This is a genomic window from Halococcus thailandensis JCM 13552, assembly GCF_000336715.1.
In the GTDB taxonomy this organism is placed as follows: Archaea; Halobacteriota; Halobacteria; order Halobacteriales; family Halococcaceae; genus Halococcus; species Halococcus thailandensis.
The window spans coordinates 57,672-243,998 of the sequence record NZ_AOMF01000165.1; the positions used below are offsets into that span (position 1 = coordinate 57,672).

Sequence of the window (186,327 nt, forward strand, 5' to 3'; positions counted from 1 at the left end):
GCCGATCGTTCATGGGGTTCGTGTGGTCGCGTCTCACAGAACGCTTATAATTGTAACAGTAGTTGTTCGTGTATGGACGTCGCCAGTCCGCCAACCGCACGCATCGCCGCCCCGACGACCCTCGATACCGCGGTCGCCTCGATTTTTACAGCGGCATGCAAACTCACGCTGGCGACGCGAGTCACGAACGGCTGGCGCAGCTCCCCGAACCGTGACTCACACCACCCGTCGGCTCAGGGAGAGAGCCACGCGTCGCCGTGAGTCACTCCCAACACCCGGTCGCGCTCCGCCTCGAGCAGCGCGTCGGCGGCGCGGCCCGCCTGCTGGCGACCGTGATGGCGCTCCCGCTCGTCGACGGCATCTTCCCCGCGATGGTGCTCGCGGGCGCGCTCTCCGATCCGATCGGCATCCTCGAGGTCGGGCTGCTGGTCTTCGGCGGCAGCGCGACCGTCGCGGTGATCCTCGCCGAGATGAGCGGTAGCCGCCGCGAGCGCGTCGAGACGACGCTCGCCGTCGGCGTGGTCGTCCTCGTGCTCGCCGGCGTCGAGGCGGCGCTCGCACCGACGATCGAGAGCCTGCTCGATCTCGTCGTGTTCGAGCGGTTCGCCGCGCTGGTCATCCTCGCGATCGCCGCCAAGACCGCGAGCGCGCGCGTCGGCGAGTATCTCCCGCGCCCGGCGGTCATCGTCGGATTGGGGATGGTCGCGAGCCTCGACCCCGCGAACGCACAGCTCGTCCTGGTTCCCGACTTCACCCTCGTTCTCCGGGGTGTGGCGGCCGCCGGGACGGGCGTGGCCTTCGCGCTCGCGGTCGCCGTCACCAGTCCGTGGCTGCACGACGCCGTGGACATCGACCGCTTCCGCTTCGGCAGCGCGGTCGCGCTCGGCGTGCTCGGACTCTCGGTGCTCGGGCTCGTTCCCGACGACGCACCGCTCGCGCTAGCGGTACTCGGGGTCACGACGCTGCTCGCGTTCGATCCCGGCGAGGTCGACGAAGAGTCGGGCGAGGCAACGGCCGAGGAGACCACGGCGAGCACGACGGCCGACGAGGAGACCGACATCGGTCCCGACCGCGCACCCTGGTTGTAAGGGTTTAGGGTTCTCGTCCACAAACGCCGCGCATGGCCGACAACCGCGTCGTCGAGGGACGGATGGTCACGCCGGAAGCGCTCGCCGAACTCATCGAGGGCGACGACGTGATGGACGCCGAACCGATCACCGACGCCGACCGCGACTGTCCGGAGTGTGGCGGCGGCGTGCTCGAAGTCGGCTACATGCCGTCGATCACCGAGTTCGTCACCGGCCAGAAGTGCCAGGACTGTGACTGGAGCACGACCGATCGCGAGTAGCAACCGAAATGGGTTTAGGTGGTTTCGTTCTATGGTGGGCCACGGGGTCGTGGCCAAGTCAGGTATGGCGACTGACTCCAGAGGCACCGCGCCCGGGACGACACTCCAGACTGATATACAGAGCGGCCGACTGATCATCGCCCGCCGTGACGACCCTCTGGAGGACCGAGGCGCGACCGGAGATATCAGTCGATCGGGGGTTCAAATCCCTCCGACCCCACTTGCTGTCGCGAACAATCCGTGAGCGACAGCAAGAGGAGGGAAGAGGATTTGTGGCAGAGAAGTCGAAACCTGCGAGCGAAGCGAGCAGGTCCGTCTTCGCGTGGTTCACGATCCCTCCAACCCCACTGTGCCGTTCGAGAAAACGTCAGAATCGTCGAGCTGCGCGTTCGTGATCGGGGGAGAAAACCATCCGATCGCCGTTACGGGTCGAGATGTTCGGTGTTGCTCTCCTCTGCGGTGTAGCTGAGAGCGAGCGCACGCCGGAGCCGCCGGAGGGGATATCTGATTGCCGTCATGTTGTCTGACGCATGTCACTGTTTCACAGTATCCGTAATAAACTTTGTGTCGATCCGACGTGTTCGATCGGTCGTTTGGCAACCCTCATTGGTGTCGCGCGAGTGGTTGTCGTATGGCCGAACACGGCGGACAGCGCCTGCCCGGCGTCGACGACGGCGCTCCCCGCATCGTGTTCCACGTGGACATGGACTGCTTCTACGCCGCCTGCGAGCGCCGCCGAAAGCCCGATCTGCAAGACGAACCCGTCGTCGTCGGGATGGGCTACGAGGCTGGCGAGAGCCACGGCGCGGTCGCCACCGCGAGCTACGAGGCCCGCACCCACGGGATCGAGAGCGCGCAGGCCATCTCGACGGCGCTCGACCGCCTCCCCCGCATCGAGGACGCGAGCGCGGACGAACCCGCCGGCCACTATCTCCCCGTCGATCTCGACTACTACGAGACGGTGGGCGAGGAAGTACGAGACATCCTCCACGACTGCGCCGACGTCGTTCGCGAGGTGAGCATCGACGAGGCCGCGCTCGACGTCACCGAGCGAACCTCGTGGCAGCGCGTCGACGATCGGACACTCGCCGAGGGCTACGCCCGCCACATCAAGGAGCGTATCGCCGACGAGGTGGGCGTCGTCGCGAGCATCGGCGTCGCACCGAACATGAGCGCCGCGAAGGTCGCCGCCGACAGCGAGAAACCCGACGGACTCACCACCGTCGAACCCGGCGACGTGGCCGAGTTCTTCGCGCCGCTCGACGTCGAGGACGTCCACGGCGTCGGCCCCGTCACCGCTCGCGAATGTCGCGAGATGGGCATCGAGACGGCGGGCGATCTCGCGGCGGCCGATCCGAACAGACTCGACGAGCGCTTCGGCGAGCGCGGCCGCGAGATCCGATCGTTCGCCCGCGGTGACGACAGCCGCCAGGTGACGCCCGTCGGTCGCCCGAAGAGCCTCTCGCGCGAGTCGGCGTTCACCGACGCCACCGACGATATGGGTGCGCTCCGCGAACGCGTCGCGGCGCTCGCGACCGCCGTCGCCGAGCGCGCCGACCGCGAGGACGCGCTCTATCGCACCATCGGGATCAAGGTCGTCACGCCACCGTTCGACGTCAACACCCGCGCGCGTTCGCTGCCCGGGCCGGTGGCCGACGCCGATCTCGTCTCGGAGGTCGCGCTCGATCTTCTCGACGAGTTCGACGACGCCACAGTCAGGAAGGTCGGGGTCAGAGTGTCGAACCTCGCCTTCGCGACCGGCGAGCAGGCCAGTCTCGACGGTTTCGAATCCTCGACCCGCGGACGAGCCGACGGCGGCACCGAACGATCCGGGGAGACGGATACCGACGAGACAGCCGATCGGTCGGAATCACCCGCCGAACCGACCGACGGCCAGGCGCACTTCGACGACTTCGCGGAGGAATAAACAAGCTACAAGCCGGCCACCATCCAAGCCCGAGTCATGGAGTTTCGCGCACGTAATCACGTGCCAGCGCTGACAGGAGTGCTCTCGCTGCTCTCGCTCGGCCTCGTCTTTGGGGCCGTTCTCGGACTGTTCGATGGGGCTCTCCCCCGAGCGCCGATGGCGGTGCTCGATGCCATCCCCACAGTGAACGCCCTCGTCAGCGCGCTCGCCGTCGGCACGATCGCAACCGGCTGGCGGGCGATCAGACGCGGCGCTGTCGCCCGCCACCGCGCACTGATGGGTGTCTCGCTCGTGCTGTTCGTCACCTTCCTCGCGCTCTATCTCTACCGCGTCTCGCTGCTCGGGCCGGCACCGTTCCCCGGTCCCGAGACGATCTATCAGTTCGTCTATCTGCCGGTGCTCGCGATCCACATCACGCTCGCCATCGTCTGTATCCCGCTGCTCTACTACGTCCTCCTGCTCGCGCTCACCCGACCGATCGCGACGCTCCCGGAGACGAACCATCCGCGTGTCGGTCGCGTCGCCGCCTCGCTGTGGATGATCTCGTTCGCGCTCGGGATCGTCGTCTATCTGCTGTCGTACATCATCTACTGACGGTTTTTGCTCCCGCTATCGATCGAAACCCGCACGCATTTGTTCGCAGCGGCCGGACGCCCGCCGTGCAAAACGTCACCGATCGCACGAGCAACCCCTTCGGCATGCGTCCGCCCTGCGACCGGTTCGTGCCCGGCTACGGCGACGCGAACGCGGCGCTCCACCTCGTCGGCGACCACCCCGGCGTCCACGGCGGGCTCGACACGGAGGTTCCGTTCACGAACGCCGCCGGCCGTCGCCTGCTTTCGGTCTTCGCCGACGTGGGGCTGCTCGACGACCCCGACGCCGACACCCCCACCCTCGACGATCTGTATCTCTCCTATCTCCACCTCTGTGCCGGCGATCCGACGCCGGAGTCGTACGCCGACTGCGAGCGCTTCTTCGACGCCGAACTCCGCGCCATCGGCGCGCACGTCCTGCTCCCCGTCGGCGAGCGCGCGACCGAGCAGATCCTGCAGACCTACACCGCCCGGACCCCGCCGCAGCCGCTGGCGATGGAGGACCTCCACGCCACCGAGCTCCGCGGCAGCGGCTGGCTCGTCGTCCCGATCGTCGATCCACGGGACTGGACCGACGACCACGCCGATCGGCTGCGCGAGTCGCTCGAAACGCTGCTGGCCACCGACTACCGCCGCGAGGCCGAGCTCGGGCGGTTCATGCCCGGTGACGAGCCGTATATCGTCCGCTGATCGGGCTCATTCGGTCGGGTCGGCCGTCCTGTCGCGCAGCTCCGTCCGTCGGATCTTTCCAGTCACCGTCTTCGGCAGTTCGTCGACGAACTCCACCTCGCGGGGGTACTCGTGGGCCGAGAGTTCCTCGCGGACGTGGGTTTGGAGCTCGTCGGCGAGCTCCTCCGAGCCGGTTCCCTCGTCGGTGAGCACGACGTAGGCCTTGACGATATTGCCTCGTTCTCTGTCGGGTTTCGGGACGACGGCGGCCTCGGCGACCGTCGGATGCTCGCCCAGAGAACTCTCGACCTCGAAGGGACCGATCCGGTAGCCCGACGAGAGGATCACGTCGTCGGCGCGGCCCTCGAACCAGAAGTAGCCGTCCTCGTCGAGATGGGCGAGATCGCCCGAGAGATACCACTCGCCGTCGGGCCCGTCGACGAAACAGTCGGCAGTCTTCTCGGGATTCTCCCAGAACTCGGCGAAGAACGAAGGGAAATCGCCGCGGTGGGCGATCTCACCCGTCTCGCCCGGATCGAGCATCTCGCCGGTCGCGGGATCGACGATCGCCGATTCGATGCCGGGCAGGGGTTTGCCCATGCTCCCCGGCCGGAGCTCCATCGTCGGATAGTTGTTGATCACCATGTTCCCGGTCTCGGTCTGGCCGTAAGTGTCGAGGATCGTCACGCCGAGTGCCTCCTCACCCCACTCGACGACGCCGCCCGAGAGCGGTTCGCCGATCGAGAGCGCGTGGCGCAGATCGAGATCGACATCGGTGAGAACGGTCTCGTTGGTCCGAAGCATCCGGTAGGCCGTCGGCACCGAGAACAGCACTGTGACGGGGAGCTCGTCGAGCACGCCGGCCCACTCGTCGGGATCGAACTCGCCCTCGTAGGCGAGCTGGCTCGTCCCCCAGAACCACGCGCCGAGCGCGTTGATCGGTCCCGTGAGCCAGCCGAGATCGGCCGTCGACCAGTAGAGATCGTCGTCCTGGAGATCGACCGCGTAGCGCTGAGTGGCCGCGACGCCCGCGACCCAGCGATGCTTGTGCAGCACGCCCTTCGCCAGCCCGGTCGTGCCACTGGTGTAGTAGAGCAGAGCGTTCTCCTCGCCACTCGTTTCGACCGCCTCGTAGTCGGCGCTCGCGTCGGCCGTCGCCGCGGCGAAATCCACGTCATCGTCGGCCACGCCGTCGCCTCGATCGACCGTGATGACCGTCTCGACGCTCGCAACGTCGTCGAGCGCACGCTCGACCGTCTCACGGTTCTCCGAGGTCGTCACGACCGCGCTGGCATCGCAGTCGCCCAGTCGATAGGCGATGCCCTCGGGGCCGAACCGTTCGTTGACGCCGCCGAACACCGCCCCGCGCTTCAGCGTGCCGACGAGGGAGACGTAGTGGGCCGGGATCCGCGGGAGATAGGTGAACACCCTGTCGCCCCGTTCGATGCCCTCTGATTCGAGCACGTTCGCGAACCGGCTCGACCGGTCGGCGAGATCGTCGAACGTCAGCGTCTCGCGCTCGCCGGCGGTGCCGACGTACTCCAGTGCGATGCGTCCGGAGCCGTCGGCGTGGCGATCGCAGACCTCGTGGCCAATGTTGAACGTCTCGGGCGCGTCCCAGTCGGCCTCGGCGTAGATATCGTCCCAGGAAAACTCCTCGCGGGCGGCCTCGTAGTCGGGCAAGTTGTGCGTTGCCATACCCCGACTACTGCCACGCCCATCATCAATGATGTTCATACAGAACTGACAGCTCTACGCGGGCGCGAACGACGGACGGCGGGTGTTACGAAAGCGGTTCGACCAGATCGGCGAGCGCTGCACGCGGATCGTCGGCTTTCGCCACACCGCTCGCGAGCAACACTCCTGTGGCGCCCAGCTCGCCCGCCGCGTCGAGGTCCTCACCCGACGAGATGCCCGCCCCGCAGAGCACGTCGACCGAGTCGTCGACGGCCTCGGCGGCCGCGACGGCGTCCTCGACGATATCGGGATCGGCCTGGCTCACCGAGACATCGCCGCCGATGAGTTCGGGTGGTTCGACTGCCACGGCGTCCGGTCCGAGCGCCGCCGCCGCACCCACCTGTGCAGGGTTGTTCGCACAGACGATCGTTTCGAGATCGGCCCGTTCGGCGGCGTCGAGCGCTCCGTCGACGTCGGCGAGGCGAAGCCGGCGCTCGGAGTGATTGATCAGGGTACCGTCCGCGCCCGCCATCGCCGCCGCCTCGGCGAGCGTGCTGCCCGTGTGACTACCGTGCTCGACGGGCGAGACGTGCTGTGCCCACGTCTCCACTCCTGTGTCGGCGACCGCCGCGAGCCGGGCAGCCTGGGGCGCGACGGCGATCCGGACGCCCGATTCCTCGCCGACCTCGCGCGCCGCAGTGGCGATCCCGACCGCGTCGGCCGCGTAGGCCTTCAGATTGACCAGAACGAACATGGTTGGACGGGAGCCGCGACGAACAAATAGGTTGCGAGGTCGGTGTCGGTCTCAGGAGTCCTTTCGCTGCACGACGTCGCCGAGGGTGTACTCGCCCGTCGAGGCACCACCCTCCCATTCCGTATCCTCGACACCGCCTTCGGTGAGCGTGATGTCGAGCTTGCGTTCGAGCTTGCCCTGCACGCTGTCGCTCGGCAGGCTCGCGCCGCGTTCGAGCTTGCGGATGAGGCTCGCCTTCTCGTTGAGCTCCTTGGCCAGCTCGTCCTGGCTCAGTCCCGCCGACTCGCGCGCGTTCCGGATGCGCTCGTCGTAGTCCTGGACGACCTCCTCCATGTCGTCGAACATGTCGTGACGCCGCGTGTTGCTCGAACCGCTCGCCCCGCCGGCGCTCGACGAGCCGTCCGACCCACCCGACGAGGAGTCGGTCGAGTACTTCGTCGAGGCACTCCCGGTCGACTGCTGCTCGACCTCGGTGCCGAAGTCCGCACAGTCGTCGCAGACGTCGAGTTCAGCACCCTCGATCTCGACCGTCGTCGGAGAAGACGTCTCCGCACCGCACATCTCACACTGAACCATGTCGGTGGAAGGCCACCCGCCCGTATAAAACGTCCGCCGTGCTCATCGCCCGGGCGAGAGCGCGTTCCAGGCGTGCGAGAGGCGCTGAAGCGCGGTCAGATGGCCGACGACGGCCAGCACGACCAGCAGCCAGCCGACCAGTCCCACGTCGAAGAGGGAGGGAGCGACGAACGCCGCGATCGCCGTCACGATCCCGATGAGTGCGAGCCGATCCGCACGACCGAGCAACCCTCCGTACACCCGATCGAGACCGACCGCCTGTGCCTGCGTGCCGAGATAGGAGGTCATGAGCACCCCTGTCACGGCGACGATCCCCAACAGCATTCGCTCGATACCGATCGCGAGCCCGACGACCAGCACGATGTCGGCGTACCGATCGAGCACGTGATCGAGCAGGTCGCCGGCCGGCGAGGCAGTATTGAGTCGGCGGGCGAGCGCGCCGTCGAGGAGATCGAGCGCGCCGTTCAGCCCCACGAGCACTGCACCGACGAGATACCACAGCGACTCGCCGCCCGCGAGGGCGTAGGCGACACCCGCCGCGCCCGCGAGGACGAACGCGAGCGCGCTCACCCCGTTCGGTGTCAGCCCCGCGCGGGCAGCCAGGCCGACGAACGGCTCCAGGAGTCGATCGGCGAGCGAGCGGTACTGATCGAGCGTCATCGACGGTCACTCATAGCGACACCGTGTCGAGAAACGACACCGTTCCGGCGCTCGGCTCGCGCTCGCCGGCGACGACGCGCTCGATCTCGCTCGCGACGTCGTCGGGATCGCGCTCGGTCGCGTCGATCTCGTAGACGTTCTCGATCCCGTGCTCCTCGACGGCCTCGGAGAGGATCACGTCGAGCGCCTCGCTCTCTCGGTTCTCCGCGATCGTTTCCTCGGACTCGCCGCGGGCGGTGAGACGCTCGCCGAGTTCGTCGGGGTGGCAGCGCAGTACGACCACTCGGTCGGCCGGCAGTCGGTGGGCGAGATGTGACTCGACGAGTTCGATCTCATGGCTCTCCCCTTCGTCGAGAGCAGCAGCGACCGCGTCCATATCGGCGACGAGACTGCCGCGGCGCTCGTCGGTGCCCGAATCGAGTCCCTCTGCGCGAATACGATCGTTCAGATGCACCACCGCGCGATCGAGGCGCTCGGTCGCGGTCGTCTTGCCCGTGCCTGGCGTCCCAGTGACGACGATCCGCATGCTCACGCGAGCACCTCGTTGATCGTTTCCACCGCGCGTCGCGTTTCGGCCTCGGTGCCACAGGAGATCCGGATGCAGTCGGGGAGTCCGAAGCTCGAACAGTCCCGGACGATGACGCCCTGTCGTTTCGCTGCCTCCGCGACCGCCGTGGCGTCGCCCACCTCGACGAGGACGAAGTTGCCCGCGCTCGGGTAGGTTACGGCATCGAGTTCGTCGTGCATGAACTCACGCGCCCAGCGGACGCTCTCGACGGTCTCCTCGACGTGTTCGTGATCGTCGAGCGCGGCGAGCCCGGCCCGGCAGGCGATCGCGCTGGCCGCGAACGGGGTGTTCACACGCTCGTACGCTTCAGCCCATTCGTCGGGCACCAGAGCGTAGCCGAGACGCACGCCCGCCAGCCCGTACACCTTCGAGAACGTCCGGAGCACGGCGACGTCGTCGCGGGCGTCCCACCCGTCATTGCCCTCGACGAGCGCGAGTGCGCTCGGAACGTCGGCGAACTCGCCGTAGGCCTCGTCGACGACCGTGAGGGTTTCGTCGTCGGTCCCCTCGGCGATCGCCTCGATCGTGTCGAGGCTCGCGGTCGTTCCGGTCGGGTTGTGCGGGCTCGTCAGATAGACGATACGCTCGCCGTCGTACGATTCGAGCACGGTTTCGGGCGTCTGTGCGAACCCCTCGGATTGGGCCAGTTCGTACGTGTTCACGCATCCGTGGTGATAGCGCGCGCTCATGCCGTAGTAGGCGAACCCGGGCCGGGAGACGAGAACCGAGTCCCCCGGATCGAGCAGTGCGCGCGAGAGGTAGTCGAGCGCGCCGTCGCCGCCGTTGGCGAGCCAGACCTGCTCGGAGTCGACCGCCCAGCGCTCGGCGATGCGCTCGGTCAGATCCGTGTGGGCGCTCTTCGGATAGCTGTGGACCGTCGCGGCACCGTCGCGGATGGCGGCGGCCGCCGCCGGACTCGGCCCGTGTGGGTTCTCGTTCGAGGAGAGCGTCACCAGCTCGGCGGGATCGAGCCCCAGTTCGCGGGCGACCTCCTCGCTCCCCCGGCCCGCCGCGTAGACGGCGTGGTCGGAGAGGTCCCGTGGCTGCATGGTTGGACGAACGGATGACGGGGTTTAAGCGTACTCACCCAGCGCGGCAGCGACACGATCGTGGTTCGACCCTCGCCACGCGCCGACTACCCGCGTCTCGACCGACTCGGTTCATAACTGTACGATTGCTGGCATCCGAAAGCACATAATCCACCCGGGCGAGGAGTCCGTATCGGATGGATCGCACGGATACAATCGCCTTCACGGTGCGCTTTCTCGGTGCGGTGCTGTTGGCCATCGGCATCGGTGCGGCCGTGGTCGGCGGCTACGCGCTGTTCCAGGAGGACCTGGGGCTGTGTGGCAACCCGCTCCTCGAAGTCAGTTCGCCGAGCGCGTCGGCCAGCGGCCCCACACTCGCCGCGAGCGACCTCTCGGGCCCCGAACGCGCCGCGCTCGACGAGGCGGTCAACGGTCCCACGAGCGACGGAGAGATCGACGGGCCGATCCGGACGGACGCGCTGCGCGAGGGCACGGTCGTCAGCTATCAGGGCGATCGCTACTACGCGGCCATCGGCTCGCTGAACGAGTGCGTATCGATCGATCCGCTCGTCTTCCCGCTCGGGATGGCGCTGGTCGCACTTGGCGGTATCGCCTACGTCAGCCCGACGCTCCGGCGCTGGTTCGAGTCGCTCATGGGATCGTAACCGAGTGCGAGAGCGTGCCGATCCCCTCGATCTCGATGGCGACCTGATCGCCGTCCGCGAGCGGGCCGACACCAGCCGGCGTCCCCGTCGAAATCACGTCGCCCGGTTCGAGCGTCATGTAGGTCGTGATCTCCGCGACGAGTTCGGGGATCGAGAAGATGAACTCCTCGCGCGAGGAGTGCTGTCTGCGCTCGCCGTTGACCCGGAGTTCGATCGTCGCGTCGTCGGGCACTTCGTCGGGGCTCGCGAGCAGCGGTCCCATCGGCGCGGCGTCGTCGAATGCCTTCCCGCGCACCCAGTTCTGCTCGGCGCGCTGGTCGTCGCGGTTCGAGATATCGTCGACGCAGGTGAACCCTCGAACGACGTCCATCGCGTCGGCTTCGGCGACGTTGCGACACTGCGTATCGATGACGACGCCGAGCTCCGCCTCGTAGTCGATGCGTTCCTTGTCGGGCAGCAGTTCCACAGTTTGGTTGTGGCTCGCGACGGTGTTCGGGCCCTTGAGGAAGAGTAGCGGCCGATCGGGGATCTCCTTGTCCTGTTCTTCGGCGTGGCCCCGGTAGTTCAGCCCGACGCAGACGATCTTCGAGGGGTCGGTCGGAGCGAGCACGTCCACCTCCGCGGGCGTGTAACTGTCGTCCGAGACGGAGAGACGACCCCCGGGGCCGGCGCTGGCGGTGATGCGGTTCTCGGCCGCGTCCCAGCTGCCGGTGCGGACGTCGCCGTTCGGATCGCGGAACCTGACGCGGTGCATGTCGGCCCCTCGTCGCCCGCCCTGATAAACCCATACACAGCGGGCAGCACGCCACGCGCTGCGTGCTCGCCTACAGTATTAAGTACGTCACGCGACTACCGAGGAGCGCAATGGAACTCACCTGGCACGGCCACTCGACCTGGCACGTCACCGTCGGCGACACCAGCCTGCTCATCGACCCCTTCTTCGACAACCCTCATACCGAGATGGAGCCGGCGGAGATCGACCAGCCAGATTACGTCCTCCTCACCCACGGCCACGCGGACCACATCGCCCACGCCGGCGAGTTCACCGACGCGACCGTGGTCGCCCCCGTCGAGGTCGCCGCCTACGTCGAGGAAGAGATGGGTGCCGACGACACGATCGGCATGAACATCGGCGGCACGGTCGAGTGTGGCGACGCCCACGTGACGATGCACCGCGCCGACCACACGAGCGGCATCGACATGGGCTACGAGTACGAACTCGGCAACCCGGCGGGCTATCTCGTCAGCGACGAACAGCCGGGCCCCGACGGCACGGGCACCTCGTTCTACCACGCTGGCGACACCGGACTGATGAGCGAGATGAAAGACGTCATCGCGCCCTACCTCCAGCCCGACGCCGTGGCGCTCCCGATCGGCGATCACTTCACGATGGGCATCTGGCAGGCCGCCATCGCTGCCGACTGGCTGGAGGCCCCACACGTCTTCCCGATGCACTACGACACCATGCCACCGCTCGAAGCCGATCCCGAGGAGTTCGTCGACGCAGTCGACGAACACGCCCCCGACAGCGAGGTCCACGTCCTCGACGACGACGGCTCGTTCACGCTCGACTGATCGTCGTTCGTGAACGGCCCACACGACCGGGATGCTTACGGGTCCGGCGCTCGCATGGCCGGTGCAATGGCAGATATCAACGTTACGAGCACGTCCGACGAAGGGTTCGCCACGACCAGTCAGCTCGGCGACTTCGAGCTCACGATCGACGCCACCGGCGAGGAGGGTCCCGACCCGAACGAGACGCTCGTCGCCGACTACGCCTCCTGCTACATCCCGGCGTTCCGCGTCGGTGCCCAGCAGCGCGACCACGACGATCTCGGCAAAGTAGAGATCGACGCTGCAGCCGATCTCGACGATGACGACGACCTCGAATCGATCAGCTTCGACATCAGCGTCGAGGCCGACCTCGACGGCGAGGAAGACGAGATCGCCGAGCGCGGCGAGGAGATCTGTCACGTCCACTCGGCGCTGCGCGAGGAGCTCCACGCCGACATCTCCGTCGAGAGCGACGCGTTCTAGAAACCCACTTTTTTAGAAGGGGTCCTCGGTCGCGCTTCGCGCTCCCTCGAACCCCTTCCAAAAACCTGGACTAAAAACTCCCGCTCACTCGCGCCTTCGGCGCTCGTTCACGGCGAACCGCCTCACTGCGTTCGTGCGGACGCATCACCACCGCAACCGCACAGCACCGCAGAAGCCCTCGGGCGCTCACTCCGTTCGCGCCCTCGCCCTTCATCCACCAGGCACCGCACGGCAACCGCACCGCCGCGGCCGCACCGCCACGCACATTCAGTCATGATTCATCGATCACTCGCTCGAAGCAGTTGCTTTTGTTACAAAACGTCGTTTCAGGGAATCGTTTTGTGGGCGTGTCACCAACTCGCAGATATGGCGGTCGAAGACACGGGCTACGTGCAGGTCGCATCGCTGTCGGAGCTCGAAGACGAGGGCCGACAGGTCGTCAGCAGCGGCGGCCGACCGATCGCACTCTTCCACCACGAGGGCGAGGTCTACGCCGTCGACAACCGCTGCCCACACATGGGCTTCCCACTCACGCGCGGGACGGTCGAGGACGGTATCCTCACCTGTCACTGGCACCACGCGCGCTTCGAACTGGCAGAGGGCGACACCTTCGACCTCTTCGCCGACGACGTCCAGACCTTCCCGACCGAAATCGATAACGGCGAGGTGTATCTCGATCCCGACCCCGAACCCGACGTCCCGCCGGCGACACGGTTTCGCAATCGGCTCGCCGACGGACTGGAAGAAGACATCTCGCTCGTGATGGCCAAATCGATCATCGGCTTAGATGAGGAGGGCGAGGGGTTCTACACGCCGCTCGAAACCGCCGTCAACTTCGGGACGCGCTATCGCGCGATGGGCTGGGGGCGCGGCCTCACGACCCTCGGCTGCATGGCGAACCTCTACGATCACGTCGGCGGCCGAGACAAGCGCCGCGCGATGTTCACGGGCGTCCGCGAGGTCGCTGACGACTCGGCCGGTGAACCTCCACGCTTCCAGCAGTATGCCTTCGACAATCGAAACCTCTCGAAGGAACGACTCAAATCCTGGTTCCGGGACACCTGCGAGGTCCGCGACGCCGACGGCGCGGAGCGATGCCTGCTCACCGCGATCGACACCCTCCCGCCGGAAGACGTCGCGGAGATCGTCTTTTCGGCCGCGACCGACCACCGCTACATGAACGCCGGGCACACGCTCGACTTCATCAACACGGCCTTCGAAACCGCACAGCATCTCGGCTGGGAGGAGCACGCCGACGCCGCACTTGCTTCGACGGTCGCCCAGATCACCGACGCCACCCGAAGCGAAGAACTCTCCTCGTGGCGTCAGCCGGTGGACATCGCCGGTCTCTGCGCCGATGCGAACGACAGGCTGAGCGATCTCGTGGCCGCTGGCGAAGGCAAGGAGTGGGAGCGCCCCGAGAGGTTCGTCGAAACGCTGCTCGCAGACGACGCCGAAGCGATCATCGATGCGCTGACCGAGGCCATCAGGGCGGGGGCGACGACCGAACAACTCGCGGATGCGGTCGCACGCGCAGCCACGCGTCGAGTGCTCTGGTTCGCCACGAACAACGAGTTCACCGACTGGAACACCGTCCATCACACGTTCACCTACGCCAACGCGGTCCACCGCGCGAGCGAAAAGACCGACGCGACCGAACTCTATCGGGCATGCTTCGACGGCGCGATGTCGGTCTATCTCGATCGGTTCCTCAACTCGCCGCGCGCACCTGTGCCCGACCCCGACGAGACCGACCGCACACCCGCGGACGTCCGCGAGGACCTGCTCGCTGCGTTCGACGAACAGGGCAACACGAACCGTGCGGCCGCCCTCGTGAGCGAGCACTTCGACGCCGACGGCGATCCCGACGATCTCAAACGCACGCTCGGCCGCGGGCTGCTCCGCGAGGACGCCGACTTCCACACGTTGCAGAGCCTGACAGCGGCCATCGAGCGCTTCGAGGCCGTCGGCGAGAAGAGCGAGCAACGGACGGCGCTGATGGCGGCGGCGCGCTACATGGCCGCGCACTTCCCGACGCGGCGCGCTGCCGAGCAGACGTTCTCGATCGCGACGCGCCTGCACCGCGGCGAGCGCCTCCACGAGGTGGAGTAGCTCTCCCCTCGGAACCTACCGTCGAACGCCACCGTTTAGCGCGCGCCGCTCGCAACAGGGGTATGACCGAGCAGGCCGATCACGACTGGCCGGTTCTCGAATCGGAAGTCGAGTACGAGACCGGCTGGTACACCGGTGGCTACGATCGCGTCGAACAGCCCGACGGCAGCGAGAAGAAATACTACTGGGCGGAGCTGCCGGCGGCGGTCGTGGTGGTCGCCTGCGACGGCGACGACATCGTCTTCGTCGATCAGTACCGACCGGCGATCGGCGAGCAGTGTCTCGAACTCCCGGCGGGCATCGTCGAGGACGGCGAATCGGCCACCACGGCGGGTGCGCGCGAACTCCGCGAAGAGACCGGCCTCGAAGCGGCGGGCGTCTCGCTGCTCGAGGATTTCTGGGTCGCCACCGGCGTGCTTCGCCACCGCCGCGCGATCGTCTTCGCCGAGGGACTTTCACCGACTGACCGCGATCTCGACGACAACGAGTTCCTCACCGTGACGTCGCTGCCGATCGACGAGGCGCTCGCCACCGCGCGCGAGGAACCGGCCAACGACGCCACGATCGAGGGGCTGCTGCTCGCGCGCGAGGAAGGCCTGCTCTGACGAACGGCGGTTTTATTCGCCCGAAACCGGTAGGGCTCCCGTGAGCGACGAAATCACGCCCGAGAAACTCGCCGGCCTGCTCGACGAGGAGGAGCCGGTGCGCGTCGTCGATATCCGGTCGCCGGCAGCCTTCGAACGCGGCCACATCCCCGACAGCGAGAACGTCCCGTTCGGCGAACTGCCCCAGCGCATCGAGCAGTTCGCCGACGCCGAGCACATCGTGACGGTCTGTCCACACGGCAAGGCCAGCCTCCAGGCCCTCCAGCTCCTGCGCTCGGCCGAACCCGTCGACGACGCTCACGTCGAGAGCCTCAACGGCGGGCTCGAAGCGTGGGACGGCCCACTCGATGCCACCGAGCACGAGACTCCCACCGATCGTACGGGCGACGCTCTCGCCGACGGTGCGGTCCCGTCGGGCAACGAGACCGACGCACCGTTCTGATCAGTCCAGGAACTTTCGCAGTCCATCGTAATCGCGCGCGTTGAGCACGTCGCCCGTCTCGGCCCAGCCGCGTCGGGCGGTGTGGACGCCGTATCGAAGCAGGTCGTAGCTCGCCGGCTGGTGGGCGTCGGTGTCGATGGCGATCGTCGCACCGGCCTCGATCGCCGTCCGGACAGCACCACCCGAGAGATCGAGTCGGCGTGGGTTCGCGTTCACTTCGAGCGCGACCCCATGCTCTGCGGCCGCTTCGGCGATCCGCTCGAAATCGAGCTCCAGACCCGTTCGCCGATTGAGATAGCGCCCCGTCGGATGGCCGATGATATCGACGTGGGACTGCTCGATAGCGCCGACGATCCGCTCGGTGCCGTCGCCGTCGAGTCCGCTGTGCGGCGAGGCGACCACGACGTCGAGCTCCTCCAGAACGCTCTCGCCGACCGAGAGCCCGCCGTCGGCCTCGATGTTCGCCTCGACGCCTGCAAGGACTTCGATGTCGGCGTTCTCGGCGGCCGACTCGATCGCTTCGCGCTGTGATGCGAGATCCGCGTCGTCGAGGCCCATGTCGGCGACGATCCCCGGCCCGCTCGCGTGATCGGTGATGGCGAGATACTCGTGACCGAACTCCGCAGCCGCCGTGACCATCTCCGCGATCGTGTCGTCGCCGTCGGACCACCCCGAGTGCACGTGGAGGTCGCCGTGGATATCGTCTTCCGCAAGTAAGTCGGGCAGATCGCCGTCGGCCGCGGCGGCGAGTTCACCGCCGTCCTCGCGGAGTTCGGGCGGGATCCAGGGCAGTCCCACGGCGTCGTACATCCCCTCCTCCGTGTCGCCCGCGACGCGCTCGCCGACCCGCTGGTCCGCCTCGATGTCGTCGACCCTGGAAACGTCGAAGACGCCGTACTCGTTGACCTTCAACCCCCGTTCGATGGCACGATTCCGGAAGCCGATGTTGTGGTCACGACTCCCGGAGAAATACTGGAGCGCGCTGCCGAACTCTTCGGGGACGACGACCCGCAGATCGACGCGCATCCCCTCGGAGCGGATGCTCGCCTTGCTCGATCCGGCCTCGATGATCTCGTCGCGGTCGTCCCAGTCGGTGAACCGCTCGATGACGGTTTCGGGTTCGTCGCTCGCCACGAGCAGATCGACGTCGCCGATGGTTTCGCGCCAGCGCCGCAGCGAGCCCGCGATCTCGGCGTCGGCGACCGCCCCCGATTCACTCACGTAGGCCTTCAGTTCTTCGCCAAGTGGGCGTGCGTCGCCGAGCAGCGAGCGCTCGCCGGCCTGTCGGGCGAAGTCGATCCCCGACAGGATGTTCTCCTCGGTCTTCGCGCCGAACCCGTCGATCTCCTGAATGCGTTCCTCGCGCGCCGCCGTTTCGAGATCGTCCAGGTCTTCGACGCCGAGCTCCTCGTAGAGCGTGCCGACGGTCTTCGGGCCGACGCCCTCGACGCGCGTGAGCGCCGCCATCTCCACGGGCAGCTCATCGCGCAGCTCCTCCAGTTCCTCGATCTCGCCCGTCTCGACGTACTCGACGATCTTCGCGGCGAGCGCGTCGCCGACCCCCTCGATCCCCTCGACGGCATCCGTTCCGTCGGCGACCAGCGATGCGACCGATTCGGGATGGGCGCGGACGTTCTCGGCCGCCCGGCGATAGGACTGAGGTTTGTATTCGACCCCTGTGGCTTCGAGGCGGTCGGCGAACTCCTCGAATCGGTCGGCGACGGCGTCGTTGTCGTTCATCGGCGTGCCCTCGAACTGTCCTGTCCGAGCGCCTGCTTCAGGAAGTTCATCCAGCGCTTGCGGTCGGCGGTCTCGCTCGCCGTCGCCTCACGCTCGATATCGTCCGTCCCGAGATCGGACAGCGCGTGCAACGCGCGCTCGATGCCGATGATGCTCTCGACGAGCTCCTCGCCGCGCTCACGGCTGATGTCGCCCTCCTCGATGCGCTCTCGGCGTTCGATGCGCTCGCGCCGGAGGTTGCGCTTGGCCTGCTCGACGGTCTCGCGCTCGCCGGCGGGCACCGATTCCCGCGAGCGCGTCTCGAAGACGAACTCGGCGAGTGCGAGACGCTCTCCCTGGACCGTGATCTCCTCGGGGATGTCGGCCCCGACGGTCGCGCCCTCACGATCGACCCGCGCGAGGAGCTGTTTTCGCTCGTACGGTTTCATGACCGCTCTCGGGGCCGAGTCCACTTCGACCCTGCGGAGGGACGATCTCAGACGTGTGGCTTGGCCATCAGCGCGTCGCGGGGCTGGTCGGCGAGCCAGTCGAGCAGCTGGACGAGCTGGTCGGCAGCGGCTTCGAACAGCTGCGCGCCCTTCTCGGGGGTGGCGTCGGTCTGGTCGCCGAGAACGCCGCTGTCGGTGTTGTCGATCGAGTCGTAGAACGTCCGCGCGCCGTGGACCGTCATGCCGCCTTCGTCGAAATCGACGAGTCCGTCGTCGCGGGCGGTCTCGAACTCCTCCTCGCGGACGAGATCGGGCGCGATATGCTGGATCATGGCCGTCTCCTTCGGGCCGCCGTGAGGACCGTTCGTTTCGAACAGCTCGTCGACGAGCTCGGGAATCGAGTCGTTCCACATCCACTCGATGGCGAAGGCGTCGCCAGCGTCGCGCAGGCGGCGACCGACCTCTCTGAGGTGGTCGATATTGCCACCGTGGGCGTTGACGAAGACGATCCGGTCGATGCCGTGATAGGTGAGGTTTCGCGCGAGACTCTCCATGTAGTCACGGAAGGCCGGCGGGTCGACCCACATCGTGCCGTTGAACTGGCGATGGTGGGGGCTGACGCCGATTTTCACCGTCGGCGTACAGAGCACGTCGGCACGGTCGGTCGCCTCGTGGGCGAGCGATTCGGCGATGAGATGGTCGGTCGCGAGCGGGAGATGCGGGCCGTGCTGTTCGGTCGAGCCCACGGGGACGACCGCGAGCGATCGCTCGTCGATGTCGTCGAGTTCCGGCCACGTCCGATCCGCGAGGTACATACCGAAAATTCGCCGGGCCGCGGGATAACGGTGTTCAATCGGGAACGAACGGGAACATCCTTCTATGGGGCCCGCGTTTTTCGACATATGGATCCGCTCGACCTCCGCGAGGAGATCCCGGTCCTCGACGAGGTTACCTATCTAAACACGGGCGCTGCGAGCCCCGCACCGACGAGCGTCGTCGAGGCTGCGACCGACGAGATCGAACGCCAGCAGCACGTCGCTCCCGCAGCGGAGGGCGCGTATCCCGCGCTGTTCGAGACGTTCGAAGAGACCCGCGAGCGCGTCGCCGAATTTCTCGGTGCCGACGCCGACGAGATCGCGCTGACTCAGAGCACCGCCGACGGGATCAGCCGCGTCGCGACGGCGCTCCCCTGGCAGGAGGGCGACGTGGTGGTGCGCACCGACTGCGAGCACTCGGCCGGCGTGCTGCCGTGGCAGCGTCTCCGCGACACGCAGGGGATCGAGGTCAGAGTACTCGAAACGGAGGCAGGCCGCATCGACCGCGAGCAGGCCACGGAGCTGCTCGCCGACGCCGACCTGCTCTGTCTGAGCTCGATCACCTGGAACTACGGCACTCGCTTGCCCGTTTCCGAACTCACAGAGATCGCCCACGATGCCGGCGCGCGCGTGCTCGTCGATGCCGTCCAGTCGCCGGGCCAGGTCGCCGTCGACGTCGGCGAGTGGGGCGCGGACTTCGTCGTCGGTGCCGGCCACAAGTGGCTCTGCGGCCCGTGGGGTGCCGGCTTCCTCTACGTCGCCGACGAGGCGACAGACGCGCTCGTGCCCGAACGGGTCGGCTACCGAAGCGTGACCGATCCGGACGGTGACGGCTACGAGTTCTCGGCGGGCGCGAAACGCCTCGAGATCGGTACGACCTCGCCCGCACCGTACGCCGGGCTCCAGGCGGCGATGGACGCCATCGACTCGATCGGTATCGAGACGGTCGAAGGTCGCATCGAGCGACTCACCGACCGACTGAAGGACGGGATCGACGACGATCGACTGCTGAGCCCGCGCGAGTACGAATCCGGGCTGGTGACGATCGCCGCCGACGATCCCGCGGCCACCGTTTCGCGCCTCGCCGACGCGGAGGTCACGATCCGATCGATCCCGTCGCCAGCAGCCGTCCGCGTCTCGGTCCACGTCTACAACACCGACGAAGACATCGACGCGCTCTGCGAGGTGCTCTGATGTCGTCGACGGAGGACGGTAGCACTAAAGGGTTCGACCGCAACGACTCAGGCATGAACGTTCCGCAGCTGACGACGGTCGACGGGGCCTACCAGTATCTGATGGGGATCTTGCTGTTGCTCGTCGTGGTGTTCGGGCTGGTCTTCGGCGGGATGTATCTCGGCTATCTCCCGTTCTGAGCCGTCCCACACTACGATCCCTCTTTTCCGGAATCAGTCCGCGTCGGTCTCGTGCAGACGAACCCCTTTGCCCGCGAGATGGCGGAGCTGGTTTCTGGCGAACTCCTCCTCGCGGGTGCCGCGGGTGGCGAGCACGTACATTTGCGAGTTGCCCGACGGGCGCATCGTCCGCCCGGCGCGCTGTGAGCCCTGCCGGCGCGAGCCACCGAGCCCGGAGGCGACGATGGCGACCTCCGCGTTCGGCAGATCGATACCCTCGTCGCCGACTCGCGAGACGAGGAGTCTGCTTCGCTCGCCGCGCCGGAACTCGTCGAACAGCCGCTCGCGCTCGGCGTAGCGTGTCTCGCCGCTGATGAACGGGATGTCGAGCGCGTCCGAATACTCCCGTCCCTGATCGAGCCACTCGACGAAGATCAGCGTCTTCGCGTCGGCATGGTCGGCGAGCAGTGAGCGTATCGCGTCGAGCTTCGCCGGGTTCGTGCCGGCGACCTGCCGGCGCTCGTACCCCTCGACGCTCGCGTACTCGGTGCGATCCTCCTCCGAGCGCCACGGCACGTAGCGGAGTTCGACCTCTGGTTCGGCGACGAACCCCGCCTCGAACAGTTTCGCCCAGTCCGTCCCGATCGGCGGGCCGATGAGCGTGAAGATCTCACCCTCCTTGTCGTCCTCCCGAATCGGCGTCGCCGACAGCCCGAGGCGGTGTTTGGCCTGAAGATCGGCGCTGCGGCGGTAGATGGCGGCCGGCACGTGGTGAACCTCGTCGTAGACGATGAGTCCCCACCGTCGCTCGTCGAACAGTTTCCGGTGGCGATCCATCCCCGCGGTGCGGTAGGTGGCGATCGTCACCGGGCGGATCTCCTTCTCGCCGCCGTGGTACTCGCCGATCTGCTCGGGATCGAGGGAGGTGTGGGTGAGCAGTTGCTCGTGCCACTGGCCCGCGAGTTCGCGACCCGGCGCGAGGATCAGCGTCTCGCCGCCGATCTCGGCCATCGCGCCGATGGCGGCGATCGTCTTCCCGCTGCCCGGCGGACCGACGAGCACGCCCGCGCCGGTGTCGAGAAAGCGATCGAGCCAGTCCTCCTGGTACTCGCGCAGATCGACGCCGAGGTCGATATCGAGCTCCGCGCCGCCCTCGAGTTCGCGCTGGTCCTGGACCGGATAGCCGGCGTCGTAGAGCGTGCGCTTGATCGAACCTTCCTTGCCCTCGACGACCCAGCTCTCGGTGTCGGAGATCGGCCCGTGGAGCTGGTCCGCGTCGAGTTTCTGACGGGCGACGTTGCCCATCAGTTCGGGGCTCTCGGCTTCGAGGACCGTGTAGCCGTCCTGGTGGGTGGTCAGCGCGAACTTCCGGGCGCGCGTCCACTGGCGCTCGACCCACTCTTCGAGTTCCGGTGCGGGTTCGCCCAGCACGTCGCGCATCGTCCCGACGAGCCCGTCGATGTGGTCGTAGGGAGCCCACCAGACGTCTTCCTCGCGGATCTCGTAGATGTATGCCTCGTCGGCCGAGTCGACGAGATGGGCGAACTGCGTGAGCTGCGCGCGGGTGAACTGTTCGGGCTGCTCGACGACGAGCTCGCGGCGTTCGGGGAAGACGACGACGTGCTCGGGATCGACGAAATCGGCGAACTCGCGAGGATACCAGACGACGGGATCGTCGCCCACGTCCTGGCGGTCGAGTTTGCCTGCCTCGGCCAGCCGATCGAGCGCGTCGCTCGCGTCGGTCTGGCTGCAGTCGAGGACGCGCGCCACCGCGCTCGCGGTCGCCACGGGCTCTTCGAGTTCTTCGAGCGCCGCACGGAACGTGGCGGCGGTGATGGCGGTCCCGTCCTCGGGCTGCTCGCTCGCGTTCGTGTCCGTCACTACTCGATAGCAGCGCCGCTGTGGACAAACGACTTCCGCCTCGCCGATCCTCCGTCAGTCGTCGAGCGGTTCGACGAACTCGATCACGTGGCCGTCGGGATCGCGGACGAACGCGATCCGCGTGCCGGCGGCCTGTACGTCGGTCGGTTCCTTGACGACCCCGTGGTGGTCGACCTCCTCGAAGGCTCGATCGACGCTCTCGACGCTCACGGCGAAGTGGTCCCAGGCGGTACCCTGTTCGAGCTCGTCCACGTCCTCGGTCTTCGACAGCTGGAGTTCGACGCCGTTCTCGGCGACCAGATAGCGATTCTCGGTCTCCCCGTCGGGTGTCTCGAACGACCACGACTCGGTGAAGTCGAGCTCCTTGGTGTAGAACGCGACCGCACGATCCATGTCCGTGACGTTGAGACAGGGGTGAAGCAGCTCCATGACACCCCGTGCGGCCCGCTGTGAATAAATCGGCCGGTCGCTCGTCACGCATCCTTATTCTCCCCGCCGCTCGGCGAATGTCACCACAGTGTGAACATTTATCATGTACCAACACGATCGACCGTTATGGACGACCTCTTCGTCGGTCGGGTGATGTCGACCGATCTGCACACCGTGGCCCCGGAAACGCTCGTCGCCGACGCGGCGGAGCTGATGCTCGACAACTGCGTCGGCTCGGTGCTGGTCGTCGAGAACGGCGAGCTGCGGGGCATCCTCACGCGAACCGATTTCGTCGATATCGTCGCCAAGAGCCGCCCGAAGGCCGCGACGCCGGTCTCGGACTACATGACTGCCGACGTCGTCACGACGACCGCTCAGGATCCCATCCGCGACGTCGCGAACACGATGACCGAGCACGGCTTCCACCACATGCCGGTCGTCAGCGACGAGGAGGGCGTCATCGGAATGATGACGTCCGCCGATCTCGCGGCGTATCTCTCGCACGTCCAGACGCCGAGCCCGGCCTGAGCCGGAACCACCACTCATCCGAGGGCGTACAGTTAACACCCATCAGTGTGAGTTGTTCACAGACAGGTGGATTGCGAGATGAGCACCGACAGCCGACGGGGAGACCGGAGTGAAAAGGGATGACCGAGCGAACGGCGGCGGGAAACGACGCGCTCGCCGTGAGCGAGAGCGACGACGGACTGGTGATCCGGGCGACGATCGACCGGCCCGACGAGCGCAACGCGCTGAACGAGGCGGTGATCGAGGGGCTGCTCGACGTGCTCGCGGTCGCCGACGCGGGAGCGGCGCGGGTGGTCGTCGTCCGCGGTGCGGGCGGGACCTTCTGCTCTGGCGGCGATCTGAAGAGCATGGCCGCGAACTTCGGTGCGGGGCCACAGACCTATCGTGAGGGGTTCACGGGGCTGTCGCGACTGATGGAGCGACTCGTCGAGACGCGCGCGCTGACCGTGGCGGCCGTCGAGGGTTACTGTCTCGCGGGCGGGATGGGGCTCGCCGCGGCGTGTGACATGCTGCTCGCGAGCGAGGCGGCCACGTTCGGTACGCCGGAGGTCGACATCGGCCTGTTCCCCGCACAGGCACTCGTCCCGATCATGCGCACCGTTTCGGAAAAGCGCGGGCTGAAGCTCCTCTTCACCGGCGAGCATATCGACGCCGCGAGCGCCCACGAGATGGGGTTGACGACCGATGTCGTCTCGGAGAGCGATTTCGAGAGCGAACTCGACGAACTGGTGGACGATCTCGCGGCCTCCTCGCCGGTGCTGATCGAGATGGGCAAGCGGGCCTACTACACACAGCGCGACATGGGCTTCGACGAGGCCCTGTCCTACATGCGCGAGATCATCGCGCTGATCGCCATGAGCGAGGACACGGAGGAGGGGATCAACGCCTTCCTGATGGACGAGGACCCCGACTGGAGCGACCGATAGATGGAGAACCCATGACGATACGAGAGCAAGAATCCGTCAAAGGCAACGATCCCGACAGAACGATTATCTCGGCGGCGCTCACGGGCGCGCTCACCACCCGCGATCAGTGTGAAGAGATCCCCTACACGCCAGCGGAGATCGCTGAGGACGCCGCCGCGGCGCGCGAGGCGGGGGCGGCGATCGCCCATATCCATGCCCGCACCGAGAACGGAAGCCCGACGTTCGACACCGACGTCTATCGGGAGATCCACGACGAGATCCGCGAGCGCACCGATATCGTCATCAACTTCTCGACGGGTGCGCTCGACGTGCCGCCCGAGGAGCGCATCGAGTACGTCGAGGAGGTCGGGCCGGAGATCGCCGCGCTCAACATGGGGTCGATGAACTACGCGAAATACTCCGACAGTCGGGATGAATTCGTCTTCGACATGGTGTTCGAGAACCCCTTCGACGAGATCCGTCGGTTCGTCACCGCGATGGAGGAGGCAGGTGTGCGCCCGGAACTGGAGTGTTTCGACACCGGCCACGTCGGGAACACGCGGCCGCTTCTGGAGCAGAGCGAGCTCACCCACCCGCTTCAGTTCAGCCTCATCATGGGCGTGCTCGGCGGAATCCCGGCGACCGTCGAGAACTTGGCCCATCAGGTGCGCCAGCTCCCCGCGAGCGCGAACTGGCAGGTCATCGGGATCAGTCGGGACCAGTGGCCGCTCGTCGCCGCGGCGCTCTCGATGGGCGGCAACGTCCGCGTCGGTCTGGAGGACAACTTCTACCTGCCGGACGGCGAGATGGCGACCAACGCCGAGCTCGTCGCGCACGCGGCCACACTCGCTGATTCGGTGGGTCGCGAGCCGGCGACGCCCGACGAGGCACGCGCCATCATGGGGTTGGACTGATGGCGGGGCTCGGCCCAACGCCGCCCGTCGAGGAGCTTTTCGCCGACGATCTCCTCGCGGGCGAGGTCGCGCTCGTGACTGGCGGCGGAACAGGAATTGGCCGGGCGATCGCGCTCGGTCTCGCCGAGTGTGGTGCGGACGTAGCCATCGCCAGCCGCGAACTGGACCACCTCGAACCCGTCGCCGACGAGATCGAAGAGCGAGGGGTCGAAGCGTGTGCGACCACCGTCGACGTCCGTGAGTACGACGCGGTCGAGGCGATGGTCGATACGGTGGTCGAAGAACTCGGCGGCATCGACGTTCTGGTGAACAACGCGGGCGCGAACTTCCTCGGGCCGACCGAATCGCTCACGCCGAACGGATGGCGCGCGGTCGTCGGCACGATCCTCGACGGGACGGCCTACTGCACCTTCGCCGTAGGCGAGCAGATGATCGACGAGGGCGGCGGCGCGATCGTCTCGATGGGCGCGACTAACTCCGTCAGGGGCGCACCGTATCACGCCCACTCCGGCGCGGGCAAGGCCGGCGTCCACAACCTGATGCAGACGGTCGCGAGCGAGTGGGCCAGTTGTGGAATCCGGGCGAACACGGTCGCACCGGGAATCGTCGAAACCGAGGGCGTCACCGAAGCCGCCGGCGGCGAACTGCCCGACGCGTTCCTCGACGACGTGCCCGCCGACCGGTTCGGCACACCCGCCGACTGCGTCCCGACGGTGCTCTTCCTCGCTAGTCCCGCAGCCGCCTACGTCACCGGCGGCTACTTCACCGTCGATGGCGGCCAGCTGCTCGCGCCGACGCCGTTCTGAGCGACCGATGAACCCCTGCGACGAGCGAGTTCCGTGACCGTTAGGCGATCGGGAGCCATCGATCGATCATGCCCGGCGGAACGTACACCCTGCTCGTCGCGATGCCCGAGCGCACGACGATCACCGTCGGCGCGCTCGGCGACCACGTCTTCGAGCCTGGCTGGTACGCCTACACCGGCAGCGCGTTCGGCACGGGTGGATTCACACGCATCGAGCGCCACCGCGCGGTCGCCGCCGGCGAGAACGACACCCGTCACTGGCATATCGACTACCTGCTCGGTCACGCCGAAACGACCGTCGCGGCGGTCGCGCGGACGGCCGAGGCGGACATCGAATGTGCGGTCGCCGACGCGCTTCCCCGCCAGCCAGTTCCGGAATTCGGTGCCTCAGACTGTAACTGTGAGTCCCATCTCGCGTTCGCTCCCGACCGCGAGCGGCTGTGGCGGGCGATACGGGGCGCACACCGGGCGTTCGCACCTTAGAACAGGACGGTGCCGTGGTGGCGCGGGCGATCGTCACGGCGCTTGGTGGCGAACGCGGCGAGGCGGGCTTTCAACTGTTCGCGCAGGTCGCCGGCGGGGAGCAGTTCGTCGACCTCCATGTTCGAGGCCTGGGCCTCGATGTCGACGTAGTTCTCGAACTCTTCTTTCGCGCTCTCGACGAACTGCTCGCGCGCCTCCCCGTCGAGCTCGGCGATCTGCTCGCCGAAGAGGGCGTGGACCGCCGCGTCGGGTCCCATCACGGAGATCTCGGCGGACGGGAGCGCGAGCGTCGCGTCGGCCCCGAAGGCCGGTCCGCACATCGCGTAGATCCCCGCGCCGTAGGCCTTTCTCGTGATGACGCAGAACTTGGGTACCTGTGCGTTCGCCGTCGCGTAGATGAGCTTCCGGCCCTTCCGGAGCACGCCCTCGCGCTCGACCTGCGAGCCGATCATGAACCCCGGCGTGTCGCAGAGATAGATCAGCGGGATGTTGAAGGCGTCACAGGTCCAGACGAAACCCGCGCCCTTGTCGGCCGAATCCGGGAAGATCGCCCCACTGATCCGGTTCGGCTGGTTCGCCACGATCCCCACCGGTCGGCCGTCGATGCGCGCCAGCCCCGTCACGAGTTCGGGCGCGAATCGGGGTTTGAGTTCGAAGAACGACTCCCTGTCGACGAGCCGATCGATGGAGTCGTGAACGTCGTAGGCCTCGTTCGGCGCTTCCGGGATCACGCCGTCGAGACCCTTCGGATTCTTCAGCGGCGGTGCAGGCGCGCTCTCGGGCGGTTTCTCGGCGTAGTTCTGCGGGAGATACGAGAGGAGATCGCGGGCCGTCTCGGCGGCGGCCTGCTCGTCGGGAACGACGAGATCGGCGCTCCCGCTGCGGGTCGCGTGTACCTCCGGTCCGCCGAGCGACTGCATGTCGACCTCCTCGCCGGTCATCGCCGCGACGATGCGCGGCGAGGCGATGGCCATCCCCGAGATCCCCTCGACCATGATCAGGAAATCACAGAAGACCGGTGTGTACGCCGAGCCGGCGATGTCGGGGCCGTAGAGCACACCGATCTGGGGGACTTGCCCGGAGAGCCGACACTGGTTGTAGAACATCCTCCCGCCGTGATAGCGACCCATGTGGGTGTCACCAGGATCGCGCTCGGCGGCATCCAGACGCGCGCCGGTCGAGTCGATCAGCCTGAGCATCGGGATGTCGAGCTCCATCGCGCGCTCCTCGATGCGGATGACTTTCTCGACACCAGCAGTGCCGAGCGAGCCCGCCTTCACGGTGTAATCGTTCGCGGTGAAGGCCACCCGGCGATCGTCGATCAGCCCCACCCCGGTCAGCAGCCCGTCGGCCGCGAGGTCGTCATCGTCGCTGTGGCGTGCGAACGTGCCGTCCTCGTACTCGATCCGGTCGAAGACCATCTCCAGGCGATCGCGGACGAACAGTTTGCCGAGATCCGCGATCTTCCCGTGGCCGCGCTCCGGTCCGCCCGTGAGGACGTCTTCGATATCGTCGCGAAGGCGCTGCTCGCGGTCGGTCATCACCGTGCCGGCCTCGTTCCAGTCACCCTCGCCGGCGTCGGCGATCCGTTCGCCGTCCGCGACGAGTTCGACCGATCGTCCGAGATGCTCCGAGACCGCGGTGGCGAGCGCGCGGGCGGTCTCACCGTCGATCTCCTCGCCGACGTCGATCTCCATGCATGTGTCTCGCACCCACATGATTTCAAACTACTGCGCCGTATCCGTGGTTACCCCACTACACGGCCGGGGGCGTCACGTTTATTCGCGCCACGGGACTCTCGGGGACAATGGCCCAACGCGAGCGGGCGACGGCGGTCCACCGCATCGAGTTCGACGTCGACTGGCCACCAGGCCACGTCGCGAGCTATCTCGTCGACTGCGAGCGGCCGACGCTCGTCGATGCCGGCATGCCGGGCGACGACAGCGAACGCCAGCTCCGCGAGGCGCTCGCGGCGGTCGATTACGAGCTCGCGGAGATCGATCAGCTCGTCCTCACCCATCCCCATATCGACCACATCGGCCAGACCAACGCCGTGATCGCGGCGGCCGACCCCACCGTCTACGCGCCCGTCGGGGTCCGCGAGCGGTTCGCGCGCGACAGCGACGATCTCGCCGCCGTCGTCGCGGAGAACGCGACGCGCGCTGGTCTGACGGGCGACGACCACGAACGGGCAGTCGAGATGGCCGTCGAATCGCTCGAACGCAACCGCGATCTCCTCCCGCCGGACGCGGTCGACGTCTGGGTCGAGGACGGCGGATCGTACGACGTCGGTGGCGTGCCGGTCGACGTGCTCCACACGCCCGGCCACCAGGCCGATCACTGCTGTTTCGCGGTCGAACTCGACGGCGAGCGGGCGCTCCTCGCCGGCGACATGGCCATCGAATCGTTCCGCCCCGTCACTCTCCACACGGGACTCGATCGCGGCGTCGAGGAGGCGATCGGGGCGTTCTACGGCGCGCTCGACCGTCTCGCGGCGCTCGATCCGGACCGGGTCTACCCCGGCCACGGCCCCGTCCACACCGCATTCGAGCGCACCATCGAGCGCGACCGCCAGAGCCTCGACCGACTGCTCGACAACACGGTCGAATCGCTCGACGAGCCACGGACCGCCGCCGACGTCGTCACCCGACGGACGGACGACGACGATCCCACCAACCTCCTTCCCGAGACGGTCGCGGTGCTCGCCCATCTCGCCGACAGGGACAGAATCGAAACGGAACTCGTCGACGGCGTCCGCTACTACAGCCGTTAGCGCCGCTCCCGCACGAACACTTAATACGCCGCGCTCGACGTGTCGTACCATACCATGGAGTATCACGACGGCGGCCCCCTTCGACGGATGGGCGACCTCCCGGCGATGGCGGCCCATCGCTACGGCGAGAAGACGGCGTTCGTCGCCTTCGGCGAGGAACAGTCCTATGACGAACTCGACGACGAGGCGAACCGAGTGGCGAACGTGCTCACCGATCACGGCGTCGAACTGGACGAGCGCGTCGGACTGTTCGTCCCGAACACGCTCCAGTTCCCGAGCGCCTACTTCGGGACGATCCGTGCGGGCGCGGTGCCGATCCCGCTCAACCTGCGGATGGACCCCGAGACGCTCGCGTTCGTCCTCGACGACGCGGACGTCGACACGATGATCGCCTCGCCGCTGCTCGCCGAGGAGGCGACGGAACTGGCCGCTGCTGCCGGACTGGAAACGACGTTTCTGCCAGGGGTCGCCGAGGAGGGCATCGTCAACCTCTCGCACGAACTCGACGTGATGGACGACGAGTTCGCGGGGCCGGAACGATCGTTCGACGACGTGGCCTGCCAGCCCTACACCTCCGGGACGACCGGCAAGCCGAAGGGCGTGTTGCTGACACATCGGAACCTCCTCTCGACGGTCGAGTCGTACGCGACGGGCGGTCTCAACGTCGATGCCGAGGACTCGGTGTTGCTCGTTCTTCCCCTGTTCCACATCTACGCGCTGAACGCGGTCATGGGCACCTTCCTCTACACGGGCGCGGAGATGGTGCTCCAGCCCCAGCCCGAGGCCCAGCCGATGCTCGACGCCATCGGCGAGCACGCCATCACCCACTTCGCGGGCGTCCCGGCGATGTACACGATGATGCACCGCGAGTACCGACGAAATCCCGACGCGTACGACCTCTCGTCGCTCGACAGCGTCACCTGCGCGGCCGCGCCGCTCGCGGACGCGACCCGGCGGGAGATCGAGGAGGCCTGGGACGTCCCGATGACCGAGGGGTGGGGGATGACCGAGACGTCGCCCGCGGGCACGACCGAACCCTCACGCGGGGTGCGCAAGGCCGCGGGCTGTATCGGCCCGCCGGTGCCGAACATCGAGTGCAAGATCGCCGATCCCGCGACCCGCGAGACGCTCGTCGGGCCCGACGATCTCACCCCGTTCGTCGATCCCGAGATCGATTTTACGGACGACGAGCGCGTCACCGGCGAGATCGCCGTCCGCGGCCCGCAGGTGTTCGCGGGCTACTACGAACGGCCGGAGAAGACCGAGCAGGTGTTCGACGACGAGGGCTGGTTCTACACCGACGACATCGCGCGCGTCGACGCCGACGGCTACTTCTGGATGGTCGATCGTGCCGACGACATGCTGATCGTCGGCGGCGAGAACGTCTATCCAGCCGAGGTGGAAGAAGCACTCTACGACCACCCCGACATCGCTGAAGCCGCAGTCGTCGCCGCCGATCACGAGGTGAAGGGCGAGGCACCGGTCGCGTTCGTCGTCGCCGAAGACGGAACCGAGCTCGGCGAGGACGCCCTTCGGGAGTTCACGCTCGATCACGTCGCGAGCTACGCCCATCCCCGACGGGTGTTCTTCGTCGACGAACTCCCCCGGAGCGCGACGCGCAAGGTCCAGCGGTACAAGCTCGAAGCCGACGCCACGGAGCGACTCGACGAGCCCCTTCGGTCGACCGGTGAGGAGTTCTGAGCGCGGGCGAACTACCGTTGGCCCTCGTCGTCGGAGTTCGTAACGAGTGTCGTCGGATCGCTCGTGTCGTCGCGTTGCTCGTCGGTTTCCGACCGGTGGACGTCCGAGTGATCGCTGAGCGTCGAGATGTCCGCGACGGCCGTGCCGAGCAGCCGCTTGCCGACACGGATCACCTCGTCGTGAGTGAGTCCGTAGGCTCTCACGGCGACATACACCGCGATAACCGGTAAAACGAGGCTGAAGACGAGCGTGACGGCGAGATGGAACAGCACGCCAGCCGGCCGCACCGCCGTCACGGCGATCGGGACGAGCAGCACGAGGGCTGTCAGTACGCCTGCGCCGACCGCGAAGAGCCGTCGGCCCCAGTTGCGGAGCGCGCGCCGCGTCTCGGCGTTCAAAACGGCGTCAGCCTCGGTCATATCGGTTCTCTCCCTCTGCCATACTGGCCGCTACTCGCTCGTGCGCACTCAAAATTCCGATTGGAGCCGGGACAGCGACAGCCGCTCGTCCGAGTCGCCCTTCGATGAGCGGCACAACCACTATGGGTGGTGGACGCTCACAGTGTGCATGGCTGCCTTCGAGACCGACGTACACGAGATGATCCGGGAGGCGACGCGGGAGATCGCCGCCGAGTACGACGCCGAATACTGGCGCGAGTGCGTCACCGAGAAGCAGTTCCCCGAGGAATACTGGCAGGATCTCGCGGACAACGGCTGGCTCGGCGTCGCCATCCCCGAGGAGTACGGCGGCGAGGGGATGGGGATGCTCGAGATGGCCATCGTGATCGAGGAGCTCTCTCGGGGCGGCGGACAGGGCGGGATCATCTTCGTCCTCACACCCGTGTTCGGCGGCGTCGGCATCGAACGCCACGGCACCGAGGCCCAGAAGGAGGAGTATCTCCCGAAGATCGCGAACGGCGACATGCGCTTCTGCATGGGACTGACCGAACCGCGTGCGGGCACGAACACGCTCAACATCGACACCGAGGCCGAACGCGTCGGGCGTGCCGGCGGGCACGCGGGCGACGAGTTCGTGCTCTCGGGCCAGAAGACGTTCATCAGCGGCGTCGAGAACGCCGACGAGATGCTACTCGTCGCGCGCACGTCCGAACTCGACCCCTCGAACCCCACCCACGGGGTCACGATGTTCCTCGTCCCGGAACCGGCCGATCAGGACGGGATCTCGCTCACGCCCGTGGAGACCACGGTGCCGTGGTTCGAGACCCAGTATCAGGTCGATATCGACGGGCTGCGCGTCCACGAGGACCGTATTCTCGGAGCGGAGGACGGCGGGCTCTATCTCCTGTTCGACACCCTCAACACCGAGCGCATCGGCGGCGCGGCGAGCGCTCTCGGAGGCGGACTGCGCGCGATCGATCTTGCGGTCGAGTACGCCAACGATCGCGAGGTATTCGGCCAACCGATCGGTGCCCACCAGGCGATCCAGCATCCGCTGGCCGAACACTACGCCAAGCTCACCGCCGCCCAGCAGCTCACCTACGACGCCGCCGCGAAGTGGGACGACGGCGAGGACTGCGGCATGGAGGCCAACGCGGCCAAACTGCTGACCAGCGAGTTCGCCACCGAGGCGGCCTCGCAGGCGATCCAGACCCACGGCGGCAACGGGTTCACGCCCGAGTACGAGGTCTACGATATCTGGCAAAACTCCCGACTCACACAGACCGCGCCCGTCTCGAACGAGATGGCGAAGAACTTCATCGCCGAACACCACCTCGGTCTGCCCCGGTCGTACTGAGAACACGTACTTCGACCGGTTCAAGAGAGGGGAATGAAATCGACCGAACACACATAGGTTCCTCCCTGGGTCGCGTGGGTTTATGCGCCCGCGGCGACAGCGGATCGCATGGTCATCCGTTCGTTCGAGGGCACCGAACCCACCATCCACGAGTCGGCGCGCGTCGACGAATCGGCGGTCGTCATCGGCGACGTCACGATCGAGGCCGAGGCGAGCGTCTGGCCGAACGTCACCCTCCGTGGCGATTCCGGAAAGATCGTCCTCCGCAAGGGTGCGAACGTCCAAGACAACGCGGTCTGTCACGAGGGCTGCGAGATCGGCCCCGGCGCGACCGTCGGCCACACGGCCATCGTCCACGCGGCCACGGTCGGCGAGCGCGCGATGGTCGGGATGAGAGCGACCGTTCTCGGCGACGCACACATCGGCGAGGAGAGCCTCGTCGCGGCGGGCAGCGTCGTCACGGAAGGGATGGACGTCCCGCCGAACACACTCGTCGCCGGGACGCCCGCCGAGATCCGCAAGGAGGTCGAAGATTCGCCGTGGATCCACGCTGGCGAACATTACGTCGAACTGGCGAAACGCCACGAACAGTCGTCCGAGCGCATCGACTGACTACCACAGCCGCGCTGCCGTGGCGAGCACCCAGAGCGAGAGACAGGCCAAGCCGACGAGCTCCGGCAGTGCGAGCCCGCCCGGCGTGCCCGCACCGAGCCACACCGCCCAGCCGAGAACGTGCACGAGCGCAAGTCCGAGCGTCGCGAGACCGCGAGCCCGTGCGCCGGTGCGCACGTCGCCAGCGCCGTCGAAGACGAACGCGACGGTGAACGCGAGGAAGAAGCCGACGGCGACGAGCCCGTGCTCCGGGGCGGGCAGCGCGAAGACACCGATCGACGAGAGGCAGACCGCCGCCAGCGCGAAGGCGAGGCTGCCGGCGGCGTGGAGCAGCGTGCGGGCGTTCCTGGCGAGAACGACGGCGAACGGGAGCGCGAGCAGACCCGAGAGGAACAATCCGTAATTGAAGACGGCGGTCAAAGCCCAACTCGCGCGCCCGAGATCGGACAGTGCACTCGTCGAAAACGAAAATCGCGTCGAAAGCAGGATGGCCGCAGTGATCGCCCCGAGCGCGACGACGATCGAGAGCACGCCGAACGCCGCGGCGACCCTGTTCGCTCGTGTGGATGGTGTTGACTCGGACGTATTCGTCATTCTCGTTCAGGACCGCGGCCGGTCGTCCCTTCAGCCTACCGTCGCGCTCGACACACGACACTCGACGATCCGCAGCGTCGATCCGTCAGCCGAAGAAATCGGCGAGTCGGCGACCCGCCGTCTCGATCTCGGGCGAGACGAGCGCGAACCGGAACCAGTCGGCGCGCGCCTCGCCGAAGGTCTCGCCGGGCATGGCGGCGACGCCGGCCTCGTCGACGAGCCGTTCGGCGTTCGCCATCGTTCCGGGGAACTCCGGGAAGCGCGCCATCACGTAGAACCCGCCGTCGGGGGCGGTGTACTCCGCGCCGGCGTCGTCGAGCGCGTCGGTGAAGCCGTCGATGCGGCGCACGAGGCGCTCGCGGTTGCGCTCGTAATACTCGGGCCCGGTCCCGCGGAGCGCGCGGAGAACGGCGTACTGGGCGGGCCGGCTCCCGGCGACGTTGACGAGCATGTGGCGACTGCGCACCCCATCGACCAGTTCGTTCGGAAAGACGCCGTAGCCGACGCGAAATCCCGTGATGGCCATCGACTTCGAGAAGGCGTTCGTCACGATTCGATGTGGCGAATCGACCGCGAGCGCGCTCGCGAACTCCCCCGTGTAGTCGAAATGGTCGTACACCTCGTCGCTCACGAGGATCGCGTCGTGTGCCGCGGCGATGTCGACCAGTTCGGCCATCGTCTCCTCGCCGTAGACCGCTCCCGTCGGGTTGTTCGGCGTGTTGACGACGATGGCCGCCATCTCGTCGCTCGCGCGCTCGCGGACGGCGGCGGGATCGAGCGAGCCGTCGGCGTCGACCGGGACGTAGCGGGGAACGCCGCCGAACAGCTGTGTCTTGCCGGGGTAGTAGGGATAGACCGGATCGGTGAGTAGCACCTCTCTCCCCGCGTCGCGGTCGAGCGCCGCCGCCAGCGCGAGCGAGTTCGCCTCGCCGGCCCCGTTGGTGACGACGACATTTTCGATGGCGACGCCGCGCCGGGCGGCGATCTCCTCGCGGAGCTCCGTGAGCCCCGCACTCGGTGGATACTGGTAGTCGTTGCCGTCCAGATCGGCGAACTCGTGAAGTCCCTCGCCGATCGCCGAGGGTGCGTTCCAGTCGGGGCCGCCGCTGACCAGTTCGACGACGTCCCGCTCGGCGGCCGCCGCGTACTGCATCAGCCGGAAGAACTGCGGCGTCTGATACTCCATAGGTCGCCTGACGGTCGCTTCCTATTCGGTCTTTCCGCTCCGGGAGGGGTGAGGTTTTTGCCCGCGGCGGGCGAGCGATCCGTTATGACGGCCGCCGACGCGATCGAACGACGGCTCGGCGACGCGCTCCGGGAGAGCGACGCGACGATCGCGGTCGCCGAGTCCTGCACCGGCGGGCTCGTGGGCTCGCTGCTGACCGACGTCCCTGGATCGAGCGACTACTTCGATCGGTCGCTCGTCACCTACTCCTCGCGTGCCAAGCGCGCGCTGCTGGGCGTGAGTCGCGAGAGTCTCGACGCCCACGGCGCGGTGAGCGAGTCGGTCGCCCGCGAGATGGCCCGCGGTGCGCGCGACACCGCCGATGCGACCTGGGGGCTCGCCACGACGGGCATCGCGGGCCCCGACGGCGGCACCGACGAAAAACCGGTCGGCACGATCTACATCGGCGTCGCTCACGCCGGCGAGTGGGGCAGCGGCGAGTCGACGAGCGGCGTCGAACATCACGTCTTCGACGGCACGCGCACGGAGGTCAAGGAGAAGATCGCCCGGCGTGCGCTCACCGCGGTGCTCGAGTCGCTCGACGATCGCGAGCAGGAAGCGACTTAGGGGACACCCGCATCGGAAGAATCGAGAATGAACAAGCGCGGCCACGTGCTCAACGCGATCGTCCTGAGCGTCGGGCTCGCCTGTCTCGCACATCCGACGCTCGACGCTGCGACGGTCCGAGCGGCAGTCGCCATCGGCGTGCCCGTCACCCTCGGCGCGCTCATCCCCGACGTCGACACCGCCTTCGGCACCCACCGCAAGACGCTGCACAACCTCCCCGTTCTGGTGCTCTTCTTCGTCTATCCGCACTACTTCGGCAACCTCCAGTTCGTCTGGATCGGCGTCGCCACCCACTACGTGCTCGACCTGTTCGGATCGAAGCGAGGGATCGCACTGTTCTACCCGTTCGATCGCGCCGAGTTCGACGTCCCGGTCGGCGTCTCTGCACGGAGTCGCTACGCCGGCGGGCTGATGGTGCTCATCACGGCGTTCGAGCTCGTCGTCGCCGCCGCGCTCGCGTACGATCTCCCGCGCCGGCTCGTCGCGAGCGGCCTGCGCGCGAGCGGGCTCGCCTGAACGTGATGGGGTTCGCCTGAGCCGAGAGCAGAACAGGTATCACCGGCGAGCGAATCACAGGAAACGATGACTGCAGGCAGAACCGTCGGCGTCTGTGTGGTCGTTTTCGCGCTGCTCGCGGCGGGCGTCGCCGGCACCGCGAGCGCACAGAGCGCGCCGACACCCATCGACTCGTGTCGGACGATCGCCGACGACGGCGAGTACGTGCTCACCGCCGACATCGCGAACAGCTCCCAGTCGACGTGCGTCCAGATCCTGTCGAGCGACGTCACCTTCGACGGCGGCGGCCACACGATCGGTGGCGCGAACGCCAACGGGAGCGTCGGCGTGAAGGTGAACAACTCGCTGACGAGCCTCTCGAACGTCACCGTCAGAAACGTCTCGACGACCGGCTGGACGACCGGCGTCCAGTATCTCGACGTCGCGAACGGTAGCATCGAGGACGTCGACGCGAGCGGCAACGACCGCCACGGCATCCGCCTGCGCGCCGCGAGCGACGCACGCGTCGAGAACGTCACCGCGACCGACAACGACCGCTGGAGCCTCTACGCCGTCGGCAACACGACCGTCACCGGCACGGGCTTCGCGACGGGCTCGACGGACAACGCCTCGTTCACCGCCAGCGACGTCGCGCTCACGGGCGTCGGCTCGCCGCCGGGCGGGCTCGACAACCGCTCGACGGTCGGCCAGCGCCTCGGCGCGGTCGCCACGAGCGACAACAGCTCGCTCCGGCTCGGCATCGGCTACGACGAGGCGAACGTGACGCGCGCGAACGTGACCGAGAACAGCCTCCGGATGTGGCGCTTCGAGGGCAACTGGAGCCAACCCGACGGCGTGAACTTCGTCAACATCGAGCAGGACCGGGTCGTCGCCGAAGCAGAGGATATCGACAACGCGAGCGTTCTCGCCCCGGTCGGCGACGTCCAGACGCCGACGCCTACGCCGACCCCGACCGCCACGGCGACCGAGGCGGCCGCCAACACGACGAGCAGTTCCAACGGACCGGGCTTCGGGATCGGACTTGCGCTCGTCGCCGTTCTCGCGAGCGCGTTCGTCCTTCTGCGCCGGAATCAGTAGACTCGTACGTCGTCGAACCGTCCCTCGTAATACTCCTGTGCAGGATGGGTCGGCTCGGTGCCGGAGAGAACGAGCCGATCGAACTTCGTCACGCTGTTTTCGTAGCCCAGATGTGCGAACTCCGCGGCACGACGCAGGCGATGGATCGCCCCCGTTCGGTGCTCGACGCACCGGGGAGCTTCCTCGCGAAACGCCGTCAGTAAGTCGTCTACACCGTCGATCGCTCGCTCGAACGCCGTCCAGACCTCGCCGACCGTCCGCTTGCGGTGGGCGTACGAGGAGCCGAACGTCGGGAGCGAGAGCGAGGCGGCGATCGAGCGCGCGCGGCGGTTGTGGTGGGCCCAGAGTTTCGGGTTGTAGATCTCGACGGCATCGACGATCTCACGATACCGGTCGATGGCTGCACGATCGAGACTGACGTTGAGGAACTCCGGGTGGGGAACCAGAACGACCGCGTTCTGGCGGCGGAGTTCGGCCATCGTACCCGCGAGTGTGAGGAAATCAGGGATTGGCTCGTCGAGCCCGAGCGCGAGGACGTGTCGCCGGTTGCGCCACGATCCCGTGAACAGCTCGCGACCCGGCACCACCAGCAGTTCGTCGTCGGTGTATTCGCGCGCTTTCGCGCGGATATCCGATAGCTGAGTGAAATGGGGCGCGTAGACCAGCGCGTCGAGACCGTACCGTTTGGCTCGACGGACCACGTGCTCGTCGAGAACTTTGACGTGCGGATCGACGCGAAACGACTCGTTCGGCGTCACTGATTCAAAGGGAGAATCGTTAGCGTATAGCGGTTTCCGATCGTCCGCCGTATTTCACGATCGGGCATACCGGTCGGGAAGAGAAATCGTCAGCTTCCTCGCGATCCGCTTACGGCGCACTGCGCCGTTCGTGGGTTGGTGAGTATCGTTCTTCGCGCTTCTCGCGGGCGAAAACCAGTTCGAACTGTGCGAAGGACCTCTCAGCGTTCCTCGCTGTCCAGCACGCGGATCTGGTCGCCACGGACGGTGACGGGAATCGGGACCGTCGCCTCGTACAGTTCGACCGTCACCTGATCCTTCCCCTCGTCGATGCGCTGGACCTGTGCCTTCTCGCCCTTGAACGGGCCGGCGACGAGCTCGACGATGTCGCTCTCGGCGATCCCCTCGACGTCGGGTTTCGGCGAGAGGAAGTGTTCGACCTCCGCGATCGAGGACTCGCCGGGAACGAGGTTGCGGGCGTGGGGGATCTCGTCGAGCACGCGTTCGAGGATCGCGTGATCGTCGGCCTCGACCATCACGTAGCTCGTCAGCGAGTCGGGCGCGAGCGCGGCGTGGATGTCATCCGCCTCGCGCTCCATGATCATGTCGGCGACGGTGCGCTCCTGGCTCGCGGTCGTCTTGACGGCGTACATCCCCATCTCAGACACCCCCCGGGAGGAAACTCATCACGGTGAAGATCAGGAAGCCGACGATGCCGACGAGGAGGATTCCCGCGCCCGCGATCAGCGCGATACGCGAGAACTCCTCCCACGATGGCGTGCTGGCGAGTTTCAACACGCGCGTGTAGCTCGAAAGGTCGTATTTGATGTCCATACGGCCGGTATTCCCCGGACGAATTTCTATCTTGTGACACCGGCCGCCCCGCGTGGCGAGAGCGAGGGAGCGATACCGACCCCGTCCCGACCGGCGATCCGGACACAGCACGGGAGAACGAGCGATCTTGCACCGAGCGATCGGCGGGGATCACGACTCTCGTCGTCGCGATGCTCGCAAGCGTCGTGAACGTCGACGGGGTCTCCATCGAAAACGAGCGGCACGGGAACCGTTCTATTGATACGGGGTCGAGCTATTCGACGTAGTCGATGTCGGAGTCGACCTGGCCGCCGGACTCGTTGGCGAGATCCGAGCGACCGTAGATCTGCGGCGAGTCGACGCCCGTGACGACGATCATCGTCTCCATCTTGCCGGAGAAGCTCTCGTCGACCGACGCGCCCCAGATGATGCGCGCGTCGGGATCGATCCGGTCGTAGAGCTCCTCGACGACGCCCTCGGCCTCCTCGATCGACATGTCCGGACCGCCGACGACGTTGACGAGCGCCGAGCTGGCACCCTTGAACTCCACGTCGAGGAGTGGCGAGCGCAGCGCCGACTGGATCGAGTCGCGCGCCTTGTTCTCCGAGTCGGATTCGCCGAGCCCGATCATCGCGACGCCGCCGTTCTCCATCACGGTGCGAACGTCGGCGAAGTCGACGTTGACGAGACCGGGCTTGGTGATGAGCTCGGTCATCCCCTTCACCGAGCGCATCAGCACGCGATCACAGATGGTGAAGGCGTCCTGGAGCGGGAGGTTCGGCGCGTATTCGAGCAGGCGGTCGTTCGGGACGACGATCACGGTGTCCGAGACCGCGCGGAGTCGTTCGAGCCCCGCATCGGCGTTCGCGCGCCGGCGCTCGCCCTCCGCGGTGAAGGGGATCGTGGCGATGGCGATGGTGAGCGCGCCGGCCTCCTGGGCGGCCTGGGCGATGACCGGTGCCGAACCGGTTCCCGTCCCACCGCCGAGGCCCGCCGTGACGAACACCATGTCCGAACCCTCGATCGTCTCGGTGATGTCGCCGATCGTCTCGCGGGCGGCCTCCTCGCCGATCTTCGGCACCGAGCCGGCACCGCGCCCGCCGGTCTTGTCACGACCCATCAGGATCTTCGTGTCGGCCTGCACCTGCTCGACGAGGTGCTGGGCGTCCGTGTTGGCCGCGACGAGCTTCGCGCCGTGGATCCCCTCCTTCGCCATCCGCGTGACGGTGTTCGAGCCGGCCCCGCCGCAGCCGATCACTGTGATCTGTGTCTTGAGGTCCTCGACGACGCCCGCGAGTTCCTCGTTGGTCATCGCTCCTGCATCGCGCTCGCCCGCTGGCCGCTCGTCCTCGTCGTGGCCGTTTTCGGCCTCGTCGATGGCGTCCTCGATGATCGAATCCATTTGTCTTCGAGTGGCGGAGGCCGCCTATTTATCTTTCCCCTTTCCGCTCGCAGCGCCGTCGAGCGGAAAGCGTCGCTCGCGCTCCTCGTGGACGGCCACCGGCTCGATGGTCCGCCCGTCGACGGTCACAGCCTCGCCGTCGGCGAGACGGCCGAACTTCGGTCCTTCGGGGACGTCGAGCGTCCGCGCCTTCGCCGGCGAGAACGCCTGTTCATGCGCGGTGACCGCTCCGTCCACCCGTTCGACCGTCTCGTACTTCTCGTCCAGGAGAGCGACGAGCGCGTCGACGATCGCTGTCCGCCCGGCGTCGTCGAGCAGCGCGCGCTCGCCGAGGCGCGTGCCCGACTGTTCGGTCTCGAACGCGAGCGCGTGGCGTTCGACGCTCTCGCGCACCGCCTCGGCGTCGATCCCCTCCGCCTCGGCGAGCAGGGCGCTCGGCAACGTCCAGCAATCGACGCTCCCGACCGGGGTCTTCGCTGCTTGCGCGCCGAACCGGAGCCCGTCGTCGACGTTCGTGAGCCGCCGCTCGGCGTCGGCCACGGTGTCGAGCGGGATTCCGGTGGTTTCGCGCAACCACGTCTCGCTCACGAGGTCGTAGCCCAGTTCCTCGATCGTGTCTTCGAGCGCGGGCCGCTCGCCCTCGACGAGCGCGCGCTCGGCACCGCTTCGCTCGAAAGCGCGGCGGATCACGGTCTCGTCGATGGCTCCCATCGCGTCGAGCGCCCAGTCCGCGCCGATGTGGCCGACGGCCCAGTCGGTCTCGCGAACGACGCGCTCGAATCGCGGGACGTAGTGGCCACCGCCGAACCCCACGATCTGGCGCTCGCGTTCGGGAGCGACCTCGCGTAGATCGAGGATGGCACGGGCGACCGCGCGTGCACCCTCGGGATCGTCCCACTCCGATTCGGCGCTTCCCAGTTCGACGAACAGCGATGGCGCACCGACGTCGGTCGGGCCGTGGTGAGTGCATTCAATACCGACGTCGTAGTTCGCGGGTGCGTAGTCGGCGAGCGCGTCGAGCACCGCCGAATGGGCGTTCGGTGCCGCTTCGGCGAATTCGCCATCCTCTCCACCGGCCTCGGCGGGACCGAAGTTGCCCGTGTGATGGGCGGTGAGGAATCGGCCGGTGTCGCCGGCGTGTTTCGAGGCGAAGACGACCAGTCGCGGGTCGGTGAACGTTTCGGCGACGTTGACGAGGTCGAGGTGGAGCGCGTCGAACTCGCGCAGTTCGATCCCCGGCGCGCGGTAGACGGTTCCGCCGCCCTCGCCGTCGGGGCGGGAATCGTCCGTATCGTGCTCCCAGTCGATGCACTCGCGGAGTCGGGCGGCGATGTTCGTCGAAGCCGTGTCGGCGCGGCTGACGACGATGGCGAGCGAGCCCGCCATCAGTCGGCACGCTCCGGCTGACTGGACCCGATCGCCTCGCGGGCGTTCGTCGCCGTGCGTCCGAGCAGTTCGCGCAGGCTCTCGCGGTGGCGGACGAACAGCGCGAGGCCGAGCACGACGTAGACGACGGTGTAGCCGTGGAGGATGAGGATCGAGACCTCGTTCGCCGCCTGTGCGCTCATCGTCCGGATGACGTAGAATTCGGCGATGACCTGCGAGGCGAAGAGGACGAGCAGCCCGATCGCCTCGCGGACGGAGATCTCGAAGTTCGAGAGGATACCGATGGCGAAGAGGCTCTGTGCGGCCGTGATCCAGATCTCGGCGACCTGTTTCTCGTCGATCGGCAGCCCGCCGATGTGGCCGGCAGCGATCGAGAAGACGATCGCGAGCGTCCCGATCAGCAGCGTCCACTGGTTGAGCTTCGAGGAGATGAGCGCGTTGAACCCGGCCGTCGAGCGCGCCTTGTTGACGAGATAGGCGACGACGATGAGCTCCGGGCTCTCGGAGGCCAGCGGCGCGAGCCACTGGATCATGAAGAACTCGGGGACGCCGTACTGAAGCCCGAGCCGTTCGAGACCCATCGCGAAAGGATGGACGGCGATGTAGATGAGCACGCCGGAGAAGGCGAACAGGAAGAGCACGACCGCGATGCGCGGAACTTTCGAATACGCCTGGAAATACGCCGGCACGCCGACGTTCTCTTCGGGTTCCTCGATGTCGCCCCGGATGACGATGGCGATGTAGAGCACGTAGAGCCCGAGGAGAACGACGGTGTCGAGAATGCCGATGGTGCCGCCGAGCGGGACGAAAAACGCGAACGCCGTCGCGGCGAGCAGGAAGGCGATTTCGAGGGCGATCCCGTGATCGAGCGTGACGACGTCAGCGAGAAATCCCGATCGATGTTCGACGGCCTCGTCGCCGAGATGCTTGGCGCGATAGACGGTGAAGAGCGCGATGCCCGCCCAGCCGATGCCGATGAGGATGCGGTTCGCGCCGGTCATGTTGGCGATGGCGAGCTGTGCCGCCCCGCTCTGGCCGGAGCCGGCCTGCCAGGCGTAGAGGGCGTCGACGGCGTACTCGGGCGCGACCGCGAGCACCGCCAGCACGGCGATGGCGAAGGCCGTCGGGACGTCTTTTTCGGCCGTCTCGGCAGCCCACGCGAGCAGGAACGACGCGCCGAGGATGGCCGCCCCGCCGGCGAGCACGGCCATCGCCGGTGTGATGTTCGCGCCCGGTGGCTCCGGGGAGAGATGGAGGCCGTGTGAGACGAACAGCCCGAGGAACGGAACGGTCAGCAAGAGCGCCGCCGCGACGGCGACGAGCGGATGACGAAAACGGTCGAACATGGTCGAACCGAGCGAGGCACGCACCTATCTCTTTTGCTGTCGGTTGCGCGGATCGGCCCGTTTATCGCCCCGGATCGTGATGGGTGTCCATGCAGGTGTTCGGACTCGTCGGCTCGCCGGTCGCGCATTCGCTGTCGCCGCCGCTACACGAGGCGGCCTACCGCGAACTGGGGATCGACGCACGGTACGTCACCTTCGAACCCGATCCCGACGATCTCGCGGCGGCCATCGACGGCGCTCGCGCGCTCGGGATCCAGGGGCTGAACGTCACGATCCCGTTCAAGCGCGACGTGCGCGACTACTGCGAGCCGGACGAACTCGCAGCACGGATCGGCGCGATCAACACGCTCGATTTCGGCGGAGAGCGAGTGACTGGCCACAACACCGACGCGATCGGCGTCACGCGCGCGTTCGCCCATCACGACGTGTCGCTCTCCGGGCGGGCGGTCGTCGTCGGCGCGGGCGGGGCGGGCCGTGCGGCGGCGTTCGCGCTCGCCGACGAGGGAACGACCGTCGCGATCACCAACCGGACCGCCGAGCGCGCCCACGAACTCGCCAGCGAGATCGACGGCGCGACGGGCCACGGCCTCGACGACCTCGACGAACTCCTCGTGGACGCCGATATCCTGGTGAACGCCACGAGCGTCGGGATGGACGAGGACGTCTCACCCGTCGACTCCGAAGCGTTGCACGGCGATCTCGCCGTTCTCGACGCGGTCTATTCGCCGATCGAGACGCGGTTGCTCCGCGAGGCCGCCGCCACGGGGGCGACGACGATCGACGGCGGATGGATGCTGCTCTATCAGGGCGTGGCGGCCTTCGAGCGCTGGACCGGGCGCACGGCCCCTGTCGAGACGATGAACGAGGTGCTTCGGGAACGGCTCGCGTCGGACGACGATGGCTCGGACTGACGACTGAAGAACTATCGAACCGTCAACGCGACCGGCATCGTCCTTTTTCGGACTTCCGTCCGACAGTATATTTAACCCCGGGGATGGTAGGAGCGGCCATGACGCTGCTCGATACCATCAAATCGCTGCTCGGTCTGGACGACGGTCGGTCGGAGGATCGCCGCGAGCGCTCGCGGACGACACCGACGACGGACTCCGAGGACGCCGTCAAGGGAACCGATACCGACGAACCGGCAGCCGCCGGCGGCGACGCCGCCGGTTCGACCGAATCGATCGTCGACGAGGACGCCGAGGGCGGTGCCGAAACCGGTGAGGTCACGGGATCGGCGTCCAGCGAGAGCGGTGACGATCTCGCCGTCGAGGGGGACGCCGACGCGGACGAGTCGGCAGCGGCCGGCGGCGACGCGGCCGCCTCGACCGGGTCGATGACCGAGGAGAGCAGTTCCGAGGGTGCCGCCGAGCCCGGCGAGGCGGTCGGCCCGACCGACGACGAGGAACTCGAAGACGAGGTGAGCGACGAGGCCGACGAAAGCGAGGTGGACGCGGGCGACGAATCCGAGGACGACGAATCGGAAGCCGTCGACGTGGGAGACGGCGACGGCACCGCCGACGAGGCCGCCGCGGCGGGCAGCGACGCGAGCGGTTCGACGGGCTCGATCACCGAGGAGACCAACGAGTCGATCTCGGCGACCGAGGACGCCGAAGCTGCCGGGCCGACCGACGCGGATCCTGATGTCGATACTGCCGACCACGACGTCGACGCGCTGAAGGGGATCGGCCCGTCCTACGCCGAGCGACTCGGCGAGGCCGGTATCGAGAGCGTCGCCGATCTCGCCGACGCCGACCCCGAAACGATCTCCGACGAGGTCGACGTCGCCGAGAGCCGGGTCGAACGCTGGAGCGAACGCGCGAAAGCCCGCCGACAGTAGCTCGTTTCGTGTGAGATGGCCACCCGGCGAACGGAACCACAACACCGTTGACCGTGCGGGTGCGTTCTCGATGCAATGGACCGGACCGTCGTCACGTCCCGTGAATCGTTCCGCGAGGCCGTCCGGGACGCGCCGGGCGCGTGTCGCGTTCCGGTCGAAGTTCGGACCACGGTTCGGGACCCGTTCATGGCCTACCGGCGTGCACGCACCGGCGAGGGCGGCGTCTTTCTGGAGACTTCGGGCGGGCAGTCGGGCTGGGGCTATTTCGGCGTCGAGCCGCGCGCGTTCCGAACTGTCGAAGCGGATGGCGAAGGTGCGTTCGACGCGATCGACGACCTGTCCGACGAGCAGTTGAACCGTGCCGGCTGTGACGTTCCCTACCCGTGCGGTGCCATCGGCTGGCTCTCGTACGACGTCGCCCGCGAGTTCGAATCGCTGCCAGCGACGACGATCGACGATCGGGCGTTCCCGCGCGCACAGATCGGGTTCTACGACCGCCTCGCCGCCTGGGAGGAGCCCCGCGGCGAGACGACGACGCTCCGCGTGACCGCCTGTCCACGCGTCGACGGTGAGGATCGAGCCGTCGAGGAGATCGACGAGATGTACGAGACGGGTCGCGAGCGCGCGCTCGCGCTGGTTCGTGCCGTCCACGACGGCGATCCGTCGGTCGAGGAAGCGACGAGAAAAGGATCGATCCGCTTCGAGAGCGACTGTTCCCGCGAGGCGTTCGCCGAGCGCGTCGCGACGGTGAGAGAACGGATCCGCGACGGCGAGACGTTCCAGGCGAACGTCTCCCAGCGCCTGTGCGCGCCCGCGACCGTCCATCCCGTCGAACTCTTCGCCGCCCTCCGGACCGTGAACCCGGCACCCTACTCCGCGCTGGTCGAGTTCCCGAACGTGGACCTCGTGAGCGCGAGCCCCGAACTCCTCTGCGAGCGCGATGGAAGGGTCGTGACGACCGAGCCGATCGCGGGCACCCGACCGCGCGGGGAGACGGATGCCGCGGACCACGAACTCGAAGACGACCTCCTCGCGGACGAGAAGGAGCGCGCCGAACATGCCATGCTCGTCGATCTCGAACGGAACGACCTCGGCAAGGTCTGCGAGTACGGCTCGGTCGCGGTGAGCGACTACCGGCGCGTCGATCGGTACTCGTCGGTGATGCATCTGGTCTCAGTCGTCGAAGGTCGCCTGCGTGAGGGGACGAGCCTCGCCGACGTGCTCGCGGCCGTCTTCCCCGGCGGGACGATCACCGGCGCGCCGAAACCGCGCACGATGGCGATCATCGACGCGGTCGAGCGCTCGCGCCGTGGGCCCTACACCGGGAGCCTCGGCATCGTCGGACTCGACGAGCGCGCGACGTTCAACATCCTCATCAGAACGCTCGTCCGGCGCGACGGGACGTACTCGCTGCGCGTCGGTGCGGGCATCGTCCACGATTCGGAGCCCGAACGCGAATACGGCGAGACGCTCACCAAGGCGGGCGGTCTCGTCGACGCGCTCTCGCGGGCGCTCGACGCCGACGTGACGATCGCGGATCGGGAGGGGGTCGAGCAGTGATACTCGTCGTCGACAACTACGACTCGTTCGTCTACAACCTCGTCCAGTACGTCGGTGTCCACGACGAGGTGTACGTCAGGCGCAACGACGCGATCACGGTCGACCAAATACGCGAGCTCGATCCCGACGGCATCGTCGTCTCGCCGGGTCCCGGCACACCGGAAGAAGCGGGCGTCTCGATGGCGGTGTTCGCCGAGCTCGACTACCCGATTCTGGGGGTCTGTCTCGGTCTCCAGGCGCTCTGTGCCGCCGCGGGCGCGCCGGTCGGCCACGCGCCGGACGTCATCCACGGTAAGCCCTCGCGTATCGGCCACGACGATCGCGGGATCTTCGCCGACCTGCCGAACCCCCTGGTCGCCGGTCGCTACCACTCGCTCGCGGTCGAGCGCGACGACCTCCCGGAAACCCTCGACGCCTGCGCTGCCACCGACGACGAACGCCGGGTCGTGATGGGTATCCGCCACACCGAGAAGCCACACGTGGGGGTGCAGTTCCATCCCGAGAGCATCCTCACCGAGAGCGGCACGGACCTCGTCCGCGCGTTCTGCGAGCGCTGCGCGAACGGAGGAAAGCCATGAAATACCACGTGAACGGCGAGATCGTCCCCGAGGACGAGGCCACGGTGAGCGTCCGCGATCGGGGCTTTCTGTACGGTGACGCCGTCTTCGAGACGATGCGCGTCTATGGGGGACAAATCTTCGAGTGGGACGCCCACGAGAACCGGCTCCACGACAGCGCCGAGCGACTGGGCTTCGCCGACGCCGTGCCCGACGACCTCCACGAGCGCGCTCGCGAGACGATTGCGGCGAACGAGTGTTCGGAAGCCTACCTCAGACTGACCGTCTCGCGGGGCGTCCAGTCGCGCGGGCTCACCCCGAATACGACCGTGGACCCGACGGTCGTCGTTCAGATCGGCGAGCTCCCCCGCGGTGGCGTCGATGGCGAATCGGTCTGGGCGGAGCCGGCGACGGTCCAGATCGTCAAGACGCGCCGCGCGCCCGACGTGGCGCTGCCCGCCGATGCGAAGACCCACAACTACCTCGGCGGCGTTCTCGCGCGCCTCGAACTCGAACGCGCGGCGACCGAGCAGTATCGCGCCGACGAGGCGCTGCTCCGGGACATGGACGGCACCCTGGTCGAGGGGACGACGAGCAACGTCTTCTTCGTCGAGGACGGGACGCTCAAGACGCCGAGCCTCGACGGCCCGATCCTCCCCGGCGTGACGCGCTCGGTCGTGCTCGATCTCGCCGCCGACGAGCGCTTTCCCGTCGAGACGGGCGAATACGTCCCGGCGGACGTCCGCAGCGCCGACGAGGCCTTCCTCACCAACTCGACGTGGGAACTGCGGCCGATCGGGCGCGCCGACGGCATCGCGGTCGGTTCGGGGCCGGTCACGGAGCTCCTGACGCGACTGTTCGACGAGTACGTCGAGCAGCGACACTACGACGATTGATCGTGTACGACCGGCAGTATCTTCATCCCGTCCGCCGATGAGGGCGACATGCACGAGGAACTCGACGCGGTGATCGTGGCATTCGACGAGGAGCAGGGCGTCGGTACGCTGACGCTAAACCGACCTGACGCGCTGAACGCGATGAACGGGCAGATGCGCGCCGACATCGAGACAGGCCTCGAACTGCTTGGCGAGCGCGATGCCGAGGCGGAGGGCGTCGCGGTGCGTGCGGTCGTGATCGAAGGAGCCGGCGAGAAGGCGTTCTGTGCCGGCGCGGACGTCACCGGATTCGCCGATGCATCGCCGGCGGCCTTCGACGCACACGGACTGCGCGCTGCGATCGGCGAGTTCTCGGCTCCAGTGGTGGCGAAGATCGACGGCTACTGTCTCGGTGGCGGGCTCGAACTCGCGCTGGCCTGCGATCTCCGCCTCGCCAGCGAGTCGAGTCGGCTCGGCTTCCCGGAGGTCGATCTCGGACTGTTGCCCGGTGCCGGCGGCGTCCAGTACGTCTCGCGGCTGGCGGGGCCCGCGTTCGCGAAGGAACTCGCCATGACCGGCGAACACATCGAGGCCGAACGCGCCGCCAGCGAGGGGATCGTCAATCACGTCTACGACGACGAGGCGTTCGCCGACGAGGCCGCAAGTTTCGTCGACACGATCGCCGACAAGCCGCCGCTCGCCGTCCGCGCGATCAAGGATTCGGGCAACGTGAGCGTCGAGGCCGGGCTCCGGGAGGGGCGGAAATACGATCGGCGGATCTTCGGGACGCTGCTCGAAACCGACGATCACGAGGAGGGCGCACGCGCGTTCGCCGACGACGAGTACGATCCAACGTTCGTCGGGAAGTAGAGGCCTGAACCACCGGTTTCAGTATCGATTACCGTCGTTTCAGGCACAACCCTTAATTGAAATCCAGCCCTATCAAGAGTATGGCAGAAAAGAACATCAGCGAGGAGAAGCTCGACCGTGCCGAGGCCGCCGAGCGCCTGCGGGCGATCGCCGACGATCTGGAGTCCGACGAGGAGTTCCACATCGATATCGACAACAAGACGATCACGCTCCATCCGCGCGATTCGCTCGGCTTCGAGGTCGGCGTGCGCGAGCGCTCGTCGATCCTCCGGGGGAGTCGTGAGTCGGTGACGATCAAGATGGACTGGAGGGCGAAGTAATGGCGATCCTCGACAGTCTCGTCATCTTCCTCGTCAGCCTGCTCCTCGGGACGATCGGCATCTACGCCGGCGTGCGCCTCGTCGCCGATCGGGACATCGGCTACGGCAACGCCGCCCTCACGGCCCTGCTCGGCGCGGCCGCGTGGGGGATCGTGAGTTTCTTCGTCGGCTTCATCCCCGTCCTCGGCGCACTGCTCGCGCTCGTCGTCTGGATCGGCGTCATCAACTGGCGCTATCCGGGCGGCTGGATCACTGCCGCCGGCATCGGCTTCGTCGCGTGGCTCGTGGTCTTCGTCGTGGTCTACGTGCTCGCGACGCTCGGGCTCATCACGCCCGACGCGCTCGGCGTGCCTGGCATCTAAACGATCTCGACACTGCGCTCGCTTCGTTCGTCCTCCTCGAAGACGAACACGCGCCCGCGAGCCGTCTCCGGGTCGGCCTCGACGGTGACGCGATGGCCCTCCGCGCGCACGCTCACGCCCGGAAAGAGCGTCGTCTCCTCGCCGTCGTCGACGAGCACGCGCCCGACGCCGGTCTCGGTGATGATCTCGTCGACGGTCGTCCGATCGTTGACGTAGACGAGCACGCCCTCGGTCTCGGTTGGATCGGTGACGAGAACGTGGACCTCCTTTGCCGGAGCGGTCGTGTGGCTCTCCTCGACTTTCGCCGGAACGCCGTGATAGAACGCCTCGCGGCCGTCGGTGTACTCGACGGCGATGCCCGCCTCCGTGAGATCGATCGACAGCGTGTCGGGCGAATGCTCGCTGTGGTAGCTCATGGGAGGACTACTGGACTCTACGGCAAAAACGGCGTGTTCCGCGCGGACCGCTATCGGTAAGGCCACTGGGGTGAACTCGCCGGCATGGACGGACGCGCGAGCGCGCCGGCGGCCGGGACAGTGATCAACGCACTCGCCACCGGCAGGGGGAGTGCGTTCGCCATCGACCGCGAGACGACTGCGACGGTCGAGCTCTCGGGCGGTGGCGACGTGGCCGGAACGATCGCCGGCGCGCCAGAGGCCGACACGCGCCTCATCGAGCGCTGCGTCGAACTCGTCGTCGAACAGTACGGCGACGGCCAGGGTGGGTGGGTCGAGACCGAGAGCGAGGTGCCGATGGCCGCCGGACTCAAGAGTTCGAGCGCCGCAGCCAACGCCACGGTGCTGGCGACCTGCGACGCGCTCGGCGTGGCCGTCGGTGAAGGCGGTGCGCTCGCGCGCGCTGACGCCGCCAGACTCGGCGTGCGCGCCGCTCGCGACGTGGGCGTCACGGTGACGGGTGCGTTCGACGACGCGAGCGCCTCGATGCTCGGCGGTGTCACCGTCACCGACAACACGACCGACGAGCTGCTCGCGCGCGGAACGGTCGATTGGGACGTCCTGGTGTGGACACCCGACGAGCGCGCGTTCAGCGCCGATGCCGACGTGGCGCGCTGCGAGCGCGTCGCGCCGGTCGTCGAGGTCGCCCTCGAAAAGGCGCTCGCGGGGGCCTACGAGCGTGCGATGACGGTCAACGGGCTGGCGTTCTGTGCGGCGCTCGACTTCCCGACCGCGCCGGCGATGGCGGCGCTCGAACACGTGGCGGGCGTCTCGCTTTCTGGCACTGGACCGAGCTACGTCGCGGTCGGCGAGCGCGATCGACTAACGAAGGTACAAGAGGCGTGGAGCGAGTACGATGGGGATACATGGCTGACGACGAGCCGGACCGACGGCGCACGGACGAGATGAGTCTCGACGAACTGCGTGAGGAGATCAAAACCATCGACCGCGAAATCGTCGAGCACATCGCCCGGCGCACCTACGTCGCCGACGCCATCGCCGAGGTCAAACGCGAACAGGGGCTGCCGACGACCGACGAGTCCCAAGAACAGCGCGTGATGGACCGGGCCGGCGAGAACGCAAAGCGCTTCGACGTCGACGACAACCTCGTGAAGGCGATGTTCCGGCTGCTGATCGAACTGAACAAGGTCGAACAGCGCGAGTCGCGGTGAAGTCGTCCCACATCGCGAGCAGCCGTCACCACTATTTATCACGGTCGCGGTCGTAGCCCGCGCCGATGACAGAGACAGATGTCGCAGTCGTCGGCGGCGGTCCCGCAGGGCTCAGCGCGGCGCTGTTCACCGCGAAGAACGACCTCGAGACGGTCGCGTTCGACACCGACGAGACATGGATGCACAAGGCCCACCTGTTCAACTACCTGGGCATCGAGAGCGAGGACGGCTCGGCGTTCGTGGACGACGCCCGCGAGCAAGTCGACGAGTTCGGCGTCGATCGCCATCAGGGCACACAGGTCACGGACGTCTCGGAAAACGGCGACGGCTTCACCGTCAGCACGGAGGACGGTGATCACGAGGCGAGCTACGTAATTCTGGCGACGGGCGCCGATCGCGACCTCGCCGACGAGATGGGCTGTGGGTTCACCGACGAGGACGTCGTCGATGTCGACGTGACGATGGAGACGACGGTCGAAAACGCCTACGCGACGGGCGCGATGGTGCGCGCCGAGGAGTGGCAGGCGGTCATCTCGGCAGGCGACGGCGCGGCCGCGGCGCTCAACATCCTCACGAAGGAGAAGGGCGAACACTTCCACGACTTCGACGTGCCGGCCGACGCCGAATAGGGCGATCACAAGCGGTAAGCACCCGCTCGCCGTCGGATCGGCGTGAGCAACGTTTTCGGTCGTATCGAACGCGCGACGCCGCCGTTCGCCGCGCTCGCGATCGCCGTCGTCGCTGTGAGCACGAGCGCGATCCTCGTCCGGTTCAGCACCGCGCCGAGCATCGTGAAGGCGTTCTATCGGGTTCTCTTCACCACCCTCCTGCTCGCGCCGTTCGCCGTCGCCCGCCACCGCGACGCGTTCTCGCGACTGACGATCCGCGACTGGCTCGTCGCCGGGGCGGGCGGGGTCGCGCTCGCCATCCACTTCGCGTCCTGGTTCGAGAGTCTCGAATTCACCAGCGTCGCCGCCTCCGTCACCATCGTCCAGTCACAGGTGTTGTTCGTCGCGATCGGCGCGTCCTGGCTGCTCGCCGAGCACGTCACCCGGCGGACGATCGCCGGCATGGCGCTCGCGCTGGTCGGCATCGCAGTGTTGTCGATCGGCGATTCGCTCACCGGCGCGGTCGCTGGCCCGGCCCCGCTCTACGGCAACGCTCTGGCGCTCGTCGGCGCGGTCTGTGCGGCGGGCTATGTGCTCGCCGGGCGCTCGCTCCGCCAACGAATCCCCCTGATCCCGTACGTCATCGTCGTCTATTCCGTCTGTGCAGTCGTCCTCCTCGCACTCGTGCTCGCCGACGGCGCGGTGCTCGCGGACTACCCCGCGAGCGAGTGGTTGCTCTTCGTCGGCATGGCGATCGGCCCGGGGATCTTCGGCCACACGGTGTTGAACTGGGCGCTCGCCCATCTCGAATCGAGCGTCGTCAGCGTCTCGCTGCTCGGCGAGCCGATCGGCAGCGCGCTGCTCGCCCTCCTCCTGCTCGGCGAGGTGCCGAGCGCCCTCACCGTCGGCGGCGGAGCGGTCATCCTCCTCGGTATCACCGTCACCGCGCGGGCCTGATCGTCGACCGCGTGGCCATCGGCTTCAGAAATCGAGGAGTCGAAAGATTCCAAGGAAGCGTGCGTGCCGGCGGTCTCAGAAACGGCCGAATCAGTTGCGACGGTGGATCCCCATCAAGATCTCCTCTTTGGGCCGGGAGGTCACCGTCGGGATCACCTCGATGTTCCGATCGGAGGCGAGTTCGAGGTGGTAATCCTGGTAGATCATCGCGAGGATGAGGCGGGCTTCGAGCATCGCGAACCGATCGCCGATACACCGGCGTGGCCCGGCCGAGAACGGGAAGTAGGCGAGATGCGGGAGCGAGCGCTGGAACTCGTCGGTCCAGCGCTCGGGCTCGAACGCCAGCGGATCGTCGTACCACCGTGAATCGCGATGCACGACCCACTGGTTCAGGAAGATGTTCGCGCCCGCAGGGATGGTGTAGTCGCCGATCTCGTCGGCCTCCGTGGCCTCGCGCACGATGCCCGGGACCGGCGGGAAGAGCCGCATCGACTCCTGAACCACCTTCTCGGTGTAGGTGAGGTCGGAGAGATCGCCCATCGTGGGGCGCTCGCCGTCGAGCACCGCATCGAGTTCGTCGACGAGTTTGCGCTCGATCGCGGGATGCTGGGCGAGGAGATAGGTGGTGTAGGTCAGCGAGACGGCCGTGGTCTCGTGGCCCGCGGCGATCAGGGTGATCGCCTCGTCGCGGATCTGCTCGTCCGAGAGGGGGTTGCCGTCGTCGTCGCGCGCCTTCAGGAGCATCGAGACGACGTCCTCGCCGGGATCGGCGCGTTTCTGTCGGATGATGTCGTCGACCACCCCATCGAGCGTTTCGCGGGCGCGCGCCATCCGCCAGCGCGACGGAAGCGGCACCGATTCGGGCAGCATGAGGTTCGAGAGGCTGCTCGTCGCGGGGAGGAAAGTGTTGATCGCCGATTCGATCTCGTCGACGTACCGATCGATATCGACGCCGAACAAGGCTTGAGAGACGATCCGGAGGGTCAGCTCCATCATCTCCTCGTGGATCGGGCGGGTCTCGCCGTCCGCCCAGCCGTCGAGCAGATCGTCGGTGAGATCGGTCATCATCCCGGCGTAGACCTCGATGCGATCCGGGTGGAACGCGGGCTGGACGAGATGGCGGTTACGCCGCCACTCCTCGCCCTCGCTGTTCAGGATGCCGTTGCCCGTGAACGGGCCGAGCACCTGCTGGAACTGCTCTCCTTTGCGATAGTTCCCGTTGTTCTGGACGAGCACGTGTTCGATGTCGTCGGGGTGGTTCAACTGATAGACGTGCCCGCCGGGGCGTTCCCAGTGGACGATGTCGCCGTACTCGTCAGCCATCCGTTCCCTGAACTCCAGGCCACCGAGAACCGAGGCCGGCATCGATCCCACCACGGGAAGGCCGGTGGGGCCGGGCGGGAATTCGACGGTCGCTGTATCGTTGCTCATCGATAGACTGTACGCCCCGAAGGCGGTTGAAGATGTATTCTCGCATGCTAGAACCATTTATATACGATGTCGGAGTCAAGAGCCAACCATTACTCTCGGGACGCCCGAATCGGGGTATGGCCTCGGAAACGCTCCGTTACGCGACACTGACGCTCACCGGGGTGGTGCGCACGCCGATGGGGCGACGGTTCGACCGTTCGCCGGCAGTCGAGATCGAATCGATCCGCTATCTCGGCCCCGTCGAGGACGGCCAGCACGTCGGGCTGTCGGAGCTCGCCGGCGATCTCGATACAGCCCGCGAGCTACTGACCGCGAGCGACGAGGTGCTCCGCTACGACATCGCGGGGACCGACGGACGGGGTATCGTCTACGGCTACTACCGAAACGTCGGCCCCATCGGGGAGCTCCTCGATCTCCTCTACCGGAACGACATCGTCCTCGACTGGCCGATCGACTACCGCGAAACGGCGAACGGTCCCCGAATGCGATTCACGGTCATCGGCACCGAGACCGGCATCCAGGAGGCCGCCGACGGGCTCCCGGACGGGATCGGCCTCGCAGTCGAACGGATCGGTCGATTCGAGACGAGCACCGAATCCACACTGTTGACCGACGAGCAAGCCGCACTGCTCGCGCTCGCGATCGACGAGGGCTACTACGAGGTGCCCCGGGAGACGACCCAGCGGGAACTCGCCGATCGTGTCGGCGTCACTGCGGGAACCATCGGCGATCGTCTGCAGCGGATCGAGCGCCGTGTGATGACCGCGTACGCGAACGATCACGCAACAGCACCCACCGGAACGGATCGCGGCGGTTCCGGTTGATCACCATCGATCGGTGGCCGTCTCACGGGAATTCGATTCTCTCACCGAGTGGTTCGGGATCAGAGGGGAGCCAGTTCTTCGGGCAGCCACCGATCCCGAAGCAGATACGCACCGACGATCACGACGGACGCGACGCCGATGATCGCGTAGAGTTCGATCTCGGTCAGCGAGCGCGCGGCCCCACCGGCGACGATCGCCAGCCCGGCTTCCAGGACGTATCGGCCGCCACGCCCGGCGATCGATGCGAGGAGATACGTTCGTGGACGCAGACCGAAGACGCCCGCGGCGATCGAGAGCAGTTCGTAGCCCTCGGGAATCGGTGCGAACGCGCCGACGAACAGGACGGCGAACCCGTACTCCCGAACGTACGCTTCGGACTGTCCGACACGTTCGCTCGAAAAGCGCGATTCGAGCACCCGCCGACCGCCCTTGCGCCCGACAGTGTAGCCGACGAGCCCCGCACTCACCGAACCGGCGGTCGCGAGAGCCGCATAGATCGGACCGAGCGCCGGACTGATGACGGTGAGCGGCACGAGCACCAGATCCGGCGGCACCGGCAACAGGAAGAACTCCAGAAACGCCACCGCGAACACGCCGAGCGGCCCCAGCGAGACGAAGAACTCGCGCGAGAGACGGATCCCATCCAACAACGCAGGCAGTGACACTACCGTTCGGTTCGCGGAGCGCCGATGAAAAGCTCCCCGACTTCGCGATGGTTGCGGCTCGCGATCGTATCGGAGGGGTAATCCGATTCGGATGTGGTCGGTGAATCCGATTGCGACGATCTCGTCGTCGACACCCGGTTACTGCTCGTCTCGTTTGTCGTCCGCACTGGATGCTGATTCCGTGCCGGACGGTTTCTCGGCCTCGTTCGACGTTTCATCGCGTTTTTCCGTTGCTTCGGAACCGTCCCGTCGCTCGTTCGATCGGCCGAATACCGACCCGATGGCGGACTGGAATCGATCCAGCATGCCCGACGGAGTGCCCGATCGTTCGTCGATAGCGGAGTCGGGGTCGGTTCGTCTCTCATCGACAGCTGGCGGGCTGGAGAGCTCAACGACCGCGGTCGGTTGTGCACCTCCGTCGCCGTTCCCATCAGCCGATTGTGCAGGTGTGCTTGCGGTCGCGTCCACACCGTCGCCCGTGCTCGCGCTCACCGGGGTTTCATCGTCGCTACGGCCGTCGAACGTGGGTTTGGACGCGTCGGTCGTCCAGTCGGGAACGAATCGATACCGAACGTCGCCGTCGAGAACGACGTACGTGCCGGTGTCGCCGTCCTCGACGATGCGTCGATCGGAGTCGATGGCGACATCGACCAACCCTTCCAACGAATCGACCGTGACCACGGTTCGGTCGTCCTCGGCGGGCACCGTTCCGGTCGTGATCCACTCGGCGAACTCGGAGCGGAGCGTCGCACGCTGTATCTCGGCACGATCGGGTTGGGAGACGTCGAACCAGTCGTTCGCTCGACCGTAGAGGAGGCCGGTCAGCGCGATCAGCGGAACGAACAGTCCGACGAGCGAGGCGAAGACCACTAGCGGCCCGTAGTCGTTTTCGACCGTCATCGGGCGTGTGACACTGAACTGCGTCGTCGCCGGTGTTTTTGGGGGATAGACGGCGTAGTATCCCTGTGAGCTGTTGATCGGCAACGTGTAGTCGAACGACCGACCCACGCGCTCCCCGGCCACGGTCCCGTTGACCCGCACCGTGACGGCGACCGACGTTCGGTCGTCTGACACGCGGGAGATCGGCCCGAGTGCCTGATCGATGGCTTGGGTCCGCTCTCGTATGTCACTGACGTCGACCGAAAACGTGGTGTTCGTCGTGCCATCCGACCCGACCCGCGCTCGATCGGTCGTGAGCGGCGTCGTGAGCTCCCACAATCGTCGTCCGGACCGATTTCGTGGCTTCGATTCATTGCCGGCAACGGGCTGGCTTCGGATCCCGGACTGGCTGCCGGTTCCGGATCTGGTCCGGACGGCGTAGTTGACGAGCGTCGCTTGCGTCGTCACCACCGCGTTTTCGACCGGTCCCACGATCCGGAACCGGAATCGGCCGTCCAACACCGGCATCGGGTTCGTGAAGTAAAAGCGCTGATCGGCACGCACCGCCCCGCGTTCGGAGATGGGCGTCTCGTTGACGACCGCTGCGCTATGATTGAAGCCACCGGTGACGCCCCACGATGCGACGTCGCGCTGTTCGACGTGCGTGCCCGGAGCGGCCGCAGTGGTATACGTCGCCCACGCGCCGCCGGCTGCAACGACGGCGAGCACGAGCACGATCACAAGGAAGTGCTCGTCGAACAGTATCTTGAGCCGTGTTCGTCGATCTGAAGCCATTCAATATATCACCTGAGAAGCCGCTTGATGCGGCGCACGATCGGATGTCGATTCGTGTGTGGCCGGATCGTTCCGCGACCGATGATCGGTACGGCGACCGCGACGAAGCCACCGAGAACCAGCGCGTCGATGACCACGACGGGGAGCCACGGATGGACGAGATACAGCCCGTGAATCCACGACTGTGGCAGGACGGCGAGATACCGATGTTCGACGACGTAGCGCGGGTAGTAGCCGGTCGTCGGTGGAACGGAGAGTTCAACCCCGACGGTCGCCCGTTCGCCGGGTTCGACGAGAACACCACCACTCGGCGTGTCGACGCCGGTGCTGGCTGGATCGACGTACGCCACGATGGGGACGACACCGTCGTTCGGAACGCTGTAATCGAGCCGCTCGGACTGTCCGGTGGGAATGATCGTCGCTTCCGGCGAGTCCTGCTCGGCGCTGACGACGCCGAACTCCTGTACTCCGCCGGCGACGGTCATCGTCACAGTCAGCGATACGACGAGGAGACATCCAAGCACGAGCGCGATCCAGGGTCTCGGAATTCGTCGCGGGAGAAATCCACCGCGTCTGCGGCTGCGACGCCGAGAACGCCGTTGCGATCCCGAGCCACGCCGCTCGGCGACGACGCTGCCCGCATAGAGCAGCCCACCCACACCGAGCAGTAGATAGGCCAGCCCACGCGTCCCGAGCAGCGACCGCATGCCCAGTTTGATCGCTAGCCACCGCTGCGCGCCCGTCATCGCGTCGCGAATGGCTGTAAGCGCTGTCCCGAGGGACGGAATCACGACCGGCCCACCACCGACCGAAACGGCCTGTCCGACGACCTGTACGGACTTGACCGGCGGTTCACCGCCCGACTGGTCGGTAAAGGGGTTGTTGTCCCCCTTCGTGAGGAACCCCTGTTCGGTCTCGCCGACCACGCGGTGGGTCGTGAGCCCGCCCGTCCCACCGTGGAGCGTCTTGGCGTTGAAGACGACGATATCACCCTTCTCGACCGATCCCGCGACCACGGATGGAAGCACGAGATAGCCGTCACCGGTCGCGATCGTCGGGGCCATGCTGTCGCTGGTGACGTAGGTCACCAACACCGGCTGTCCGATGAGCTGCCCCGCGACGATAGCCACGAGAACGAGAACGACGATCGCCTGCACCACCGTTCCGAGACGGTACCGAACCACTACATCGCCCCCGTCCGACGACCGTCGGTTCGGTCACCCCGCGTTTCGTCCTCGTTTCGACCCCGGATCGATACCGGCTGCTCGTCTCGGGAGCCGAGTCCACCGACGACAGCGCAGTTCGAACTCATCTCGAACCGCCGCCCGCCCGCTGTGGAGACGGCGGTCGCGACGGGTTCGGCGGTGACGACGACGTTCGATTCACACACGTAACGGGCATCGTCCGCTCGGCCGTGGCACGGGTGTCCGTCCCCGTGGCCTCGAACGTGATCGTCACCGTACCGCTTGACACGCCCCCACAGTCGACGGTGGCCATCAGACTCGTGCGTGCGCCGGATCCGAGGGGAAGGTCCCGCACGTGGACATCGCTCACGGTCACTCCCCCGGATGTTTTCGACACGGTGGAATCGATGGTATCGAGCTCCGCCGGGAAGTAGTTCGTCACCGTCCCGAGAACGACCGTGGACGCCGTTCGTCCCTCGTGGGGACGAGCCGTGTTCGCTCCCATTCCGTCGTTGCTCCCGTTGGTGGCCACCGTCGCCCCGGACGCCGAAACATCGAGATACGAGCTCGATTCCCCGCCAACGCCGACGAACAGCTGTCGGTTCGCCTCGACTGTGCTGAACGCGCCCACCCCCGCGGTCGAGAGCACCAGTCCACCGACGAAGAGCGCCACACCGGCGTATTTCACCGCTGTGCGACTCATGGATCCCTATCCACCTCCGGCGGGATATCTGCACGATCGACTCGCATCAAACGTGACTGGTAGGTATGGACGGCCGCGGAGAGCGTGAGCGTGAGTCCGATGAGTGCCGCCAAGCCGAGGTTCGGAATCGTCGCGAAGAAATCGCCACTGACCGCCACGAAACCGACCAGGATGCAGCTCAACACACCGATCCCGAGATAGTAGCTGCTCCACGGGATATCGCGATCGGCAACGACTTCCAGATAGAGATCGAGCGTTCGTGCCTTCTCGGTCGCTTCGACCACGCCGCGATCGGCCTCGAATTCGATGACCCCCGCCTCGGCGAGCGTCGGGAGATGGGTCTGCTGCAGCGCGGTATACGTTCGTTTGCGCTGTTCATAGGCCACCCGTTCGACGGTCGTGCCGTTCTCCCACGCGGCGATCTGCTCCGCAAGTTCGCCGAGCTCCGTCCGCCCTTCGTGTTTGAGATATCTGAGCACCCATCGGCGTCGCTGACTGCCGAGAAGCTGGAACCGTTCGTCCCGCGTCAGTTCTCTTTCATTTTCCGCCGGTGTGTCGTCAGACCTCGCCTGCACGCGTTGTTCGTTCATATGTATGGATGCGACTCGTCTTTCGGACTGTTCCCGCCACCTCTTCATTTATAGCGATTATGATTCGACGATTTTTGAGTATCGTATTAAATTTTCCGATAGTAGTATTGTATTCCCAATCGTTGCGACGCAGATGGAACACATCAAGCCCTGCTTGATTGATGTCGGGCCGAGCGTGATGGTGCATCAAGCGGGCCAATACTACGTGGGTAGCGCTGGAGGTGCTGGCTGTAGGATGGTTAAATCGGGCCGACTATCGCGTCTTCCGAGCAATATCAGGCAAAAAATACTGAACAGACTCCACGGTAAGCTGATCGACGCCGATAGTGGGTCGACGCCCGCAGGCAGATGATGAGACAACTACTATCAGGGGACAGAGATTTCAACCGTGAAGAATCCAGTACTGCCCCGAAGTCGTGCACGAAGAGTAGCGCTCAGGCATCTCCGTACGTATCCCTCGTTGCACGAACCGCGTCGGGATAGTACGCGCTCAGAACCCGTCGCAGTGTCGCGATCACCTCCTGCGAACGCTCATCGCCCTCCGCCGCAGCGTCTTCCGCCCGCTCGACGGTCTCGCGTGGGAGGCTGAGGGTCATGCTTCGATGGGTGAATCCCCCGTCAGCGTCGTCGGGTATCTCACCATCCATCGCGGTCAGATCCAGTCCGTCGATGGCGGCAAGTGCTTCGACAGCGCTTCGTCGCTCCGCCGAATCGTCCGCCGAGAGCTCGATTTCGAGCGTCCGCCACTCCGCTGGGATCCCGTACGCTCGCATATCTACCTCGTACCGGCTGACGGCCATCCGAATCCGTGCCAGTTCCTGTTGCAACGCGCTGACGTCGCTGTCGTCCGCGGAACGGGATCGTCCAGCAGCGACGACCCATCCGACGGCGAGCACCGCGACGATGCCACCGATGGCGAAGAGTCCGACGAGACTGCCGCTTCCACCACCAGCGCCGGGATCGTCACCGCTTGCTCCTGCTTCGCCACCGGATCGGTCGGTCGTTGCTCGCTGCCCAACGCCGTTTGCGCTCGTCGATTCGAGCACGGCCGTCGTTGGCGGTCGTTCGGGAGACAGCATCGTCGTTTCATTCCCGGGAGTGGCAGTGTTGTCGACCCGAACGCTCGTGACGAGAGGGACACCGCTCTCGTTCAGATACGGGGTGTCCGTCCCGTGCGATAGGTTCCGGAAGTCGAACTCCCCGTTTCTGTTCGTATCGCGATAGAGGCTTACGTACAGCTGTTGAGATTCGTTGAGCCGGTGTCGATCGAAATCACGACCCGGAATGTCGTAGAGTTCGATGGTACTGTTTCGGAACGTGCCGATCCGCACTCGCTGTGACCTGCCGATGATCGTCACCGTGGACGGCGAGGAGACGTCATAGCTGCTGTTGTGAACGACGATCCAGCTATAGGTCGGGAGCCTGACCGAATCGACGGTGATCCGGTCGTTGATCGCGGTCTGGTTTTCGATCGTGACCGATGGACTCGCCGGGCGATCGTCGAACGCGTTGCCGACGCCCGATCGTGGAAGTCGTTGGATCGTCGCGACCCCGCTGTCGGAGACGGGCGTTCCGTCGACACCGAATGCAGTATCGACGAAACCGTTCGCGCTCGCGTAATCGAAGTTCCCGTTCCCGTTGCCGTCCCGGTGCACGACGGCGGTGAGCGTCTGGTTCGCTTCGAGCAGTCGTCGAAACACGACCGTGACGTTCTCGTGTTGCCCGGCAGCGAGAGACGACGAAACCCCGACGATGCTCGTACCGGATTCGTTGCCGGTCGACCGATACGAGCGGTTGTGTATCGTCACGAAACCCGGCTCGGGGAGCGTGACCGAACGTATCCGTGCGGTCGTTCCGGTGGTGGTTTGATTGTCGAGCGTGACCGAAACGTTCGATACGGTACTGTCGTTCTGACTCCCGGTAGCGACGCCAGTACCGTTCTGCTGGAACTGTCGAATATCGCCGGTCGTGGCGTCCACATCGCCCACCGGATCGAGAGCAGGAAGCGACACGATCCCGGCGGAGAGACAGACGACGACCGCGACCAGCACGACTCGATTGTGACGTTTAAACATGGCAACTCATCAAGACATTACGCTCGGATCCAGTACATTGAGCTATGTCCAGTAGCGTATTAATTCGTCAAACTCGAACTGGGATATAATGGTTTCGATCGTTCGAACGCCGTTAACCGCTTATCGACGGCTCGACGGTCGTGTTCGTTACCGTTGACGACGAGTTCACCGTCGTGGATTCGGTGGACGATCCGGTCGTTTCCGTGTCGGATGGCCGATTGGCTGCCGCCGCGTTCGTCGTGGCAGGACCGGACGGGAGCGGTGTCTCATCGTCGGTCGTCGGTGTCGAAGTGGGTGTTGTCGTTTCGGTCGATGTCGGCGTTTCCTGCACGAGGACGACCACCCTCGCGGACTCGCTCACGGGTTCGCCGTTCGCGCCGAGAGCCGCCATATCTATCTCCTGACTGTACTGCCCGTCGCCGTCCGTGTCGTCGATGAGGACGGCCGTGAGCGTCTGCACGGAGTCGAGTTGCGGATCGACATCGATCATGACGTTCTCGGTCGTGCCTGTACCGAGTTTCGAGATACCGATCGGGGTGTCGTCGATCTCGTCGAAACTACTGGCGTTGTAGATCGCCACGAACCCACCGTTCTCGTCGTCGACCGTCGCCGCCATCACTTCGACCGACGACCCGTCCTGTGACGGCTGATTGCGGAACGTGATACTGGGCTGCTCGTCGTCCGGTGTTCCCGGCGTCTCGGTCGGCGTTGGCGTCGGGGTCGCGGTCGGTGTGGAAGTCGCCGTCGATGTTGGCGTTGGTGTCGGGGTTGCAGTCGACGTGGAAGTCGTGGTCGATGTGGGGGTTGCGGTTGGCGTCGATGTCGGGGCTGGTGACGGTTCGGACGGTGACGTCTCGGTTCCGGTCGATTCCGGAGTGAGCGTTGCTGTTTCGGTCGGATTCGACGTCTCGGTCGGAGCTGTAGCCGATTCCGACGTCACGGTCGATCTCGCAGTCCGTTCTGGAATGTCGGTTGCCGTCGCGGTCTGTTCCGAAACGGCTGTCGCCGACGCAGTCGCCGTCACCGGTTCCGTTTCGGTCGTCGACGGTGTCGAGGTGGTATCGGTCTGGTCTGCCGTTTCCGTCGCGGCCGTGTCGCTGCTGGGCGGGAGATCGACGCGGAGCGTGTAGGAACCACCCGATTCGAAGGTTCGTGTATCGGCCCCGACGAACTCCTGGAGCGGTTCGGTCTCGGGCGACCAGACCGGTCCGGGCTTGGTGTAGCTTGCGAGCGTCAGTTCGAGCGGCCCACAGCCCTCCGCAACGCTGAACGTCACGTGTGCGATCCCGTCGTCGACTGCGATCTCTCGGCTCTCGACACACCGTGCGAGCGTCCGATTCGTCGTGAGCTCGCCCTCCGAGCGGCGAGTGATCCCATCCATGGCGCTCCCGTGAGCGAAGCGGATCAGATTGCCGTTGGTGTAGGTCCCCTCGGGTCCACGGAGGTTTTCGATCGGATCACCGCGCACGAAGTCGAGCTGATAGTACGTCGCGTTCGGGTCCGAACTCTCGCTCGTACGCTCGTCACCGGACGGTTGGGTTCGATTCGCCTGCTGCAGCAACTGTTCGATTCGACTGGCTGCCGCCTGCGAGCTCGCATCGCCACCAGTCGCGACCACGACCGTCGCCACGTGGTTCTCGACACTGGCGATCTCCAGGCTGCTCGCCCTGATAGCCGCGTCATCGACGGCGTCCACGAGTGAATCGCTCAATTGTTCGCGATCGAACGCACCGCGAAACGAGATCGCGAGTCTGAGGCGATCGTTCGTCCGATCGAGAACGCTGACGTTCTCGATACTCATGGGTTTCGTCTCGCTCGACTGGCTTTCGTTGTCTCGGTGAATCCCGTTCTCGCCGTTCGTGGAGACGAACGCACCCACCCCAACGGTCGACAGAACGAGTCCACCAACCACGAGCCATATCACGACTCTGTTGTTCATTGGTTCATTGGCTATCTATTTGATTAATAAATCTATCGCTATAAAATCCTTAGATGTATTGCAAAATATATCAATTGTACGAATTTAGACTATTGAAAATTCTTAATCGAGGCTACGTGTAGTATGGAACGTTCGCGTCGGACAAGGCATACAGCGGTCGGAGATGGCTGACCTATGAATGGACCACAGCGACGTTCCGACCGGCGAAAGAGGGATTCGTTCACGCGTGGTCTTCGTCGCCACTCACTCGATCCGGCACGTCGTCGGCTGGATCGTTCGTGGTCGAAACGTCGCGGCGCAGGGCGAGACTCTCGTCGAGCCGTCGGCGGACCGTCTCGCGGAGGGTTGTCGCCTCGCCCGCGTCGAAATCGACCGCACGTGCGCCGCGATCGGTCACCGACAGCGAGCCGGCGGTGTCGATGGCGACGCTCGCGAGCGATCGCCAGCGCTGGAACGGCGTCGCGGTCTGGATCACCGTCTGGATCCGGTAGGCGGGCACGACGGCGATCGTGCGCCGCCAGAACCCGTTGCGCGTCAAGACGTGTTCCGCTCCCACGTCGTAGCCACGACTGAGCCACTTGTAGTGGGCGGCGAACGGGACAGCAACGAGACCGACGAGTGGCAAATACCAGTAGTCGAGGAGGGTGCTCCAGCCGCCGAGCGAACGACCGACGACGGCCGTCGCGACCCCGGCGCGCAGCGCGTAGAGTACGCCCGTGATGACGGCAATCACGAGCGCATAGCGGACGGCGTAGCGCCGTCGAGCGCGGCGAGGTGGACGGGAGAAGTCCGGATCGTCGAAGGCGAACCCGTCGATCGAGCGCGCGAAGGCGAGCACGCGCTCGCGCTCGGCCAGCGGGATCGCCGCCTCCGATCCGCCCGAGGGGCCCTCGCCGGGTGTGTAACCCGCGGTCTCGACGGCGAGCGAGCCGTAGCCGAGCCGGCGCATCAGGACGTTCTCCCGGATATCGATCTGCTGGATCTTGTCGATCGGGATCGAGCCGTCGTAGCGCGAGAGCAGACCGCGTTCGTAGCGGAGTTCGTCCCCGAAGCGAGTGAGGCGGAACTCGTAGTAGCGCGCGGCGGTCACGGCAGCCGTCCCGACCCAGGAGACGATCGCGAGCGCCGCCCCGCGTGGCCCGACGCCGAACGCACCGCTCTCGGCGAGCAGATCGGGGATCGAGATGCCGAGGGTGGGCACGGCGAAGAAGAGCACCGGCAGGAGCGCCCGGAGATCGGGCGCAACCAGACCCAAAATGACGAGGTTTCGGTGTGTGAGCGCGAACAGCAGTTCGCCCTGGGACTCGCTCTCGCCCTCGTCGGTTGTCGGTTCGTCGCTCGCGCCGCGCTTGCGCCGCCGGATGTCGTGCTGGAGGCGTTTGGCCTCCTCGTAGCTCACGTAGCGGAGGTCGGCTTCCGTTTCGCCGCCGCCGGCAGTCTCGATGCCGACGGCCGCGATCGAGAGCGCGCGCTGGACGATCCCCCGCGAGATATCGACGTTCTGTACCCGCCTGATCGGGATCTCGCGCTCGCGCCGCGAGAGCACGCCCGAGCCGATATCGAGCGTGTCGGCCGTGAGTTCGTACTCGAACCGGCGGTAGTAGAGCAGTTCGTAGCCCACACCGACGAGGAAGCCGCCGATCGTCGCTATCACGGTGAGGGCGAACCAGCCGGGTACTGCCGCCACCGTCGTGGTCGCCACCGTGACGGCGAAGAAGCCGAACGAGCCGAGCTGGACGCCGCGCGGCAGCGCCCGAAAGACGAGCGAGAGCGGGTGGAGTTTCACACCGCGTCCTCCGGCTCGCCCGGTTCGCTCTCGATGGCGAGCCGGCGCAGTCGTTCCCTGATGGCGTCGGCGCGCTCGGGCGCGAGCCCCGGGATGGTGACGTCGGCACCGCGCGAGCCGGCGGTGTAGACGACGACGCTCGACAGGCCAGCGAGACGCTCGATCGGCCCGCGCTGGGTGTCGACGTGCTGGACACGAACGAACGGCACCACCGACGTCACGCGGGTGAGGACGCCCCGTTCGAGCGTGACGGCGTCGTCCTCGATCGCGAACCGCCAGATCCGATAGCGGGCGAGCTCGTAGCCCGCTCCGAGAACGGCGAGCACGACGAACGCGACGGGCACGATCCAGAGGCCGCTGTCGAAGAAAAAGCGCCCGGCTGCACCCACGAGCGCGCCACCGATCAGGCCACCGACGAGCGCGCTCGCGAGCCAGACGATCCTGACGCGCGAATCGAGCCGCTCCATGCGACGAACACCGGTCCCTCCCCACATAAACCGCCGCCTCCCGCGGGCGGTGTCGATCCCACCCGTCGAACCGACGGATCGCTATCGGTGGATTTGTCCGTGCGTAGCGGCTACGTCGGGCGATACGATGCAACGAACGAGCGACCCCGACATCACCGGTGCTGGCTCGACGAGCGACGGACTGCGATCGGCCGTCGACGACAACCGCGATCCGAACTACGACGTCGACCCGCTGTTGGTCAACCGCTGGTCGCCGCGGACGATGACCGGCGAGCAACTGGCCGAGGACGAACTGCTCGCGCTGTTCGAGGCCGCGCGCTGGGCACCATCCTCGTACAACAACCAGCACTGGCGGTTCGTCTACGCGACGCCCGACGACGATCGCTGGGAGGCGTTCACGGAGCTGCTCGCCGAAGGTAATCGCCAATGGGCGAACGACGCCGCGGCGCTCGTGGTCGTGCTCTCGAAGACGACGTTCGACCACAACGGCGAGCACGCGCCGACCCACTCGTTCGACACCGGCGCGGCGTGGGAGAACCTCGCTCTGGAGGGTGCACGCCGCGGGCTCGTCGTCCACGGAATGCAGGGATTCGACTACGACGGCGCACGCGACCTGTTCTCGCTCACCGACGAGTACGCCGTCGAGGCGATGGCTGCCGTCGGCGTCCACGACGAGACCGGAGCACCCGACGACGAGCAGCCGAACCAGCGCAAGCCGCTCGACGAGATCGTCTTCGCTGGCGAGTTCACGCCGAGCTGAGCTACTCCTCGCGGCCCGGAATCCCGCGCTCGGTCATCGCGCCCGCGTCGAGGACCTCCGCGGCTTCGTCCTCGTCGAGATAGCCTTCGTCGACGACGACCTCGCGAACCGTTTTGTTCTGCTTCAGGGCATCCTTGGCGACCGTGCTCGCGTCGTCGTAGCCGATGTGGGCGTTGAGCGCGGTGGCGAGCGCCATGCTGCGCTCGACTTGCTCCTCGCAGCGCTCGCGATTGGCTTCGAGGTTGTCGACGAACTTCCCGGCGAACGCCTCGCTCGCGTTCGCGAGCAGTTCGATCGACTGGAGCGTGTTGTAGGCGATCACCGGTTTGTAGAGGTTGAGATCGATCTGGCCGTTCTCCGCACCGGTGGCGACGGCGGCGTCGTTGCCGACGACCTGGACGTGGGTCTGGTTCACGGCCTCGGCGACGACGGGGTTGATCTTCCCCGGCATGATCGACGAACCCGGCTGGTTCTCGGGCTGGTCGATCTCGCCGATGCCGTTCCGGGGACCCGAGGCCAGCAGTCTGAGATCGTTGGCGATCTTGTGCATCGACCCCGAGACGGTTCTGAGCGCGCCGTGGGTCTCGGCCATCGCGTCGTGGGCGGCCTGGGCCTCGAAGTGGTCGGTCGCCTCCTCGAAGGGCAATCCGGTTTCGCTGGAGATGTAGTCGGCGGCGAGTTCGGGGAACTCCGGATGGGTGTTCAACCCTGTGCCCACCGCCGTGCCGCCGAGGGCGAGCTCCGAGAGGTTTCGAGTGGTTCGACTCACCCGCGAGATGCCCTTGTCGATCTGGGTGCGGTAGCCGCCGAACTCCTGGCCTAGTCTGACTGGTGTGGCGTCCTGGAGGTGTGTGCGCCCGGTCTTCACGACCGTATCGAACTCGGCTTCCTTCTCGCCGAGGGACGCCCGGAGGGTTTCGAGCGCGGGCACGAGATCGCGCTGGATCGCTTCGAGCGTGGCGACGTGCATCGCGGTCGGGATCACGTCGTTCGAGGACTGGCCGAAGTTCACGTCGTCGTTCGGATGCACGGCCTCGGAGCCGACCTCGGCTCCCTGAATCTCGCTCGCGCGATTGGCGATGACCTCGTTGGCGTTCATGTTCGTCGAGGTGCCCGACCCAGTTTGAAAGACGTCGACGGGGAACTGGCTGTCGTGCTCGCCGTTGATGACCTCCTCGGCGGCGTCGACGATGGCGTCGGCAGTGTCCTCGTCGACGAGGTCGAGTTCGCGGTTGGCCTGGGCGGCGGCCTTCTTCACCGTGCCGAGCGCGCGGATGAACCGTCGGTCGAAAGTGATGCCCGAGATGGGGAAGTTCTCGACGGCGCGCTGGGTCTGTGCGCCCCAGTAGGCCTCCGCCGGGACGTCCATCTCGCCGAGGCTATCGGACTCCGTTCTGTAATCATCGCTCATGCACGTCCGCTTCGCGCCGGGGTGAATAAAACTCACGGGAACCGGCGGCGCTCTCACTTCTCGGCGGCGTACTCCTCCGGCGTGTGGGTCGTCAGTTCGAGCGCGTGGATGTCGGTCGTCATGTGGTCGCCGAGAGCGTCGTAGACGCGCTCGTGCCGATCCAGGACGCTCTCGCCCTCGAACGCCGGCGCGACGACCACCGCGGCGAGATGGTCGTCCTCGACCCCGCGCGGTCGCGTGACCGTCGCCTCGGCGTTCTCGATGTCGTCCTCGATGAGTCGTTCGACGTCGGCCGTGTCCATACCCGAGGGGAGTGCGGCCGCGGTAAAACCCTCACGTCCAGCGGTCGAGTCCCGACTGCACGACGCTCTCCTGAATGCGCTCGAACCCGCGCTCGACCTCGCTTGCGGGGATCTCCCACTCGTCGGTGACGTACGTGCGGGCGGCGTCGAGATCCGGCTCGATTGCGGGGTCGAAGTCGGTGTCGGTGACGTCCGGGTTCACGAACAGCTCGCGAACGAGGTCGGCGTTCTCGATGTAGGCATCCTCGGCTTCGAGCACCGCCCAGAGATCGCCGTGCTCACCGACGAGTTTGACGGCCGTCTTCGGCCCGATGCCCGATACGCCGTCGTTGAAGTCCGTCCCACAGAGGATACCGACGTCGACGAGCTGTTCCCACGTGAGATCATGCTCGTCGAGGGTCGCGTCGAGCGCCATACACTCGGGATCACCCTTGCTGGTGAGATCGCGGAGGGTGCGCGGCGCGCCGAACAGCAGAGTGTCGTAGTCCTCGCTGCCGGCGTAATCGACGGTGCCAGTGCGGGCCATGTGGGCCGCCTGCGCCTCGCCCTCGGCCGGTGCTTCCACGATCGGGACGTCGAGGAGAGCGAGGAGTTCGCGTGTCGTCTCGTGAATGGTGTCGGTCAGGCGCTGGGTGCGCGATTCGAGCCGAGCGGCCTCGACGGCGTCGCCCGCCTCACGGGCTTCCTTTGCTCGCTTTGCGGCCTTCTCCTTCTGTTCGCGTCGCTGCTCGATCTCGTCGGTCTTCAGGTCGGTGACGCCGCCGTCGAAGACCATCACCGGGGTGATGTCGTGCTCGAAGAACTTGGGCAGCCCCTGGACGACGCCGACCAGGTTCGCGACCTCCTCGCCCGCGGCGGTCGTGTAGATCGCGTCGCTGGTCCATTTCACCGTCGTCGTGAGATACCGATAAAGCCAGTTGTGCGCGTCGATCGCCACCGTCGCGCCGGCAAGCTCCGAGAACTCGATCGGCTCGATGGCCGCGAGCTGGCGGAGGTCTGCGTTTCCCATTGCCAGCCGTAGGCGAGAGCAGCGCTTGAATCCCCCGACTACCGACTCCCAGGACGTGCCAGCGGGCACGAAAACCACTATGCGGAGCACGATGGTTGCCCTCGATCAGGGACAAACGATCAGTCCGGTGCAGCGATCACCGACGGTGGGCCGGTATCGTTTCGTGCGGCCAGAAACTCCTCCTCGCCCTCGGTGAGGTCGCGCTCACGATAGACGTCGAGACCCGACTGGTAGGTCGCCCGCGAGCGATCGCTGGGACGTTCGAGGACGAGTTCGGCGAGGCCGGTCTCACGGCCCGTGTAGCCGAAACCGGCCTTGTGGAGCGCCTCGTAGGCGAAGGGGTTGTTGACCGCGATCCGGAGGCGGTCGTAACCGCGGTCGCGGGCGCGCTCGGCGGTGAAGATCGCGAGGCGCGGACCAAGCCCGTCACCGCGGCGGTCGGCGCGCACGGTGATGTAGCGAAACCAGAGCGTGTCGGGGTCGGTGCGGTCCTCGTTGAAGGCGATCGCCGCGATGATCCCGTCGTCCCACTTGCCGTCGGTTTCTTCGCACGCATCGCGGACGACGGCTTTGCCGGTCGAGGACATGACGAACTTGCCGGCGTAGGCGAACTCGCGGTAGTCGAGCCGGAGGGTCGGCCCGTCGGCCGGCCAGCCGCAGACCGCGTACTCCATGGCCGACTTCGACGGCGGATCGGGATAGACCCTGCGCCGGACGATTTAAGCGCCGGCCGGTGCGAGGAGGAGTCATGCACACGCCGGGCGACGTCGCGCTCTTCGAGCGGGCCGCACGCTACTACGAGCGGCTCTCTCCCGCGACCAACGAGCGCGCGCTCCGGGCGGGACTCGCCCTCGCCGATCGGGAGATCGAACGCGCCCTCGACGTCGGCGGCGGGACGGGACGTGCGGCACGCGTTCTCGACAGCCCGAAATGCGTCGTCGTCGACGCTGCAGCGGAGATGCTCGCCGAGGCGCGGCGAGTCGGGCTCGACTGCGTCCGCGGCGACGGGGCGACGCTGCCGGTCGCCGACGACAGCGTGGACGCGGTCGTCATCGTCGACGCGCTCCACCACATCAGCGACCGGGCCGGCGCGCTCGCCGAGGCCGAGCGGGTGCTTCGGCCCGGCGGCGTGGTCGTCTGTCGGGAGTTCAACCGCGCGACCGTCCGCGGCCAGGCGCTGGCCGCCGGCGAGCACATCGTCGGGTTCGACTCGGAGTTCTTCACACCCGAGGAGCTCGCCAGAGCGGTCGAGCGCACGGGACTCGACGCCGCGATCCCGGATCGCGGGTTCGGGTTCACCGTCGCGGGCGTCAAGCGGTGAAAGCGAGCCCTACATACCGCGCGCACTCGAAGAGAGACGCATGAGCACCGCCGCATCGCTGCGGACGCGCGTCGACGCCTCGCCGCGGACGCTCGCCATCGCTGTCGGCGACATCGCGCTCGTGTTCCTGTTCGTCAGTATCGGCGAGCTCCAGCACGGCTACGACCTCCTCGCCCAACCGGGACGGGTCGTCGGGACCGCGCTCCCCTTCCTCATCGGTTGGGTAATCGCGTCCGTCCTCGCCGGCGTGTACGCGCCGCGAATCTACCGGTCGCTGCGCAGCGGTGTCGTCCGGACCGCGCTCGCGTGGATCGGCGCGGTGCTCGTCGGACAGGCACTGCGCGCCACGGCGACGTTCCACGGCGACTTCGCGGTGACGTTCATGTTCGTCTCGCTCGGCGTCGGGCTCGTGTTGCTCGTCCCGTGGCGAGCCACGGTCGGCTATCTCAGCCGCTGAGGAGCGCTTTATTCGTCGATAATTCTCTGTCGTGGGTGATCTCACAACCTCATAACTTACAGGTGTGGTATCTGTAAATAGCTGCGTTCGTATCTCTCGCCCACACCCCACCTATGGGGAACACTTATGTGGGTCCCTCTCCTACAATGGTGTATAATGACTCAGTACTACGATCTCTTGCTCGGGCTCATCCCGCTTGCACTGGGTGGGATCACCACCGTTCTCGCCACCGTCGGCGTCTCGCTCACGCTCGCGGTCCCGATCGCCGCGAGCGTCGCCGTCGCGCTCATCGGCCACGGCATGTTCGTTCGGGCACCCGGCGCGTCGGCCACACCGCAGCCCACCTCTCAGACCGTCAACGCCACCCCGGACAGTCAGATCAACTCCGCCGACTGAATCCGTCTTCTCTTCCGTTCTCCCGTTTTCACGAGCCACCAGCCATAAGCACTCGCCGCGCGTTGCCGAGATATGGCCGACACCGACGGAACCCTGTTTCTGACGAGCGACGAGTGTGCCGGGCTCGCGACGCCGGCGGAGTACGTCGCCGCGGTGCGCGAGGGCTACCGCCAGCGCGGCGAGGGTGCGCCCGCGGCGCTGCGCACGAAGCTCATGAACGAGGAGCCACCGGGGATGTTCACCGGGTACAGCGCCATCCTCCCCGAGACGGGCGCGATGGGTGGCTACATGTACGCGGCGGGGTTCGGTCGGCGGGACGCCCAGTTCGCGCTCCCGCTGTTCGACGCGGAGTCGGGCGCGCTGCTCGCGCTGCTTGACGGCGCGAGCTTCAACCCGTTCAAGACGGGCGCGGCCGGCGCGACCGGCGTCGACGCGCTCGCGCGCGAGGACGCCACGACGCTCGCGGTCATCGGCAGCGGTGCGCAGGCACGCGGCCAGCTCCGGGCGACCGCGACGGTCCGCGAGTTCGAGACGGTCAGCATCTACTCGCCGACGACCGACCACCGTGAAGCGTTCGCCGCGTCGATGAACAAGGAGCTCTCGGCGAGCGTGGCGGCCGTCGCCTCCAGCGCCGCCGCCGTCGAGGACGCGGACGTCGTCATCACCGCGACGAACAGTTCAGAACCGGTCTTCGACGGTGACGTGCTCGAAGACGGCACGCACGTCACCGCGATGGGCCAGTACGACGACGTGAAACACGAGCTCGACGCGACGACGATCGAACGCGCGAAATACGTCCCCGACCTGCGCGAGCGCGTCATGAACGACGCCGGCTCGTTCATCAACGCCGTCGAGGAGGGCGTCGTGAGCGAGGACGACGTCCACGGCGAGCTCGGCGAGGTCGTCGCCGGCGAAGTGCCGGGTCGCGAATCGGACGACGAGATCACCGTCTTCGATTCCGGCGGGACGGGCATCGAGACCGTCGCTGCCGCGTACATGCTCTACGAGAAGGCCCGCGAGCAGAACCTGGGTACCGAACTCGAGTTCGCCCTGGCGAGCGAGGCGCTCACCGGCGAGTAGAACGCGCCCGACACCGGGGAAAGAGACTAATCACCGGCGCGAGAGGAACCGATATGCCAGAGGTTCCGTTCGCGTCGGCAGCAGGGCTCGCGGAGGAGATCAGGGCCGGCCAGCGCTCGCCGGTCGCCGTCGTCGACGCCTATCTCGATCGTATCGTCGAGCGCAACGACGTGACCAACGCCTACGTCACGATCATCGAAGAGGAGGCTCGCGAGCGCGCCAGAGAGATCGAGGCGGCGATCGACCGCGGCGAGGATCCCGGGCCGCTCGCGGGCGTGCCGATCGCGCTCAAGGACCTGTTCGGGTTCAAGGCGGGCGTGCCGGCGACGATGGGCTCGGCGGCGGTCGGCGAGTTCGTCCCCGACGAGAGCGCGGTCGTCACCGAACGGCTCGAACGCGCCGGAGCGATCGTGCTCGGCACGACGAACGCGCCCGAGTTCGGGCACAAACTCGTCACCGAGAACCCGCTGCACGGCCGGACGGGGACGCCGTTCGATCCCGAGCGAACCTCCGGAGGATCGTCGGGCGGGAGCGCGGCGGCGGTGGCCGACGGGCTGGCGGCGTTCGCGCAGGGCTCCGACACCGGCGGCTCGATCCGGGTTCCGGCCGCCAACTGCGGCATCTACGGCATCAAGCCCTCCTTCGGTCGGGTACCGAACGCGCTCAGACCGGACGCCTTCGGCATGGCGACACCGTTTTCGAGCAGCGGTCCGCTCGCGCGCACGGTCGAGGACGCCGCGATCGCACTCGACGTGCTCTCGGGACCGCACCCGAGCGATCCGTACAGCCTGCCCGCGCCCACGACCAACTATCGCGCGGCAATCGACCGATCGACCGACGATCTCTCCGTGGCGTACAGCCCCGACCTCGGACTGTTCGACGTCGCCGAGCGCGTCCGGGAGGAACTCGACGAGGCGGTGGGCGATCTCGCGGGCGTCGTCGGGGACGTCGAACGGACCGATCCACCCTACGAGGGCACGCTGTCGGAACTCAGATACGCGTTCACGCAGCAGACCACGGTACTGTTCGCCGCGCTCGTTGACGGGCTCGAAGCCGAGGGACGGATCGGGGAGGGCGACCGCGAACAGCTCATGTCCTCGACGGCGACGCTGGTTTCCATCGGCGAGGATTCGGACGCACTCGGTTACAAGCAGGCCGAACGACCGCGAACTGCCTTCTACGACGCCGTCGAGTCGATCTTCGCGGAGCACGACCTGCTCGTCAGCGCGACCACCGCGGTCCCACCGTTCGAGCACGGCCGTGACGGACCCAGCGAGATCGACGGCGAGTCGGTCGCCAATCCTGTCGTCGACTGGTGTCTCACGTGGCCGTTCAATCTCACGGGCCACCCGGTCGCGTCGATTCCGGCGGGGTTCGTCGACGGGCTGCCGGTCGGCCTCCAGATCGTCGGCCGTCGCCACGCCGAGGGGACGGTGCTCGCCGCGAGCGCCGCGCTCGAACGCGTGCGCCCCTGGCAGGACGCCTACCCACCGGGCGAGGGAAGTTAGAGATACGGGCCGAGACCGAGCGCGCGGACGATCGGGATCCCGGAGAGTAGTGCGCCGACGAGATAGCCACCGATCGCGCCGCCGTTCAGCAGTGGTAGGCCGGCGTGTGCGCGCCCTTTCATGACGAGCCAGAGCAGGACGACCAGCCCACAGACCGTGCCGATCATCGCCGTGAGCGCCGGCAGCGAGAGGGCGAAACCCGCGACCAGGGGTTCGGCGGGTGAGAAGACGGCAGCACTCGCGACCAGCACGGCCGGCATCACCGCATCGCCGAGGCCGACGAAGAAGACGTCGCGATCGTCGGCGTCCGGGCGGTCGGCGCTCGTCTCCTCGGTGTCGCCGCCATCGGCCTCGACCGACTCCCGTTCGTCCCCGCTGTCGGTCGCTGGCGCGTCGTCGAGAAACGAGTAGGAAAGCGTGAGCGGGATCACCAGCACGACGGGGAGTTTGAGGTCGAGCACGCCGTCGGCGAGCGCGAGCATGTGCTCGGTGCCGTAGACAGAGATCGCGTCGTAGACCGCGAGAACTGTGAGCAAAACGATCGCCGGCAGGAGGCCGAAGCTGATGCCGAAGATGCCCGCTGCGCCCGCACCCATGACGACGCCCGCGGCGTCGATGACGTACCATTCGGGATAGAGCAGCAGGGCGAGTGCGAGGAAAATGGCCGGGCCGATCGCGAGCGGGTTGATCGCGACACCACCCACGACGATCGAGAGCGGTGGGGCGAGAACCGAGAAGACGTACAGGGAGATGAGTCCACTTGAGACGATGACGAACCCGCGCAGCAGCCAGTCGACGCCGAACTTGATGACCGCGAGCATCGCCGCCGTCGCGACGAGGATCGCGCCGATGTAGGCGATGCTGTTGGTCGGGTTCGACGGGTTCTCGACGGCGCGATAGCCCGCGCTCTCGAAGGGGCCGGCGAGCGCGACCGCGCCCGCCTGAACGAGGAGAAAGATGACGACCGTGGCCCCGCCGGCCACGATCGCCCGCGTGCGCTGGTGCATACCCCACGAACCCCGGGCGCGACCTTCGGGGTTTCGTTGTGTCGGCGAAGGCGAAGAGTTAGGCGTCGGCAGCCCTCTCATCGTACGAGGGTCGCATGAATCTCCGTTCGTCGCGCCCGGTCGTCGTCCTGCGGGCGATGATCGCCGAAACGACCGAGAACCACCTCACGTTCATGGCGGGGAGCCTGGCGTTCTACGCCTTCCTCTCGTTGATTCCACTCTTCATTCTGGCCTTCATCACCGCCTCGGTCGTCGGCGGCGAGGCGTTCGCCAGGGAGGTCACGGGGCTGCTCGAATCGACGCTCACCGACAGCGCGCGCGAGGTGCTTTCGGACGTGCTCACCGATCCGTCCGGCCAGACCGGGGCCTCGGCGCTCGGCCTCGTCACGCTGCTGTGGAGCGCGCTCAAGCTCTTTCGCGGGCTCGACATCGCCTTCGACGCGGTCTACGGGATCGGCGAGGCGAAATCGCTTCTCAAACAGCTCCGGGACGCGATCGTCGTGCTCGTCGCCGTCGGGCTGGCGATTGGCACCGTCGTGCTCGTCGGCGGCGTGCTCGCGGTCGTCCCAATTCTGCCGACCGTCGAGCGATTCGGCACGCTCCTGGTGCTCGTCGGCCTCTCCGTGACCTTCCTGCCGCTCTACTACTTCGTTCCCGACGTCGACGTCTCGGTACGCGAGGTCGTTCCCGGGACCGTCGTCGCCGCGCTCGGCTGGGCGCTCACGGAGTTCGTCTTCCAGTTCTACGTCGCCTACGCGGGCCGCTACGCCGCCTACGGCATCGTCGGCGGCGTCCTGCTGGTGCTCATCTGGCTCTACTACAGCTGCGTCGTCCTCCTGTTCGGTGCGGTCGTCAACGTGGTCCTCGCCGGGCGTTCCGAGCATTTCGGCGACGAGGACGAACCGTTCGACGCGCCGCTCGCGTTCGAACCCTCAAGCGAATCCGGCCGCTGGCGCTGGTGAACTCAGTCGCTGTACAGCCGTGCGCCGAGCAGCGCCGCCGGCCCGTTCGTCGTGTCGACGGAGAGGTAGGGCCGCTCGACGGGGCCGAACACGTCGACGACCTGGCCCGCGGTCGAGAGGTCCTGTTCGAGCAGTCGCGTCCCGATGGCGGGATGGCCCTCGTCGGGCGCGCGCACGATCGCCATCCCCTGTGCGACGCCGACGACCTCGCCAGCGCGCTTCATTCCCGGAGCGCGCTGACGTAGGCCGCGATCGCCTGGAGCAGATCGGACTTGCCGTCGTCGTCGGCGTCCTTGATCAGCACGCGCCCTCTGGATTCGTACTCGCGCGGATAGGTCTTCTCGCGTTCGATCGCCACGTCGTAGCCGACCTGCCCGGCCGCGCTCGCGATCTCGTCGACGGTCGGTTCCGGGACGGCGACGGTACGGGGGACGCGTCGGCCCTCGTTGCGACTCAACGACGCATCGAGATAGGCCGGCCAGATGACGTTCTCGACCATGGCCGCCGTTCGCCACCCGGGGAATTAAACCGCTTGCAACCGGGCCGCACCGATCGAGTCGCTCGTTACGTCCGCCGGGCGAGCAGCGCCGCGCCGAGCAGCGCGACGACGGCCACCGTCACGCCGAAGCCGGGGCCGCTGCCCGAACTCGTCGTGGTGGCGTTCGCGGCGGTGCCGGTCGTGGCGTCGTCGGTCGCATCGCCGGCCGCGTCGGTCGCTTCGTCGGCTGCACCGCTGCCATCGGTCGCGGCTGCCGTCGCGCCGTCACCCGCACTCGTCGAAGCGTCGCCGGCATCCGTCGTCACGGTGCCGCCGTCGGCCGCGATCGGCTGTGCGGTCGTCGCGTTCGCGCTACGGTTCGCCGGTCCGATGGACGTCTCGGAGAGGTTCGCCGACTGGATCGCCTCGGGGTGGAGGTTGCGGGCGATCTCGGTCAACGGGAGGATCACCCGTGGTGCCGGTTCGCTGATGTAGCTACCGTTCACGACGAGCGTCTGATTTCGCTGGACGGCGGTCGTCTCGGACCAGGGTGCCTCGTCGGGGACGATCGAGGGATCGGCTGTAACGATCCACTCGACGTTCTGACTGGCGACGACCTCGGAACTGATCTTCTGATAGCCCTCGATCCCCTCGCTCGCGGCGAGATTCTCCGCGCCACCGGTCGTGAGGACGTCACCGATGAACGTGCCGTTGCCGGGGACGAAACTGCCGGTCTGGAGGTAGAGCGCGCCCGGCGCGGACTCGTTGCCGACCGCCTGCCGGATCGCGTCGACGCGGGTTTCCATCTCAGAGACGGTGCGCTCGGCCTCGTCACACGCCCCGACGAGCTGGCCCGTCTGGTTCGTTTTCGAGGAGATGTCGGCGAACGAGCCCGCGAACTCGAACTTGAAGACGGTCAGTCCGGCACCGCGCAGCGTCTCGACCGTCTCGTTCGGAATGGTGTTCGGCGCGAGCACGAGGTCGGGTTCGAGTCCCGTGACTTTCTCGACGTTGACGAACTGCTGGCCCGCACCGGAGATGTTCGTCCGGCTTTCGGCCCCGTCGAGATAGCTGGCGTACTTGGAGACGCCGACCACCTTGTCGCGCGCACCGATCTCCCAGAGCGTCTGTGCCGCGCTCGGCTGGAGGCTGACGATCCGTTCGGGCTCCTCGTCGACGGTGACGTCGGTCCCCGTCGCGTCGGTCGCCGTCACCGGGAACGAACAGCTCGCCGTCTGTGCCGGCTGCGATCCCATCGCGGCCGGCGACGCTGCTGCCGGTCCGATGCCGGCGACCACTACTAATACGACCATCACCGCACTCGCTGTCTTCGGAAGCATACACTCCCAGCCTGCGGTGCTATGCAATAAATACTTATCTAACCCAAGCGCAGTTGGGTTCATGGACGGCGAGGGGGCGACGGCCGCGGCGCGGTCGGACGCCCGCTGGACGATCGGGTCGCGCGCGCTCGCGTGGTCGGCCGGTCTCGCGCTCGCGCTGGTCGGGGCCATCCTCGCGAGCGCGACGCTCGGACCGGTCGGCATCGAGTACGGCGTCGTGGCGCGAGTCATCCTCGACGCGTTCCCCTCGCTCTCGTTCGCGGTCCCCGAGACCGCCCGCACGATCGTCATGGACCTGCGCCTGCCTCGGATCACGCTCGCGGCGATCGTCGGGTTCGCCCTCGGCGCGTCCGGCACGGTGATGCAGGGCTTCTTCAGAAACCCGATGGCCGACCCCTCGATCATCGGCGTCTCGACGGGGGCGGCGACGGGCGCGGTCGCCTGGATCGTCCTCCCCATCGCTACTCCGTTCGCACTCGGGCTCCAGGGAGCGGCGTTCGCCGGCGCGCTGATCGCCGCCTTCGGGGTGTATCTCATCGCCACCGAGGGTGGACGAACGCCCGTCGCAACCCTCCTGCTCGCCGGCGTCGCGGTACAGACCTTCCTCGGAGCGGTCATCTCCTATCTGCTCATCAACGCCGGCGAGAGCCTCGAACGGGTGACTTACTGGCTGATGGGCCACCTCCACAACGCCGGCTGGGACGACGTCGTGACGACGCTCCCGGTCGCACTCGTCGTCTTCGTCGTTCTCGTGGCGTACACGCGCGACCTCAACGTGCTCCTGCTCGGCGAGAACGAAGCCCACTCGCTCGGTATCGAGGTCGAACGCAGCAAGCGCGTCCTGCTGGCCCTGTCGAGCGTACTGACCGCCGGCGCGGTCGCCGTTTCGGGCGTCATCGGCTTCGTCGGGCTCGTCGTGCCCCACGTGATGCGCCTGCTTGTCGGTCCCGATCACCGAATCCTGCTCCCGACGAGCGCGCTCGCGGGGAGCGTCTTCCTCGTCGCCGCGGACACGCTCGCGCGATCCGGCCCCGCAGAACTCCCCGTGGGGATCGTGACGGCGGCGGTCGGCGCGCCCTTCTTCCTCTATCTGCTCCGCCGCCGGGAGGTGCACGCGCTGTGATCGACGTCGAAGACCTCTCGATTGCCTTCGGCGACGTCCAGGCCCTCTCGGACGTAAACCTCACCGTCGACCGTGGCGAGCTCGTCGGGCTGGTCGGACCGAACGGCGCGGGCAAGAGCACGCTACTGGGGACGATCAACGGACTGCTCGAACCGACGGCGGGCCGCGTCACCGTCGATGGCGACGACGTGGCCGACCTCTCAGCACGGGCGCTCGCTCGCCAGGTAGCGACCGTCCCGCAAGAGACGAGCCTCTCCTTTGCCTTCCCCGTCCGCGACGTGGTGGCGATGGGACGGACACCCTACCGCTCGCGGTTCGAGCGCGTCTCTCCAACCGACCGCGAGCACGCCGAGCGAGCGATGGAACGCACCGACGTCGCACGCTTCGCCGACCGATCGATCGACGCGGTGAGCGGCGGCGAGCGCCAGCGCGTCGTCGTCGCCCGCGCGCTCTGTCAGGACCCGGACGCGCTCCTGCTCGACGAACCGACCGCCAGTCTCGACATCGATCATCAGGTGCGGATCCTCTCGCTGGCCCGCGAGTTCGTCGCCGAGGGACGTGCCGCGCTCTGTGCGATCCACGACCTCTCGCTGGCCGCGCGCTTCTGTGACCGGCTGGCGCTCGTCGCCGACGGCGAACTGCTCGCGGCCGGCCGGCCGGAGTCGGTGCTCGCCGAGGAGCACGTCGAGCACGCCTTCGGGACCGAGGCGACGGTGACGAGCCATCCCGTCACCGGAACGCCCGACGTCACCGTCACGGAGAGCCAGCCCGACCGCGACGCACACGTCCACGTCCTCGGTGGTGGTCACACCGCTTCCCGCGCGATCGCCACGCTCGCGACGACCGGATTCTCGGTCTCGGCGGGTGTCCTGCCGGAGGGCGACCGGGCGCTCGACACCGCCCGCGCGCACGACGTCACGACCGTCACGGCAGCGCCGTTCGCACCGGTCGACAGGAACATTCGGCGAGAAGTTTCCCAGTCGGTGCAGGCGGCCGACTGCACCGTGCTCGCCGGCACGGACGAAACCAATCGTGCGCTCGCCGAGCACGCTCGACGGCTGGTCGTCGTCCGAGAAGTTGCTAACGAAGTAATCGACGACGAGCACACAACGGATATCGAAACCGCACGCGTCGCCGATATCGGGGAGGTGGTCGCGGGCGTCGAGGCGCGACTCGATGGCGAGCCGCGACGGCTAGAGACACCGGCCGACGACTGAGTCCGTCGAGCGATGCGGCCGATCGCACACGACCAACGACCGATCGTATTCGACGATAGCTGATTGCACTCAGCCGAACAGCCGTTCGAGAAGGGAGCGTTCGCCCGAGCGCTCGGCGAGCAGCACGGAGCTCCCCACCTCGTCGATGACGTCGAACTGCAACGAGTCGGCGACGAGCCGGGAGAGCAGTCCCTCTTCGGTCGCACCCAGGATGATCCACGTGTGGTCGTCCGCGATGCGACTGATCTCGCGCTGGACGTCGCCGGAGTCCGCGACCGTGCTGTCGACGTCCGCCAACCCGTGCTCGGCCGCCCAGTCGGCGATGAACCGCTCACCTGCGTCCCGCTCGTCGGGACCGTCGACGACGTGGAGGAGCGTGATCGTCGAGCCCACGACCTCGCGGAGCGTCTTTGCGACCTCGGCGCTCAGATCGGAGTGTGGGCCGCCGGCGGTGGGGAGGAGGACACGCGAGGCGTCGTGTCCCTGATCCTTGAGCACGAGCACGTCGCTCGACAGCCGGGGGATCATCTCGCCGATCGGGCGGTCGGTGCGGCCCTCGGCCCACGGACGGTCGGTCCCCCAGCCCAGCACGACGAGATCCGCCCGCACGCGGTTCGCGGCGTCGAACACCTCCTGGAACGAGCGGTGCGAGACGAGGGTCGACGTCTCGTAGGCGACCCCGGCCGAGCGCGCCGTCTCGCGGAGCCCCTCCATGCGCCGATCCGACTCCGCGACGATGCGTGTCTGCTGGGCGTGGTCGTAGGTCATCGACGCCCGCGAGGGCGTCTGGACGATGTGGATCGCGTGGACGACGGCGTTCTCGTGCCGACTGGCGAGCGTGCACGCGAGTTCGACGAGTCGCGACTCGGTGCGCGGGTTGGCGATCGGCACCAGCACGCGGTACTCGTCGGCGTCCGGCGCGACCGTCGCGGCCGTGTTGATCATCGAGACGTACGACCGCCCGACCAGCCGCCCGAACAGCCACTCCCGGATCGAGAGCTGTCGGTCGACCCCCTCGAACCGGGCGGATTCGAGGCGGTTCTCGGTCGTCTGGAAGTAGTTGACGACCGTCACGAGCACGATCCCACCCACCGTGTTGCCGAGCAACACCGGAACGACGAACTGCGTCAGGCCGACCGTAAGGGCGAGATCGCCCGCGAGGGCCAGGTAGGTCATCTCGGTGAACGACACCACGACGTGGAAGAGATCGCCGAGCGGGATCGCGAGGAACGCCATGTAGACGATGACGAGCTGCGAGATGGTGTCCTGGGAGGCGTACACCATCCAGACGAGCCCGGCGACGATCAGCCCGGCGAAGACGGCCTTGAAGAACAGTGACGCTGCTGGCGTCTGAATGCCGTGCTGGGCGTGTTCGAGCGCCGCTCGTGACGCGCCGGGCGAGAACACGCCGCTCCAGGCGAGCGCGGCCGCGCCGATCGCACCGCCGGCGAAGTTGCCGGCGAGAACGATGAGCCAGTGGCGAACGAGCGCCGGGATGCTCGACAGCCGTTCGAGGGTCAGCGCCACCGGCGGCAGCGTGTTCTCGGTGTAGAGCTGGTAGCCGCCGATGATGATGTAGATGAACCCGAGCGGGTACAAGAGCGCGCTCAGGATCGGGTCGCCGCCGGTGCTGGCCGTCAGCGACGAGTAGAGCAGGAACGTGATCGTGATCGCAAACCCGCCGGCGAGCGAGCTGAAGAACAGCTCGCGGGTGCCCGAGGTGACCTCCTCGTCGGCGGCGGCGACGATCCGCTGGAACACCTCGTCGGCCGAAAAGCGGTCACGAACGACCGCTCCGGTGGCCGGAGCGCCGCTCTCCGATCGCTCGATCGCGTGTCGCACTCCCTGCTCGTGCTCCGAGCCCTCCGGGTCGCTCATCAGTGCCCCCCGGAGTCCAGCGAAAATAAGCGTTTAGTATTGCTCGACGGGCGACGCGCCGACTCGGATCCGCATCGAGCCGCCGATCGTGAGTCGTGCTATCAGCTACGTTTATGCTCGTCGGTCGCCGATCTCTCGGATGGAATCACCGAGTCCCTCGGAGCGCGGCCGACTGCTCGCGATCGGCTTCCTCCTGCTGTTCGTGCCTGCGGTGTTCCTCATGGTGACGCTGCTCATCCTCGTCATCGGGCGGAACATCCTGCTCAACGATCTCACGCTCGCTCGGATCGTGGAGCTCTATCTCGTCAAAGTGCTCCTGTTCACCGTTCTCCTCTTCGTGCTCTACAAACTCCTCGAAGACGTCTCGATCCGACGGATCCCGGGCGTGCTCGACGAGTCCGATCGACGCAAGTACGAGGAGGCGTCCGACGACGCGGAGTCGTTTCCCGACGCACCGGACTACCGCGAGAACCGCGAGCAGTGATCGTTTTGCAGGGTGACAGGGAAAGGAGGGAGCTACGCCGTCGAAGGCTCGTCGGTCGATCGCTGCGAGCGCCGTGCGCGGGCAGTCTCGCCGAGGCGGGTCGTCACGAGCGCGTTCACACGTTTGGGATCGGGCACGTCGCGCAGCGAGAGGTTCACCCCGCCGGTGCCCGCGGTGTAGACCTCGATATCGCCGTACGAGAGGGTGCGCTCGACGAGCGACTGCTCGAAGGCGGTGTTCTGGATGCGATCGAAACGGATCTGCGTGACCGTTCGCGAGAGCACGCCGCGTTTCTCGTAGATCGCCTTGGTCGTGAACACGTAGCGCGTGCTCCAGCGCGAGAGATACGCCCACACGGCGGCGAGCGCGCCGAACGGGACGAGCACGAGCGCGAACCACGACGGAAGCAGAGGGAGCGATCCGTCGCGGAAGAGCCAGACGCCGAAAATGCTCAGCACGAACGCGACCGCGAACGTGGGAATCGCCGGATAGAGACTCGGCATACCGGCCCAGAGCACCCGCTCCTCGCCCGTCAGATGTACCCAGTCGCTCGCTGCGGCTGCCGAACTCATCCCCTGATTCCTGGACGAGCACCGACTTACCGGTTGTGTCCTCGCGTCGTCTTCGGGTCGGCAACGCATGGCGAGGGTGCACCCGAAGTGCTAACGGTTTTTAGCCCCGGGCGTGGAGAGGAATCATCGTGACCGACCGCCCCAGCCAACGCGGCCGCGGAATCGCCCCCGACAGCAGGTCGGGAACGCACCACAGCAGCCGCGAGGAGCAGGCGACGGCGAGCCGCGGGCGCTCGGTCTCCATCATCATTCCGACGTACAACGAGCGCGAGAACATCGAGCGCGTCGTCGAGCGCTGTCGGGACGCCCTCGCCGACTACCGCTTCGAGATCGTCGTCGTCGACGACGACTCGCCGGACAAGACCTGGCAGCTCGTCGCCGACTCCTACGCGGACGCCGAGACGGTCCGTATCGTGCGCCGCACCGAGGAATCGGGGCTCGCGACCGCCGTCTCCCGGGGCTTCGACGAAGCCAGCTACGAGTGCTGTGCGGTCATCGACGCCGATCTCCAGCATCCACCCGAGAAACTGCCCGAACTGATCGCGGCGTTCGACGACGGGGCCGACATCGCCATCGGCAGCCGCCACGTCGCCGGCGGTGGCGTCGAGAACTGGTCGCGCTTCCGGCGGCTCGTCAGCCGCGGCGCGATGGCGATCACCAAACTCGTCCTGCCGCCGACCCGTGACATCGCCGACCCGATGAGCGGCTTCTTCGCCATCCGACGCGAGCTCATCGACGACGTCGCGCTCGCACCCACCGGCTACAAAATTCTGCTCGAAGTGCTGATGAAATGCGATTACGAGCGCGTCGTCGAGATCCCGTACGTGTTCACCGAACGCGAACGCGGCGAGTCGAAGCTCAGCGCCGACGAATACTGGGAGTTCCTCGAACACATCTATCAGCTCCGATGCAATCCCGACACGAACTGACGGCCGGGCGGATCAATGATCGACACACCCGCGCCGTCACCCGATCAGAAACGATCACACACCCCGATATATAGGGCGCGCATGCGCAGGCCCCGACGCCATCCTGCAGTCACTCTATGTTCAGATATGGCAAGCACCGTCTGCCCCACTAACGAGGGGACACCGGTCTGTGCTCGCCCCACCGGGGACGGGCCATGTCTCCACGAAGTATCGGTTCCTGGAGCGCCATGTCACGATCACACGGGGCTCAGCCCGGTCGAGGCCGGTCCCGTCACCTGGGAGCCGCTCGACCCGCAGTGGAGTCTCTAACACCCACTTTTTAGAGAGGGTCCTCCCTCGCGCCTGCGGCGCTCGGTCAAACCCTCTCCAAAACCTGGACTAAAAACGCCCGCTCGCAAACCGCGCGAGCGGTGAACCGCGCTCGTTACACTCGCGCGGACACCGACGCCTTCCCAACAGCTACCGCACAGTACCGTCGAAGCCCTCACTCGCTGCTCACGGCTCACTCCGTTCGCCGTTCGCACGGCGGCGCATCACTTCGTTCGCGCCGCCCACCGCTCGTTCGCCCTTCATCCACCAGGACCGCCACCGCCACCGCCACCGCCACCGCCGCCGCACCGCTGCCACACACTCAGTCGATGTAGCCGAGGTTCCGCAGGCGCTCCTGGACCTCCTCGTCGCGGTCGACACCCTCGCTCTCGCCGATATCGATCGTCGCCAGCCGGTCGTCGAGCACCGTTCGGAGGTCGTCCCAATCGTCGCCGACCGGGTCGGTGATCGGTTCGCGCTCGTCGGGGTCATCCTGGAGGTCGAACGCCAGCACCTCGCCGTTGGCGTGGATGAGCTTGCGCTCGGGCGTACGCACCGCGACCTGGAGTTCGTCCGGCGCGAGCCGACCGGGCTCGGTCGCCGAGGAAGCGACCTCCGAGATGGCCACCTCGTCGTCGATCCCCTCGCCCTCGACGGCCGGCCGAAGCGAGCGCCCGCGATAGGAATCGGGCTGCTCGGCGTCGGCGTAATCCAGGATCGTCGGCGCGATGTCGATGTGGCGCACCTGCGTCTCGACTTGTTCGGCCGTCGCGCCGCCCGGCGGACGAACGAGGAGCGGAACGTGCGTGAGCTCGTCGTACAGCGCTGGCTCGTGGCCGACCTGGCCGTGCTCGAACAGCGCCTCGCCGTGATCGGCGGAGACGATCACGAGGGTGTCGTCGTCCACCGCGTCGAGGAGCTTGCCGACCTTCTCGTCGGCGTGGCGGACCGAGGCGGCGTAGAGCCCACGGATGACTTCGCGCTCGCGTTCGGTGAACTCCTCGGGGCTGTGCTGAGCGCGCGTGACGAGCTGGGAGGGCGTCGCGTCGGTTTCTGGCACGCCGACGGCCTCGCGATGGCGCTTCGGCGGCGTGTACGGCGCGTGGGGTTCGAGCAGATGCGTCCAGACGAACGTCTCGTCGCTCGACTTTTCGAGCGCTTTCCGGGCGACCTCGATCTCGGCCGCGTCGCCACCGCCGAGCATCCGCAACGGACCTTGCACCGTTCGATAGAGCGACTGCGCCGCCCGATAGACAGGGCTATCGAGCGAGAAGTTGTCGAGCAGGAACTGCCGCCCACGCTCCAGTCCGGGAAGGCCGAACTCGCCGACGTCGCGGTAGATGTCGTAGCCACGGCCGTAGCCGTATTTCTCGCCGAGCCACGGGTTCGCGTGGACGCCCGCAGCGCTCCAGCCCGCGTCCTGGAGTGTCTCGCTCACCAGCGTCCGCTCGTCGCTCAGCTGCTCGTAGCCACCGTGATCGAGCGGCAGCGTCGAAGTGAACACGGACGGGAAGGCGTAGGGCGTCGCCGGACCGTGACTCACGGCCTGCGAGAAGACCGTCCCCTCCTCGGCGAGCGCCGCGAGGTTCGGCGTGTGATCGCCCACCGCATCGGGCGCGAATGAGGCATGCGAGGCGCGCCACGCGTCGATGGTCAACAGCAGCGTCTTCATTGGTCGTCACCACTACACGCCCGGCCATTTGTTTTACCATTCGTCTCGACAGTGCCCGTTCGCCGAACGTTCGACCCCGTACCACTCGGCCAGGGTTTATATCGTTGCTATCGGTAGTTCCGCCATGGCGTCACTCTTCGAGCGCGATACGTCCACGATCGGTACCGTCGTCGGACTGCTCGCGGTGGGAATCGCGCTGTTCGGCTCGACGGCCCTGGGCTGGGAGTGGGGCGCGTCCGGCCAGCCCGTCGCGTTCGTCGTTGGGGCCATCTGCGCGATCGCCGCCGGCTGGATCGTGCTGCGGAACTATCGCGACTGATATCGTCTGACGAATTCAGTCGGGGATGACCAACGACTGGCCATCGACCGAGGGACTCGTTCGTTGTTCTGGTCGAGAACCACAATCCGTGATCCGCCGCGAGGACCACTCATCAAATTGTTTTCACGGGGTACTGGCGAGGAGAATTCGTATAGTACATACGCCGAGGGGACGAGGCACCCACGTAATGAGCGATGCCCACGCAGCCGACGAGTACGGGGTGACGGGAACGCCGAGGCGAGGGCTGACACTGTCGACGTTCGTCTTCTTCGCCGGCCTCACGACGATCGTCTTCTATGGCGCTGCAGGACCCATCCTCAGTACCTCACAAAGCGGGTTAGGTGAACGGGCTGCTTGGTCGGTTGATGCGACCAGACCAAGCAGCCAACGAACTCACCGAAGAGCAGGTCCTTAACTTTCTCGTCAACACTCTTGACGAGGAGATCGATATCGAACTCGGCGAGAACGCCGATATCGACTCCGAGGACATCTGGGACGTCCTCGTCGGCGCAACAGCCGACGAGGACTCAGTCAGTCATCTCTGCGAGATCTCAGAGGAATCGCCCCACGCCAACACGATTCTCCACCATCTCCGGACGAAGTTCGAGCTCGAAGAGCTCGAACGAGTCGGCAAGACACTCATCCAGCAGGATATNCGCCAACACGATTCTCCACCATCTCCGGACGAAGTTCGAGCTCGAAGAGCTCGAACGAGTCGGCAAGACACTCATCCAGCAGGATATCCTCAAGCTGCTTCCGGATCGGCCGGTGGAGGTCGTCGCCGACCTCCACCTCCGTCCGTACTACGGCGAGGAGTACGAATCTACAGAGGAACTCTACAACTCACTCGCTAAAGCTGGAACGACGACGTTCCACGGCTATGCCACACTCTACGCCCGCGTACGCAACAAACGCTACACGCTGGCGGTGCGCCGTCTGACTGACGGNCTATGCCACACTCTACGCCCGCGTACGCAACAAACGCTACACGCTGGCGGTGCGCCGTCTGACTGACGGCGACACCGCCAGCTCGATCCTCGTGGAACTGCTCGGCGTGCTCGACGGCCTTGACCTTGAAGTCAAGGCCGTCTACCTCGACCGAGAGTTCTACGATACGTACTGTTTGACGCTACTCGCTGCCCACAACTACGCTTTCGTCATGCCGATCGTGAAGTGGGGCGAGGCGATCCAAGACGAACTGAGCACAGGCTGGAGCCGCGTGATCGACCACAACCTCCAGGGCGAAATCGACGGTCACACGTGGACCGTCGATTTCCCGGTCTACATCGACTGTACGTACCAACAAGGGAAGTACGATGAGGAAGGTGTGGCGCGTCACGGCTACGCCGTTGACGCGCCGTTCATCGAGACGCCACGCCAAGCCAGGAAACACTACAGCCGTCGCTTCGGTATCGAATCGACTTATCGTCTGTCCGAACGAAGCATTGCAAATACGACGACACAGAATCCAGCGGTGCGGTTCCTGTACGTGCTGATTAGCTTCCTCCTCCAGAATGCGTGGCGGTATCTCCACTGGGAGTACGTGGCGTCGCCGCGCCGAGGCGCGCGACGCCTCTGGTCGTGGCGATTCGACGAGTTCCTCGGAATGGTACGTCGTGCAACGGAGACGGTGCTCGCCGTGCGTCGCACCGTCCCCGCAAACAAGCCACCGGACGACCGCTTCGAGCGGTAATCCACCGACCAGGACCGCCCGCTCGGCGAGTGGCAACACCGTCGCGTCGGCGGCGTTCCGCCGCCGACTGCGACAGGTTTGATGCTCTCGGTGCCGATCTACCTTCTTCAGCAGTTGCTCGGCACCGATTCGTCCACCGAACTCACGCCTCAGAGGCACTCAATCGACAAGCTTTGTGAGGTACTGATCCTGGAGGACCAACTGGCTCTCACCGGCATCTTCCACGGACTCCTGCTGTCCTCTCCACATCTCAGCAAAGCGGTCCTCAGGATCCCCTTCGGTGCCTGGGTGGACGACGTCGGTGGTAAGAAACCGTTTCTCATCCTCATGGCGTCGACGCTCGTCGGGACCGGTGGACTGGTCGTGACGCTGTTTTTCACCTATCCCGAGAACTTCGACATGAGTCTCTATCCGCTGCTGGTCCTCTTCGGACTTCTTGCGGGTGCCGGCGGCGCGACCTTCTCGGTCGGGACCTCCCAGACCTCCTACTGGTATCCGAGCGACAAACAGGGGTTCGCGCTCGGTGCGTTCGCCGGGATCGGGAACATCGGCCCGGGGATGATCACCCTCGGGCTTCCGGTGCTCATCGGCCTCGTCGGGTTGACCGGAAGCTACACGATCTGGCTGGTCTTCATGCTCGTCGCTACCGTCATCTATGCGCTGTACGCCGTCGATCCCTACTACTTCCAGCTCCGCAAACAGGGCACCGATTCGGAGGAATCGAGACGGATCGCCGACGATCTCGGACAGGACATCTTCCCGTCGGGAGGCGCGTGGGACTCGCTGAAGACGTCCGCGAAAAATCGTCGCACGTGGGTTCTCGTCTTTCTCTACACGGTCTCCTTCGGCGGCGGGTTCACCTCCCTGTCGGCCTGGTTCCCCACCTACTGGGCACAGTTCCACGAGCTGTCGCTCGCAACGGCGGGGCTTCTGGCCGGGCTCTTCATCGCCTACGGATCGCTCATCCGCGTGCCTGCCGGCAGCATCAGCGACAGGTTCGGTGGCGAGATCGTCGCCATCGTCAGTTTCGCGATCATGGCGCTCGGCAGCGTGATCATGACCGTCGTCACCGGGTTCTGGCCGGCGATCGTCGGCATGATGGTGCTGGGAACCGGCATGGGGATCGCCAACGCCGCGGTGTTCGAACTGGTACCGAAGTTCGTCCCGGAGGCCGTCGGCGGGGCGTCGGGCTGGATCAGCGGCATCGGCGGCGGGGGTACGCTCGTCATCCTGCCACTGATGGGCTACTTCGCGGACGCGTACGGTGAGATCGGCTACGCACGCGGGTTCGGTGTCTTCGTCGTCCTCAGCCTGCTCTGTGTCGGGGTCGCCATCACACTGAAGTACGTCATCTCCGAGCCCGACGAATCCACGGACGAAGCAGCACTTCACTGACTCCGTCGAACCGATCGAGAAAATCCGATTGGTGAAACCACATCGAATCGAAAGCGGGCCTATTCGTCGGGATCGCGATGTACGGTGAGAACCGGGATCGCGGAATGACGGACGACGTCCTCGGTCACGCTTCCCAACAGCGCCCGTTTGACACCCGTTCGACCGTGGGTTCCCATGACGATCACGTCGACATCAGCTTCGTCCGCGTACGAGAGGATGTCGTCGTGTGGGTTCCCTCGCCGGACGGCCGCCGTCGTCTCGATGTCGCGCTCGCTCGCCTGTGTGGCGATCTCGTCGGTCGTGCTGTGACCCTCCTCTTCGAGCGCATCGAGCAGGTTGTCCAACCCCGAGAAGCCGTCACCGACGCCCGTGACCGAGGTGGGTGGATCGACGACGAAGAGCACGTGGAGCGTCGCGTCGTGCGTTTCGGCGAGTCCGAGCGCCATCGTCACCGCTGATTCGGTCGGATCGCTACCGTCGGTCGGGAGGAGTATTCGATCGAACATCGTAATCGTCCTGTGCGAAAATATCCGGCGACACGGTATAACGTTGGTCACAGCAACATCGTGCCGACCGACGTCGGTCCAAATGGCTTCAGCGTTGCTGACCGTCGTGTCAGTCGTCCATCGATGTCTCCGCTCCCGCCACGTCCGCACCGGCGTTCGATTCGGTGAGGTCCTGTTCGCGCCAGGTTCCACGCTTGAACCAGAGATACGCCACGATCCCGCCCGCGAGGTTCGAGATCGGGAACGCGATCCAGAGACCGATGGTGCCCAGCGCTGCCGCCCCGAGCCACGCGATCGGCAGCCGGACGAGTCCGAGCGAGACGAGCGAGATCACCGCCGCGACCATCGTCTTCCCCGCACCGCGGAACCCGCCGGTGTACGCCCGCATGACGCCGATGAATCCGAACGAGAGGGCGGAGTAGCGGAGGAAGGTCGCGCTCTGGGCGACGACAGCGGGATCGTCGGTGAAGATGGCGGCGATCGGTTCCGGAGCGATCAGAACGAGCGCCCCGAGGAGAGTCAGACCGACGAGCATGGCGCGAGCGCCGAAATTGTTCGTCTCCGCGGCGCGATCGAGTTTGCCAGCGCCGATGTTCTGCCCGGTCATCGTTTCGACGCCCTGCGAGACCGCCAGCGCCGGCAGGAAGATCACCGAGAAGATCCGCGTCCCGATCCCGTAGGCGGCGACGACCGATTCGGGAAACGCGGCGATGACGACCAACAGCAGGTTGATCGACAGCGAGCGCGCCGTCCCCTCGACCGAGGCGGGAACGCCGATATCGACGACCTTGCGCGCGAACGAGAGGCTGGGCACCATCTTTCGCAGCCGGATCTTGACGCCACGGTTGCCACGGAACATGACCACGAGACCGACTCCGAACGCGAGCGCCCGAGAGAACACCGTCGCGATCGCGGCCCCGGCGATCCCGGAGCCGGCGTAGCCCGTGAGGCCGAACAGCCACGTTTCGATCCCACGAGCGCCGAGCAGCCCGAACAGCGGGTTGTTCTGGAAGCCGAAGATGAGGATCGGGTCGAGCACGATGTTGATGACAACCGAGCCTGCCATCACGTACATCGGCGTGAGCGTGTCGCCGTAGCCACGCATCAGCGACATGAAGACGGCGAAGCCGAAGACNCCCTCGCGCCATCAGAGATGTGTATAAGAGACAGGCACCGAGCAAGGCGAGCAGTTCGTCGACGAAGAAGTAGCCGACCGCGCCGAGAGCGAGCGAGGCCACCACCGCGTAGATGACCGTCTGGGAGGCGGCGTACTCGGCTCTCCGTTCCTCCCCGGCCCCGGTGTACTGGGCGACGAGCACGCTGCCCGCGACCGAGAGCCCGAGCGCGAGCGAGATCAGCAGGAACACCATCGGGAACGCGAAACTGATCGCGGCCAGCGCGGTCGTGTCGTACTGCCCGAGCCAGAACGTATCGCCCAGATTGTAGGCGGTCTGGAAGAGGTTCTGCACGATGATCGGCAGGGAGAGATAGAACAGCGGTTTGCCGATGCTACCCGACGTGAGATCGAACTCCTCGCGGGACTTGAACAGGCCGCCGAGACGGCTTCGAAGGCTCACTCGGCGACAGCTCCTCGATCGATGGACACGTAACTGGAGAAACCGGGCGCTCCACGTGTCGCAATTTCGTGACCGACGCGGTGGATGGTCTCCGATCGAACCGTCGTGATCGTGTCGTTCGTGCTGTTCGTGGACGTCGTGATTCGCGTCCGCAACGCACCAGTACCGCACTCATACAGCGTGCGAGAGGTGGCATCCGTGATATCGGTGATCGTCTCGTCAGTCATAGTCGTCAAGTGCTGACCGTACAGTCAGCCGTTGTCGATACAACTAACCGTTCGGTTAAATATCTTCTGTCTCTCCGTCCACGAACGGATCCTCGCATTGTTCGGCTCGATCAGCTCTATCAGACAGTGTCGACCACGGTAGCAGGTCGAAGACTATCTCGTGGCGTCCGGGTTGTGGACGCAACACATGCATCGAGTCCGATAGGTAATACTTAATTGGTCGGGGTCGGTTCGTTTCCCTAATGAATCGTCCCTCGCGCGAACGGTCTCCGCGCGGTCGCTCGCCTCGAACCGACCCGGCGACCTCGCTACGACCTTGAGATGACGGGGACGCGAATCGCACTCTGTCCGCACCTCTCGGTCGAACACTACCGCGGGGGCGAGAAGTGGGTCTGCGCGCTCGCCAACCGGCTCGCAGCCGACGGCGTCGACGTGTCGGTGCGCGCGCTCCCCTACGCCCCCGGCGGCGAGCGCCGCGTCGACGTCCGCGAGGTGCTCGACTCCCGGGTTCCCTACCGCGAGGCCTGGCATCACGACCTCTCCGGGTTCGACACGGCCTACGTCTTCTACAACCCCTTCTCCGAACTGTTCTTCTCGGGCGGCGACACGCGGATCGCGGGCATCCACTCGTGGGTCTACGTCTCCGAGAAGCTCTACGAGGCCCATTATGGCCTGGTGCCGACGGCGACGAAACTGCTCTACCGGCTGCTCGGTGACCGCGATCTCTCGCGCTTCGACGTCGTCCACTCGGTCACGCCGGCCTACGGTTCGCCCCACGCGAACACGGTGCATATCCCGAACTTCGTCGACATCGAGCAGTTCAGCCCCGATCGCGACGAGCGCGCCGACGAGTTCACCGTGCTCACGACCGCCGCCCACATCCGCGAGAAGGGCTGGGACACGATCCAGGCCGTGGCCGCACGCCTCCCCGACGACGTCCGCGTCGTGACGACCGGCGATGGTGCGGGCGACGTGGAGGGTCTCGGCTTCCTCACCGAGGACGAGCTCGCCGACGCCTACGCGCGTGCTCACGTCGTCCTCCATCCGGCACGCGTCGACACCGACAGCATGGTGATCAACGAGGCCTGCGCATCGGGCACCCCCGTCGTGACGACACCGCTCTCGACCCACGTCCGCGAGAACGAGGCCGTCCTCCAGGCCGAAACCCCGCGCGGGCTGGCCCACGCGATCGCGCGCATCCACGGCGAGTGGCGACACGACGACGGCTACGACGAGCGCTGTCGCCGGGCGCGCGCCGAGGGTGAATCCCACGGCTTCGAGGAGGTCTACCCTCGACTCAAGCAGTTGCTCCTCTCGCCGCCGACCAAGAGCGAGAACGGCGCGACACGGACGGAGGTGCGCGCGTGAGCGTTCTCGACGATATCAGGGAGCGCTCGCTGTTCGACCCGCAGAACAAGCGACTCGTCAAATATCTCCTCGTCGGCGTCATGGGAATCGTCATCAACCAGGGCGTGTTTCTGCTTACCTACGAGGCCGTTGGGCTCCAGTATATCGTCGCCGGCCTGCTCGGCAGTGCGGTGAGCATCTTCGCCAACTACATCATGAACGACAGCTGGACGTGGCGCGAGAACGGCACCGCCGGCATTGGCCAGTGGCTCTGGCGCGGACTCAAATACGGTGCGACGCGGGTCGTCGGCGTCGGGATCGGCACCGTCGCGTTGATCGTTTTCGTCGATCTCCTGCATATCAACCCCTCGATCTCGAACATCCTCCGTATCGGCGTCGGCGTGCTCTGGGGATTCGGCGCGAGCGAGAAGTGGGTCTGGAGTTCGGACGGGTCGTCGATGTCGTTCGAGACGGTCAAGCGCTATCTCGGTGAGGACAAGCGTGAGTAGGCTCACGGAATCGCTTTCGATCGGTACGAGCGATTCGCTTTCCGATCGCGTGCTCGACAGCCTCCCCGAGCGCGGCAGTCCGACGTGGTACGTCCTCGGGCTCGCGCTGGCGCTGTTCGTCGGGTTTTCGATCTACACGGCGCTGATGCACGCCCGGTTCGAGACGACGGGCGCCGACCTCGGGGCCTACACCCACATGTTTTCGAGCACGCTCGACGGCGAGGGCTGGCTCCAGCACGGGAAATATCGCGCGAGCCATCCCTCCGGCTCGTACTGGGGGGCACACTTCTCGCTCACCCTCCTGCTGTTCCTGCCGCTGTTCGCGCTCGTTCCGTCGGTGTACACGCTGCTGGTCGCCAAATCGTTCGTCCTCGCGGCGTCGGTGGTGGTGCTCTGGCTGCTCGCGCGCGACCGCCTCGACAGCGATCGCCTCGCAGGCGTCGTGACCGTCTCGTACGCGTTCAACCCGTTTCTCTGGTCGGCGTGGTCGTTCGACTTCCAGGAACAGGTGCTGATACCACCCTTCCTGTTCGCCGCCTACTACTGCTATCAGAAGGATCGCCAGCTCCTGTTTCTGGGCTTTCTCGCGCTCGTGCTGTTCACCAACGAGTTCGTCGTCTTCCCCACGATCGGCTTCATCGGCGGGCTGTTCGTCGCCGCGGCGATCGCCGGCCGGCTCAGGAAACGCGGCCCCATGATCCTCGGTGCGGGCGTGCTCGTCGTCGTCGCACGCATCGTGTCGAGCGCCGCCATCGACTACTACAGCGTCTTCGGCGGTCTGCCGACCTACGTGGTCGCCGAACCGCTCCAGCCGTTCATCCAGGGCATGGGGCGCGTCTCGATCGTCGATCTCGCGATGACTGTCCTCGCGAACCCCATGCTACTGATCGATTCGGCGACGTTCGCGGTCGCGGACAAACTGCTCTTCTTCGTCGCGTTCATGCTGCCGGTGGCCTTTCTCGCGCTGTTCGACGAACTCTCGCTGGCGGCGCTCGCACCCTATCTCGGCTTCGCGTGGGTGTTCACCGGTGAGGCCAAGGCGGTCTATTTCGAGTTCGGCGCACACTACCCGCTCTACTTGCTCCCGTTCGTCTACATCGGCGCGATCCACACTCTCCGCCGGCTCTCGGGTCGTTTCGACGCGCTGCGATGGCCCTCGCGATCGACGCTCGCCGGGTTGGTTTCGGCGGTGCTCGTGCTCTGTCTCGTCAGCGGTGCGGCCTCGGGCGGCGGCCATCTCGCCGTGCCGCCGCCGGCCGACGACGATCACCGCGAAACGCTCGAGACGGCCATCGACTCGATCCCCGAGGACGCCTCGCTCATCGCACAGAACGACATCTACCCCCATGTGGCGACGCGACCGAACGCCTCGTTCATCGTGAGTCCCGGAACCTTCGGCGCCTACGAGAACCGCTGGCAGAACGTCACGCCGGAGTATCTGCTGCTCGATACGCAGCTCAACCCGAACGCGCCGTGGGCGCGGGCCGTCCAGCAGACCTACGCCGATCGCCTCGGCGAGGAGTACGGCCTCTATCGGTATCAGGACGGGATTCAGATCTTCAAGCGTGGTTACGACGGCCCCGTCCAGGGTGTCACGCAGTCCGACCCCGGTGCGCGCCGCTACGACGCCGCGAGCATGGCGACGGGTACCGCCGAGCGAGCCGACGGAACGATCGTGAGTGACAACGGCTCGGCGGGCGACTACCTCTGGTTCGGGCCCTACGACACGCTCACACCAGGTAGCTACACCGCGACCTTCCGGGTCAACGCCTCGGGAAGCGGCTCCAGCCCCGTCGTGACGGTCGACGTCGCCGGTGGGGACGATCACGGTCGCATCGCCAGCGAGTCCGTCGCGCCGACGGACGGCTGGCGGAACGTCACCGTCGACTTCACCATCGACGAGACGACCACCGACGTCGAGTTCCGCGGGATCCGCGAGGGGTCGGGCCGGGTCGCGTTCGACGAGGTACGGGTGAGCTACGAATCGAAAAACGCTACTACGAATGCCTCGGCGGGGAGTGCATGAGCACCACCGACCGGGTCGCCGCGACCGTCGGCGACTACCTCCCCGAGCGCTCCAGCCCGACGTGGTACGTCCTCGCGCTCGCGCTGGCGCTGTTCGTCGGCTTCTCGATCTACCTCTCCCTGCTCTATCGGAGCTTCTGGCTCACGGGGGCCGACTTCGGCAGCTACATCCACATGTTCGAGAGCACCCTCCACGGCCAGGGCTTCCTCGAACAGGGCAAATACACCGTCCGCGGGCCCGAGAGCTCCTACTGGGGCGGCCACTTCACGGCGACGCTGCTGGCCTTCCTGCCCATCTACGCGCTCGTCCCGTCACCGTACACGCTGCTCGTGATCAAGTCCGGGCTGCTCGCCGCGAGCGTGCCGATGCTCTGGATCCTCGCGCGCAGCCACATCGAGAGCGACCGGCTCGCGGGGCTGCTGACGGCCTCGTACGCGCTCAACCCCTTCCTCTGGTCGGCGTGGCTGTTCGACTTCCAGGAGCAGATCCTCCTCCCCCTGCTGATCTTCGCGGCCTACTACACCTACTCCGAACGGCGCTACATCGCCTTCCTCGCCTTCCTCACGCTCGTGTTGTTCACCAACGAGTTCACGACGATCCTCGTCGGCGGCTTTCTCGTCGGGCTCGTCGTGGTCTCCTTCCGCGGGGGACGACTCCGGCGCGAGGCCCCGTATATCGGCGTTGCAGCCGGCATCCTCGTCGTCGCACGAGTGGTTTCGGGGTGGGCCATCGGCCAGTACACGGATGCGTCGGGGCTGCCGACCGACGTGATCGCGGCCCCGCTCCAGCCGTTCGTCGAGGGCTCCCGGGTGGGGATCGGTCAGCTGGTGACGATCGTGCTCGGCAACCCCGAGCTGATCATCGACTCGGTCTCGGTCGCGATCTTCGACAAGGTGGTCTATCTCGTGCTCCTCCTCCTTCCCGTGCTCTTCCTCGCGGTCGCCGACGAACTCACGCTCGGCTCGCTGATCCCGTTCATCGGCTTCGCGTGGGTGTTCGCCGGTCGCGACGTCTACTACACGTTCGGGGCACACTACCCGCTCTACCTGCTCCCGTTCGTCTACATCGGCGCGGTGCGCGTGCTCGCACGCATCGACACCAGCGAGATCGTCGACACCGAGAGCGCGCGTGCCTCGGCACGAACGGTGTTGTCGGGGCTGCTCGCGCTCGTGCTGGTGGTGAACCTCGCGGTCGGCGTCGCCATCGGTGCGGAGAAAAACGCCGTGCCGAGCACGAACGAACACACGGAGATGCTTGAGGAGGGCATCGACACGGTTCCTGATAACGCCTCGCTGCTCACGCAGAACGACGTCTTCCCCCACGTCGCCGAGCGGCCGAACGCGACCTTCAGCGCCAATCGGACGCTGTTCTACCGGTATCAGCGCAACAACCAGAAGCCGACACCCGAGTATATCCTTCTCGATACGAAACTCGAAACCCAGGGTGTCGAGTGGGCGCAGCCGGTCAGGACGACCTACGCCGAGCAGTTCGGAAAAGAGTACGGACTCGTGCGCTACGACGACGAGGTATGGGTGTTCAAGCGCGGCTACAACGGCTCGCCCGACGGAATTCGCGGGAACTACACCGTCGAGCCGCGCACGTACGAGCTGGACGACTTCATCCCGAACGACGCGCTACGGATCGACGGCCAGCTCGTCGGCTCCGGCGGCGGTGAGGGAACCTACTACTGGTACGGTCCGGGCACGATGCTTCCGCCCGGCGAGTACATGGCGACCTTCCGGGTCAACGCGACCAGCGCCGGCGAGCAGCCGGTCGCGAACCTCGAAGTCGCCGCGGGCACCACGCCTCGGCCGGTCGCGACCGAGAACGTCACGAACACCGACGGTCTCGAAACCGTCACCGTCCCGTTCACGCTCGATCGAATGCACTCGAACGTCGAGTTCCGCGCCTCGCAGGCCGGCGGCGCGGGACGGCTCGCGCTCGAAAACGTCACCGTCCAGTCGGCTGCAGAGTCGAACAGCGGTACGGGCGCGAACTGACGGTCCGGCCGTGTCGAATGCGGAAGCTGTTTTTCGTCCAAGCACCGAGGAGTTGGTATGCGCGAGGAAGTGCGAGCGTATTTCCGAGCCGCCGTGTCGCGCTCGCGGCGGTTCGAGCGGCGGGAGTTCCACGAGTTCCGCCGCTGGCTGGAGAGCACGCGAAACCTGGTCCATCTGTCGGTCGTGCTGTTCGTCCCGCTGCTGGTCGGGCTGGTGACGCTCGTTGCGAACGCGACGAACCTCTCCTTTCTGCTCTTTCCGCCGCTGGCCTCCGGGGCGTATCTCCTGTTCGCCCACCCCGAGGAGCGCTACTCGTCGCCGCTACGGTTCGTCGCAGGGCTAACCGTCGGTGCGCTGTGTGGCTGGCTCGCCATCGAGCTGACGGACTTGTTCTACGCCGGCGGTCCCGAATCGGTCCACGCGCCCAGCGCTGCGCTCGCGATGTTGCTCACGGGCGCGGCGACGTGGGCGTTCAGCATCGAGGAGCCGGCGGCGTTCTCGACGGCGCTGCTCGCGGTCGTCGACGACGCACCGGGGTTCAGCTACGTGCTCAGCATCGCCGTGTCGAGCCTGCTCGTCGCCGGCGTGTTCGTCCTCTGGCATCGGCGTGTCTACCGCCACCGGGCGCGCTATCTCTATCAGTCGACCAAGGGTGACGATCACGTCCTCGTGCCGATGCGCGGCGATCACGCCGACGCGACCGCGTCCTTCGGCGCGCGCATCGCCGCCGCTCACGACGCCGGGAAGGTCGTCCTACTCGATATGGTCGAGTCACCCGACGTCGCCACCGACGGCGGGACGGAGATGGAGGCATCGACGGCGACGAAGACCCACGCCAGCCATCTCGAAGCGTACGCCGAGCGGATCGAGAAGACGATGGACGTACCCTGCGAGGTGGTCGTCATCGAACGCGGGGCGGAATCACCCGCCACGACGGCGCTCGGGGCCGCCCGCGAGGCCAACTGCGATCTCATCGTGACGCCGTACGAGCGCGCCGACGGCCGCACCGCCTCGTTCGTCACCTCGCTCTTCCGGACCGACATGGACGTGATCGCCCACCGTTCGGCCGACGGCCGCACCGACTGGTCGCGGGTGCTCGTCTCCGTCCGGCGCGCGAGCGACGTCGCCCACAGCATGCTCGATTTCGCCTGCCGGCTCACCGGCCGGTCGGGCAAGGTGAGCCTCTGTCACTGCATCGACAACGAACACGAGCGCCGCGACGCCGAGAGCATGCTCGCCGAACTCGTCGAGACGTTCACCGAGCGGATCGAGACCCGCGTCGCCCACGGCCCGATCGAGGAGTTCCTCGCCGACGCCTCGTCGCGCCAGAACCTCCTCATGCTTGGCGCGAGCGCCGACCGCAGTGCTGTCTCGCGGCTGCTCTCGCCGGCGACCTTCCAGCGCCTCCACGACATCGAGTGTGACGTCGCCATCGTCGATCGGCGCTATCGGCCGCTCGAACGAGAATGAGAACGCAAACAGGGAAAACAATAGAGCCGCCCTAGGTATCTTTCGGGATTGAGCGCAGTGCTTCGAACGATCAAAGGAAATGGTTCGCTGATTATACGAACCCGTGCACCTCGTGCGTTCAGCAATAAATGATACTCCGCCAGGATACAACGGGTGTGACTCTGCACAACGAGGCGGATCTACAACGCGTCCTATTCCGCAGATGTACCGCTATAACGAACAGATCTTCAAGAGCGGATGCACCATGCTAAGAGCACCGTTCCAGAATCTAGCCTTCAGGAAGCAAACCTTGTTGAACGAGTTATCATATGGATTATATCCAAATACGACGTTATTTGTTGCTAATACTACTACACTTTGACTCGATAAGTACCAAGAGTACTCATTCAGTTGATCCGATAGTTTCTACACCATACTCTTCTGCAAATTCGGGATTAGAATACCACGTATCAAAGTTGTTTTCGATATTCCTGGAATCGTCATTCCTCAATTCATACATGATTGATAGGTTGGATTCTAACGAATTAAATGAAGTGCCAATAGACAATCCCCCTTCGGATGTTAAAACAAAACGATCATGTATGGGGGTTGATTGGTCCCCTGGCACCCACCTGATCGACATTTCAATTCCTTTATCATTAGCTTCATCAATACAATCTTCAAAATCAGATCGCATCGAATCCATATCATTTGTCCGATAACCAACTAGAATCCAGAATTCTGCATCAGGGCTCGCTTCCTCAATGAACATCGAGAGGTCATCTGGTCGCAAGTAGGGGTCCATAATTTTCACTGTAGATGAGAAGCGACTATACAGTTCTTGGAGTACATCTGTGTAGTCCTCATCGGTTTCAATAACCCATGTATTTGTAGCAATTGTTGGGCCGAAGTCAGTAATTTGCTCTTCCCAAGCCGGAGGTCCCATTTTATAATCTGATTCGGCGAATATCTGAGTGGGGACCGGAATCTCTGGCTCTGAAGTTGAACCAGGCGTCATTACGTTCACATTGAACTCAAATCCTCTTACTATATCAACAGAGGCCTGATCAAGCGTTAGGCCGTTTTTTCTTACTGTGCAGATTTGGTCGGAACTTCCTGGCGCGATATACTGAGGAGTACGGTATCGAGTAGTTCCAGTTCCATCAGTTACTGCTACGACTGAATTGAAATTGCGATTTCTCGCGAATTCTGCAGCCTCATTGTTAGTTACCTCATTCGTTTCATCAAAGTCTAGCAATTCTTCATGTAGAAGATCGCCATATTCTTCCGATCTAACGACAACATCTACTTCATCTTTTGACACCTGTTGAAGATTTACTCTCCACCCGTCTGCGAGTTCTAGTAATGATTCTTCAGTGGGGACTGAACTGTCTTCGTGAAGCTGTTCAACAATACCATCTTCAGAGGATTCATGATGGTGGACTTTTGCACGGCGGTCTTCAATCACAACGAGGTGGTTACCTAATCTTTCGTGATGACGGTCTAATCGAATACCATAACGCTCAGAAAGGACATCAGTTAGAGGAGTGAGCTCCTGAGGATCCCATTCTTTACGCGTGGGACCTTTTGGCCAATACTCAAAACATAATGCGGGAAAATCAGATCCCCAATCAAGCATGTCTTCGGATGAACGCCTCGTAACACGCACATCTGTTGTTCTCCGAGTTTCGCTACTAGATGCACGATGAGGGGGGCTAATCTTTAGATAGACAGAATCATTAAAATCCTCTGGTATATAGTTTAGAAGATCTTCCTTTGAGCAGCGGGAGACTATTACCTGCATCCCGCTGTCTATTTCTAACTCCTCTTCCTCAAGTTGTTCAGTTGTTATTATCGAAAATACATTCACATAGTCACCATCCTTGTCTTTCCAAGCGCTGACTTCAAAAATATCATCTTTGGAATCATGTACCTCGTCAAGAAGTCTCTCTGCTTCAGCTTTCATATATGATCATCTGCCCCCAAGAATATAATCTTTGGGCCCATCTAGAGTGAGAAAATATCCTGTACAATATACACCCCGCAGAGTGAGTGGCCGGCCAAGAGATATCCACGTATTGCCGTTCAAACAGACAATTTGAGATGATTCTGAGGTTTGCTCATCGTGTATCCTGCAAATTACGGTGCATCATCCCGAGCTCGCATCCAATGTCAATCTGTAGGAACCCTGTTTAGATTTTTAGACCCCATTGGATCGAACACGACCAGTGACAACGGCATGGTCTCGCTCCGTCGCACCCGCCGAGAGCGTATGGGTGTGGCCGTATCGGCCCAGCATGGACCGGCCCCTGAACAAAGCGATGTCGTCGGAGGTGCAAATCCGGTCGCGGAAAACGTCAATGTTCTCGGCGGGAGTGCACATCAAGATATACGGAAAGCATCCCGTAGACCATGGTTCTAGGCGAGGAAGCCGGTGGGGGGATTTGAACCCTCGGCCTAATCCTTACGAAGGATTCGCTCTAGCCAGTCTGAGCTACACCGGCCTGTTTCCAACTGCGCCCACGAACGGTATAATCGTTGCGAATCGCCGTGATCGACTGCGATCGATCAGGCACGGAGTCGCACGTCGAGGCAGACGTTCAGCTCGTGGGGCGCGTACGAGCGCACCGATTGGCGGTTCTCGACCGTGACCTCGTACTCCTCGGCGGCCGCGCGGATCGCGCGCTCGCCGGGGCCATAGGGATCCGACTCGTGCTGGATATCGTAGTAGTGGAGCAAGCAGTCGTCGCTCGCGAGGCGCACCGCCGCGTCGAGGAACTCGTCGGCGCTGTGGGGGAGGTTCATCACGAGCCGGTCGGCCCAGCCCTCGTACTCGTCGGCGACCGTGCGCACGTCGCCCTCGATGGCCGTGACCCGCTCCGCGACGTCGTTGCGCCGCGCGTTCTCGCGGAGGTAGTCGATGGCGACAGGATTCAGATCGACGGCGACGACTTCCGCCCCGCGCTTGGCCGCCGGGATCGCGAACGGGCCGACACCGGCGAACATGTCGACCACCCGCTCGTCCGCCGCGATTGTCTCGGTCACGCGATGGCGCTCGGTCGCCAGTCGGGGCGAGAAATACACCTCGGCGATGTCGAGGGCGAACTCGCAGCCGTACTCGCGGTGGACGGTTTCGGTACTGCCGCCGGCGAGATGGTCCCACTCGCGGGTGCGGAACTCGCCGGTGACTTTCGAGGCACGGTCCAGCACCGTTTCGACGGGGAGCGCCGACTCCATCACCGCCGCCGCGATCCGCTCGGCACGCTCGGGATCGTCCTCGTCGACGAGCACGACGTCACCGAGGCGCTCGTAGGTCGGCTCGAAACCCAGGATATCGGTGGGCATGGCCTGCGTCTCGCGCACCGGTGCGTCGTGCGTCACGACCACGTACTCGTCGGGAACTGCCTCGCTGTCGGTGACGGGGATGAAGATCGATCCGTCGACGACGGTGATCTCGTGGTCGCGATCGACGAGGTCGCGCTCGGCGAGCGCCGCTCGCACGGCTTCGCCGTTCTCGCGCGCAGCGCGGACGCACGGCAGTTCCATGCCCGCAATCGCCGCCGGGCCGGCCTAAGCGTGGCGTTTCGATGCGACGATCCCCGGGGCGAGTCGTTTAATCCGCCCGCCGCCCGAGGCGGGCCAATGCTCACCTTCGTCGGGCTCGGTCTCTACGACGAGCACTCGATCACGGTCGAGGGCCGGGAAGCGCTCCGGAGCGCCGATCGGGTCTTCGCCGAGTTCTACACCAGTCGTCTCGTCGGAACCACGATCGAAGAGCTCGAAGACCACCACGGGGTCTCTATCGAGGTCCGCGATCGGGCGGGCGTCGAACAGGAGCCGGCACCGATCCTCGACAGCGCGGAAACCGGCTCGACAGTGTTTCTCGTCGCCGGCGATCCGATGGTATCGACGACGCACACGGATCTCCGGCTCCGCGCTCACGAACACGACATCGAAACCCGAATAATCCACGGAACGACCGCTCAGACCGCCGCGGGCTCGCTCACCGGCCTCCAGAACTACCGCTTCGGCAAGGCGACGACGATCCCCTTCGCCTACCGGGATCGACCCATACCCGAGAGCGTCGTCGAAACCATCGAAGACAACCGCGAGCGCGGGCTCCACACACTCTGCTATCTCGATATCAAGGCCGCCGAGGGGCGATACATGAGCGCCGACGTCGCCGCCGGACGACTCGCACCCGAACTAGACGGGTTGGGAGTCGTCGTCGCCCGTGCCGGCAGTCCCGACCCGCTCGTGGTCGCCGATCGACTGTCGGCGCTCGCGGAGGGTGCGTTCGGCGATCCGCTCCACCTGCTCGTGCTTCCGGGTGAGCTCCACCACCTCGAACGCGAGGCGCTCGAAGCGCTCGCGGACGCACCGCCCGAACTACTCTGAGCTGTCCGTGTCGGCGACGCCGCCGTCGGCGCGAACCGTCGTCCCGAGCGCATCTTGGAGATCGTACTCCGTACCGGTGGCCATGAACAGCGCGTCCTCGATGACGACCATGATCTCGGGGAGTTCGCGGACGACGACCCACGTGATGGCGACGAGCGCCAGCACCGAGAGGCTCTGGGCGAGGATCCGATCGACGACGAAATACGAGACCTTGTATGGATCGCTCGCACCGAACAGCCCCATCACGACGTCGGGAAAGACGTGGAACTTCTGGAGGCCGAAACCGAGCCCGATGAGGACGTTGCGAACGAGGTTCAGCGCGTAGATCACCGGGATCGAGACGGCGAGCGCGCGGAGTTTGCGCGAGAGCGGGGCCGACGTCGCGGCGATCAGCCCGCCGAAGATGGCCATGCTGCCGATGCCCGTGCAGGCGATCAGGATGGTGTAGGTGATCGTGTGGCCGCCGTCGGCGAACCAGAACGTACTCTGATAGGCAGGATAGGTTCCGTCCGGCACCATCGCCCCCGAGACGACCGTCGGCTCCGCGCCGATGAGCTCCATCAGAAAGGCGGTCTGACTCGTCACGCTCTCGATGAGGAACTCCTGAAGGGCGGTGATCGTCTCGAACGGGAAGAAGATGATACCCATCGCGGCGATCGCCCGCGAGAGCACGAACAGCGAGTCGCGCCCACGGGCGAGCAGGAGGCCGGCATAGATACTCGCCGGGATCGCCACGAGCACTCCGATCCCCTCGATGAAGCTCTTCTGGACGAACGCGAAGTGATGGAACACCGAGAGCCAGAAGACGGCGAACAACAGCCACGCGGCGACCGTCACCGGCCGGGCGAAGCGGCTGTCACGCCACGAGAGCACGCCGCCGGCGCTGAAGGCGAGCACGGACAGCCACGCCAGCGGATCGGAGAACTGGCCGAACCACGCGAGCGCGGCGAGCAGCCCGTCGATCATTCGCCGACTCTACGACGATCGGCAGTATAGGTTTTGCCGTTGGCCTCAGCGCCGCCGTGCCAGTCCGGCCAGCGAGAGGGCGAGCAGCGCGGCGACGATGCCGAACCCGGGACCGCTCCCGTCGGTCGTCCCGTTCGTCCCGGTCGCCGCAGCCGTGGTTCCCGATGCGGCGTCGGCGGTCGTCGTTTCGACGGTCGTCGTCTCGACGATCGTCAACTGCGCGTCCGTGGTGACGGCGCTCCCGTTGACAGTATAGGGTTCGTCCTCGCTCCCGTTGGAGCTGCTGAAGTCGTACACCCGGTTGTCGTTGCTGTCGGTGTGGGCCATCACCACGACGCGCGTGTCTTCGGCCAGCGGCTCGGAGAGCGAAACGGTAGCGTTCTCGGTGGTGCCGTTTTCGAGATAGCTCGACGCACCGAGGACGCTTCCCACCGGGTCCGACGAGGCGTTCGCCGCGTGGACCACGACGAAGCCGCCATCGGGCAGCGTCACGTTCCGGACCGCCACCGTCTCGCCGGCGGTGGTCTGATCGGGGACCGCGAGCGCCGCGGTGCCGTTCCCGGAGTCGTTCGATCGGTCGGGACGGACGGTGACGTTCGTCCGGTCGCCGGTGCCGAGCGGCCCCTCGGCGCGCACGGTGACCGTGCTCCGGGGCGCGACCGACGAGAGGTTGAACGTGGTGTCGAACGAGCCGTTCGGCTTCACCCGCGTCGTGTTGGTCTTGACGATCGAACTGCTGCCGTTGCGCTGGATGCGGACCGTCACCTCGCTACCGGGCGCGACGCTCGTCGTGCCGGCGACGGTCTGGTTGCGCCCGGCGGCAAGCGAGGGTTCGGCGAGTCCGAGCTCGGTGCCGACGAACGAGACGTTCGCACTCACCGACTCGTCGGCGTCCGCGAGCGTGCTCTCGCCGTCGATGGAGAGCGTGCTCTCGAAGCGATCGCCGGCCGAGAGCGTCCCGTTGTCGAACACCGCCGCCCTCGTATCGACGTTGACGTAGAGCACGTCGTTGCGCGGGTCGGGCACCACCCGGATCGAGTCGTTCGCGAGACTGCGGTTCAGATCGAGGCGTTTCGGCGGGCGGTTCGTCGACGGGTTCGTCTGTACCATGCTGAAATCGAGCGCGCCGCTTCGGAGCAGTTCCGTGACGTTCGAGACCGCGAGCGCGCCGTAGACCCCGGAGAGTTTGACCTGGTTGACCGACACGTCGCCGACGGCGACCGAATCGGACGCGGTGATACGGCCGTTGTCGACGGCGGCGGCGACCTCGCTCGCGTTCGTCGCGTTGTCGAAGCTCGCCGCCGGTGCGGTCCAGGTGATGAGCTCGCCGGCCGTGCGCTCGGTGAGCGCGAGGGTGGCCCTGTCGGTCCGACGGTCGTCGACTGCCACCGAGAGATTGTACTGACTCGTCTCCAGCGGGCTGTCGAGCGGGGCGGTCGACCGGTTCGTGCCGACGACCGCATCGCCCGCGGTGGCTCCGTACACCGAGTTGTCGGTGTCCAGACCGGCGATGTACGTGTTCATCAACAGCGTCACACGCCCGTCACCGTTGCTGTCGTTGACGGTGACGTTCGCCGCGTAGTTGACCGCCTCGCTGCCGACCGAGACGGTCGCGTTCGTCGTTCCGGAGAGATCGAGTTCGATCGCGGCGATGTCGCCGCGCTGTTCGGTCACCGTCGACTGGTTGAACGACGCCGTCGGGCGGTCGGTCGCATTGCCGACATCCTGTGCCGCCGCTGGCATCGCACCGACGAACGCGGCGAGAACCACGACCACCACGAGGACGAGTCCGGAGCGGTCGGTCACGGTCGCCACACACGCTGTCGGTACTCCGTACTCGTCGGCGATACGGGATGGGCTATCGAGGGGTCCCGGTGCGCTGACCGGAAGCGGGCATGCTGACCTGGCATCGTTGCTCGGCGTATGGCTGAAAGGATAGACTCCCCTTATAAGTGCTTTGTGGTGGCCGGCGCGCCGTCCGGCGACATCGATCGCTCAGCGTGGGGTGGCGACGACCGCGAGGTGGTCGGCGTGAAACGGGTCGAGCCGGCGGCTGTCGAGGATCTCGTACCCCTCACGGAGATCGTCGAGCACGTCGGCGAAGACGTCGTCCGGTTCGCGCGTCGCGTCCTCGCTTCTGGCTTTGATCGCCAGACAGAGCCGGCCGTCGTCGCTGAGGAACTGTCGGTTCGCCCGCGCGACCCGTGCCTGCCCGCGCGTCGCGACGTCCTGAACGAGCAGATCGAGACCGTCCTCGACGACGTGGGCGTAGGTCTCCGGGTTCCGAGCATCCTTGAGCAGCGGAAAGAGGTTCCCCCGCGTCTCGGCGACCGACAGGAGATCGCGCATCGGCCGGGCGGCGAACTCGACGGCGTAGGTCGGACCGGCGACGTCGGCGACGTGGCTGGCGGTCGTACCGTTGGCCGCGCCGAGATAGAGCACGTGATCACCGGCGTCGAGCCCCGGCTCCATTCCGAGTTCGTACATCGCGCCGACCTTCGAGCGGTGGGCATCCCACGCCCGCCAGCCGTCGGCGACCGGCTCGCCGTAGACCGGTTCGCCCCGAGTGGCGAGGCGTTCCTCGCCGTCGAACGTGCGGTACTGCACCCCGTCAGGCAGCGCCATCGTCCTCCCCGCCGGTACGGATCCGTCGCATCCGTTCGTCGAGATCGGCTTCGAGCGACGGTCTGCGGTCGCCAGCGTAGTGATCGATCCGTGCGGCGATCGTGAGCTTGCCGGCGAGTGCGCGCGCCGCCGAGCCGCGTTTTGCGGGGCGCGTACCGCGGACGTACTCGTGGACGTAGATGACGCCGTGTTTCGGCGAGGGTGCCTGCCCGCGGAGGTGCGCGAAGAGTGCCTCCTCCGCGCCGAGGACCTGCACCGTGCTGCTCGACGTCTTCGCCAGCGAGTCGAGCCCGCCGGCGAGCGCGAGCAGCCGTGCCGCGAGCGTCGGTCCGGCGAGTGCCGCGAGGTTCGGCGCGGCGTCCCTCACCACTCGCTCGACGTACCGTTCGAGCGCGTCGCGTTCGTCGTCGAGTTCGATCGCCCGTTCGGCGAGGGAGATCAGTCGTTCGTCGGCGGGCTCCGCGGGATCGGTGGCGGCGAGCTCTCGACAGAATTCGATGCCAGTCCCCGATGCTGCGTCGCGGCTCCCGGCCCACTCGGCGACGCGTTCGGCGAGTTCGTTCGCCATCCGTCCGGCGTCGTCCATCGCGCGCACGGCGTGGATTACCTGCTGATCGTCGGCACGCTCGCGTTCTTCCATCGCTGTGCGAGCCGCCGCAGTCGTCGCCTCGTGTAGGCGGTCGTAGTACGCCTCCTCGCTCGTGGCGACGCCCGCCTCGATAGCCCGTGTGGGCCATGCATCCGATGCGTCGGCGCTCCCCTCGCGAACGCGCTCCGCGCCCACCTGGTCGGCCGTGAGACCGGCGAACCATCCCTCGCTCATGGCCGGCGTAACCGACCGGCAGCGAAAAGGGGTCCGGTACGTGCTACGTCGAAAACGACCCACGGACCGTCGAGCGAATGGTGGCGTACACCGACGATCATCGTACAACGCGCATTGGTCGTCGGTACCGGCGAGATGCGTTCTACTGATGGAACACGAACGAATTTGGGTCCGTTTCTGGCATACGTTCATAAGGGATGTTGGCGAAGAATAGTCCGTGCGGCGACGCACGAGAGTACCATGACAGACGACGACACAATCCGAGAGGAGACGGACGGCGTTCTCGATTTCGTTGGACAGGTAAGCGACCAACTACGCTCGCGGCGCGGATTCATGGGCGATGCGGCGAAGGTCGGCGTCGGTGCGGCCGCACTCGGTGCGGTCGGCAGCGGCGTCGCGGCCGCCAACGACGGCAACGGCGACGGTGGCAACGGCGACGTGAGCGACGTGGACATCCTGAACTACGCGCTCACGCTCGAACACCTGGAGGCGGCGTACTACAACGACTTCCTCGACAACTATTCGGAGAGCGACGTCGAGCGCTCGGAGGTCGCGAACTACTTCGACCGGGAGACGCTACAGTATTCGGTCTATCAGCAGATTCAGGACGTCCGTGACCACGAGGAAGCTCACGTCGACGCGCTCAGCGAGACGATCAACGATCTCGGTGGGACGCCCGTCGAACCCGCGAACTACGAGTTCCCGTACTCGTCGATCACCGAGTTCGTCGCGGTCGCCGACCGTCTCGAAGCCGTCGGCGTCTCCGCCTACGCCGGCGCGGCCCCGATGATCTCGAACCCGGACATCATCCCGCCGGCGCTGTCGATCCACAGCGTGGAAGCCAACCACCAGACGTACTTCCAGCTGCTGAACCTCCAGCGGCCCGCGCCGAACGCGTTCAACCCCGCACGCACGATGGACGAAGTCCTGCCGATCGCCAAGCAGTTCATCGTCAGCGAGGAGGACGCGCCCGACATGGCGTCGGCGACGTTCGAGGATCAGAGCTCGGACGGATCGAGCGTCACGGTCGCCTCGGCCGCGCTACCGGACGGTGGCTTCGTCGCCATCCACGACAGCAGCCTGCTCGACGGCAACGTCGCTGGCAGCGTCATCGGCGTCTCCGATGCCTACGACGCCGGCACGGCGATGGACATCGAGATCCCGCTCTACGCCGAGGTCCCCGGCGGCGACTACGATCAGTCGAGCCTGCAGGGCGACCAGACGCTGATCGCCATGCCTCACAAGGACACCAACGGCAACGGCACCTACGACTTCCTCACCTCGGGCGGCGAGGCGGACGGAGCCTACACGCAGGACGGCGAGGCGGTCGTCGACGACGCGTCGATCACCGTTGAGTGAGCGCGCCACGAAACCGATAGCAGGGTCACGCGCCCTGCCCGAACCGCAGCCATTCTTTGACGAGCTCGTTCACGTTGTGGAACACGATCGCGACGGTGAGCAGCGTCGTGGCGAGCGAGAGGATGAACCCCACCGGGCCGCCGATCGACGCCCCAGCCAGTCCGCCGGTGATCGCGACGACGGTGAGTTCGATCCACGTCACCAGGATCCGCGAGAGCAGGTTCGGCGTCGACCGGTCGTCGAGTGCCGCTTCCGCGGTTTGGGAACCATCGGCAGCGACTCGTTCGTCGTGATCCATCAGTAGGACTCACCCGCCTCGATCGGGCCGCTGAACACCGAGTAGAGCACGCCGAAGTAGACGAAGATCAGCGGGAGCAGGAGTCCGGCACCGATCGTCATGACGTTGAGCGGCAGGGTCGAGACGATGGCGTCCTCGACGGCGAGGCCGCTCGCCCGGTCGATCAGCGGGTACATCGAGCCGGCGACGACGCCCACGAGGCTGAAGACGAGCCCTGCCACGGCGACGAACGCGAGATAGTAGCGGTCGCGTGCGGTCGCGAGCGCGTACCCGCCCGCCAGCACGAGCGTGACGACGACCAGCCCGACGACGAGCGGCGAGAGGAGCGCCGAGCGCAGTCCGGGCGTCGTCGCGTAGAGCGCGCCGAGCGCGATCACGACGAGCGCGAGATAGGCGGCGAGGGCGCGATAGCCGTCGGTCGCGAGGCTCTCGCGCAGCTCGCCGCGCGTCTTCAACCGGAGGAAGGCGACGCCGTCGACGACCGTCAGCGCGACGACCGCGAGCCCGACGACGATCCCCGGAAGCGTGACGATCGTCGTCGCGCCGAGCAGCCAGTTCGCCGCGAACAGGCCGATCAGGAACGGCGTCGCGAGGCTGCCGACGACGAACGCCCGGCCCCACCACGTCTTCCAGCTCGCGTCGTCGCGCTGTTCGTACATCTCGGGGGCGAGCCCGCGCAGTCCGAGCGCGGCGAGAATGGCGAACATCAGCAGGTAGTGCCGGCTGAACAGGTTCGCGTAGATCGACGGAAACGCTGCGAACAGCGCCCCGCCGAAGACGACCAGCCAGACCTCGTTGCCGTCCCAGAACGGCCCGATGGCATCGAGCAGTCGCTCCTTCTCGTGTTTACTGTCCCTGGTCGCGAACAGGATACCGACGCCGAAGTCGAACCCGTCGAGGAAGAGGAAGGTCCCGAAGATGAAGAAGACGAGCCCGAACCACAGCTCGGCGAGCGGCAGGCCGAACAGCGGCTCGCTCGCGAGCGTCCCGGGCTCAGTCATCGACGCTCACCGCCTCCTCCGTCGTCGGCGATTCGACTGCGGCGAGTTCGTCGCGGGTCGGCGGACCGCTCCTGACGAGTCGGACGACGACGTAGGTGTAGAGGATCAGCAGGAGCGCGTAGCCGCCGGCGAAGCCGGCCAGCGTGAACGTCGCCTCGGTACCCGTCAGGCCGGGCGAGACGCTGTCGGTGGTCTTCAACACGCCCTGGATTACCCACGGCTGGCGGCCGACCTCGGTGACGATCCAGCCGACCTCGACGGCGAGGAAGCCGAGCAGCGACGAGCCCATCAGTGCCTTGTGGAGCAGATCGTCCTCCAGCAGCTCGCCGCGCCACCAGCGGTAGGCCCCCCAGAGCGCGAGCAGGATGAACCAGAAGCCGAGCGCGACCATGATGCGAAACGCCCAGAAGACGATCGCGACGGGTGGCGCTTCCGTCGAGAAGGACTCGAGTCCGCGTATCGTCGCCTCCGCGTTCCCGCCGCTGGCGAGCCACGACGCCATCCCGGGGATGCCGATGCCGAACAGTTCCTTCGCTCGCGGGTCGAACAGGCTGTCGAGATCGGTCGGCACGGCGATGAGATACTCCGGCACGTAGGATTCGGTCTCCCAGACCGCCTCCATCGCGGCGAACTTCTGGGGCTGCGTGTCGGCGACGTGACGGCCGTAGGCGTCGCCCTGGATCGCCTGGATCGGGGCCGTGATGAGCAGGGCGACGAGCGCCACCTTGAGCGTCTTCTCCCAGAACTCGGGATGCTGGATCGGGTTCTCCCAGACGTGATGGCGGAAGACGTAGTAGGCCGCGATGCCGGCCATCAGGAGGGCGACGGACTCGACGGCGGCGTTCTGCATGTGGACGAACATCCACGGGAAGCGAGGGTTGAGATAGGCGGCGATCGGATCGACGAGATTGACGACCGACTGGCCGTTCTCCATCACCATCTCGAAGCCGCGCGGGGTCTGCATCCAGGAGTTGGCGATCAGGATCCAGGTCGCCGACAGCCAGGTTCCGAGCCCGACGGCGACGCTCGAAACGAAATAGACCAGGTTCGAGACGCGCTCGCGCCCGAAGACGAAGATCCCGAGGAAGGTGGCTTCGAGCATGAACGCCATCATCCCTTCGAGCGCGAGCGGGCCGCCGAACAGTTCGCCGGCGATCGTCGAGAAGGCCGCGAAGTTGGTGCCGAACTCGAACTCGAGCACCAGCCCCGTGACCGTGCCGACGGCGAAGCTCACGGCGAAGATCTTCGTCCAGAACCGCCGGAGCTGCTCGTAGATGGCTTTTCCCGTTCGGATATCTTTCCACGTGAAGTAGACGAGGAACGGTGCGAGACCCATGCTCACCACCGGGAAGATGATGTGGACGATGGTGGTGAGCGCGAACTGGAGCCGGCTCGCCGCGATCGGATCAACCACGGTGGTTCACCCGCGGCTGCGGTGTCGAGGCGTGTCTGCGGTCGCTGGTCGGTGCTCCCCGCGTGAGGGAGATTCGAGACGGGTTCATGACCGAGAGTTGGTGATACAGGGGGGTCAACTGACGGGCGATTCCCACTCCGTGGGAAACGAGACGGTCGCTGTCGTGAGTCGTGCGCACAAACATCACACATTACGCCAGGGTTATCAATTCGACGTGGACAAATCACCCATCCGGATCGTCGAACCGGGTGACCTATTCCGATCGCGGGCCACGGATCGACAATGGGACCTGCACCGCCGGACGACGGGGACGCGCCGGTGCAGGTCGTCCTCGACGCGCTCGACGATCCCGACTGCCGAGCCATCCTCCGGGAGGCCTCCCACCCCATGACCGCAAAAGAACTCAGCGATGCCTGTGACATCGCCGAATCGACGGTGTACCGCAAGCTGGATCTCGTGAGCCGGGCCACGCTCGTCCGCGAGTTTCACGACGTCCATCCCGAACGGGGACGCATCACGCGCTACCAGCGCGACGCCGATGGGCTGGACGTCGCCATCACCGACGACGGGGTCGACGTGACGGTCGATCGGCCGACGCGCACCGTCGACGAACGGCTCGCCGACATGTGGTCCGAGATGGGTGACGAGCTGTGAGTCAAGCTCTATCGATCGCGATCGTCGTGAGCAAGACCGTCATCTTCGTGCTGGGCACCGCCATCGCCTACATCGCCTACAGGGCCCACCGTCGGACCGGATCGCCGTCGCTCCGTGCGCTCGCGGTCGGCTTCGGGATCGTCACCGTCGGTGCCTTTCTCGCGGGGATCGCCCACCAGCTGCTCGGCGTCGGGCTCCGCTCCGGGGTCCTGATCAACAGCGTCCTGACGGCATTTGGCTTCGCGGCGATCGTCTACTCGCTCTACGTCGAATGAGTCCATCGAACCCAGTCACAGGAATCCGTTGATGATATCGGCCAGACGCTGGCGGTCGAACAGTCGTTCGTTCGCGGGGATCTCGCCGAGGCCGTGCCACGCGCCGAACTCGTCGGGATAGAGCTGCTTGGCGAGCATCTCCGTCTGGAAGAGGTTGATGATCGGGCCCTGCGAGCCCGTTCCGCCGGGGTAGAGCCGGTCGTTTTTGACTGCGGTGAGCTGCTTGCCGACGGGGTCGGTGCGGAGCAGTTCGAGCATTCCCTCGTAGGCGTTGGCGTTGCCGTAGACGTTGTTCCCGCCGAGCGCGTTCACCGCCTCGTCGAAGACGAGCACGTCGGGATCGACGTCGAGCAGCCCCTCCATACCGAGCTTGAGATCGTAGTGGGCGTTCTCGCTGTCGTACTCGTCCGCGAACGCGTCGACGACGCCGAGATCGCCGTACTGCTTCAGCTCGTAGGTCTTGTCGAGCTTCGGGATCGGATCGATGACGCCGAAGTAGCCCTTGTTCTCCGGGTTCGTGAACGCGCTCAGCAGGCCGACGCTGGGGCGGTCGCCTTTCGGCGGCACTCGCGACGTGATGTCGTCCATCGTGCGCTCGTAGAGATCGATCATCGCGCTCGCCCGGTCGCGTTCGCCGACGACGCGCCCGTAGCGCTCGACGAACTCCGGGATCGAGTAGTAGCGATAGGATTTCCCATCGGGCCAGTTCGGCCAGCTCGGCGCGCGCTTCGAGCGGCTCAGATTGCCGAAGAACGGCGCGACGTCCGTCGCCAGCGTCGACACCTTCGACGGTTCGAGCTGGTACGACGCGATGAACCGGTTCGGATCGGTCGCCAGCAGGTCAGGATCGAGCTCGTAGAGCAACTCCTGTTTGACGCTGTAGCTCTTGCTCACCGTGTTCGGGATCTCGTCCACGTTGCGGGGCTCGACCGACGGGAGATGTTCGTAGAACCCCTGATACCAGAATCCTGGGCGTGAGAGTCCGACGATGCTGTCGGCATGGCCGAGCGCCATCAACACGTCGGCGACGAACCCCCAGCCACCGACGATGCGCTCGGGTGGACGCTCGAACTCGACGCTGCCGACCGGCTCGATGGCGACCGAGTACGATCCGCTGTGAGTCGTCCTTCCCTGGGCGCTCGTCCCGGTCGGGGACTGGGTCCGATCGTCGGCTCCGCTCCCGGTTCCGGCCTCGCTTCCGACGCCATCGCCACCCCCGCTGCTCGATGCGGTACAGCCGGCCACCAGCCCACTGGCGACGGCGATGCCGCCGCGTTTCATCCAGCCCCGCCGCGTCAGTCCATCAGCCGTCGAATCGTCGCGTGCCATAATTTTAGGCTTGCCTAAAACGTGTTATGCGTTTCGGTTTTTCGGTGTGCCTAAAACCTGTGGCGCAGGCGAGGGTCGGATGGCGAGGAAATCCGACGAAAGAAATGGTTCCGGTCGATAGCGGCGGCGATGCTGGAGACGAGTGGAACGATGACGGCTCAGATCGCGCCCAGACTGTCCTGTTTGCGCATCAGATAGAGGAAGTAGGGGCCGCCGATCAACCCGGTGACGATGCCGACCGGGATCTGGACCGGACTCAGCAGAAGGCGTGCGCCGACGTCGGCGGCGACCATCAGCGCCGGTCCGACGAACAGACAGCCGACGACGAGTTTCTTGTAATCGCTCCCGACGATGTTTCGCACCATGTGTGGGACGATCAGTCCCACGAACCCGACGATGCCCGCGGCGGCGATGCTCGCGGCCGCGGCGAGAACGGCGACGCCCGAGAGCGCGAAGCGGACCTTCTCGACGCTCATACCGAGCGATCTCGCCGTGCTCTCGCCAAGCAGGAGCACGTTCAGCTGTCGAGCACTGACCAGCGCCAGCACCATCGCGACGACGGTCCAGGGCAGCACCATCCGGACCTGTTCCCAGTCGGTTCCTGTGAGCGAGCCGGTCGTCCAGGCGATCGCGCTCTGGACCACTCCGAGATCGTCGGCGAAGAAGAATATCCCCGTCTGGAGCGAGCCGAAGACCGTGCTGACGATCACGCCCGCCAGGACGAGCCGGATCGGCGAGGTGCCGTTCTTCCAGGCGATGAGGTAGACGATCAGGAAGGCGATCGCACCGCCGATGGCCGCGATCAGCGGCAGGACGGCCGACAGCCCCGAGAACACCACGAGCGTGAGCAGGATCATCAACCCTGCACCTGATGAGACGCCGAGGATGAACGGGCTCGCCAGCTCGTTTCTGGTGACGGCCTGGAAGATCGCGCCCGAGACGGCGAGGTTCATCCCGACGAACGCGCCCACAAGCACGCGCGGCAGGCGGATGTTCCAGACGATCAGGCTTTGCCTTCCCATCTCGGGAATCTCGCCGCCGAGAAAGAACGCTTCGAGCGCCTGCGGGTTCAACAGGACATCGGGATCGAACACCGCCTGCCAGGCCTGCGCGATCGACATCGAGTACGCGCCGAAGCTTACCTGGAGCAGGCCGGCCACGACGACGATGGCGACGCTCGCGACGACGAGCGTGAGTAGCGAGCCGTCGATCCAGCCGAGCCAGCGCTCGCGCGCGGAACGAGCGGCGTCGGTGGCAGGTTCGCTCGCCACGATCAGCGCCCCGCCGTGACGGGGATATGCTCGGCAGCGGTTTCTGGATCGCGGTCGCGATCAACGAGTTCGTTTTCGACGGGGAGAGAAGGATTCAGCCACCGTGTCGCGCCCGAGTCGAAATCGTTCCCTACTGTGGCTCTATTGTTGATTTGCGCCAGCTCTCCATGTGTCTCCGATTCGCGTTGCATGAGAATTAGGCTCGCCTAAAACCATATATCGGTTTCGTTCCGTCGATCGATCCGGGAGCCACAAGTGGACAGGGAAGAAGCGATCAGGTCTCGTCGGGACTGTCCAGGACGTTCTTCAGCGGTGGTGCCTCGTAGTCGGCGAACCGATCGAGCAGTTCGTCGGGCTCGTCCTCGATCAGGACGATCGAGCGGTGATCGGCGCTCACGAACCCTTCCTCGCGCTGGTGGTCGAAGAACGTCGCCAGCTCCGCGTAGTAGTCAGCGACGTCGAGGAGCCCGCAGGGGTTCGCGTGGAGGCCGAGCTGCGTCCACGTGAGCACCTCCATGAACTCCTCGAGCGTGCCGTAGCCGCCGGGAAGGGCGACGAACCCGTCGGCCAGATCGACCATCCGCCGTTTGCGTTCGTGCATCGAATCGACGACGTCGAGCTCGGTGAGCCCCTCGTGGGCGATCTCGCGCTCGCGGAGGCCGTCCGGAATGACGCCGTGAGCCTCGCCACCCGCTTCGAGCGTCGCGTCGGCGACCGTTCCCATCAGTCCGACGTCGCCACCGCCGTAGACGAGTCCGAGATCGCGCTCGGCGAGCGTCCGTCCGAGGCTCATGGCCGCCTCCTGGTAGGCCGATCGCGCGCCGCTACTCGATCCGCAGTAGACACAGATCCGATCCATACATCCTCTCCTCGACGCACGGCGAAGTAGCGTGTGATTCGGGTCGCCGTCTCTCCTCAGTGCACGCAGACACGCTCCCCACACTCCGCACTCGGTAACTGTTTTGCGTGCGCGGCACGTACTGAGAACCATGTCAGTGTCGTCCCGTCGCCCACGCGGGGTCGCCGTGCTGGCGGGGGTGTGGCTACTCGCCCTCGCCGGCGTCGGCGTCCTCGTCGGCTCGGAGCTGTTCGGTGCGCTGCTCGCGGACGGCGCGCTCCCCTCGGTGCTGTTCATCGCCGTCGGGTTCGCGCTCCTCTTCGGCTATCTCGGCTATCGGACGAACTCGAAACGACTGCTCTCGCGCCTCGACGTGGCTCCCCTCACGCAGGCGCGTGCGCCGCAGGTCCACACGAGCGTCGATCGCCTGGCCCGGCGCATGGAGATCGACCGCCCGGAGATCTATCTCGGACGGCTCGGCCAGCCGAACGCGTTCGCGCTCGGAAGCGACACGCTCGTCGTCGATCAGTCGCTCGTACGGCTCCTGACGCCGGCCGAACTCGAAGGCGTGCTCGCCCACGAATTCGCCCACCTCGAAGGCTACGACAGCCTGCTACGGACGCTGGGGACGAGCCTGCTACGGACCGTGACGTCGCTCCTCCTGGTTCTCCTCGTTCCGCTCGTGATCGTCGTTTCGCTGATCGGTTGGGGACTCTCGCTGATCGTCGGCCGACCGATGCGCGGTCCCGACAGCGTGGGCAGCGGGCTGCGGAGCGGCCTGCAACGACTGGTGAAGGGTCTGCTCGCCGCGCCGACGCTCGCCCTCCAGGCGTACGCGCGCCGTCGCGAGTACGCGGCCGACCGGCGGGCAGTGGCGGTGCTCGACGACCCGCTCGCGCTCGCGCGAGCGCTGCAGAAGATCCAGCGGGCGAACGAACCCGACCGGGGACTGCTCGGCTGGCTGCTGCCGTCGCGCGATCGGGAAACCGAACGCTCGCCGACCGAACGGGCGCTCGCGAGCCACCCGCCGACCGACGAACGCGTCGAGCGCGTTCGCGAGGCCGCGAACGACGTTGGCGGGGGCAACGATTCGACTCGATGGCATCGCGTGGACATCGACTGACCGCCATCGGGATGGAAACGAGCCGAAAAGGCACGTTCACGGTCAGTATTCGGTGCCCTTCCTGGCGCGGTGGCCTGCGTCGAACGGGTGTTTCTCCTTGCGGACGTTCGTGACGAGATCGGCACGATCGACGATGTAGTCGGGCTGCTCGTGGCCGCCCGTGAGAACGAGTTCGAGCGCGTCGGGCTTCGACTCGACGAGCGAGACGACCTCGTCGGGATCGACGAGCCCCTGCTCTGCTGCGTACAGGATCTCGTCGAGAACGAGCATGTGGACGCCGTTTTCGGGTGGGCCATCGAGCGCGAGCGGTGACGACAGATCGGCGTCGTCCGCTCCGGCGAGCAGTTCGCGGGTACGTTCGAGCGCACCGCGTGCCCGCGCGGCGTGTTCGTCGTCGGCCGACCCGTCCAGGAAGCCGTGCCAGCCGTAGTGGCCCGAGTTCTCGTAGCTGAATCCTTCGATCGCGGCGATGGCGTTGTACTCGCCGCGCGTCGCCTCGACGCTCGCGGTACCACCCTTCATGAACTGGAGCATGTGAACCCGGTAGCCGTGGCCGGCCGCCCGGAACCCCATCCCCAGCGCCGCCGTCGTCTTCCCCTTCCCGTCGCCCCACCAGACCTGGACCAGCCCGAACTCGTCGGGCGCTGCCGGCTCGATGGGGTCGGCGGTCGGCGATACCCCACGTCCCGGCGTCCCTCGGTGCTGTGCGTCGCTGTCATCGTCGTTGGCCTCACCGTCGCTCATGGCGCTCGTCTGCGGGCCGCCTCCCTAACGGTTCTGTTCGTCCCGATTCAGAGCTCGAAGACGTCCGCACGGCGATCGGTCACGACACCGTGGTCGGCATCGGCGACCGATCCAGGAACCTCCCGATCGGCGTATCGCGAACGAAAACTCGCCCGGATCGCGTCGCGAACGCACGCCCGCGCTGCGGCACCAACCGCGGTGGAACTGCCCGCGAACGACGCCGACTCGCCCGTGGCGTCGCTGCCGACGATCACCGCATCGCTCGTCGTTCCCGAAAATCCCGTCGTCGGCAGCAACGTCGCCGTCTTCGCCTCGACGACGGTGCCCAGGAGGCTCGCGAGCGTCGCCCGCTCCAGATCTCGGGTCGTGGCGACGATGAGGTTCACCGTGCCGACGGGCGGTGATTCGTCCATCGGTCCGTCGGCCGATTCGCTATCCGATTCGTCGACCGGCTCGTCGATTACCTCGGTCGATGTCACTGGCAGCGTGGCCGGATTCGACAGACCAACTGTCGCGTACGCCACGACGGGATCGAGCCGCGCACCCCGCAAGTGTTGCAGTTCGACGCCGGTCAGTAGCGCCGGTCCAGGAACCCCGAACCCGGCTCGTTCCCGGCGCTCCTCGACGTAGGTATCGAGATCCGTCCGCTCCCAGCCCTCGGGCACGCTGACGTTGTAGGCGGTGTCGGTTCGCGAGAACCCGCCACCCCAGCCCGTCGAGAGCCAGCGCGCGTCCGACGTGCGGAGGCCGAACACGCCGTCGGCCGTCGTCGCCTCAAACACCGAGCGCCTCCAGCAGACGGTCGTTTTCCTCGGGGAGTCGCACGGCGACGCGGACGTGCGAGTCGAGCCCGCGGAAGGTGGTGGCGTCGCGGATCGCGAGCCCGTGCTCGCGCGCACGGTCCAGCAGCCCCTCGACCGAGCGATCGCCAATGTCGAACAGCATAAAGGGTGCATCCGAGGGATGGACGTCGAATTTCGATCCGAGCGCCTTCGTCATCCGCTCGCGCTCGGCGCGCACTCGTTCGCGGGTGTCGGCGACGAACTCGTCCTGGGCCATGCAGAACGAACCGGTCGCGAGCGCCGGCGCACCCATGTTCCAGGTCCGTCTGGCGTTCCGTAGCGCCGCGCCGAACGCACCCGTCGCGACCGCGAAGCCGGCGCGGAGACCGGGCAATCCGAACAGTTTGGTGAGCGATCGCGCGACGACGACTCCCTCGCGACCCGCGAGTGACGGCCGATCGGTGAAGCCGAGAAACGCCTCGTCGACGAGCAGCGTCGTTCCGGCGGCCCGGCAGCGCTCGGCGAACACGTCGAGTCGGTCGGGATCGTAGGCGTTGCCGGTCGGATTGTTCGGGTTGCAGACGACGGCCAGCGCGTGATCGGCCGGGTCGGCGTCGAGCAGTTCCGCCTGCGGGACGAATTTCGGATCGCCGTCGTGCAGTCGGACTTCGCGTCCGTACTCGGCGAAACTCGGGTAGGGAACGAGCGCCGACTCGCCCGGCTCGATCGCGAGCGAGATCGTCGCCCGGATGGCCGCGAGCCCGCCCGGCGTCGGGATCACCTGTGCCGGTTCGCAACCGACGTAGGCGGCCGCCGTCGCGCGATACTCTTCGGGCGGCTCGGCCGGATACGAGCGCGCATCGGCGAACGCCTCGCGATAGACGTCCTCGATCCCGTCCGGCACACGGGGGTTGGTGTTCGCACTGAAATCGACGATATCGGGGTCGTCGCTGCTGCCGTGTGGCACCCGACCGACATCCCGCACCGTTTCAGGCCGCACGTCGCTCCTCCCGGCGGCCGCGACAATCGTCACCGCTATCGTCCGATTCGCTCTCGATGATCACGGTTCGTTCGGCGATTCGTCGATCGTTCGGCGTCGTGGCTATCGTGTTCATTGCAGTAGTGCCTCCGCGACCGCGGCATCGCTCGGGTGGTTCACGTTAACCGCGAACCGCTCGTCGTCGATCACGATCGTCCGATCGCCTTCGTCCTCCCCGACGATGTTGATCCCGGACGGTGCGACCGTCTCGCCGTCGACCTCCATCGTCGTTCCGACGCTGACACCCAGTCGTCGCTTGCACGCAGCGGGGACGGCGACCGTGAGCGAACCGGTATCGTGGCTGTCGAGCACGCGATCGACGGCAGCGCCGTCGAGCAGCGGGAGATCGGTCGCGACGGTGAGAATGGGTGGGTCGCTCCGGGCGAGCGCGTACTGAAGATCGCCGACGTAGCCCTCGCCGGGGGCTTCGACGACGTCGCGATCGAGATGTTCCCGTGTCCGTGGCGTGTGCGGCGAGACCACGTATCGGATCGATTCGATGCAGCTGTCGACGAGCGCCGTGCGCACGCGATCGAGCATCGGCAGACCGTCGACTCGGTAGAGCGGTTTCTCGACATCGGTGTCGAGTCGGGTGCCGCGACCGCCACACATCACCAGTGCGTCCACGCGACCACCCCCACGTGCAGCGCGACGATCCGAGTGATCTCGTTCGTCGCACCGAGGACGTCGCCGTTCACCCCACCGAGAGCCGTCCGTGCCAGACGAAGCGAGCCGAGCGCGACGACCGCGGCCGCGAGAAACATCGCCCCGGCGATCTCGATCCGCGGCCACGTGATGATCGCTGCCGGAACGGCGCTGGCGACGACGAGTAGTGCCGAACGAGGCCCGGAACGTCCGGTGAGTGCCGCACCGAGACCGTCGTGGGGTGCCGATCCGAAACAGACGAGCTGCGCCATCCCGCCCTTCGCCCCGACCTCGGCGACCACGACGAGCAGCGCGGCCCGCGACGAGAGCGCCGCGAGCGCGAGTCCGGCCATGAGAAGCCCGGCGATCTCGACCGCGACCGCGAGCGCACCGCCAGCGCCGACGTCGGTGTCCTTCAGCACCGCGCGGCGCTCGTCCGGTCCGCCGTGCACGGCGAGCGCGTCGCCGAGATCGATGACCCCATCCACGTGGTTGATCCCGGTGACGAGATAGACGGTGACGACGAAGGCGAACGCGATCGTCGGCGTTGGTCCGGGTAGTGCCATCGGGAGCGCGAGGAGCGCGCCGACGACGTAGCCCGCGAGCGGCATGCTCGCCGGCGTGGCGCGGAACGCCTCCCATGAGCCGCCGTCGTGGCCGACAGGTAGTCGTGAGAGGAATCCGAGCGCACCCTGGAGCGCCCTCAGCACCACGCGGCCACCCCCGCGAGCAGCACGGCCAGCGACCCCCCGACGGCGATCACTCTCATTGCGCGGCGCGCGTCCACCGTCGTCGGGAGACCAGCATTCGGGTTCAGTACGTAGGCACCGGGCTTGCGGAGTTCGACGTCGAGCACCGCAGCCATCGCCGCCATCGGCCAGCCGGAGTTCGGCGAGGAGGGTTCACTCTGCCATCGGCGCGCACGGGCAAGCGCGGTCGGCGAACCGCCGGCGAGCGCGACGAGCACGGCACTCAGTCGGGCCGGGAGCCACATGACGGCGTCGTCGAGGCGGGCGCTCGCCCAGCCGACCGGCTTCGAGCGATAGCCGAGCATCGAATCGAGCGTGTTGACTGCCTTCACCCAGATCGCGGCGGCGACCGCCACCGGGAGCGAGAGCTGCACCCCGAGCGCGAACGCCAGAAGCGGTGCGAGCAGGCCGTCGGCGAGGTTCTCGGCGATGCTCTCGACGACCGCGCTGCGGAGTTCGCCAGCCGAGAGTTCGGTCGTGTCGCGGCCGACGAGCCCCCGGATCGCCGTTCGGGCCTCTTCGGGATCGGTCTCGATCGTTCCGACGACGTCGGCGGCCACCGAGAGCAGCATTCGGAGGCTCGTCGTCGCGAACAGCGCGAGCGCCGCGATCAGCCCGCCGACGAGTGGATGCAGGGAGCCGGCGAACATCGTGAATCCGCCACCGACCGCGGCCGCCCCGAGCGGCAGCGCCAGGGCGACGACCGCTCCGACCGTTTCTGGATGGTCCCAGGATCGGTCGAACCGGCCGACGAGCCGTCCGAACAGCGCAACCGGATGGATGCGCCGCGGGAACTCCTCGAACACGAGATCCAGTACGGCTGCGGTTCCGAGCGCTGCCACCGCTACCGTCCCCATCGTCCTCCCGGTCGACCCGGCCGATCGCCGTGTGAGGGTCGAGCGCTTGGGTCCGGGGCGACGCCTGGCATCGTCGTCTGCTCGAACGGTGGCAGCGCGCCGGGTAAATATGTGTCTGCTGGGTCGTGTGGCGCGGTCCGCTACGGGGACGGTGGAACCCCTGAAGACAGGACGACGCTCCGATTCGGTGGCTGCGCGGGTTGGGACGGCTATCCCGTCGCTCAGCCCTCCGGAACGGCAGCATCCTCGCTGTCAGTATCGCTGCCGGCGTCGAACCGACGGCCGATGACGAAACCGATGGCCGACAGCACCAGCGCGAGGACGACGAACACGCCGAGGAAGACGAGATCGGCGAGCGAGAGGACGAACGGCCACGGAGTGACGCCGTAGCCGTCGGCGGCGAGCACGAACGCGAGATCGAGGACGATCGGCGTCAGCGCGATGAGGACGGCGAGGGCGTAGAACCCACTCACAAGCATCGCTGCCGGCGTCCGACGGGAGTAAAAGAACACACCAGTCAGTACCGCGACGGCGAGCAGAGCGGGCCAGCGAAGCCCGAAATCCGCCAGCAACCACGCGGCGTACGCGCCACAGAGCAGCGCGAGGACGACGGCGAGGGCGCTGGTACGGGCCGAATGACGCTGGCCACCGACGAGACGGCGAACCGACCGCGAGCGTCCGCCAGCGTCGTCGGTTCGGCTATCGCTCGCCATCTCAGTTTCTCCGTGGCCCGACGGCCTCGCGCGGCGGGCGTTCGGGGTTCGGCATCGGTTTTCGTTCGGGTGGATCGGGGCCGCCACGCCAGTCGCCGTGGGGATACTCGCCGAGTTCGGCCTGGAGATACTGCTTGCCGAGCGAGAGCGTCAGCCACGGGTCACCGACGCCGGTCATGAGATCACCGAGCATGCCGTCGTCGGTGAGACTGCCCGGCCGGGACGACGAGACGTCGTTGTTCGCAAAGCGGTTGCCGTCGCGGACGGGAGCACCGAGCGCGAGATCGGCCCGGCCGGAATCCGCGACGCGATTGTCGTGGACACGGTTGCCGCCCGGTCGCCAGAGGTTCGCGTCGATCATCGGGATGGCACCGATACCGAAGTTGACGTGGCCGGTGACGTCGTTGTCGACGATCTCGTTGTCCCGGCCGCCGGCGACGTTGATCCCGGTGCCGAAGGCCGCGTAGCCGAACGCCTTCGCCGGTGCGTCGGCGTTGTTGTTGTCGTAGACCTCGTTGTTTTCGATGCGCATGGCCGACTGCGGTGCGAGCGCCTCCGAATCGAGCGTGTTCGGGACGATGCCACCCATGTTGTGCCGCCAGACCGAATCCCTGAGGACGAGGTTGCCGCCGGCGTTGGTACCGGAGTAGCCGATCCCGTTGCGCTCGGCGACGACGTTCTCGACGCGTGCGTGCGAGGGGTTCGACTGACCAATGTAGAAGCCCGAGTCTGGATGGCCGGCCGCGTACGAGTGCTCGAAACGGCCGTTGACCGAATCGAACGCGTACAGTCCGTAATCGCCGTTGTTGACCGCAGTGAGATAGCTCCCCCGATAGCCATCGACGCCGGTCCAGTAGAAGGCGTTGTACGCATAGCCCGTCGCAGTCAGGTTCTCCATCACCACGCCGTCGGCCAGCGCGATGATCCCGTTGTACCGCGTCCCCTCGCCGTCGAGGACGACCCGATTCCGGTCGCGTCCACGGATCGTGATGTTCGGCGTGTCGAGCACCCGGACCTCCTCGGTGTAGCGCCCCGGACCGACGAGCACGAGATCGCGAGGGTTCGCCGCCGAAACCGCCGCCTGGATCGTGTCGTGATCCTCCGGAACGCGACGCGTCCGGTAGTTCTCGTACTCGCGGGGCGGGGCTCGGTCGGGAAGTGCCGCCGGAGTGGTGTGGGTATCGCCCGCGCCGACGGCCATCCGCCCGAGACCGACCGTCCCCGCTGCACCCGCTACAGCCCCGAGTTTCAGGACCTCGCGTCGGTGTCGTTTCGTGTCATCGGTCATCGCTACCACTAACCATACAGTTCACGGTCGAACAGTAATAATAGTTCGCCCGATACAGCCGGCGAACGGCGACCGTCAGCCGGTGGGTGAGAAGAGCTTGCACCAGCCGTCGGGATGGATACGTCCCTCGACCAGCACGCACGCACCGAGCTCGTCGTCGCCTTTCGCCGGGATGAAATGTTGGCAGCCGGAACAGCCCTGCCCATCCTTCGGGGACGACTGATAGGCGACGGTGTCCTTGGCGCTGAGCGACGACGGATCGCGCTGGCGATCGCTGAGACCCGTCGCCGTCTCGTAGCGTGCCGGCACGGAGCCGTTCGTCGTCCCGCCGGTGCGAGCGGTGGTGGTCGAGGCATCGTCGACGGCGGTGGTCGCGTCCCCATCGCCGGACTGGCCCGTATCGGATCCCAGACAGCCGGCAAGCACGGTGGTCGAGCCCCCGCCGATCAGCCGGAGGAACGTCCGTCTATCGTCCATGTCGGAGCTCACCCCTCGTGTGCCCCATCGCATCGATCCCGTGTGGATCCGACGATGGCCGTCGACGAGTGGTCGTCGAGCAACCCCTCGCTCGTTTCGCTCGATCCCGACACGAACGCCGGCTCGGAACAGTAGCGAGTTTTTCCGGCCGTTCTCTCGACGGACACTGAGCGCATCTGTGGGTGTAAATGACTGCCTATCCACGAAAACGTTTCGTACAGCCGATCGAACCACAGTTCGGGCCCGGATTCGGGTCGATCCGTCACGTCTCGTCCCAACCGTTATCCCACCGTGTGATCTACTGTCATGTGGAGGGACTAGTCATGCCTCTACGACAGCGCCGGGACGACTCCGGTACGGGGAGAGCGCCGGATCTCAACGAGGTGATCGACCGCATCCTGAACGGTGGCGGCGACCCGTCGCCGACACCCGGCCCGTAAGCCACCGCGGGCGTCCCGTCCCCTGATAGGGACGGGTTTTTCTCCCGATACAACTGCGTGCGTCGCTCAGCCACCAGCAGCCGGCAGGAGACCACGGAGACCGGTCATCATGGCGATGACGACGAGCATGAGGCCGGTCATCCCCATGAGCCAGCGCAGCGCGCGGTCGTTCAGCTGCCCGACGCGTCCGCCGTCGGGATCGGGCGAGGCCAGTTCGACGAGCATCGCGGTCTGCAGCGAATGGAGCGGACCGAACGCGATGAGGAGCATGATCCCCGTCACGCCGAGCGCACCCCAGAGATAGATCGTCGGCGAGGCCCAGTAGCCGAGGCGGTACGCGAGCGCGATGCCCGAGCCGATCGTTCCGACCGTCAGCGACTCGCCGACGACCATGATCTTCGGCGTGAGATGCGGGATGACCGCGGCGGCCGTCTCGGGACCGGCCCGGTCGAGCGCGGGAGCCATCACGTATCGGAAGAAGTAGTCGAGTCCGAACCAGAAGGCTCCGAGACCGACGTGGACGTAGAACAGCAACGTTTCGCTCCCGGAGAGAAAGGCAAGCACGGGAAGTCCGAGGATCGATCCCGCGGCGGCGAGCGCGTAGCGCGACCCTGCAGCTCCCACGACGAACCGGATCTCCTCGACGGACGACGTCGGTTCAGCTACTGTTGCCATACCCCTCCCGTGTCCGACGTCGACTTAATGGTACTGGCCTGAACAGTTCAGACAACAGATGTGGCGGCAGTCGGGGGTTCGACGATCGGATCCGGCGACGTGATCGGCGCGATATACTGCAAGCCGTCCGTTTAGGACGGTCGCGGCCAACCTGTGCACATGCCCTTCGAAGCGACGATCACGTCGATCCAGCGAATGACACCGCGGGTGAAACAGTTCGTCGTCGAAGCCGAGGAAACGTTCGACTTCGACCCCGGCCAGCACACGACCGTCCGTTTCGAGCGCGACGAGACGGACGACGAGGACGAACAGGTCGTCCGGCCGTACACGGCAACCAACACGCCGGGCAACGACCGGATCACGCTCGCGATCAAGCGCTACGACGACGGCACCGCCTCGGTCTACATGCACGAGCGTGAGGTCGGCGACACGATCACGCTCGGCGAGCTCGGCGGCAACCTCACCCTTCGCGACACCGACAGGGACGTCGTCTTCGTCTCGACGGGGACGGGCATCACGCCGATGATGGCCATGCTGAAACAGTATCTCGAAGTCGGCACCGGCGAAGTCCACTTCTTCTACGGCGAGAAGAACCAGGAGAACATCATGTATCGCGAGACGCTCGACCAGCTCGCGGCCGAACACGACGAGCTGTCGGTGATCTACTCGCTCTCCGACGAGGAGTGGGCGGGTCCGACCGGCCACGTCCAGAACCACCTCGACGACCGGCTCGACGGCCTCGACAGGGATTTCTACGTCTGTGGCGTCCCAGGGATGGTCGTCGACACGAAGGACGAACTCGCCGAACTGGACGTCGACGACGATCGGGTGTTCACCGAGGGCTGGGAGGACGGCGAGGTCGAGGACTGAGCGAGCGCTCTACCGACTGATGGATTCACGATTCCTGCTCGGCATCGACGATGCTTACCGAAACGACGACGGGTTTCGCAGGACGGCGGCCGTCGATCAGGACGCGCCGTCGGTTCCGTCGAATCCGTCGGCAGCCGCGACGAGATCGCCGGCGAGCGCGGCGGCTTCGATCGCGTCCGCACCGAGGAGGTAGGTCACGGGTTCGATGCCGAACGCGCCCTCGTGGTAGATGAGCCGCGGGATTTCCTCACGCTCGCGAAAGCGCTTGCGGAGGTGTTCGGCGCGGTTCTCGTAATCCGCGTCGAATCGGAGGGTATCGATCCCCCGGTCCGCAGCCGCCGCGAGCAGCGCGTCAGAAGTGGCGAGGTTGAGCGCGCCCCGAACGGAGGGATCGATCGCCATCGCGGCGAGCAGGGTCTCGGCGACGTGTTGCGAAGCGCCGAACTCGGGCTGTGCGGGGACGAGCACCCGGCCGCCGACGGCGTGGACGCGCCCGGGAACGGCCGCGACCGCGGTCGCGTCGGTCGCCTCCGGCAGCGCTGTGGCGACGTTCGTCCCGACCTTCGGGACGTGGGCGGCGATCTCCGGCGTGTTCGTCACGCGGCGCACGGCGGTGCGGACGGTTCTGAGGACGTCGCGTTCGGCGAGCACGCCGTCGTCGCTCCCGCGGACGCAGAGATCGCAGCCGAGACCGTCGAGCGCCGGCATCTCCTCCTCGTGGACGGCACAGATGGGGCCGCGATCCTCGAACGCACGGATCAGTTCGAGCAGTTCCGCGAGCGCCTCGTAGCCGCTCATCGTGTCGGCGGCGAACCCGTCGGCGATCCGCGCCATCGTCGCCTGCATCCGCTCGTTCTCCCGAAACCGCTCCTCGACAGCGCCGTCGCCGCCGAGTGACTTGCTGACGGCGGCCTGAGTCACGCCCAGTCGGTCGGCGATCTCCTGTTGAGTGAAATCGCGCTCGGCGAGTTCGTCCGCCAACATCGACCGAGCGGTCGGGAGGAACCGCTCGACCACGATCTCGCTCGGGAGGCGCAGTGACATGCGGCATCGTCGGGCGACGGCGTGTATAAATCGTGGTCATCACCGACCGTCGACGATCGGTCCGTCACCCATGCCGAGCTCACGGATCGGCTACATTATGTACCCGAATACCACGTTCGTTCTTCCGTTCTATCACCGTTGATGTAGCCGACGAGATACCAAAGCCCATATACTGCATTCGAGAGAACATCGGTGAGTGACTGACCCCAGCCGACGGCGACTGCTGACGATGCTCGGTACCGCCGCGACCGCGCTGGGGTCGGGCTGTATGGGCATTTTCGATTCGACGGCCGAAACGAACGACGACCAACCGACCGAGACCGACCGTCAGCAGTCGGCGACCGCCACCAGAACCCGAACCCGACAGCGGACGGGCGGGACGGATCGTGACGATCCCGGTTCCAGGCTGCGGCGGGCAGCGTGGGCGAGCGGTACGCCGCTGTCGGCCGAGTCCGGGCTCGGCGAGTGGACGGCGACCAACGGATCGGTTTCGTCCACCGACTGGCACGGCCCGGGCGGCGACACGGGCGTCGAGCTCGTCTCGCCGAGGGATGTCGAGCGAACGGCGATGCGGGCCTCGTTCGATCGGCCGATCGATCTGACGAGTTCGGCGCTGTCGTTCGGCGTCCGTCTCGATCGCGCGGCCGAGGAGACGATCGAGCTCCAGCTGCTCGCGCCGGATGCGGACAACCGCCTCTCGATGGAGCGGTATCTCAAGCGAAAGGAGGGCACCGTCCGGGTCGATTTCGCGCCGTCGTCGGTCACCGGCGCGCCCGACCTAACCGACGTCCGCGGGCTGGCGGTCAGATCGTACACCGGCGACGAGAAACCGCTCACGCTGCGCGTGGGCGCGCCGCGCCTTCGGAAACTGCCACAGCGGCGCGGTGCGGTGATCCTCACGTTCGACGACGGCCACCACACGCAGGTCGACACGGCCAAGCCGATCATGGACGAGTTCGGCTATCCCGGCGTCGTCGGCGTGGTTCCGTGGTTCGTCGGCAACGAGATCAGAGTGACCCGATCGCAACTCCACACGATGGCCGACGACGGCTGGGAGATGGCTTCGCATCCTCAGTTCGAGGAAGCACCGTTGCCGACGCTGTCGCGGAAACGACAACGGGAGGCCATCGAACGCTCGCAACGGTGGCTCATCGACGAAGGGTTCGACAGCGGCGGCGAGACACTGATCTGGCCGTTCGGCGATTTCGACGAAGGGGTGCTCGACATGGCGGGGCGATTTCACGAACTGGCGTTCGGCGGCGGCTCCTCGCCGGCCCCGTGGGCGATCACCGAGCCGACGTGGGTACCCCGGGTCAACGGCGACAACCCTGACGACGTGCGACAGGCCGTGGACATGACAGCTGGATTCGGCGGCGTCACGACCGTCATGTTCCACACGATCGGCCAGGCACGGCTGTCGACCGCGGCGTTTCGCGACGAGCTCCGCTACATCGAGCAGGCGGACGTGGACGTCGTCCTGCCGTCGACGCTCGTGGACGCACAGCCCTACTGACGGGTTCCGTCGCTGGCGACGATCTCGCTCGCGCTCACGACGTATCGCGGCGTCCGGTTGGTCGTGATCGCCCACTCCGGCGACGGGTCGTGATGGACGACGAGGTTCGCCGGGGCTCCCTCGGCGAGCGCGTAATCGTCGAGATCCAGAACCGTCCCACCCTGTTCAGTGATGAGGTTCCAGAGAGAGCGTAATCCCTGGTTCGTCGAATAGCCGTCGAGTGTGAGCGACTCGACGAGCATCGCTTCGAGCGCGTCGACGTTGCCGTGGGCACCCCAGAGATCGTGGATCTGGTCGGTGCCGTGGGCCATCGTGAGCCCCGCGTCGTGGAACCGGCGGATCGGCATGCCCCGTGGCGTGCTCTGATAGCAAGTGATGAAATCGAGCTCCGCCGCCGCGAACGTCTCCATCGCGTCGCCGAGTCGGCCCTGCCATTCCGGTGCCTGCTCGCTCGCGGCGTCGCCGAGCGCGTACGCGTGACTCGCCGTGACCCGGTTCTCGTAATCGTGTTCGATCGTCGCCTCGGCGAGATGGCGAAGCGTCCGCATCCCGGTCGCACCGCGTTCGTGGATGTGGACGTCGAGATCGGCGTCGTGGTCGGTGGCGATCTCGAACCACGTGGCGATCGTCTCCTCGCGGTCGCCGTTGAGCGTCGCGGGATCGAGCCCACCGACGAGATCGGCTCCGGTGTCGAGCGCCGCGCGGACGGCCTCGGCGGAGCCGTCGTCGCGGCGGATGCCATACTGCGGGAACGCGACGATCTCGATGTCAAGCCGGTCGCCGACCGCCTCTCGAACCGTCGTGATCGCTTCGACGGCGTCCGTCCCGACCGTTCCGTCGACGTAGGCGTGCGTTCTGAGATGGAGAACGCCGTTGGCGATCGCCTGGTCGGCCGCACGGCGGGCGTTCGCCACGAGCTCGTCGTGGTCCGCCTCGACGAAGTACGTCGCCGTGCGCTCGATCGTCTCCTCCCGATCGGCCCCACCTTCGTTGTACCGCGGGCGGCGGTCGCCTGACGCCGAGAACGCCATGTCGAGATGGACGTGCGCGTCGACGAGCCCCGGCGAGACGAGGTTTCCCTCGGCATCGAGTTCGGTCTCGCCACCCGTTTCGATCGCCGGACGGATTGCCGCGATCCGGCCGTCGTCAACTGCGATGTCGACGGTCGTATCGTTTCCCGAGAGGAGGGCGTTGCGAACGACGAGTGTCGGCGAGGAATCCATGTTCGTGTATGGCGGGGCATCCGCATCAATCGTGGGATCACAATCGCGGCTGCATGTGAGGCGATTTCAGTCGATTGAGGTCGTCAGGGATCCGTATAGAGCGACGATCGGAGTCCTTCCCTGGACTGAGAAACCGTTTCAGAGCGTTTCTCCACAGCTGCCGCGATCTCCGGATCCAATCCCTCCGTGTCGGGACGATCGACTTCGACAAGGTTGTCGCTCGGATCGCGGATGTACGTCTGGAGTGCGCCATCGGGGAATTCGTAGATCACCGGCACGCCGTCGGCGGCATACTCGTCGAAGAGATCGCGTTCCAGAGCGATGCGGTAGACGCGCTCGAAGTCGTCGACGTGGACGGCGAAGTGGTGGTATTCGGGCGCTTCGACCTGTCGCTCGAACAGGTGGAGCTGTTTGTCGCCACACTGGAGCCACTCGACCGGGACGGGCAGATCGGGCGACGGAATGTGCTCCATGCCGAACACGTCGGTGTAGAACCGGACCGATTCCGCGAGGTCGTGCGCGGAGATGCTCGCGTGAGTGAACGCTATCGAATCCATCGTGGTATCTCTGCCAAACGGTGACTAATCGGTTGCGCTTGAGGGATTCGTCCGGATCGACGATCGAGGAAGGCGAGGGCGGTTCCTACTCGCCTTCCCAGTCAGGCCGTTCACGGGCGACGAACTCGCCGTAGCCGGGATCGGCGACGATCTCGCCGTCGTCGGCGATCGGCTCGCCACGGAGGTAGGTCCGTTTGACGCGCCCGGTGACCTCACGCCCTTCGTAGATCGAGTAGTCGGAAATCGAGGCGTTGTCTTCGGCCGTGATCGTGTAGCTCTCGTTCGGATCGAACAGGACGATGTCGGCGTCGGTACCGGGATCGAGCGTGCCCTTCTCGGTGAATCCAAAGGTTTGCGCGGGGTTCGCGCACATCATCCGGACGACGAACGACGGGGAGTAGCCGCGCCGGTTCACGGCCTCGTCGTAGAATACTGGAAGACTGGTCTGGAGGCCGTTCGCGCCGAACGAGCTCTCCCACCAGTTCTCGACGGTCTTGTCCGCGCGCGTGAATGCGTTGTGATCGGTCGAGACGACGCTCAACGCACCATTGTGCAGATGATCGAACAAGGCATTCTGATCGGCGGGCGTCCGCAGCGGCGGTGCCATGATCGGGAGACTGTCCTGTTCCTCGTAGGCCGATTCGTCGAGCGTCGTGTACTGGGTGCAGGTCTCCCCGCGGACTTCGCTGCCGTCGTCCCGGTAGCGCCCGAGGACGTCGGCGGCCTTCTCGCAGGTCGTATGGATACCGTAGTATTTCGCGCCCTGTTCCTGGGCCATGCGGACGGCGCTCTCAGCGGCCATCGCCTCGGCGTAATCCGGGCGCGACTGCGGGTAGTATCGTGGATGGCCCTTACCCTCGGCCTTCAGTTGGGCTTCGAGGCGGTTGCAGACCGAAGCGTCCTCCGTATGGAGCACGGCGACGATGTCCTGGTCGGCGACGTGCTCGAAAACGTGATCCATGAACCCGTTCGAGAGCCCGATCTCGTAGGCAGTGAACATCTTCACCGACGTCACGCCCTCGTCGATCACGTCTTCGAGTTCGTCGAACACCGCAGGATCCTCGCGCGTGATCGCCCCGTGTAGACTGAAGTCGATCAGCGACTCCTGGCCTTTCTCCTGCTGGCGGTGGACGGCTTCGAGCAGAGTTCCCTCTTCGTCCCAGATGCTCAGATCGCCGGTCCAGGCCTCCCAGGCGAAGTTGATGCAGCTGGTGATCCCGCCCAGTGCGGCCGCGCTCGTTCCCGCTTCGTAGCTATCCGTCGAGAGATAGCCGTCGATGTGGACGTGTGGATCAACAACGCCCGGCAGCACCAGGAGCCCCGAGGCATCGACCCGCTCGTCGGCGTCGGGCAGCGTTCGCTCGTCGCCGACCGCGGCGATCTCGCCGTCGTCGACGGCGATGGCGCTGTCGAGCAGTCGATCGGGCGTTACCAGCGTCCCATTCGCGATGACGAGATCGACGGTCACGCGAGAGCCAACGACGTACCGTCACTTGAACACGCCGTCTTTTGCCGGTCCAGTAGGGATCCACGCAGCAGTCGTCGGCGCAAGCGACGTCACGGCCGTGCTATGAACCGACCGATAAAAATTATAAGAAAACACTGATTTCCCTGATGGTGTAACTCATATGTTAAATAATCTCGGTCGGGGGTCGATATCGAAAACGTCCATTCGTTCGCAACGTATCGATAAATCTGCACGAGTGGCATGGTAGAACCACCAATGCCCATGGCCCAAGTGGATACAGGAACTCACCAGGGCCGGCGTGTAGCAACGGAGAGTACCATTACGTCGGGAGTAGACGACGGATCGCCCCGTCGCGTGTCTCCACCACTCCACTATCTCGGGTCGTGTTTTCCACCTCCTAAGAGATAGATTAGTCTACACTAATTTATAGCTTTTGCTCTCTATCGAATATGACGATCTCGTCGGTAGACTGTCGAACACGACCGAAAATCCCCACAGGCCGACCGATATCGCAGCTCGTGTATCCTGGAACGCGACCATCTACTGTCCACGACACTTGCAGAGGCCACTTGGGGGATGATGGACACACTCGCCGTCACGGACGTTCGTATCGCTGCTCGTAATTCCGCATATATCTTATATTTACTCCATACTGCCTTCAAACGTATATTTTCGAATATTCAGCATGCCGATCGCCTGCTCTGTAGAGATAGCAATAGCAACGGATGTGTGATTCGTTCCCGGCGAGTCACGATCGTTCGAGTCCCGTTGCATCTCGTCCACGGTATTCGGGAGCAACTACGTCGCTATCACACACGTCTGTCGACGCTACTGTCGTCGAACGTTGCTGAGTAATCGAAATCGATGATGGCTTCGATAACAGAATCATCGATTTCGGGTAATATGGTACGGTGATCAGATATCGATGAACAATGACCACCGTGCGTCGCACTGCTGATCAGCGGCAGGAATTTTCTCCCATCCGCTCTACCTACTTTCTTGCTCGGTTAGACCACTTAGACCTGCCCTATACAAGCGATAGAACCTCCACAACGGCTCGGAGGAACGGTCACGAACCCCGCTTACCGGATCATCGGCGCGACCTCAGTACCGAGCCGATCGATACAGTCGACCATCGCATCGGTGCCGATGCCGGGATGATAGGTACGAAAGATGATATGAATATCGTCGCCGGCGGCCGCACGGTAGCGCTCCAGCTCCGCGGCGATCTGTTCGGTTGTACCGAATACCGCGTTTTCTTTCAATTCCTGCTTTCGTTCGGATGAGAGTTCGTCGACCGATTCGCCGGAGAAGATCTCGGCGTAGCGCCGCTGGAGGTAGAAGTAGCCGGGTTTCATCGTCTCCCATGCTTCCTCACGCGAATCGCCGACCCAGCCGTGGACGAGTACGTACACCGTGAACTCGCCGTCGATGTCTTCCTTCTCGCGAACGTTGTGGATGTCGTCGACGCGTTTTTCGAGTCCACTCAGCGAGAGTTTCGAGGGTGCACACCAAGCGTCTGCGGTCCGAGCGGCGCGGCGGACGGCGGGTTTGGCCGCGCCACCGAGCATCACTGGCACGTCCCCGTCGGGTTTCGGTGTCACGCTCACGTCGGGAGTGACGTCGTGGAAGTCGGCGTCGTAGTCGAGCGAGCCGGCGGACCACGCCGCTCGGAGGAGGTTCACCTGATCGGCGAGGCGCTCGGCGCGCTCCTCGCGCGGGACGCCGAACTGCTCGAACTCGTCGGGGTTCGAGCCGATGGCAAGTCCGAGTGTCGATCGTCCGTCGGCGAGGAGATCGACGGTTGCAGCATCCTCGGCCAGCCGAACGCCGTCGTACAGCGGCGCGAGCGCGATGCACGTCCCGATCTCGATCTCGTCGGTCACGGCCGCGAGCGCGCCGAGCGTCGGCATCGTTCCCGAGAGATAACCGTCCTCCGCGAAGTGATGTTCGGAGACCCACGCGCTGTCGAGACCCGCGTCGTCGATCGCTCGCCCGAGCGTGAGGATCTCGTCGTAGAGCTCGCTCATCGAGCGGTCGTCGTCGGGTCGCCGCTGGCCGGTGAACAGTCCGGTCCCGAGCTTCATAGCGGAACTGCGCACCCGGGCCACAAAGCACTATCCCCGGGTGGCTGCACGACGAACGCGATAACCGAACGGCTGATGGATAGCGCTGCTGATGTTCCACCATGACGTTTCTAACGCTATCCGACGAGAAACCGATGACGCTCCCGTCGTCCGCCGACGGTGATCCCCGCACGCCACCGTCGTACGTGGCGCATTTCCTGACCGAGCACACCGCTCCGGATGCCGTGGTGCTCGATCCGTTCGCCGGGTTCGGCACCACGCTCACCGTCGGCGAACGGTTGGGACGGGAAGTCTACGGCGTCGAATACGAACGCGAGCGGGTCACGCATATCGAGGAGCGGGTCGATCACCCGGAACGCGTCGTCCACGCGAGCGCGCTCGATCTTCCATCGCTCGACGTTCCGGCGATCGACTGCTGTTTCACCTCGCCGCCGTACATGGTCGAATCGATGGACGTCGATCCGCTGGCGAACTACGACGGCGAGAGCGAAACGACGTACGAGGAATATCTCGATGCGATCGAAACGGTGTTCGCCCACGTCGGCGAGATCGTCGTTCCCGATGGGACGGTGCTCGTCGACGTCGCCAACATGAAACACGACGGGGGAGTGACCACGTTGGCGTGGGACGTTGCCGATGCCGTCGCAGCGACGTTCGAGTTCCGCGGCGAGGTCGTCGTCGGCTGGGAGAACGAGGGCGAGAGATCTTCCGATGATCTCGAGGACGGTACCTACGGTTACGGCTACGATCACAGCTACTGTCTCGTCTTCGATGCGCCGAGTCAGTAGTCGATACAAGTGATCTCCTCGACGGGCCACTGGGAGAGGATCTCGACGCCGTTCTCGCGGACGACGACCATCTCCTCGACGCGCACACCCTGCCTCTCGGCCGGCTCCATCGTCTCGACGGCCATCGTCATTCCCTCCTCGATCTCGATCGGGTGGTCGGGCGAGAGGCCGCGCCAGATCAGGGGCACCTCGTAGAGCTGGAGGCCCAGCCCGTGCGCCCAGTGGTTCGTCGTCATCTGCCAGTGCTCGTCGGCGTCGTACCAGTCGGCGTGCTCGCCCTCCATGTCGGGAAACCCCTTGGCGATCTCGTCGGTCGTTGCCCCGGGTTCGATCCGTTCAAGCACGTCGTAGAGGTTGTCACGAGCGGTCTCGTAGGCATCTTTCTGGGCCTGGGTGGGTTCGCCCATCGAGAAGGTGCGATAGTAACACGAGCGATAGCCCAGATAGCCGATGTTATAGAAGTCGGCGTAGACGATATCGCCCGGTCGAATCACTCTGTCAGTAGTGTTGGCCTGGTGTTTCGGCCACGTGTTCGGCCCGCTGGTCACGTAGCCACCCTGGGCCATCGCACCGTGTCGCCAGAGTTCGCGCACTGCGTCGCCCCAGACCTCCGATTCGCGCTTTCCGGGTCGAGCCGATTCGGTGATCTGCTGGAATCCTGCCTCGCAGATCGCCGCTACCATCCGCAAACACTCGATCTCGTCGGCTGTCTTGATCTTTCGGGCGTCGTGCATCAGATCGACGCACTCCTTCGTGCGGACCTCGACGCCGCCCGATTCGAAGGCGTCGATCAGTCCCGCGTTGCCGACGTCGATCCCCATCGGTTCCGTCGCGACGCCGTACTCCGCCATCGCTTCCTGCACGAGGCTCGCCATCTTCTCTGTCAGGAACTCGCGCGCGGAGTCGCGCCCCGACGCGCGCGGGACGTTACCCAACCCCGGCGCGGCGTAGCGGATGTCGTCGAGCCAGGGACAGTTGAACCGCTGGTTCGAGGCGTGATCGGCGGTGTCCCAGTGGATCACGTCGCCGTTCTCGGTGAGGAGCGTGTAGTGGTCCGCCCCGCTCCCGCCGGTCATCGCGAGCCCGGTCACGTACCGGATGTTCGGGTCCGAGACCAGCAGCATCGACCCGAGCTCCGTGTCTTGGAGTCGTTCCAGGGCTTTCTCGTAGCGCTCCTCGCGCAGACGTTTGACATCGATGCGCTCCTCCCAATCGACGGCTTGCGTCCCCCGCGTCCCCTCCATGAAGTCGCGCTCGTACATACCGAAATCCTCCGCCAGTCGACACATAAACCTCGTTGTTTCGGCAAACGACGGCACTCACGACAGTTCCTCCCGCAATACTCCACGACCGCCCCGATGATTTATCGTACGAGCCGACGAACCACGAACGGGATGTACAAACACGTCGCATTGCTCGTCCGCAAGGACGGGATGGAGTACGACGCGTTTCGCGAACACTGGGAAGAAACGCATTCGCCGCTGGCGAAGGACATCGAGGGCGTCGTCCGCTACCAGGCCGTCTATCCCATCGATCCGAAAAACGCCGAATTCGACGGAATCGCCGAACTCTACTTCGAGTCGCTCGACGACCTCCACGAAGCGCTCGGCAGCGAGGGTGATCGGGACTACGATCCGTCCCGAGAAGTTGCGGCAGAGGCCCGAAAGGACGTGAACAGTTTCCTCGATATCGAACGGCGACCCAGATTCATCGGCGAGGAGACAGTCTGGAAGGACGAGGTCGACGGAGATACTGATGGACTCTACAAACACTCGGCGTTCCTCGTTCGCAAGGACGGAACGAACCACGACGAGTTTCGCGAACACTGGGAAGAGACCCACTCGCCGCTGGCAAAGGACATCGAGGGCGTCGTTCGCTATCAGACAGTGTACCCCACCGATCCCGACAATGCCGAGTTCGATGGCGTCGCCGAACTCTACTTCGAATCGCTCGACGATCTCCACGAAGCGCTCGGCAGCGAAGGGGATCGTGACTACGACCCGACGCGGGAGGTTGCGGCGGAGGCACGCGTGGACGTGAACAATTTCCTGGATATCGAACGACGGCCCCGCTTCATCGGCGAGGAGAGAGTCTGGAAGAACGAGATCGACGACATCGAGGAGTACTGAAATGGACGAGACGGATCACGGGAAACAGGTCCGCGAGGCGTTTCCGGAACTCGATCGAATCGCCGACGATGACCTCCGCGAACGAGTCGTCGAAACATGGGTACTGGGCCTCGAACGCGGTGGCTGGCGGGAGATCGCCGATATTCCATATGCGTGGAACATCCACGAAGTCACGAACGTCGAACACGTCCGCGGCGTGACGAAGATCGCACTCGAATCGGCACGGGTTCAGCGCGATTTTCACGACGCCGACCCCGACATCGACGTCGTCGTCGCGGCCTGCCTGCTCCACGACGTCGGGAAATGCTACGAGTACGTCGATCACGTGGACGGCGAACTGCTCGCGGGAACCGATCGCGAGCGCTACGCCTCCGGGGTGATCCCCCACTCGCTCTCGGGCTACGCGCTCGCCCACGAGGTGGGTGCACCGCTCGCCGTTCAGCGTGCGATCCCCCATTTCCTCGGCGAGGTGCCTGAACGCACGCTGGAGGCCGAACTCGTCAAGAGCGCCAACGCCGCCTCCTCGAACGCCATCACGCAGGCTGCGATGGGCATCAGTCTCAATGAATGGGTCGAGCAGTACAGCCAGACGATGGATTGAGCCGGCGAAACAATTGTTCCGATCTCACAGCGGGTCGAGCCCGTTCTCCTCGCGGAGCACGTCGATATACTTGCGGAAGCCGGTTTCGAGATCGTGCTCGACTTCGTAGCCCGTATCCTCTTGGAAGGCGCTCATATCGAGGCGCTGGGTCCACGGTAGTTCACCCTCGTCGCTCACTTCGATGTCGGCATCGGGCACGATCTCCCGAACCGTATCGACGGCCTCCCGAACCGAGACGAGTTCGCCACGGACGTTGTAGATCCGCTGTGAGAGCTCCTCCTCGGGAGTGAACGCCGCCAGCCGAAAGGCTTGGGCGATGTCCTCGACGTGCTGCCAGTCGACCTCCTGATCGCCGTAGTCGACGGCGAACGATTCGCCGAGAGCTGGTTTCTCGACGATGTTCGCCAGAAAGGCCGACCCACCGGTCTCGCGGTAGGGGCCGTACGCGATCGTGGGGCGAATGGCGACGTGATCGACGCCATGCTCTTCGTGATAGACACGCGCCTGATGCTCGTTGTACTCCTTGGTCGCGCCGTAGAGCGTATCGGGGGCGACGAGATCGTCTTCGGTGACCCACCAGTCGCCGCCGTCGTCGTAGTTCGCGGGCGGGGCATAGATCGCCGCCGATGAGGCCCACGCGACGCGCTCGACGTGATCGAGGGCGCGCACCGCCTCGAAGACGTTGCTCGTCCCCTGCACGTTGACGTCGAGTGCGGCCCGCGGGTTCGATTCCGCCGCGTTCGTCAACAGCGCGGCGAGGTGGACGATCCGGCTCGCGCCGGTCTCGGCGACCGCGTTCACGACGTCCGTGGGATCGCTCACGTCGCCACGACGGATCGTGACCCGATCAGCGACGTCGAGTTTTTCGAGGATTCGTGGATCCGTCGAGCGGTCGTAGGCGATCACTTCGTGGCCGTGCTCGACGAGCGAGCGCGCGACGTACGCGCCGATGAAGCCGGTGCCACCAGTGACGAGGACGGTCTCGTTGGCTCCCATCCCCTCGACAGTCGCACGAGTTCAGCAAAAGCGTTGCGCCGCCCCCGAACTACTCGTGGAGGCCACCGACCGACTCGTAGAACGACGACTGGAGGTTCTCGGCCATCTCCTCGTCGGGATCGATGCGCACGTCGACCACCGTGGGAACGTCGGCCGTCTTCGCCGCGGCGAGCGTCTCGTCGAGAGTCGCGGGCGAGCGGACGCGCGTCCCCACCGCGCCGAACCCCTCGGCGACCCGGACGAAGTCGGTGTCGTGGAACTCCACGCCGGGGATCGAATCGTTCATCTGACGGACCATCCCCAGGCTCGTGTCGTTGAGGACGACGAACGTCGGTGCGACGCCGTACTCGACCGCGGTCTCGACACAGGTCATCGTCATCGCGAACCCACCGTCGCCCGCGACCGCGACCACGTCCCGATCGGTGGTGATAGCCGCCGCAACGGCCGCGGGACCGGCCCATCCCATCCCGCCGACGCCGCCGCTGCCGAAGTACGTTCGTCGTGCGGGCGTCTGAAGGTAGTTGAGCAACCAGAAGCGGTTGTTGCCCGAATCGGCGGTGACGAGCGTGTCTCCGTCGACGATCCCGTCGATCGCGGCGACCGCTCGCTGTGGTTTGATCGGTTCGGCGTCGGAGTCGCATTCGGCTACCCGGAACGACTCGCGAGCATCGCGGGCGCGTTCGCGTGCCCAGTCGTTGCCCGGTGCGTACGCCTCGGCGGCACGATCGAGCACGCCCAAACTCCGCTTCGCGTCGCCGATCAGCCCGACGTCGGCAGGATAGACCCAGCCCGCGTTGCGGCTGTCGACGTCGGCGTGAATGATCGTCTGTTCGTCCGGCCGGACGAACGACTCGGCACCCCAGTTGGTATCCATCGGGTTCAGCCGACAGCCGACCACGAGAAGCGTGTCGGCCTCACTCACGGCCCGGTTCGCGCCCTCGTGACCGAACGAACCGATGACGCCCGCCGCGAGCGGGTGCGTCTCGGCGATCGTGGATTTCCCGAGATAGGAGGTCGCCACCACCGCCTCGTAGCGCTCGGCGACGGCTTCGAGTTCGTCGTAGGCCCCCGCCGCGTGGACACCGTTGCCCGCGACGATCACCGGGCGCTCGGCCGTGGCGAGGTGTTCGGCCGCTCGCTCGACGTCGGTCGTCGTGGGACGCGATGCCCAGTTTCTGACCTGTTCCTCGGGCGGCCAGAGCGTCGGTGGCTCGTCGGTGTCTGGAATTTCGGCGGTGACGGCGTCGCCGTCGAGGATCACTGCGGTGGGTCCGGGCCGGCCGGCGGTCGCGTGTTTGAACGCGAGTTGCGTCGTTCTGAGGGTCTCCTTCGGCGTTCGGGGGAACCACCACTCCTTGGTGATCCCGTCCAGGATCTTCGGCAGTGCGAACCCGCCGTAGTCGCCGCGGGCCTGCTGGTAGGGCGCGAGCGTCGAATACTCGCCGCGTTCTGAGGCCTCCGTGAACACGACCATCGGCGAGGAGCCAAGCCGTGCTTCCAACTGTCCGATCGCGCCGATCGAGCCGATCCAGGGCCCCTGACCGGTGAGAACGCCCGGTTTGCGGTGGAGGCGACCGTACATCTCGGCCATCACGCTCGCCTCGCGCTCGTCGCGCGGGCGCACGACCTCGATGGTTGACTCGGCGAGCGCTTCGAGAAGTTCGATGGCTCGCCCGCCGGGATAGCCGAAGAGATATTCGACGTCGAGGCGTTCCAGCGTCCGGACGAGCTCCGTACTGACAGTTGTCATAACTGGGAGTGACTGTTCACAGCGGGCGTCGAGCCGGTGAGTGTGCAGTCACGCTCGCGAAACCGGATCGACGCCAATGCGTATGACAGTACGCCAAACTTCGCACGGAACGACTTCCTTCTATCGATCGGGGTGGCAATCCGTGTCGTCGACGGATCGAGCAGCTCCAGCGATGAACCGCCGGACGTGGACCTATCCGGAACAGCCGCAGTGACGATGACGAACTCGATTACCGGACAGGCGAATTCCTGTTTCACTCATGGGAACAGAACTAACTCGGGCGGGATACAGTAGCAAGCATGCACGAGGTGGCCAACCCGGTGACGACGGTCGAGACGGCGTTCGAGATAGTCGAATACGTCGCCGAGCACGACGGTGCCGGGGTGAGCGAGATCGCCACCGATCTCGATCGGGCGAAAAGCACCATCCATCGCCATCTCGGAACGCTGGTGCAGCGTGGCTATCTCGTCGAGGACGGCGGCTACTCGCTCGGACTCCGATTCCTCGATCTCGGCCTCGACGCGCGAGACGGGCGGCCGCTGTATCACGAGGCGCACGCGAAAGTCGACGAGCTGGCGGAGCGGACCGGCGAGAAGGTGTGGTGTATGACCGCCGAGAACGGACGCAGCATCCATCTCCACGGCGCGAGCGGGACACAGTCCGTCCGCACCAACAGCCGCGAGGGCGACGTCGGCTATCTTCACCAGCACGCAGCCGGCAAAGCGATCCTCGCCCACCGCTCGCCCGAACACGTCGGCGACATCGTCGAACGCTACGGATTGCCCACCCGTACCGACGACACGATCACCGACGGCGACGAACTGTTCGACCATCTCGAACGGATCCGAGAGCGTGGCTACGCGTTCAACCGGGAGGAGTCCGTCCCGGGTCTGTACGCGGTCGGTGCGCCGATCACCGACGATCGTGGCGTCGCCATCGGCGCGCTCAGCATCTCCGGACCGGCCAACCGTCTGGCAGGCGAGACGCTGACGGAGGAGTTTCCGGAACTGCTCCTCGGTGCGGTCAACGAAATCGAGATAAACCTCTCGCACGGCTAGCCAGCCGGTACAGACATTCAATGCTCTCCAAATGTCGACGACGGCTGTGACGTCGCCGCGAAACGCCGAGCGATGGAACGAGTTCTCCCTCCCTACCCGGTGGCGTTCGATCTTCTATGACGACAGTCATACTGTCATAGTAGACAGGAGTGCGAAAAGCCACCCATGCCGTCCACGGTTGTACCCCTCGTTCTCGGAGTACGGCCCGGCTTCGAACGGTGAGAACAGCGTCGAGGGAGTCATCCCAGCCGAAGACGGTCGATGGCGAGGATCGATCCGCGACAGTATAGTCCACGATCGGTTGTCGAACAGGCGTGACCAGCCGTGATACGTGTTGGTTCATGGGGACGAGCAGCATCCGAAACTGAGCGGGACGTAACTCGGCTGGCACGGTCGGTGTTTCGATCTCCGAAAAGAAGGTTATCTGAACGGATAGTTGGTTCCCCAACCACGTCGTCGTGCAGAAAGCGATCCGTATCGATGTTGCCATCACGCACGAGACGGTATGTTCGAACGATCGAAAAATCAGGTTCGAGAGCTTCGTCGGCGTGATTCGCTTTTTTCGACTCGCCACGACACGTCCAAAGAGATCGTGGGAAAGAGATAGCACGCGAAAGGAGGTCTCGACATGCCGAATCGGATGTGCGATGGCGACGGTTCTGGACGATAGTTCGGTATGGAAACGTATGTTTCGAAATGAGACATCATCATGGTCACAAACCGAAGGTGAATGTCGGAAGCGGAAACGCCACTGCCCATATGCGTGCGAAGTCTGTAGTATGTCGCTCCCGTCGTTCGCTGGTGAAGGGAGAGTTTTAACTGGCCGGCGAACCGACCGGCAGCAGTCATGGCCGAACTCACTCTGGAGGAAGCGAATCAGCTCGACGAGGACGCGTTCGTGGACCGTTTCGGCAGCGTCTACGAGACATCGCCATGGGTGGCCGAGCGGAGCCGGTCGGCACAGCCGTTCTCGTCGGTCAGTGATCTGCAGGAGACCTTCGAGGCGACCGTCGAGGAAGCCTCGGAGGAGCGCACGCGGGAGCTGCTCAAGGCCCATCCCGATCTCGGTAATCAGACCGAGATGACCGACGCCTCCGAACAAGAGCAGGCGTCCGCCGGGCTCGACCAGCTTACGCCGGAGCAGTACGAGGCGTTTCAGCGACTGAACGATCGATATCAGGAGAAGTTCGGCTTCCCGTTCATCATGTCGGTGAACGACGAGTCACCGGAGACGATCCGGAGCGCGATGGAAGAACGCGTCGAGCACAGCCCCGACGAGGAGTTCCGAACCGCCCTCGACGAGGTCCACGAGATCGCGCGGCTCCGCCTCGACGACATGGTGGAAGGCTAGGAACCGTTCGCGCACGGGCCGCGAGGGGCCCCGAACAAGTTACGGAGAAGAAGCGCGCTCGTTTTACTCACCAATGCGTCCGTTCGGGCCGCCCGTTACGGTCGATTCCCGACAACGCCGATCGGGAAGGGCGTGGCAGGCCGTCGAGATGGGCGATTCGGATCGCCTCACACCGGTTCGGATCGGTCAGCGAAACGCCTAAACCTCATGATGAATCGAGTATAAAAGCTTTTGTAGTGGGTGGCATAACCACACAACTGCGTATGACGACCAACAAACACCGTGAGCCCGAACCCGAAGAGGGCGAACGGCTGATGAACTACGGGAAGGAAAAGATCGGTATCTACCGAACCTACGCGTCGCCGCTCGAAAACGTCCGGACGATCCCGGAATCGTCGTTCGACGGTCGCGACAACACGCTGCTCGGTCTGGACGTTCGCGTCCGACTCGAGGGCGACAAGTTCTTCAAGAACTTCAAGGAAGCCGACAACACCGACCTGGTCGCGACGGACACGATGAAGAACTTCGTCCAGTACCAGCTGGGCGAGTACGACGGCGCGACGGTCGAGGGGTTCCTCGACTTCACGGGCCGTGAGTTCCTCGACCAGTATCCCCAGATCGAGGCGATCCAGCTGTCGGCCGACCAGATCCCCTTCGACGAGCTCGACGTCCCCACCGACGACGGCGACTTCGAGCCGAGCGATCTCGTCTTCCGCGTCTCGCAGAACGAGTCCGGCTTCGGCGAGGTCTACCTCACCCGCGGCGACGACGGCCCGCAGATCGAGGAGCAGAACAGCGGTATCACCGACATGCAGCTGGTCAAGGTGAAGGGCAGCTCGTTCACCGACTACGTCCAGGACGAGCACACGACTCTGCCCGAGCGCGAGGACCGCACACTGTACATCTCGATGGACGTCTTCTGGACCTACGAGGATCCGGAGGACTGTCTCGGCGAGGAGCCCCAGCGCTACGTCGCCCCCGAGCAGGTCCGCGACATCACCCACGTCATGTTCGACGAGATCTACTCGCAGTCGATCCAGGACCTCATCTACCAGGTCGGCCTGCGCGTGCTCGAACGGTTCCCGCAGCTCGAATCGGTCAACTTCGAGGCCAACAACCAGACCTGGATCGCCGTTCGCGAGGAGATCGACGGCGACGAGGACGTCAGAGTGCTGCGCGAGCCGGCCCGACCGACCGGCTACCAGCAGTTCTCGATGGATCGCGACGACCTCGAAGAACAGTAAACAGATGGCCGCAGAGCTCACGACGCACGTACTCGACACGAGCCGGGAGGGACCCGCCGAGGGCGTCACGGTGACGCTCCAGCGGCTGGATTCCGACGGCGACGCCGAGACGCTCGCCGACGGGACGACCAACGACGACGGTCGCCTCGACGAGCCGCTTCTGACGCCCGACGAGATGGAAGCCGGAACGTACCAGCTCCAGTTCGACGTCGGCGACTACTACCGCCGCAGCGAAACGGGATCGACGTTCCTCGAGACGGTGCCGGTCCGGTTCGTCATCGAGGAGCCCGACGAGCACTACCACGTGCCACTGCTGCTCTCGCCCGGCGGCTACACGACGTATCGCGGCAGCTAACGACGCGGTCGCGACCTGCCGAACGGTCGCGTTTTCGATGACACAGTCCGATAGCACCGGCGTTACCCCATGCTCGCCGATGATGACAGACTGCGGTCCGTGGCCAGCTATCCGTTGGGTATTTTCCAGATAGATAACGGTCGATCGAACGCGTATCCGTGAAAATCATCATTGTTAAGTGATCGTAAGCGGGACTCATGGTCAGGGAATGTATGACACAGTCAGATGAAACCAGCGCATCGAACGTCGTTTACGACATAGAGGAAAAGCCACCACTTGGGGAAGCGATCCCACTAGCGTTCCAGCACGTGCTCGCGATGGTGCTCGGAAACATCGCGGTGCCACTCATCATGGCATCGGCGATCGGGCTCGCAACCGGGGAGACGACGTTCCTCGTCCAGATGGCACTCATCGTCGCGGGTGTCGCGAGCGTGATCCAGGCTTACCCCGCCGGCCCAGTCGGCGCGAAACTCCCGATCATGATGGGGACGAGCTTCGCGTTCCTCGGCACGCTGCAGCTCATCGCCGACAACGCCGGGTTGGCGACGATATTCGGTGCCGCACTCGTCGGCTCACTCCTCCAGACCTTCATCGGGGCGAACTACGAGCGGTTCAAGCCACTCTTTCCGCCGCTGGTCAACGGTGTCGTCGTGATGCTCATCGGCCTGACGCTCATCCCCACGGGGATCGACTACGCCGCCGGTGCGTCCTCCGGCCCGGGTGCGGCGGGCTACGCCTCGCTGATGAACCTCGGCGTCGCCTCGCTCGTCTTCCTGGTTATCTTGGCGCTGAACCAGTTCTTCAGTGGCATCCTCCGCATCGCGAGCGTGTTCTTCGGTATCCTCCTGGGCTACGTCGTCGCGGTGTTCCTCGGCATGGTCGATTTCGCACCGGTTGCGGATGCGGGCTGGTTCGCGGTCCCGGTCCCGCTGAAGTTCGGCATCGCGTTCGATCCGGGGGCGATCATCGCCATCTCGGCCGTGTACGTCATCGTCGCCATGGAGACGATCGGCAACATCTCGGCGATCGTCTCCGAGACGGGACGGAACGCTTCGAACAGCCAGATCCGTGGCGGGCTGCTCGGTGACGGCGTTATGAGCGGCATCGCAGCCATCTTCGGCGCGTTCCCGAACACTTCCTTTGCACAGAACGTCGGCCTGATCAGTTTCACCGGCGTCGCCAGCCGGTTCATCGTCGGTATCGGTGGTGTGATCCTCCTCGTCGGTGGGTTCATCCCGAAGATCGGTGCGATCATCACGACGGTGCCCGACCCCGTCCTCGGTGGCGGGACGCTCATCCTCTTCGCACAGATCTTCACCAGCGGCCTCAACATCATCCACCGTGAAGTCTCGCTCACCCAGCGCAACACGACGATCATCGCCGCCGCTGCTTCGCTTGGGCTGGGCGTCACCTTCCGCCCCGAACTCGTCCAGAACCTCCCCGAAGTAGTCCAGCCGCTGATGGGTTCGGGCGTCGTCATGGGCGGGTTCGCCGCGCTCATCCTCAACGCCCTGCTTCCGCAGTCGAACCCCGTCGACAGTTCGCCCGAAAAGGACGTCGCCGCCACGGACGTCAACGACTGATCGACGGCTATCGCGATATCGGTCCAAAGAAATCAGTTATTTTAAACGACGACACCACCGGTAGATTTACCATCCCATCTCCCGGATCACGTAGCATGCAACGAGCGCTCGTGGTCGTCGAAGGAACCGAATCGACGAAGGAACTCGTGCGAGAAGCCGGCGAACTCGCCGAAGGTGTCGGGGCCAAGCTGTTCTTGATCCACGTCACGACCGAGGAACAGTTCAGCGAGTACGCCACCTCGATGGCCGACATCCCCGAACGAAACGTCGGCTACGGCGGCAAGCGAGCGCGCGAGGGTGCACGACAGTTCGCCGAGGACATCGGCACCGAGATGTTCGACGGGCTCGACGTCGAGTACGAGGCCGTCGGCATGCTCGGCGACAAGGAAGAACAGATCCTCGAGCTCGCCCACGAGCGTGACTGCGACCACATCTTCATCAGCGGGCGAAAACGCTCCCCGACGGGCAAAGCACTCTTCGGCGATCTCGCCCAGTCGGTTCTCCTCAAGTTCGATGGGATGGTGACGATTCGTACGGACTGAATCGACCCGCGCGGCCTACTCCTCGTCAGAACGAATCGAACGAATAGTCACTCTGCCACCTCTAGTACGAAGGCTCTCAGGGACCATATCGGCCGACACGCGTGAAGAAAAATCGTGAACGAAGAAGAAAGCCGGACCGATCAGTTGCCGACGTCGGTGGCACGCTCGACGACGTCGGGGCTGTAGAGCTCCTCGAGGTCGTCGTGCTGGTCCGGACGGTGTTCGTAGACGTCCTGGAAGAGGCTGACGGGCGTCATCGACGCCTGATAGGTCGCTTCGTCCCACATCCGATCGTTCGCAACGTCCACCGAGATGCCGTCGATTTCGATGGTCGCGGCGCGCTCCATCGCGATCGCACCGGTGCCGGCATCACGGGCTTCCTCGAACTGCTCCATCGAGTCGACGATGTCGTCCATGCTCGGGACGTACTCGACCATGTCGAGCAGCTCCTCGCTGAGTTCCTCCTCGTCGAGGTGGCGCTCGTCGCTCCCGACGGTNTCGTCCATGCTCGGGACGTACTCGACCATGTCGAGCAGCTCCTCGCTGAGTTCCTCCTCGTCGAGGTGGCGCTCGTCGCTCCCGACGGTCAGTACGTAGTCGTCACCACTCTCGTCGAGCGAGAGTCGGTCGCCCGTGTAGACCTCGTTGCCGTCCTCACTGTCGAGGGCGACCTGCTGGCTGCCGTCGTCGAGCAGCCACGAACCCGTCGCCGGCGGCAGGCCCGACTTGTTCGCNTTGCCGTCCTCACTGTCGAGGGCGACCTGCTGGCTGCCGTCGTCGAGCAGCCACGAACCCGTCGCCGGCGGCAGGCCCGACTTGTTCGCTTCGACCACCTGTCCAGGGGTGAGCGACCAGATGCCGAGCATCCCCTTGGCCTGGTTGTCGGTCATGCGCTCGCGGTAGCCCTCGACGTCGCGGATGTCGTCGTAGGGACCGTCGACCGAGATCAGACCGGCCGCGCTCGCACCGCGCGAGGTGTTGTGGCGCAGTTCCGGCCACGCCGGCAGGTTTCCGGTGGGCGTGATCGCGCGCATGTCCTTCGTGTAGTCGACCTCGCCGTCGACGAGCATGAACAGCCGTTCGAGGTTGTTCGTGGGTTTGCCCATCTCCTCGCGCAGGTCGCCCATCGCGAGTTCGGCGGCACCCGACTCGACGATTACCGACATCGCCAGTGAGCCCTCTTCGAGACCGTGCTCGTGCTCGACGATCGTGATGAACTCGTCGGCTTTCTTCCAGTCGTCGATCCCACCTACCTCCGGGATCACGAACCCGTCGAGGTGCTCGACGGCTCCCTTTTCTGGGTCGGCGATCGACAGCATGCGCTTGAGCCCCTGATGGCGCGTCTCGGGGCTGTCGCGGTGCCAGACCACCCGCGGGTGGATCTCGCCGGGGAACTCCGCCCCGTTCTCCGAGAGCACCTCGACGATGTTCGCCGCACCCTCGTCGCGCATCGACGGTGCCGTCGCGTCCTCGTTGTCCGGCACCCACACGTCCGGTGCCTGCATCCCGCGCAGCTCGCTCGCGCTGCGGATCATCTTCGCCGAGTCCTCCTCGCCCTCGACCGCCGTCGGCGAGGTGAAAAACGTCCGCACGAACTTCCGCTCGTGGAGTCGCTTGTCGTGNCTCGCGCTGCGGATCATCTTCGCCGAGTCCTCCTCGCCCTCGACCGCCGTCGGCGAGGTGAAAAACGTCCGCACGAACTTCCGCTCGTGGAGTCGCTTGTCGTGAGTGTTCCCTGTCATCTGTGTATCAGTGGTCATCTCTGTAACCAGTGGCTCGAGAACTGTCCAGCATCGGACGGCCGGTGACAGTCATCTTGCACTCGGCTTGGCAACTCTTCCCTACGCTCGCTGACTGGTCAGCGAGCAGTAGGTAGGAACATCGAACGGCGGTTCCCGGTGTAGTCCTAATGTTTCCATCCTGTGCTCGGCGTTACTCGTCTTCCGCCGTGGTTCGAACAAGCTTTCTCGACGTTTGAACCAGCATTCTCCGACAGCCGCAACGCTGATTCGCTCAAACACCTCGTGAGCACACTGATTCATGGCGAAACGCAGTGGACAGTCAGTGGACTCTCCCAAGGGATTTCGCGTCCCGACGGGAACGCGAAATCCCGCAGAGCCTACGATTACTTCTTCAGCGGTGCTGACTGGTCGACCACCGATCTCGTCCAATACCACGCCGAGTACGTCTTCGACCAGCTCCAGGTCGGTGCTGGTGACGATGTACTCCTCCACATCGACGATACGTTCGTGCCGAAAACCGGCGACGCCACCGATGGCGTCGCCCGGTTGTACAATCCAGTCGAAGGCGAGACGGAACTGGGCAACAAGATCGTTACTTCCTGCCTCCAGGTCGGTGACGTCTACGTTCCCTACCGTGCGCGGATGTACCTTCCAGAAGATCTCGCGCCGGATTTCGACGAACCGTTCAAGAAAAAGACCAAGATCGCTGTCGAAGAGATCGTCACGCCGCTCCAGCTGCCGGCTGGAGCGGCTCTCACCGTCGTTTTCGACTCCGCGTACTACGGTGACGAAAGAGTCGCTACGATCCAAAACCAAGGCCATGATGTCGTCTGTCGGCTGAAATCCAACAAACACGTCTCACCGCAGGGTGTTGTCTGGACCCAACGCGTCGACGCCCTCGCGTCGACGCTGGAATACGAGTCGACGACGATCACCGTCCGTGGAAAAGAGAGAACCTACGACATTGCGAGCAAGATCGTCGAAATCGAAGGCGTCGGTTCGGTGAAGATCGTCGCGAGCGAGACCGAGGACACGACTCGACATTACTTGAGTACGGATCTCGGCCGGTCAGCGGCCGAGATCCTCGAACTCGTCGAACACAGGTGGAACATCGAGACGGTCCACGAGGAATCGAACGCGAAGTTCGGCTTCAAGCAGTACCAGCTGGAAGGAAAACAGGCAATAGAGCGCTACGTCCAGTTAGTGTTCCTCGCGTGGACGCTGGTAACGTTCGCTGAGCGGGCGAACGTAGCATTTTGGGACGAACGAGGCGGACTGAGCGTCCGCCTCGATCATGCCAAGGAAGCGTATCTCGTTGAGACGTTGATCGAAATCAACGACAGGGTTGCCCCGTCGCTCCCGCGAGCGGAGCGACGGGAGCAACTGCATGAACTGGTGCGTGAATTCTCGTGGTCTTCTTTCGCGGATTCGTTTGTTGCAGCTACCGATACATATACTCTATTGAATAAAAGGCATAGTTTATATTGAGAGATTAATCCGCGATTCGGTTATAATGAACCAAATATGGAAACCCTGAATATTTAGCCACATCTCGCTGAGTCAAACGATCTTGCCAAGCCGAGATCTTGCAATTATCATGTGGTTCGAGCAGTACGTGTAAGTTTCGATATCGTCGAACGAACCGCCGTCGTGGAATATCGTCCGCGATCGACGTCCGTCTCCCGATCCGTCGGGAGTCAGTCACAGTGATTCACAATCCTTATCAGAGGGGCGGTTGGTTCCAGAGATATGGGAGAACTGGAATTCGACATCGGCGGCGACGTCTACACGGCCGAGCTGCTCGAAGACGAGGCACCGGAATCGATCGATGCCATGCGCGACTTCCTGCCGCTCGAATCGGACCTGATGCACGTCCGCTGGAGCGGGCACGCGACGTGGGTCAACATCGACGAGATCGAGCTGCCGGAAGTCCCCCGCGAGAATCATACTGTGTACCCCTCGCGCGGCGACATCCTTCTCTACCCGGGCTACCGCAACGAGAAGGAGATCCTCGTCCCGTGTGGCTCGACGTGCTTCAAGAGCCCGGCCGGCGAACTCGCTGGCAACCACGTCGCGAACCTCGACGCGACCCAGCAGGAGCTCTACGAGCTCGAACAGGACACGCTCAAGAACGGCCAGAAAGACATCACCATCCGCGAAGTCTAAGCCGGCAGCGAGCGTTCATCGATCCCGTTTTTTGATTCACCGACGACCCACTGGTCCGTCTCGCTGATTCGACCCGATCGCTACCGCTCGTGTAGGCGCGTGTGGTCGGCACATCGAAAACGAGCAACGATCAGCCGTCGACGGACGGTGAGCCTCAGACGCTCCAGTCTGGTCGTTCGCGCGGGACGAACTCGCCACGGCCGGTCTCGACGATCTCGCCGTCGTCGGCGACGACCTCGCCACGGACGAGCGTCGTTTTTGCGCGCCCGGTCACGTCACGACCCTCGTAGATCGAGTAGTCGGCGACCGAGGCGTTGTCCTCGGCCGTGATCGTGTAGCTCTCGTTCGGATCGAACAGGACGATGTCGGCGTCGGTGCCGGGATCGAGCGTGCCCTTCTCGGCGAAGCCGAACGTCCGTGCGGGGTTCGTACACATCGTCCGGACGAGGAACGGATAGGAGAAGCCGCGCCGGTTCACCGCCTCGTCGTGGAACACCGCGAGGCTCGCCTGGAGCCCATTGGACCCGTACGGATCCTCCCACCACTCAGTGGTTTCCTTTCGCTCGCGCTTCTGAGCGACGTGATCGGTCGAGACGACGCTTAGTGCGCCCTCACGGAGGTGCTCGAACAGTCCGTCGTTGTCGTCGGCGGTCCGCAGCGGGGGCGTGAGCTTCGGGAGGTTGCCCATCTCGTCGTAGAGCTCCTTCGTCAGCGTCGTGTGGTGGACGCAGGCCTCGCCACGGATGTTGCTCCCGTCGTCCTGGTAGCGTGCGAGCGCGTCCGCCGCCTTCCGGGAGGCGGTGTGGAAGCCGTAGTACTGCACGCCGGTCTCGCTGGCGAGCCTGGCGACGTCGTCGGCCGCCATCGCTTCGGCGTAGTCCGGCCGTGCCTCGGCGAGCCAGCGGGGGTCGTCCCGTCCGGCCTTCCGGAACTCCTCGGTCAGCGACTCACAGACGCTGTGATCCTCGGTGTGGACGCCCCCGACGGCGTCGAGATCCGCCAGCTCGTCGAACACCCGGCGGATATAGCCGTGTGAGAGGCCGAACTCGTAGGTGCTGTACATCTTGAACGAGGTGATGCCGTCCTCGATCAGCCCCTCGAGCTCGTCGAAGGCGTCCTCGCCCTCGCGCAGGAAGCCGCCGTGGAGGCTGAAGTCGATCACCGGGTTCTCGGCCTTCTCGCGCTTGCGTTCGACACCCTCCCGGATCGTGCTTTCCTCGTCCCAGGCGCTGTCCTCGCTGACGTACGCCTGCCAGCCGAAGTCGATGAGCGACGTCACGCCGCCGAGTGCGGCGGCGCTGGTCGCCGATTCGTAGCTATCGAGCGAAACGTGGTCGTCGATGTGAGTGTGTGGATCGACGACGCCAGGCATCACGAGGCGATCCGACGCGTCGATCGTGGTCGAGGCCTCCGGCAGCGTCTCCTCGTCGCCGACGCCGACGATGGTTCCGTCGTCGATCGCGATGGCACCATCGAAAACGCTCTCGCTCGTCACGATGGTCCCGTTCGAAATTACTGTATCAACCGGCATCGACCACCGATTCTACCCAGCAACGTAAAACCGTTTGGCTGTTCGATTCCGCTAGAGGGTCGAATCGAGTGCAGAAGTTCGAATTGAATAGTGCCTCAGAATTTTTCTTGAGAGTTTTTCTTGAAATCCAGCGAAGAATATATCACGTGTCTTCTCGATATACGGTACGCAATGGCATACGAGGAACGACCATGACGGAGTCGAGTTCGGAAGGATTGGAACCGATCCCGGACGACGAGCGCTCGATGAGCCTCTCGCACTACATCCCGGTCTGGTGGGCGTCGTTCATCATCGTCCAGGGGTTCGCGACGGCGTTTTTCGCCGTCTACCCGCAGGGACCGTTGAACGTGGTACAGGCCGGGGCCGCGATGACCATCGGCGCGGTGACGTCGGCGGTCTTCTTCGTGCTCAACGGCCGCTGGGGCTACGACGAGGGGATCCCGTTCGTCGCCCAGGCACGGGCCGCGTTCGGCACTCGTGGGGCGGTCGTTCCGAACGTCGTCCGCATGCTGCCCGCGGTCATCTGGCTCGGGATCGGCAACTGGATCGGCGCGCTGGCGATCCAGAGCATCACGCAGACGCTGTGGGGCGTCGGCAACCTCCGGCTCTACTTCGTGCTGTTCTTGCTGTTGAACATCGCCCTCGCGTGGGGCGGTATCAGTTCGATCAAGTGGTTCGACTCGATCGCCGCCGGCGTCATCATCGTGCTGCTCGCGTACACGGTGTTCACGGTCGTCTCGAAGCAGGGCATCTCGACGCAGTCAATCGAGTACGGCGGGACGTGGGGGCTGCCCTTCCTCACGATCGTCGCGGCCCACGTCGGGACGGCGATGACGGGCGCGCTCAACGCGGCCGATCTCAGTCGCCATCTGGAGAAGAAACGTGGCTCATGGAACCACGTTCTCGGCCATCTGCTCGGGGTCGCGCCGGCGATGCTCTACATGGCGCTCGTCGGCGTCATCTTCGGCACGTCGATCACGACGAACACCCAGAACCCGGTGTTCGCCATCATGGACGTGGCCCCGAATCCGACGGTCGGCGTCGCGGTGATGGTGTTCGTCCTCGCCGCACAGACCTCCTCGAACCTGACGCTCAACCTCATCCCGACCGTCCACGTGCTCCAGGACGCCATCGGCACCACGTGGGAGCGCGGGCTCATCATCACGAGCGTGCTCTCGGTCGTGACCTTCCCGTGGGTGCTGTTCTCCTCGGAGGGCGGTATCTACTTCCTGATGATCAACGCCTACGCCGTCCCGCTGGGACCGGTGCTCGGTGTGTTGCTGGCCGACTACTGGGTCTTCCGTTCGGGTAGCGCCTCGATCCCGTCGCTCTACGACAAGAGCCGTGACTCGAATTTCTGGTTCATCAAGGGGTTCTCGGTCACGGCGCTGGCGAGCGTGCTCGTCGGCTCGCTCGCGAGCATCGCGCTGCTCGATTTCTCCTGGATGGTCGGGCTCCCGGTCGGCTTCGCCACCTACGTCGTCCTCCGGAAGCTCGATCTCGACGAGCGCACCACCGAATATCTCTCGGAGTCGCCGGCACCGACGGCCGACTGACCCACCGACAGCCCCGCTGATTCCCACGTTTCCGACGCCGGCTTCGACACGTTGCTCCGGCGAATCAGTGCGACAATCCACACATTCAAGCCGGATCACGGTTTAGCGACACGCGAACCATGAACGCAACAGCAGAGTCGTCCCGCCACGTCGACGAGGATCGACTGCGCGACGACATCGAGACGAACGGCGAGTACGGCGCGATCTCGATCGGCGAGGGTCACGGACGGACGGTGCTCCCGGGAACGAAGGCCAACCAGCAGGTGCGCGAGTATTTCGTCGAACGGCTGGAGGACGCCGGTCTCGACGTCCGGACCGACTCGGTCGGCAACATCGCCGGCCGCTGGGTGCCCGACGGTGCCGATCCGGACGCGGCCCCGGTCGCCGCGGGAAGCCACCTCGACTCGGTGCCCGAGGGCGGCATCTTCGACGGCGTGCTGGGCGTCTACAGCGCCCTCGAAGCCGTCCGTGCGCTCCAGGAGTCCGACGCCGATCTCGAACGGCCGGTCGAGGTCATCTGTTTCACCGAGGAGGAAGGGACACGCTTCTCGAACGGCGTTCTCGGCTCGGCGGTGGCGACCGGACAGCGGTCGGTCGATGACGCGCTCGCGCTCGAGGATCACGACGGCATCTCGCTCGACGAGGCTCTAAACGAGATCGGTGCGAAGGGCTCCGGCCGGCTCGACGCGAGCACGTGGGACTCCTGGCTCGAAGTCCACGTCGAGCAGAGCAAGCGGCTCGAAAACGCGAACGTTCCCGTCGGGATCGTCACCTCGATCACCGGGACGATCCGGTGTTCGGTCGAGATCGATGGCGAGGCGAACCACGCTGGCTGTGCGGCGATGAAGGACCGGACGGACGCGCTCGCGGCGGCGAGCGAACTGGTCCTCGACGTCGAGCAGGCGACCGAGGACGTCGTCGCCGAGAAAGGCGACAGCGTCGTCGGCACGGTCGGCCAGCTCGACATCAGCCCGAACGCTGTCAACGTCGTTCCCGGCCGCGCCGAACTGGGGATCGATATCCGTGACGTCGACTACGAATCGATGGAGACGATCGTCGGTGAGGTCGAGGCGAGCCTCGCACGCCTCGAAGCCGAGCGCGGCGTCGACACCACGTTCGAGCGCCCCTACGACATCGCGCCGATCGACATGAGCGATCGGTGTACGTCCGCACTCGACGAGGCGGCCGCCGAGGGCGGTGTGTCGACGATGGAGCTCCACTCGGGTGCCGGCCACGACACGATGCACGTCGCGAAAGTCACCGATTCGGGGATGATCTTCGCCCCCTCGCGCGACGGTATCTCGCACAACCCGCTCGAATGGACCGACTGGGAGAGCTGTGCGACCGCGACCCGCGTGCTGACCGGCGGTATCGCCCGGCTCGCGCGATCGGCCTGACGACTCGAATTTCGACTCTCGTCCGAAATCACTCACCAGCGCTGCGAGAAGCCTCGATCACCGACCGCCAGCGACATCCGCGTCGCCCGAGGATGGGCTCGGTAGCGATCCCAGACCGATCGTCAGCACCAGCAGTACGACCACGACGCCGACCGAGAGCGCCATGAGGAGGAAACCGCTCGTGTACGAGCCCGTCTGTCGGAGGGAGCGCCCGATGAGCCACGGGTAGACGAGCGCGCCGGCGTTGCCGATCACCATCATCGTGACGAGCGTCAGCCCGGCGTCGTCGGCGAGGTTCGAGAAGGCGAGGCCGAACAGCGGGCCGAACGGCAGCCCGAAGCCCGCGCCGGTGCCGAGCAGCATGACGCCGAGGACGAGCGGTGCGTCGATCGCGATGGCGGCCGCCGCGCCACCGAGCAGCAGACAGAGCAGCCCGAGGGTGAGCGCGACGGCCGCACGCTCGTTCAGTGCGCGCGCGATCCAGCCACCGCCGAACCGCCCGCCGACGGTCGCCAGCGAGAAGCCGAGCAGGATCACGGTCGCGGGTAGCGTCGGCTCCGTCCCGAGCACGTCGCCGTACCACGTCGTCGCCACGATCAGCAGGCCGAACGACATCATGTTGGCCAGCCCGAGGACGATACCCGTCGTCGAGCGCAGCGGTGCAAGATAGCTCGCAACGCGACGAACGGGATCGGTGGGCACCGCTTCCAGCCGGAGGACGAGCGCGGCCGGCGCGGCGGTGACGATCGCCGCGAGCAGCGCCAGCGCCACCGGCCCGTAACGCGCGAGCAGCGGCGGTCCGGCGACCAGCCCGCCCGCGAGCCCGAGCGTGAACGCCCCGCCGAGCAAGCCCTGTGCGAGCGAGCGCGACTCTCGGTCCGTCCGGTGGCCGGCGTACTTCAGGCCGGCGAGCAGCGCAGCGCTGGTACCGACGCCGAGCAGGACGCGTGAGAGATAGACGAGCCGGAGGTCGAGCGTCCCACCAATGATCGCTCCCGCAGTTCCCACCGCGAACCCGCCGACGACGACGCGACGTGGTCCGTAGCGGCGCGTCAGGCGGTCTGCGGGCAGCGCCGCGACGACCTGGCCGAGCAGATAGATCGTCATCCCGAAGCCGGCGACGTCGGCCGCGACCCCCTGCTCGATGAGCGCCGTCACCGACGCCCCGTAGCCGCCGACGGCCAGGCCGATCCCGAACAGTCCGGTGCCGAGAACCGCGAGGGCACCGGCGGGGAGCGACGAACGCGCCATCAGTTCGGGAGTCGGTGCCACACGGCGGTCCGGACGGTCGTCTCGTCGACGACCGCGTATCGGTACGTATCGTTCACACGCCACGTGAGAAACCACCACTCAAAGACGTTTCGTTGTCGCTGACGGGTCGGACGAGCCGCTATCGACGTCGTTCGGCGAAAAACACGGGTCGATTGGTCGTCGCGGGAGTCGTTCTAGGCGACTTCGCGCGCGGCAACGTCGTCGAGCACCTGCTCGGCGTGCTCGCCGGGCGAGACGTCCTCGTAGACGGCCTCGATGTCGCCGTTCGGGCCGATGACGAAGGTGTTGCGGAGCGCGGTGCCGTCGCCGGCGGAGTCGTATTTCTCGGCGACCGAACCGTCCTCGTCGCTCAGCAGCGTGAACGGGAGCTCCTCGTCGTCGCGGAACGCCGCGAGATCCGCGACCGAATCCGTCGAGACGCCGAGCACCTGGGCGTCGTGCTGTTCGAACTCGTCGAATGCGTCGCCGAAGTTGTTCGCCTCGATGGTGCAGCCCTCCGTCCCCGCCTTCGGGTAGAAGTAGAGGACCGTGCGCTGGCCCTCGAACTCCGAGAGCGAAACCGACTCGCCGTCCTGATTCTGCAGACTGAACGCCGGTGCCGTCTGGCCTACCTGTGGCATGGCCCCGAATACCGGCGAGACGCTGATAATGCTTACGACGCGTCCTCGCCGCGGCCGGCGGGGGGCGTGGCGACGAGTCAGCATGGTCGGTCGACGACGAGTCGGTGGTCTTCTCGGTCACATGCAAATCTTCGAATGGTGCAACGAGACCGGCCGTCGACGTACGGATCGATGGATTTTACTGACTGGCTGCGAGCGTGCAACGTAATGGCCGAAACAATCGGTTTCGTCGGTCTGGGTATCATGGGCCTCCCGATGTCGAAGAACCTCGTCGACGCAGGCTACGACGTCGTGGGTCACAACCGCTCGCAGGAACCAGTCGACGAACTCGTCGACTACGGTGGCGAGGGTGCCGACTCCCCCCAAGCGGTCGCCGAGCAAGTCGACATCGTGATCACCTGCCTTCCGGACTCGCCGGTCGTCGAATCGATCGTCCGTGACGACGACGGTATCCTCGCCGGGCTGAGCGAAGGGATGACCGTGATCGACATGTCGACGATCTCGCCGACGGTCACCGAGGAACTCGCCGCAGAGATCGAGGATGCAGGTGCTGAGATGCTCGACGCACCGATCAGCGGCGGCGAGGAGGGTGCCATCGACGGCACGCTCTCGATCATGGTCGGCGGCGACGAGGACGTCTTCGACGCCAACGAGGAACTGCTCGCGGCGATGGGCGAGACGATCACCCACTGCGGGCCGAGCGGGGCCGGTCAGACGACGAAGGCCTGCAACCAGATCGTCGTCGCCGCCCAGATGGTCGGCGTGAGCGAGGCGCTCGTCTTCGCCCAGAAGGCCGGTGCGGATCTCGATGCGGTCGTCGAGGCGATCAGCGGTGGGGCCGCCGGCTGTTGGACGCTCGACAACCGCGCACCGTCGATGATCCAGGGTGACTTCGATCCGGGCTTCTTCGCCTCCTATCAGTACAAGGATCTCCGCATCGCGACCGACGCCGGCGAGGCCTTCGGCGCGCCGATGCCACAGACCGAAATCGCCCACGAGCTCTACAAGTCGATGGAGACGACCGGCCGGGGCGACGACGACAACTCCGGCGTGATGCAGATCATCGAGGACCTCGCGGGCGAGGAAGCGCGCGTCGACTGAGCGAAAACGGCGAAACACTGCCTGATTTTTCGCTTGGCATCGATTCGATCGAGCAGCGATGTGATGACCAGCGGAGCCGTCGGTCGATTTTCGAGAGCGAGAGCGATCTACCGCGTGCTGGTGATGTCGCCCTCGTAGACGACGCCACGCTCGGCGTCGAGCGTCACCGTCACGTCTGCCGGGAGGTCGGCGAGATCGACCCCACCGATCATCGGGATGCCGAGCTCACGGGCGACGATCGCCGGGTAGCCCGTGACTCCCTTGTGGCCGCTGACGATGCCGGCGAGCGACGAGGGATCACCGGTGAACTCGTCGTCGAAGTCGGTCGGCAGCATCAGCACGCTGCCGTCGGGGACCGACGTGAGGTCGCCGTGCTCGGCGTGGTGGAGCGGTCCGGTGGCGACGCCCTCGACGATCGAGCGCCCGGAGGCGACGATGTCGGCGGCGACGTGGATCTTGAGCATGTTCGTCGTGTTCGCCTCCTCGAGATCGGTCATCAGCCCGGCGAGGACGACCACACTGTCGCCGCTGGCGACGATCCCGGCGTCGACGGCCGTCTGGACGGCGTTCTGCACCACGACGTCCGTGCTCTTCTCGCGTTCGGTGAGCGGCGCGAACTGGGGAACGACCCCCGCCGAGAGCGCGAGATGGCGACAGACCTGCCGTGACGGCGTGACGGCGACGACGGGCACGTCGGGGCGGTATTTGGCCGCCTTGAGCGCCGTATAGCCCGATTCGGTCGCCGCGACGATCGCCGCCGCGTCGATGTCCCGGGCGAGATAGCGTGCGGAACGGGCGAGCACGTCCGTCCTGGCGCTGCCGGGTTTCGGCACGGTCTGCTCGTTGCGCTCGGCGTACTCCTCGCTGGCTTCGACCTCGCCGACGATCGTCGACATCGCGTCGACGACGCGCGCCGGGTGGTCGCCGACGGCCGTCTCGCCCGAGAGCATCACCGCATCGGTCCCGTCGAACACCGCGTTCGCCACGTCGGTGGCCTCAGCGCGCGTCGGCCGGCGCGCGTGGGTCATCGAATCCAACATCTCGGTCGCCGTGATCACCGGGACGCCCGCCGCACGACATTTCTGGATGATCCGCTTCTGGATCAGGGGAACCTCCTCCATCGGACACTCGACGCCGAGATCACCCCGGGCGACCATCACGCCGTAGGTCGATTCGATGATGTCGTCGAGCCGTTCGACCGCGCCGGCGCGCTCGATCTTGGCGACGACGGGCACGTCCGTGCCCTGGCTCTCCAGGGCTTCGTTGACCGCGTAGATGTCTTCGGCGTCGCGGACGAAACTCGCCGCGACGAAATCGACGTCGTAGTCGGCCGCCAGCGTCAGTTCCTGGCGGTCCTGCTCGGTGACGGATTCCAGATCGAGATCGACACCCGGGACGTTGATCCCCTTCTGTCCGCCGAGGGTTCCGCCGCTCTCGACGTCGACGACGACGGTCTCGCCCTCGACACGGCTGACGACCGTCTCGATGCGGCCGTCGTCGAGCAGCACGCGATCGCCGGGGCTGACGGCACCGATGCTGGTCGAGACGCCGACCGCCTCGGGGGTCGCGGTCTCGCCCTCCGAGAAACGGACCTCGGTGCCGGTTTCGAGCTTGATCGGTTCGTCAAGCGGCGCGGTGCGGATCTCCGGGCCGGGCAGATCGAGCATGATCGCGACCGATCGGCCGACGGCCGAGCTCGCTGCGCGCACCGTCTCGATGAGGTCGGCGCGGTTCTCCGTGGTACCGTGACTCGCGTTGAGCCGCGCGACCGACATCCCGTTCTCGATGAGCCGTTCGATCGTCGGCTGCTCGGCGGTCGCCGGCCCGAGCGTACAGACGATCTTCGTGTTTCTCGTTGGCATACTCTACCGGCAGCTATCGGCGCGGACATAAAAGAACTGTCGACGGCGGACGCTACTTGTGGGCGTCGAGGAGGTCGTAACTGCGCTCCCAGTCGGCTCCCTCGTCGAAGTAGCGCTCGGCCAGCGGCTCCTCGGGCATCTCGCCCGTCGAGCGTTTTTCCTCGCCGTACGACCGGCGCTCCTCGTCGACGTAGAACCGTCCGGTGAGGACTTCGCCCTCGTAGAGTTTGTCCTCGGTCTTGCGCATCATCTCGGCGGCCTCCTGGCGGTCGTGGACGTCGAAGTCGAAGTCCTCGGACTGCTGGACGTCCGTGTATGGAACGTACTGTTTTGCGTCCTTGTTCCAGGTCGGACACTGCGTCAGGAAGTCCACGTGCGCGAACCCGTCGTGTTCGATCGCCTCCGTCAAGATTTCGGTCGCCTGCCGCGGGTTGACGGCTGCGGTGCGCGCAACGTAGGACGCACCGGAGGTCAGCGCCAGCGACAGCGGCCGGATCGGGTCCTTCGCCGAGCCGTGGGGCTGGGTCTTCGACTCGTGACCCTTCGGGCTCGTCGGCGACGTCTGGCCCTTGGTGAGCCCGAAGATCTCGTTGTCGAAGACGATGTAGGTCATGTCGTGGTTCTCGCGGGCGGTGTGCATGAAGTGGTTGCCACCGATGCCGTAGCCGTCACCGTCGCCACCCGCCGCGATCACCTCGAGTCCCGGGTTCGCCAACTTCGCCGCGCGGGCGATCGGCAGCGAGCGCCCGTGGATCGAGTGCATCGCGTAGGACTCGAAGTAGCTGTTCAGCTTGCCCGAACAGCCGATGCCCGTCACCAGCAGGGTCTCGTCGGGCGTGCGCCCGACTTCTGGCATCGCACCTTTGAGCGCCTTCAGCACGCCGAAGTCGCCACAGCCCGGACACCACGTCGCCTGCGGTTCGATCCCCGGCGTGAACGCCTCCCGGTCGATCTCCTCGTCCTGTGCCGCCTGTCCGATCGCACTGAATGATTTGCTCATATCTTAATCACCTGCCGCGGGTTCGATCCGCGTCTGTGCCGTCGGCGGTTCGTCGCCACCGTTCACCTGGATGTCGAACCCCTCGACGACTTCGGCCGGCTCGAACGGGTTGCCGTTGTATTTCAGCAGGCTCGACATCTTCTCGCCGAATCTCCCCAGCTCCTTCTGGGTGAGCCCTCTGAACTGGGCGGTGATGTTCATCTCGACGACCAGGCACTCCTCGACCGATTCGAGGAACTCCGTGACGTCCGCTTTCGGGTAGGGCATCATGTCGCTCACGCCCAGCATCTTCACCGACTCACCCTGGTCGTTGAGGCGGTCGACGGCCTCCTCGACGCTCCCCTGCTGGCTTCCCCAGACCAGAATGCCGTGCTCTGCGTCTTCTGGCCCGTAGTACGTCTGATTCGAACTTTCCTTCTCGTCGAGGTCCTCCCGAATCGATTCGAGTTTGCGCGTGCGCCGGTCGACCTGCGCGACGCGGTTGTCGGGATCCTCCTCGATGTGACCCTGCGGGGTGTGCTCGTTGCCCGTCGCCAGGAATCGGCCGTCCTTCTGACCTGGGATGCTCCGCGGGCTCACGCCGTCCTCGGGGTCGTGGCGGAACCGGTTGAACGTCCCCGAGGCGTGGTGGGACGCNGCCAGGAATCGGCCGTCCTTCTGACCTGGGATGCTCCGCGGGCTCACGCCGTCCTCGGGGTCGTGGCGGAACCGGTTGAACGTCCCCGATGCGTGATGGGACGCCTCCTGGATCTCCTCTTCGGACAGCACACTACCGAGATCCGGATTCGGTTCGCGATCGAAGTGGCTCGCCGGCACGCTCGCCAACTCCCCGGAGAGTTTCTGATCGATCACGATCACNGATCCGGATTCGGTTCGCGATCGAAGTGGCTCGCCGGCACGCTCGCCAACTCCCCGGAGAGTTTCTGATCGATCACGATCACGACCGGTATCTGGTACTCGTAGGCCACCCGGAACGCTTCTCTGGACTGCTCGTAGGCCTCCGCAACCGTCCCAGGGGCGAAGACCACTCTGTTCGAATCGCCCTGACTGGTGTAGAGGATGTGCTCGAGGTCGCCCTGTTCGGGTTTGGTCGGCATCCCCGTCGAGGGACCCGCCCGCATCGCTTCGACCAATACGATCGGCGTCTCGGTCATCTCCGCCAGCCCCAGCGGTTCGCTCATCAGTGCGAACCCGCCACCGGACGAGCCGGACATGGCTTTGACACCCGCGTGGGAGGCCCCGATCGCCAGCGACGCCGCCGCGATCTCGTCTTCGACCTGCTCGGAGATCCCCCCGATCGATGGGAGGTGCTGGGTCATGATCGTGAACACGTCCGTCCACGGCGTCATCGGATAGCCCGCGATGAACCGACAGCCCTCGTCGATCGCGCCGTACGCGACCGCGTGACTCCCGTTCAGCAGCACCTGCTCCTCGTCGTGGCTGCCCGTCGGGACCTCCAGATCGTGGGTGAACTCCATCTCGCTGACCTCGGCGTGGGCCTCCTCGAGCACTTCCACGTTGGTCTCGAGCATCTCCTCGCCCATCGTGTCGGCCATCAATTCCTCGAAAACCTCCGTGTCCATCCCGATCAGCGCGGCCGTTGCTGCAACACCGGCGGTGTTGCGCATGATCTCGCGGCCGTGCTCACGCGCGAGGCCACGCAGATCGAGCGGGTAGACGTGCCAGTCGTTCTCCTCGACGCGCTCGTCGAAGTTCTCGACCTCGTCGGTGTCGAGCAGCNGGGTAGACGTGCCAGTCGTTCTCCTCGACGCGCTCGTCGAAGTTCTCGACCTCGTCGGTGTCGAGCAGCCCCTCGTCGTAGACGATCACGCCGCCCTCGCGCAGTTCGTCGAGGTTCTCCGTCAGCGGTTTGACCTCCTCGTTGCCGTAGTAGGCCTCGCCGTCCTGTGGATTGCGCGCGAAACTATCGCCGAGTGCCAGCAGGAAATCGTAGCCGTCGCCGCGCGATTTCACTGCGTGGTCGGCCGCCCGCACCTCGACGTAGGTGTGGCCGCCACGAATTCGTGACGGGTAATGTCTGTGTGTGAATACGTCCAGCCCCGTGCGCATCAGCGCCTTCGTGAAGTTCTGGCTCGTCGAGTCGATCCCGTCGCCGGAACCGCCCGCGATCCGCCAGATGAGTTCATCTCCTGTCATAGTTAGCCTCGCCGCTTCCTGCTCCGATCTTTGTGAGGACGTTATAAAAGGGTTTCCGGTATATCAAGACTAATCAATCATGTGGGTTTGGTATATATTCCCAGTCGATGATGACGTTCCGGTGGTCGAGACGGCTGCTAACGGCACGTCTCCGAACTCCGTAATCGGTCGATCAACGGGTGGCGACGGTCTCGACGAGATCGCTCAGAACGAGCCAGATCTGTCTGACGACGATCTGGAGATCGAACCAAAACGACTGTTCGTTGATATATTTCACGTCGTACTGGAGTTTTCGTTCCGGATCGTAGCCCGTGACTTCGTTGATCTGTGCGAGACCCGTCAGTCCCGGCTTCACGAACCACCGCCGACGCCACTCGATCAGGTTCGTCTCGATGTCGTCGTCGAGCTCGGGTCGTTCCGGACGCGGGCCGACGACGCTCATGTCGCCGGCGAAGATCGACCACAGCTGCGGGATTTCGTCGAGATGCGTCCGCCGGAGCAGTCGCCCGATACGTGTGACACGGGGGTCGACGCCACCGGCGTCCTCCTCGCTGAGTTTCGCGCCGGTCGCCGCCTCCGCGTCGGGGATCATGCTCCGGAACTTGTAGACACGAAACGTCTCGCCGAACTCGGCGGTTCGTTCCTGACCATAGAAAAGTGGCCCGCCATCGTCGAGTTTGATCGCGGCAGCGATGGCGATGATGACCGGCGAGAGCGCCACCAGTCCCGCGAGCGCGAAGGCGATATCGAACCCGCGCTTGATGACGCGATCCTGCCAGTCCCACGGGACGAGTTCGGTGTCGATGAGTTCGCCGACACCCGTACCGCTCGTGAGCACGCTGTCGGCGTGTTTGCGGTGGACCTTCGCAGTGACACCGTGGTTGTAGCAGGTGGCGAGCGCGCCGAAAAAGGCCGCGCGATCCGAGCGCTCGAAGGCGAGCACCGCCGTATCGATATCGTGCTCGATCAGCAGATCGTCGAGTCGCGAGAGACCACCCAGATGATCGATCTCGTCGAGTCGTCCGTCGAGCGCCTGCCCGCCGTCGGCGACGCCAATCGACGGACGGGTCCGATCGGCGTCGTAGCGGATCGCCGGCGCGATGTAGCCGACGATCGGGAGGTCGGTCGTCGCGAGCAGTTCACCCATCGCGTCCGGATCGTCGCCGACCAGCACCGTGCGCTCGGCGGTCGGCTCCGGCCGGCGACGGATGGCGACGAACCACGCCGGCAGCGCGACTGAAAGCAACAGCGTCGTCGCCACCAACGTCGTCCGCGGGAGTCGATAGGTGTAATCGAAATAGCCGATCGCCGCGAGCGCGAGCGCGCCCATGAAAAGCCGCCGAAGCGTGAGTGAGATCGTATCGAGGATGCGCCGTGGATGGGGTTTGAACAGCGTCAACAGTGCGGCGGCTACCACCGCCAGCGCCGTCGCCATCGCCACCACCAGCGCCCCACCGGACAGTACCGTCACAGGGAGCCGATCGAGCAGCGGGATCGTCGTCACCAGCCGCTGGACGAACGGATGGTTCGCCACGGCGATCACACACACGACGAGAATGCTTACGCCGAAACTGCTCGCGATGCGATATCGCCATCCGATGTTGGGGTCCATGCTGAACGAGCGAATCGAATAAACCAGTGCCAGCAGCGGGCATAAGTATTGTGGAATGGCTGATGCAAGCGGAGACGCCATCGGTCAAAAGAGCCATCGTAGCGCCGAGAGAGCACGGTTACTGCAGAACGGATCGAGCGCCGATCCGATTGGTTCGGATGCGCCAGCGAGGGGCAGTACGACCCACAGCTCACCACGTGACAGCTATAGTTCGTACTCTTCGGCCCACCGGATGTCGGGATGGTCGGTCGACGATTCGAATCGGAGGACGATGTTCGCATCCGGTGCATCGTCGAAATCCACCCAGTAGAGCGACTCCGTACCCGGGCAATAGATGACGTATGCGTCGATCTCGTCCGCGGAATAGTAGCTGTCGTTCGTACCGTTCGCGTTTGGGTTGGAGCGTTTCAACGAACATCGAAGTTTGCGTCCTTCGTCGCGGAGCCGCGCGTACTTCACCTGGACTCTCCAGAGGCCATCGTCCTCAAGTACGAAATCGTACGGACAATGGTCGGAAACTGGAACTGAAACCATATGTCCCCGTTTCACAAACGTCGCGATGGCCTGCATCTCGGCGATGTCACCTTTTTGTATCGTATCCATACGCCTCGGGTGAGATGCTGCGCGAAGTTATTTGAGATTACGGACCAGTCAGAGTTTGCTGTGGATGACAATACTGCGCCGGCCGGGAGTCGAACCCGGGCTAATGGCTTGGAAGGCCATTGTCCTACCGCTAGACCACCGGCGCACTCACTGTGGTCGCGTCGAACATCGGCAACCGTCGCTCGCCCCGATATCGACGCATATCGGCGGTTGCGGATCGGTGATTAAGTCCGTTTCCCTTCGGCACGCACTACCCCGTAGCAGTTGCCCCGCTCCTCGAAGACCCGGTCGACGGCGAGCGTGCTCTCGCGGAGATCGTCCGCGAACGCCGCCGGATCGTAGATGTGGTAGTAGCGGGGAACGGCCTCGCCGTCGGGCAGCGTCCAGTCAACCGTCGTGTCGAACGCCTCGTTCTCTTCGAATCGATCGTGTGACGTGCTCCACGCGCTCACGAGTGCACGCCCGCCAGGGGCGAGAACACGCGCGAGTTCGTTCAGACTCGCGATGCGTGCCTCGTGGGTCGGCAGATGATGGATCGTGGCGATATACACCGCCAATCCAACGGTCTCGGATGCGATCGGCAGGCGAGTCGCATCGCCCTGACAGAGATCGACGGGGAACCCCTCGCGCTCGCGGCGTTCGCGTGCTGCCTCGACGACCGTCCGGCTCGCGTCGAGCCCGACGACCCGGTCGGCACGGTCGGCGAGCACCGCGGCGTGGCGGGCGTTGCCACAGCCGAGATCGAGGCCGAGCGCGACGCCGTCGCTTCGATCGACGAACCGCTCGACGGCCGGCCACGCGTGTGCGCGGGTCTTCGCGAAGTGGCCGCCGATGCGGTCGTAGGTCTCGCGCACGTCGCGCCGGCTCGGATCGCCCATTGCTGAACGGAGTTCGCCGCTGGGCGGTTCAATTCATCGTTATCCACTCGTACCGGCGCTCGTGCGAGTGTCGTGCGTGCGATCGACGGTGAGAAGCCCCACACCGAACAGGAGCAGCGCGATCACGCCGATCGGGATCGGCACGGGCGATGTCTGTTGCCAGAGCAGCCACATCGCGCCCGAGAGGACGAGCGCCATGCCGAGACAGAGCGCACCCATCGCCCGCACCGGATCGAACACTCCCACGAGCAGGCGGTCACCAGCGACGACGAGCGCGAGCGCGAGCGCCAGCGCGACGACGAGCAACGCCGCTGCGACGAGCCAGAGCGTTCCCAGCCGGGCGAGATCGCCGCCATACTGCGAGCCGATGTCGGTGATGGGGACCGCGGCTCGCGTCATGTCGAGCGAGCGTGCGCCGAAGGAGAGCTCGACCACACCGAAGACGAACCGGACGACGACCGACTGGGCGAACGCGCCGTCGGAAACCGACACCGACCACGGAACCAGCGCGGCGACGAAGGCCGCGAACGCCGCGAGTTCAGGTGCACGATCCATGATATCGAATCACAGTGGTGCTACCGGTGGAGACGGGTAAAACCCATCGGTGGTTGTGGCGAGCGAACCCATGCCGGGGGCGAGGACACCCCGGCGTTACGTTCATGACGACAGGGGACATAGGCCGAACAGAACCGAATGAGGCGCGAGAACTTCGACATACACGTCACAAACACCGAGTGGGTTGCGACCGGGGGCGAACCCGGCAAGCCGACGGTCGCCATCGAATTCGATGGACCGAACGAGGTGCTTCAGTCGCGTCTCGCCGGCACGGACGATGCCGTCGTCGATGCCGAGGAGACCGACGTCAACTACCGCTTTCATTCCGACGAGAACGAGGGCGTGCTCTCGATCACCAACCGCATCACCGGCGATTTCGTACTCGAACTGAACGCCGACGCGGACGGCGTCCTCGATTTCATCCGCGCGGCGCGTGCCTATGGAGAGCACACCGACGACGACGGTCGCTATCGCATCACCGTCGAGCAGGACGGCGAACGGCTACTCGCCCACGAGAAATCGACGTTTCTCGTCTACAACGAGGACGGCAACCTCGTCCGCCAGCACAGCCTGATCCCCGGCGGCGTCGAACTCTAAACCGCCCGACTAAATAGCCCTCCATCCGACAACCGCTCATGAACCTCTTCGGCACCGCGGGCATCCGCGGTAGCGCTACCGAACGCGTCACGCCGAGCCTCGCGCTCGCGGTCGGTCGCGCGGCCGGGACGGACGCTCCGAACACCGAGTTCGTCATCGCGCGCGACGGTCGCGAGACCGGGTCGGCGCTGCTCGCAGCGCTCGAAGCTGGTCTGGAGAGCGCCGGGGCCGACGTCCGTCGCGCCGGAACGCTCCCGACGCCGGCGCTGGCCTTTGCCTCGCGCGGACGACGCGGCATCATGGTCACGGCGAGTCACAACCCGCCGACGGACAACGGTCTCAAACTGTTCACCGACGGTCAGGAGTACGGCGACGACGCCGAGACACGCATCGAGGAGCGCGTCGACGCCAGGGACCCGCCGGCGAGCTGGGACGAGTGGGGCCACACCGAGCACGTCGAGCCGCTCGTGGCCTATCGCACGTACGTCGCGGACTACGCCCGCGAACACGGCGGCGGTCTCGACGGGATGACCATCAGTGTGGACTGTGGCAACGGGATGGCGAGCCGGGCGACCCCGCAGGTGCTCTCGGCGCTCGGGGCCAACGTGACGGGCGTCAACGCGAACGTCGACGGCCACTTCCCCGCCCGCGGATCGAAGCCGACGCCGGAAACGCTCGCGGAGTTCCGTGAGTTCGTCGCCGGCGGCGAGACGGAACTCGGGTTCGCCCACGACGGCGATGCCGACCGGGTCGTCGTGCTCGATGGCGACGGCGAGATCGTCCACGAGGACACGATCGTCGCGATCCTCGCCGAGCGGTACACCCGTGCGAGTGATGCCGGCGATCCCGTCGTCGTGACGACGCCGAACGCCTCCTCGCGCATCGACGAGCGTGTCGCGGAAGCGGGCGGGCGCGTCGAGCGCGTCCGACTCGGCGCGCTCCACGAGGGGATCGCGGCGGCGAGTGCGGCCGGCGACGAGGACACGGCGGTCGTCTTCGCGGCCGAACCCTGGAAACACATCCATCCCACACTCGGGCCGTGGATCGACGGCGTGGCGAGCGCCGCGACACTCGCCCGACTGGTCGCCGAATCCGGGCTCGACACGCTCCGCGAACCGGTCGCCGAGCGCCCCTACCGGAAAGTGAGCGTGGATTGTCCCGACGAGCGAAAGGAGGCGGTGATGGACGAACTCGCGGAGAGTCTCGGTGAGACGTTCCCCGACGGCGAGCGATCGACCGCTCACGGGGTGCGCATCGAGCTCGACGACGGCTGGGTGCTCGTCCGACCCAGCGGTACCGAACCCAAAGTCAGGGTCTACGCCGAGAGCGAGCGGGTCGATGCACTCGTCGAGCGGACGGTCGGGGCGATCGAGGCGGCGCTTCCCGCGTAAACCTCCGATAGATTTAAACCATTATCGTCATTGATATGGGTAGAGTATGTCCTCAGACAGACGACAGTTCCTCCGGATCGCGGGTGCGGCAGGTATCGCTGGCCTCGCCGGCTGTACGAGCGGCGGTGGCGGATCGGGTGGCTCGAACGGCAGCGGCGGGGGTAACGGTTCGGGCGGCAACGGCTCGGGCAACGGGACGAGCGGCGGATCGGGCGGCTCCGGTTCGGACGCGAACATCGGGATGGTCTACGCGAAAGGTGGCCTGGGCGACAAGTCGTTCAACGACATGGCCCACCGGGGCGTCGAGCGCGCCAAAAAGGAGCTCGGCATCAGCTACAACGAGGCCCAGCCCGAGCAGAACTCCGACTTCCCGACCTTCCAGCGTCGATACGCCAAATCGACCAGTCCGAAGTACGATCTCGTTTCGTGTATCGGGTTCGCGCAGGTCAGCGCGCTCTCGGACGTCGCGCCGAACTTCTCCGACCAGAGCTTCCTGCTGGTCGACGGCGTCGTCGACGAACCGAACGTCGCCAGCTACGTGTTCAAGGAGCACGAGGGCTCGTTCCAGATCGGCCATCTCGCCGGACTGTTGACGACAAAGGAGATGAGCGCCGGTGCCGGCAAGACCGATCCCAGCAACGCGAAACTCGGCTTCGTCGGCGGCGAGGAAGCCCCGCTGATCAAGAAGTTCCAGGCCGGGTTCGAGAAGGGTGTCAAGCACGCGAACAGCGACGCGAGCGTCAACGTCGCCTACACCGGCTCGTTCTCCGATCCCGGCGCGGGCAAGGAGGCGGCGGTCTCGATGTACAACGACGGCGCGGACATCGTCTATCACTCCGCCGGCGCGACCGGTATCGGCGTGTTTCAGGCGGCCAGCGAGCAGAACCGCTACGCCATCGGCGTCGACTCCGACCAGTCGAAGAGCTCACCGAAGTTCTCCGACGTGATCCTCGCGAGCATGGTCAAACAGGTCGACAACGCCGTGTTCACTGCCGCCGAGAACGTCGTCAACGGGAACTTCAAGGGCGGGAGCACGAAGACGCTCGGGCTCGAAAAGGACGGCGTCGAGGTCGTCTACGGGAACCAGCTCGGCCCCGAGATCCCCAAGGAGGTCAAGGACGCACTCAAGGAGTCCCGGAAGAAGATCGTCTCGGGCGACATCGAGGTACCGAAGAAACCCGGTTCGGGCTCGTAATCGACAAGCCGTGTTCGACCACGCCAGAACCCACGAGAGGGACGGACCGCAGCACACGGGTGACGCATGACCGACGCGGTCGTCCTCGACGAGATCACCAAGCGCTTCCCCGGCGTCGTCGCCAACGACGCGGTCGACTTGACCGTGGAGACCGGCAGCGTCCACGCGCTGCTCGGCGAGAACGGTGCAGGCAAGTCCACGCTGATGAACGTCCTCTACGGGCTCTACCAGCCCGAGGGCGGGACGATCGAGCTCGACGGCGAGGTGCAGGAGTTCGACGCGCCGCGCGACGCCATCGACGCCGGCATCGGCATGATCCACCAGCACTTCATGCTCGTACCGCCGATGACCGTCGGCGAGAACGTCGTCCTCGGCAACGAACCCACGAAATGGGGCGGGCTCGCGACCGATCGCTCGCGGGCGCGTGAGGCGGTGCGCGAGCTGTCCGAGCGCTACGGGTTCGCCGTCGATCCCGACGAGCGCGTCGAGGAGATCAGCGTCGGCGAGCGCCAGCGCGTCGAGATCCTGAAGGCGCTCTACCGCGGTGCCGACCTGTTGATCCTCGACGAGCCGACGGCGGTACTCACCCCACAGGAGGTCGAGGAGCTGTTCGACGTCTTCGAGGAGCTCACCGCCGAGGGGAAAACTGTCCTATTCATCACGCACAAACTCGGCGAGGCGATGTCGGTCGCCGACGACATCACCGTCCTCCGCGACGGCGAGAACGTCGGCACCGTCGACGCCGACGAGACCAGTCGCGAACAGCTCGCCGAGATGATGGTCGGCCGCGAGGTCGTGCTCGATATCGAAACCGAATCCGTCGAGACCGGCGAAACGGTGCTCGACGTCGACGAACTCACGGTCACCGAAGAGGGCACCGATCAGGTCCGGAACGTCGACTTCGAGATCCACGAGGGCGAGATCCTCGGCGTCGCCGGCGTCGACGGCAACGGCCAGGCCGAACTGGTCGAGGCGCTCACCGGGCTCCGATCGCCGGACGAAGGAACGGTGACGCTCGACGGCGAAAATCTTGCAGGTGTCTCGCGGCGTGGCCACATCGAGCGCGGGATGGCCTACATCCCCGAGGATCGCCAGGAGCGCGGGCTCGTCATGGAGTTCGATCTCACCGAAAACGGCGTACTCGGCGGTCAGCACACCCCCCCGGTCGGCGGGACGCGTATCGACTGGCCGAGCGCGCGCGAGCACGCGAGCGACGTCATCGAGACCTACGACGTGCGCCCGCCGAACCCCGAGGCGGGAGCGAAGTCGCTGTCGGGGGGCAACCAGCAGAAGTTCCTCGTCGGCCGCGAGCTGGAGCGCGATCCGGGGATGGTCGTGGCGACGCATCCGACGCGGGGCGTCGACGTCGGCTCGACGGAGTTCGTCCACGACCGACTGCTCGCGCTCCGCGAGGCCGGCGTCGCGGTGCTGCTGATCTCGGCGAATCTCGCCGAGGTGCGCGGGCTCTCCGATCGGCTCGCGGTGATGCACGACGGCGAGTTCGTCGACGTCGTCGATCCCGATACGGTGACCGAAGAGGAGCTCGGCCTGTTGATGGCCGGCGAACGCCCCGACGAGCCGACGACGACCGAGAGCGTCAGCGCCGACGGGGGTGAACGATGAGCGCACGCGATCGCATCGAGAGCGGGCTTCGGCGGCTCGTAGCGGCGTCGTGGGCCGAGCGGTTAGGATTGAGTTTCGCGGCGCTCGTCGCGTCGGTGCTCGTCGGCGGGCTGATCGTCTTCTTCTCGGGAACGGCCGCGACCTGTCAGGAACCGGCCTACGGCGTGTTCGGCCTCACTTCCTGTTACAACCCCATCTCGGTCTACTCCGTGCTCGTGACGGGCGCGTTCGGCAGCATCCTCTCCGACCCGTTCAACTTCAACGTGGCGCTCACACTCAAGGAGACGACGCTGCTGATCTTCACCGGGCTGTCGGTGGCGGTGGCCTTCCGAGCCGGACTGTTCAACATCGGCTCGCAGGGCCAGCTGATCTTCGGCGGGCTGGCGAGCGCCATCACGGTGCTCACCGCCGGGCCGCTGCTGACGGGCGTCGGCGGATTCCTGCTGGTGCCGCTCGGCGTCCTCGCCGGCGCGCTCGCCGGCGCGCTCTACGGGGCGGTGCCGGGCGCGCTCAAGGCCTATGCCGGCGCGAACGAGGTGATCACGACGATCATGCTCAACTTCGTCGCCGAACAGATCGCCTTCTTCGTCGTGTCGGCGTACTTCGCCGCGCCCGACAGCCAGTCGGTCGAGACGAGTGAGATCCCGTCGGCCGCGGTGCTCGAATCGGCGCTGTTCGGCTCCGGCAGCGACTTCTCGATCGTCGCGTTCGTTGGCGGGCTGGTGCTCGTCGCCGGCCTCTACTATCTGATCAAGTACACCGCCTTCGGCTTCGATCTCCGGACGAGCGGGCTCCAGCCAGAGGCCGCACGGTTCGGCGGCGTCGACGCCAAGCGCACGATCGTGTCGAGTATGGCGCTGTCGGGAGCGTTCGCGGGTATCGGCGGTGCGGTCTGGGTGCTGATGGTGCTCGGTCGGTTCCAGACGGGCGTGCCCGCGCTCGGCTTCGATGGGATCACCGTCTCGATTCTCGCCGGCAACAACCCGCTGGGCGTGGTGCCCGCGGCGCTGCTGTTCGGCGTGCTCAAGAGCGGCTCGCTGGCCGTCCAGCTCTCGACCGGAGTCCCGATCCAGCTGGTCGGCGTGCTCCGTGGACTGATCATCCTGTTCGTGGCGATGCCGGAGTTCTTCCGGCTGCTCGGGAAGCAGTTCGTCACGACCGATCGCGAGCCGGCCGTCGCCACGGACGGCGGCGAGCAGACCCCCACAGAGCCACCATCGACCGGTGGGACGGACGACCCGGGAGGTGAACGATGAGCGTCGGACGGTTGCGATCGGCGCTAAACGGCGGTCTCCGGCATGCTCTCGCCTACGGGCTGGCCGGGCTGGTAGTGCTCGCTGCACTCTACGGCCTGGTCTTCCCGGAGACGATGGTCGGCGACCTGCTGCGGCTAGCGACCAGCAAGAGCACGCTCGGCGCGGCGCTCCGGCTCGCGGTACCGATCGCCTGTGCAGCCGTCGGCGGCATCTTCGCCGAGAAGGCCGGCGTCATCAACATCGGACTGGAGGGACTGCTGATCATCTCGGCGTTCACCGGTGTGTTCGTCACCGACGCGGTTGGGTCGGTGTTCTCGATTCCGGGCATCTGGGTCGGCTTCGTCGCCGGCGTGCTCGCGAGCACGCTGTTGTCACTCCTGTTCGCGGTGGTCTGTATCAAGTTCCGTGCCGACCAGATCATCGCCGGGCTCGCGGTCTGGCTCATCGCGCTCGGACTCGCGCCGTTCGCGGCGACGGTCGTCTACGGCAGCGTCAACACCAGCAGCGTCGGCACGCTCGGCACGTGGACGATCCCCGTGCTCTCGGAGCTGCCGTTCGTCGGCCCGGTGCTGTTCGACGCGAGTCCCACAGTGTATCTGATGTTCCTGGTCGTCGGCGGTGGCTGGTACGTGCTCAACCGGACGTCGTTCGGCCGACACGTCCGCGCGAGCGGTGAGAACCCGAAGGCGCTCGACACCGCTGGCGTCGATGTGACGCGGGTGCGCTATCTGGCGATCACGCTCTCGGGCGTGCTTTCGGGGATCGGCGGCGTCGGCCTCTCGCTCGGCCAGGTCGGGCAGTTCATCGGCAACGGCCAGACGATGGTCAACGGCAAGGGGTTCATCGCCATCGTGGCCTACCTGTTCGGCAACTACAACCCGCTCGGTGCGTTCGGGGCCTCCGTCCTGTTCGCGGGGCTCGACGCGCTCCAGCTCCGCCTCCAGCAGATCCCGGCCTACGCGGTACCGAGCTCGCTCGTGCAGACGATCCCCTACGTCACGGTGATCGTCGTCCTCGCGCTCGTCGGCCACACGCGCGTCCCCTCGGCCGCGGGCGATCACTACGAATCCGGCGAGGACTGAACCTTTTTTTTTTTTCACAGCCAGATCCGTTCGGCGATCGGTCCATCTTCCCGAAACGAGTGTCACGAGCGGCGGGTTGATGACGACCGCACCGGTATGTGGGCTATGCGCGTTCGCGACCGGCAGGACCGACCGAACGCCTGCTCGACACCCGCACTCGACGAACTCGTCGCCGAAGACGGAACGGATCGCGGCTTCCAGTAAGCGTAAACCGGATCGCCGCCACCGGCCGACAATGAGCGCCGAAACCACGATCGAGGAGTACTACGACGCGCTCCGTGCCGGCGAGCCGCTCGCAGCCTTCTTCGCCACCGACGCGCTCGTCAAATTCGGTATCGGCGAGCGCCTGAAGGGCCCCGATGGGATCGCCGCGGGACTCCATGAGCAGACGCGCACGACGGAGAACTGGACCGTCGAGAGCCACAATCTGCGGGTCACCGAAGAAGAGGGGTCGGCCTGGTTCGCTGACGACGTTCGGATGGCGTGGTACGATACCGAGAGCGATGAACACCACGACCATCGAACGCGGTGGAGCGGCGGGCTCCGCTGGGCGGACGACGGCTGGCGGTTCGTCGGGATGCACGTCAGCGTGCCCGGGGATACCTGATGGTCGGGCCAACCACACGCGAGGAGCGACGGACGGCCTCGCGCCGGTTCAAACTCGCGTTCGTCGTGCTCGTCGGGCTTTCGGGCGGCCTCATCGCGTTGCAGGGCGGCGGATCGCTTTTCATTGTACTGCTCGCGGCGCTCGCCGGTCTCCTCGTCGGGATCATCATGGTCGCGTTCGCCTTTCCGAGCGGTCTTCGCGAGGATTAGTCGACGCGTACGAGCCACGTCTCGGGCGCATCGAGCTCGTCGTCGCTCGGGAGGTTTTCGGGGGCATCCCAGACGAGGCTGGCCGTCTCGATATCGCGCGCCTCGACGACGTGCTCGAAGAAGGCCTTGCCGCGCTCGTACTGGCGGCGCTTCATGCCGAGCCCGAGCAGCCGGCGGACGAGGGCGGCGATCGGACCGCGACCGCGCCGGCGCGCCTCGACTTTCTCGCGCAGATCTTCGTACTCGTCGTCGAACGCGCGATCCATCAGCAGTTCGGCGTAGCCCTCGACGGCGGTCATCGCGGCGTTCAGCTCGCGCATCGACTGGCGGTCGATCCGGCCGTCGCCGAGCGCGTCGACACTCTGCTCCATTCTGGTTTCGAGGTGATCGGGCAGCCACGGGGCCGCACCGAACTCGGCGGCGTGTGTCACTTCGTGGAAGGCGATCCAGCGACGGAACCGCTCCTCCGAGACGTCGAGTTCGTCGGCGACGCGGGCGATGTTCGGCTGGACGAAATACAGCGCGTGCGACTCGGCCGGCGATTCGGCGAGCAGGAGGGGATCGTACTGGCCGAGCACGTTGTTGGCGAGGAAAGCGAGCGCGACGCTCATCGAACCGGTGTTGAGCATGCGTGCGAACCCGGCCAGTCCGGGGCCGGTCGTTTCGAGCGTTCCGAGCACGCGCTCGAAGGTGGCCGTGTTGGCGTCGATCCAGTGATGGCGGTTCTGCACCTCGATGGTGTCCGGCACGTCGAAGTCGACGCCCGCGACCTCGCTGACGCGTGTCCGCGCATCGCGGACGTCTCGTGCGTAGCCGTCGCGTTCGGCCGCCGAAAGCGAGAGGTCACCGGGGTCGACGGCGGCCGTTGCCGCCTCGGTGACGGCTCTCCAGTCGATGAGGCCGTCGCCGGAGGCCGTCGTGATCGCACGAACGCTATCGGAGAGAGTCACGAAAGAAACGACGTGCCGACCGGGCAAAGCGCTTTGCCTTACAGCTCTTCGAACTCGTTTTCGAAGTCGTCGTCACCGCCGAGATAGCGCCGGACGAGCATGACGACACCGGCGAGCACGAGCAGTTTGAGCAGCGTCCGCGTCTTGCTGCGACCGCCCGACTCGTCGTCCTCGTCGGCGACGGTCTCGTCGATCTCGACGACGGCACCGTGCTCGCCCTCGTCTTCCTCGCCGACCTGGACCGTGTTGCCGCCGTCGGCGCTGGCCTCGGTCGAACTCGTCACTGTCGAATCCGTCTCGGACGAATCCGATTCGCTGCCGAAGTCGGTCTCCGCGAACGACGACTGCTCGTCGTCAGTCTCACCGAAGCCGAGTCGGTCGCGGACGAGATCGCCGACGTCCGACGTGAGCTCCAGATCGCTCGTGAACTCGTTGTCCTCGGCGTGCAGGTGGAGTTCGAGCAGGGTCAAGTTGTCTGCCATGCCGACGAGTTCGCTACGAGCCACCTTATTCGTTTGGGCTTCGAGTGCCGGCAGCGTGGCGGGAACTTCATCAGCCTCGAAGCGGTACAACGACCGTGAACGAACGACAACGTGCGTTTCTGGACGAACTGCTCACGACGCCGAGCCCGTCGGGTTTCGAGACCCGTGGCCAGCGCGTCTGGATCGACTACGTGAGCGAGTTCGCCGACGAGGTACGAACCGATTCGTACGGCAACGCCATCGCCGTCCTGGAGGGCGCGAGCGATGCACCGACCGTCGCGCTGACCGGCCACGCCGACGAGATCGGCTTCGTCGTGCGCGACATCGACGGCGAGGGGTTCGTCAGGATCGGTGCCATCGGCGGTGCCGACAAGACCGTCTCGCGCGGCCAGCACGTCACGATCCACGCCGCCGACGGCCCGATCGAGGGCGTCATCGGCCAGACGGCGATCCACCTCCGCGACGACCACGAGACCGCCGACATCGAGGACCAACACGTCGACATCGGCGTCGCGGACGAGGAGCGCGCCCGAGAGCTGGTCGCGGTCGGCGATCCGATCACGATCGAGAGCACGATCAGCGAGCTCGACGATAGCCGGCTCGCCGCCCGCGGCATGGACAACCGCATCGGCACGTGGGCCGCCGCGGAGGGGCTACGCCGCGCAAGCGAGGCCGACGTCGACGCGACGGTCTACGCCGTGAGCACCGTCCAGGAGGAGGTCGGCCTGCAGGGAGCAAAGATGATCGGCTTCGAGCTCGCGCCCGACGCGGCGATCGTCGTCGACGTCACCCACGCGACGGACGACCCCGGAACGCCCGGCAACCGCAGTACGGGTGTCGAACTCGGCGACGGACCAGTCATTGCCCGCGGCGGGGCGAACCATCCCGCTCTGGTCGACGCGCTGCGTGAGAGCGCGGACGCAGCCGACATCGCGACCCAGCTCCAGGCGACGGGTTCGCGGACGGGCACCGACGCCGACGCCATCTTCACCGAGCGCGGCGGCATTCCGTCGCTCAACCTCGGCCTGCCGAACCGCTACATGCACACGCCCGTCGAGGTCATCGACACCGACGATCTCGACGCAGTCGCCGACCTGCTCGGCGCGTTCGCGGCCGACGTCGAGGCCGACGACACGTTCGCCGTCGATATCTAGGCCCGTACGCCGGTCGGTACGTTTAAGAGCGCAACCCGGCGAGTGGGCCGTATGAGTGGACGCCCCCTCGACGTACTCGAAGCGAACCTCGGCGACGGCGTCGCTGTCCGACTGAAGGACGGCGTGACCTACACGGGCGAGCTCGGCGGCTACGATCAGCATCTGAACGTCGTGCTCGAACCCGCAGGCGGCGATTCCGAGCCGTCGGCCGATGAGGGCGAGGCATCGGAGACGGTCGAGAGCACAACGATTATCCGCGGCGACAACGTCGTCTCGATAACACCATGACATCCGGCGGAACGTCGTCCCAAGGGAAGAAGAACAAGACCGTTCACGTGAAATGTCGCCGCTGCGGTGAGGCTTCCTACCACAAGACGAAGAAAGTCTGTTCGTCCTGTGGCTTCGGGAAGTCCGCCAAACGGCGCGACTACGAGTGGCAGGAGAAAGCCGGCGAGTAATGGACGAGAAGTGCGGCGTCGTCGGCGTCTCACTTGCCGACCGCGCCGCCGCCCGCCCCCTTTACTACGCGCTGTACGCCCTCCAGCACCGCGGCCAGGAGTCGGCGGGCATCATCACTCACGACGGCTTTCAGCAACACTCCCACGTCGAGATGGGACTGGTCGGCGACGCCTTCGATCCCGACGACATCGACGGACTCAACGGCTCGAACGGGATCGGCCACGTCCGCTATCCGACCGCCGGCAGCGTCGATACCGCCTGCGCACAGCCGTTCTCGGTCTCGTTCAAGAGCGGCTCGCTCGGGCTCTCGCACAACGGCAACCTCGTCAACGCGGGCACGATCCGCGACGAGCTCGCCGGGATGGGCCACGCCTTCACCTCCGACGGTGACACCGAGGTCATCGCTCACGACCTCGCGCGCAACCTCCTCGACGCGGATCTCGTGACCGCCGTCGAGGAGACGATGGCCAAGGTCCACGGCTCGTACTCGCTCGCGGTGATGCACGACGACCGCGTGCTCGGGCTCAGGGATCCACAGGGTAATCGACCGCTCTGTCTCGGTGAACTCGACGACGGCTACGTACTCGCCAGCGAGAGCGCCGCCATCGACGCGCTCGACGGCGAGCTTATCAGGGACGTGGAGCCGGGCGAACTGATCGTACTCGATCCCGACGGCACGGGCTACGAGAGCCACCGACTCACCGATCCCGACACCACCGCACGCTGTTTCTTCGAACACGTTTACTTCGCCAGACCCGACTCAACCGTCGACGGCAAACTCGTCTACGAGGCCCGCCGCGAACTCGGCCGCGGGCTCTGGACCGAGAACGGCATCGATACCGACGTCGTGATGCCCGTCCCCGACTCGGGACGGGCCTTCGCCTCCGGCTACGCCGAAGCCGCCAACGAGGACGGCGGGGGCGTCGAGTTCGCCGAGGGGCTGATGAAAAACCGGTATGTGGGCCGCACGTTCATCATGCCGAGCCAGGACGAGCGCGAGCGCGCCGTCCGGCTCAAGCTCAACCCGATCAAATCGACCGTCGAGGGGAAAACCGTCACGCTCATCGACGACTCGATCGTCCGTGGGACGACCTCGACACAGCTGGTCGAGCTGCTCCACGACGTCGGTGCCGCGGAGGTCCATCTCCGCATCGGCTCGCCACCGATCGTCGCGCCCTGCTACATGGGCATCGACATGGCGAGTCGCGACGAACTCATCGCCGCCGGGAAGACCGTCGACGAGGTCCGGGAGGAGATCAACGCCGACAGCCTCGGCTTCCTCTCGCCCGCATCGATCGCCGACGCGCTCGACACGGCGCGCGAGGACCTCTGCATGGGCTGTGTAACCGGCAAATATCCCTACGATATCGACGGCGAGGCAACCGACCGTGCCGTCAGCCGACCGGTCATCGGCGACTGAAGTTCAGTAGACGTCCTCGAGAAACGACCGGATGGCCGCGGTCGCCGCCTTCGGGTTCTCGGTGTTCGAACTGTGGCCAGCTTCGGGAATCAGTTCCTGACGGGCATCGGGAAGCGCGTCGAGCATCGATTCGGTGCGTTCGGGTTCGAGCGAGACGTCCTCCGCACCGTGGACCGAGAGCACGGGCACGTCGATGGCTGGCAGTTCGTCGGTGAAGTCCGGGCGATCGAGCCACGAGTGCATCTCCCGATAGAACCCTTCCGGCGGGTAGGTCCGCCAGCGTTCGGTCCAGTGTTCGACGAGTTCGGAGTTCTCCGCCAGCGTCGTCGCGCCGAACAGCTGGTTTTTCGCGACGTCGACCAGATGATCGGCGAATTCGCCATCCGCGCGGACTTGGTCAGCCATCTGTCGGTACTGCTCGCGCTCCTCGTCGGTGTGGGGTTCGGCGATGGCGTCAATCAGGACGACGCCCGCCAACTGCTCGGGATAGCGCTCGGCGAAGCGCAGCGCCATGAACCCGCCCATCGACATCCCACAGAGGACGAACGTGTCGATGTCGAGCGCGTCGGTCAGGGCGTCGAGGTCGTCGGCCAGATCGTAGAGATCGTATTCGGTCGCGTACTGGTCGGTGCGGGCCCGGAGATCGTAGGCTACCGTCCGGTAGTCGTCGCTGAGGGCGTCGATCTGCGGATCGTACATCGTCCGATCCATCAGCGTCCCGTGCGCGAAGACGATCGCCGGCCCCTCACCGCGATCGGTCACGACCGTCTCCGGGCGCAGTCGATATCGTTCGGTCACCGTCTCGCTCGGTTCAGGCATGAGAACAGCACGACTGCGAGCGGCTTATATCTAGGCGCGTGTGCTCCGGGGACGTGCAATCGTCCGACAGGGAGCGGTGAGATGGAAGCGCTTTTATTGGGCCGGGCGATAGCAACGACTCGCGCGTGGGTAGCCAAGCTAGGCCAACGGCGCAGCGTTGAGGGCGCTGTCCTGTAGAGGTCCGCCGGTTCAAATCCGGTCCCACGCATCCACCTTTTGCTGCGCTTCGCTCGCTAGCGCTCGCTCGCTCGCTTGCAAGGACGTGAGGAAAAGCCACCGGTAGAGCGGAGCTCTCCCGAGCCTTCGCTCACTTCGTTCGCGCAGACAGCGTCACCCCACGGGTTCCTCGGTCCGCTCATTCGCGGTGCTCGTTCGTGGTTCGATATCAACAATTGCAGACCGCACAGCCACCGCCCCGCACAGCACCACAGAAGCCCTCACTCGCTCCTTCCGGTCGCTCGTTCGCCCTTCATCCACCAGGAGAGCATACTCTCCTGAGCCTCGGCTCGTTCCACTCGCCGAGACACCAAGGTCAGCAGGCCGCACAGCACCACCACAACCGCAGCAGCCAGCTCAGACGTCGCGCTCGACGACGAATCGAGTGAAATCGGCGAGGTTGTCGGCCGATTCGTCGGCAAGATCGAGTTCGGCCAGATGGTCGCGTGCTTCGGCGGCGATGTCGAGGGCGCACTCACGGGCGTAGGCGACGCTGTCGGTCTCCTCGAAGATGGCGATGACCTCGGCGATCTCCTCGGTGCTGTTCTCGTCGGCCCAGAGCAGTTCTTCGAGTCTGGCGGCACGCTCGGGGTCGGCCTCGCGGGCGGCGTGGATCGCCATCAGCGTCTTCTTGCCCTCGCGGACGTCGTTGCCGATCCCCTTGCCGAACGCGCCGCCGGCCTCGGTGGCGGTCTCGACGTCGAGGATGTCGTCGCCGATCTGGAAGGCGATCGACATCAGTTCGGCGTAACGTGCGGCGTGGTGTTCGACTTCCTCGGGCTGGTCGGTGAGGATCGTGGCCAGCCGGGCGACGATACGCCCGAGACAGCCGGTTTTGCACGCACACATCTCGAGATACTGTTGCTCGGAGATCTCGATTTCCTGCTGGTTGTGCCAGTGAATGTCCATCCCCTGCCCGAGATGCGTCCGATTCAGTTCGTGCATCAGCATCTCGTAGATCGCGAGGCGCGTCTCGGGCGCGAGGTCGGCGGGATCGCGCGAGACGATCTTGAGCGGGAGGAAGTACATCGCGTTGCCGGCGTTGAGTGCGACGTCGGTGCCGAACTCGTGGTGGAGCGCCGATTCGCCGCGGCGCATCGTCGCGCCGTCCTCGACGTCGTCGACGATGATCGTCCCGTTGTGGAGGATCTCCGGAATGCAGGCGTAGGGCAGATACTCGTGCGGGTCGGCACCGAACCCCTCGATGAGCAGACAGCAGACGACCGCGCGCCAGCGCTTGCCACCGCGATCGAGCAGGTTCCAGACGGGTTCGGAGAGCGCGTGCCGGATCGCCGTCGCGTCGTAGTCGTAGGTCGGTGGGCCGAAGAACGATGTCGCGTAGTCGACACCAGTCTCGCGTGGCAGCAGCCGCTCGATCTCCTCGTCGATGACCGGCCGCCACGCCGCGAGCACGTCGCGCATACACCGAACGGGTCGGGGACGAGCTAAAAAGGCTCGCTCTCACCCGCGAAGACGAAACGCTTAGCACGCGCTCGCCGGCAGCTATCCCATGCACGACTGGATCGGCGAGACGTTCACGAGCGACACTGGCTGGAACCATCTCGAAACGCTCGTCGACATCGGTAATCGCATGGCCGGCAGCGAGGGCGAACGCCGCGCCGCAGCAGCTACTCGCGACGCGCTCACCGACGCCGGCGCACGAAACGCCCGCCTGGAGACGTTCGACATCCAGGGCTGGACGCGCGGCGAGAGCACGATCCGTACGGACGACACCGATGCCGCCTGCATCGCGCTTCCGCGAAGCCCGAGCACCGACGCGACCGGCGAACTCGTCGATCTCGGCTATGGTCTTCCCGAGGACTTCGCTGATCACGATATCGAGGGCGAGATCGTGATGGTCGCGAGCGACGTCCCCGATCATCACGACCGGTTCGTCCACCGTAGCGAGAAGTATCACCGTGCGGTCGCGGGCGGGGCGAGCGCGTTCGTCTTCCGCAACCACGTCCCCGGCCAGCTCCCACCTACGGGGAGCGTCGCCGGTACCGACGGCCCGATCGGCGAGATCCCCGCCGTCGGCGTCTCGAAGGAAGTCGGGGCACGTCTCAGTCGGCGGTACGACGGAGAGCAGGTGAGCGTCAAAGTCGAGGCCGAGATCCACGACGCGACGAGTCAGAACGTCCACGCCGAACTTGGACCGCAGAGCGACGAACGAATGCTCGTGACGAGCCACGTCGACGCCCACGACATCGCCGAGGGCGCGATGGACAACGGTGCGGGCACGGCGATGGTCGTCGAACTCGCCCGCGCGCTCGCCGATCGGGAGGACGAACTCGACGTTACTGTGGAGTTCGTCGCGTTCGGGGCCGAGGAGGTCGGGCTGTGCGGTTCGGAGTATCTGGCCGCGGAGACAGATCTCGATTCGGTGACGGCGATCCTCAACAACGACGGCGTCGTCGCCGGACGCACGCTGGCGCTGCTGACACACGGTTTCGACGAACTGGCGGCGGTCGCGGAGGGAGTCGCCGATCGATTCGATCACCCGATGAAGACGGTGCCGAAACAGGGTCCCCACAGCGACCACTGGCCGTTCGTCCGCTGGGGCGTACCGAGCTATCACGTCAAGAGCGATACGGGGCCGGACCGCGGCTGGGGTCACACCCACGCCGACACGCTCGACAAACTCGACTCGCGCACCTTCCGCGAGCAGGCGATCCTCCTCACCGAGCTCGCCGTCTCGCTCGCCGACGACGAGTTCACGGTTTCCCGTGCCGACCCCGACGAGATCGCGGCCGCGCTCGAAGCCGAGGGCGAGGCCGCCGGGATGAAAGTCACCGGCGAGTGGCCGTACTGATACTGTCGGACGGAAGTACGTGAAGTTCAGATCGAGAAGACCTACTGCAACGAGTGATGTTTCACCGCACGATTTCCGATCAGTTCCGTCCGACTGTACGAGGGAGATACAGCAGGCTCATTCCGCTGCGTGCGAAGAATCGATATGACCGATCTGCAATCGACCTACATCGAGAACCGGGAGATGGTCCAGCCCAACCACGCGAACAATCTTCAAAGTGTGCACGGCGGCAACGTGATGAAGTGGATGGACGAGATCGGTGCGATGAGCGCGATGCGCTTCGCGGGCAACTCCTGTGTCACCGCACGGATCAACCAGGTCGACTTCGAACGCCCCATCAGAGTCGGCGACGTCGCGCTCATCGAATCCTACGTCTATCGAGCCGGTCAGACGAGCGTCCACGTCCGCCTCCAGACCTACCGCGAGGATCTCACCAGCGGCGAGCGCGAGAAGACCACCGATTCGTACTTCGTCTACGTCGCCATCGACGAGGATGGAAACCCCACACCAGTACCCGAACTCACCATCGACTCCGAAGAGGGTGAACGGCTTCAGGCTGCCGCGCTCGACGAGAAGGACGGATCGCACGAGTAACCCGGATTCTATCCCGACAGGGGTAAGGAAGGCCAGTTCGTCCACACCGCAATGAGCGATTCGACGGCGACGACGGACGAGGGAAGCGTCCGCGTCGTCGGGACGGCCCACGTCTCCCCCGAGAGCGTCGGCGAGGTCGAGCGCACCATCGCCGAGGAGCGCCCGGACGTCGTGGCGGTCGAGCTCGACGAGGGTCGTTTTCGCCAGCTCAAGGGCGAACAGCCCGACGATCTGTCGGCAGGCGATCTCCTCCGTGGCAATACGGTCTTCCAGTTTCTCGCCTACTGGATGCTCTCCTACGTGCAGACCCGCCTCGGCGACGAGTTCGACATCAATCCCGGAGCGGACATGCTCGCAGCCGTCGAGACCGCGGAAGAGTTCGGCTCGAACGTCGCGCTCGTCGACCGCGATATCCAGATGACGATCCAGCGGTTCTGGGCGCGGATGACCGCCGGCGAGAAGCTCAGCATGCTGTTGAGCCTCCCGCTCGGGTTCGCCTCGCCGCTGGCGGTCGGCATGGGGATCGGCATCGCGCTCGGGGCCTTCCTCGCCATCCCGATCGAGGCGTTCGTCGGCCCGCTCGTACTGCCGGCGACGGCCGCCGTTCCCGGTCTCCTCGTCGCGGTGGCCGACTTCCTGGCGGTGGCGATCCTCTCCGGGTTCGTCCTCGGAACGATCCTCACCGCGGCGTTTGTCTGGAGCGTCCCGGAAGAAGAGGAGGCCGAGGAGTTCGACATCGAGGACATGACCGATACCGACGTCGTGAGCACCATGCTGGAGGAGTTCCGAGCGTTTTCGCCGGGCGGCGCGGAGGCACTCATCGACGAACGGGACGCGTTCATCGCCCACCGGCTGGTGGCGCTCCGTGAGCAGGGCCATCGAGTCGTCGCGGTCGTCGGTGCCGGCCATCGCGAGGGGATCGAGCGCTACCTCCGCAATCCGGGGGCGCTCCCGCCGATGGACTCGCTGGTCGGCCACGAGAGCGGCCGACGGTTCTCGCCGTACAAACTCGTCGGCTACCTGTTCACGCTCGGCTTCCTCGTCTTCTTCGTCCTGCTGGCGATGGCCGGCGCGCGCAACGGCTTCCTCCTCAGACTGTTCGGCGCGTGGTTTCTCGTCAACGGCGTCTTCGCCACCGTGCTCGCCAGACTCGGCGGCGCACACTGGGCGAGCGCGCTCGTCGGCGGCGCGGTCGCGTGGCTCACGAGCGTCAACCCCCTGCTCGCGCCGGGCTGGTTCGCCGGCTACGTCGAACTGCGCTATCTCGACGTCAACGTCGGCGACATCAACACGCTGAACGAGATCCTGAGCGACGAGGAGAGCCCGCTCGGCGAGCTCTGGGAACGCCTCCGTGAGGTCGCTCTCTTCCGACTCATCGCGATCGTCGCACTCACCAACGTCGGCTCCATCGTGGCGAGCTTCCTGTTCGCGGCCATCGTTCTCCCGGTGCTCGCGGCGGGTGTCGGCGGCGTCGACGGCGTCGTCGATCTGATGATACAGGGAGCCGAGAACAGCGCCGACCTCATCTGGGGGGCGCTCACGTGAGATTCGCCCGGCGCGAACTCGTCGATCTCGCGATCGCGTGGATCGCGCTCGGCGTCGCGTTCGCGCTCTTTTTCACACCGCCGCTTCGGCAGATCCTCCTCGCCGGCGACGTCGATCTGCTGCTCTCTGGGCCCGTCTTCCGCTCGTTTGCGCTCAGCATGCTCACCGCCGGCATCGGCTTTCTCCTCCACGAGCTGGCGCACAAACTCGTCGCCCAGCGGTTCGGCCAGGTCGCACAGTTTCAGGCCGACTACGGCATGCTCTTCCTGGCGGTGGCGAGCGCCTTTGCCGGCTTCCTGTTCGCCGCCCCCGGCGCGGTCTACCACCGCGGTCGCATCACGAAACGCCAGAACGGGCTCATCGCGCTCGCCGGCCCGGTGACGAACCTCGTTCTCGCAGTCGGGTTCGCGGCGCTCGCGCTGTTCGCCACCGGCTTTCTCGGCACGGTCGGCACGTTCGGCGTCGGCATCAACCTCCTCCTGGCCGGGTTCAACATGCTCCCGTTCGGTCCGCTCGACGGGCGCACGGTGCTCTCCTGGAGCGTCGTCGTCTTCGCGGTCGCCTTCGTCGCGAGCGCCGGTTCGGCGGTCGCGGTGTTCCTGACGTTCGGTATCGGCCTCTGAACTGCCGAAAGCGCTCGCCCCCTCACCGACGGGCTTTTGTCCGCCTCCACCGGCGCTTTCGCCATGACCGACGACGCGGACGAGGAACTCACGTACGCCGGCGCGGGCGTCGATATCGGCGCGAGCGAGGCCGCGACGGCGGCGCTCGTGGGAGCGGTCGACGACGAGGACGGCGAGGGTGACTACGCCGGACTGATCGACATCGGCGGCCAGTATCTCGCGCTCGCGACCGACGGCGTCGGCACCAAACTGCTCGTCGCCGAGGCGGTCGACGACTACTCCACCGTGGGCATCGACTGCATCGCGATGAACGCCAACGACCTCGTAGCCGCTGGGGTCGAACCCGTGGCCTTCGTCGACTACCTCGCGGTCGACGAGCCCGACGAAGGGACCGCCGCCGAGCTCGGTGCGGGGCTCGCGACGGGAGCCGAACGCGCTGACGTGGCGCTTGTCGGCGGTGAGACGGCAGTCATGCCGGAAGTGATTCGCGGGCTCGACATCGCCGGAACGTGTGCGGGGCTCGCCGACGAGAGCAATCTCTTCGGCGAGGCAGAGATCGGCGACGCACTCGTCGGGTTTCCCTCCTCGGGCATCCACTCGAACGGGCTGACACTCGCGCGCGAGGCCGCGACCCGAAATGGAGATTACGCCCTGTCTCTTATACACATCTCTGATGG

The 186,327-nt window shown here is 65.7% G+C and carries 187 protein-coding genes, 4 tRNA genes and 3 pseudogenes; 98 read left to right on the forward strand and 96 right to left on the reverse strand.

Annotated features, from left to right (window positions below; genetic code table 11):
- Positions 1-72: 72 nt before the first annotated feature.
- The 7 genes from C451_RS13950 to C451_RS13975 all read left to right on the forward strand — a co-directional run bounded on the left by C451_RS13950 (position 73) and on the right by C451_RS13975 (position 4,558).
- The gene (locus C451_RS13950) at positions 73-261 is read left to right on the forward strand and encodes a hypothetical protein (RefSeq protein ID WP_007741539.1); all 189 of its coding nucleotides are present in this window, start codon (positions 73-75) and stop codon (positions 259-261) included.
- On the forward strand, positions 258-1,088 hold the full coding sequence (locus C451_RS13955; RefSeq protein WP_007741540.1) for a DUF5794 domain-containing protein: 831 nt from the start codon (positions 258-260) through the stop codon (positions 1,086-1,088). Before C451_RS13950 ends, C451_RS13955 begins: the two co-directional genes overlap by 4 nt.
- 32 nt (positions 1,089-1,120) lie before the next feature.
- Positions 1,121-1,348, forward strand: a complete 228-nt coding sequence (locus tag C451_RS13960; protein ID WP_007741541.1) for a DUF5795 family protein — start codon at positions 1,121-1,123, stop codon at positions 1,346-1,348.
- A gap of 43 nt (positions 1,349-1,391) precedes the next feature.
- Positions 1,392-1,568 (forward strand) — tRNA-Trp (locus tag C451_RS22120).
- A gap of 411 nt (positions 1,569-1,979) precedes the next feature.
- On the forward strand, positions 1,980-3,275 hold the full coding sequence (dinB, locus tag C451_RS13965) for a DNA polymerase IV (protein ID WP_007741542.1): 1,296 nt from the start codon (positions 1,980-1,982) through the stop codon (positions 3,273-3,275).
- Between the two features lie 36 nt (positions 3,276-3,311).
- Entirely contained in the window at positions 3,312-3,869 is a 558-nt protein-coding gene (locus tag C451_RS13970) for a DUF420 domain-containing protein (protein ID WP_007741543.1), read from the forward strand.
- Between the two features lie 65 nt (positions 3,870-3,934).
- Positions 3,935-4,558: a uracil-DNA glycosylase family protein gene (locus tag C451_RS13975; protein WP_007741544.1), complete on the forward strand. Its 624-nt coding sequence runs from the start codon at positions 3,935-3,937 to the stop codon at positions 4,556-4,558.
- Positions 4,559-4,564: 6 nt separating this feature from the next.
- On the opposite strand, the gene C451_RS13980 is transcribed toward C451_RS13975, so the two are convergent.
- The 6 genes from C451_RS13980 to hisC form a co-directional block, all read right to left on the reverse strand.
- The gene (locus C451_RS13980; RefSeq protein ID WP_007741545.1) at positions 4,565-6,235 is read right to left on the reverse strand and encodes an acyl-CoA synthetase; all 1,671 of its coding nucleotides are present in this window, start codon (positions 6,233-6,235) and stop codon (positions 4,565-4,567) included.
- 85 nt (positions 6,236-6,320) lie between these two features.
- Positions 6,321-6,968, reverse strand: coding sequence for a triose-phosphate isomerase (gene tpiA, locus C451_RS13985; protein ID WP_007741546.1), 648 nt, complete (start codon positions 6,966-6,968; stop codon positions 6,321-6,323).
- Between the two features lie 51 nt (positions 6,969-7,019).
- Positions 7,020-7,544, reverse strand: coding sequence for a multiprotein bridging factor aMBF1 (locus C451_RS13990; protein WP_007741547.1), 525 nt, complete (start codon positions 7,542-7,544; stop codon positions 7,020-7,022).
- A 42-nt stretch (positions 7,545-7,586) separates the two neighbouring features.
- The gene (locus tag C451_RS13995) at positions 7,587-8,204 is read right to left on the reverse strand and encodes a CDP-alcohol phosphatidyltransferase family protein (protein ID WP_007741548.1); all 618 of its coding nucleotides are present in this window, start codon (positions 8,202-8,204) and stop codon (positions 7,587-7,589) included.
- Positions 8,205-8,214: 10 nt separating this feature from the next.
- Positions 8,215-8,730 (reverse strand): adenylate kinase family protein, encoded by a 516-nt coding sequence (locus C451_RS14000; protein ID WP_007741549.1) that lies wholly within the window; start codon positions 8,728-8,730, stop codon positions 8,215-8,217.
- Positions 8,731-8,732: 2 nt separating this feature from the next.
- Complete coding sequence (gene hisC / locus C451_RS14005) at positions 8,733-9,821, reverse strand: histidinol-phosphate transaminase (RefSeq protein ID WP_007741550.1); 1,089 nt, start codon at positions 9,819-9,821, stop codon at positions 8,733-8,735.
- A gap of 176 nt (positions 9,822-9,997) precedes the next feature.
- Between hisC and C451_RS14010 the strand changes: the two genes are divergently transcribed.
- Positions 9,998-10,465 (forward strand): hypothetical protein, encoded by a 468-nt coding sequence (locus C451_RS14010; RefSeq protein ID WP_007741551.1) that lies wholly within the window; start codon positions 9,998-10,000, stop codon positions 10,463-10,465.
- Here C451_RS14010 and C451_RS14015 read toward each other — a convergent pair.
- Entirely contained in the window at positions 10,452-11,219 is a 768-nt protein-coding gene (locus C451_RS14015) for a fumarylacetoacetate hydrolase family protein (RefSeq protein WP_007741552.1), read from the reverse strand. The genes C451_RS14010 and C451_RS14015 overlap by 14 nt on opposite strands.
- Before the next feature lie 110 nt (positions 11,220-11,329).
- Here C451_RS14015 and C451_RS14020 point away from each other — a divergent pair, with 110 nt between their 5' ends.
- From C451_RS14020 to C451_RS14040, 5 genes are all read left to right on the forward strand, one after another.
- Positions 11,330-12,040 (forward strand): metal-dependent hydrolase, encoded by a 711-nt coding sequence (locus C451_RS14020; protein ID WP_007741553.1) that lies wholly within the window; start codon positions 11,330-11,332, stop codon positions 12,038-12,040.
- A gap of 66 nt (positions 12,041-12,106) precedes the next feature.
- Positions 12,107-12,502 (forward strand): OsmC family protein, encoded by a 396-nt coding sequence (locus C451_RS14025; protein WP_007741554.1) that lies wholly within the window; start codon positions 12,107-12,109, stop codon positions 12,500-12,502.
- Between the two features lie 366 nt (positions 12,503-12,868).
- Positions 12,869-14,614: a Rieske (2Fe-2S) protein gene (locus C451_RS14030; protein WP_007741555.1), complete on the forward strand. Its 1,746-nt coding sequence runs from the start codon at positions 12,869-12,871 to the stop codon at positions 14,612-14,614.
- A 62-nt stretch (positions 14,615-14,676) separates the two neighbouring features.
- Positions 14,677-15,219 (forward strand): NUDIX hydrolase, encoded by a 543-nt coding sequence (locus C451_RS14035; protein ID WP_007741556.1) that lies wholly within the window; start codon positions 14,677-14,679, stop codon positions 15,217-15,219.
- Positions 15,220-15,259: 40 nt separating this feature from the next.
- Positions 15,260-15,661: a rhodanese-like domain-containing protein gene (locus tag C451_RS14040; protein WP_007741557.1), complete on the forward strand. Its 402-nt coding sequence runs from the start codon at positions 15,260-15,262 to the stop codon at positions 15,659-15,661.
- On the opposite strand, the gene polX is transcribed toward C451_RS14040, so the two are convergent.
- From polX to C451_RS14055, 3 genes are read right to left on the reverse strand one after another with little or no spacing between them, the layout of a single operon-like run.
- Positions 15,662-17,401: a DNA polymerase/3'-5' exonuclease PolX gene (gene polX, locus C451_RS14045; RefSeq protein ID WP_007741558.1), complete on the reverse strand. Its 1,740-nt coding sequence runs from the start codon at positions 17,399-17,401 to the stop codon at positions 15,662-15,664.
- Positions 17,398-17,829, reverse strand: coding sequence for a DUF5788 family protein (locus C451_RS14050; protein WP_007741559.1), 432 nt, complete (start codon positions 17,827-17,829; stop codon positions 17,398-17,400). Before C451_RS14050 ends, polX begins: the two co-directional genes overlap by 4 nt.
- Positions 17,830-17,876: 47 nt before the next feature.
- Complete coding sequence (locus C451_RS14055; RefSeq protein ID WP_007741561.1) at positions 17,877-18,644, reverse strand: creatininase family protein; 768 nt, start codon at positions 18,642-18,644, stop codon at positions 17,877-17,879.
- A gap of 87 nt (positions 18,645-18,731) precedes the next feature.
- On the opposite strand from C451_RS14055, the gene C451_RS14060 reads away from it, so the two are divergent.
- On the forward strand, positions 18,732-19,838 hold the full coding sequence (locus C451_RS14060; RefSeq protein WP_007741562.1) for an aminotransferase class V-fold PLP-dependent enzyme: 1,107 nt from the start codon (positions 18,732-18,734) through the stop codon (positions 19,836-19,838).
- Entirely contained in the window at positions 19,838-20,017 is a 180-nt protein-coding gene (locus C451_RS22780) for a hypothetical protein (protein ID WP_049913131.1), read from the forward strand. The genes C451_RS14060 and C451_RS22780 overlap by 1 nt, the downstream gene beginning before the upstream one ends.
- Positions 20,018-20,050: 33 nt before the next feature.
- On the opposite strand, the gene C451_RS14070 is transcribed toward C451_RS22780, so the two are convergent.
- On the reverse strand, positions 20,051-21,877 hold the full coding sequence (locus tag C451_RS14070) for a DEAD/DEAH box helicase (protein WP_007741563.1): 1,827 nt from the start codon (positions 21,875-21,877) through the stop codon (positions 20,051-20,053).
- A gap of 54 nt (positions 21,878-21,931) precedes the next feature.
- The gene (locus tag C451_RS14075; RefSeq protein ID WP_007741564.1) at positions 21,932-22,306 is read right to left on the reverse strand and encodes a VOC family protein; all 375 of its coding nucleotides are present in this window, start codon (positions 22,304-22,306) and stop codon (positions 21,932-21,934) included.
- Between the two features lie 126 nt (positions 22,307-22,432).
- Between C451_RS14075 and C451_RS14080 the strand changes: the two genes are divergently transcribed.
- The 5 genes from C451_RS14080 (at position 22,433) to C451_RS14100 (ending at position 25,941) form a co-directional block, all read left to right on the forward strand.
- Positions 22,433-22,834 carry a CBS domain-containing protein gene (locus C451_RS14080; protein WP_007741565.1) on the forward strand — a complete coding sequence of 134 codons (402 nt, stop codon included), beginning with the start codon at positions 22,433-22,435 and terminating at the stop codon, positions 22,832-22,834.
- A 119-nt stretch (positions 22,835-22,953) separates the two neighbouring features.
- Complete coding sequence (locus C451_RS14085) at positions 22,954-23,760, forward strand: enoyl-CoA hydratase/isomerase family protein (RefSeq protein WP_007741568.1); 807 nt, start codon at positions 22,954-22,956, stop codon at positions 23,758-23,760.
- Positions 23,761-23,771: 11 nt separating this feature from the next.
- Positions 23,772-24,653: a BKACE family enzyme gene (locus C451_RS14090; protein ID WP_007741570.1), complete on the forward strand. Its 882-nt coding sequence runs from the start codon at positions 23,772-23,774 to the stop codon at positions 24,651-24,653.
- Positions 24,653-25,459 carry an SDR family oxidoreductase gene (locus C451_RS14095; protein WP_007741573.1) on the forward strand — a complete coding sequence of 269 codons (807 nt, stop codon included), beginning with the start codon at positions 24,653-24,655 and terminating at the stop codon, positions 25,457-25,459. The genes C451_RS14090 and C451_RS14095 overlap by 1 nt, the downstream gene beginning before the upstream one ends.
- Positions 25,460-25,527: 68 nt before the next feature.
- Complete coding sequence (locus tag C451_RS14100) at positions 25,528-25,941, forward strand: GIY-YIG nuclease family protein (protein WP_007741575.1); 414 nt, start codon at positions 25,528-25,530, stop codon at positions 25,939-25,941.
- Here the strand turns inward: C451_RS14100 and C451_RS14105 are convergent.
- Entirely contained in the window at positions 25,938-27,638 is a 1,701-nt protein-coding gene (locus C451_RS14105) for an acyl-CoA carboxylase subunit beta (protein WP_007741577.1), read from the reverse strand. The two genes, C451_RS14100 and C451_RS14105, sit on opposite strands and share 4 nt — an antisense overlap.
- Positions 27,639-27,748: 110 nt before the next feature.
- Here C451_RS14105 and C451_RS14110 point away from each other — a divergent pair, with 110 nt between their 5' ends.
- On the forward strand, positions 27,749-28,714 hold the full coding sequence (locus C451_RS14110) for an MBL fold metallo-hydrolase (RefSeq protein ID WP_007741579.1): 966 nt from the start codon (positions 27,749-27,751) through the stop codon (positions 28,712-28,714).
- 54 nt (positions 28,715-28,768) lie between these two features.
- A complete protein-coding gene (locus C451_RS14115; RefSeq protein ID WP_007741586.1) occupies positions 28,769-30,415 on the forward strand; it encodes a class I adenylate-forming enzyme family protein in 1,647 nt (548 codons plus the stop codon).
- 11 nt (positions 30,416-30,426) lie between these two features.
- Here C451_RS14115 and C451_RS14120 read toward each other — a convergent pair whose 3' ends face one another.
- The gene (locus tag C451_RS14120; protein WP_007741587.1) at positions 30,427-30,834 is read right to left on the reverse strand and encodes a hypothetical protein; all 408 of its coding nucleotides are present in this window, start codon (positions 30,832-30,834) and stop codon (positions 30,427-30,429) included.
- A 148-nt stretch (positions 30,835-30,982) separates the two neighbouring features.
- Here C451_RS14120 and C451_RS14125 point away from each other — a divergent pair, with 148 nt between their 5' ends.
- Positions 30,983-32,170, forward strand: a complete 1,188-nt coding sequence (locus C451_RS14125; protein ID WP_007741589.1) for an acyl-CoA dehydrogenase family protein — start codon at positions 30,983-30,985, stop codon at positions 32,168-32,170.
- A 108-nt stretch (positions 32,171-32,278) separates the two neighbouring features.
- Positions 32,279-32,782 (forward strand): gamma carbonic anhydrase family protein, encoded by a 504-nt coding sequence (locus C451_RS14130; RefSeq protein WP_007741590.1) that lies wholly within the window; start codon positions 32,279-32,281, stop codon positions 32,780-32,782.
- Here C451_RS14130 and C451_RS14135 read toward each other — a convergent pair whose 3' ends face one another.
- Together C451_RS14135 and C451_RS14140 are read right to left on the reverse strand one after the other, a co-directional pair.
- Complete coding sequence (locus C451_RS14135; protein WP_007741595.1) at positions 32,783-33,376, reverse strand: DUF998 domain-containing protein; 594 nt, start codon at positions 33,374-33,376, stop codon at positions 32,783-32,785.
- A gap of 85 nt (positions 33,377-33,461) precedes the next feature.
- The gene (locus C451_RS14140) at positions 33,462-34,562 is read right to left on the reverse strand and encodes a pyridoxal phosphate-dependent aminotransferase (protein WP_007741596.1); all 1,101 of its coding nucleotides are present in this window, start codon (positions 34,560-34,562) and stop codon (positions 33,462-33,464) included.
- Between the two features lie 84 nt (positions 34,563-34,646).
- Here C451_RS14140 and C451_RS14145 point away from each other — a divergent pair, with 84 nt between their 5' ends.
- The 3 genes from C451_RS14145 to C451_RS14155 all read left to right on the forward strand — a co-directional run bounded on the left by C451_RS14145 (position 34,647) and on the right by C451_RS14155 (position 36,761).
- Positions 34,647-35,168 (forward strand): CinA family protein, encoded by a 522-nt coding sequence (locus tag C451_RS14145; RefSeq protein WP_007741597.1) that lies wholly within the window; start codon positions 34,647-34,649, stop codon positions 35,166-35,168.
- A 27-nt stretch (positions 35,169-35,195) separates the two neighbouring features.
- A complete protein-coding gene (locus tag C451_RS14150; RefSeq protein WP_007741598.1) occupies positions 35,196-35,684 on the forward strand; it encodes a metal-dependent hydrolase in 489 nt (162 codons plus the stop codon).
- 66 nt (positions 35,685-35,750) lie between these two features.
- The gene (locus C451_RS14155; RefSeq protein WP_007741599.1) at positions 35,751-36,761 is read left to right on the forward strand and encodes a PGF-CTERM sorting domain-containing protein; all 1,011 of its coding nucleotides are present in this window, start codon (positions 35,751-35,753) and stop codon (positions 36,759-36,761) included.
- Here the strand turns inward: C451_RS14155 and C451_RS14160 are convergent.
- From C451_RS14160 to C451_RS14190, 6 genes are all read right to left on the reverse strand, one after another.
- Positions 36,755-37,519, reverse strand: a complete 765-nt coding sequence (locus C451_RS14160) for a PHP-associated domain-containing protein (protein WP_007741600.1) — start codon at positions 37,517-37,519, stop codon at positions 36,755-36,757. The genes C451_RS14155 and C451_RS14160 overlap by 7 nt on opposite strands.
- Before the next feature lie 200 nt (positions 37,520-37,719).
- Entirely contained in the window at positions 37,720-38,157 is a 438-nt protein-coding gene (locus C451_RS14165) for a transcription elongation factor Spt5 (RefSeq protein ID WP_007741601.1), read from the reverse strand.
- A 1-nt stretch (position 38,158) separates the two neighbouring features.
- Complete coding sequence (locus C451_RS14170; protein WP_007741602.1) at positions 38,159-38,332, reverse strand: protein translocase SEC61 complex subunit gamma; 174 nt, start codon at positions 38,330-38,332, stop codon at positions 38,159-38,161.
- A 253-nt stretch (positions 38,333-38,585) separates the two neighbouring features.
- Positions 38,586-39,713 (reverse strand): cell division protein FtsZ, encoded by a 1,128-nt coding sequence (gene ftsZ, locus C451_RS14180; protein WP_007741606.1) that lies wholly within the window; start codon positions 39,711-39,713, stop codon positions 38,586-38,588.
- A 24-nt stretch (positions 39,714-39,737) separates the two neighbouring features.
- Positions 39,738-41,099 (reverse strand): D-aminoacyl-tRNA deacylase, encoded by a 1,362-nt coding sequence (locus tag C451_RS14185; RefSeq protein WP_007741607.1) that lies wholly within the window; start codon positions 41,097-41,099, stop codon positions 39,738-39,740.
- Entirely contained in the window at positions 41,099-42,445 is a 1,347-nt protein-coding gene (locus C451_RS14190) for a sodium/calcium exchanger membrane region (protein WP_007741609.1), read from the reverse strand. Before C451_RS14190 ends, C451_RS14185 begins: the two co-directional genes overlap by 1 nt.
- Positions 42,446-42,534: 89 nt before the next feature.
- On the opposite strand from C451_RS14190, the gene C451_RS14195 reads away from it, so the two are divergent.
- From C451_RS14195 to C451_RS14230, 8 genes are all read left to right on the forward strand, one after another.
- Positions 42,535-43,356, forward strand: a complete 822-nt coding sequence (locus C451_RS14195; protein ID WP_007741610.1) for a shikimate dehydrogenase — start codon at positions 42,535-42,537, stop codon at positions 43,354-43,356.
- A 98-nt stretch (positions 43,357-43,454) separates the two neighbouring features.
- The gene (locus C451_RS14200; protein ID WP_007741612.1) at positions 43,455-44,285 is read left to right on the forward strand and encodes a helix-hairpin-helix domain-containing protein; all 831 of its coding nucleotides are present in this window, start codon (positions 43,455-43,457) and stop codon (positions 44,283-44,285) included.
- A gap of 75 nt (positions 44,286-44,360) precedes the next feature.
- On the forward strand, positions 44,361-45,845 hold the full coding sequence (gene pabB / locus C451_RS14205; protein WP_007741614.1) for an aminodeoxychorismate synthase, component I: 1,485 nt from the start codon (positions 44,361-44,363) through the stop codon (positions 45,843-45,845).
- Positions 45,842-46,423: an anthranilate synthase component II gene (locus C451_RS14210; RefSeq protein WP_007741616.1), complete on the forward strand. Its 582-nt coding sequence runs from the start codon at positions 45,842-45,844 to the stop codon at positions 46,421-46,423. Before pabB ends, C451_RS14210 begins: the two co-directional genes overlap by 4 nt.
- On the forward strand, positions 46,420-47,298 hold the full coding sequence (locus C451_RS14215) for an aminotransferase class IV (protein ID WP_007741617.1): 879 nt from the start codon (positions 46,420-46,422) through the stop codon (positions 47,296-47,298). The genes C451_RS14210 and C451_RS14215 overlap by 4 nt, the downstream gene beginning before the upstream one ends.
- A 48-nt stretch (positions 47,299-47,346) precedes the next feature.
- Positions 47,347-48,147 (forward strand): enoyl-CoA hydratase/isomerase family protein, encoded by an 801-nt coding sequence (locus C451_RS14220; protein ID WP_007741620.1) that lies wholly within the window; start codon positions 47,347-47,349, stop codon positions 48,145-48,147.
- An 80-nt stretch (positions 48,148-48,227) separates the two neighbouring features.
- Complete coding sequence (locus tag C451_RS14225) at positions 48,228-48,467, forward strand: amphi-Trp domain-containing protein (protein WP_007741621.1); 240 nt, start codon at positions 48,228-48,230, stop codon at positions 48,465-48,467.
- Positions 48,467-48,829, forward strand: coding sequence for a hypothetical protein (locus C451_RS14230; RefSeq protein WP_007741622.1), 363 nt, complete (start codon positions 48,467-48,469; stop codon positions 48,827-48,829). Before C451_RS14225 ends, C451_RS14230 begins: the two co-directional genes overlap by 1 nt.
- Here C451_RS14230 and C451_RS14235 read toward each other — a convergent pair.
- Positions 48,826-49,245, reverse strand: coding sequence for a DUF5796 family protein (locus C451_RS14235; RefSeq protein WP_007741623.1), 420 nt, complete (start codon positions 49,243-49,245; stop codon positions 48,826-48,828). The two genes, C451_RS14230 and C451_RS14235, sit on opposite strands and share 4 nt — an antisense overlap.
- Before the next feature lie 84 nt (positions 49,246-49,329).
- On the opposite strand from C451_RS14235, the gene C451_RS14240 reads away from it, so the two are divergent.
- The 4 genes from C451_RS14240 (at position 49,330) to C451_RS14255 (ending at position 52,021) form a co-directional block, all read left to right on the forward strand.
- A complete protein-coding gene (locus C451_RS14240) occupies positions 49,330-50,193 on the forward strand; it encodes a shikimate kinase (protein ID WP_007741624.1) in 864 nt (287 codons plus the stop codon).
- Positions 50,151-50,456 carry a chorismate mutase gene (locus C451_RS14245; protein ID WP_007741625.1) on the forward strand — a complete coding sequence of 102 codons (306 nt, stop codon included), beginning with the start codon at positions 50,151-50,153 and terminating at the stop codon, positions 50,454-50,456. The genes C451_RS14240 and C451_RS14245 overlap by 43 nt, the downstream gene beginning before the upstream one ends.
- Before the next feature lie 65 nt (positions 50,457-50,521).
- Positions 50,522-51,085 carry an NAD(P)/FAD-dependent oxidoreductase gene (locus C451_RS14250; protein ID WP_007741628.1) on the forward strand — a complete coding sequence of 188 codons (564 nt, stop codon included), beginning with the start codon at positions 50,522-50,524 and terminating at the stop codon, positions 51,083-51,085.
- A gap of 42 nt (positions 51,086-51,127) precedes the next feature.
- Positions 51,128-52,021 (forward strand): DMT family transporter, encoded by an 894-nt coding sequence (locus C451_RS14255; RefSeq protein ID WP_007741631.1) that lies wholly within the window; start codon positions 51,128-51,130, stop codon positions 52,019-52,021.
- Between the two features lie 90 nt (positions 52,022-52,111).
- Here C451_RS14255 and C451_RS14260 read toward each other — a convergent pair whose 3' ends face one another.
- A complete protein-coding gene (locus C451_RS14260) occupies positions 52,112-53,452 on the reverse strand; it encodes a cytochrome P450 (protein ID WP_007741633.1) in 1,341 nt (446 codons plus the stop codon).
- A gap of 116 nt (positions 53,453-53,568) precedes the next feature.
- On the opposite strand from C451_RS14260, the gene C451_RS14265 reads away from it, so the two are divergent.
- Positions 53,569-54,276 (forward strand): helix-turn-helix domain-containing protein, encoded by a 708-nt coding sequence (locus C451_RS14265; RefSeq protein WP_007741634.1) that lies wholly within the window; start codon positions 53,569-53,571, stop codon positions 54,274-54,276.
- Between the two features lie 59 nt (positions 54,277-54,335).
- Here C451_RS14265 and C451_RS14270 read toward each other — a convergent pair whose 3' ends face one another.
- The 10 genes from C451_RS14270 to C451_RS14310 form a co-directional block, all read right to left on the reverse strand.
- Complete coding sequence (locus tag C451_RS14270; protein ID WP_007741635.1) at positions 54,336-54,941, reverse strand: YqaA family protein; 606 nt, start codon at positions 54,939-54,941, stop codon at positions 54,336-54,338.
- A gap of 138 nt (positions 54,942-55,079) precedes the next feature.
- A complete protein-coding gene (locus C451_RS14275; RefSeq protein WP_007741636.1) occupies positions 55,080-56,615 on the reverse strand; it encodes a DUF5305 domain-containing protein in 1,536 nt (511 codons plus the stop codon).
- 8 nt (positions 56,616-56,623) lie between these two features.
- The gene (locus C451_RS14280) at positions 56,624-57,799 is read right to left on the reverse strand and encodes a signal peptidase I (protein ID WP_007741640.1); all 1,176 of its coding nucleotides are present in this window, start codon (positions 57,797-57,799) and stop codon (positions 56,624-56,626) included.
- Positions 57,799-57,927 carry a hypothetical protein gene (locus C451_RS24100; RefSeq protein WP_275039334.1) on the reverse strand — a complete coding sequence of 43 codons (129 nt, stop codon included), beginning with the start codon at positions 57,925-57,927 and terminating at the stop codon, positions 57,799-57,801. The genes C451_RS14280 and C451_RS24100 overlap by 1 nt, the downstream gene beginning before the upstream one ends.
- A complete protein-coding gene (locus tag C451_RS14285) occupies positions 57,924-58,502 on the reverse strand; it encodes a hypothetical protein (protein WP_007741641.1) in 579 nt (192 codons plus the stop codon). The genes C451_RS24100 and C451_RS14285 overlap by 4 nt, the downstream gene beginning before the upstream one ends.
- Positions 58,499-59,092, reverse strand: coding sequence for a DUF7344 domain-containing protein (locus tag C451_RS14290; RefSeq protein ID WP_007741642.1), 594 nt, complete (start codon positions 59,090-59,092; stop codon positions 58,499-58,501). The genes C451_RS14285 and C451_RS14290 overlap by 4 nt, the downstream gene beginning before the upstream one ends.
- Positions 59,093-59,526: 434 nt before the next feature.
- The gene (locus C451_RS14295) at positions 59,527-61,167 is read right to left on the reverse strand and encodes a DUF7282 domain-containing protein (RefSeq protein WP_007741643.1); all 1,641 of its coding nucleotides are present in this window, start codon (positions 61,165-61,167) and stop codon (positions 59,527-59,529) included.
- Between the two features lie 112 nt (positions 61,168-61,279).
- Positions 61,280-63,106: a DUF7282 domain-containing protein gene (locus C451_RS22665; protein ID WP_007741644.1), complete on the reverse strand. Its 1,827-nt coding sequence runs from the start codon at positions 63,104-63,106 to the stop codon at positions 61,280-61,282.
- A gap of 220 nt (positions 63,107-63,326) precedes the next feature.
- Complete coding sequence (locus C451_RS14305) at positions 63,327-64,892, reverse strand: PH domain-containing protein (protein WP_007741647.1); 1,566 nt, start codon at positions 64,890-64,892, stop codon at positions 63,327-63,329.
- Complete coding sequence (locus C451_RS14310) at positions 64,889-65,359, reverse strand: PH domain-containing protein (RefSeq protein WP_007741648.1); 471 nt, start codon at positions 65,357-65,359, stop codon at positions 64,889-64,891. Before C451_RS14310 ends, C451_RS14305 begins: the two co-directional genes overlap by 4 nt.
- Positions 65,360-65,486: 127 nt before the next feature.
- On the opposite strand from C451_RS14310, the gene C451_RS14315 reads away from it, so the two are divergent.
- The gene (locus C451_RS14315) at positions 65,487-66,119 is read left to right on the forward strand and encodes a nitroreductase family protein (RefSeq protein ID WP_007741649.1); all 633 of its coding nucleotides are present in this window, start codon (positions 65,487-65,489) and stop codon (positions 66,117-66,119) included.
- Between the two features lies 1 nt (position 66,120).
- On the opposite strand, the gene C451_RS14320 is transcribed toward C451_RS14315, so the two are convergent.
- From C451_RS14320 to C451_RS14335, 4 genes are all read right to left on the reverse strand, one after another.
- On the reverse strand, positions 66,121-67,530 hold the full coding sequence (locus C451_RS14320; RefSeq protein WP_007741650.1) for a class II fumarate hydratase: 1,410 nt from the start codon (positions 67,528-67,530) through the stop codon (positions 66,121-66,123).
- 53 nt (positions 67,531-67,583) lie between these two features.
- Entirely contained in the window at positions 67,584-67,832 is a 249-nt protein-coding gene (locus tag C451_RS14325) for a BolA/IbaG family iron-sulfur metabolism protein (RefSeq protein ID WP_007741652.1), read from the reverse strand.
- 31 nt (positions 67,833-67,863) lie between these two features.
- Positions 67,864-68,841 (reverse strand): flap endonuclease-1, encoded by a 978-nt coding sequence (fen, locus tag C451_RS14330; protein WP_007741655.1) that lies wholly within the window; start codon positions 68,839-68,841, stop codon positions 67,864-67,866.
- 119 nt (positions 68,842-68,960) lie between these two features.
- Positions 68,961-69,515 (reverse strand): GNAT family N-acetyltransferase, encoded by a 555-nt coding sequence (locus C451_RS14335; RefSeq protein ID WP_007741657.1) that lies wholly within the window; start codon positions 69,513-69,515, stop codon positions 68,961-68,963.
- A gap of 74 nt (positions 69,516-69,589) precedes the next feature.
- Between C451_RS14335 and C451_RS14340 the strand changes: the two genes are divergently transcribed.
- From C451_RS14340 to C451_RS14360, 5 genes are all read left to right on the forward strand, one after another.
- Positions 69,590-70,162, forward strand: a complete 573-nt coding sequence (locus C451_RS14340; RefSeq protein WP_007741659.1) for a class I SAM-dependent methyltransferase — start codon at positions 69,590-69,592, stop codon at positions 70,160-70,162.
- A 40-nt stretch (positions 70,163-70,202) separates the two neighbouring features.
- Complete coding sequence (locus C451_RS14345; RefSeq protein ID WP_007741660.1) at positions 70,203-70,619, forward strand: DUF3054 domain-containing protein; 417 nt, start codon at positions 70,203-70,205, stop codon at positions 70,617-70,619.
- A 156-nt stretch (positions 70,620-70,775) separates the two neighbouring features.
- Positions 70,776-71,015, forward strand: coding sequence for a hypothetical protein (locus C451_RS14350; protein ID WP_007741661.1), 240 nt, complete (start codon positions 70,776-70,778; stop codon positions 71,013-71,015).
- 72 nt (positions 71,016-71,087) lie between these two features.
- Positions 71,088-72,095 carry an ornithine cyclodeaminase family protein gene (locus C451_RS14355; RefSeq protein WP_007741662.1) on the forward strand — a complete coding sequence of 336 codons (1,008 nt, stop codon included), beginning with the start codon at positions 71,088-71,090 and terminating at the stop codon, positions 72,093-72,095.
- 53 nt (positions 72,096-72,148) lie between these two features.
- The gene (locus tag C451_RS14360; RefSeq protein WP_007741664.1) at positions 72,149-73,603 is read left to right on the forward strand and encodes an amidase; all 1,455 of its coding nucleotides are present in this window, start codon (positions 72,149-72,151) and stop codon (positions 73,601-73,603) included.
- Here C451_RS14360 and C451_RS14365 read toward each other — a convergent pair.
- Positions 73,600-74,610, reverse strand: a complete 1,011-nt coding sequence (locus C451_RS14365; RefSeq protein ID WP_007741665.1) for a presenilin family intramembrane aspartyl protease PSH — start codon at positions 74,608-74,610, stop codon at positions 73,600-73,602. The genes C451_RS14360 and C451_RS14365 overlap by 4 nt on opposite strands.
- Before the next feature lie 95 nt (positions 74,611-74,705).
- Here C451_RS14365 and C451_RS14370 point away from each other — a divergent pair, with 95 nt between their 5' ends.
- The gene (locus tag C451_RS14370; RefSeq protein WP_007741666.1) at positions 74,706-75,572 is read left to right on the forward strand and encodes a YihY/virulence factor BrkB family protein; all 867 of its coding nucleotides are present in this window, start codon (positions 74,706-74,708) and stop codon (positions 75,570-75,572) included.
- 2 nt (positions 75,573-75,574) lie between these two features.
- Here C451_RS14370 and C451_RS14375 read toward each other — a convergent pair whose 3' ends face one another.
- From C451_RS14375 to C451_RS14385, 3 genes are all read right to left on the reverse strand, one after another.
- Positions 75,575-75,796: an H/ACA ribonucleoprotein complex subunit GAR1 gene (locus C451_RS14375; protein ID WP_007741667.1), complete on the reverse strand. Its 222-nt coding sequence runs from the start codon at positions 75,794-75,796 to the stop codon at positions 75,575-75,577.
- Positions 75,793-76,071, reverse strand: coding sequence for a signal recognition particle subunit SRP19 (srp19, locus tag C451_RS14380; protein WP_007741668.1), 279 nt, complete (start codon positions 76,069-76,071; stop codon positions 75,793-75,795). Before srp19 ends, C451_RS14375 begins: the two co-directional genes overlap by 4 nt.
- 65 nt (positions 76,072-76,136) lie before the next feature.
- The gene (locus C451_RS14385) at positions 76,137-77,390 is read right to left on the reverse strand and encodes a PGF-CTERM-anchored ABC transporter substrate-binding protein (protein ID WP_241431242.1); all 1,254 of its coding nucleotides are present in this window, start codon (positions 77,388-77,390) and stop codon (positions 76,137-76,139) included.
- A 61-nt stretch (positions 77,391-77,451) separates the two neighbouring features.
- On the opposite strand from C451_RS14385, the gene btuC reads away from it, so the two are divergent.
- Positions 77,452-78,513 carry a vitamin B12 ABC transporter permease BtuC gene (gene btuC / locus C451_RS14390; RefSeq protein WP_007741670.1) on the forward strand — a complete coding sequence of 354 codons (1,062 nt, stop codon included), beginning with the start codon at positions 77,452-77,454 and terminating at the stop codon, positions 78,511-78,513.
- Positions 78,510-79,730, forward strand: coding sequence for a heme ABC transporter ATP-binding protein (locus C451_RS14395; RefSeq protein WP_007741671.1), 1,221 nt, complete (start codon positions 78,510-78,512; stop codon positions 79,728-79,730). Before btuC ends, C451_RS14395 begins: the two co-directional genes overlap by 4 nt.
- 69 nt (positions 79,731-79,799) lie before the next feature.
- Here the strand turns inward: C451_RS14395 and C451_RS14400 are convergent, their stop codons facing one another.
- Positions 79,800-81,608, reverse strand: a complete 1,809-nt coding sequence (locus tag C451_RS14400; protein ID WP_007741672.1) for a formate/nitrite transporter family protein — start codon at positions 81,606-81,608, stop codon at positions 79,800-79,802.
- 139 nt (positions 81,609-81,747) lie between these two features.
- Between C451_RS14400 and C451_RS14405 the strand changes: the two genes are divergently transcribed.
- Complete coding sequence (locus C451_RS14405; RefSeq protein ID WP_007741673.1) at positions 81,748-82,092, forward strand: hypothetical protein; 345 nt, start codon at positions 81,748-81,750, stop codon at positions 82,090-82,092.
- Positions 82,093-82,124: 32 nt separating this feature from the next.
- Here the strand turns inward: C451_RS14405 and C451_RS14410 are convergent, their stop codons facing one another.
- Entirely contained in the window at positions 82,125-82,664 is a 540-nt protein-coding gene (locus C451_RS14410) for a PH domain-containing protein (protein WP_007741674.1), read from the reverse strand.
- 128 nt (positions 82,665-82,792) lie between these two features.
- On the opposite strand from C451_RS14410, the gene C451_RS14415 reads away from it, so the two are divergent.
- Entirely contained in the window at positions 82,793-83,593 is an 801-nt protein-coding gene (locus C451_RS14415) for a polyprenol monophosphomannose synthase (protein WP_007741675.1), read from the forward strand.
- A 631-nt stretch (positions 83,594-84,224) separates the two neighbouring features.
- Here the strand turns inward: C451_RS14415 and C451_RS14420 are convergent.
- The gene (locus C451_RS14420; protein ID WP_007741676.1) at positions 84,225-85,574 is read right to left on the reverse strand and encodes a sulfatase; all 1,350 of its coding nucleotides are present in this window, start codon (positions 85,572-85,574) and stop codon (positions 84,225-84,227) included.
- A gap of 124 nt (positions 85,575-85,698) precedes the next feature.
- Here C451_RS14420 and C451_RS14425 point away from each other — a divergent pair, with 124 nt between their 5' ends.
- The 3 genes and pseudogenes from C451_RS14425 (at position 85,699) to C451_RS14435 (ending at position 88,981) form a co-directional block, all read left to right on the forward strand.
- A complete protein-coding gene (locus tag C451_RS14425; RefSeq protein ID WP_007741677.1) occupies positions 85,699-85,893 on the forward strand; it encodes a hypothetical protein in 195 nt (64 codons plus the stop codon).
- Positions 85,894-86,258: 365 nt separating this feature from the next.
- Positions 86,259-87,586 (forward strand): annotated as a pseudogene (locus C451_RS14430) (ISH3 family transposase).
- Between the two features lie 81 nt (positions 87,587-87,667).
- On the forward strand, positions 87,668-88,981 hold the full coding sequence (locus C451_RS14435) for an MFS transporter (protein ID WP_007741680.1): 1,314 nt from the start codon (positions 87,668-87,670) through the stop codon (positions 88,979-88,981).
- Positions 88,982-89,040: 59 nt separating this feature from the next.
- Here C451_RS14435 and C451_RS14440 read toward each other — a convergent pair whose 3' ends face one another.
- Positions 89,041-89,487, reverse strand: a complete 447-nt coding sequence (locus C451_RS14440; protein ID WP_007741681.1) for a universal stress protein — start codon at positions 89,485-89,487, stop codon at positions 89,041-89,043.
- 109 nt (positions 89,488-89,596) lie between these two features.
- Positions 89,597-91,064: pseudogene (locus C451_RS14445) on the reverse strand (MATE family efflux transporter).
- Between the two features lie 548 nt (positions 91,065-91,612).
- On the opposite strand from C451_RS14445, the gene C451_RS14455 reads away from it, so the two are divergent.
- From C451_RS14455 to C451_RS14475, 5 genes are read left to right on the forward strand one after another with little or no spacing between them, the layout of a single operon-like run.
- Entirely contained in the window at positions 91,613-92,659 is a 1,047-nt protein-coding gene (locus tag C451_RS14455) for a glycosyltransferase family 4 protein (RefSeq protein WP_007741684.1), read from the forward strand.
- A complete protein-coding gene (locus C451_RS14460; RefSeq protein WP_007741685.1) occupies positions 92,656-93,147 on the forward strand; it encodes a GtrA family protein in 492 nt (163 codons plus the stop codon). Before C451_RS14455 ends, C451_RS14460 begins: the two co-directional genes overlap by 4 nt.
- Positions 93,140-95,173, forward strand: a complete 2,034-nt coding sequence (locus C451_RS14465; RefSeq protein WP_007741686.1) for a DUF2079 domain-containing protein — start codon at positions 93,140-93,142, stop codon at positions 95,171-95,173. Before C451_RS14460 ends, C451_RS14465 begins: the two co-directional genes overlap by 8 nt.
- The gene (locus tag C451_RS14470) at positions 95,170-97,173 is read left to right on the forward strand and encodes a DUF2079 domain-containing protein (RefSeq protein ID WP_007741687.1); all 2,004 of its coding nucleotides are present in this window, start codon (positions 95,170-95,172) and stop codon (positions 97,171-97,173) included. Before C451_RS14465 ends, C451_RS14470 begins: the two co-directional genes overlap by 4 nt.
- Positions 97,174-97,230: 57 nt before the next feature.
- Positions 97,231-98,643: an HPP family protein gene (locus C451_RS14475; RefSeq protein WP_007741688.1), complete on the forward strand. Its 1,413-nt coding sequence runs from the start codon at positions 97,231-97,233 to the stop codon at positions 98,641-98,643.
- A gap of 382 nt (positions 98,644-99,025) precedes the next feature.
- Here C451_RS14475 and C451_RS22140 read toward each other — a convergent pair whose 3' ends face one another.
- The 3 genes from C451_RS22140 to C451_RS14485 all read right to left on the reverse strand — a co-directional run bounded on the left by C451_RS22140 (position 99,026) and on the right by C451_RS14485 (position 102,168).
- Positions 99,026-100,588 carry a hypothetical protein gene (locus tag C451_RS22140; protein WP_152420477.1) on the reverse strand — a complete coding sequence of 521 codons (1,563 nt, stop codon included), beginning with the start codon at positions 100,586-100,588 and terminating at the stop codon, positions 99,026-99,028.
- Between the two features lie 463 nt (positions 100,589-101,051).
- Positions 101,052-101,126 (reverse strand) — tRNA-Thr (locus tag C451_RS14480).
- A gap of 64 nt (positions 101,127-101,190) precedes the next feature.
- Complete coding sequence (locus tag C451_RS14485; RefSeq protein ID WP_007741689.1) at positions 101,191-102,168, reverse strand: class I SAM-dependent methyltransferase; 978 nt, start codon at positions 102,166-102,168, stop codon at positions 101,191-101,193.
- Positions 102,169-102,264: 96 nt separating this feature from the next.
- On the opposite strand from C451_RS14485, the gene dph5 reads away from it, so the two are divergent.
- Positions 102,265-103,020: a diphthine synthase gene (gene dph5, locus C451_RS14490; protein ID WP_007741690.1), complete on the forward strand. Its 756-nt coding sequence runs from the start codon at positions 102,265-102,267 to the stop codon at positions 103,018-103,020.
- Here dph5 and artA read toward each other — a convergent pair.
- From artA to C451_RS14510, 4 genes are all read right to left on the reverse strand, one after another.
- Positions 103,012-103,986 (reverse strand): archaeosortase A, encoded by a 975-nt coding sequence (gene artA, locus C451_RS14495; RefSeq protein WP_007741691.1) that lies wholly within the window; start codon positions 103,984-103,986, stop codon positions 103,012-103,014. The two genes, dph5 and artA, sit on opposite strands and share 9 nt — an antisense overlap.
- 45 nt (positions 103,987-104,031) lie before the next feature.
- Positions 104,032-105,801 (reverse strand): DUF7282 domain-containing protein, encoded by a 1,770-nt coding sequence (locus tag C451_RS14500; RefSeq protein ID WP_007741692.1) that lies wholly within the window; start codon positions 105,799-105,801, stop codon positions 104,032-104,034.
- Positions 105,802-105,981: 180 nt separating this feature from the next.
- Positions 105,982-106,611 (reverse strand): fibrillarin-like rRNA/tRNA 2'-O-methyltransferase, encoded by a 630-nt coding sequence (locus C451_RS14505; RefSeq protein ID WP_007741693.1) that lies wholly within the window; start codon positions 106,609-106,611, stop codon positions 105,982-105,984.
- On the reverse strand, positions 106,598-107,434 hold the full coding sequence (locus C451_RS14510) for an NOP5/NOP56 family protein (protein ID WP_007741694.1): 837 nt from the start codon (positions 107,432-107,434) through the stop codon (positions 106,598-106,600). Before C451_RS14510 ends, C451_RS14505 begins: the two co-directional genes overlap by 14 nt.
- Before the next feature lie 240 nt (positions 107,435-107,674).
- On the opposite strand from C451_RS14510, the gene C451_RS14515 reads away from it, so the two are divergent.
- Positions 107,675-108,793 (forward strand): ferritin-like domain-containing protein, encoded by a 1,119-nt coding sequence (locus C451_RS14515; RefSeq protein WP_007741695.1) that lies wholly within the window; start codon positions 107,675-107,677, stop codon positions 108,791-108,793.
- A 25-nt stretch (positions 108,794-108,818) separates the two neighbouring features.
- Here the strand turns inward: C451_RS14515 and C451_RS14520 are convergent, their stop codons facing one another.
- From C451_RS14520 to C451_RS14530, 3 genes are read right to left on the reverse strand one after another with little or no spacing between them, the layout of a single operon-like run.
- Positions 108,819-109,091 (reverse strand): hypothetical protein, encoded by a 273-nt coding sequence (locus tag C451_RS14520; RefSeq protein ID WP_007741696.1) that lies wholly within the window; start codon positions 109,089-109,091, stop codon positions 108,819-108,821.
- On the reverse strand, positions 109,091-110,092 hold the full coding sequence (locus C451_RS14525; RefSeq protein WP_007741697.1) for a cytochrome d ubiquinol oxidase subunit II: 1,002 nt from the start codon (positions 110,090-110,092) through the stop codon (positions 109,091-109,093). The genes C451_RS14520 and C451_RS14525 overlap by 1 nt, the downstream gene beginning before the upstream one ends.
- On the reverse strand, positions 110,085-111,506 hold the full coding sequence (locus C451_RS14530) for a cytochrome ubiquinol oxidase subunit I (protein ID WP_007741698.1): 1,422 nt from the start codon (positions 111,504-111,506) through the stop codon (positions 110,085-110,087). Before C451_RS14530 ends, C451_RS14525 begins: the two co-directional genes overlap by 8 nt.
- Before the next feature lie 282 nt (positions 111,507-111,788).
- Between C451_RS14530 and C451_RS14535 the strand changes: the two genes are divergently transcribed.
- Both C451_RS14535 and C451_RS14540 read left to right on the forward strand, forming a co-directional pair.
- Positions 111,789-112,160, forward strand: a complete 372-nt coding sequence (locus tag C451_RS14535) for a winged helix-turn-helix domain-containing protein (protein ID WP_007741699.1) — start codon at positions 111,789-111,791, stop codon at positions 112,158-112,160.
- Positions 112,157-112,435, forward strand: a complete 279-nt coding sequence (locus tag C451_RS14540; protein WP_007741700.1) for a DUF7521 family protein — start codon at positions 112,157-112,159, stop codon at positions 112,433-112,435. The genes C451_RS14535 and C451_RS14540 overlap by 4 nt, the downstream gene beginning before the upstream one ends.
- A gap of 15 nt (positions 112,436-112,450) precedes the next feature.
- On the opposite strand, the gene C451_RS14545 is transcribed toward C451_RS14540, so the two are convergent.
- The 4 genes from C451_RS14545 to C451_RS14560 all read right to left on the reverse strand — a co-directional run bounded on the left by C451_RS14545 (position 112,451) and on the right by C451_RS14560 (position 115,894).
- Positions 112,451-113,764: an ABC transporter substrate-binding protein gene (locus tag C451_RS14545; RefSeq protein WP_007741701.1), complete on the reverse strand. Its 1,314-nt coding sequence runs from the start codon at positions 113,762-113,764 to the stop codon at positions 112,451-112,453.
- Between the two features lie 158 nt (positions 113,765-113,922).
- Positions 113,923-115,035, reverse strand: a complete 1,113-nt coding sequence (locus tag C451_RS14550; protein ID WP_007741702.1) for a FecCD family ABC transporter permease — start codon at positions 115,033-115,035, stop codon at positions 113,923-113,925.
- A gap of 2 nt (positions 115,036-115,037) precedes the next feature.
- Complete coding sequence (locus tag C451_RS14555; protein ID WP_049913133.1) at positions 115,038-115,226, reverse strand: hypothetical protein; 189 nt, start codon at positions 115,224-115,226, stop codon at positions 115,038-115,040.
- An 83-nt stretch (positions 115,227-115,309) separates the two neighbouring features.
- Positions 115,310-115,894, reverse strand: coding sequence for an LOG family protein (locus tag C451_RS14560; protein ID WP_007741703.1), 585 nt, complete (start codon positions 115,892-115,894; stop codon positions 115,310-115,312).
- A 130-nt stretch (positions 115,895-116,024) separates the two neighbouring features.
- On the opposite strand from C451_RS14560, the gene C451_RS14565 reads away from it, so the two are divergent.
- The gene (locus C451_RS14565) at positions 116,025-116,996 is read left to right on the forward strand and encodes a M48 family metallopeptidase (protein WP_241431243.1); all 972 of its coding nucleotides are present in this window, start codon (positions 116,025-116,027) and stop codon (positions 116,994-116,996) included.
- Between the two features lie 42 nt (positions 116,997-117,038).
- On the opposite strand, the gene C451_RS14570 is transcribed toward C451_RS14565, so the two are convergent.
- The 11 genes from C451_RS14570 to C451_RS14615 all read right to left on the reverse strand — a co-directional run bounded on the left by C451_RS14570 (position 117,039) and on the right by C451_RS14615 (position 125,405).
- Positions 117,039-117,740: a cob(I)yrinic acid a,c-diamide adenosyltransferase gene (locus C451_RS14570; protein WP_007741705.1), complete on the reverse strand. Its 702-nt coding sequence runs from the start codon at positions 117,738-117,740 to the stop codon at positions 117,039-117,041.
- 47 nt (positions 117,741-117,787) lie between these two features.
- The gene (locus tag C451_RS14575; protein WP_007741706.1) at positions 117,788-118,522 is read right to left on the reverse strand and encodes an adenosylcobinamide amidohydrolase; all 735 of its coding nucleotides are present in this window, start codon (positions 118,520-118,522) and stop codon (positions 117,788-117,790) included.
- Positions 118,515-119,522 carry an aminotransferase class I/II-fold pyridoxal phosphate-dependent enzyme gene (locus C451_RS14580; RefSeq protein ID WP_049913134.1) on the reverse strand — a complete coding sequence of 336 codons (1,008 nt, stop codon included), beginning with the start codon at positions 119,520-119,522 and terminating at the stop codon, positions 118,515-118,517. Before C451_RS14580 ends, C451_RS14575 begins: the two co-directional genes overlap by 8 nt.
- On the reverse strand, positions 119,512-119,637 hold the full coding sequence (locus C451_RS24105) for a hypothetical protein (RefSeq protein ID WP_275039335.1): 126 nt from the start codon (positions 119,635-119,637) through the stop codon (positions 119,512-119,514). Before C451_RS24105 ends, C451_RS14580 begins: the two co-directional genes overlap by 11 nt.
- Complete coding sequence (locus C451_RS14585) at positions 119,634-120,173, reverse strand: NTP transferase domain-containing protein (RefSeq protein ID WP_007741708.1); 540 nt, start codon at positions 120,171-120,173, stop codon at positions 119,634-119,636. Before C451_RS14585 ends, C451_RS24105 begins: the two co-directional genes overlap by 4 nt.
- A complete protein-coding gene (gene cobS, locus C451_RS14590) occupies positions 120,173-120,919 on the reverse strand; it encodes an adenosylcobinamide-GDP ribazoletransferase (RefSeq protein ID WP_007741709.1) in 747 nt (248 codons plus the stop codon). Before cobS ends, C451_RS14585 begins: the two co-directional genes overlap by 1 nt.
- Entirely contained in the window at positions 120,910-121,812 is a 903-nt protein-coding gene (cbiB, locus tag C451_RS14595; RefSeq protein ID WP_007741710.1) for an adenosylcobinamide-phosphate synthase CbiB, read from the reverse strand. The genes cobS and cbiB overlap by 10 nt, the downstream gene beginning before the upstream one ends.
- A 221-nt stretch (positions 121,813-122,033) precedes the next feature.
- Positions 122,034-122,525: a hypothetical protein gene (locus C451_RS14600; protein ID WP_007741711.1), complete on the reverse strand. Its 492-nt coding sequence runs from the start codon at positions 122,523-122,525 to the stop codon at positions 122,034-122,036.
- Between the two features lies 1 nt (position 122,526).
- Entirely contained in the window at positions 122,527-123,813 is a 1,287-nt protein-coding gene (locus C451_RS14605; protein WP_049913135.1) for a right-handed parallel beta-helix repeat-containing protein, read from the reverse strand.
- A 75-nt stretch (positions 123,814-123,888) separates the two neighbouring features.
- Complete coding sequence (locus C451_RS14610) at positions 123,889-124,290, reverse strand: high-potential iron-sulfur protein (RefSeq protein WP_049913136.1); 402 nt, start codon at positions 124,288-124,290, stop codon at positions 123,889-123,891.
- 506 nt (positions 124,291-124,796) lie between these two features.
- The gene (locus C451_RS14615; RefSeq protein WP_007741714.1) at positions 124,797-125,405 is read right to left on the reverse strand and encodes a hypothetical protein; all 609 of its coding nucleotides are present in this window, start codon (positions 125,403-125,405) and stop codon (positions 124,797-124,799) included.
- Between the two features lie 159 nt (positions 125,406-125,564).
- Between C451_RS14615 and C451_RS14620 the strand changes: the two genes are divergently transcribed.
- The gene (locus C451_RS14620; protein ID WP_007741715.1) at positions 125,565-126,275 is read left to right on the forward strand and encodes a ferredoxin--NADP reductase; all 711 of its coding nucleotides are present in this window, start codon (positions 125,565-125,567) and stop codon (positions 126,273-126,275) included.
- Between the two features lie 96 nt (positions 126,276-126,371).
- Here the strand turns inward: C451_RS14620 and C451_RS14625 are convergent, their stop codons facing one another.
- Entirely contained in the window at positions 126,372-127,319 is a 948-nt protein-coding gene (locus C451_RS14625; RefSeq protein WP_007741716.1) for a thiamine-phosphate synthase family protein, read from the reverse strand.
- Positions 127,320-127,515: 196 nt separating this feature from the next.
- Here C451_RS14625 and C451_RS14630 point away from each other — a divergent pair, with 196 nt between their 5' ends.
- A complete protein-coding gene (locus C451_RS14630; protein ID WP_007741717.1) occupies positions 127,516-128,832 on the forward strand; it encodes a polysaccharide deacetylase family protein in 1,317 nt (438 codons plus the stop codon).
- Here C451_RS14630 and C451_RS14635 read toward each other — a convergent pair.
- The 4 genes from C451_RS14635 to C451_RS14650 all read right to left on the reverse strand — a co-directional run bounded on the left by C451_RS14635 (position 128,826) and on the right by C451_RS14650 (position 134,167).
- Positions 128,826-130,055: an amidohydrolase family protein gene (locus C451_RS14635; protein WP_007741718.1), complete on the reverse strand. Its 1,230-nt coding sequence runs from the start codon at positions 130,053-130,055 to the stop codon at positions 128,826-128,828. The genes C451_RS14630 and C451_RS14635 overlap by 7 nt on opposite strands.
- Before the next feature lie 83 nt (positions 130,056-130,138).
- Positions 130,139-130,612, reverse strand: a complete 474-nt coding sequence (locus C451_RS14640; RefSeq protein ID WP_007741719.1) for a VOC family protein — start codon at positions 130,610-130,612, stop codon at positions 130,139-130,141.
- A gap of 85 nt (positions 130,613-130,697) precedes the next feature.
- Positions 130,698-132,080 (reverse strand): dihydroorotase, encoded by a 1,383-nt coding sequence (locus C451_RS14645; protein WP_007741720.1) that lies wholly within the window; start codon positions 132,078-132,080, stop codon positions 130,698-130,700.
- 1,082 nt (positions 132,081-133,162) lie between these two features.
- On the reverse strand, positions 133,163-134,167 hold the full coding sequence (locus tag C451_RS14650; RefSeq protein ID WP_007741721.1) for an LLM class flavin-dependent oxidoreductase: 1,005 nt from the start codon (positions 134,165-134,167) through the stop codon (positions 133,163-133,165).
- 101 nt (positions 134,168-134,268) lie between these two features.
- Here C451_RS14650 and C451_RS14655 point away from each other — a divergent pair, with 101 nt between their 5' ends.
- A complete protein-coding gene (locus C451_RS14655; RefSeq protein ID WP_007741722.1) occupies positions 134,269-134,955 on the forward strand; it encodes a DNA methyltransferase in 687 nt (228 codons plus the stop codon).
- Here C451_RS14655 and C451_RS14660 read toward each other — a convergent pair.
- A complete protein-coding gene (locus C451_RS14660) occupies positions 134,949-136,217 on the reverse strand; it encodes a M24 family metallopeptidase (protein WP_049913150.1) in 1,269 nt (422 codons plus the stop codon). The two genes, C451_RS14655 and C451_RS14660, sit on opposite strands and share 7 nt — an antisense overlap.
- A gap of 132 nt (positions 136,218-136,349) precedes the next feature.
- On the opposite strand from C451_RS14660, the gene C451_RS14665 reads away from it, so the two are divergent.
- On the forward strand, positions 136,350-137,084 hold the full coding sequence (locus C451_RS14665) for an EthD domain-containing protein (protein WP_049913137.1): 735 nt from the start codon (positions 136,350-136,352) through the stop codon (positions 137,082-137,084).
- A gap of 1 nt (position 137,085) precedes the next feature.
- On the forward strand, positions 137,086-137,685 hold the full coding sequence (locus C451_RS14670) for an HD domain-containing protein (protein WP_007741725.1): 600 nt from the start codon (positions 137,086-137,088) through the stop codon (positions 137,683-137,685).
- A gap of 24 nt (positions 137,686-137,709) precedes the next feature.
- Here the strand turns inward: C451_RS14670 and C451_RS14675 are convergent, their stop codons facing one another.
- Positions 137,710-138,681: an NAD-dependent epimerase/dehydratase family protein gene (locus C451_RS14675; RefSeq protein ID WP_007741726.1), complete on the reverse strand. Its 972-nt coding sequence runs from the start codon at positions 138,679-138,681 to the stop codon at positions 137,710-137,712.
- Between the two features lie 49 nt (positions 138,682-138,730).
- Entirely contained in the window at positions 138,731-140,431 is a 1,701-nt protein-coding gene (locus C451_RS14680) for a thiamine pyrophosphate-binding protein (RefSeq protein WP_007741727.1), read from the reverse strand.
- A 299-nt stretch (positions 140,432-140,730) separates the two neighbouring features.
- On the opposite strand from C451_RS14680, the gene C451_RS14685 reads away from it, so the two are divergent.
- The 6 genes from C451_RS14685 (at position 140,731) to C451_RS14710 (ending at position 146,564) form a co-directional block, all read left to right on the forward strand.
- The gene (locus C451_RS14685; RefSeq protein WP_007741728.1) at positions 140,731-141,489 is read left to right on the forward strand and encodes an IclR family transcriptional regulator; all 759 of its coding nucleotides are present in this window, start codon (positions 140,731-140,733) and stop codon (positions 141,487-141,489) included.
- An 847-nt stretch (positions 141,490-142,336) separates the two neighbouring features.
- Positions 142,337-142,840, forward strand: a complete 504-nt coding sequence (uraD, locus tag C451_RS14690) for a 2-oxo-4-hydroxy-4-carboxy-5-ureidoimidazoline decarboxylase (RefSeq protein WP_007741729.1) — start codon at positions 142,337-142,339, stop codon at positions 142,838-142,840.
- A 263-nt stretch (positions 142,841-143,103) separates the two neighbouring features.
- Positions 143,104-144,084 (forward strand): factor-independent urate hydroxylase, encoded by a 981-nt coding sequence (pucL, locus tag C451_RS14695; protein ID WP_007741730.1) that lies wholly within the window; start codon positions 143,104-143,106, stop codon positions 144,082-144,084.
- A 4-nt stretch (positions 144,085-144,088) separates the two neighbouring features.
- A complete protein-coding gene (gene uraH / locus C451_RS14700; RefSeq protein ID WP_004055321.1) occupies positions 144,089-144,439 on the forward strand; it encodes a hydroxyisourate hydrolase in 351 nt (116 codons plus the stop codon).
- A gap of 212 nt (positions 144,440-144,651) precedes the next feature.
- Positions 144,652-146,022, forward strand: a complete 1,371-nt coding sequence (locus tag C451_RS14705) for a uracil-xanthine permease family protein (protein WP_007741735.1) — start codon at positions 144,652-144,654, stop codon at positions 146,020-146,022.
- Positions 146,023-146,117: 95 nt separating this feature from the next.
- Positions 146,118-146,564, forward strand: a complete 447-nt coding sequence (locus C451_RS14710) for a universal stress protein (protein ID WP_007741738.1) — start codon at positions 146,118-146,120, stop codon at positions 146,562-146,564.
- Between the two features lie 140 nt (positions 146,565-146,704).
- On the opposite strand, the gene C451_RS14715 is transcribed toward C451_RS14710, so the two are convergent.
- On the reverse strand, positions 146,705-148,204 hold the full coding sequence (locus C451_RS14715; RefSeq protein WP_049913151.1) for an aldolase/citrate lyase family protein: 1,500 nt from the start codon (positions 148,202-148,204) through the stop codon (positions 146,705-146,707).
- 282 nt (positions 148,205-148,486) lie between these two features.
- On the opposite strand from C451_RS14715, the gene C451_RS14720 reads away from it, so the two are divergent.
- Complete coding sequence (locus tag C451_RS14720) at positions 148,487-149,794, forward strand: IS701 family transposase (protein ID WP_007741740.1); 1,308 nt, start codon at positions 148,487-148,489, stop codon at positions 149,792-149,794.
- Between the two features lie 261 nt (positions 149,795-150,055).
- The gene (locus C451_RS14725) at positions 150,056-150,472 is read left to right on the forward strand and encodes a DUF3830 family protein (RefSeq protein ID WP_007741741.1); all 417 of its coding nucleotides are present in this window, start codon (positions 150,056-150,058) and stop codon (positions 150,470-150,472) included.
- A gap of 154 nt (positions 150,473-150,626) precedes the next feature.
- Here C451_RS14725 and C451_RS14730 read toward each other — a convergent pair whose 3' ends face one another.
- Positions 150,627-152,003: a dihydroorotase gene (locus C451_RS14730; protein WP_049913138.1), complete on the reverse strand. Its 1,377-nt coding sequence runs from the start codon at positions 152,001-152,003 to the stop codon at positions 150,627-150,629.
- A 191-nt stretch (positions 152,004-152,194) separates the two neighbouring features.
- On the opposite strand from C451_RS14730, the gene C451_RS14735 reads away from it, so the two are divergent.
- Both C451_RS14735 and C451_RS14740 read left to right on the forward strand, forming a co-directional pair.
- The gene (locus C451_RS14735; protein ID WP_049913139.1) at positions 152,195-153,559 is read left to right on the forward strand and encodes a cytosine permease; all 1,365 of its coding nucleotides are present in this window, start codon (positions 152,195-152,197) and stop codon (positions 153,557-153,559) included.
- Positions 153,560-153,678: 119 nt separating this feature from the next.
- Complete coding sequence (locus C451_RS14740) at positions 153,679-154,956, forward strand: M20 family metallo-hydrolase (protein WP_007741748.1); 1,278 nt, start codon at positions 153,679-153,681, stop codon at positions 154,954-154,956.
- 57 nt (positions 154,957-155,013) lie between these two features.
- Here C451_RS14740 and C451_RS14745 read toward each other — a convergent pair whose 3' ends face one another.
- Together C451_RS14745 and C451_RS14750 are read right to left on the reverse strand one after the other, a co-directional pair.
- Positions 155,014-156,207 carry an MFS transporter gene (locus C451_RS14745; protein ID WP_007741749.1) on the reverse strand — a complete coding sequence of 398 codons (1,194 nt, stop codon included), beginning with the start codon at positions 156,205-156,207 and terminating at the stop codon, positions 155,014-155,016.
- Positions 156,208-156,401: 194 nt separating this feature from the next.
- Positions 156,402-156,848, reverse strand: coding sequence for a peroxiredoxin (locus C451_RS14750; RefSeq protein ID WP_007741750.1), 447 nt, complete (start codon positions 156,846-156,848; stop codon positions 156,402-156,404).
- A gap of 171 nt (positions 156,849-157,019) precedes the next feature.
- On the opposite strand from C451_RS14750, the gene C451_RS14755 reads away from it, so the two are divergent.
- Positions 157,020-157,949 carry an NAD(P)-dependent oxidoreductase gene (locus C451_RS14755; RefSeq protein ID WP_152420478.1) on the forward strand — a complete coding sequence of 310 codons (930 nt, stop codon included), beginning with the start codon at positions 157,020-157,022 and terminating at the stop codon, positions 157,947-157,949.
- Positions 157,950-158,056: 107 nt separating this feature from the next.
- Here C451_RS14755 and pyk read toward each other — a convergent pair whose 3' ends face one another.
- The 8 genes and pseudogenes from pyk to C451_RS14805 all read right to left on the reverse strand — a co-directional run bounded on the left by pyk (position 158,057) and on the right by C451_RS14805 (position 166,616).
- Positions 158,057-159,811 carry a pyruvate kinase gene (gene pyk, locus C451_RS14760; protein ID WP_007741752.1) on the reverse strand — a complete coding sequence of 585 codons (1,755 nt, stop codon included), beginning with the start codon at positions 159,809-159,811 and terminating at the stop codon, positions 158,057-158,059.
- A 52-nt stretch (positions 159,812-159,863) separates the two neighbouring features.
- On the reverse strand, positions 159,864-160,811 hold the full coding sequence (locus tag C451_RS14765) for a thiamine pyrophosphate-dependent enzyme (protein ID WP_007741753.1): 948 nt from the start codon (positions 160,809-160,811) through the stop codon (positions 159,864-159,866).
- A 3-nt stretch (positions 160,812-160,814) separates the two neighbouring features.
- Positions 160,815-162,968 (reverse strand): annotated as a pseudogene (locus C451_RS23845) (2-oxoacid:acceptor oxidoreductase subunit alpha).
- Between the two features lie 172 nt (positions 162,969-163,140).
- The gene (locus C451_RS14785; protein ID WP_007741757.1) at positions 163,141-164,580 is read right to left on the reverse strand and encodes a sugar transferase; all 1,440 of its coding nucleotides are present in this window, start codon (positions 164,578-164,580) and stop codon (positions 163,141-163,143) included.
- A 204-nt stretch (positions 164,581-164,784) separates the two neighbouring features.
- Entirely contained in the window at positions 164,785-165,183 is a 399-nt protein-coding gene (locus C451_RS14790; protein ID WP_007741758.1) for a group I intron-associated PD-(D/E)XK endonuclease, read from the reverse strand.
- Between the two features lie 74 nt (positions 165,184-165,257).
- Positions 165,258-165,328, reverse strand: a tRNA-Gly gene (locus C451_RS14795).
- A gap of 79 nt (positions 165,329-165,407) precedes the next feature.
- Positions 165,408-166,061: a class I SAM-dependent methyltransferase gene (locus C451_RS14800; RefSeq protein ID WP_007741760.1), complete on the reverse strand. Its 654-nt coding sequence runs from the start codon at positions 166,059-166,061 to the stop codon at positions 165,408-165,410.
- Positions 166,062-166,100: 39 nt separating this feature from the next.
- Positions 166,101-166,616 carry a DUF7549 family protein gene (locus tag C451_RS14805; protein WP_007741761.1) on the reverse strand — a complete coding sequence of 172 codons (516 nt, stop codon included), beginning with the start codon at positions 166,614-166,616 and terminating at the stop codon, positions 166,101-166,103.
- Positions 166,617-166,754: 138 nt separating this feature from the next.
- Here C451_RS14805 and C451_RS14810 point away from each other — a divergent pair, with 138 nt between their 5' ends.
- The 8 genes from C451_RS14810 (at position 166,755) to C451_RS14845 (ending at position 174,576) form a co-directional block, all read left to right on the forward strand.
- Positions 166,755-167,213: a DUF5793 family protein gene (locus C451_RS14810; protein WP_007741763.1), complete on the forward strand. Its 459-nt coding sequence runs from the start codon at positions 166,755-166,757 to the stop codon at positions 167,211-167,213.
- A gap of 38 nt (positions 167,214-167,251) precedes the next feature.
- Entirely contained in the window at positions 167,252-168,604 is a 1,353-nt protein-coding gene (locus C451_RS14815; RefSeq protein WP_007741764.1) for a phosphomannomutase, read from the forward strand.
- A gap of 46 nt (positions 168,605-168,650) precedes the next feature.
- On the forward strand, positions 168,651-169,799 hold the full coding sequence (locus tag C451_RS14820) for a BMP family lipoprotein (protein WP_007741766.1): 1,149 nt from the start codon (positions 168,651-168,653) through the stop codon (positions 169,797-169,799).
- Between the two features lie 66 nt (positions 169,800-169,865).
- Positions 169,866-171,422 carry an ABC transporter ATP-binding protein gene (locus C451_RS14825; protein WP_007741767.1) on the forward strand — a complete coding sequence of 519 codons (1,557 nt, stop codon included), beginning with the start codon at positions 169,866-169,868 and terminating at the stop codon, positions 171,420-171,422.
- Positions 171,419-172,678: an ABC transporter permease gene (locus C451_RS14830; RefSeq protein WP_007741768.1), complete on the forward strand. Its 1,260-nt coding sequence runs from the start codon at positions 171,419-171,421 to the stop codon at positions 172,676-172,678. The genes C451_RS14825 and C451_RS14830 overlap by 4 nt, the downstream gene beginning before the upstream one ends.
- The gene (locus C451_RS14835; protein WP_007741769.1) at positions 172,675-173,760 is read left to right on the forward strand and encodes an ABC transporter permease; all 1,086 of its coding nucleotides are present in this window, start codon (positions 172,675-172,677) and stop codon (positions 173,758-173,760) included. Before C451_RS14830 ends, C451_RS14835 begins: the two co-directional genes overlap by 4 nt.
- Before the next feature lie 235 nt (positions 173,761-173,995).
- Positions 173,996-174,367 carry a nuclear transport factor 2 family protein gene (locus tag C451_RS14840; RefSeq protein WP_007741770.1) on the forward strand — a complete coding sequence of 124 codons (372 nt, stop codon included), beginning with the start codon at positions 173,996-173,998 and terminating at the stop codon, positions 174,365-174,367.
- On the forward strand, positions 174,367-174,576 hold the full coding sequence (locus C451_RS14845) for a hypothetical protein (protein WP_007741771.1): 210 nt from the start codon (positions 174,367-174,369) through the stop codon (positions 174,574-174,576). Before C451_RS14840 ends, C451_RS14845 begins: the two co-directional genes overlap by 1 nt.
- Here the strand turns inward: C451_RS14845 and C451_RS14850 are convergent.
- Together C451_RS14850 and C451_RS14855 are read right to left on the reverse strand one after the other, a co-directional pair.
- Positions 174,573-175,526 (reverse strand): zinc-dependent metalloprotease, encoded by a 954-nt coding sequence (locus C451_RS14850; RefSeq protein ID WP_007741773.1) that lies wholly within the window; start codon positions 175,524-175,526, stop codon positions 174,573-174,575. The genes C451_RS14845 and C451_RS14850 overlap by 4 nt on opposite strands.
- 38 nt (positions 175,527-175,564) lie before the next feature.
- Positions 175,565-176,008: a hypothetical protein gene (locus C451_RS14855; RefSeq protein ID WP_080503554.1), complete on the reverse strand. Its 444-nt coding sequence runs from the start codon at positions 176,006-176,008 to the stop codon at positions 175,565-175,567.
- 95 nt (positions 176,009-176,103) lie between these two features.
- Between C451_RS14855 and C451_RS14860 the strand changes: the two genes are divergently transcribed.
- From C451_RS14860 to purF, 4 genes are read left to right on the forward strand one after another with little or no spacing between them, the layout of a single operon-like run.
- Positions 176,104-177,162 carry a M20/M25/M40 family metallo-hydrolase gene (locus C451_RS14860; protein ID WP_007741777.1) on the forward strand — a complete coding sequence of 353 codons (1,059 nt, stop codon included), beginning with the start codon at positions 176,104-176,106 and terminating at the stop codon, positions 177,160-177,162.
- Positions 177,163-177,213: 51 nt separating this feature from the next.
- Positions 177,214-177,450 carry an LSM domain-containing protein gene (locus C451_RS14865; protein ID WP_007741779.1) on the forward strand — a complete coding sequence of 79 codons (237 nt, stop codon included), beginning with the start codon at positions 177,214-177,216 and terminating at the stop codon, positions 177,448-177,450.
- The gene (locus tag C451_RS14870; RefSeq protein ID WP_004055580.1) at positions 177,447-177,620 is read left to right on the forward strand and encodes a 50S ribosomal protein L37e; all 174 of its coding nucleotides are present in this window, start codon (positions 177,447-177,449) and stop codon (positions 177,618-177,620) included. Before C451_RS14865 ends, C451_RS14870 begins: the two co-directional genes overlap by 4 nt.
- A complete protein-coding gene (gene purF, locus C451_RS14875) occupies positions 177,620-179,041 on the forward strand; it encodes an amidophosphoribosyltransferase (RefSeq protein ID WP_007741783.1) in 1,422 nt (473 codons plus the stop codon). Before C451_RS14870 ends, purF begins: the two co-directional genes overlap by 1 nt.
- 3 nt (positions 179,042-179,044) lie before the next feature.
- On the opposite strand, the gene C451_RS14880 is transcribed toward purF, so the two are convergent.
- The gene (locus tag C451_RS14880; RefSeq protein WP_007741784.1) at positions 179,045-179,860 is read right to left on the reverse strand and encodes an alpha/beta fold hydrolase; all 816 of its coding nucleotides are present in this window, start codon (positions 179,858-179,860) and stop codon (positions 179,045-179,047) included.
- Positions 179,861-179,983: 123 nt separating this feature from the next.
- Between C451_RS14880 and C451_RS14885 the strand changes: the two genes are divergently transcribed.
- Positions 179,984-180,068: transfer RNA gene (locus C451_RS14885), tRNA-Leu, on the forward strand.
- A gap of 365 nt (positions 180,069-180,433) precedes the next feature.
- Here C451_RS14885 and C451_RS14890 read toward each other — a convergent pair.
- On the reverse strand, positions 180,434-181,498 hold the full coding sequence (locus C451_RS14890; protein WP_007741785.1) for a polyprenyl synthetase family protein: 1,065 nt from the start codon (positions 181,496-181,498) through the stop codon (positions 180,434-180,436).
- 88 nt (positions 181,499-181,586) lie between these two features.
- Between C451_RS14890 and C451_RS14895 the strand changes: the two genes are divergently transcribed.
- From C451_RS14895 to C451_RS14915, 5 genes are all read left to right on the forward strand, one after another.
- On the forward strand, positions 181,587-182,888 hold the full coding sequence (locus C451_RS14895) for a M20/M25/M40 family metallo-hydrolase (protein ID WP_007741786.1): 1,302 nt from the start codon (positions 181,587-181,589) through the stop codon (positions 182,886-182,888).
- A gap of 144 nt (positions 182,889-183,032) precedes the next feature.
- A complete protein-coding gene (locus C451_RS14900; protein ID WP_007741787.1) occupies positions 183,033-183,482 on the forward strand; it encodes an acyl-CoA thioesterase in 450 nt (149 codons plus the stop codon).
- A gap of 51 nt (positions 183,483-183,533) precedes the next feature.
- Positions 183,534-185,027, forward strand: a complete 1,494-nt coding sequence (locus tag C451_RS14905) for a TraB/GumN family protein (RefSeq protein ID WP_007741788.1) — start codon at positions 183,534-183,536, stop codon at positions 185,025-185,027.
- On the forward strand, positions 185,024-185,650 hold the full coding sequence (locus C451_RS14910; RefSeq protein ID WP_007741789.1) for a hypothetical protein: 627 nt from the start codon (positions 185,024-185,026) through the stop codon (positions 185,648-185,650). Before C451_RS14905 ends, C451_RS14910 begins: the two co-directional genes overlap by 4 nt.
- A gap of 63 nt (positions 185,651-185,713) precedes the next feature.
- Positions 185,714-186,327 (forward strand): AIR synthase related protein (locus C451_RS14915; protein ID WP_007741790.1); only part of this gene is annotated, 614 nt, incomplete at its 3' end.

Excerpts from the sequence above, each read along its gene's own strand:
- C451_RS13950 (WP_007741539.1), top strand. The coding sequence starts at position 73 with ATGGACGTCGCCAGTCCGCCAACCGCACGCATCGCCGCCCCGACGACC.
- C451_RS13960 (WP_007741541.1), top strand. The coding sequence starts at position 1,121 with ATGGCCGACAACCGCGTCGTCGAGGGACGGATGGTCACGCCGGAAGCG.
- dinB (WP_007741542.1), top strand. The coding sequence starts at position 1,980 with ATGGCCGAACACGGCGGACAGCGCCTGCCCGGCGTCGACGACGGCGCT.
- C451_RS13970 (WP_007741543.1), top strand. The coding sequence starts at position 3,312 with ATGGAGTTTCGCGCACGTAATCACGTGCCAGCGCTGACAGGAGTGCTC.
- C451_RS13980 (WP_007741545.1), bottom strand. The coding sequence starts at position 6,235 with ATGGCAACGCACAACTTGCCCGACTACGAGGCCGCCCGCGAGGAGTTT.
- tpiA (WP_007741546.1), bottom strand. The coding sequence starts at position 6,968 with ATGTTCGTTCTGGTCAATCTGAAGGCCTACGCGGCCGACGCGGTCGGG.
- C451_RS13990 (WP_007741547.1), bottom strand. The coding sequence starts at position 7,544 with ATGGTTCAGTGTGAGATGTGCGGTGCGGAGACGTCTTCTCCGACGACG.
- C451_RS13995 (WP_007741548.1), bottom strand. The coding sequence starts at position 8,204 with ATGACGCTCGATCAGTACCGCTCGCTCGCCGATCGACTCCTGGAGCCG.
- C451_RS14000 (WP_007741549.1), bottom strand. The coding sequence starts at position 8,730 with ATGCGGATCGTCGTCACTGGGACGCCAGGCACGGGCAAGACGACCGCG.
- hisC (WP_007741550.1), bottom strand. The coding sequence starts at position 9,821 with ATGCAGCCACGGGACCTCTCCGACCACGCCGTCTACGCGGCGGGCCGG.
- C451_RS14010 (WP_007741551.1), top strand. The coding sequence starts at position 9,998 with ATGGATCGCACGGATACAATCGCCTTCACGGTGCGCTTTCTCGGTGCG.
- C451_RS14015 (WP_007741552.1), bottom strand. The coding sequence starts at position 11,219 with ATGCACCGCGTCAGGTTCCGCGATCCGAACGGCGACGTCCGCACCGGC.
- C451_RS14020 (WP_007741553.1), top strand. The coding sequence starts at position 11,330 with ATGGAACTCACCTGGCACGGCCACTCGACCTGGCACGTCACCGTCGGC.
- C451_RS14025 (WP_007741554.1), top strand. The coding sequence starts at position 12,107 with ATGGCAGATATCAACGTTACGAGCACGTCCGACGAAGGGTTCGCCACG.
- C451_RS14030 (WP_007741555.1), top strand. The coding sequence starts at position 12,869 with ATGGCGGTCGAAGACACGGGCTACGTGCAGGTCGCATCGCTGTCGGAG.
- C451_RS14035 (WP_007741556.1), top strand. The coding sequence starts at position 14,677 with ATGACCGAGCAGGCCGATCACGACTGGCCGGTTCTCGAATCGGAAGTC.
- polX (WP_007741558.1), bottom strand. The coding sequence starts at position 17,401 with ATGAACGACAACGACGCCGTCGCCGACCGATTCGAGGAGTTCGCCGAC.
- C451_RS14050 (WP_007741559.1), bottom strand. The coding sequence starts at position 17,829 with ATGAAACCGTACGAGCGAAAACAGCTCCTCGCGCGGGTCGATCGTGAG.
- C451_RS14055 (WP_007741561.1), bottom strand. The coding sequence starts at position 18,644 with ATGTACCTCGCGGATCGGACGTGGCCGGAACTCGACGACATCGACGAG.
- C451_RS14060 (WP_007741562.1), top strand. The coding sequence starts at position 18,732 with ATGGATCCGCTCGACCTCCGCGAGGAGATCCCGGTCCTCGACGAGGTT.
- C451_RS22780 (WP_049913131.1), top strand. The coding sequence starts at position 19,838 with ATGTCGTCGACGGAGGACGGTAGCACTAAAGGGTTCGACCGCAACGAC.
- C451_RS14075 (WP_007741564.1), bottom strand. The coding sequence starts at position 22,306 with ATGGAGCTGCTTCACCCCTGTCTCAACGTCACGGACATGGATCGTGCG.
- C451_RS14080 (WP_007741565.1), top strand. The coding sequence starts at position 22,433 with ATGGACGACCTCTTCGTCGGTCGGGTGATGTCGACCGATCTGCACACC.
- C451_RS14085 (WP_007741568.1), top strand. The coding sequence starts at position 22,954 with ATGACCGAGCGAACGGCGGCGGGAAACGACGCGCTCGCCGTGAGCGAG.
- C451_RS14090 (WP_007741570.1), top strand. The coding sequence starts at position 23,772 with ATGACGATACGAGAGCAAGAATCCGTCAAAGGCAACGATCCCGACAGA.
- C451_RS14095 (WP_007741573.1), top strand. The coding sequence starts at position 24,653 with ATGGCGGGGCTCGGCCCAACGCCGCCCGTCGAGGAGCTTTTCGCCGAC.
- C451_RS14100 (WP_007741575.1), top strand. The coding sequence starts at position 25,528 with ATGCCCGGCGGAACGTACACCCTGCTCGTCGCGATGCCCGAGCGCACG.
- C451_RS14105 (WP_007741577.1), bottom strand. The coding sequence starts at position 27,638 with ATGGAGATCGACGTCGGCGAGGAGATCGACGGTGAGACCGCCCGCGCG.
- C451_RS14110 (WP_007741579.1), top strand. The coding sequence starts at position 27,749 with ATGGCCCAACGCGAGCGGGCGACGGCGGTCCACCGCATCGAGTTCGAC.
- C451_RS14115 (WP_007741586.1), top strand. The coding sequence starts at position 28,769 with ATGGAGTATCACGACGGCGGCCCCCTTCGACGGATGGGCGACCTCCCG.
- C451_RS14120 (WP_007741587.1), bottom strand. The coding sequence starts at position 30,834 with ATGACCGAGGCTGACGCCGTTTTGAACGCCGAGACGCGGCGCGCGCTC.
- C451_RS14125 (WP_007741589.1), top strand. The coding sequence starts at position 30,983 with ATGGCTGCCTTCGAGACCGACGTACACGAGATGATCCGGGAGGCGACG.
- C451_RS14130 (WP_007741590.1), top strand. The coding sequence starts at position 32,279 with ATGGTCATCCGTTCGTTCGAGGGCACCGAACCCACCATCCACGAGTCG.
- C451_RS14135 (WP_007741595.1), bottom strand. The coding sequence starts at position 33,376 with ATGACGAATACGTCCGAGTCAACACCATCCACACGAGCGAACAGGGTC.
- C451_RS14140 (WP_007741596.1), bottom strand. The coding sequence starts at position 34,562 with ATGGAGTATCAGACGCCGCAGTTCTTCCGGCTGATGCAGTACGCGGCG.
- C451_RS14145 (WP_007741597.1), top strand. The coding sequence starts at position 34,647 with ATGACGGCCGCCGACGCGATCGAACGACGGCTCGGCGACGCGCTCCGG.
- C451_RS14150 (WP_007741598.1), top strand. The coding sequence starts at position 35,196 with ATGAACAAGCGCGGCCACGTGCTCAACGCGATCGTCCTGAGCGTCGGG.
- C451_RS14155 (WP_007741599.1), top strand. The coding sequence starts at position 35,751 with ATGACTGCAGGCAGAACCGTCGGCGTCTGTGTGGTCGTTTTCGCGCTG.
- C451_RS14165 (WP_007741601.1), bottom strand. The coding sequence starts at position 38,157 with ATGGGGATGTACGCCGTCAAGACGACCGCGAGCCAGGAGCGCACCGTC.
- C451_RS14170 (WP_007741602.1), bottom strand. The coding sequence starts at position 38,332 with ATGGACATCAAATACGACCTTTCGAGCTACACGCGCGTGTTGAAACTC.
- ftsZ (WP_007741606.1), bottom strand. The coding sequence starts at position 39,713 with ATGGATTCGATCATCGAGGACGCCATCGACGAGGCCGAAAACGGCCAC.
- C451_RS14185 (WP_007741607.1), bottom strand. The coding sequence starts at position 41,099 with ATGGCGGGCTCGCTCGCCATCGTCGTCAGCCGCGCCGACACGGCTTCG.
- C451_RS14190 (WP_007741609.1), bottom strand. The coding sequence starts at position 42,445 with ATGTTCGACCGTTTTCGTCATCCGCTCGTCGCCGTCGCGGCGGCGCTC.
- C451_RS14195 (WP_007741610.1), top strand. The coding sequence starts at position 42,535 with ATGCAGGTGTTCGGACTCGTCGGCTCGCCGGTCGCGCATTCGCTGTCG.
- C451_RS14200 (WP_007741612.1), top strand. The coding sequence starts at position 43,455 with ATGACGCTGCTCGATACCATCAAATCGCTGCTCGGTCTGGACGACGGT.
- pabB (WP_007741614.1), top strand. The coding sequence starts at position 44,361 with ATGGACCGGACCGTCGTCACGTCCCGTGAATCGTTCCGCGAGGCCGTC.
- C451_RS14215 (WP_007741617.1), top strand. The coding sequence starts at position 46,420 with ATGAAATACCACGTGAACGGCGAGATCGTCCCCGAGGACGAGGCCACG.
- C451_RS14220 (WP_007741620.1), top strand. The coding sequence starts at position 47,347 with ATGCACGAGGAACTCGACGCGGTGATCGTGGCATTCGACGAGGAGCAG.
- C451_RS14225 (WP_007741621.1), top strand. The coding sequence starts at position 48,228 with ATGGCAGAAAAGAACATCAGCGAGGAGAAGCTCGACCGTGCCGAGGCC.
- C451_RS14230 (WP_007741622.1), top strand. The coding sequence starts at position 48,467 with ATGGCGATCCTCGACAGTCTCGTCATCTTCCTCGTCAGCCTGCTCCTC.
- C451_RS14235 (WP_007741623.1), bottom strand. The coding sequence starts at position 49,245 with ATGAGCTACCACAGCGAGCATTCGCCCGACACGCTGTCGATCGATCTC.
- C451_RS14240 (WP_007741624.1), top strand. The coding sequence starts at position 49,330 with ATGGACGGACGCGCGAGCGCGCCGGCGGCCGGGACAGTGATCAACGCA.
- C451_RS14245 (WP_007741625.1), top strand. The coding sequence starts at position 50,151 with ATGGCTGACGACGAGCCGGACCGACGGCGCACGGACGAGATGAGTCTC.
- C451_RS14250 (WP_007741628.1), top strand. The coding sequence starts at position 50,522 with ATGACAGAGACAGATGTCGCAGTCGTCGGCGGCGGTCCCGCAGGGCTC.
- C451_RS14260 (WP_007741633.1), bottom strand. The coding sequence starts at position 53,452 with ATGAGCAACGATACAGCGACCGTCGAATTCCCGCCCGGCCCCACCGGC.
- C451_RS14265 (WP_007741634.1), top strand. The coding sequence starts at position 53,569 with ATGGCCTCGGAAACGCTCCGTTACGCGACACTGACGCTCACCGGGGTG.
- C451_RS14275 (WP_007741636.1), bottom strand. The coding sequence starts at position 56,615 with ATGGCTTCAGATCGACGAACACGGCTCAAGATACTGTTCGACGAGCAC.
- C451_RS24100 (WP_275039334.1), bottom strand. The coding sequence starts at position 57,927 with ATGAGTTCGAACTGCGCTGTCGTCGGTGGACTCGGCTCCCGAGACGAG.
- C451_RS14285 (WP_007741641.1), bottom strand. The coding sequence starts at position 58,502 with ATGAGTCGCACAGCGGTGAAATACGCCGGTGTGGCGCTCTTCGTCGGT.
- C451_RS14290 (WP_007741642.1), bottom strand. The coding sequence starts at position 59,092 with ATGAACGAACAACGCGTGCAGGCGAGGTCTGACGACACACCGGCGGAA.
- C451_RS14295 (WP_007741643.1), bottom strand. The coding sequence starts at position 61,167 with ATGTTTAAACGTCACAATCGAGTCGTGCTGGTCGCGGTCGTCGTCTGT.
- C451_RS22665 (WP_007741644.1), bottom strand. The coding sequence starts at position 63,106 with ATGAACAACAGAGTCGTGATATGGCTCGTGGTTGGTGGACTCGTTCTG.
- C451_RS14310 (WP_007741648.1), bottom strand. The coding sequence starts at position 65,359 with ATGGAGCGGCTCGATTCGCGCGTCAGGATCGTCTGGCTCGCGAGCGCG.
- C451_RS14315 (WP_007741649.1), top strand. The coding sequence starts at position 65,487 with ATGCAACGAACGAGCGACCCCGACATCACCGGTGCTGGCTCGACGAGC.
- C451_RS14320 (WP_007741650.1), bottom strand. The coding sequence starts at position 67,530 with ATGAGCGATGATTACAGAACGGAGTCCGATAGCCTCGGCGAGATGGAC.
- C451_RS14325 (WP_007741652.1), bottom strand. The coding sequence starts at position 67,832 with ATGGACACGGCCGACGTCGAACGACTCATCGAGGACGACATCGAGAAC.
- fen (WP_007741655.1), bottom strand. The coding sequence starts at position 68,841 with ATGGGAAACGCAGACCTCCGCCAGCTCGCGGCCATCGAGCCGATCGAG.
- C451_RS14335 (WP_007741657.1), bottom strand. The coding sequence starts at position 69,515 with ATGGAGTACGCGGTCTGCGGCTGGCCGGCCGACGGGCCGACCCTCCGG.
- C451_RS14340 (WP_007741659.1), top strand. The coding sequence starts at position 69,590 with ATGCACACGCCGGGCGACGTCGCGCTCTTCGAGCGGGCCGCACGCTAC.
- C451_RS14345 (WP_007741660.1), top strand. The coding sequence starts at position 70,203 with ATGAGCACCGCCGCATCGCTGCGGACGCGCGTCGACGCCTCGCCGCGG.
- C451_RS14350 (WP_007741661.1), top strand. The coding sequence starts at position 70,776 with ATGACTCAGTACTACGATCTCTTGCTCGGGCTCATCCCGCTTGCACTG.
- C451_RS14355 (WP_007741662.1), top strand. The coding sequence starts at position 71,088 with ATGGCCGACACCGACGGAACCCTGTTTCTGACGAGCGACGAGTGTGCC.
- C451_RS14360 (WP_007741664.1), top strand. The coding sequence starts at position 72,149 with ATGCCAGAGGTTCCGTTCGCGTCGGCAGCAGGGCTCGCGGAGGAGATC.
- C451_RS14365 (WP_007741665.1), bottom strand. The coding sequence starts at position 74,610 with ATGCACCAGCGCACGCGGGCGATCGTGGCCGGCGGGGCCACGGTCGTC.
- C451_RS14370 (WP_007741666.1), top strand. The coding sequence starts at position 74,706 with ATGAATCTCCGTTCGTCGCGCCCGGTCGTCGTCCTGCGGGCGATGATC.
- C451_RS14375 (WP_007741667.1), bottom strand. The coding sequence starts at position 75,796 with ATGAAGCGCGCTGGCGAGGTCGTCGGCGTCGCACAGGGGATGGCGATC.
- srp19 (WP_007741668.1), bottom strand. The coding sequence starts at position 76,071 with ATGGTCGAGAACGTCATCTGGCCGGCCTATCTCGATGCGTCGTTGAGT.
- C451_RS14385 (WP_241431242.1), bottom strand. The coding sequence starts at position 77,390 with ATGCTTCCGAAGACAGCGAGTGCGGTGATGGTCGTATTAGTAGTGGTC.
- btuC (WP_007741670.1), top strand. The coding sequence starts at position 77,452 with ATGGACGGCGAGGGGGCGACGGCCGCGGCGCGGTCGGACGCCCGCTGG.
- C451_RS14400 (WP_007741672.1), bottom strand. The coding sequence starts at position 81,608 with ATGAGCGACCCGGAGGGCTCGGAGCACGAGCAGGGAGTGCGACACGCG.
- C451_RS14405 (WP_007741673.1), top strand. The coding sequence starts at position 81,748 with ATGGAATCACCGAGTCCCTCGGAGCGCGGCCGACTGCTCGCGATCGGC.
- C451_RS14410 (WP_007741674.1), bottom strand. The coding sequence starts at position 82,664 with ATGAGTTCGGCAGCCGCAGCGAGCGACTGGGTACATCTGACGGGCGAG.
- C451_RS14420 (WP_007741676.1), bottom strand. The coding sequence starts at position 85,574 with ATGAAGACGCTGCTGTTGACCATCGACGCGTGGCGCGCCTCGCATGCC.
- C451_RS14425 (WP_007741677.1), top strand. The coding sequence starts at position 85,699 with ATGGCGTCACTCTTCGAGCGCGATACGTCCACGATCGGTACCGTCGTC.
- C451_RS14435 (WP_007741680.1), top strand. The coding sequence starts at position 87,668 with ATGCTCTCGGTGCCGATCTACCTTCTTCAGCAGTTGCTCGGCACCGAT.
- C451_RS14440 (WP_007741681.1), bottom strand. The coding sequence starts at position 89,487 with ATGTTCGATCGAATACTCCTCCCGACCGACGGTAGCGATCCGACCGAA.
- C451_RS14455 (WP_007741684.1), top strand. The coding sequence starts at position 91,613 with ATGACGGGGACGCGAATCGCACTCTGTCCGCACCTCTCGGTCGAACAC.
- C451_RS14470 (WP_007741687.1), top strand. The coding sequence starts at position 95,170 with ATGAGCACCACCGACCGGGTCGCCGCGACCGTCGGCGACTACCTCCCC.
- C451_RS14475 (WP_007741688.1), top strand. The coding sequence starts at position 97,231 with ATGCGCGAGGAAGTGCGAGCGTATTTCCGAGCCGCCGTGTCGCGCTCG.
- C451_RS22140 (WP_152420477.1), bottom strand. The coding sequence starts at position 100,588 with ATGAAAGCTGAAGCAGAGAGACTTCTTGACGAGGTACATGATTCCAAA.
- C451_RS14485 (WP_007741689.1), bottom strand. The coding sequence starts at position 102,168 with ATGGAACTGCCGTGCGTCCGCGCTGCGCGCGAGAACGGCGAAGCCGTG.
- dph5 (WP_007741690.1), top strand. The coding sequence starts at position 102,265 with ATGCTCACCTTCGTCGGGCTCGGTCTCTACGACGAGCACTCGATCACG.
- artA (WP_007741691.1), bottom strand. The coding sequence starts at position 103,986 with ATGATCGACGGGCTGCTCGCCGCGCTCGCGTGGTTCGGCCAGTTCTCC.
- C451_RS14505 (WP_007741693.1), bottom strand. The coding sequence starts at position 106,611 with ATGGCGCTGCCTGACGGGGTGCAGTACCGCACGTTCGACGGCGAGGAA.
- C451_RS14510 (WP_007741694.1), bottom strand. The coding sequence starts at position 107,434 with ATGAGCGAGGGATGGTTCGCCGGTCTCACGGCCGACCAGGTGGGCGCG.
- C451_RS14515 (WP_007741695.1), top strand. The coding sequence starts at position 107,675 with ATGACAGACGACGACACAATCCGAGAGGAGACGGACGGCGTTCTCGAT.
- C451_RS14520 (WP_007741696.1), bottom strand. The coding sequence starts at position 109,091 with ATGGATCACGACGAACGAGTCGCTGCCGATGGTTCCCAAACCGCGGAA.
- C451_RS14525 (WP_007741697.1), bottom strand. The coding sequence starts at position 110,092 with ATGACTGAGCCCGGGACGCTCGCGAGCGAGCCGCTGTTCGGCCTGCCG.
- C451_RS14535 (WP_007741699.1), top strand. The coding sequence starts at position 111,789 with ATGGGACCTGCACCGCCGGACGACGGGGACGCGCCGGTGCAGGTCGTC.
- C451_RS14545 (WP_007741701.1), bottom strand. The coding sequence starts at position 113,764 with ATGGCACGCGACGATTCGACGGCTGATGGACTGACGCGGCGGGGCTGG.
- C451_RS14555 (WP_049913133.1), bottom strand. The coding sequence starts at position 115,226 with ATGCAACGCGAATCGGAGACACATGGAGAGCTGGCGCAAATCAACAAT.
- C451_RS14560 (WP_007741703.1), bottom strand. The coding sequence starts at position 115,894 with ATGGATCGGATCTGTGTCTACTGCGGATCGAGTAGCGGCGCGCGATCG.
- C451_RS14565 (WP_241431243.1), top strand. The coding sequence starts at position 116,025 with ATGTCAGTGTCGTCCCGTCGCCCACGCGGGGTCGCCGTGCTGGCGGGG.
- C451_RS14570 (WP_007741705.1), bottom strand. The coding sequence starts at position 117,740 with ATGAGCGACGGTGAGGCCAACGACGATGACAGCGACGCACAGCACCGA.
- C451_RS24105 (WP_275039335.1), bottom strand. The coding sequence starts at position 119,637 with ATGAACACGATAGCCACGACGCCGAACGATCGACGAATCGCCGAACGA.
- C451_RS14585 (WP_007741708.1), bottom strand. The coding sequence starts at position 120,173 with ATGTGTGGCGGTCGCGGCACCCGACTCGACACCGATGTCGAGAAACCG.
- cbiB (WP_007741710.1), bottom strand. The coding sequence starts at position 121,812 with ATGGGGACGGTAGCGGTGGCAGCGCTCGGAACCGCAGCCGTACTGGAT.
- C451_RS14600 (WP_007741711.1), bottom strand. The coding sequence starts at position 122,525 with ATGGCGAGCGATAGCCGAACCGACGACGCTGGCGGACGCTCGCGGTCG.
- C451_RS14605 (WP_049913135.1), bottom strand. The coding sequence starts at position 123,813 with ATGACCGATGACACGAAACGACACCGACGCGAGGTCCTGAAACTCGGG.
- C451_RS14610 (WP_049913136.1), bottom strand. The coding sequence starts at position 124,290 with ATGGACGATAGACGGACGTTCCTCCGGCTGATCGGCGGGGGCTCGACC.
- C451_RS14615 (WP_007741714.1), bottom strand. The coding sequence starts at position 125,405 with ATGGCAACAGTAGCTGAACCGACGTCGTCCGTCGAGGAGATCCGGTTC.
- C451_RS14620 (WP_007741715.1), top strand. The coding sequence starts at position 125,565 with ATGCCCTTCGAAGCGACGATCACGTCGATCCAGCGAATGACACCGCGG.
- C451_RS14625 (WP_007741716.1), bottom strand. The coding sequence starts at position 127,319 with ATGTCACTGCGCCTCCCGAGCGAGATCGTGGTCGAGCGGTTCCTCCCG.
- C451_RS14635 (WP_007741718.1), bottom strand. The coding sequence starts at position 130,055 with ATGGATTCCTCGCCGACACTCGTCGTTCGCAACGCCCTCCTCTCGGGA.
- C451_RS14640 (WP_007741719.1), bottom strand. The coding sequence starts at position 130,612 with ATGGATTCGATAGCGTTCACTCACGCGAGCATCTCCGCGCACGACCTC.
- C451_RS14650 (WP_007741721.1), bottom strand. The coding sequence starts at position 134,167 with ATGAAGCTCGGGACCGGACTGTTCACCGGCCAGCGGCGACCCGACGAC.
- C451_RS14655 (WP_007741722.1), top strand. The coding sequence starts at position 134,269 with ATGACGTTTCTAACGCTATCCGACGAGAAACCGATGACGCTCCCGTCG.
- C451_RS14660 (WP_049913150.1), bottom strand. The coding sequence starts at position 136,217 with ATGTACGAGCGCGACTTCATGGAGGGGACGCGGGGGACGCAAGCCGTC.
- C451_RS14665 (WP_049913137.1), top strand. The coding sequence starts at position 136,350 with ATGTACAAACACGTCGCATTGCTCGTCCGCAAGGACGGGATGGAGTAC.
- C451_RS14670 (WP_007741725.1), top strand. The coding sequence starts at position 137,086 with ATGGACGAGACGGATCACGGGAAACAGGTCCGCGAGGCGTTTCCGGAA.
- C451_RS14675 (WP_007741726.1), bottom strand. The coding sequence starts at position 138,681 with ATGGGAGCCAACGAGACCGTCCTCGTCACTGGTGGCACCGGCTTCATC.
- C451_RS14680 (WP_007741727.1), bottom strand. The coding sequence starts at position 140,431 with ATGACAACTGTCAGTACGGAGCTCGTCCGGACGCTGGAACGCCTCGAC.
- C451_RS14685 (WP_007741728.1), top strand. The coding sequence starts at position 140,731 with ATGCACGAGGTGGCCAACCCGGTGACGACGGTCGAGACGGCGTTCGAG.
- uraD (WP_007741729.1), top strand. The coding sequence starts at position 142,337 with ATGGCCGAACTCACTCTGGAGGAAGCGAATCAGCTCGACGAGGACGCG.
- pucL (WP_007741730.1), top strand. The coding sequence starts at position 143,104 with ATGACGACCAACAAACACCGTGAGCCCGAACCCGAAGAGGGCGAACGG.
- uraH (WP_004055321.1), top strand. The coding sequence starts at position 144,089 with ATGGCCGCAGAGCTCACGACGCACGTACTCGACACGAGCCGGGAGGGA.
- C451_RS14705 (WP_007741735.1), top strand. The coding sequence starts at position 144,652 with ATGACACAGTCAGATGAAACCAGCGCATCGAACGTCGTTTACGACATA.
- C451_RS14710 (WP_007741738.1), top strand. The coding sequence starts at position 146,118 with ATGCAACGAGCGCTCGTGGTCGTCGAAGGAACCGAATCGACGAAGGAA.
- C451_RS14725 (WP_007741741.1), top strand. The coding sequence starts at position 150,056 with ATGGGAGAACTGGAATTCGACATCGGCGGCGACGTCTACACGGCCGAG.
- C451_RS14730 (WP_049913138.1), bottom strand. The coding sequence starts at position 152,003 with ATGCCGGTTGATACAGTAATTTCGAACGGGACCATCGTGACGAGCGAG.
- C451_RS14735 (WP_049913139.1), top strand. The coding sequence starts at position 152,195 with ATGACGGAGTCGAGTTCGGAAGGATTGGAACCGATCCCGGACGACGAG.
- C451_RS14740 (WP_007741748.1), top strand. The coding sequence starts at position 153,679 with ATGAACGCAACAGCAGAGTCGTCCCGCCACGTCGACGAGGATCGACTG.
- C451_RS14745 (WP_007741749.1), bottom strand. The coding sequence starts at position 156,207 with ATGGCGCGTTCGTCGCTCCCCGCCGGTGCCCTCGCGGTTCTCGGCACC.
- C451_RS14750 (WP_007741750.1), bottom strand. The coding sequence starts at position 156,848 with ATGCCACAGGTAGGCCAGACGGCACCGGCGTTCAGTCTGCAGAATCAG.
- C451_RS14755 (WP_152420478.1), top strand. The coding sequence starts at position 157,020 with ATGGATTTTACTGACTGGCTGCGAGCGTGCAACGTAATGGCCGAAACA.
- pyk (WP_007741752.1), bottom strand. The coding sequence starts at position 159,811 with ATGCCAACGAGAAACACGAAGATCGTCTGTACGCTCGGGCCGGCGACC.
- C451_RS14765 (WP_007741753.1), bottom strand. The coding sequence starts at position 160,811 with ATGAGCAAATCATTCAGTGCGATCGGACAGGCGGCACAGGACGAGGAG.
- C451_RS14785 (WP_007741757.1), bottom strand. The coding sequence starts at position 164,580 with ATGGACCCCAACATCGGATGGCGATATCGCATCGCGAGCAGTTTCGGC.
- C451_RS14790 (WP_007741758.1), bottom strand. The coding sequence starts at position 165,183 with ATGGATACGATACAAAAAGGTGACATCGCCGAGATGCAGGCCATCGCG.
- C451_RS14800 (WP_007741760.1), bottom strand. The coding sequence starts at position 166,061 with ATGGGCGATCCGAGCCGGCGCGACGTGCGCGAGACCTACGACCGCATC.
- C451_RS14805 (WP_007741761.1), bottom strand. The coding sequence starts at position 166,616 with ATGGATCGTGCACCTGAACTCGCGGCGTTCGCGGCCTTCGTCGCCGCG.
- C451_RS14810 (WP_007741763.1), top strand. The coding sequence starts at position 166,755 with ATGAGGCGCGAGAACTTCGACATACACGTCACAAACACCGAGTGGGTT.
- C451_RS14815 (WP_007741764.1), top strand. The coding sequence starts at position 167,252 with ATGAACCTCTTCGGCACCGCGGGCATCCGCGGTAGCGCTACCGAACGC.
- C451_RS14820 (WP_007741766.1), top strand. The coding sequence starts at position 168,651 with ATGTCCTCAGACAGACGACAGTTCCTCCGGATCGCGGGTGCGGCAGGT.
- C451_RS14825 (WP_007741767.1), top strand. The coding sequence starts at position 169,866 with ATGACCGACGCGGTCGTCCTCGACGAGATCACCAAGCGCTTCCCCGGC.
- C451_RS14830 (WP_007741768.1), top strand. The coding sequence starts at position 171,419 with ATGAGCGCACGCGATCGCATCGAGAGCGGGCTTCGGCGGCTCGTAGCG.
- C451_RS14835 (WP_007741769.1), top strand. The coding sequence starts at position 172,675 with ATGAGCGTCGGACGGTTGCGATCGGCGCTAAACGGCGGTCTCCGGCAT.
- C451_RS14840 (WP_007741770.1), top strand. The coding sequence starts at position 173,996 with ATGAGCGCCGAAACCACGATCGAGGAGTACTACGACGCGCTCCGTGCC.
- C451_RS14845 (WP_007741771.1), top strand. The coding sequence starts at position 174,367 with ATGGTCGGGCCAACCACACGCGAGGAGCGACGGACGGCCTCGCGCCGG.
- C451_RS14855 (WP_080503554.1), bottom strand. The coding sequence starts at position 176,008 with ATGGCAGACAACTTGACCCTGCTCGAACTCCACCTGCACGCCGAGGAC.
- C451_RS14865 (WP_007741779.1), top strand. The coding sequence starts at position 177,214 with ATGAGTGGACGCCCCCTCGACGTACTCGAAGCGAACCTCGGCGACGGC.
- C451_RS14870 (WP_004055580.1), top strand. The coding sequence starts at position 177,447 with ATGACATCCGGCGGAACGTCGTCCCAAGGGAAGAAGAACAAGACCGTT.
- purF (WP_007741783.1), top strand. The coding sequence starts at position 177,620 with ATGGACGAGAAGTGCGGCGTCGTCGGCGTCTCACTTGCCGACCGCGCC.
- C451_RS14880 (WP_007741784.1), bottom strand. The coding sequence starts at position 179,860 with ATGCCTGAACCGAGCGAGACGGTGACCGAACGATATCGACTGCGCCCG.
- C451_RS14890 (WP_007741785.1), bottom strand. The coding sequence starts at position 181,498 with ATGCGCGACGTGCTCGCGGCGTGGCGGCCGGTCATCGACGAGGAGATC.
- C451_RS14895 (WP_007741786.1), top strand. The coding sequence starts at position 181,587 with ATGCACGACTGGATCGGCGAGACGTTCACGAGCGACACTGGCTGGAAC.
- C451_RS14900 (WP_007741787.1), top strand. The coding sequence starts at position 183,033 with ATGACCGATCTGCAATCGACCTACATCGAGAACCGGGAGATGGTCCAG.
- C451_RS14905 (WP_007741788.1), top strand. The coding sequence starts at position 183,534 with ATGAGCGATTCGACGGCGACGACGGACGAGGGAAGCGTCCGCGTCGTC.